Genomic DNA, 224,757 nt, shown 5'->3' on the forward strand with positions numbered 1-224,757 from the left:
GCGTCGACGTCCTCGTAGGTGAGGTTCTCGGCCGGGCCGAAGGCGTGCAGGCGGATGGCGTGCATGAGGGTCCCCCATCGTTTGGACTCGGGTCTGTCAGGCCGCCCACCCCGTCGCCGGAGGCGGCTGATCGATGCTGCAACCTCAAGCCTGCTTGAGGTCAAGGGCGTGCCGCCCGAGGGCCAGGGACACGGCCGTGAGGGCGCTGTTGAAGGACACCTCGGACAGCACGCCCGGAGCGGCGACCTGATCGCCCGCCAGATAGACCCCGTTGCCGCGATCGACGGCCGGGCGGTCGCGCCAGCTGGTGCCGGGCAGGTCGACGGCGCCGGTACGGCCGCTCGCGACGGACTCGCGCCGCCAGGTGACGCGCTCGCGCCAGCCGGGGAAACCGAGGTCGAGAAGCTGCTCGGCACGGGCGATGCCGTCGGCCTTGGACTCGTGCGGGGCGATGGGGATCTGGCCCTGGATCAGCTGTTCACCGGCCGGCGCAAGGGACCGGTCCTGCGCGGTGAACCGCTCCAGCCACCCGGTCTCGTCGAGGTCGGAGACAGCGAAGGCGTCCCCGCGCCGGGTCCGCACGGCGAGGTCGATGAGTGCCGTACGGCCGCTCGTCCACGTCAGCGAGTCGTCCTTGAGGAGGCGACGGGCGGCGTCGAGGGAGGTGGCGACGATGACGGGGGTGCCGGTCGTCAGGCTGCCGCGGTCATCGCGGTCATCGAGGTCGTCGAGACTGTCGATTCGGGAGAGGGTCTCCATTCGCACCCCGAGATTCCAGGCCCGGGCCGCCATCCGGTCGATCATGGTCGCCCATCCGCCCCGCGGATAGTGCGCCTCCGGCGGCAGCTTGGTGGCCCGGCGCAGCCGCTCCTGCACGAACGCGGCGGACAGGGCGCCGGGGTCGTGGTGGAACAGGGCGACGGCGGAGTAGTGGGCGGCGGCACGGGCGCCCTCCTCGCCGGCGATGTCCGTGGCCCAGGTCATGAAGTCGAGGTCGACGGGCGCCTGCGGCAGGCCGCGCCGCAGCAGCTTGAGCATGGCGAAGGGCGGGGTGCGGCGCAGGACGCCGCGGTGCCGCAGCCGCAGCCGGGCGGCCTCCAGGGGCGGGAGCGGCGCGAGCGGTCCGATGAGGTCGCGCTGCTTGAGCCAGGCCCAGTGCGGGCCGCCGTTGTACAGGGCGTGCGGGCCTTCGTTCGTCCGGTACGGCCCCTCGGCGGTCCGCGCCCGCCCGCCGAGGGTGTGGTGGGCCTCGTACACGGTGACCTTGGCGCCCGCCTCGGCGGCGGTGATGGCCGCGGTGAGGCCGGCGAAGCCGCCGCCGATGACGGTGATGCGGTGCATGGCTGGGGTCTCCCTTGTGGTCGGGGTCGGTCGGGGTCGCCTTTCGTCCCTTCTCTGGGAGTAGGACGGTTCTGGGGTCCCGGAATGTGACATCGGGGGTGGCGGCGGGGGCGTTGGCCGGGGTCGGCGGGGCGTCGGCGCGGGGGTGGCGCGGTGTCGGCGCAGGTCAGGGGGATTGTCAGTGGTGGGGTGCAGCATGGGGGCATGGCGAGGAGAGCGATGGGTGAGGGGGGCGGGGGCGGCAGCGCGGGCAGGAGTGGTGGTGCGGGCAGGAGTGGTGCCGGTAGCGGTGGCGTGAAGGGTGCGCGGCGGCCCGAGGTGCGGTTGCCGCCGCTGGAGCCGTACCGGGACGGGGAGTTGGAGCCGGACGGGGACTACGACGGCCTGGAGTTCCGGGAGGAGGACCTCGGCGGACAGGACGGTGCCGGCGCCCGTTTCCTGGACTGCGCGCTGCGGGGCTGCGCCCTGGACGAGACGAGACTTCACCACGCCCGGATCCTCGACTCGGTGCTCACGGGACCGCGGGGCGTCGGCACCTATCTCGCCGAGTCGACCCTGCGTGATGTGGAGCTGGTGGACGCCCGCCTGGGCGGGGTGCAGCTGCATGGCGCCGTGCTGGAGCGGGTGCTGATCCGGGGCGGCAAGATCGACTACCTGAACATGCGCAAGGCCAAGCTCAAGGACGTCGTCTTCGAGGGCTGTGTCCTGGTCGAGCCGGACTTCGGGGGCGCCCGCCTCGAGCGGGTGGAGTTCGTGGACTGCGCGGTGAAGGGGGCGGACCTCACCGGGGTGACGCTGGCGGAGGTGGATCTGCGCAGGACGGCGGAGCTGGACATCGCGCGGGGGGTGGACCGGCTGGCCGGGGCGGTGATCAGTCCCGGTCAACTACTCGATCTGGCACCTGTGTTGGCGGCGCAGTTGGGGATCAGGGTGGAGGGTTAGAGGTCGGTCTGCGGAAGGTCGGTGGGGCTGAGGGGCGGCGTTGGCCAATGCTGTGAACTGCCCGCAAGGTGTATCGGCCTTCACGACCTGATCGCGGTCTGGAAGGCCGGCGTCGTCGCGCGCGGAACCGGCCGGTGCCGACACCGGCCCGGCCGCCTCACCCCGCCCGGGTCACCCCACCCGCGGAAACCGCGCCTGGAGTGTCCAGATCGCCGGGTTCTCGGCCAGGTCCTCGTGCAGGTCGATGAGGTCGGCGATCAGGTCGTGCAGGAAGTCGCGGGCCTCGCGGCGCAGCTCGCTGTGCGAGAAGGTCAGCGGGGGCTCCTCCGCGGGCATCCAGTCCGACTCGATGTCCACCCAGCCGAAGCGGCGCTCGAAGAGCATGCGGTCCGTGGACTCGGTGAAGTCCAGTTCCGCGTGTTGCGGACGGGAGGCGCGGGAGCCGGCCGGGTCCTGGTCCAGCTGCTCGACGATGTCGCACAGGGCCCAGGCGAAGTCGAGCACCGGCACCCATCCCCAGGCTGTGGACAACTCCCGGTCGGCCTTGGTGTCGGCGAGGTAGACGTCGCCGCAGAACAGGTCGTGGCGCAGGGCGCGGACGTCCGCGCGGCGGTAGTCCGTCTGCGGGGGATCCGGGAAACGGTTGGAGAGGGCGTAGCCGATGTCGAGCACGTAGGGGATGGTGTCACGCCGAACTCATAGGATCACTGGCGTGTCCCGTTTCGCGCCCCTTGCCCTGACCGTCACCTCCGCCCTGCTCGTCCTCACCGCGTGCGGCGGCGTCCAGGGCACCCCCGGCGGTTCCGGCGTGCGCGACCCGTACTTCCCCAAGGCCGGCAACGGCGGCTACGACGTCACCCACTACGCCCTCGACCTCGCCTACGACCCCGACGACCGCCACCTCACCGGCACGGCGGAGATCACCGCACGCGCCACCCAGGACCTGTCCGCCTTCGACCTCGATCTGAAGGGCCTGGACGTCGAGCGGGTCGGCGTGGAGGGCGAGCGCGCTCGCTGGAGCCGTAACGGCCAGGAACTCGTCGTCCGTCCGCGCGAGGAGCTCGACAAGGGCGAGACCTTCCAGCTCACCGTCCGCTACTCCGGCACCCCCGAGACCGTCACCGACCCCGACGACTCCGCGGAAGGCTGGCTCCCCACCGCCGACGGCGCGCTGGCCCTCGGGGAGCCGACGGGATCCATGGCGTGGTTCCCCGGCAATCACCACCCGTCCGACAAGGCGTCGTACGACATCGACGTGACCGTGCCGGAGGGCCTGGAGGCCGTCTCCAACGGGGAGTTGGTGAACCGGACGACCAGCGGCGGTCGGACGACGTTCCGTTGGCACACCTCCGAACCCATGGCGAGCTACGTCGCCACGCTCGCCATGGGCGACTACAAGATCAGCCGCTCCACCACCGACAGCGGCCTGCCCGTGTACGTCGCGGTGGACCCGGGGCAGGCCGACGACAGCCGCGAGGTGCTCGACCGGCTCCCCGAGATCATGGACTGGGCGGAGGAGAACTTCGGCCCGTACCCCTTCTCCTCCACCGGCGCGATCGTCGCCGACGCGGACGCCGCCGACTACGCCCTGGAGACCCAGAACCGGCCCGTCTTCCCCGGCGCCCCCGGCGTCGAACTGTTCGTCCACGAACTGGCCCACCAGTGGTTCGGCAACTCCGTGACACCGAAGAGCTGGCGGGACATGTGGCTCAACGAAGGCTTCGCGACGTACGCGGAGTGGCTGTGGGAGGAGGACGAGGGCGGCGACAGCGCGCAGGAGACCTTCGACGCCCTGTACGACCACGGCGTCGACGACCACGAGGACCTCTGGTCCTTCCCGCCCGCCGAGCCGACCAGCGCCGAACACATCTCCGACGACCCCGTCTACCAGCGCGGCGCGATGGTCCTCCACAAGATCCGTCAGACCGTCGGCGACGACACCTTCTACGACATCGTCCAGGGCTGGGCGGCCGACCACCGGCACGGCAACGCGGACACCGACGACTTCACGGCATACGTCGAGAAGAAGGCACCGGACGAGGACTTCACCCCCATCTGGGAGGCCTGGCTGTACGGGGACGGAAAACCCGACCAGCCCTGAGGGCGCCCGCCCCGCAAGCCTTCAGACCGACCGCCCGCCATCCGGTCGGGCCGACCGCCCGCCATCCGGTCGGGCCGGCTGTCCCGCCATCCGGTCGGGCCGGCTGTCCCGCCATCCGGTCGGGCCGGCTGTCCCGCCATCCGGTCGGGCCGGCTGTCCCGCCATCCGGTCGGGCCGGCTGTCCCGCCATCCGGTCGGGCCGGCTGTCCCGCCATCCGGTCGGGCCGGCTGTCCCGCCGCCCGGTCGGGCCGGCTGCCCCTCAACCCTTCAGGCCGGCCACCCCGCCACCCGGCCAAGCCGACCGTCCCGCAACCAGGTCAGGCCGTCAGGCCGCCCGCTCCAGATCCCGGTGACATAGATCTGTTTGCGTTCCTGTCGGGTCCGGTCGGACAGATCGCGGCGCCAGCGGGCCCGGTCCGCGAGCAGCGTCGAGCCGACGCCGACGAGGGTGCCCAGGGCGGTGCCGGCCAGGGGCGTCCAGTCCATGCCGGTTCAGGCCCCCTTGCCGGCGTCCCACTCGTCCAGCAGCCGTGCCAGATCCGGTGGCCACACCGGCTCCGGGGCTTCCGCCAGCTCCTCCCGGGTCCACCAGCGCCAGCTGAGGATGCCCTCGGCGGCGTGGGTTGCGGGGAGTTGAGGGCCGGTCGGGTCGCGGTGGGGGCCCTGGGTGACGTAGATGTGCTCGTGTTGGTGGACGGGGACGGACGCGTGTGTGAAGTCGTGCTCCCAAATACACAGCAGCGGGCCCGGTTCCAGGTCCGTCCAGCCGGTCTCCTCGCGCAGTTCGCGCCGGGCGCCCTCGCGGGGCGTCTCGTCGGCCTCCAGGCCGCCGCCGGGGAGGGCCCAGTGGACGCCGACCTCGACGTTGTCGTACCGGAAGAGGAGGACCGAGCCCTCCGGGTCGAGTACGGCTACGCGGGCGGCTCGGCGCGGGGTGCGTGGGGACTGGGCAGCGGTTTGCGCAGAACCGTGCAGGGGCGGTCGAGTTGGCGGTCTCTTCCGTAGGCGATGGTCTCGTAGCCGAGGGCCGTCCAGAAGGCGAGGGCGTCGGGGTTGTTGTCGAGAACGGCCAGGCGTACGGCGGTGCGGTCCGCCGCGCGGAAGCGGTCCTCGACGAGGGAGGCCAACCGGCGTCCGTACCCCTGGCGTCGCAGGCCCGCGTCCATCATCAGGAGTCCGATCCAGGGGTCGGGGTCGGACGGGTCCGGGTGCCGGGCCAGCGTGATGACGATCCCGGCCAGTTGTCCGGCTCCCCCACCCTCGGCTTCGCTGGAGCCCGGGGACCCACAACGCGCGAGCAGCACCTCGGCCCCGGGGATCCGCACCTCCTCGGCCAGCGCGGCCGCCACCTGCTCCGGGCGGATGTCGTCCGGGTCCGGGAAGTCACCGCTGAGCGCGTGGAAGTCGCGGTTGGAGGCGTAGAGCGCGGTGAGTTCGGCGAGAAGCGGACCCGGGATGTCGTGGCCGGGAGTGAGGGGGAGCGGGTCGAGGATCATTCGGGCAACCTATCGAACGGCCCGAGCACCAAGCCCCCGACGCGGGGAGCCCCTTGCCACGGCGTACCGCGGCAAGGGGCTCCGGCTCGGGGCGGCGTCCGTCAGACGTTCACGCCGAAGTCCTGCGCGATGCCCACCAGGCCCGAGGCGTAGCCCTGGCCGACCGCGCGGAACTTCCACTCGGCGCCGTTGCGGTAGAGCTCGCCGAAGACCATGGCGGTCTCGGTGGCCGCGTCCTCGGAGAGGTCGTAGCGGGCGATCTCGGCGCCGCCGGCCTGGTTGACGATGCGGATGTAGGCGTTGCGGACCTGGCCGAAGTTCTGCGAGCGGTTCTCCGCGTCGTAGATCGAGACCGGGAAGACGATCTTGTCGACGTCGGCCGGGAGGCCGGCGAGGTTGACGTTGATGGCCTCGTCGTCGCCCGCGCCCTCACCCGTGCGGTTGTCACCGGTGTGGACGATGGTGCTGTCCGGCGTCTGCTTGTTGTTGAAGAAGACGAAGTGGGCGTCCGAGTAGACCTTGCCCGTGGGGTTGACCGCGATCGCCGAGGCGTCGAGGTCGAAGTCCGTGCCGGTGGTGGTGCGGACGTCCCAGCCGAGGCCCACGGTGACGGCGGTCAGGCCCGGAGCCTCCTTGGTGAGCGAGACGTTGCCACCCTTGGACAGGCTTACAGCCATTGTTGGGAGTCCCTTCCCTCGTTGCGGTACGGCTAGAAGCTACAGCTACCCCTATGAACGCGGAGAGGGGTACCTCAAGTTCCAGGTGTCTTTACTTTCTTTGCCAAAAAGCACTCTCAGGGGCCCTCGGGAGATATTCGCGTGACGTGGACCGGACAGGGCAGGGAACATGGACGGCATGTCTGGTCCCTACGTCGTCCGCGGCTCCGTCTCCCTCCCGGAGGCCGAGCTCATGTGGCGTTTCTCGCGGTCGAGCGGTCCGGGCGGCCAGCACGTCAACACCAGTGACTCGCAGGTCGAGCTGCGGTTCGACCTGGCGAGGACCGAGGCGCTGCCCGAGGTGTGGAAGCAGCGGGCACTGCAGCGGCTGGCGTCCCGCCTCGTCGACGGCGTCGTCACCGTCCGCGCCTCCGAACACCGCTCCCAGTGGCGCAACCGCGAGACCGCCGCCGTACGCCTCGCCGCGCTCCTCGCCGAGGCGACGGCCCCGCCGCCGAAGCCGCGCAAGCCGACCCGGATTCCCCGGGGGATCAACGAGCGGCGGCTGAGGCAGAAGAAGCAGCGCTCGGACACCAAGCGGGGACGGTCCGGGCGGGACTGGGGGTAAGAGCTCCCGCTCGGGGTAAGGGCTCCCCCTCCCCCGCGGCCGACATCTCTTCCCCCGGCAGGCATCTCCGTGTCCCGCCCGCATCTCCGCCCGCATCTCCGCGTCCCGCCCGCACATCCGCGCAGAGCCACACCCTGCCCCGTCGCCCGCCCGTACCGCGTCTGTCACATCCCTGGCGCGCGGTCCGTCATGCCACTGATGACGGACCGCGACGAGAGGCTGCGACAGATGAGTGCCGGCGACACCGACGACCCCGACTTCCTTGCCCAGCGCTTCGAGGCGCACCGCGCCCGCCTGCGCGCCGTCGCCCACCGCATGCTCGGCTCGGCCGCCGAGGCCGACGACGCGGTGCAGGAGGCGTGGTTCCGGGTGAGCCGCTCCGACACCACCCGTGTCGACAACCTCGGCGGCTGGCTCACGACCGTCGTCGGCCGGGTCTGCCTGGACATGCTGCGCTCCCGCAAGTCCCGCGCGGAACAGCCCCTGGACACCACGGCACCCGCTTCCGCCGCCTTTGCCGATCCGGCCACCCCCGCCGCCTTCGCGTCCGCCTTCACGCCCGCCCCCGCGACCGACCCCGAGCAGGACGCGCTCCTCGCCGACTCGGTGGGCGTGGCCCTGCTCGTCGTACTGGACGCCCTGACGCCCGCCGAGCGGCTGGCGTTCGTGCTGCACGACCTGTTCGGGGTGTCGTACGAGGAGGTCGCGGCCGTCGTGGACCGTACGCCGGCCGCCGCCCGGCAGCTCGCCAGCCGCGCCCGGCGCCGGGTACGGGGGGGCGGACGTGCCCGAGAGCGACCGCGCCAGGCAGCGGCAGGTCGTGGTTGCCTTCCTCGCCGCCGCGCGGGACGGTGACTTCGAGGGGCTGCTCGACGTCCTGGACCCGGACGTCGTCGCCCGCACCGAGGTCGGGGTGGCGACGGGCGCGGCGGCGGTGGCGCGGGGCGCGGCGACGTTCGGGCCCCTCGCCGGTGTCGGGCGGCCCGCGCTGGTCGACGGCGCCGTGGGGTTCGTGGTGCTTGCCGAGGGACGGGTGGAACGGGCCTTCAGGTTTGCGTTCGTACGGGATCGGATCGCCGCGATCGACATCGTGACGGACGCCGAGCGGGTGTCCCGGCTCGACGTGGCGCTGATCTAGTGGAGGCCCTGGTCGGGGATCCGGTCGAGCTCCAGCACGCCCACCGTCTGGCCCCCGGACGTCTCCCCGGTGAGGCGGAAGCCCAGCCCGAGGTAGAAGCCCTCCGGGCCGTCGGGGCCGGGGTGCCAGGTGACGTAGAGGTGCTTGCCGCCCCTGCGGCGGATCTCCGCGGCCACGGACTCGACCGCGAACCGTCCGTAACCCCGGCCCTGTTCCCGCGCGGCGATGTTCAGCCGCCACAGTCCGGAACGGAAGACGGTGCCGTCGCCACGCCAGTCGATGTCGAGGAACGCCATCAGGAACCCGACCGGGCGGTCGCCGTCGACGATCAGGCGTGGCCAGGCGACGCCGACGGGGTGGACGTATGCCTCGGCGAGGGACTGCATGACGGGGGAGACCGCGTGTTCCTGGTCAGGGCGGACGCTTATGCCGGTGGCGGCCTCGAAGTTTCCGGGTGTGATCTTTTCGAGCCGGGGCGTTGAAGTGGGCGACGTCATCCCGGCACGGTATGGCGGGTGATCAGTCGGAGGCCAGGGAATTGTTCCCGCCCTTCCCGTCCCCGGCCGCGGAGTTCACCCCAACTGCCGGTAGCGGCCCCGGAAATACGTCAGCGGCCCTCCGTCCGAACTCGGCAGCGAGGCCGACAGGACGCGGCCGATCACCAGGGTGTGGTCGCCGGCCGTCACCCGTTGCTCGGTGCGGCACTCCAGGGTGGCCAGGGCGCCGCCCACCAAGGGGGCGCCGGTCTCCTTGCCGCGGATGTACGGGATGTCGGCGAACAGCAGCCGGTCGCTGACCCGGCCCTTCATGGCGAAGCGGCCGGCGATGTGGCGCTGGCTCTCGGCGAGGACCGAGACCGCCCACAGGGGCTGCTCGGCGAGCAGGTCGTCCATGCGGGAGCCCTCACGCAGGCTGACCAGCACCAACGGCGGGTCCAGGGACACCGACATGAAAGCCGTCGCGGTCATGCCGACGTCCTCGCCGACCGGCGCGTGCGGGTCGTCCGGGTCCAGCGGCGGCTCAAGGGCGGTCACCAGGACCACACCCGCGGCCAGCCGTGACATGGCGGCACGGAACTCGTCGTTGCTCACTCCCTCAGCATGCCCGGAAGCGCTCCGGGCGGCGGGGAGGACGGCGGTCACGGACGGCGCGGGGGGAGAAGTGTTCGGCACGCCGAAAACGCTAATGTCGGCCCCGCACACCCCACATCGGCCCTGCGCCCGAGAACGGACCTAGGACTACGGGCGGAGAGCCGACGCGCCTGTTCGGAACCGTTTGGCGACATCTCCACAGGCACACAGAGTTTGCGTTCAGTAAACACACAGGAAAAACGCAGAAACGCCGCTCAATTGTTCACGTTTACCTGTGACTTGAGTCACAAGGGGCATTAATTGTTGACCCTGTGTACCGAGTGGGGAGCGCGCTGTGATTCAGTGGCGGGGAAGCTACAAGGGCACGATCGATTGAGAAGCATCGACTGAGAAGCGCCGAAGAGCACCCTTGATTCGCTGCGAGGTCTCGGGGGGGAGGGCGAGCATGGAGACCGAGTCGGAGCCGTACGTCCGTCTTGCGACCTTGCGCCAAGTGCACCAGGCCATGGCGGACATGAACACCGCCCGCAGCCTGGCGGACACGCTGCAGACCGTCGCCGACGGCGTCGTAGCCGGTCTCGGCTACGAGCTGGCGTGCGTCAACCTCGTGCGTCCCGACGGCGATCTCGTCGTCGCCGCCTTCTCCGGCAACCCCGCCGCCGAGGCCCTCATCACCGGCCGCGTCGGCTCCCGCGAGTCCTGGGACCGCCGGCTGGCCATGGGCGAGCGCTGGGGCGACCTGGTCTTCATCCCGCACACCGAGGGCTGGATACTCGACGACGACGACGTACCGCAGTGGTACACCGACGGCCCCGCACCCCGTTTCGAGGACGAGTGGCACCCCTCGGACCGGCTCTTCGCGCCGATGTACACGCCCGGCGCGCAGGGCGCCGGGTGCGGTGAGCTGATCGGGGTCCTGTCCGTGGACCGGCCGCGCAACGGCCGACTGCCGGGCGCGTGGGGGCGCGAGGCGCTCCAGATGTACGCGTTCCAGGCCGCCATCGCCATCAGCAACGCACGTCTACGCGCGAATATGCAGCGGGCACTGGTCCGGCTGGAGCGCGAGCAGCAGGCCCTGCGAGCGAGCGAGGAAAGCTTCCGGCAGGCCTTCGAGTACGCCCCCTCCGGCATGGCCATCGCCGAGATGGGCGGCGACCAGCACGGGCGGATCCTCCGGACGAACGACGCGCTCTGCCGTCTCCTCGGCCGCCCCGCCTCCGCGATGCGCCGCTACGCCTTCTCCGACCTCGTCCACCCCGAGGACATCGGCACCCTGCTGCGTACGTCGGCGGAGGGCGGCCGCGCGGAACTGCGCCTCGGCCGCCGTGACGGCACCTACGTCTGGGTCTCGCTGCGCAACTCCGTCGTCGCCGATGCCGCCGACGGCCCCCGCTTCCTGCTCACCCACGTCGAGGACATCGAGGAGCGCAAGCGCCGCGAGCTCCAGCTCGCCCACCGCGCCTCCCACGACTCCCTCACCGGCCTGCCGAACTCCGCCGAGCTGCGCTCCCGCCTCTCCGCGCGGCTGTGCGAGCGCCCCACCCACGCGGGTGCCCTGCAGTCCACGGACGCGGCCTACGGCCATCCCGCCGTCTACGACGCCAACGGCCACGGCTTCGACTTCCCCGGCGCGGCGGTCTACGACGCCTACGACCATCACGAGCACACCGTCGCCCCGGCCGAGGGCGGGCGCGACGACGGCGCCAAGGGGCTCGCGGTCCTCTTCTGCGACCTCGACGGCTTCAAGTCGATCAACGACCGGTTCGGGCACAACGCGGGTGACGCGGTTCTCATCGAGGTGGCCCGGCGGCTGACGCGCGGGGTCCGCGACGGCGACACCGTCGCCCGGCTCGGCGGCGACGAGTTCGTGATCCTCGCCGACGGTCTCGGCCGGGCCGACGCCCAGGACCTCGCCGTACGCCTGCGCAACGAGATCATCCAGCCCATCCGGGCGGAGGGGCGTGCGGTCCGCGTCGGTGCCAGCTTCGGCATCGGGTGGGCACACTGCGGGATGACTGCGGACGAAGTGTTGAAGTCCGCTGACGAGCGGATGTACGTAGAGAAACGATCTCGTCCCAAACAACACAGACGCGCTGGGTAACCCCCAGGTCAGCGAGCTGATGCGATCCGAGTCACCCGTTTGGGTCGGCAGGAGCGGGTAGGCTCCCCGTTCTGACCCCACGTATCGCATCCGCCCGCACCTGGTGAGGAGACCCAAGGGATGACGTCCGGCAACAACGGCGCGAGTACGCCCGAGGACGACGACCCGTTCGGCTACCTCTACGCCGACGGGCAGGCCAACGGCGCCCAGCCGCCGTCCGGTGGCGGGGGCTACGGCTACCCGGGCTCGGTCAACCGGGTGCGCGCGGTCGGCCAGCGCCAGTACGGACAGCAGCAGGCGACGACGCCCTACGGCCAGATACCGCAGCAGCAGGGCGCGTACGGCCAGCCGAACGCCCACTACGCGGCGCCGGAGACGCACCCCGGCGGGGCGCCGACGGCCCAGCAGCAGCCTGCGTACAGCGGCGGCAGCGGCTCCGGCGCGGGGCGCGGCCGTGGCCCCAACACCAAGGGGCTGCTGATCGGGGCCATCGCGGTCGTCGCGGCGGTCGTCATAGGCATCAGCGTGGCCATGGTGGGCGGCGACGACGACCCGGGTAACACGGGCAACGAGGCGGGGGCGACGCCCACGCAGTCGCAGAGCAGCGAGCCGAGCCAGTCCGCCAGTAGCGGTGCTGCCAGCGAGGTGGACCTGCCGAAGGCCGATGCGAAGACGCTCAACCTCGGGTCCGGCGTCACGACGGCCTCCGACGTCAGCGGTGCCGAGGCGGACGGCGGCGTCTATGTGCAGGGCTTCAACCAAGTCGGTGCCACGGTTAAGTGGACCGTCGACGGCATCAAGAAGGCCGGCTCCTACCGGCTGTATGTCCGTTACGCCATCCCTGGTGTGGACGCCAATGCGACGCTGACGGTCAACGGCAAGGCCAACACGCAGCCCCTGGGCATGAAGAACTTCATCGGGTCTCCGGAGGGCGACTGGGAGAAGGGGTGGCAGTCCACTTGGGCTCCCGTGGCCTTGACCAAGGGCACCAACGTCTTGGAGATCTCCTGCGGTCAGGGGAACCAGTGCAACGCCTACCTCGACCAGTTGTGGCTCAGCAAGGGCTAGCAGGGCTAGTCAGTACGACGCGGACGCCCACGCAAAACGCTCGGCTGGGAAACCCCAGCCGAGCGCCTGCATGAACTTCTCACGACCTGAACAACCGGCCATGTGCTGCGACGACCGCTGGAAACCGCCGACGGGCGGAGTCCCGTCGATGCACCGCAGGCGTGGCCGCCGGTATGAGGGCCGCGTACTAACCCCCGTAGACTCCGATCCCCGTAACGGTAGAGCCGGTGTTGTCCGAGTACGTGTGCGGCTTCAGAGTGAACAGCTTGGTGCCGACGTTGCAGCCGGTGCCGGGAGTGATGTGCCAGAACTCGATGCGGTAGGACGTCTGGTTCGAGACGGACCGCGCAGTTTTGAAGGGATAGCAGCCAGGCGTCACGGAGAGCACAGTCCTGGTTCCGGTCCTGTTCTTCCCCGACCATCCGCAGACCTTCCCGCTCGGGCAGGTCTTGGGATCAGCCGCCGCAGCCGGTGTGGCGAAGGCGCCGCCCACCAAGGCGCCGGCCAGAGCCACCGCCGTCAGGCTTTTCCTGAGCACGCTCATAGGAGGTTCCCCCTGTACTTTTCGCCATGGGTCGATGTGGCGAGATTGGTCAATTCGGCGAACAGATGATCACCGGATCATCCGGTTTGCAAGCGGAAGGGCGTTTTCCGGCCAACTGCTGGGCAGGCATGTTCTGCGAGGCCACAGCTTTCACGCCGTCGTCACCGACACCCGCCCCAGGAGCTCCTTGTAGGCCTGCCGGTCGAAGTCCCCCGCCACCGGCGCCACCACGCTCGCTGTGCTCAGCGCCGCCGCGCGGGTCAGTCGGTCCGGCCAGGGCAGTCGTTCTACCAGTCCCGACAGTAGGCCCGCCACCGCCGCGTCGCCGGCGCCGGTCGGGTTGCCGTGGAGGCGGGTGGGTGGGGTGGCCCGCCAGCGGCCCTCGGGGGTGAGGGCGAGCAGGCCGGCCGTGCCCAGGGAGGCGACCACCGCTCGTGCCCCCCGGCGCCGCGCGTCTTGTGTGGCGCGCAACGGCTCGTGGGAACCGGTGAGTTCGGCCAGCTCGTCGGCGTTGGGCTTGATGATGTCCGGGCGGGCGGCGACGCCCCGGCGCAGTGCCTCGCCGCTGGTGTCCAGCAGCACCGGAACCTCCGCCGCGCGTGCGGCCCGTACCAGACCGGCGTACGCCCCCACCGGCACGCCCGGCGGCAGGCTGCCGCACAGGGCCACCGCCGAGGCCGACGGGACGAGATCCTCGTATGCCTCCTGGAAGGCGGACCACTCGGCGGGGGAGATCGTCGGGCCGGGTTCGTTGAGCTGGGTCGTGTCGCCGGTCCGGTCGTCGACCACGGCAACCGTGCGCCGGGTCGCGCCCGTCACCGGGACCAGCGCGTCCACCACGCCCGGCGCGGCCGTGAGCTGCTCCTGTACGACGCGGCCCGTCGCGCCGCCCGTGAATCCGGTGACCGTCACCTCGTGCCCGAGGGCCGCCAGCACCCGGGCCACGTTCAGGCCCTTGCCGCCGGGGCGTTCGGTGACCTCGGAGACCCGGTGGGAGGCGTGGGGCCGTAGGGCCCTTACGCGATAGGTGATGTCGAGAGCGGTGTTCAGCGTGACCGTGAGGATCACCTGGGCCGACCTCCCCCGAAGAAGTGCACAGTGCGAAGAAGTTCGCAGCGCGTTTGCCGTCTGTCTGCCGGACGCTCCGCCCGGAGAGCTGATCATGCCAAATGGGCGGCGGCCGTCCCAGTCTCGCAGGACAACCGCCGCCCTCAACAGCAGGACACATCACCCCAGTTGGGGTTCAACCACCCATTCGCCCCGGCGCATCACGCCCTTGAGGTCGAAGTCGGAGTCCAGCAGCACCAGGTCGGCGTCCTTGCCGGGCTCCAGGGAGCCGATGCGGTCGTACCGGCCGAGCAGCTTGGCGGGGTTGGCGGACAGGGCCGCCACCGCGTCCTCGACGGGCAGCCGGTCGATGGTCACCGCCCGCTTGAAGGCGCGGTCGAGGGTGAGGGTGGACCCCGCGATCGAGCCGCCCTCGACGAGGCGTGCCACACCGTCGGCGACTTCCACTTCCAGCGGGCCGAGCATGTAGCGGCCGTCGCCGAAGCCGGCCGCGTCCATGGCGTCCGTGATGAACGCGACCCGGTCGGCGCCCGCGTGATGGAACGCCAGCTCCAGCGCCGCCGGGTGCAGGTGCGTACCGTCGTTGATCAGCTCGACGGTCACCCGCTCGTCCTCCAGCAGGGCCGCGATCGGGCCCGGCTCACGGTGGCCGAGCGGCGGCATCGCGTTGAACAGGTGCGTGGCGACCGTCGCGCCCGCCTCGATCGCCTCCACCGTCTGCTCGTACGTCGCGTCCGTGTGCCCGATCGCCGCGATGACGCCGTGTTCGGCGAGGAGGCGTACGGAGTCGAGGCCGCCCGGCAGCTCGGTGGCGAGGGTGACCATCGTGGCGTGCCCGCGCGCCGCGTCGATCAGCTTGCGGACCTCCGCCGGGTCCGGGTCGCGCAGCAGTTCCTCGGAGTGCGCGCCCTTGCGGCACGGGGAGATGAAAGGGCCCTCGAAGTGGATGCCGGCGATGTCGCCCTGCTCGGCCAGTTCGGAGAGGAGGCCGGCTCGCTGGGCCAGGAAGTCCATGTCGCCGGTCACCGTCGAGGCGACGAGGGTGGTGGTGCCGTGGAGGCGGTGGGTGTGGATGCCGGTGACTACGTCGTCCACCGTGCCCGACGTGAACGAGGCTCCGCCGCCGCCGTGGTTGTGGATGTCTACGAAGCCGGGGACTACGTAGTGGCCGGTGAGGTCGATCACCTGGGCGTTTGCTGGGGCTGTGGCGGCGATGCAGGTGCCGTCGACGACTACTTGGCCCTCTTTGACGGTTCCCGTCGGCATGACCACGTTGCCGCCGGACAGGACGAGGGGCGCCTTGTGGGTTGCGGGATGCGGGTTGTGTGGGGCTGGTCGCGCAGTTCCCCGCGCCCCTGAGGGGGTTGCCATCAGGTCGATTCCTCCGTGCGGTCGGTGGATGTGAGGAGATCCCAGGCCAGGAGCCCGGCGCCCAGGCATCCCGCCGTGTCGCCCAGGGCCGCCGGGACGATGGACGGCAGCCGTTGGAAGGTCACCCGCCGCCGGACGGCGTCCCGTAGCGGTGTGAACAGCGTCTCCCCCGCCTCCGCCAGGCCGCCACCGATGATCAGGGTGCGGGGGTCCAGCAGGGTGAGGGCGGTGACCAGGCCGTCGGCGAGTGCGTCCACGGCCCCCTGCCACACCCGTACGGCGTTCGGGTCGCCGGACGCGACGGCCTTCGCGCAGTCCGCCGCGTCCGCCTCCGGGTCCCCGCAGGCGGCGGCCCATGCCTCGCTCACCGCCGCCGCGGAGGCGAACCGCTCCAGACAGCCGTGCTGCCCGCACGGGCAGGCGGGCCCGCCGGGCCGTACGACGATGTGGCCGATCTCGCCCGCGAAGCCGTGCGCACCCGCCTCCACCCGGCCGTCGATGCCGATGGCGCCGGCGATCCCGGTGCCGAGCGGCACGAAGAGGAAACGGTCGGTTCCCTTGCCCGCGCCGATCCGGCCCTCCGCGAGACCGCCGGTGCGCACGTCGTGGCCGAGGGCGACGGGGATGCCGCCGAGCCGTTCGGTGAGCAGCTCGCGCAGGGGGACGTCCCGCCAGCCCAGGTTGGCCGCGTAGGTGGCGATGCCCCGTTCCTCGTCGACGATGCCGGGGACGGCGACGCCGATGGCGGCCGGGGGCTCGCCGAAGTGCTGTTCGCCGTACGCGCGCAGCTCGGCGGCGAAGTCGAGGATGCCCTCGACGACCGCGTCCGGCCCGCGCTCGCGCCCGGTCGGGCGGCGGGCCTGATGGAGGAGCACGGGGGGTCTGGGGGGTGCCCCACGAGAGAGCACAGTGCTCGCCCCTGCGAGGGCGGCCTTCATCCCGGTGCCGCCCACATCGAGGGCGATGACATGTCTCACGGGGACAGTGTGTCTTGCGCACCCGCGAGAGGTCTAGTCCACTTACGTGGTGTAGACCTTATGGGGGCAATATGTATGACGTTTCGAAAGTTTCGAACATGAGTTGTGGGGCGGTTTTGCGTGCAGCGGCGTAGGCGTACGGGGCGTACCGGGCGTACGGGGGCGATCGCGGCGGTGTCCGCGCTGGGTCTGACCGTGGTTCTGGGCGGCTGTGGGCTGACTGGTGGTTCGGACGAGGTGACGCTGAAGCTGGTCGCCGCGGACTACGGGGACAGCGAGGCGAACAGCTCCCAGAAATACTGGGACAAACTCGTCAAGGAGTACGAGGAGGAACACCCCGGCGTGCGCATCGATGTCACGGTGTACTCCTGGAACGACGTCGACGCCAAGGTCAAGGAGATGGTCGACGCCGGGAAGGCGCCGGACATGGCGCAGATCGGCGCGTACGCCGACTACGCCGCGAAGGACCTCCTCTACCCGGCCGAGGACCTGCTCTCCATAGCCGTCCAGGCCGACCTCGTCTCGCAGCTTGCGGACGCCGGGCAGGTCAACGGGGCGCAGTACGGCATACCGTTCGCCTCCTCCACGCGGCTGCTCTTCTACAACAAGACCCTCTTCCAGAAGGCCGGCCTCACCGCGCCGACGACCTGGAAGGAGCTGGCCGCCGACGCCGCGGTGCTCAAGGCGGAGGGCGTGAAGTACCCGTACGCGCTGCCGCTCGGGCCCGAGGAGGCGCAGGCCGAGACGATGCAGTGGCTGCTCAGCGGCGGGGGCGGTTACACCGACGCCGACTACGGCACGTACAGCATCGACTCCGCGGAGAACGTCGCCACCTTCGACTGGCTCAAGAACAACCTGGTCGGCAAGGGGCTCACGGGGCCGGTCGCGCCCGGCGAGCTCAACCGGGCCGACGCGTTCTCGGCCTTCGCGGCCGGGGACGTCGGCATGCTCAACGGCCACCCCTCGCTGATGCAGATGGCGACCAAGAAGGGCGTGAAGTTCGGCATGGTGCCCATGCCCGGGGTGGACGGTCCCACCAAGATGTCCATGGGCGTGGCCGACTGGATGATGGCCTTCAAGCAGAACGGTCATGCCGAACAGGTGGGGGAGTTCCTCGACTTTGTCTACGACGAGCGGAACGTCCTGGAGTTCTCCCGCGAGTACGACCTGCTGCCCGTCACGACCTCCGCGTCCACGGTGATGACCGGGGCCAAGCGGGACGCCGACCTCAAGCCCTTCCTCGAGGAACTCCCGCTGTCCGAGCTGTACCCGGTCGGACGGACCTCCTGGGCCGCGGTCAGCGCGGACATCAAGAAGCGGATCGGTAGGACGGTCGCCTCCGGGGGGAGCCCTTCGGTGGTTCTGGGGCAGTTGCAGTCGACGGCTGCGCGGGCGGAGAGTGCCGAGTAGCTCCGCCGGTGGTGTCGGTGTCGGGGTGGTGGTGTTGTCGGAGGTGGGGGCTACTGTGCGGGACATGAGCCAGGAACAGCCCGAGCCCGCCGCCCTCGCGGAGCGTGAGCAGGCCATCCTCGCCCTGGAACGCCGGGGTTTCGCGGGGCCTGGTGCGAAGGAGCGGGCGATACGGGAGGAGCTGGGGCTGGCGCCCGTGCGCTACTACCAGCTGTTGAACGCCCTGCTGGATGACGCCCGGGCTCTGGCCCATGATCCGGTGACGGTGAATCGGTTGCGGCGGGTGCGGGAGGTGCGGCGGGCGGAACGGTGACGGGGGCGCGCCTGGGAGTTTCGCCCCCGCCGCCCCTACCCGTCCCATCCTGAAGTGGCTCCGCCCCTTCGACCCCGCCAGGGGGCTCTGCCCCCTGGACCCCCGCTCCTCAAACGCCGGAGGGGCTGAATTTCAGCCCGTCCGGCGTTTGAGGACGAGGCCCGTTCAGGGCCGAAGCGGGGGTCTGGGGCCGGCAGCCCCCAGGGATGGGACGGGTAGGGGCGGCGGGGGCGAGAACTGCCCAGCGTGCACCCTGCTGGATAGGGTCGCCCCATGGGCAGTCACTCGACCAACTCCACGGATCCCCTGCCGACCCCCACCACCCCACCCGGCCGCGCCGGCCTGGCCGCCATCGTCGCCCACCCGGAACGCGCACTGATCGCCCTCGACTTCGACGGAACCCTCGCACCGATCGTCCCGGACCCCGAGAAGGCCCGCCCCCACCCCGACGCCCTGCCGACCCTCGCCGCGCTGGCCCCGAAAGTGGCCGCCGTGGCGGTGATCACCGGCCGCCCGGCCGACGTCGCCGTGCGGTACGGCGGATTCACCGGAACCCCAGGGCTGGAGCACCTCGTCGTGCTCGGCCACTACGGCGCCGAGCGCTGGGACGCCGCCAGCGGGGAGGTCACCGCCCCCGACCCCCACCCCGGCGTCGCAGCCGTACGCGTCGAACTGCCGGGCCTCCTCGACAGCACACAGGGCACCTGGATCGAGGACAAGGGGCATGCCATCGCCGTGCACACGCGCCGCGCGGCCGACCCCCAGGGCACCTTCGACGCCCTCCGCGAGCCCCTCACCGACCTCGCCACCCGCAACGGCCTCATCGTCGAACCGGGACGCATGGTCCTCGAACTCCGCCCACCCGGCATGGACAAGGGCGTGGCGCTGAGCGAGTACGTCCGCGAACTCGGCGCCGAGTCCGTCCTCTACGCCGGCGACGACCTCGGCGACCTCCCCGCCTACGCCGCCGTCGACACCCTCCGCTCCGAGGGCACCCCGGGCCTCCTGGTCTGCAGTGGCAGCGAGGAGGTCACGGAGTTGTCGAAGCAGGCGGACCTCGTGGTCGACGGTCCGCAGGGGGTCGTACGACTGTTGCGGGCGATCGCTGATCGAGCAGACTGATCCGGCGATCGCCGCCCAGGCGCGCCTACCGGGCGGTCCGACCGGGCGAGCCGGCCGCGCTCAAGCGGGCCGGCCGGCCCCCTCCTCCAGCGCGTGCAGCTGGTCCAGGAACCACTGGGCCGGCGGAAGCGCGGTCGCGGCCGCAGCCAGCCGCTTCGACCGTTCCGCCCGCTCCTCCGGCCCCACGGACAACGCCTCGTGCAGCGCCCGCGCCGTGCCGATCACGTCGTACGGGTTCACGGCGATCGCGTCCTCGCCCAGCTCCTCGAACGCCCCGGCCTCCCGCGACAGCACCAGCACGCATCCCTCGTCGGAGAGGACCGGCACCTCCTTCGCGACGAGGTTCATGCCGTCCCGGATGGGGTTCACGAGGGCCACGTCCGCCAGCCGGTACGCGGCCAGCGACCGCGCGAAGTCGTCCTTGACGTGGAGCACGACCGGCGTCCAACCCGGGGTCCCGTACCGGGAGTTGATCTCATCCGCCACTCTCTGGACCTCGGCCGTGTAGTCGCGGTACACCACGAGGTCCTGGCGCGAGGGGTACGCGAACGCCACGTGCACCACACGCTCACGCCACTCGGGGTGGTCGTCGAGCAGCTGCCGGTAGGCCAGCAGGCCGCGCACGATGTTCTTGGACAGCTCGGTCCGGTCGACCCGCACGATCGTCTTGCGGCGGCTCCCATCCGCGGCTGAGCCGATCTCGTCCCGCAGCGCCAGGATCCGCTCCTCGACGTCCGCCTCGTGGGCCCGCCGCCGCAGGAAGTCCGCGTCCGCCCCCAGCCCGTGCACGCCGACCCGCGTGCCCCCGAGCCCGCCCGCGAACTGCTCACAGCACGCGGTGAACGCGTCCGCCCAGCGGCGGGTGAGGAAACCGAGCCGGTCGGCACCCAGCATCCCGCGCAGCACCTGCCCGGCGATGTCGTCCGGCAGCATCCGGAAGTACTCCGGCGGCGCCCACGGGGTGTGCGAGAAGTGCCCGATCCGCAGGTCCGGGCGCAGCTCGCGCAGCATCCCGGGAACGAGGGTCAGGTGGTAGTCCTGCACGACCACCGAAGCACCCCGCGCCGCCTCCGCGGCCAGCGCCTCGGCGAAGGCCCGGTTGTACGCCTCGTACGACGCCCACTGCCGCCGGAACTCCGCATCGAACACCGGCTCGAGCGGCGTCTGGTACAGCATGTGGTGCACGAACCACAGCACCGAGTTGGCGATCCCGTTGTACGCGTCGGCGTGCACATCGGCCGGGATGTCCAGCATCCGCACGCCGTCCTCGCCGACCCCGCGCCGTACGGCCTCCCGGTCGCCGTCGGACAACGCCGAGCACACCCACAGCGCGCCCGCCTCCGAGCCGATCGCCGACAGGCCGGAGACCAGCCCGCCGCCGCCGCGTTTGGCGTGCAGGGAACCGTCCTCGTGCACCGTGTAGGAGACCGGGCCCCGGTTGGAGGCGACCAGCACCCGCGCAGCACCGTACGTAGCAGCCATACGCCTCAACCTAGCCCGGCCCGGAACCGCTCAAACGTGCGGTTCACCTCACTGGTAGGGGCCGTATACGACCTTCAGGCCGACGGTCCGAGCACTTTCAGGCCACCTTGCGCGAGGCGTACTCCGCGATCTCCGCCATCGGCGGCCGCTCCTCCGTGTCCACGGAGAACGTACGTGGCTCGAAACCGTCCTCGCCCCGCTCGAACTGGGTGAGGGACGGGCGGATGAGGTGCCCGCGGGCCAGCCGCAGCTGGGCCGTGCGGTAGATCGCGGCGGACATCCGGCCGAGGGCCTGTCCGTCCTGGTGGCGGTGTTTGCGGACGCCCACGTCCACCTGGGCCAGGGCGTCGAGGCCCACCAGGTGCAGGGCGTCGACCAGCATGCCGAGCTCGACGCCGTAGCCCACGGGGAACGGGAGCTGTTCCAGCAGCGAGCGGCGGGCCGCGTACTCGCCACCGAGCGGTTGCACGAAACCGGCCAGCTGCGGCCAGTGCATGTTCAGCAGCGGGCGCGCCATCAGCTCGGTCACCCGGCCGCCCTGCCCGGTCGCCCCGCCGAGGGGGCGGTCGTACATGGCCTTGACGAGGTCGACCTCGGGGTCGGTGAGGAGCGGGCCCACGATGCCGGAGACGAAGTCGGAGGAGAACTCCTTCAGGTCCGCGTCGATGAAGCAGACGATGTCGCCGCGCGTGACGAGCAGCGAGCGCCAGAGCACCTCGCCCTTGCCGGGCACGGTCGGGATGCGGGGCAGGATGTCGTCGCGGTGGACGACCCGGGCGCCCGCGGCGGCGGCCACCTCGGAGGTGCGGTCGGTGGATCCCGAGTCGACGACGACGATCTCGTCGACCAGCGGAACCTGCTGCATGAGGTCGTGACGGATGATCGCGACGATGTCGCCGACCGTCTCCTCCTCGTTGAGCGCGGGCAGCACGACGGAGACCGACTGGCCCGTACGCTGCTTGGCGGCCAGGATCCGGTGGAGCGGGCGATCGGTCACGGACCAGGAGCGGGTGCTCAGCCAGCGCTCGACTTCTTCCAGCACGGTTGGCGGCTCCTCACGGTTTGTCTCGCGGTTCGGACGGACTCTCTCAACTGTCCTGGCCGTCGGTTACAGTCTTGAACAACGCGGATGACCATCGCATGTCCGGGGTCAACCGCCGTTAACAACCGAATACAGCTCATCCAGAGGGGCAGAGGGAAACGGCCCGATGAAGCCCCGGCAACCCTCCAGTCGGTTCTCGTAGCGATCACTGCCGTATCACCGCTGATCGTCTCCGCGAGGCTCCCGGCTAGGGAAGGTGCCAAATCCGTCTCACGGCGAGATGCGTCGTGAGGAAGATGAGGAGAAAGGGCCTCGCCTCACATGGCTGCGCAGACTGTTGCAAGCACCACCGAATCCACCGTAGACCTCGGCCCCGCCGCGGCGCTGTCCTGCCGCGAGTGCGGCCACCGAGTGCCTCTCGGACCGGTCTTCGCGTGCGAGGAGTGTTTCGGCCCGCTCGAGATCGCCTACGACTTCTCGGCCTACGACGCCGAAGAGCTCCGCAAGCGGATCGAGGCGGGACCCGCGAACATCTGGCGCTACGCGCCCCTCCTGCCCGTCCCCGCCGACGTGGCCACCAAGCCGAACATCAACCCCGGCTGGACCCAGCTCGTCAAGGCCGACAACCTCGCGCGCGAGCTGGGTGTCGACGCCGGCAAGCTGTTCATCAAGGACGACTCCGGCAACCCGACGCACTCCTTCAAGGACCGCGTCGTCGCCCAGGCCCTGGAGGCCGCCCGCGCCTTCGGCTTCACCACCCTCTCCTGCTCCTCCACCGGCAACCTCGCCGGTGCGGTGGGTGCCGCCGCCGCCCGCGCCGGCTTCCGGTCCTGCGTGTTCATCCCGCACGACCTGGAGCAGGGCAAGGTCGTCATGGCCGCGGTCTACGGCGGCGAGCTCGTCGGCATCGAGGGCAACTACGACGACGTGAACCGCTTCTGCTCCGAGCTGATCGGTGACCCGGCCGGCGAGGGCTGGGGCTTCGTCAACGTCAACCTGCGGCCGTACTACGCCGAGGGCTCCAAGACCCTGGCGTACGAGATCTGCGAGCAGCTCGGCTGGCAGATCCCGGACCAGCTGGTGGTGCCGATCGCCTCCGGCTCGCAGCTCACGAAGATCGACAAGGGGCTGCAGGAGCTGATCAAGCTCGGCCTCGTCGAGGACAAGCCGTACAAGATCTTCGGCGCGCAGGCCGAGGGCTGCTCGCCGGTGTCCGTCGCTTTCAAGGCCGGCCACGATGTCGTCCGTCCGCAGAAGCCGAACACCATCGCCAAGTCGCTGGCGATCGGCAACCCGGCGGACGGTCCGTATGTCCTGGACATCGCTCGCCGTACCGGCGGTGCGGTGGAGGACGTGACGGACGAGCAGGTCGTGGATGCGATCAAGGTGCTCGCCAGGACCGAGGGCATCTTCGCGGAGACCGCCGGTGGGGTGACCGTGGGTGTGACGCGCAAGCTGATCGAGAACGGTGTCCTCGACCCGACGAAGACGACCGTTGTCCTGAACACCGGTGATGGTCTCAAGACGCTGGATGCGGTGGCCGGTACGGGGCTTACTGCGACCATTCGTCCCAACCTGGATTCGTTCCGCGAGGCCGGCCTCGCCTAGTCGTCTTCGTCTGCGGGCCTGCGGGGGCTGGTCGCGCCCACGCGGCGGTGGCCGCAAATTGAACACAGCCCCGCGCCCCTGGGGGCGACTACCTGACCGGAGGTCATACGTGAGCGTCAACGTCCGCATCCCCACCATCCTGCGTACCTACACGGGTGGCCAGGCCGAAGTGACCGCCGAGGGCGGCACCCTCGGCGAGGTCATCGCCGACCTGGAGAAGAACCACACCGGGATTGCCGCCCGGGTTCTGGACGACCAGGGCAAGCTGCGTCGGTTCGTCAATGTGTACGTCAATGACGACGACGTCCGGTTCGAGCAGGGACTGGAGACGGCCACCCCGGACGGCGCGGGCGTTTCCATCATCCCGGCCGTCGCCGGCGGCTGACCGAATGACCGATCATTACCCTCGGTAATACCAATTACCGAGAGTTCATCGGATTGCCCCCTCCGTGAGAGAAGCGGAGGGGGCAATTCTGTGTGGTTGAGCGAGGTACAGTTGGGGAACATGCCGCCGATTCACGGGTCGGTGGCCCTTGATTTCTGCCGCACCCCCGACAAGATGTAGCCAAAGTGTGCGGGTTTTTTGCGGCTTTTGCTCCCTTTATCGGGTCCGACTTGACCTGAAGTCAGGGCAATTGTCCCCACATTCCCGACCGGTCGTGCCCGGATTTCTCGTCCGATTGACCTGTTGCAGACGGCAGTTGGGCAGATACATTCAGCCGCGGTCGACGCGTTCCGGCGCACGCCCCCGACCGATGGGGGGTGAGGTCTGACCCGGATCCGCGAAGTGTGGATCTGTGCAAGGGCCAGTAATAGGGGAGTTAGGCATGGCTCAGGGCACCGTCAAGTGGTTCAACGCGGAGAAGGGGTACGGCTTCATCGCGGTCGACGGTGGTGCGGATGTTTTCGTCCACTACAGCGCGATCCAGATGGACGGGTACCGCACCCTGGAAGAGGGCCAGCGGGTCGATTTCGAGATCTCGCAGGGTCAGAAGGGGCCGCAGGCGGACATGGTCCGGCTGGCGGCCAGCTGAAGCACGCGTCGACTTAAAGCAGCGACGTTCTTCTTCGAAGGGCCCGCACCTCCCGGGGTGCGGGCCCTTCGCCGTGCCGTCGGGTGTGTCCTTCGCTCGGCCCGGACCTGCCAGGACCCTGTTCGCGCCCGGCTGGGCGCCCCGCCCGATCCCCTCCCGATCCCCGAGAGCCGCTTGCACTCGCATGGGTCGAGTGCTAATCATTGCGTTAGCACTCTGAAGGTGAGAGTGACAACGAAGGACCGGGTCGGTGAGGCCCGCAGGCCGGATGGGGCAAGGAACCACGAGGCAGGCGAGCCGTCCGTCGCGGGCGCGGGCGCGGTCCGAAGGAATCACCCCCAGTCCTGGAGGGACCACTTCACATGGCCAAGATCATCGCGTTCGACGAGGAGGCGCGGCGCGGCCTCGAGCGCGGCATGAACCAGCTCGCGGACGCCGTGAAGGTGACGCTCGGCCCCAAGGGTCGCAACGTCGTCCTCGAGAAGAAGTGGGGCGCCCCCACGATCACCAACGATGGTGTCTCCATCGCCAAGGAGATCGAGCTCGAGGACCCGTACGAGAAGATCGGCGCCGAGCTGGTCAAGGAAGTCGCCAAGAAGACGGACGACGTCGCCGGTGACGGTACGACCACCGCGACCGTTCTCGCCCAGGCCCTGGTCAGGGAAGGCCTGCGCAACGTAGCCGCCGGCGCCAACCCGATGGCCCTCAAGCGCGGTATCGAGAAGGCCGTCGAGGCCGTCTCCGCCGCCCTGCTCGAGCAGGCCAAGGATGTCGAGACCAAGGAGCAGATCGCCTCCACGGCCTCCATCTCCGCCGCCGACACCCAGATCGGTGAGCTTATCGCCGAGGCGATGGACAAGGTCGGCAAGGAAGGCGTCATCACCGTCGAGGAGTCCCAGACCTTCGGTCTGGAGCTGGAGCTCACCGAGGGTATGCGCTTCGACAAGGGCTACATCTCGGCGTACTTCGCCACCGACATGGAGCGTATGGAGGCCGTCCTCGACGACCCGTACATCCTGATCGCCAACTCCAAGATCTCCTCGGTCAAGGACCTGCTCCCGCTGCTGGAGAAGGTCATGCAGTCGGGCAAGCCGCTGCTGATCATCGCCGAGGACGTCGAGGGCGAGGCCCTGTCGACCCTGGTCGTCAACAAGATCCGCGGCACCTTCAAGTCCGTCGCGGTCAAGGCCCCGGGCTTCGGCGACCGCCGCAAGGCGATGCTGAACGACATCGCCATCCTCACCGGTGGCGAGGTCATCTCCGAGGAGGTCGGTCTCAAGCTCGAGAACACCTCCCTGGACCTCCTGGGCAAGGCCCGCAAGGTCGTCATCACCAAGGACGAGACCACCATCGTCGACGGTGCCGGCTCCTCCGAGCAGGTCGCGGGCCGCGTGAACCAGATCCGCGCCGAGATCGAGAACAGCGACTCGGACTACGACCGCGAGAAGCTCCAGGAGCGTCTGGCGAAGCTCGCGGGTGGCGTGGCCGTCATCAAGGCCGGTGCCGCCACCGAGGTGGAGCTCAAGGAGCGCAAGCACCGCATCGAGGACGCCGTGCGCAACGCCAAGGCGGCCGTCGAGGAGGGCATCGTCGCCGGTGGTGGCGTGGCCCTCATCCAGGCCACCGCCGTCTTCGAGAAGCTGGAGCTCGAGGGTGACGAGGCGACCGGCGCCCAGGCCGTGAAGCTCGCGCTCGAGGCCCCGCTGAAGCAGATCGCCGTCAACGCCGGCCTCGAGGGCGGCGTCGTGGTGGAGAAGGTCCGCAACCTCACCCCGGGTCACGGCCTGAACGCCGCGACCGGCGAGTACGTCGACCTGGTCGCCGAGGGCATCATCGACCCGGCGAAGGTGACGCGTTCCGCGCTGCAGAACGCCGCGTCGATCGCCGCGCTGTTCCTCACCACCGAGGCCGTCATCGCCGACAAGCCGGAGAAGAACGCCGCGCCCGCCGGTGGCGGCATGCCGGGCGGTGACATGGACTTCTGAGCCTCCTCGTAAGAAGGCTCGGACCCGGTCCGTCAGTACCGAGGGCGGCACTCCCTGTTCGACAGGGGGTGCCGCCCTCGGGCGTTTCAGCACCTTCACCAAGGTGGCGAAAGCATCTCGTCCTGCTCAGGCTGCCGAATGGGCAACGAAGATCTTCGCCTGGGTGAGCCCGGTCGCTCGGCGAGCTGGGTGTCGTGTTTCTCTCCGGGCCGTAGGTGTCGTGGGTGGGCGGGAATGTGGGGCAGCGCATAGGCGGTTGCTTAAGGGAGTGCAACAATGCGTGCGCACATACCAGCCGGTCAACCGAAGGGCCGCTGGTCGACAGAGCCACTCCCGAGGAGCCCCCGCGTGACCGTCACCACGACCTCCGCCTCCCGTGCGGCACAGATCCTGTCCCGGCCGACCGTGATCAACGGCCTGACCGTTCCCAACCGCATCGCGATGGCGCCGATGACGCGTATGTTCTCGCCGGGTGGCGTCCCCGGTGAGGACGTCGTGTCGTACTACGCCCGTCGCGCCGCCGCGGGCGTGGGGCTCATCGTCACCGAGGGCACCTACGTCGGCCACGAGTCCGCCGGGCAGAGCAGCCGGGTGCCGCGGTTCCACGGTGAGGAGCAGCTCGCGGGCTGGGCGAAGGTCGCCGAGGCCGTGCACGCGGCGGGTGGCACGATCGTGCCGCAGCTGTGGCACATCGGCATGGTCCGCAAGCAGGGCCAGCCGCCCTTCGCGGACGCACCCGCCGTCGGCCCCTCCGGCCTCCGCATCGGCGACACCGAGGTCACCGGCAAGGCGATGACCCAGAGCGACCTGGACGACGTCATCGGCGCGTTCGCCCAGGCCGCCGCGGACGCCGAGCGCATCGGCTTCGACGGCGTGGAGATCCACGGCGCCCACGGCTACCTCGTCGACCAGTTCCTCTGGGCGGGCACCAACCGCCGCACGGACGCGTACGGCGGTGACCCGGTGGCCCGTACGAAGTTCGCCGCGGAGATCGTCGCCGCCGTACGCGAGAAGGTCTCCGCGACCTTCCCGGTCATCTTCCGCTACTCCCAGTGGAAGCAGGAGGCCTACGACGCCCGGCTCGCCGAGACCCCGGAGGAGCTGGAGGCCATCCTCGCCCCGCTCGCCGCGGCCGGCGTCGACGCCTTCCACGCCTCCACCCGCCGCTACTGGATCCCGGAGTTCGACGGCTCCGACCTCAACCTGGCCGGCTGGACGAAGAAGCTCACCGGCAAGCCGGCCATCACCGTCGGCTCGGTCGGCCTCGACGGCGACTTCATCGGCGCCTTCATGGGCGAGGGCTCCATAGTCAAGGGCATCGACGACCTCCTGGACCGCCTGGAGCGCGACGAGTTCGACATGGTGGCCGTCGGCCGCGCCCTGCTCCAGGACCCGGAGTGGGCGGCGAAGGTGCTGGACGGACGGTTCGGGGAGCTGGCGGCGTACGACGCGGAGTCGCTGAAGACCCTGAGCTGAGCGGCAACTCGGGGCTAGTGTCCGGGAGATGAGGATCCTTCATCTCTCGGACACGCACATCGAGCGCACCGACGCCCCCAACAAGAACGGCGTCAACGCCACCGATTCACTGCGCCTGATGCTCGCCGAGCTGGGGCATCAACGGAACGTCGACGCGGTGGTCGTCACCGGAGACATCGCCGACGACGGGGCCGTGGAGGCGTATACGGCCGTACGCGAGCTGGTGGGCGAGTTCGCGCGGCGGCTGGGGGCGCCGGTGTTCTACACGACCGGCAACCACGACGAGCGGGACGCCTTCGGGAAGGTGCTGGGGAGCGGGCACCCGGAACCGGAGCTGGTCCTGGACTCCGAGGCGTCGGAGCGGGCCGCGGTGAGCACGGTCGGCGGATGGCGCTTCGTGACGCTGGACTCGCTGGTTCCGGGGAAGGTGTACGGCGAGCTGAGTCGGCGTCAACTGGGGTGGCTCCGTGAGGTGTTGAGTCAGGGGCAGAGTCCTGGTCAGCCGGAGCGGGGGACCGTCCTCGCCTTCCATCACCCGCCGATCAGCCTCGACATCTCGGCGACCCAGCCGCACTTCGGGCTGCGCAACCCGGGGGAGCTGGCGGAGGCGATCCGGGGGAGTGACGTACGGGTCGTGCTGACCGGTCATTACCACCTCCAGCTCTTCGGGCTGCTGGAGTCGGTGCCGGTGTGGGTCACTCCGGGTGTGGTCAGCCGCGTCGACCTGACGGCCGCGCCCGGGACGGAGCGCGCGGTGCGCGGGGCGTCGGCGTCGCTGGTGGAGCTGGGCGCGGCGACGGGGCCGATGTTCCATACCTTCCATGCGCGGGACCCTCGGGCGCACGAGACGGTGTACGAGCTGGACGAGGAGCAGGTGCGGGCGTTCGTGGAGCGGGAGGCGTGACCACGTGACCTGCATCGGGTGAGTGAGTCAATCAACTGACTTAAGGTGGCCTCGGTCCTCGCTGCCGGATACGGCCTCAACATCGTCCTGATGTCCGAGGTCTGGCACTTCACGTCCACGGCGAGTGCCGTCGCGGGCGTGATCCTCGCCCAGATGACGACGAACCTCGGCGGTTACGCCCTCCCGTCCGAGAACGCCTTCAAGGTGGTCCTGGCCGTGGGGCAGGTGGGGGCGACGGCGAAGTCGTGAGGGCGGACTGGCTCCTACAGGTTGCCCAGCGGCTCGATGTCGACCTTCACCGGCGTGCCCCAGACGCGCAGCACCTCGTAGTCGGTGAACTCGTGCACGAGGCGGTAGGCCATGGCGGGGCGTGGGCCGCGGCGCTGGGCGGCGATATACAGCTCGGCCTCGCGGCGGTCGCGGCGCGGGGTGCCGCACAGCTGCCACTCCTGGCCGTTCCACAGCTCCGGCAGCCAGCGCTGCTGGGGCTGGGGGCGGTCGCCCCGGACGCCGTAGCGGGAGGGGGCGGTGTGCTCGGGGGCGCGGGGGACGTCGGGGGCCGGGCCGTTGAACTCGGAGCGGCGGGCCGCTCGGCGGCGGGTCTCGCAGAGCAGGCAGAGGTCGGGGGCGGCGGTGTCGACCGGGCCGTTGGGGTGCTCCGGGCAGCGGGTGGTGGGGGCGGCGCCGGTGACGCTCTCGTCGAGGAGGTCGAGGGCACGGCGGAGGTCGGCCTTGACCTCGTGGAGTTTGCCGTCCGGGGTGGTGGCCGTGAGGGACTCGCCGTGTTCGCCGAGGAGGCGGAGGGCTCGGCCCAAGGCGGTGAGCTGGGCATGGTTCATGGGGTGGCTCCGGGGGCTTGCGGGGGGGGCCTGGTCAGGTGGTGCGGTAGACCTTCAGCATGCACATGGAGGGTCCGCTGCCTCCAACCGGGCCATGTGGAGTTCCTCGGTATCCACAGTGAAGCCGAGAGGCTCGGGGAGTTCCACCGGGGCTCCCCAGGGGTGGGAGACGACCGTTGGTAGCGGGCGTCCTTGGGTTCGCTGTACGGATCTCGTAGGTCAAGCCCCCGCCAGGTGTTGTGAGCACCTGGCGGGGGCTGTTCGTTATTCGGGCGAACGCTCCAAGTCAACTCGCGGCAACCATTCCTTGCAAAGAGGGCTCGGGCTGGCCGCTTGAGCTTCGGGCCGGAGGTATCGGGGCGTCAGCCCATGCTCTTCGCGCCGTCCAGGGACTCGCGGATGATGTCGGCGTGGCCCGCGTGCTGGGCCGTCTCGGCGGTGATGTGCAGCAGTACCCTGCGGGCCGACCATTGAGCCTCAGCCTCGAACCACGGGGCCTTGGGCAGCGGGTGGGCGGCGTTCAGGTCGGGCAGGGTCGCGACCAGCTCGTCGGTGCGGCGGGCCACTTCCTCGTACTCGGCCAGCACGCCGGCCAGTGTCTCGCCGGGCAGCATCCGGAACTCGTCGGCGCGCTTCGCGAAGTCGGCCTCGGTCATGGCGGTGAAGTCGGGCATCGTCGACGGGCCGTGCTGGATGAAGGCCGCCCAGCCCCGTTCCACCGACGTGACGTGTTTGATCAGGCCGCCGAGACACAGTTCGCTGACGGTGGTCCGCTCGCCGGCCTGCTCGTCGGTGAGGTCGCGGGTGGTGAAGCGCAGGAAGTGCCGCTGGTTGGCCAGCGCCGCCAGCAGGTCGGCGCGCTCGTCGGTGGCGGTGGCAGGGGTGTGCGTGGTCTCAGTCATGACGGCCACGCTAGAAGGCAATGAGGTCAGATCCTGACCGCTTTGACGAAGGCCGACCAAGCCGATGCTCGGAATACGAGCTTCGGGCCGTGGGGGGTCTTGGAGTCGCGGACGGGGACGAGGGTGGGGACGTCGTGGGTGACTTCGAGGCAGTCGTTGCCGCCCCCGCCGCTATAGCTCGACTTGTGCCACACGGCCGTGCTCAGGTCGTAGTCAGGGATGTTCCTCATAGGCGTAATCCTGCGCCACCGCCTCGATCAAGGCTAGGGACTTCTCCGGCGAAAGTGCGGAGGCTGTGAGGAGCTCGAAGGTGAACCTCAGCTGGGCGACGGTGGCAGGGTCGTCCTCCAGTCGTCCGGTGCCTGGCCCCTCGAAGTAGACCAGCGGAGGGGCGTCCGCGAAGTCCATCAGCTTCAGTGAGCCCTCCATCGCCTTGTGCGCTCCCGCGCTGAAGGGCAGCACCTGCGCAAGGACCCGGCTCCGGCGGGCCAGACCGGCGAGGTGGCGCAAGGCCTCCGCCATTACCGCCCGTCCGCCGATCTCCCGGCGCAGTGCCGCCTCGTCAAGTACCACCCACAACAACGGGCTTGTTGGATTGTCGAGTAGGCGCGTCCGAGCAATCCGGCCTTCCACCCACTCGTCGATGGTTTCCTGCGGTGCCGTCGGGTCGTATGCGCGGTTCACGGCTTGTGCGTACGCCGGCGTCTGCAGCAGCCCGGGGATCAGCAGCGGCGCGTACTGCCTGATCGCCGTCGCTTGAGCCTCGGCCTCCGCCGCCTCCGCGAAGTGCTCCGGATACTTGGACTTGTTCGCTGCCTTGCAGTTCCGTACGAAGAAACCGTTCGTGCCCAGCACCTCGTCGGCCAGTGGTGCCATGTCGGGCCGCAAGCGCCGGGTGCCGGCCTCCAGTTGGCCGATGAACGCGCCGCTGACGAACAGCTTCAGGCCCAGGGCCTCCTGGCTCAGGCCCTTCTTCTCGCGCGCGTGGCGCAACTCCGCGCCCAGCAGCGCGCGCGGCGACGACGACGGATCGAGATCCTTCGGTGCTGGCATGTGCGACTCCCGGTCCACCAGACGAGGTTGTTGGGGCGCCCCGTATGGCCAGGTTAGGTGCGTGACCGCCACGCTGTGTGGTGAATCGCGAACTCTGCGTGGAGAGGTGAAGTCAACGTGCGGTCGACCGAAGAAGTCGTGGTGTCCCTGCGGGAGGCGCTCAGGGGAGTGGGCGTCGTACTGCCCTCCCTGTGTGTGGATCCGGTCACCGGGGCCGGAGACGAGCCGTTCGCTCTCGTCCAGCTCGGGCGCTGCAATGTCCGCACCGCGGAGCGGCTCGCGGCGGTGCTGCGGGGTGAGCCGGTGGAACCCGCGCCGACGAAGGAGGAGCTGTTGGCGCGGGTTCGGGAGGTCAACCGGGAGGGGAGACTGCCGCGTTAGGCGGCCTCGGAGGCGCGGTTCAGGCGGTCGTACTGCTCCTGGGTGAGGTGGACGGCGTTCGCGCCGAGGTTCTCCTCCAGGTGCGCGATGCTCGTCGTCCCCGGGATCGGGAGGATCACCGGGGAGTGGGCGAGGAGCCAGGCCAGGACGACCTGCGTGGGGGTGGCGTCGAGCTCCTTCGCCACCGCCGCGATCTCCGACCTCGCCCCCGACTGCCCCGCCGCCACCGGCCGCCACGGCAGGAAGGCGATGCCCGCCGCCTCGCAGGCCTTGAGTACGGGTTCGTGCTCGCGGTCGAGGAGGTTGTAGCGGTTCTGGACGCTCGCGATGTCGACGACGCTCCGGGCCTCCGCGAGCTCGGCGGCCGTGACCTCGGACAGGCCGATGCGGCCCACCTTGCCTTCGTCACGCAGGTCGCGGAGCGCGCCGAGCTGGTCGGGGAGGGGTACGGCCGGGTCGAGGCGGTGGAGTTGGAGCAGTTCGATGCGGTCGAGGCGGAGGCGGCGCAGGGCCTCGTCGACCTGGGCGCGGAGGTCGGCCGGCTCGCCCGCGTGTCGCCAGCCCTCGCCGGACGTGGTCCGGCGGATACCCACCTTCGTGGCGATCAGGACGTCGGCGGGGTAGGGGTGCAGCGCCTCGGCCAGCAGGTCCTCGTTCGCTCCCCAGCCGTACAAGTGCGCCGTGTCGATCAGTGTGACGCCCAGTTCGACGGCGCGTCGGGCGACCGCGAGGCAGGCGGCGCGGGCCTCGGGGGTGTCCGGCCGCAGGTGCATCGCGCCGAATCCGAGCCGTCGTACTTCCAGGTCGCCGCCGATGCGGAATGTCGTCGGTGCCGTCATATAGCCACGCTAACAGGGGAGTTGGCGGAACGGCCGTGCCTGAGCCGTGGCTGAGAAGCTCCTGCCCCTTCGTCGAAAAGGTCAGGTAGCCGCCGCAAGGGCGGCGCGCAGGTGGCCGCCGGTCTCTTCCAGGAGGCGGGCGGCCGTGGGGCCGTCCACCTCGCCCAGCAGGATCAGGATCGCCGTCTTCACCTCGCCGCCCGCCTCGGTCAGGGCCCGCTCGATGTCGGCCTCGTCCGCGCCCGTGGCCAGCGCGACGATGCGGCGGGAGCGGGCCCTCAGCTTGTCGTTGGAGGCGCGGACGTCGACCATCAGGTTCCCGTAGGTCTTGCCCAGGCGGATCATCGTGATCGTCGACAGCATGTTGAGGACCAGCTTCTGGGCCGTGCCCGCCTTCAGGCGCGTGGAGCCGGTCAGCAGTTCCGGGCCCACGACGATCTCGATGCCGTGCTCGGCGGCCGCCGTCAGCGCGCTGTCCGGGTTGCAGGACAGGCCGATCGTCAACGCGCCCCGCCCACGGGCGTGCTCGACCGCGCCGATCGCGTACGGGGTGCGCCCGGAGGCCGAGATGCCGACCACCGTGTCGGTGGCGGTGAGCGCGAGGGCATCGAGGTCGGCGCGGGCCAGGTCCTTGGAGTCCTCGGCGCCCTCGACCGAGGTGACCATCGCTTTTGGGCCGCCCGCGATGAGCCCGACGACCTGGGTGGGGTCGGTGTTGAAGGTGGGCGGACATTCGGAGGCGTCGAGCACGCCCAGGCGACCGGCCGTACCCGCACCGGCGTAGATGAGGCGCCCGCCCTGCGCCATCCGGGTGGCGGTGGCGTCGATGGCGGCGGCGATCTCGGGGAGGCGCGACGCGACGGCGGTGGGTACGGCCGCGTCCTCGCCGTTCATGAGACGGGCGATGTCGAGGGTGGGGAGCCGGTCGATGTCGGCGAGTTCGGGCCGGAAGGCCTCGGTGGTCAGGGAGTCCAACTCGGCGCGGACATCACGGGGGTTGGATGTCGAGGTCATGAGAGACGGCTCTTTCTGAAGTGCGGTGCGCTGTCTGACCTGGAGGGGCGCGGGACTGTATCGATATGCGGCTCCGCCGCGTGGGCGCGCCAAGCCACATCCTGCCCGCAGATACCCACAAGCGGTCTGGCCTACGGTCTACCGGCGATGCCGATGCGCCAGCGCCTCATAGGACGCGGCCAACGCAGGCGCCGCACTCTCATAAGTCCGCTGAGCAACCCCCACGAACAGGCAGTCCACCACCAGCAGCTGACTGGTCCGGGACGACATCGCCGCGGGACGCAATTCACTCTCCCGAGCCGTCGACGTCGTAAGAATGTGATCGGCGTACTGAGCAACCGCCCCGTCCGGCCGCCCGGTGATGGCAACCGTCGTGGCCCCATGCTCGAAAGCCACCCGCAGCGGCTCGATGACATCGCCCGTCGACCCGGAATGCGTAATGGCGATCGCCACGTCACCCGCACGGAGCTGCACGGCGTTCGTCACGGCGAGGTGCGGATCGCTGTGCGCGTGGGCTATCAGCCCTATGCGCAGGAGCTTCTGCGCGAGGTCCTGCGCGACCAGCCCGGACGCCCCGACGCCGTACACGTCGATGCGGCGGGCCGCGGCGGCGGCCGACACCGCCGCTCCCAGCTGGGCCGTGTCGAGGCCGGCGGCCGTGTCGGCGAGGGTCTGCTGCTCGTCGTAGGCGAGTTTCGCCACCACGTCGGCGATGGGGTCGTCCACCGCGATGTCGGTCGTTATGGCGGGGGCGCGGCCCGACTGCTGCTGGGCGGCGAGGCCGGCGAGGGCGAGGCGCAGGTCGCGGTAGCCGGGGTAGCCGAGGAGGCGGGCGGTGCGTACGACCGTCGCCTCGCTGGTGCCGGTGAGTTCGGCGAGGCCGGTGACCGTGAGGGCCGCGCAGCCCGCCGGGTCGCCCGCGACCGCTTCGGCGACGCGCTGCATGGAGCGGGTCATCGACGGGGCGAGTGTGCGCACCTTGGCCGCGAGGGCGGCGGGGGCGGGCGGGGGACCACTGTCGAAACTTTCCTTCACTCTCCGGGGCACATGTGAAAGATATTTTCGGCTCGGCGTCTCGGTCAAGAGTGCGCACAATAGGTGCATGGAACCCATCGGTCCGCTGGAGCAGGCGCTGCACGCCGCCCGCGCCCTCGTGCTCGCCGACCTGGTCGCGGGCAAGGTCGCCGAGGCGGACGTCGTGTCGCTGGTCGAGGAGTCGGTCGTACAACGGCGCTGGTGGGTGGAGCAGTGGCCGGAGGGCGCGGCGTACGTGGCCGGGCTGGTCGCCCAGGACGTACAGGACGCGCTGCTGGAACGGCACGGCCGCTGGCCGCTGTGCCCGGTGTGCGGCACCGGTGACCCGCATGCGCTGGATGTCGAGCCGGAGTTGGGGCCCGATCCGCACTGGGTGTGCCACCAGGCCGGGGTGAAGGTCGCGGCGGTCGGATCGCTGGGGTCGGCCGGCCCGGGCGGGGCGCCGTCCTCGTGAGACGCGTGACGTCGTGACGATCTACATAGACCCGCCGACCTGGCCGGGGCACGGGCGCATGTGGTCGCACCTCGTGAGCGACGTGTCGTACGACGAACTGCACGCGTTCGCCGAGGAGTTGGGCGTGCCGCGGCGTGCCTTCGAGCGAGATCACTACGACATCCCGTCGCATCGGTACGCCGATGTGGTGCGCGCGGGTGCCGTGGAGGTCAGCAGTCGTGAGGTGGTGCGGTTGCTGACGGCGGCGGGGTTGCGGAGGCCGAAGGGGCGGGCGATCGGCTAGCGCCCCCTCGGCCTCGGGTGGAGTGCTCCCGGCTAGGCGAACTGTCCGGGCCGGTAGTCGCCCGCGGGCTGCTGGATGAGGACGTTCATCCGGTTGAAGGCGTTGATGAGGGCGATCAGGGCCACGAGGGCGGCGAGCTGCTCCTCGTCGTAGTGCTTGGCGGCGTTCTCCCAGGCCTCGTCCGAGACCCCGCCGGCCGCGTCCGCGATGCGGGTGCCCTGTTCCGTCAGCTCCAGGGCGGCGCGCTCGGCCTCGGTGAAGACGGTGGCCTCCCGCCAGGCGGCGACCAGGTTGAGGCGCAGCCAGTCCTCACCGGCGGCGACGGCGTCCTTGCTGTGCATGTCGGTGCAGAAGCCGCAGCCGTTGATCTGGCTGGCGCGGAGTGTCACCAGGTGCTGGGTCGCGAGGGGCAGTGGCGAGTCCTGCACCACCTTCCCCGCCGAGACGATGTGCTTCACGAACTTGCCCATGGTCGGAATCTCGAAGGCGTTCAGACGGGCGCTCATGGCCAACTCCTCTGCCGTTTCGGTGGTTACACAGCTATGACGGAACGGCGAGGCGCGATGTGACATGAGCGAATGTGGCGTGGGTCACCCCCTGCCGTGCTCGGCTCGTCGCATGGGGTACCAGGTGTCTTCGGTCGGCCGAGGCGGGTCGGACAGGTTCCAGCTCCATGAGAGCGTCGGCGTGATGCGCAGATAGTGACCGGGACCCACCATGCCGACCCGCTCCACGGGGCCGTCCGCGACGCCGTAGACCCGGATGCCACGGGCGACGAACGGCTCGATGGAGAGCAGGTCGTCCACGACGAACGCCACCTTGTCGCGGCCGTGCGCGACATTGCGGAACTTGCGGGTGCCGAGCACCTGCGCGCCGGAGCCGCCGACCCAGAAGTGGGTCCCGTCGAACTCCAGGGCCACCGGGACCACGTCGGGCTGCTCGTCCGCGCAGAGGCTGGCGAGGCGGGCGAGCGGGTTCGTGGTGAGGTAGGCGATCTCCTCGTCGGTGAACGACATGGCGGCTCCCTGCGGCGGTGCGGGTCGGCTCCGCCCCAGGCTAGGCCGCCGTGGGCCGCCCCCTGCGGACGTACAGCCGGAGCGTCGGGTCCATGTCGGGCCCCTCCTGCACCGCCCGCTCCTCCTCGACCGTCGCCCGCACATACCCGGCGCGCGAGGCCACGCCCTGTGACGGGCGGTTGTCGGCCTCGACGGTGGCGCAGAGGAGTTGTACGTCGTCACGGGCCAGGGCCCACTCCGAGAGCGCGGCCAGCGCCTCGCTGGCGTAGCCGCGGCCGCGGGCGCCCTCCACGAGGTCGTAGCCGACCTCCGCCCGGCCCTCCTCGTCGGGGACGCCGTGGAAGCCCATGCCGCCGACCGCGAGGTCGTCCTCCTTGCGGACGAGGACGAACAGGCCGAACTCGGGTCGGTGCACGCCTGTCTCGTAGGCCTTCATCGTCATCCCGGCCGCTTCCCGCGTCCCCTCGAAGGGGCCGCCCACGACCCAGGTGAACCCGCCGTCGCCGCCCGCGCTCAGGTCGGCCGCGGCCGCGGGGGTGACGCCCTGGAGGGTCAGGCGCTCGGTGGGGATGACGAGGTTGTTGTGCCAGCGCCACTCGGTGACCGGCGCGCGGCCGGGCAGGTCGCCGCGGCCGGTGGCCCACAGCAGGGTGCGCCAGTGGTCGGGGCCGGGCTGGACGTGCGGGAAGATCCGGGTGAGGACGAACTCGGGGAGTTCGGCGGGGGGTTCGTACGTCAGGCCCAGGCCTTCGGCGATGTCGTGCGTGTGGAGGAGGACCTCCGCGATGCCCATCGCGGCGAAGCCCTCGCGGTTCGCGCTGCGGAAGGGGTACGGGTGGAAGGCGCGCACCTCGGGAGGTGTGGTGCGGATGGTGGCGGTGAGGATGGCGCCGGTCGTCTCGATGACCTGCAGCAGGCCCTCGTTGTCGGTGCCGTCGTCGAGGGTGATGTCGAACGGGACGTAGTCGTCCTGCGCACGTCCGGCCAGGTTGGCGGCGTAGGCGATGAGGTCTTCGGCGATATGGAACGCGGTGGCGTGGCAGTCCCACTCCAGCCGCCCGGCACTGACGGCCGTCCAGTCCCGGTCCACCGCCGTTCGCAGCAGTGCCACGCAGCCGGCCACGGCCTGTTGTACGCGTTCCCCGCTTATGTCTCGCATGCCGTGCAGGCTACGGCGGCGGGCTGGTCAGAGCGACAGCATTTCCAGCTCGGAGGAGAGGTTGTAGCGGGCGGTGGCCTCCCACTTCTCCTTCCCGTACGGCGTGCTGAAAAGGCTTGGCAGCGCCAGGAGTTGGCGCAGGATCGCGGCCCGGCCCTCGCGGAAGGCGTCGTTCGGGACGAAGTGGTACTCCTCGCGGACGGCGGCCGTGTAGGCGGCGTACGCGGAGGGCGGGGCGGCGAGGATCGCGAGGTCCGCGTCGCAGAGGACCTGGCCGTCGCGGTCGTCCGGTGCCGGGGCGTGGGTGGTGGTGAGGCGGACGAGGCGGGCCACCTCGGCGGTCCGCTCCGCGGGGACGCCGGCTTCCGGGAGGGCGCGTTCGGCGAGGCGGGCGGAGCGCTCCTCGTTCTCCGAGCGGTCGGGGAGGTACACGGCGTCGTGGAACCAGGCGGCGAGGCGTACGACGTCCGGGTCGTCGGCGTGGTCGGCCAGCTCGTCGATGTGGTCCAGGACCGCGGTGAGGTGGGTGAGCGTGTGGTAGTGGCGCTGCGGTTCCTGCCAGCGGGTGAGGAGGTTGTCGGCGTACGGGGTCGGATCGGGGTTGGTGGCGGGGGCGCGGGTCGCGTCGAGGGCTTGGGCGAAGCGGGTGCGGAGGGTGTCGAGATCGGCCATGGCGTCATTGTGGCGGGTGTGTCGGCGATCTCCCGGGCACGCGTCCGGCCGCCTAGCGTGGACGCCATGACTTCTGCTGACGTGCACGACGTACGGGATCCCGAGCTGCCGGGGCGGTTGCTGGTCGTCGAGCGGGATGCGCTGGTTCCGCTGTTGCGGGGGAGGCCGGACGCCGACTTCGCGCTGCCGACGCGCGCGTGTCCGGGGTGGTCGGTGCGGGATGTGCTGGCGCACTGTTCGGCCGCGTTGATGCGGGTGGTGGAGAACCGTTTCGAGGAGGGCGTCTTCTCGCCCGAGTCCAACGAGCGGGACATCGCCGAGCGGGCCGACTGGACCGACGCGCAGGTCGTCGACGAGCTGGAGCGCGGGATGACCGAGGCGGGGCCGGTGATCGCCAAGGCCGGCGGGGCGCTGGACGGCGTCGCGTTGGGCGAGTGGGTGCACGCCGGGGACGTACGGGAGGTGCTCGGGGAGCCGGGGGCGTACGCGGGGGCCGGGCTGCCCGACGCGCTCCGGCTGCTCGCGTGGCTGACCCGCGAGCGGCGGCACGTCCCGCTGCATGCCGACCTGGACGACGTCGACGAGCCCCTGCGCCTGGGGGAGGCGGCGGCTCCCCGCCCACCGGCGCGGTACATCGGGGACGCCGCCACACTCGTACGGCTGTATGCGGGGCGGCCGGTGGAAGGGGTGGCGTATGAGCTGGCGGGGGTTGAGGCGGGGGAGCTGAACATCTTCGCGTGACGGGCAGGCGTACCCTGGATTGGACTAGACCTGTAGTCGTCCAGTAGTCGCCGTCGAATGCCGAGGAATGGGGTCCCATGAGCAAGCGTGCAGTCCTGGAGGTGATCGCTCTCGGCGTCGAGGACGCGGTCGCCGCCCAGGCCGGGGGTGCGGATCGGCTCGAACTGGTCACCGACATGGCGGCCGACGGACTCACCCCGTCCGTCGAGACCTTCGCCGGGATTCGTGCCGCCGTCGACATCGATCTGCGCGTGATGCTCAGGCCGGCCGGCGGGTTCGCGGTGGGGGACCACCTCGAACGGCTCGTGCGGACGGCCCGGGAGATGCGGGATGCCGGGGCCGACGCGTTCGTGCTCGGGTTCCTCGATGCCGACGGCGGGGTGGACCTCCCGGCCGTCGAGCGGATCGTGGGCGAGCTGGACGGGTGCCGGTGGACCTTCCATCGGGCCATCGACCGGGTTGCCGACCGGGACGCCCTGCGCAAGCAACTGGACGGGATGCCGGGGCTGGACACGTATCTCACGGCCGGGTCGGCGGGCGGGGTGGACGACGGGCTTCCCACGCTGGTCGCCGAGGCGGCGAGGAGCGGGGACGCCGGGTACGAGCAACAGCTGCTGGTCGGGGGTGGTCTGCGCTTGGACCATGTACCGCAGCTGAGGGCCGCGGGCATCGACGCGTTCCACATCGGTGGGGCGGCTCGTCCCGATGGGTGGGGGAGGCCGGTTTCGGCCGACGCGGTCGCTTCGTGGCGGGCCGTGGTCGACGCGGCCATGTGAGTGCCGCGAGGGGGTGCCTCAGGGGGTGGGGAGCAGACACAGGGACGTGGCGCCGTCCTCGCTGTACTCCGGGTGGGCCACGTAGGCCACGTAATCCCCCGCCTCCGGGCACGAGCCGTTCGCGGGCTTCTCGACCTTGAGCTCCGCCTCCGAGGAACCGCAGTCCACGGGCCGGAGATCCTGCTCCGGCCACGTGGCGTCGTTGCGGGCGCACGAGCCCACCGTGAGGGTCGGGCGGGCGTCACCGCCGTCGCCCGACCCGACCAGCCAGCCGGTGAGCACGAGCACCGGAAATGCCACCATCACCAGGCCGAGCAGACACAGCGGGATCAGGGCCAACACCCCCGCCGGCCGCCGGAACACCGGCTTGCCCGGGTCCAGCGGTGGCCGGAAGCCGGTGGTGGCCGGTTCGGGGATGCGGCGGATGCCGGACAGGGCGCTGAGGTTGGCCAGCAGGGTGACGGGCGTGATGAGCAGCGACAGCGGGCCCCACCAGCCGAGCACCATCGTGTCCGCCTGCATGTCCCGGAAGCTCGCCAGCGCGCAGGTGCGGCAGAACAGTCCCTCGCGCTTCAGGAACCGCATGATCACGAGCATCCCCTGGTGCCCGCGGACCGTCACCGGCGCGGCGGGTGCCGCCCCGCACATCTGGCAGGCCGCCACCGGCACGGGGCCGCCACCGCCGTACTGCTGCGGCCAGGCGGGGGCGGGCTGGTACGGCCCCGGTGCCGGCTGATACGCGGAGTGCGAGGGCGGCGGAGTACTCAACGGGGGCCTTTCTGAGGGGACATGCCAGAACGGCACAGCACCTTACTCGGCCAACTGCGGTGGCAGCGGCGCCGCGTGTGTCACGATCAGCCCCGAGACCGCTCGGGTCAGGGCCACGTACAGACGTCGCAACCCCGTCCGCTCGTCCGGCTCGCCGTCCACCACCGCCTGTGGCTCGTCCAGGACGACGTAGTCGTACTCCAGGCCCTTCGCGAGCGACGCCGGGACCAGCGTCAGGCGGGTCTGCCGGGTCGTCTCCTCGCCCGGCGCCAGGTACGTGATCCCCGCCTCCGCCAGTGCCTCCGACAGGGCCGGGATCCGGGCGTCCGCGGCGATCAGGCCGATCGAGCCCTCGTAGCGCAGCAACTCCTCGCACGCGGCGACGACTTCGGCGGTCTCCGGCACTCCGCGGACCTCGAAGAATCCCGGGTTCTCACGGATCGATGCCACCGGCGTCAGGCCCGGCGCGATGGACGGGAGGAGACGGGAGGCGTACGTGATGACGTCCGTCGGGACGCGGAAGCCGGCCGTCAGCTCCTCGATCACCCCCTCCGACTTGCCGAGATGCACCAGCGCCTCGTCCCAACTCCGCGTCGCCCAGGGAGTCGTACCCTGCGCCAGGTCACCGAGGACCGTCGCCGAACCGGTCGTACAGCGGCGGCCCACCGCCCGGTACTGCATGGGGGACAGGTCCTGCGCCTCGTCGAGGACGACATGTCCGAGGGAGGGCGTGCGCGCGACGACGTCGTTCGCCTCGTCGATCAGCACGGCGTCGGCGAGGGACCACTTGGCGGCCTTGACGCTCCGCGCCGGCTTCGCCCACAGGATCGTCTTCTGCTCGTCCTCGCTCAGCAGCCCCTGAGCCTGTACGGCGAGGAAGTCCGCGTCCGAGAGCAGGCGCAGGACGAGTTTCGCCGGGTCGACCGGCGGCCAGATCGCCTTGACGGCGGCCTTCACCGCGCTGTTGCGGGCCACCGCGTCCTGCACCCGGTCGTCCGGCGCCTCGCCCGACCGCTCCATCTGCACCAGCACGGCGTGCGCGATGCGCTGCGGGAGGGCCTCGCGGGCGGCGCCGTAGCGGATGTCGCGGGCCAGCAACTCGCGGACGATCTCCTCGACTTCGTACGCCGGGACGCGCCACCTACGCGACCCGCGTACGACGACCACCGCCTCCGTCGGCATGGTCACATGCGAGTAGACGGCGCGCCGCAGCACCTCCGCCATCCTCGCGTCGCCCTTGACGACCGCGGCCGCCGCGTCGTCGGTGCCGCGCACCTCGACGTGGGCGACGAGGTCGTCGACCGTCGCCTGACGGACAGCCAACTCGCCCAGCGCCGGGAGCACTTGCTCGATGTAGTGCAGGAAGGACTTGTTCGGCCCGATGACGAGGGTGCCGGTGCGGGCGAGCCGCTCGCGGTGGGCGTACAGCAGATACGCCACCCGGTGCAGGCCGACGGCCGTCTTCCCGGTGCCCGGGCCGCCCTGCACGCACACGGTTCCGCCGAGCCCGGAGCGTACGATCTCGTCCTGCTCGGGCTGGATCGTCGCCACGATGTCGCGCATCGGGCCGACACGCGGGCGCTCGATCTCCTGCTGGAGCAGCTTGCTGGTCTTCGCCGCCTCCGCCGGGTCGGAGAGGTGTTCGTCCTCGTACGCCGTGAGCTCGCCGCCCGTGTAACCGAAGCGGCGGCGCAGCCCGATGTCCATCGGGTCCTTCTTGGACGCCCGGTAGAAGGGCTGGGACACCGGCGCCCGCCAGTCGATGACCATCGGGTCGCCCTCGGCATCGTGCACATGCCGACGCCCGATGTAGAAGCGCTCGCCCTGCGCGCCTTCCGCCTCCTCGGCGCCGGGCGCGTGCAGATAGTCGAGCCGGCCGAAGAACAGCGGGGTGTCGCTGAGGTCGGCCAGGGCCTTGATGCGCAAGTCGATCTGGTGGGCGAGGACTTCGGCATTGACCCAGTTCGCGGTCACGTCGCTGATGTCGAGCGACTCGACGTCCTCCCGCATGGCACGCAGGGCGGCACGGGAGGAGGCGAGGTGGGAGCGCTCTCGGAAGAGCGGATCGAGCGGGTCGAGGGGGTCGTCGACGGGCGTGGCCAAGGGGGTGCCTCCGGAGGGACCTACAGGTAGGTGAGCGCAGGTAGGTGATCGAGAGAGCCGACCGGTTTCCGTCCGGGCGGCGGCACTCCGCGGGGGGAGGCGGGCAAGAGCGGAGATCTTAGGCGAGCGGGGAAGGCGAACGCCACCGAATATTGCACCCGCCGGCCGCCATGGTTCCCGGCTCGGGCCCCCGTCCGCCAGCCGCCATGGTTCCCGGCCCGGATCTCGTTCCGCTGGCCGCTGCGGATTCTGCCGAGGGTTCCGGTCCGGTGGGCGCCGCGGATTCCGCCACGGGTCCTGGTCCGCGGACCGCCACGGGTCCCGGTCCGCTGACCGCCACGGGTCCCGGTCCGCTGCCCGTCCTGGTTCCCGGCCCGGATTCCGCCACGGATCTCGGTCCGCTGCCCGCCGCGGAGCCCGCCCAGGGCTCCGGCCCGGATCCGTCCCCTAGGGGACACCGCCCTCCCCCTGAGGGGCGGCAGTCCGTCCGGAGGTGTACGTGGGCAGTAGGCGGCTTCGCCCCGCAGGCCGATGTGGTCTTTATGTCCGCGAATCCATCATGGAGACATGAGCGCAGCAACCATCAACCCAGCCCCCGTGGGTCCCCGCGGAGCGACAGCGCTCCAGGGGAGTCACCACCGTCATCGCATCGGCGAAGCCCTGCGTGCCGTCAAGGTGTTCGCAGGTGCGGCCTTCGACGTGATCATCCTCGGCGAGTACGGCGAGGAGGCGGGCGTCCGCCGCAAGTGACCGTCTAGGGTCACCGCGTGACCCGCCGATCACGCACCGAAATCTACCGATCGCTCACCGCAACACCCTTTGTCCTACTGATCGTTTCCGGCCTCTCCCTGACGGCCTTCACGGCCCTCTGCCTCCACCAGCGCATCCCGATGGCCGACGCGCTGGTCTACCGGGCGGAAGGACAGGCGGTCCTGCGCGGCGGCGACGACCTCTACGGCTTCACCGTCACCGAGTGGCAGCTCCCCGCCACCTACCCGCCCTTCGCGGCCCTCCTCTTCGTCCCGGCGGCGCTGCTCCCGGTGCCGGCCCTCAAAGCGACCTTCCTGGCGGGCAACGCGCTCCTGCTCGCCGTACTCGTTCATCTCTCCGCCCGGCTGTCGGGCCTGGCGAGGATCCGCCTCCCGCGCCGAACAACCCTCTGCGCCGCCACGGCGGCGGCCCTCTGGCTGGAGCCGGTCTTCCAGACGCTCCTCTTCGGCCAGATCAACCTCGCCCTGGCCTGCCTGATCCTCTGGGACCTCACCCGGCCGTCGGGCGCCCGCTTCAAGGGCGCCGCCGTGGGCGTCGCGGCCGGGATCAAGCTGACGCCGGCGATCTTCATCGCGTACCTGCTGCTGCGCGGGCGACACCGCGAGGCCGGGACGGCGACGGCGGCGTGCGTCGGGACGGTCGTGCTCGGCGCCCTCGCCCTCCCCTCCGCGAGCCTCGACTTCTGGACCCGGCGCCTCTACGAGACGGACCGCGTGGGCAAGGCCTGGATCGTCGACAACCAGTCGTTGCAGGGGCTGATCGCCCGCGCCCTCGGCGACCCGGCACCGGGCCCGGCGGCCTGGGCGCTGCCGTGCGCGGCGGTCGCGCTCACCGGCCTGTGGCTGGCCGCACGCGCCGTCGAGGAGCGGCACGCGATCCTCCTGACGGCGTTCACGGCGCTGCTGGTCTCACCGATCAGCTGGTCCCACCACTGGGTGTGGTGCGTCCCGCTGATCGCCGTACTGCTGGCAGAGGGCCGTACGCGTACGGCCGCGCTCGTGGCCCTCGTGTTCACTGCCCGCACGATGTGGCTGCTGCCGCACGACGGGGACCTGGACCTGCAACTGCCCTGGTGGCAGCAGCCGTTGGCGTCGCCGTACGCCCTCCTGGTGCCGGCCCTGCTCTTTGCATATGACAGTATGATCATTCGCAATTTGAGCAGTTCAAGCAATCGAGCAAATCGAGCAAACGGGGAAGCACTATGCGTTTCGCGTCGCTTCGCAAGGCGGCCGCCGGCCTGACCGCCGCCACCACCCTCGCCCTGGGCGCCACCCTCCTGGCCGCGCCCAGCGCCTCCGCCGTCGGGTCCTCCGCCTGCACCAAGAACATCAAGGACGCGACCTGGTCCATCACGCGCTGGGGCGACACCATCATGCGCAACGGCCCGGCCGAGAGCTACAGGAAGAACAAGGGCCTCTTCACCGGGGACACCGTCCGCGTGTACTGCCGGGCGTACAACAAGAAGACCGCCACCTTCTGGTACTACGGCAAGAACGGCAACACCAAGGGCTGGGTCGACGAGTACGCCTTCTAGGACACGGGCACCGTGTCCGACTAACGGCCCTCGGTGAGGATGTCGTCCGCGTCCATGATCCGGTACGCATACCCCTGCTCCGCCAGGAAGCGCTGGCGGTGGGCGGCGAAGTCCTGGTCGATCGTGTCGCGGGCGACGACCGAGTAGAAGTGGGCCTGGTGCCCGTCGGCCTTGGGTCGCAGGACCCGGCCGAGGCGCTGGGCCTCCTCCTGGCGGGAGCCGAAGGTGCCGGAGACCTGGATGGCGACGGTCGCCTCCGGCAGGTCGATGGAGAAGTTGGCGACCTTGGACACCACGAGGACGCTGATCTCGCCCTGCCGGAAGGCGTCGAAGAGCTTCTCGCGCTGGGCGTTGGAGGTCTCGCCCTTGATGACCGGGGCGTCGAGGTGCTCGCCCAGTTCGTCGAGCTGGTCGATGTACTGGCCGATGACCAGGATCTGCTGCCCGGCGAAACGCCGGACGATGGCCTCCGTGACCTTCCGCTTGGTGTCGGTCGTCGCGCAGAAGCGGTACTTCTCCTCCTGCTCGGCGGTGGCGTACGCGAGCCGCTCGGAGTCCGTCAGATTGACCCGCACCTCCACACAGTCCGCGGGCGCGATGTAACCCTGCGCCTCGATCTCCTTCCAGGGCGCGTCGAACCGCTTGGGACCGATGAGCGAGAAGACGTCGGACTCGCGCCCGTCCTCCCGCACGAGGGTCGCGGTGAGCCCGAGCCGCCGCCGGGCCTGGAGATCGGCGGTGAACTTGAAGACCGGCGCCGGCAGCAGATGCACCTCGTCGTAGACGATCAGACCCCAGTCCCGGGAGTCGAACAGCTCCAGGTGCGGATAGACACCCTTCCGCTTGGTGGTGAGCACCTGGTACGTGGCGATGGTGACGGGCCGGATCTCCTTGCGCGTCCCGCTGTACTCACCGATCTCGTCCTCGGTCAGTGACGTCCGCTTCACCAGCTCGTGCTTCCACTGCCGGGCGGAGACGGTGTTGGTGACGAGGATGAGCGTCGTCGACTTGGCCTGAGCCATGGACCCGGCGCCGACCAGGGTCTTGCCCGCCCCGCACGGCAGGACCACGACCCCACTGCCGCCGTGCCAGAAGTTCTCGACGGCCTGCTTCTGATACGGGCGCAGCGCCCACCCGTCCTCGGCCAGCTCGATCGGATGCGCCTCGCCGTCGACGTACCCCGCGAGGTCCTCGGCGGGCCAGCCCAGCTTCAGCAGGGTCTGCTTAATCTGCCCCCGCTCGGAGGGATGGACGACGACGGTGTCCGGGTCGATACGGGCGCCGACGAGGGGCGCGATCCGCTTGGAGCGGAGCACCTCCTCCAGGACCGGCCGGTCGGTGGACGTCAGGACCAGGCCGTGGGCCGGGTGCTTGCTCAGGGTCAGGCGGCCGTACCGGTCCATCGTCTCGGCGATGTCGACCAGCAGCGCGTGCGGCACCGGATACCGGCTGTACTGCACCAGCGCGTCCACGACCTGCTCGGCGTCGTGCCCCGCCGCGCGCGCGTTCCACAGCCCGAGCGGCGTCACCCGGTACGTGTGGATGTGCTCCGGCGCCCGCTCCAGCTCCGCGAACGGCGCGATGGCCCGACGGCAGTCGTCGGCCTGCTCGTGGTCGACTTCCAGGAGCAGGGTCTTGTCGGACTGGACGATCAGTGGACCATTCACGCGCGGCAACCTTTCCGTACGGCCGGACGGCGCGACCAAACGTCCAGTGTGCCTGATCGTCGCCCGGGCCGGGGCGGTCGGCGTCGGTCGGCGTCTGCGGTCCTACAGGATGTCTATTCAGTCCTGTGGGTGGTTCGGTTGAGCTGTTCGGCGGCCGTTTCCGAAGAATGGCGGATCGTGACGACGACGACAATCGGTTACGCCCTGTTCGCCACCCGCTGGCTGCAAGCCCCGCTGTACGTCGGCCTGGTGGCCGCCCAGGGCGTGTACGTCTACAAATTCTTCTACGAGCTGTGGACCTTAATCGTCAGGTGCGTGAGCGGGCAGGCGACCGAGACGTATGTGATGCTCGCGGTGCTCAAGCTGGTCGATGTCGTCATGATCGCCAATCTGCTGATCATGGTGATCGTCGGAGGCTATGAGACGTTCGTCTCGCGCATCGGCCTGCAGGGCCACCGTGACCAGCCCGAATGGCTCTCGCACGTCAACTCCAACGTGCTGAAGGTGAAGCTCGCCACCGCCATCGTGGGCATCTCCTCGGTCCATCTGCTGCAGATGTTCGTGGATGTGCACCACACCTCACAGCACTCACTGCTGTGGGGCACGGTGATCCACATGGCGTTCATCGCCTCGGCGGCGATCCTGGCGTACATGTCGGGGCCGATGGCCGCCTACCGGGCCGATCACGCACTGCACCAGGAGAGCGGGGGGCAGGGAGCCGACGGGGTGTCGTCGTCGTCCGCGCCGTCCGCGCCGTCCGCGGCATCTTCGGAAGCGGCGACCGCCGTGCGTTCCGTGCCGATCCCGGCCCAGGCAGCCGCCCCACACGCCGCCGACGCCGGCGCCGAGGCCCGTGTCCTGGCCGCCGGGTTCCCCGCCCGCAAGCTCCTGGAGGACTTCGACGAGGCGCACCCGCGCACCTTCGACCGGGAGGCCGTGGCCCGGCTCGGCAAGCTGGACTTCGTCGCCGCCCGCCGGAACGTGCTGTTCGTCGGCCCGCCCGGCACCGGCAAGACGCATCTGGCCGTCGGCCTCGGCGTGCGCGCCTGCCAGGCCGGCCACTCGGTGCGGTTCGCGACGGCCGCGGAGTGGGCCGCCCGGCTGGCCGGCGCACAGGACGCCGGCCGGCTCGCCGAGGAGCTCACCGCGCTCGACGACCACGCCCTGCTGATCGTCGACGAGGTCGGCTACACCCCCTTCGACGCGGAGACCGCAGCCCTCTTCTTCCAACTGGTCGCGCACCGCTACGAACGGGCCTCGCTGATCGTGACCAGCGACCGTCCGCTGGGCCGCTGGGACGAGATCTTCGGCGGCCCCTCCGCGTTGGCGATGGTGGACCGGCTGGCCCACCACGCCGAGCTCGTACGGATCGACGGCGACAGCTACCGGATGCGCCGGGCTACTTCAGGATGGGCAGACCGAAGTTGTTGATCAACGGTCCCTCGATGCTGATGCCTTCGGTGATCAGGGACTCCGTGCCGGCCGCCGCCGGGACAGGCAGCGGCAGGGCGGGGGCGGGGGCCGCGGCGGCGAGTACGCCGACGAGGACGGTGGCGGCGATGGTGGCGAGGCGGGCGAGGGTGGGACGCATGGGTGCTGGTGAGCCTTTCTGACGCCGGGACGGGAAGGGGCGGGTGGCTGACGCCGCGACGGGACACGTGGTGAGCCGGACGGGCCGGGCCCCGCGGTACGGGGGCCGGCCCGGCGCGTGCGCGGACGGGGTCAGATCGGGATCTCGACCACCGCGCCGGCGATGTCGACGGCGACCGCTGCGGCCTGGGTGGCGAAGGCTCCGATCATGGTGGCGGTGGCGGTCAGCACGGTGGCGATGCGGCGCGCAGTGCGCATGGGACAACTACCTCTCTGTTGCGCTCACTTGAGAGCGTGATCAGGACACCCGGTGGCTGCCCCGCGCCCCGTGCCGCGATGCGGAAAGGCCCGCAAGGTCCCTCAAGAGTTGGAAGAGCCCGGCGTGGCGTGCATGGAACGCCGGGTACACCCGAACGAGTCAGACCTGGTCGTCCGCCAGCTCCGCCACCCCCGTGATCCGGTGCAGCGGATACGTCCGTACCTCGTCCGCGGTGTGGTCGTACGCCGTCACGAAGCCGCCCTCGACCCGCACCGGGGCGATGACCCGTTGGCTCGCGGTGCCCTCGGCGTTGACGTAGCCGATCCACAGGGACTCGCCGGTCAGGACGGCGGCCTGCATGGTGGCGAGGGTCTCGGCGGAGGTCGTGCGGGGCAGGTCGCCGCCGGTCACCGGAGCCGCGGTCGCACTCGGCCTGCGCGGGGTCGTGGAGGCGAGGTCGCCCGCGCGGATGGCGCGGATCGCGGCCGCCAGCAGGGTGGCGTCCGGTGTCGGCGGGCCGTCGGGGACCGGCTCGGGGGCCGTACGTGGTGGGGTGCGGTGGGCGTCGGCGCGGGTGATCAGGACGTCGCCCTCCGCCGACTCGGCGGCCGGGGCGAAGCCCATCGCGCGCAGGCCGTCGAGCAGTGTCGCCGGGTCCGCCCGGGTGGCGAGCACCGTCGGAGCCAGGCGGCGCAGGTGCAGCCCGGCGGCCCGCTTGTCGGCGAGGATCTCGTTCAGCAGCGCGTCGTCGTCGCAGCGGACGTACGCCGAAGCGGCGCCCACCCGCAGATGGCCGTGCTTACGGGCCACGTCGTCGATCAGGTACGCCAACGGCTGCGGCACCGGCGTACGGGAGTGCTCGGCCAGGAAGGCGTGCAGGTCGGAGGCGCTTCGGCCGGCGTCGAGAGCGCGGCGTACCGAGCCGGGGGTGAAGCGGTAGACCGTCGCGCCGCCCTTGGACTCCACGTCCGCGAGCACGCCCAGCATCTCGGCGAGCGGGCGCCGCAGCGGGCCGGGGGCCACGGCCGTGAGGTCGGCCTGGAGGAGGACGTGGTCGAGCGGCTCGGGGAGGAGGGGGGCGAGGAGACGGGCGGCGGCTGCGGAGGCGACGGTCTGCTCGGCGGGGGAGAGGGGCTCGGGGGGTGCGGTCGGACGGTGGTGGTGCACGGGGAGTTTGTCGCCGGGGCCGACCGGCTCCCCGGCGGCCGGCTCCGGCAGCCGCGCGCCCAGCAACGCCCGCCCCTGCGCCGACAGCGCCCCCCGCCCCGTCACCCCCAGCAGCTCCGCCTCGGTCAGCGTCCACCGGGCGAGGCGGCCGCGCAGGTCGTCGTCCTGCTGGGGCCCGCGCAAGGGCCGCTCCCAGCGCAGCCGCGCCAGCACCGACTCGGCGGACGGGGACGCCCCCTCCGGCAGCCCGGCGAGCAGGGTCAGCACCCGGTGCCGTACCTCCGGCGCGGCCGAGCGGTCCAGGCCCGGGCCCAGCGCCGACAACGTACGGTCCTTCGCGTCCCGCCCCCCGACCACACCCGCCGTACGCGTCGCCGTCAGCCACGCCTCCGCCAGCCGCACCCAGCGCTGCGCCGGGGGCTGCTCCAGCCACTCGTCGTAGGCGGGCGTCGCCGCGTACCGCTCGTCGGCCTCGCCGTCGGAGGCCAGCAGCCCCGCGGCGTAGGCGAGCTCGACCCAGAACGCGGCCATGGGCTCGGAGACATCGAGCGCGACCGCGGTCCGCTTGAGGTCCCGCACGCTCAGGCCGCCCGCCCGCAACACGGTCGGCCCGCCCTCGTCCCAGTCCTTCAGCAGTTCCTCGACGGTCGCAAGCGCCGTGTACGCCTGCCCGGCCGCGGTCGAGTCCACCATCTGTGGACGGTGCGTCGCGGTCGCCTCGACGGGCGGCGGCAGCGGCTCGGTGGTGCGGTGCGCACGGCCGGCCCGCAGATGCAGGGCCACCTCGCGGGGGAGTACGACCGTGCCGGGCGCCGTCGGGAGGAGCAGGCCGCGGTCCAGCAGCCAGCGCAGGTGGGACGCGGGGTCGGCGCTGACCTGGCCGTACGGCGGCCCCCAGACCAGGCGCGTGAGGACCTCCCGGGACTCCTCCGGAGCGTCGGCGAGCAGGGCCGCCATGCGCCGCCGGTCGGTGAACAGGGCGGTGAGCGACGACACGGCGGACACGGCGTCGTGCGTCGAGGGCAGCCCGGCCGCCGTGACGATCTCCTGGATACGGCCCGGCGACATGCCCGCGGTGGCTTCCTGCACGGTCGGGCCCAGCCCGGTGGGGGACGGGTGCTGTGGCGAGGGCGCCAGCAGCTCACGTGCCGTACGGACGAGTCGCAGCCGGTCGTCGGAGCCCCACACCAGGGCCTGGTCGCGCAGAGTCCCCAGGGCGTGCGGAAGCGCGCCGGCGACGCTCGGATCGCCTTCGTCACCCGCCATCAACGCGAGCAGTTCGTCGTACGTCGCCGGATCCGCCGCCACGGCCAGCGCCTGAGCCGTCTGCAGCGCGAAGCGGTCCAGCCGCTCCAGGGCGCGCACCACGGAGGCCCGCGTCCCGGCGCGGGTCGCCAGCTGCGTGAGGTCGGTCGGGACGGGGGTGATGAGGTCGGGGCGGCTGCGCAGGAGCACGGCCAGGGAGGCGTCGTCCCGCGCACGGAGGGCTTCCGCGAGGGAACGGGGCGGTGTAGCCGGGTCGCTCATCCGACCCACGGTAGCGGGTGGGGCGACGGGGCAGGGGGTGTGCCGGACGCCTGAAACGCCGTCCGACGGCGAACGGAACGTTTCGCAGATGGCCCCCGGATGAACATCGTCCGGAGGATTCCCGCGCCTCTGGCAACACCGCGCACCCACTGGTCACCCTGGGCTCCCTGCCAACTGCTTCACGGCTCAAGGGAATCGGGGGATCCTGCGGTGGGCGAACAGATCGAGCGGTGGATCGCGATCCTCAGTCTCGGGTTTCCCGTGGTGGCGTTCCTGTGGGAGTTCGCCATCGTCGGCCGCAAGCGGCTCGGCTACCGGGTGCAGATGGACACCCTGGCCGCGGACGCCGCCGACAAGCCGTATGCCGACGTACTGGGGGACATGCGGCACGACGGCCACCAGCTCAAGGACCCCTCGTTCGTCCTGCTGCGCATCGAGAACGCCGGGTCGGCCAAGATCGTCTCCGAGGACTACCTGGCCGACCCCGCCGACCCCTACGGCATCAAGGTCACCTTCCGGAACCGCCGGGTCGCGGCCGTGGTCCTCACCGATCCGAGCAACAACGCGCTCCGGGACTTCTTCTTCGAGGAGGTGACGGAAGGCGACAACCTTCGCATCGTCGCCAAACCTGGCTTCCGCCGGAGCAACAACGTGCAGGACCGCACGGGCACCATCCGGCTGCCGAAGGTGACCCTGCCCCGGGGCGCCGAGTACAAGGTGCTCGTCGTACTGGAACGCTGGCCCGACGACCACAGCACCGACAACTTCCCGGACCCAGTCGTCCAGGGGACCGACGGGCACGACCGCTGGTACGACCCGCTGGTGCGGTTCTTCCGGCTGAAGGCGACCAGGACCGAGAGCCATGTCTTCGCGTCCCGCCCCGCCTGGTGGGCCATCTGGATCCTGATCGCGGCCGTCGTCGTCCAGGCCTCCTTCACGCTCTTCTTCCGCAGCGACCGACGGCCCCCGCTGGACTGCGTCGGCGGCACCCTCCACCTGCACGGCTCCACCGCCTTCGCGCCCGCGGTACGGGCCGCCGCACACGACTACCTCAAGCGGTGCGAGGGCGCGGATGTGCACATCCCGCTCGCGGACGACACCTTCAAGGGCAGCACCGACGGCGTCACCGACCTGGACAAGGCCGGAAAGGACGCCGGCATCCCGGTCGGCGAGGGCCTCGGCGACCACATCGCCTTCACCGACGGCATGGCCTCCGACGGCCACCCCCGGCTGATCCCCCGACCCGTCGCGCTGTCCGTCTTCACCCTCGTCGTCAACAAGGACGCGGGCGTGCAGAACCTGAGTCTCGCCCAGATCCGCGAGATCTTCGCCGGCCGGATCCAGAACTGGTCCGAGGTCGGCGGCAACGACGTGCCCGTCCACCTCGTCAACCGCGACCCCGGCTCGGGCACCCGCAGCGCCCTCGTCGGCAAGGTCCTGGGCGGCAAGGAACCGCCCCAGTTCACCGAGACCGACTGCGCCGCCCTCAACCCGAAACGGTACGGCCGCTGCGAGGTCACCAGCACGGACACCATGCTGAACACCGCCGCCGCGACCCCCGGCGCCATCGGCTACAGCGAGACCAGCGGCGTCAACGGACACAAGGCGGCAGACGGACTCGTCAAAGTGACGATCGACGGCCGGGAACCGACGGCGGAGGGCGTCGAGGACACCGACTACCCCTACTGGCAGACCGAGTTCGCCTACACCTACGGCGAGGCTCCGGCCGGCTCCGTCGCCGCGGCCTTCCTCAACTTCCTCACCCAGCAGAGCGGCCGCGACATCCTCCGCGACCACGGCCACGGCCTCTGCTCCGAGGTCCAGAACTCGGGGGAGTGCCGCCCCCTCTGACGCCCCACCCACTGGTCCGCCCCAGCCCACCCACTGGTCCGACCCAGCCCACCCACCCTGTACTGCGCTAACGTCGTCCCCCCGGGTATCCAACGCACCCACCCCGGAGGGGACTTCGTGGGGATCGAGAGCGACCAGGTCGTCTACGAGTATCTGAGCCGCGTCGGCGATGTGGCTCAGCAGCGGCAGTTGCCGTCGGCCACCCGCATGCGCCTGGTCAACGAGCTGCGCGGCGAGATCGACCGGCGGCGCGCGAAGGCCCCCGTCGACAGCCCCGCCGCCGTCCGCCGCATCATCGCCCGCCTCGGCACCCCGGACGAGGTCGTCACGGCCGCCGGAGGCAATGCCGCCCCCACGCCCCAGGCGCCGGTCACCTCCGTGCCCGCCCAGCCGGACAGCCGGGAGAGCCGGGCCGACGAGGAACGGCCCAAGGGGCTGCGCCGTATCGTGCCGCGCCCGCGCCCCGCCGAGACACCGGCGGTACCCGACGCCGCGCCCCCGCCGCCCCACCTCGCCGGCACGGCGGACCTGGGCGGCAGCGCGACCCAGCCCGACTGGTGGCGGGTGGACAGCAGCCCCTTCGGCCCCGGCGAGGACGTCCCGGGATTCGTCGGCGGCGTCGAGATCCCGGAGATGCTCCGCCGCCCGCCTTCGCCGGAGGAGACGCGGCTCAAGAAGAAGGAGCCCGCCGAGGACGTGGCCCCGGCTGCCATCGAGCAGGCCGACGCCCCGGAGGCGGCCCCCCGTCGCCGCCGCCTCCTGCCGCGCCGCCCGACCCTCCCCACCGGCCGCTGGAGCAACCCCCTGCTCCTGCTCGCCGCCGCCCTCCTCGTCGCCGGCGCCGTCCTCGGCAACCTCATCGCCCTGCTCCTCGGCTGGCTCATCGCCTGGGGCTCGCGACGGTTGTCGGACGCCGAGACCAAGTGGGCGGTCGTGATCCTGCCCGGCCTCTCCCTCACGGCAGGCGTGGTCTGGCTATGGGGCCGCACGGAGGGCCGCTGGGGCACCGCCATCGCCGAGGGCCAGATGAACGCCGCGCTCAGCGAGACCTGGCCCTGGGTGCTGCGGGGGGCGGCGGTGACATCGGCGCTGTTCATCGTCTGGCGTTCACAGAAACGCCCTTAGGGGCGCGGGGCTGTATCGATATGCGGCTCCGCCGCGTGGGCGCGACAAGCCCCCACGCACCCGCAGCCGCCACACAACGAGTAGGGCCGAGCTACTGGGCACAATGACCCATATGGCTTCCATAACCGTCGGCTTCGATCTCGACATGACCCTCATAGACTCCCGCCCCGGCATCCACGCCTGCTACACGGCGCTGGCGGAGCGGACCGGGACCCACATCGACGCCGACCTGGCGATCACGCGGCTCGGCCCACCGCTGGAGGACGAGCTGATCAACTGGTTCCCGGCGGAGCAGCTCGCGGCGACAGCCGACCTCTACCGCGAGATGTACCCGGCGATAGCCATCACCGCAACGCCGGCACTCCCCGGCGCCGACAAAGCCATCGCCGCCGTACGCGCCGCAGGCTGTCGCGCGATCGTCGTCACCGCCAAGTACGAGCCGAACGCCAAGCTGCACCTGGAACACCTCGGCATCGAACCGGACGCGGTCATCGGCAACCTCTGGGCCGAGCAGAAGGCCGATGCCCTGCGCGAGTACGCGGCGAGCGTCTACGTCGGCGACCACCAGGGAGACATCCGCGCCGCCCGCGCGGCCGACGCCCTGTCCGTCACCGTGGCGACCGGACCGTACGGTGCCGATGAACTCGGCGCGCTCGGCGCGGACGTCGTGCTCACGGACCTGACCGAGTTCCCGGCCTGGCTCGCGGGCTACCTCGACGGGACGCCGCGCGCCTGACGCCGCCCCGCCCCGATTCCGCGGAGCACCCCCGCGCCGGCGATGAGGAATCCGACGCCCATGAGCATGCTCAGTCCGAACATGTACGTCGGAAATGGCGTCGTACCGAGCAGGAACGGGGCCACAGTGACCAGAGTGGCCACGGCACCGATGAAGAACACGACCGCACCGGCACGGATCAGTCGGTCACCGGGGGCGGCGGAATTCGTTTGGGTTTTGTCGCGCACCGGACCAGGGTAGTTCCCTGCGCGAAGGAACAACCGGGCGACGTCTTGTCACCGGCCCCCGGAGCATTAGCCTTGGTAGCGGCGGGTCATGGTCGACCCGCTGTAGTGCTATCAAGAGCCGTTTTCAGAAGCAGTTTTCCGACGAGTACGAGGACGAGGACAGACGTGCCTACCGGCAAGGTCAAGTGGTTCAACAGCGAGAAGGGCTTCGGCTTTCTCTCCCGCGACGACGGCGGTGACGTCTTCGTCCATTCCTCGGTCCTCCCCGCCGGAGTCGAGACACTCAAGCCGGGCCAGCGCGTCGAGTTCGGCGTGGTCGCCGGCCAGCGCGGCGACCAGGCGCTCTCGGTCACGGTGCTGGATCCGACCCCCTCGGTCGCGGCCGCCACCCGCAAGAAGCCGGACGAACTGGCGTCCATCGTCCAGGACCTGACGACCCTCCTGGAGAACATCACGCCGATGCTGGAGCGAGGCCGCTACCCCGAGAAGACCGCCGGCAAGAAGATCGCCGGCCTGCTGCGGGCGGTCGCCGACCAGCTCGACGTATAGGGACTCAGACGTGTAGGAGCTCGGACGTATAGGGGCTCAACGGACTCAACGGACTTACGGGAAGTCCAGCACAGCACGGCCGAGGGGCGGCACCAGCCCCTCGGCCGCCGCGCGTGTGAGCAGTCCCCGCACCGCCGCATAGCCGTCCTCGCCGAGGTCGGCGGTGAACTCGTTGACGTACAGGCCGATGTGCTGGTCGGCGACGGTCGGGTCCATCTCCTGGGCGTGCTCCATGACGTAGGCGCGGGAGGCCTCGGGGTCGTCCCAGGCGGCCCGTACGGAGGTGCGGATCGAGTCGGCGAGCAGGGTCAGCGTGGCCGCGCCCAGGGACCTCTTCGCGATGATCGCGCCCAGCGGGATGGGCAGCCCGGTGGTGGCCTCCCAGTGCTCGCCCATGTCCGCGAGCTTGTGCAGCCCGTAGTTCTGGTACGTGAAGCGCGCCTCGTGGATGACGAGCCCCGCGTCGACCTTCCCGTCCCGCACGGCGGGCATGATCTCGTGGAACGGCATGACCACGATCTCGCCGACCCCGCCCGGGAGCGTGTCCGCCGCCCAGAGGCGGAACAGCAGGTACGCCGTCGACTTCTCGCTCGGTACGGCCACCGTACGGCCGGTGAGATCCACGCCCGCCTCCCGCGTCAGCACCAGCGGGCCGCACCCCCGGCCCAGCGCGCCGCCGCAGGGCAGCAGGGCGTACTCGCCGAGGACGTACGGCAGCACGGCGTACGACACCTTCAGCACGTCGAACTCGCCGCGCTCGGCCATGCCGTTGGTGATGTCGATGTCGGCGAAGGTGACGTCGAGGGCGGGGGCGCCGGGGACGCGGTCGTGGGCGAGGGCGTCGAAGACGAAGGTGTCGTTCGGGCAGGGGGAGTACGCGATCCGCAAGGGCTGTCGCTGCTGCTCACCGGTCATGCGGGTGCCAACCTTCCAGGACGGGTGCGAGCTTCCCGAAGGCCTCGGTGAGGGCCGCCAGCGCGTCGCCGATGCGCCAGGCGGCGCGGTCGCGCGGGCCGACGGGGTTGGAGACCGCGCGCAGCTCCAGCACGGGCGTGCGGTGCGCGGCCGCGGCCTCGGCGACGCCGAAGCCCTCCATGGCCTCCGCGAGGGCGGTGGGGTGGCGTTCGCGCAGCTCGGCGGCGCGGACGGCGGTGCCGGTCACCGTGGAGACGGTGAGGATCGCGCCGGGGCGCGCGCCGGTGGCGGTCGCCACCTCTCGTACGAGTGCTTCGGGAGGACGGTGGGTGACGGTGCCGAAGCCCAGCTCGGTGACGGGCAGGAAGCCGTCGGGGGTCTGCGCGCCCAGGTCGGCGACGGTGATCTCGTCGGCGACGACGAGGGCGCCGACCGGGGCGTGGGGCGCGAAGCCGCCCGCGATGCCGGCCGAGACGACCAGGCCGTAGGGGGCGCCTTCGAGGGCGGCCGTGGTGAGGGCCGTGGCGGTGGAGGCTGCGGCGAGGGCGGGGCCCACGCCGGCGGCGATCACGTCGACGCCGGGTGCCTCGAGCGCCTGGGCCACCGCGTCCCGCTCAGCGGGGACCGCGGTGGCCACCAGGACACGTACGGCAGACGTGGTCAGCTGTCCTTCTTGAGCTTGAAGGACCACAGACCCGTCACGTCCTGCTCACCCTCCTTGATCGACACCAGCGTGGAGTCGCCGCTGGCGCCGTACTGGGCGTTGAAGAACACGCTGCCCGGGATGGTGCGGTAGGTCTTCTTGCTGGAGTCGGTGAGCGGCTGACCGTTCATGAGGACGGTCCAGCCCTCTTCCGCGATCTCCGGGTCGACCCCGAAGCGCACGGTCTCGTCGGGGTCCACCTTGATGGACTTGATGCCCTTGTCCTTCAGGCACTTGGCCAGGTCCGCGGTCTTCAGGGCGTCGCCCTCACCACCGCAGGTGGCCTCCGCGTTGACGGAGGAGGTGCCGACGGTGATCGTCGCCATCGGCGTCGGCTTGTCGCAGGCCGACAGGACGAGCAGTCCGGCGGAAACGGCGCCGGCGGCGGCGAGCGCGCGGCGGCGTCGCACAACGGAATGCATCGAGGTCATGGGCGAAGGCTATCGGGCCCATGTGACGCTCTCTCCATGTGGGGGCGGCGTGCCGTACGTCACGGGGACGGCATGCCGTACGTCACGGGGGCGGGGCGAGCGCGTCAGGTCACCCGCGGCCGTGCGTGGCCGCCGCGCCGCGCCGAGCCGATCAGGCCCTTGATCGTGGTCAGCCAGCCAGTGGCGACGATCGCCGCGCCGACCAGCAGGCCCAGGGAGCCCCTCAGCGGCAGCACGATGCCGACCGCGCCGCCGAGCACCCAGGACACCTGCAGCAGCGTCTCGGAGCGCGCGAACGCCGACGTACGGACCAGTTCGGGCACGTCCCGCTGGATCAGCGCGTCCAGCGACAGCTTGGCCAGCGCCTGCGCGAAGCCCGCGGTCGCCGCGAGGAACGCCACCAGGACCGCGCCGAAGAAGGCCGCGGCCGTGAGCGCCGCGAGCAGCACGAACCCCACCACCGTCACGATGATGATCTCGGGCGCCCGGGAGCGCAGCCACGCGCCCACCGCGGTACCGCACGCGTTCCCGACCCCGGCCGAGCCGGCCACTATGCCCAGCGACACGGCCGCGCTCTGCCCGGACATCGGGTGCTCGCGCAGCAGGAACGCGAGGAAGAAGATCAGGAAGCCGGACAGACAGCGCAGGGCGGCGTTGGCGCCGAGGGCGTGGGTGACGGCGATGCCGACCGTGCGCAGCCCGGGGCGCTTGACCGGCTTGAGGTGCGGCCCGTGCAGATGCTGCTCGTCGGCCGCGAGCAGCGCGGTGTCCTCGCCCTTGGCCGAGTCGACCTTCGGCGGCAGCGAGAACGACAGGAACGTACCGGCGATGAAGATCACGAATGCGCCGTACAGCGGATAGCGCGGCCCCAGCGCCTGGAGCCCCGCGCCTATGGGCGCCGCGATGCCGGTGGCGAGGAGGCCGCCGAGCGTGACCCGGGAATTGGCCTTCACCAGGGAGAAGGTGGGTGGCAGCAGCCGGGGCACCACGGCGCTTCTGACGACGCCGTAGGCCTTCGAGGCGACCAGTACCCCGAGCGCGGCCGGATACAGCTCGATGCTGCCGGTGACGACCGCCCCGGACAGGACCAGCGCGAGCATCGCCCGGGCGAACATGGCCCCCGCCATGGCGGCGCGGCGGCCATGCGGAACCCGGTCGAGGAGCGGGCCGATCACCGGCGCGAGGACGGTGAACGGCGCCATGGTGATGCCGAGGTACAGCGCGACCCGGCCGCGGGCCTCGTCGGTGGGGACGGAGAAGAACACGGTGGAGGCCAGGGCGACGGTGATCATCATGTCCCCGGCGCCGTTCACCCCGTGCAGTTCGATCAGCTTGCCGAGGCCGGACTCCCCGGCGCCGTGCGCGTGGGTCGCCTTGCGGATGCCGCGGGCGGTGCCGGTGAACGGGAAGTGCAGGGCACGGCCGACCGCACGGAAGGAGCCGCGCGTCCGGCCCGTTCCGCCACCTCGATTCCGGCCCCCCTTGGCCCCACCGACACCGGTGGCTCCTTGGGGCGGCTTCGCGGTTGCCACGACGCAATAGTGCCCCGAGATGGGGGTGGGTAGTGCGGTTACGGCGCGTATGGAGTGCACGGTCTCGGGTCGGCCGGGGGTGACCGACGGGTCGCGGGCCGGTCTCGGCACGGTTCCGAGCCGGTTCCGACCCGGTTCCGGCACCCGCCGCGCAGCGGTGAAAGGGCCGTCGGTGTAGGCCCAGCGCTCGCGAACAGGTAGCGTGCGTATCTCAGCCATCCCGCACAATGGATGACGTAGGTGCGCCCGAGCGCGATTCGGATGCGGACGTCGACGCGGCCCACTGGTCCGCTCCGTTCGCTCCACCGCCTCAAGGCACCGCACCCGAGAGACGGCGTAGGAGAGAAGCGATACCTGTGAGCGCAGCGACAACGCGAAGCCGCACCCCCGACCGTCTGTGCGCCGAGGCGGTCGACCTCGCCCGCACCGCAGCCGAGGAGGCCGCCGCGCCCGGCGTAGTGGGAGAGCACTCGGGCCTGCTCTCCGAAGGCGACCGCGTTGTCACGCACTTCTTCGAGTGCAAGGAACTCGGGTACCGCGGCTGGCGCTGGGCGGTGACGGTGGCGAGGGCGTCGCGCGCGAAGGTCGTGACGCTGGACGAGGTGGTGCTGCTGCCGGGTCCGGACGCGCTGTTGGCCCCCGAGTGGGTGCCGTGGAGCGAGCGCCTGCGCCCCGGCGACATGGGCCCCGGCGACCTCCTGCCCACGGACGCCGAGGACCTCCGCCTGGAGCCGGGCTTCTCCGGCGAGGACGAGCCGGTGCCGAGTTCGGTCGTCTCGGAGGAGATGGCGGAACTGGTGGAGGCGGAGGACGCCGAGGTCACGGCCGGCGCCCCCGCGAACCTTCTCGTCGCCCCCTCCCGTGGCTCCATCGCCGCGGTGGCGGAGGAACTGGGCATGCGCCGCGCCCGCGTCCTGTCCCGCTACGGCCTGCACATCGCCGCGGACCGCTGGGAGGAGGCGTACGGCGCGAAGACCCCCATGGCCCAGGCGGCCCCGGCGTCGTGTGTCACGTGTGGCTTCCTGGCGCCCATCGGCGGTTCGCTCGGCCAGGCCTTCGGAGTCTGCGCGAACGAGTTCTCCCCGGCGGACGGCCGGGTGGTGTCCCTGACGTACGGCTGCGGGGGCCACTCCGAGGCAGCGGTGATGCCGAAGCCACCGCGTCCGGCTCCGCCGGTGATCGACGAGACACGGGTGGACCCGTTCCCGCTGCGACCGGCGGCGGATTCGGGGTCGGTGTCGGTGACCGGGGACGAGGAGTCAGCGGAGCTGGGGCACTCTTAGCGGCGTCCGCTCCACCGACTGTGGCTGCTGGCTACTCGTCCCCGAAGATCTCTTCTGCTGTCGGGGCGATGACGGCGCGTCGGTGCCAGCGGCGTAGGGCGTCGGGGTCGTCGCAGCCGGTGATGCGTTCGCGGACGGCTTCGGGGACGTGGATGCCACGCACCTCCAGGGCGTCCAGGATGTCCTCGGCACGGCCTTCGATACGGCCTTCGTCCCGGATCTCTTCCGCGATGTAGGACTTGTAGAAGGAAAGGTCCACGGCCACCAGGTTCCTCCAGAGTTCCGCGGCCGGGCGCTTGCCCAAGCCTTGTGAGATGAGTTCGATGATCGGGGCTGCGATGGCCTGCGGGGTGTCCCGCAGCACGGTCGTCATTGCCTTCAGTATGGCCCCGACGTCCGGATTCTTGGCGTGAGTGATCGCGGACAGGGTGGCGAGCGCGAGGTCCTTGCGGACCTCGGCCGGGTCAGTGATCAGCGGCATGTTGTGCGGTCCCGCGACCAGTGGGCGCAGGGTGAGCACAGGCCACTGGCGAGGGCCGAAGTCGACCTCGCGGGCGGCCCATTCCGCGGTGGCGCGGTCCTGGCAGACGACCAGCAGTACCGGCTGCAGCCGGTACTTCGTGAGTAAGTACGAGGCGTAGTACGCCCAGCTCGCCGGCTTGTCCGGGTCCTTCTTGCCTTGGGCCTCGATCGCGAGGAGCAACGGCTCGTCGTCCTCCGTCTCCAACCGTACGAGTGTGTCCACACGGCGTTCGACCGGGCTGGTCTCGGTGAGGTCGCTGGGCAGGACGGTGACCGAGGTGGGTGGGGCGAAGTCGATGCCCAGCACCTCGGAGACCCCGGAGAAGAGCCCCGGATAGTCCTGGAAGATGCGGTGCATCGCCTCGTGGGACGAGCTGACCATGGTGCGGTTTCGGGCCTTTCGTCGGTGTGTTGTGACCTGGCTGGCGCTCAGGCGGCCGGTACGGGATCGGGGATACGGCAGTCGCGGCAGCGGCCGGGCAGCGGTGCGCGGAAGGCTCGGTCGCAGCGTTCGCAGGTCTGGAAGGGGTGCCGGTCGGGAGGCGGTGGTGCTGGGGCGCGGAACGGTGGCGGGGGCGGCAGCTGGGTGGTGAGGCGGTGGGCCAGGAGGGCTGCCGGGCGGCACAAGGGTCCGGGTGGCAGGTCGGTGATGCGGGTCGTGCCTTCGGGGAAGCGGGCGGTGAGGGTCTTGATGTCGACGCGGGCGCCTGCGGGGAGCGACTGGATGTAGACCGCAAGGCCGATCGCGAGGGCCGACAGCTCCGGGTGCTGGGCGAGGTGGTTGCCGATCACCGTGAAGCGGGTGGTGTGGCGGGTGTTCTCGTGGACCAGGCCGCCGCCGGAGTGAGGGTGCCGCTGGTTCGGGTTGTTGTTGGCGGCAAGGCGGGACTGGGCGTGCGGGGGCGCGCTAGGGTTTTGCGTATCCATCGGGAAGGTGCTTTCTTCCTTGGTGGTCAGGCCCTCGCACTGGGATTGCCGTCCCGGCGAGGGCCGTTGCATGTCTGAGGCATATTCGCGGTTGTTCTGCGGCGAGCGTAAGACAGGCAACCTGTCCCGAATCCAGCCGAGTTGGTGATGTTCACCCGGGTGGGTGAGTTTGAGCCGGGGGCGGGAGGGGTGGGGCTTGGTGAGGTGCTTTGACCTTTGTTTCTTGTTTGGGTTGATCGCTTGCGTCACCGAAGCGCGGGCTTCCGGGTTCCGGTGCGAGGTCGACTTCGGCCCAGACCGTCTTGCGTGGCGGCAGCCCCGGTGTGACGCCCCAGCGGTCGGCCAGGGTGGTCACGATGACCAGGCCTCGGCCCGACTCCGCTTCGGGGGTGGAGAGTTCGGTGCGCGGTAGCCGGTCGGCGCGTGTATCGGTCACCTCGATACGGACGGTGTCGCCGGCGGCGTGAATGAGGAGCCGGAAGTCCCGTCCGGGGGCTCTGCCGTGGGTGACCGCGTTGGCCGCCAGTTCCGCCACGATGTGCGCCGCCGGGTCCAATGGCAGGCCCCAGCTGCGGAGTTGCTCGGCCGTGAGCAGGCGGGCCAGACGGGCCCCGCGTGGGGTCGAGGACAGTCGCAGGCTGAAGCGGCGGGTAGGGGTGATGAGTTCGGCGGATTTCTGATTCACGTCACTCAGAGTTGCGGCGCGTGCTTACCGTGAACAGTGACTCAGCGGGTGCGTACGGTGACTGTCCGGAGCTTGTCCGGTCGTGTCCGGGCTGTCGGGGCGTTACGTATGGGTAGGGCGCTGCTGCACTGCGGCGGTACGACGGAGGGGTTCGGGATGTCGGTTGAGGCGGACGCGGGGCGGCTCAAGACGGAGGCGGACGAGCCGGGTTGGGAGGTGGATCCGGACGACGAGTGGGGTGTGGCGGTGATCGCGACCGTCGGACGACAGCTGAAGCTGCGGCGGGAGGCGGTGGGGATGCGGGCTGCCGAGTTCGGGAAGGCGGTCGGGTACGGGGAGGACCTGGTCTACAAGATCGAGGGTGGGAAGCGGATCCCGAGGCAGGAGTACCTGGACAGGGCCGACGAGGTGTTGGGGGCCGGGGGCTCATCTCGGCGGCGTGGGAGGACGTGAAGAAGGTCCGGTACCCGAAGAAGGTGCGGGCGCTGGGGGAGATGGAGGCCAAGGCGGTCGAGCTCCAGCTCTACGATCCGCTGAACGTCCACGGTCTGTTGCAGACGCCGGAGTACGCACGCGGGCTCCTCCTGATGCGGCGCCCGGCGTACACAGAGGACGAGGTGGAGCGGTTCATCGCGGCGCGCGTGGCCCGCAAGGCCGTGTTCGAGCGGGACCCCGCGCCTGAACTCAGCTTCGTCCTGGAGGAGTGGACGCTGCGGCGTCCACTCGGAGGCAGGATGGCGTTGCGTCGCCAGCTCGAACATCTACTGGAGGCGGGGAAGTCGCGGAACGTCGAGCTTCAGGTGATGCCGATGGATCGGGAGGAGCACGCCGGACTGGCCGGTGGAATCGAGGTGCTGAAGTTCGAGGATGGTTCGGCAGTGGGGCGTTCGCCAGCCATGGCCAACGGGCGCCCGGTCTCCGAACCCAAGCATCTCCGTATCCTTGAACTGAGGTATGGCATCATCCGGGCGCAGGCTCTCACACCACGTGAGTCGACTGCCTTCATCGAACAACTGCTGGGGGAAACATGATCCGCAACGCCTCGGCCGGGAACGCCTCCGAGCTGGTGTGGTTCAAGAGCAGCTACAGCAGCAGCAGCGAAGGCGACTCCTGCGTCGAGATCGCCGTAGCACCCCGCACCGTCCACGTCCGCGACTCCAAGTACTCCGAGACCGGTCCCCGACTCGCCCTCGGGCCGCAGGCATGGGTCGACTTCGTGTCGTATGCGACGCGATGAACTGCGTCAGCGGACGTACGTGATCGCCCCGACCAGGCACACCGGCAGGGTGAGGGCGAGCTGGAGGATCCAGGGGGTTCCAGGGCCCTCGCTGTCCGGCCTGCCGGGGTTTCCCGCTCGCCAGGTCATGAAGGTGCGCAGGGCCTTCCAGTGGCCCACGACGCAGAGGGCGCAGGCGAGGAGGACGGCGCTGTAGACGGGTAGCCACTCGGTGACGGACTCGTCGTAGACCGCGGCCAAGCCCAGAAGGACGAGGAACGTGAACGCGGGGCCCATGGAGACGAAGATCTTCTGGCGCCGGTTGACCATGCCAGGGAGCATCCCGGCGATGAAGGCGGCCGCGCTGAGCACTGCGAAGAGCCACCACAGCGGCGAGGTCTTGTCCGGCATCTTTACCCTTTCTTTGGCTCCTCATCGTAGGTAAGCGTGTGGTGGGCCCGCCGGAGGGGGGCACCCCGCGCTCCTCGGGGGGTACCGGGACCGGCTCGTCGTCGATCTCCGGATGCGTGCCGGGCCTGAGCCTGCTCGGGTGTCAGCGGGTTCATGGGCGTCTCGGCGAGGTTGTTCCACTGCTCGCAGTAGGTCCAGATCAAGGCTGATTCACTACGCCGCAGCGATCCTTTGGTGGATCAGTTCCAGCCATTGTCGGAGGGACATCCCTTCCGGTGGCAGAAGGTCGAGCCCCAACGCCGTGGTTGCCGTGTGGAGTTCCTGATCCGAGGACACCATCGTCAGAAGTTCGGTGATCTCCTGCGCTGCCTGTGCACGGTCTTCCGGTGCGGATTCGCTGACGTACTCATCGATAGCCTCCTCGGGAGAGTTATAGAATTCTGAGTAATTTTGGTGCAAGTAGCCGCCGAGGAATTGGCTCAAGTGGGGGAATCGCTCGTTCCATTCCCATGCATTCTGTGGGTTCATCTGGGGAACTCGTGACGGGTCTTGCAGGAACCGGTGGAGGTGGTCTCTGGCGATACGCAGGCAGTCCTCCACACTAGTGCCCATCGGCGGTCGGATGTGCTGTAGGTCCTCTACATCATCCGCGATCTCTTCGGAAAAGAGTCCGACGGAGAGTAGGTCGTCAATTTGATGGACGGCGATTGATGCGCGCGCAGGGTCCCGCGCAGCGATTCTGAGGTAAGAGGCCAGACCAGGGCCTGGGGTCTCTGTGGTGTCGGAGAATGTGAAGCCGGTGTTCGCGTAGGCTTCCAGCAGCTCGCTGAGTTCGTAGAATCGCTGCCCAGGTGGGAGTGCCTGACTCATCGCTTACTCCAAGAGTGGGTTTCAGGGGCGAGGGAACGAAGTGAGAACGCGGTATCCGGATACCGCCGACGGGTCGGCCTTGAGGACGACACGAACGCGGTTCACCCACTTTGTTGGCTGTCCGTGGGTGAAGTCGTACCGCGTGAGGTGGAGTCCTGTGGGTTCGTCAAACTTCGCTTCCAGTCGCAATGTTCCTTTCGCGCCGTTGGCCAGCCAAGCGGATATCTTCCGCTGATTTCGTTCGATCGTGAGAGTCTTGTCGGTGAAGCGTTGTGCCGCATCGACGTCAACGTAGCGTGAGTCTGCTTCAAGGCCAGGTTCTTCACGCAGACGCTTGCGCATGCCAGCAATGGTCTTGTCGACGTGCTTGTCGATGGTGTGACCCTTGCTCTTGCCGCCAAGGCTCTTGCCTTCGTCACCGCGAACATCCGCACGGTGCTCGGGCTTTGTGCGCCCCTTGCGTTTGTTCCTCGGCCACGCGTTGTAGTCCCCGCCGGACCCATTCGAGGCGCCCAACCCCATGAGGACGAGCCCGGCCGTGCCGAGGAGACCGGCGTTGAGGGCCGCCTCGGCCGTCAGGGCGCCGACCGCTCCGCCTCCGGCCAGCGCGAGCCCTCCGGGAGGGAACAGGGCGAGCAGGGAGAGAAGGAGGAGGGCGAAGCCGAGGTAGACCAGGAAGGTGTTCAGGGCGTCGAGGAGGTGGAGCATGCGGATGGCTCTGCCGTCGGGGCCCGCGTCGCCGAGGCCGCGCCACAGCAGCAGGACGCCGGTGGTCGCCGCTCCCAGGGCGGTTCCGAGACGGAAGCGGTGGGCCGCCAGCAGTTCGCCCATCGGCTGTGCCGACACCTGCCGCCAGCTGCGCAGCAGGACCGTGAGCTGGTAGGCGATCCAGATCAGGGCGGCTATGCCGAAGCCCATGAGGATCTTCGGTCCCGCACCGGTGCTGAAGAACTCCTGGAGGCCCGCGGTGGAGGTGAACGAGCCGATCCCCAGGAACAGCAGCGCGGGGAGCATCAGTACGCACGGGATCAGCAGGAGCCATCGCCTGCGAGAACGTCGGGCCGCTCGCGTCGCCTTCAGCCACGCGCGGATGTTCAGCGTCTGCCAGGCGCGCTGGTTGTCGGACGCGTCCATCCGGGCCGTGACCCCCGCGACGACCTGGCGAAGTTCCCCGGTGGCCTCGGACGGCGCCGACGCGGCGGCGTACAGCAAGGAGCGCCGCAGTCTGACGTAGCGCAGGACGATCAGCAGGCTCCATGGCAGACGCCAGGCCGCGTAGCGCAGCAGGGCGCCCAGGCTGTCGCCTTCGGCGCGCTCGGAGGTGAGGAGTACGTCGGGCACGGTGCGCTTGCCGTGGTGGAGTTGGCGTACGTCCACGGCCATGGCGATGGCCAGGCACGCGAGGGGCGCAGCCCACGCCAGCCCGTCCAGGGACTCCAGCCACTCCCTGGCCCAGCCGGTGTGTTCCTGTACCGCGTAGTTGTTCACCGCGTGGTGCGCGGCGGCGGCCGCGATCGGGAGGACCGACAGCAGGCGTACCCAACCGCGTGCGCGCCACAGCAGCCCGACGCCGAAGCCGGCCATCGCCGTGAACACCAGGTGCGTGAACGTTTCCGTGACGGGAGGGCCGCCCAGGTCCAGTTGGCTGAACGGTGCCGGGAGCCAGGACGTCAACACCTGCCCCAGGCCGGGCACATAGGGCGGCGACAAGCTGTCGGGGATGATCCAGCCCTCGCCGCGGAGGATCGCCCGGTCCGCGTCCAGGCCGAACCGCAGGACCGCCTCCAGCAGCCCGAACCCCGCCCCCAGAGCCGCACCCACCACCACGAAGTCGGTAAGCCCCCACTGTCGGCGAACCCGCAGGCTCAGCCCCGCCAGTAGCAGCGGGGCGACCTTGAGTAATTCCTCCAGCCAAGGGGCCACCGTGTAGCTGGTGGTGTTCACCACCGTCACCAGTGATTGGTCCGACAGATCTGCGTAGAGGCGGGTGTAGGCGAGTTGCACCAACGCCGTCGCCACCCCGCACCCGTACACGCCCACTGCCAGCGCCAGTAACACGGTCGACAGGCGCACCGAACGCGTCGGCCAGGACAGCGCGAACAGTTGCAGCACGCCCCAGAGGGCCGCCACCGCCATCACCAACGTCACGCCAGGCCCCCCAAGCACCGGAACAATGTTCGATTCGCGATAGTGAACGCGATGCTATGCAGTCAACTGCGAACCCAGCAAGCGAGTTGGGCAAGAGTGTCGATTCCCCGGGACGGGTCCCGGGTGGGTGCCGCGACACTGCCGTCGGCGATCGGCTGATCGAGAGGAGATCGCTGGTGTCCGGCAGGAAGATGCACCTCCGCATGACCGTCCACGCGCTGTTCACGACCGCGATGACGCTCGCCTTGCTGATGGTCACATGCGGTTCGTCCGTGGCGCAGACCCGGTGTGAATCCCGTGGTCAGGTGTACGCCCAGAAGGTCATCGTCACGCACAAGGGCAAGAAGGGGCTCGATTCGATCACGCTGTTCCTGGTGTGCCGACCGAACGGCAACGTGGGCATCGTGGATCACGAGGGCAAGAGCTACCAGGACTTGGACGACTTCCGCGCGAACAACGAGATCCTCAGCGAGGACGACGAGATCACGTTGCCGCGGGACTTCCCCTCGGTCGACACATCGAGGGAGCTCGAGCTCATGACGGTCTCGGGCAAGACGCATGGCAGCGCCCCTTGGCTGTGGTGGCTGACCGGGGGAATTGCCCTCGCGCTGGTCACGGGCGGCGGTGGAGCCCTTTGGCTGCGTGCGCGTCGGCGAGCGGTCCAGGATTCGGACTCTTCGGACTCGGACGCATCCGACGTATCTGATGCATCCGACATAACGGTCACGCCGAGCGCCGCGAGTGAATGACCGTCCCGTCGGCGGTCCTGGCCGGGATGTCGGGTGGGCGGATCAGGCGCGCCGGGCGCGGCGGATCAGTCGGGAAGCCGTGAGATACAGCGCGGTGATGACCGCCCAGGCCGCCAGGAACTGGAGCGCGAGGTTCTTGTCGCCCCCGCTCCAGACGATGGCGGTCACCGCCGGACCGCCGATCCACCAGACGAGCAGGACGATTCCGACGACCAGCGTGACCAGTTGACCGAGGGCCTCCTTGATCAGGTCCAGCATTGTCCGGCACTCCCCGTGCAGATGAGACGGTCACATGATCAACCGGCTCAGCTTAGGGACTCCTGACCGAGTGACGCGAGTCGCCTCAGGCTCCCGAAGAGCGCGCATCCTGTGCTCCGTGCCCCGCTCCCCAGGCGGTACCTTCAACATCACGCCGATGAGGAGAGTCAACGTGAGCAAGTTCGTGCGGCCCGCAGCCGAAGGCGCCGACCCCTTCGGTACGGCCCGACTGCGCCGCGGTGTGCTGGACGCCTGGGCCACCAGCCCCGCCCGTTTCCGCGAGGACGCCAACGCCGAGGAGGATCTCGTCCTCGGCGGGTATCGGGACCGGCTCGTCGTCGAGCTTGCTCAGAACGCCGCCGATGCCGCAGCAAGGGCAGGGGTGCCCGGCAGGCTTCGGCTCACCCTGCGGGACGGGGTTCTCGTCGCCGCCAACACCGGCGCCCCGCTGGACGCCGCCGGCGTCGAGTCGCTCTCCACCCTCCGTGCCTCCGCCAAGCGGGACACCCAGCAAGGCTCCGTCGGGCGGTTCGGTGTCGGCTTCGCCGCCGTCCTCGCCGTCACCGACGAGCCCGCCGTCGTCGGGCGGCACGGCGGCATCCGGTGGTCCCTCGCCGAGGCCCGGGAGCTGGCTCGGGAGACCGCGCGGCACAGTCCGGGACTGGGTGATGAGATCAGGCGGCGGGACGGTCATGTGCCGCTCCTGCGGCTGCCGTTCGCCGCCGAGGGCACCGCCCCGGACCCGTACGACACCGCCGTCATCCTCCCCCTGCGCGACACCGCGGCCGCCGACCTCGCCGAGCGGCTGCTGCACGCCGTCGACGACGCGCTGCTCCTCGCCCTGCCGGGGCTTGAGGAGGTCGTGGTCGAGGTCGGCGGCGACGAGCCGCGCACGCTGCGGCGTCGTACCGACGGGCCCTTCACCGTCGTGGAGGACTCGCACAACGGCGTCACCCACTGGCGTACGTCCGCCGCCCACGGCCCGCTCACGCCCGAGCTCCTCGCCGACCGCCCGGTCGAGGAGCGGCTGCGGCCCCACTGGTCGCTGACCTGGGCCGTGCCCGTCAACGCCGCCGACAGCACGCCCGACCGGCCCCGCACGGCCCCGGTGGTCCACGCGCCCACCCCCAGCGACGAACCCCTCGGCGTCCCCGCCCTCCTCATCGCCTCCTTCCCCCTCGACACCACCCGCCGCCACGCCGCCCCCGGCCCGCTGACCGACTTCCTCGTGCAGCGGGCGGCCGATGCGTACGCCGAACTGCTCGCCGACTGGCGCCCCGTGAGCGAAGGCATCATCGGGCTCGTGCCGGGGCCGCTCGGCAAGGGCGAGCTGGACGGGGCCCTGCGCCAGGCGATCCTGGAGCGGCTGCCCCGTACGTCTTTCCTCCCGCCGGCTGTCGAGCCGCGTGAGGACGACGACGAGTTGCCCGAGTCGCTTCGGCCCCGTGACGCCGAGGTCGTCGAGAGCGCCGGTGCCGAGACGGTGCGCGTCCTCGCCGAGGTCCTGCCCACCCTCCTCCCCGCCGGGCTCGAACGGCGGGTGGAGCTGCGGACCCTGGGCGTCGCCCGCGTCCCGCTCACCGACGCCATCGACCGGCTCGCCGGACTGGAGAAGGAGCCGGGCTGGTGGCGGCGGCTCTACGACAGCCTCGCCGGGGTCGACCCGGACCGCCTGTCCGGCCTGCCCGTGCCGCTCGCCGACGGGCGCACCACCATCGGGCCCCGGCAGGTCCTGCTCCCCACCCCCGACGGCGCCTCCGTCGACCCCGAGACCCTCGCCCGCCTCGGGCTCAAGGTCGCCCACCCCGACGCCGCCCACCCGCTCCTGGAGAAGCTCGGCGCCCTGCCGGCCACGCCCCGCGCGGTCCTCACCACGCCCCAGGTGCGTGCCGCCGTCGCCGCCTCCCTGGACGAGGACAGTGGCGTGAGCTGGGAGGAGGACGCTCCCGACGCCGAGGAACTGGCCGACACCGTCCTCGCGCTCGTGCGGGACGCGGGTCTGGAGCCCGGTGACGAGCCGTGGCTGGGCGCCCTCGCCCTCCCCGACGAGGACGGGGAGCTGGCGCCCGCCGGTGAACTCGTCCTCCCCGGCAGCCCCTTCGCCCAGGTCATGCGGGAGGACGAGCTCGCCACCGTCGACGCCGAGCTGGCCGAGAGGTGGGGCGAGCAGCCCCTCGCCGCCTGTGGCGTCCTCGCCAACTTCGCCCTCGTCCGGGCCACGGACGTCGTCCTCGACCCGGATGAACTGGAGCCCCGCGAAGGGGACTTCGCCGAGCCCGACGACCCGGGTCTGCTGGACGCCGTCGACGTGTGGAGCGAGGACATCCTCGACCGGTTCCCGGACACGCCCGTACCGCCGGTCGCCACCGAGCTGATCGCCGTACGCGATCTGGATCTGGTGGACGACGACAAGTGGCCGCAGGCCCTCGCCCTGCTCGCCCAGCCGCCCCTGCGGGACGCGCTGACCCAGCAGGTGCGGATCCTGCTGCCCGACGGCACGCATGAGGTCGTACGGCCGTACACGGCCTGGTGGCTGCGGGGCAACCCGGTGCTGGACGGCCGCCGCCCGGCGGGTCTGCTGGCCTCCGGCGGCGACCCGCTCCTGCGCGGCCTGTACGACGAGGCGGACGCGACCGGCTTCGAGGACGAGCAGGTGCTGCGGGCGCTGGGCGTGCGGACGTCCGTCGCCGCGCTGCTCGACGAGCCGGGCGGCGCCGCCGAACTCCTCGACCGGCTCGCCGATCCGGAGCGCCCCGTCACCTCGCCCCAACTGCACGCCCTGTACGGCGCCTTGGCCGACCTGGATCCCGAGCAGGTGACCCTGCCGGACGAGTTGCGGGCCGTCGTGGACGGGCGGGTGGAGGTCGTCGACGCGGCCGACGCGGTGGTCGTGGACTCGCCGGACCTGCTGCCCTTCACCGAGGGCGTGCCCCTGCTTCCGGTACGGCCGTCCCGGGCGGCCGAGTTGGCCGAGCTGTTCCAGGTGCGGCGGCTGAGCGAGTCCGTCACCGGGGAGGTGACGAGCGAGGGCACCGAGCACGACGTACCGGAGTCGGTGCGGGTGCTGCTCGGCGCGCGGACCCCGCAGTCGTACGTCGAACACGAGGAGCTCGTCGTCGACGGCGTGGAGATCGACTGGCGGCTGACCGACGACGGTGTCCTGCACGCCGCCACCTTGGAGGGCGTGGCCGCGGGGCTCGCGTGGGCCGCGGGGCAGTGGCCGCGGCGGTTCGAGGTCGCCGCCCTGCTGGAGGACCCGTCCAGGACGGCGGAACTGGCCCGCGACCGCTGGTTCGACTGAGCCACGGGGCCGTCCCCTCGGACGGCCCCTGCCCGTTTCGTCAGCCCGCCTCGATTTCCAGGAAGTAGTCGTACTTCTCCAGGTCGAGCGCGATACCGGTCAGCTGCCGGAGATGCCCGGCGTGCGCCCGCGTCAGCGGATACACGTCGGTCAGCTGCTCCGGCGGCATCCCCAGGAGGTCGCCGAAGGCTTCCGCGCCGACCGCGGTGACGTCGGTGGACGAGTCCGGGAGGTCGTCGTCCTTGGGATAGCGGACGACGAGGAAGTAGACGGCCACGACTGCACCTTCCGGGGCTGATCTTGAAATTTCTCGCACAAATTCTTCAGGAGTCGTACAACCTTTCATGTGTGTCGTGAATCTGATCAGGCGAGCCAACAGGCTCCCTGATCACTCGGGTCCCGCAAGGCGCCCTGGGCCGCTGGTTGGACACGCGCCCGGCGCCGGGACCCCCTTCTCCACTTGGGGAACGACACATGCGCATGCGTGCCACCCTCGGCGTCGTCACCGGTGCCCTGGCCCTCTCCGCTCTCGCTGTCCCGGCCGCGCAGGCCGACGAGGTCGAGGGCGACACGACGATCTCGAACGTCGTCGTGAACGGCGGCAAGGCGGCGGTCGTCGGTGCGACCACGACGAAGACCATCACCGTCTCGTTCACCGTCAAGGACGCCTCCGGCGTCGACTGGGCGCAGGCGATCCTGTACCACGGCGCCGACATGGACAGCTCCGACACGGGCGCCGTGGCCAACAGCAGCGACGGCCGTGCCACCTGCACCGAGGTCAGCGCCACCACGTCGAACTGCAAGTCGACCTTCGACCTCGACCCGGGCTACAACGTGTTCAACTCCGCTGCCGGCGGCTGGAAGGTCTGGGCGATCGCCGCGGGTAACGACGCCGACTACGTCCTGAAGGAAAACGCCAAGAGCTTCAACGTCCAGCGCGCCTCGAAGCTGACGGTCAACGCCTCGCCGGAGCCGGTCACCAAGGGCAAGACCATCACCGTCACGGGCAAGCTGACCCGCGCCAACTGGGACCGCGGCACGTACAACGGCTACTCCACCCAGCCGGTGAAGCTGCAGTTCCGCAAGAGCGGCTCCAGCACCTACACCACGCTGAAGACCATCAAGACGAACACCTACGGCGACCTGAAGACCACGGTCACCGCGTCCGCGGACGGCTACTTCCGCTACCGCTTCGAGGGCACCTCGACCACCCCGGCGGTCAGCGCCGCGGGTGACCTCGTCGACGTCCGCTAGTCAGCAGAGCGACGGGACGCCTGCCGCCCGGTGCCGGTTCCTCCGGCGCCGGGCGGTTCCCGACTCCACATCACTCCGGTCCCGTGACGACCATCGCCGGGACCCTCATCCCCATGGGGAACGCATGCGCATTCGTGCCACCGTGGCCGCCGTCTCCGGCGCCCTGGCCCTCTCCGCCCTCGCCGTGCCGGCCTCGCAGGCCGCCGACGCCCCGTCGTCCAGCAAGGAAGACGTCCGGGCGGCCGTGCAGGCCGCGCGTCAGGCGGACGCCGACGGCTCCGCCCGCAGCACCTTCGCCGCCGAGGACACGGGCGCGCCGTACGCCCTGGACCTCTCCTTCTCCAACGTGAAGATCAACAGCGGCAAGCCGATCGTCGCCGGCATCAGCAACCCGGTGACCGTCCCGGTGACCTACACGGTCACCCACGAAGCGGGCATGGACCTCAACGCCGCCGACCTGATGCTCGACGTCGAGATCTACCGCGGCGCCACGTACGAGGACGCGACGAAGGCCCTCTACGGTGACGACTGGCCGGTCTGCACCCCCACCTCGTCGACCACCGACACCTGCAAGGGCACCATCGCCGTCTACCCGGAGTTCGAGCTGGTCAACGCCGACGCCACCACGTGGAAGGCCGGCGGCTACGCGATCGACTGGAACGACCAGGACCCGGACTCCGAGGACATCGACTGGAGCAAGGTCGGTTTCGCCATGCAGGACGGCCTGGGCAGCACCAAGCTGCAGCGTTACTCCAAGCTGACGGTGAACGCCTCGCCGGAGCCGGTGAAGAAGGGCAAGACCATCACGGTCACCGGCAAGCTGTCCCGCGCCAACTGGGAGACCCACAAGTACGCGGGCTACTCCACCCAGTCGGTGAAGCTGCAGTTCCGCAAGAAGGGCTCCAGCACCTACACCACGGTGAAGACCATCAAGACGAACACCTACGGCGACCTGAAGACCACGGTCACCGCGTCCGCGGACGGCTACTTCCGCTACCGCTTCGAGGGCACCTCGACCACCCCGGCGGTCAGCGCCACGGGTGACTTCGTCGACGTGCAGTAGGCAGCGGAGCAGTAGGCAGCAGTAGGCAGTAGGGCAGCACGACAGAAACAGGGCATGTGTCACGAACTTCCCGGCCTCGGCCGGGAGTTCGTGACCAAGCTCACGAAACTTCCCCGCCCACCGCACAACCGGCGACCCCTGTCGCCTATCTGATCACATGGGTCAACAGGCCCCACGATCACTCGGGCCCCGACGTGACCGGCAGTGCGCGGAACGACGACCAGCGGGGCCCCTTTCCGCACCAGGGGAACGCATGCGCATCAGAGCCACCGTGGCCGCCGTCTCCGGCGCCCTGGCCCTCTCCGCCCTCGCCGTTCCGGCCGCGCAGGCCGACGACTCCGCCGCCGCCCAGCGCGCGGACGTCGCGAAGATCCGCCAGGCCGCGCACGCCGCGTCCGGCAGGGCCCCGGCCGAGGAGGGCAAGCCGTACGCCCTGAACGTCACCTTCTCCAACTTCAAGATCGCCAAGGCGATCAAGGTCGGCACGACCAACCATGTCGCGGCCACGGTGACGTACACGCTGACCCACGGTGACGATGTCAACATCGCCGCCGCCGACTTCATCACCGACCCGATCATCTACCGGGGCTCCGCCACCGCGCCGGACAACATGCTCTACGGCAACAAGCCGGCCAAGTGCACCGCGACCTCGGCGACCACCGCCAACTGCAAGGGGACCATCGACGTCTACCCGGGCAGCCACGAGCTGATCAACTCGGACGCCGGGACGTGGCGGGCCGCGGCCGAGGCCACCGCCTTCAACGGCCAGGACCCGGACGGCGAGACCTTCGACATCACCAAGGTCGGCTACAAGGGCCAGAGCGGCCTCGGCACCACGCTGATGCAGCGCTTCTCCAAGCTGACGGTGAACGCCTCGCCGGAGCCGGTGAAGAAGGGCAAGACCATCACGGTCACCGGCAAGCTGTCCCGCGCCAACTGGGACCGCGGCACGTACAACGGCTATGTCGAGCAGCCGGTGAACCTGCAGTTCCGCAAGAAGAACAGCAGCACCTACACCACGGTGAAGACCATCAAGTCCAACGCCACGGGCGACCTGAAGACCACGCTCAAGGCCACCGAGGACGGCTACTTCCGCTACACCTTCGCGGGCACGACGACGACCCCGGCGGCCACCGCCACGGGCGACTTCGTCGACGTGCAGTAGAACGCCCCAAGGGGCGCGCTCCATCGGCCAAAGCCCAGCGCAGCGGCTACGCCGGGAAACGGCGGTCGACCCACTTCCATGTGAACTCCAGGGCGACCGCCGCCACCGCCGCCACCCCCACCGCGATCCACGGCATCGTCGCCCCGACCAGCCGCAGCGCGAAGAACTCCTGCAGCCACGGCACCACCAGCACCAGCAGGAACCCGAGTCCCATCGTGGCCACCAGTGTCAGACGCCACCAGGTGTACGGCCGGGCGATGATCGCCAGCACCCACATCGAGATCAGGAACAGCGTCAGCGTGGCCACGCTCGTCTCCGCGTCCAGCGCGCCGTCCCCGCTGTAGTAGTGACGGGCGATCAGATACGTCGAGAAGGTCGCCACCGCGGCCACCAGTCCGCCAGGGATCGAGTACCGCATCACGCGCCGTACGAAATGGGGTTTCGCGCGTTCCTTGTTGGGTGCGAGGGCCAGGAAGAAGGCCGGGACACCGATGGTGAGGGTGGAGAGCAGGGTCAGATGGCGGGGCAGGAAGGGGTACTCCACCTGCCAGAACACCACCATCAGCGCCAGCAGCACCGAGTAGACGGTCTTCACCAGGAACAGCGTCGCGACCCGCGTGATGTTGCCGATGACCCGCCGCCCCTCCGCGACCACCGACGGCAGCGTCGCGAAGCTGTTGTTGAGCAGCACGATCTGGGCGACCGCCCGGGTCGCCTCCGAGCCCGAGCCCATCGCCACGCCGATGTCGGCGTCCTTCAGGGCCAGGACGTCGTTCACCCCGTCGCCGGTCATGGCGACGGTGTGCCCGTGGGACTGGAGCGCGCCGACCATGTCCCGCTTCTGCTGCGGGGTGACCCGCCCGAACACCGTGCCGTCGTCGAGGGCCGTCGCCATCCCGTCCTGGTCCTGGGGGAGCCGGCGCGCATCGACCGTCGTACCGGTCAACCCGAGCTTGCTCGCGACCGCGCCCACGGACACGGCGTTGTCCCCGGAGATCACCTTGGCCCGGACGTTCTGCTCGGCGAAGTAGCGCAGGGTGTCGGCGGCGTCGGGGCGCAGCCGCTGTTCCAGTACGACGAGGGCGGCGGGCTTGGCACCCTCCGCCACCTCGGGATCGTCGAGGTCGCGGCCGGCGCGGGCGAGCAGCAGGACCCGTAGGCCCTGTTCGTTCAGCCGGTCGGTTTCGGCCAGGGCCGGGTCATCGGCGGCCAGGAGCACGTCCGGGGCGCCCAGCAGCCAGGTACTGGCCTCGCCGTTGCCCTCGCTGAAGGTGGCGCCGCTGTACTTGCGGGCGGAGGAGAAGGGCAGGGACTCGGTGCAGCGCCAGTCCTCGGCGTCGGGGTAGGCGTCGATGACGGCCTGGAGGGAGGCGTTCGGGCGGGGGTCGGACTCGCCGAGGGCGCCCAGCACCTTCCGTATGTACTCCTCGTCGCTGCCGCTCAGCGGGCGCAGCTCGGTGACGTCCATGCCGCCCTCGGTGAGGGTGCCGGTCTTGTCGAGGCAGACGGTGTCGACGCGGGCGAGGCCCTCGATGGCGGGGAGCTCCTGCACCAGGCACTGTTTGCGGCCGAGCCGGATGACGCCGATGGCGAAGGCGACCGAGGTGAGGAGCACGAGCCCCTCCGGGACCATGGGAACGATGCCGCCGACGGTCCGGGCGAGCGAGTCGTCGAGGTCTCTGTCCTTCACGGCGAGCTGGGTGATGATCAGGCCGATCGCGGCCGGGATCATCATCCACGTCACGTACTTGAGGATGGTGGAGATGCCGGAGCGCAGCTCGGAGTGGACCAGCGTGAACCGGGACGCCTCCTCGGCGAGCTGGGCGGCGTAGGCCTCGCGGCCGACTTTGGTGGCCTGGAAGGCGCCGCCCCCGGCGACGACGAAACTGCCGGACAGCACCTGATCGCCCGGCCGCTTGACGACGGGGTCGGCCTCCCCGGTGAGCAGCGACTCGTCGATCTCCAGCCCGTCGGCCTCGACGCACACCCCGTCCACGACGGCCTTGTCACCCGGCCCGATCTCTATCAGGTCGTCCAGCACGATCTCCGAGGTACTGACCTCGGCGGCGGCCCCGTCCCGCCGCACCGTGGGCCGCGCCTCACCGATCACGGCGAGCGAGTCGAGGGTCTTCTTCGCCCGCCACTCCTGGATGATCCCGATGCCCGTGTTGGCCAGGATCACGAAGCCGAACAGGCTGTCCTGGATCGGCGCGACACCCAGCATGATCACCCAGAGCACGCCGATGATCGCGTTGAACCGGGTGAAGACGTTGGCGCGGACGATGTCGGCAAGCGACCGGCTGCTGCGCACCGGCACGTCGTTGACCTGCCCCCGCGCGACCCGCTCGGCCACCTCGGCCGCGGTCAGCCCACCCGTCGCCACCGGGACGGAGGCGGGGTGCACAGGGGTGTCCACTTCGGCGCCCGCGTCGGTATGCGTCATGCATTCGACGGTACGTGCGGATCTACGGCTTCACCCGCCGAGCGGGCGGAAGTTCCGACCTGTGGAGGACCTGAACGGCCCGGGATGATGCCGTGGTTGTACGCCCTCAGTCGGTGGCGGGGGCCTTGGTGTCGTCGGCTTCCGCCGGTGCCGCCGCCCTCTTGATCGCCGCGTCGCGCCTACGGACGTACCAGATGCCGATGAGCCCGAGGCCGCCGCCGGCCAGGCAGGTCCACACCCACTTGGTGAGGTCGTGGTCGGCGAACCAGCCGTAGAAGGGCAGCTGGACGACGAAGAGGACGAACCAGAGGATCGTGCCGACGGTGATGGTGGCGACCACGGGGCCCTCCAGGGGCTCCGGCGCCTCATGCTTGGGGGATCCCGAAAAAAGGGGGGCCATGGGGGACAGCTTACGAGGCGATCAGGTCTACGCGCGGAGATGGCCGATGTGGCACTTATATGTTCATACTGAAACGGTTTGTGTCTGACCACTTCTCTTCGTAGGAAACACCGAATACATGCCCTCCTCGGCCCCCGCCAAGGTCCCCGCCCCTGAACAGCCGGGAGCCGGCCCCGCGTACGGCGCACTCGACCGCTTCTTCAAGATCTCCGAGCGCGGCAGCACGCTGCCCCGCGAAATCCGCGGCGGTTTCGCCACCTTCTTCGCGATGGCCTACATCATCGTGCTGAACCCGATCATCCTCGGCAGCGCGAAGGACATGTACGGCCACCAGCTCGACAACGGGCAGCTGGTCACCGCGACGGCCGTCACGGCGGCCTTCACCACGCTCCTGATGGGCGTCATCGGCAACGTGCCGATCGCGCTGGCCGCCGGTCTGGGCGTGAACTCGGTGGTCGCGCTCCAGCTGGCGCCCCGGATGTCCTGGCCGGACGCCATGGGCATGGTGGTGCTCGCCGGCTTCGTGGTCATGCTGCTGGTCGCCACCGGTCTGCGCGAGCGCGTCATGAACGCCGTGCCCTACAGCCTGCGCAAGGCCATCTCCATCGGCATCGGCCTGTTCATCATGCTGATCGGCCTCGTCGACGCCGGCTTCGTCTCCCGCATCCCGGACGCCGCCCGGACGACCGTGCCCCTCCAGCTCGGCGGGGACGGTCACCTCAACGGCTGGCCGGTCCTGGTGTTCATCCTCGGTGTGCTGCTCACCCTCGCGCTCATCGTGCGCAAGGTCTCCGGCGCGATCCTCATCTCGATCGTCGCGATGACCGTGCTCGCCGTCGCCATCGAGGCGGTCGCGAAGGTGCCGTCCTGGGGCCTGACGACCCCGAAGTGGCCCGGCAACCCGGTCGCCGGCCCCGACTTCGGCCTGATCGGCCAGGTCAGCCTGTTCGGCGGCTTCGAGAAGGTCGGCGCGCTGACCGGCGTCCTCTTCGTCTTCACGGTGCTGCTGTCCTGCTTCTTCGACGCCATGGGCACGATCATGGGCGTCAGCGACGAGGCCAAGCTGACCGACGCCCAGGGCCAGATGCCCGGCATCAACAAGGTCCTCTTCGTCGACGGCCTCGCCGTCGCCGCGGGCGGCGCCAGCTCCTCCTCGGCCACCACGGCCTTCGTGGAGTCCACGGCCGGCGTCGGCGAGGGCGCCCGTACCGGATTCGCGAACGTCGTCACCGGCGCCCTGTTCGGTGTGGCGCTGTTCCTGACGCCCGTCGCCACGATGGTCCCGTCCCAGGCGGCCACCCCGGCCCTGCTCGCGGTCGGCTTCCTGATCCTGGCGAACTCCGTCAAGGAGATCGACTGGGCCGACTACACGGTCGCGATCCCGGCCTTCGTGACCATGGTGATGATGCCGTTCACCTACTCGATCACCAACGGCATCGGCATGGGCTTCATCACCTTCGCGGTGCTGCGCCTGGCCGCCGGGCGGGGCCGCGAGGTGCCGGTCGCGATGTATGTCGTGGCGGCGGTGTTCGGCTTCTACTACCTGATGCCGGCGCTGGGTCTTACGTAAGCCGCCTCACGTAAGCCCGTAGAACTTCTCGGTCTCCTCCACGGCGGTCTGGAACCGCTCGTCGAAGTCATCGCGGATGAGCGTCCGGACGACGTAGTCCTGGACGCTCATTCCTCTTTTCGCCGCATGCTCCCGGAGTCGTTCGAGCAGCTCGTGGTCTATCCGCAGGCTGAGCACGCTGGTCCCCATGAACACGAGGGTCGCGGCACTCTTCGGTGCGGTGTGTCACGTTCCGGCGCCGGATCACCCATATGAGTGATGCGGCGATTCAGTGGCCAGGGTCACGGGCAACCTTCGTGTTTCCGGGTGGTATTTAGCGAGGGTAATGAGTTACCCTAAAGAACATGTCGGACCTTACCCATGGCGACGATGCTGCCGCCGTGAACTCTCTGCGCTCCGCCGTGATGCGACTGTCACGCCGGCTCAAGCACCAGCGGGTCGACGAGTCGCTGAGCCCCACCGAGATGTCGGTGCTGGGCACCCTCTCCCGCTGCGGCAAGGCCACCCCCGGTGAGCTGGCCCGCAAGGAGCACGTCCAGCCGCCGTCGATGACCCGCATCGTCGCCCTGCTGGAGTCCAAGGGACTGGTCCGTCTGGAGCCGCACCCGGAGGACCGGCGCCAGAAGGTCGTCACGAAGACCGAGCAGGCCGAGGCGATGCTCGAGGAGAGCCGCCGCAAGCGCAACGCCTTCCTGGCCACCCTGGTCGAGGGCCTCGACGAGGACGAGTGGGCGAAACTGCGCGCCGCCGCCCCCGTGCTGGAGAAGCTCGCACACCTGTAAGCCATACCGAGGAGGCGAACCCTTTTGAGTACGGGACCCGGAGCAGACTCCGCCCCCGCACCGACCACCCACAACTCCCCGCCCGTCCCCAAGCGCCGTTCTTCGATGTTCAGCTCGCTGAAGGTCAGGAACTACCGCCTGTTCTTCGTCGGCCAGGTCGTCTCCAACACCGGCACCTGGATGCAGCGCATCGCCCAGGACTGGCTGGTGCTCAGCCTCACCGGCTCCGCCACCGCCGTCGGCATCACCACGGCCCTGCAGTTCCTGCCGATGCTGCTCTTCGGCCTCTACGGCGGCGTCCTCGTCGACCGTCTGCCCAGGCGCCGCACGCTGCTCGTCACCCAGACGTCGATGGCCCTCACCGGCATCGCGCTGGCCGTCCTCACCCTGACCGGACACGTCCAGGTCTGGCACGTCTACCTCGCCGCCTTCGCCGTGGGCCTCGCCACGGTCGTCGACAACCCGGCCCGCCAGTCCTTCGTCTCCGAGATGGTCGGCCCCGACCAGCTGCAGAACGCGGTCAGCCTCAACTCGGCGAACTTCCAGTCCGCCCGCCTGGTCGGCCCCGCCGTCGCCGGCCTGATGATCACCGGGGTCGGCACCGGCTGGGCGTTCCTCTTCAACGGCCTGTCCTTCGTCGCGCCCATCGCCGGTCTGCTGCTGATGCGGGCGCGTGAGCTGTACGTCGTCGAGCGGGCCCCGCGTGGCAAGGGGCAGCTGCGGGAGGGGCTGCGGTATGTCGCCGGGCGCCCGGAGCTGATCTGGACCATCGCCCTCGCCGGGTTCGTCTCCACCTTCGGCTTCAACTTCCCCGTCTACCTGTCGGCCTTCGCCGACGACGTCTTCCGCGCGGGCGCCGGCTCCTACAGCCTCTTCAACACGCTGATGGCGGTGGGCTCCCTGGCGGGCGCCCTGCTCGCGGCCCGGCGCGGTACGGCCCGGATGCGGGTGCTGATCGCGGGGGCGGTGGCCTTCGGCGCCATGGAGATGGTGGCCGCGCTCGCGCCCTCGCTGTGGCTGTTCGCGCTGCTCATGGTCCCCATCGGCATGTTCGGCATGACGGTGAACGTCACCGCCAACAGCAGCATCCAGATGTCCACCGACCCGAGCATGCGGGGTCGGGTAATGGCCCTCTACATGATGGTGTTCATGGGCGGCGCGCCGCTGGGCGCGCCGATCGCCGGCTGGATCACGGACGCGTACGGCGTGCGGGCGGGCCTGGCGGTGGGCGGCGCGATCACGGCCGCCGCGGCCGTCACCATCGCCCTGGTCCTGGCCCGGGTCGGCGGACTGCGGCTGTCGGTGGGGTGGAACCAGGGGCACCCGTACGCCCGTTTCGTCCCCCGGGAGCGGCGGGAGGAGCAGCTGGCGACGGTGGCGTAGAAAGGGCGTCCGGGTCAGCCGCGGGGGAATTCGTCGGTCTTGAGAGTGAGGCCAAGGAGGGTGCTGGTCATGTCGACGTCCCCGCCGTACGTGATCGACGTATCGCTCATGTAGTCGCCGTCCTTGGGCTGGGTGAACAGGTGGCACTTGCCCGTGTAAGGGTCGGCGATGAGGTAGACGGGGACTTCGGCGAGGGCGTACGCGGTCTTCTTGGGGCCGTAGTCGTTCTTGGCCGTGTCCGTGGAGATGACCTCGGCGATGAACTCGACGTCCTCGTGGCGCCAGCGGTCTTCGGAGTTCTTCTGGGCGCCGTCGCGCAGCTTCGCCACGTCCGGGGCGAGACCGTTCTTGCGGCCGGGGAAGTCGATGCGGACGTCCGAGAACACTTCCGCGTGCCTGCCAAAGGCGTCCTCGATGGCCCAGATGATCGCTCGAATGGTCTTCCAGTGGATGTCCCGCTGTGGCGACATGTAGATGGTCCCCTCGACGATCTCGACCTTGTATCCCTCGGGGACGGGCATCTTCTCGAGCCGCTCGAACATGTCGTCGAGCCAGGACGTGTCGTCGCTCTGGGCCATCGCGATCCTGTCTTCAAGGACGGTCATCGTGGCGCTCCTCCCCGGCTGCCGCTCGGTCACGACAGCCGCGCAGTACAACGATACGCACGGTGACCGTGTCACGTGTGTCCATGGTCACGCTCATGGACAAGGGGAGCTAGACCCTCCGGGCCAGCACCTGCCCCGGCCAGTGGTCCTTCCCCTCATAGGTCTCGGTGCGGACGAAGCCGTGGCTCTCGTAGTAGCGGACGAGTCCGCCGTCGTCGCCCGCGTAGCAGTCCACCCGCAGCAGCGAGACACCCGTCCGCCGGGTCTCCTCGGCGGCGTGCGCGAGCAGGGCGCCGCCCACGCCGTGTCCCTTGAAGCGGCGGTCGGAGGTGAGCCAGTTGATGTACCGCTCGGGCTCGCCGGGCGGGGGGAGGTGGGACAGGTGGGCGCCGGGGCCGTGGGTGAGGGTGAGGGCGGCGGCCGGCACGCCCTCGATCTCGGCGATGAACACGTTGCCCTCGGCCATGTGGCGGGCAATCGACTCCGCCGTCTTCGGGTTCTCCGACAGGGGCTTCGTCCCCCACTGCCCCGTGCGGCCCTGCGCGACCAGCCACTCCACGCCGCTGTCGAGCATGGCGAGTATCGCCGGGATGTCGTCGGGTCCGCCGTCCCTGATGATGATCTCCATCCCCTCATGGTGCCAGGCTGGATCCCATGAGACTCTTCGCCGCCGTGCTGCCACCACAGGACGTCACCAACGAACTGGCCGCCGAAGTAGCCGAGTTGAAGAAGCTGCCCGGCGCGGACGGGCTGCGCTGGACCGGCCGGCCCGGTTGGCACTTCACGCTCGCGTTCTACGGCGAGGTCGACGACGACCTCGTACCCGACCTGTCGGCCCGCCTGGAGCGCGCCGCGCACCGTACGCCGTCCTTCCCGCTGGCGCTCAACGGTGGCGGGCAGTTCGGGCACGGGCGGGCCCTGTGGGCGGGCGCGGAGGGGGACCTGGCGACGCTGGGGCTGCTGGCGGACCGCAGTGAGGCGGCGGCGCGCAAGGCCGGGGTGCCGATGGGGGAGCACCGGCGGTACAAGGCCCATCTGACGGTGGCGCGGAGTCGGGACGCGGTGGACGTACGGCCGTATGTCACGGCCCTCCAAGCGTTCACGAGCCGCACGTGGACCGTGGACGAACTGGTGCTGGTGCGCAGCAGGCTGCCGAAGTCGGGGGTGGCGGGCGAGCAGCCCCGGTATGAGGCGGTCGCCCGCTGGCCGCTCGCGGGGGCCGGTTAGGCTCGGTCGCGTGGACCCGAAAACCCGGAACCGGATCATGGCCGGTGCGCTTGTGCTGATGTTCGTGTTGGTGGCCGTGGCGGCGGCGCTCGGAAGGTGACGCGGGCGCTCCGCTGGGAGAGCCGGGCAACTGCGGCCGTCTTCTGGCTGCGGGCCGGTGGGGGCTGGTCGCGCCCACGCGGCGGAGCCGCATGTCGGACCAGCCCCGCGCCCCTTACGGGGCGCTGCTCTCAGGCCGCTACCAGGCGAACGCCTCCGGGGACGGTCCCGGCCCCGGGAAGATCTCGTCCAACCCCGCCAGCAGCTCCTCGCTCAGCTCCAGTTCGGCCGCCCGCAGCGCGGACTCCAGCTGCCCGGCGGTGCGCGGGCCGACGATCGGGCCGCTCACGCCGGGGCGGGTGAGCAGCCAGGCCAGGGCGGCCTCGCCGGGCTCCAGGCCGTGCTTGTCGAGCAGGTCCTCGTACGCCTGGATCTTCGCGCGTACGGCCGGGTCGGCGAGGACCTCGGCGGCTCGACCGGAGGTGCGCCGTGCGCCCTCGACTTCCTTCTTGAGGACGCCGCCGAGCAGTCCGCCGTGCAGCGGCGACCACGGGATGACCCCGAGGCCGTAGTCCTGCGCGGCCGGGATGATCTCCATCTCGGCGCGGCGCTCGAAGAGGTTGTAGAGGCACTGCTCGCTGACGAGGCCGATGGTGCCGCCGCGCCGGGCGGCGATCTCGTTGGCCTGGGCGATCTTGTACCCGGGGAAGTTGGACGAGCCGACGTACAGGATCTTGCCCTGCTGGACGAGGACGTCGATCGCCTGCCAGATCTCCTCGAAGGGAGTGGCGCGGTCGATGTGGTGGAACTGGTAGATGTCGATGTAGTCGGTCTGCAGCCGCTTGAGCGACGCGTCCACGGCGCGCCGGATGTTCACCGCCGACAGCTTGTCGTGGTTGGGCCACGCCGCGCCGTCCGCGCCCATGTTGCCGTACACCTTGGTGGCGAGGACGACCTTGTCGCGCCGCTCGCCGCCCTTGGCGAACCAGTTGCCGATGATGCTTTCGGTACGGCCCTTGTTCTCGCCCCAGCCGTACACGTTCGCCGTGTCGAAGAAGTTGATGCCCGCGTCCAGCGCCGCGTCCATGATCGCGTGACTGTCCGCTTCGTCGGTCTGCGGACCGAAGTTCATGGTGCCGAGGACGAGTCGGCTGACCTTGAGTCCCGTGCGTCCGAGTTGCGTGTACTTCATGACCACCCAGCCAACGGCTTGGAGTGCGCTCTATGCAAGCGATCTTGACGCTAACCGATGGTTAGTGCTTCCCTGTGGTTAGCACTAGCTTGAACTTTCAATTTACTTGGGAAGAGAGCGTCGTGACCCCCACCGCCACCCCCGCCCGTAGGGCCCTCGTCGCAGTACTCGCCTCGGTCAGCCTGCTCGGCGCCGCCGCTGTGCCGGCTGTCGCCTCCGGGCCCGCTTCCACCGCTTCCGCCGCGTCCGCCCCCTCCTTCTCCGGTCACGCGGACTCCACGCTGCGCCTCGGCTACCAGAAGGCCGTCGTCGGCCGCGTCCTCAAGGGCGTGTTCGAGCAGGGCGACACCGAGGTCGTGGACCGGTTCGTGCGGTCGGATTACATCCAGCACAACCCGTTCGCGCCGGACGGCGCCGAGACGCTGAAGAACCTGGCCACGTCCGTCCACCAGCAGTTCCCGGACGCCCGGTACGACATCAAGCGGGTCATCTCCGAGGGCGACCTCGTGCTGGTCCACTCCAACGTGGTCCTGGCGCCGGGGACGCGCGGCCAGGCCGTGTTCGACATCTTCCGCTTCCAGGGCGGGAAGATCGCCGAGCACTGGGACGTGGGGCAGAACGTGCCGGAGGGCTCCGCCAACGGCAACGACATGTTCTCCACGGTGAGTCGGCCGCGGACCGAGCAGCCGGGGCCGGCCTGGCTCACGGCGTACAACAAGGAGCTGGTAACCCAGGCCTTCGACCAACTCCTCGTCGACAAGGACCTGTCCGCCATCGACCGGTACTGGGGTCCCGAGTATCACCAGCACAACCCGACGATCGCCGACGGGGTGGAGGGCGTGAAGGCAGGGCTGGGCGGTTACTTCAAGGCGTTCCCGCAGCTGACGGTCGCTCCGAAGCGGGTGATCGCCGAGGGTGACCTGGTGGCGGTGCACAGCCACTATGTGAACGCACCGGGTGAGCGGGGCATGGCGGTCGTCGATCTATTCCGGGTGCGGAACGGGAAGATCGTCGAGCACTGGGACGTGCTGCAGGACGTGCCGGAGACTTCGGCGAACGACAACGGGATGTTCTAGAAAAGGGCATGCGAAGGGCAGGGGGTGCGGGGCGGCCGTCGAGGCCACGCCGCACCCCCTGTCGCGCCTGGTCTGTTCCGGATCAGTCGTGGATGGTCACGCAGGCCTTGCCCCGCGGGTAGTTGGACCAGCTGGCGCACGCCTTGGTGCCGTCCTTGAAGGACTTGTTGACCGTGATGGGGCCCCAGGAGAAGCTCCGGGCCTCGCAGATCCTGCCGCTGGTCTTCTTCCAGGAGCCGATGGTGATGGTGGCCTTGCCGCAGTCGTCGGCGTGGTTCTTGGTGAGGGTGGTCTTGACCGTCTTCACCTTGAGCTTGGTGCCCGTGACGTATATGCACTTGGATCCGCTGCTGCCCGGATTACCGGTGCAGCCGCTGCCGGAGGCGTACGCGGGCGGCGACATGGCCAGGGCTCCGACCAGACAGGCCCCGGCCATGATGGCGGTACGCGTGCGATTGAGCACGTCAACTCCCCGTAGTTGCAATTGAGTTGCTTGGTCGGGGTCGACGCTATTGACGGGTGATCTTTCCCGGCAAGTTGTTATCGCCGCTTTTCACTGTTGCTGCACAATGTGTCGAGCACGGGCGGCGTTCCGTCGAGATACCAGCGCTTTTCCGTTTCGACCACCTGCCAGGCCGTGCAGGTTCCAGGGCCGTTGACCACGATGAACGTGGCGTCCGTGGACTTTTTGACAGTTCCTCGGGAATTATTTGCGGCCGTTTTGCCGAGGCGATTCAGATAGTTCGCCGCATAGTCGTCGGCGATGCTGTCCTCGGCGAAGAGCAGCTGCAATTCATCCGCGTCCCGGGTGTGCAACGCCGTGATGGTGTGCTCTTCGAGGGCATTCAGGCTCGGCGCCCCACCGGGGGGCTCATTGTTAATGCTGACGACAATGGTGGTGAGCCATCCCACGAGCAGTGCCCCACCGACCCAAATGCCCAAGCGGCCCTTCTTCATTGGCTGCACCTGCTCTCCGCGTCCCGCTTCTCTGATCAACGTGAGGAAGCGTAGCTCGGACAATGGGCTGCTCTTCGCGCTGTCCACTGGCGCCGTGCGGGGAGTCCTCCCGGGCGGAACCGGGGGACAGCCGGGCCGAGTTACGGTGAATACGTCTCGAGCGTCGAGGCTCATGGAGCGCGGAGAGGAAGCTCACATGCCGCCCCCGGACCCCCAGCCCCTCCTCCTCCCCCTCCTCCACCGCACCCTCGGCGCCACCATCCTCGGCATCTACCTCCACGGCTCCGCCACCCTCGGCGGGCTCCGGCCGCACAGTGACGTCGATGTCCTGGTCGTCGTACGCCGGAGTCTGACCCAGGACGAACGCCGGGAACTCCTCCGAGAGTTGCTCGCCGTGTCCGGTGTGGGGAACGGCGCCCGCCCCGTCGAGCTCATCGTCGTCGTACAGGACGACGTACGGCCCTGGCGCTACCCGCCCACCTGCGATTTCCTGTACGGCGAATGGCTGCGGGACGACTACGAGCGTGGCGTCACCCCCGCCCCCGAGCCCAGCCCCGACCTGGCGCCCCTCCTCACGATGGTGCTGCTCGGGAACGCCCCGCTGTACGGGCCCCCACCCGCCGAAGTCCTCGACCCGGTCCCGCACGAAGACCTCAGGCGCGCGATCACCGCCGGAGTGCCGGAGCTGCTCGCCGAGTTGGACACCGACACCAGCAATGTCCTGCTCACCCTCGCCCGGATCTGGACCACCCTCACCACCGGGACGATCCGCGCCAAGGACGCGGCCGCCGACTGGGTCCTCCCAAGGCTCCCCGCTCGGCATCGGCCAGTCCTCGCCCACGCCCGTGCCGTCTATCTCGGGGAGAGGCGCGAGTGCTGGGACGACGACCTGCTACCCGGCGTCCGCCCCTGCGCCGACTTCCTCGCCGCGGCCATCGACCGTCAGAGGGCCTCGTACGGCTCGCCCAACCCCCACGCCTGATGCATCGCGTCCGCGAACGCCTCCGCGATCTTGTGCTCGCCGCTCGCGTTCGGGTGGGTGCCGTCGTAGGTGTCGAGGTGGATGTCGTACGACGGGGGAGGGGACGCCAGGAGCAGGGGTGAGCGTGGTTCGTCCAGGTCCGCCACCGTCTTGGCCAGCAGTTCGTTGAAGCGGGTGACCTCGGCGGCGAAGGGCGCGTCCGATGTGGCGCGGACATTCGGGATCACCGGCAGCACGGCCATCCGTACCTTCGGGTTCGCCGCCCTCGCCGCCGCCACGAAGCTCCGTACGTTCTCCGCGGTCTGCTCCGCGTTCGTGTAGAAGCCGAGGTCGATCAGGCCCAGGGAGATCAGGAGGACGTCTGCCCGGTACGACCGCACCGCCTCGCCGATCAGCGGCGCCATGTGCAGCCAGCCCTCGCCCCAGCCGGCCAGGTGGGCGCGGGGGAAGGCAGGGTCGCAGTCGGTGGCGTACTCGTACGACGTCGGCGCGTCCGTCGCCTTGTCGTACAGCGTCTCGCGCGGGCCGACGAAGGCGAAGGGGCCGCCGTACGTCTCACGCAGGTGCTGCCACATGCGGTAGCGCCACGTGTGTTCGCCGGCGCTGCCGATGGTCTGGGAGTCGCCGACGGGCATGAACCTGAGCATCCGCTCATGATGGACGATCGCTACCTGCCGGTAGGGGGAGGCCGGGTGTGAACCCTGACACGCCCCGAACACGCCCCGAGCAGTCACCCCGCTGCCGACCCGGACTCCGAATCACCGGGCCGGATGGCAGGCTTGTGGCATGCGCCGACCGATCGCCCTACTCGCCGGACTCCTGATCGCGGGCACGTGCGCCCTGCCCGCCTCCGCCGCCGACGGCGACGAGGACTTCACGATCAAGGACCCGCGCATCACGGAGTCCAGCGGGCTGGCCGCGTCACGTCAGCACCCGGGGATCTACTGGACGCACAACGATCAGGACAAGGGCGCCTATCTCTACGCCGTCGACAGCGGCACCGGCGAGACCGTCGCGACGATCACCATGACCGGCGTGGGCACCCCGCGTGACGTGGAGGCGATCTCCATGGGCCCCGGGAACGAGATCTACGTCGGCGACATCGGCGACAACGACGGTGTGGAGTGGCCCTATGTGTGGGTCTACCGGCTGCCCGAGCCGAAGACGCTCAAGGACCAGACGATCCGGGCCACGCAGTACGTGGTGAAGTACTCCGACGGGCCCCGCGACGCCGAGTCGCTCGTCGTGCACCCCAAGACCGGGCGCGTCTACATCATCGACAAGCAGGAGGACGGCGGGCACCTGTACGAGGCGCCGGCCAAGCTCTCCGCCACCGGCACGAACGTCTTCGAGCCCATCACACCGGTCGACCTCTGGGCCACCGACGCCGCCTTCTCCCCGGACGGCGAAACCCTCGCCGTACGCGGCTACTTCGGCGGCCTCGCATACGACTGGAACGGCGGCAAGCTCAAGCGGCTGGAGCGCATCAGCGTGCCGCTGGGCCAGGGGGAGTCCGTCTCCTACTCCACCGACGGCACGAAGATCATGCTCGGCAGCGAGGGAGCCAACAGCAACGTGGTGGCGAAGGACGCCCCCGGGGACGCCGGGTCCGCCGAGTCCTCGTCCGGCGGCGGGAGCTCGGCCTCCTCCGGCGAGGACGACGGCGACAGCGGCAGGACCGGCGACCTCAAGGTCGGTGCCGTCGCCGTGCTCGTCGCCTGCGTCGTCGTCTTCGGGTTCCGGCGGCTGGTGCGCCGGGGGTGACCCCCTAAGGCGCCGGGGGAGATGTCTCTCCCCGCCGGGCGACGAAGACCTCGAGTCCGTCCAGGATCCGTTGCAGCCCGAACTCGAAGTGGTCGAAGTCGGGGTTCCAGGTGTTCTCGTCGAGGGAGGCGAGGAGGGGGTAGCGGCCGGAGGTCATGATCTTCTCCAGCATCGGCGCCTGGGCCTGCCAGAACTCCCCGTCCGTCAGGCCCGTCCGGCGCTCCGCCTCCTGGTGGTACAGCTGGGTGCGCGCGGCACCGACGACGTACCCGTCGATCATGATGATCGCCGAGACCAGCTCGCGGTCGGTCAGGCCCATCGGCTTGATACGGGCGAGTACCTTCTCCATGCCGTCCAGGGCGCTCGGGCCGAGGATCGGGCGGGACTGGTTGACCTGGAGCAGCCAGGGGTGGCGGCGGTAGAGGTCGAGGGTCGCGCGGCCCAGGGCCTCCAGGGCCGAGCGCCAACTGCCGTCGCAGAGGTCGGCCGGGTTCTCGGAGGGGCGCTGGACGCGGTCCAGCATCAGGTCGAGCAGCTCTGCCTTGCCGGGGACGTACCGGTACAGCGACATCGTGCCGGTGCCCAGCTCGGCGGCGACCCGGCGCATGGACACCGACTCCAGGCCCTCGGCGTCCGCGACCCGGACGGCCGCTTCCACGATCTGGTCCAGGGTGAGGGTCGGCTTGGGCCCGCGGCTCGGGCGCCGGCCCGTCTCCCACAGCAGTTCCAGCGTGCGGACGATGTCGCCGCTGCCGCTGGTCTCCGTGCTGCCGGTACCACTGGTGCCGCCCTTGCCGCTCGTCATGCGATTCAGCTTAAGACCTTCCAATCAAGTCCTTCCAAAAAACTGAGTACGGCGTACGCGCAATCGGGTACGGTGTACCCAGTTACCGAAAGGGGGACCCATGAGTGAGGGAAGTGACGGGAACGACGGGTACGCGGTCCGGGCCGAGGGGCTGGAGAAGCGCTACGGCGAGAAGCGCGCCCTCGACGGCTTCGACTTGGCCGTCCGTGAGGGCACGGTGCACGGCCTGCTCGGGCCGAACGGCGCCGGCAAGACCACCGCCGTACGCATCCTGTCCACGCTGATCAGGCTGGACGGCGGCCGGGCGACGGTGGCCGGCCTGGACGTGGCCCGGCAGCCGCGCGAGGTGCGGGCGCGCATCGGGCTCACCGGGCAGTACGCGGCCGTGGACGAGGTGCTCACCGGCCGGCAGAACCTGGAGATGTTCGGCCGCCTCTTCCACCTGGGCGGCAGGCGGGCGAAGGTGCGCGCCGCGGAGCTCCTGGAGCAGTTCGACCTGACCGACGCCGCGGACAAGGGCGTCGGCAAGTACAGCGGTGGTATGCGGCGCCGCCTCGACCTCGCCGCCTCGATGATCCTCGCCCCGGCCGTCCTCTTCCTCGACGAGCCGACGACGGGACTCGACCCCCGTAGCCGGGGCGAAGTCTGGGAGTCCGTACGGGCGTTGGTGGCGAGCGGTACGACCGTGCTGCTGACCACCCAGTACCTGGAGGAGGCCGACAAGCTGGCCTCGCAGATCACCGTCATCGACCAGGGCCGCGCCATCGCCGACGACACCCCGGACGGGCTGAAGAACCTCGTCGGCGGCGACCGTATCGAGGTCGTCGTCACTGACGGGGCCGACATCGCGCGGGTCGCGAAGGTCGTCGCCCGTGTCTCGGACGGCGAACCCGAGGCGGACGAGGGCGAGTTGCGGGTGCACGCCCCCGTGGTCGACCGGGTCTCCGCGCTGACCGAGGTCGCGCGGACCCTGCAGGACGAGGGCGTCCAGGTCGAGGACATCGGGCTGCGCAGGCCGAGCCTCGACGACGTGTTCCTGCGCCTGACCGGACACCGCACCGAGAAGACCGACAAGACCGACAGGACCGAGAAGGGGGCCGTCGTATGACCGCCGTAGACCTGACCGTCCCGGCCACACGCGGCCGCCTGTACTGGACCCTCGCCGACGTCTGGAACATCGTCCGCCGCGGCCTGACCCACTACCAGCGCCAACCGATCAACATCGCCTGGCAGTTGGGCTTCCCGATCCTGTCCGTGCTGCTCTACGGCTATGTCTTCGGCAGCGCGATGAAGGTGCCCGGCGGCGGGGACTACAAGGACTTCCTGATGCCGGGCATGTTCGTGATGACGATGGCGTTCGGCTTCATCAACACCGCGACGCTCGTCGTCTACGACTCGACGAAGGGTGTCATCGACCGTTTCCGCTCCATGCCGATGGCCTCCTCCGCGGTGGTCGCCGGACGCGGGATCACCGATCTGCTCGCCGCCTGCGCCGAGTTGGCGATCATGATGCTGACGGCCTTCGCGATGGGCTGGCGCCCGGACGGCGGCCTCGGCTTCCTCGGCGCCTTCGGTCTGCTGCTGTGGCTGCGGTTCGCGCTGATCTGGATCGGGGTGTGGCTGGGCCTGCTGGTCCCCAACCCGGAGGCCGCCGGCGGTCTGTTCGCCGTCGCCTTCCCGCTCACGATGATCTCCAGCATCTTCGTCGCGCCGCAACTGATGCCCGACTGGCTCGGCTGGGTGGCGGCCTGGAACCCGATCTCGTCCACGGCCGCGGCCACCCGTGAGCTGTTCGGGGTGCCGAGCGTGGCTGTGGCCGGGGACTCCTGGGTCGAGCAGCATGCGCTGCTGATGGCGTGGGTGTGGCCGGTGATCCTGACGGCGATCTTCTTGCCGCTCGCGGTGCGCAGGTTCCAGAAGCTCAGCCGGTGACGACCTCAGGGCCTGTCTGAACCATTCCCGCCTGCCTCGCGAAGCCTTGCGAGCGCACGTTCCCCCGCGCGCGAACAACCCTGCGCCGGAGGGGACATGCCGCCGCGAGGCCCGCCTCCGGCGAAGGGTGGGAGTCGTCAGACAGGCTCTAGTCCTTGACGTGTCCACGTGACCTGACTTCCATGGAAGGTGCGGGAAGTGGGAGCGCTCCCACCTGTTCCGGCCCGCGCCTCCCGAGAGGAAGCAGCGACATGTTCCGCAGCTTGCGAAGAGCGCTGTGTGCTGCCGCGGCGGCGCTTCTGTTACCGCTGGGGGCCGGTGCGCAGACCGCCCACGCGGCGGAGTCCGGCGCCGGGTACTGGCACACCAGTGGCCGGCAGATCCTGGACGCGGCCGGGCAGCCGGTCCGTATCGCCGGGATCAACTGGTTCGGCTTCGAGACCGGCAACCACGTCGTCCACGGCCTGTGGGCCCGCGACTACAAGAGCATGCTCGACCAGATGAGGTCGCTGGGCTACAACACCCTCCGCCTGCCCTTCAGCGACGACATCCTCAAGGCCGGCACCATGCCGGACAGCATCAACTTCGCCGACGGCAAGAACGCCGATCTGCGAGGGCTGACCTCGTTGCAGGTGATGGACAAGATCGTGGCGTACGCCGGTCAGGCCGGCCTGAAGATCGTCCTGGACCGGCACCGGCCGGACGCGGCCGGGCAGTCGGCGCTCTGGTACACGAGCGCGGTGCCGGAATCGACGTGGCTCGCCAACCTCAAGGCACTGGCGCAGCGCTACAAAGGCGACAGCACCGTCATCGGCATCGACCTGCACAACGAGCCGCACGACCCCGCCTGTTGGGGCTGCGGCGACACGGCCCGCGACTGGCGCCTCGCCGCGCAACGGGCCGGGAACGCCGTCCTGTCCGTCAACCCCGAGCTGCTGATCATGGTCGAGGGCGTCCAGTCGTACAACGGCGTCAACGGCTGGTGGGGCGGCAACCTCATGGGCGTGGCCCAGTACCCGGTGCAGCTCGACGTCCCGAACCGGCTCGTGTACTCGGCCCATGACTACGCCACCAGCGTGGCCCAGCAGTCCTGGTTCAGCGATCCGGCGTTCCCCGACAACATGCCGGGCGTCTGGGACAGGTACTGGGGCTACATCTTCAAGCAGAACATCGCCCCGGTGTGGGTCGGCGAGTTCGGTACGACGCTCCAGTCGACGGTGGACCAGAAGTGGCTGGCCGCGCTGGTGACGTACCTGCGGTCGACGTCGACGTACGGGGCGGACTCGTTCCACTGGACGTTCTGGTCCTGGAACCCCAACTCCGGTGACACGGGCGGCATCCTGAAGGACGACTGGTCGACCGTGGACACCGTGAAGGACGGGTATCTGGCGAGCATCAAGGCGCCGGGATTTCCGGGGAGCGGGGGCGGCGGTGATCCCGACCCCGGTGGGGGCACGGCCACCTGCAGCGCCGCCTACACCGTCAGCAGTGACTGGGGTGGCGGCTTCAATGCCGAGGTGAAGGTCACCAACACGGGGACCACGCCGCTCACCTCCTGGAAGGTGACCTGGACCTGGAACGGGTCCCAGCGGGTCACGTCCATGTGGAACGCGTCGTACACCCAGACCGGGTCGACCGTCACGGCGACCAACGCGGGCCACAACGGGACGGTCGCGGCGGGAGGTTCGGCAGGTTTCGGGTTCGGGGGTGCGCCTGGGGGCGGTGGGGTGCCGACGGTGACCTGCGTGGCGACATGAGGGAAGGCGCCCGGTGTGTGCCGGGCGCAATTTCCCCCGTGGACTGGGCGCTCGCCGGCGCTCACGCCGATGTCGTCCGGCTTCTGCGGGAGGCGGGGGCACAGGAGGAGAGCGCGACTCCCGGAACCCCTACCGGAACCAGGTCGGCCGACTCACGCGCAAGCGGCTGACCGGCCCGTCGTCAGCGACTTCTCGCTGTATGACGAGGGGCGCCCGGTACGGCAGTTGCGCACTTGCCGTACCGGGCGCCCCTTCAGCGGCGTTTGAGCGTCGAGGTCAGAGCTTCTCGATCACGTAGTCGATGCACTTCGTCAGCGCCTCGACGTCCGCCGGGTCGATCGCCGGGAACATCGCGACGCGGAGCTGGTTGCGGCCGAGCTTGCGGTAGGGCTCGGTGTCGACGATGCCGTTGGCGCGCAGGACCTTGGCGACGGCGGCGGCGTCGATCTCGTCCGTGAAGTCGATCGTGCCGATGACCTGGGACCGCTTGGCCGGGTCGGTGACGAACGGGTTGGCGTACTTGATGTCCTCGGCCCAGCCGTACAGGGCGCGGGCGGAGGTGGCGGTGCGGCGGACCGACCAGTCCAGGCCGCCCTGGCCGTTGATCCACTCCAGCTGCTGGTTGAGCAGGAAGAGGGTGGCGAGGGCCGGGGTGTTGTACGTCTGGTTCTTGCGGGAGTTGTCGATCGCCGTGGGCAGCGAGAAGAACTCCGGGATGTGGCGGCCGGACGCGTGGATGCGCTCGGCGCGCTCGATCGCGGCCGGGGAGAAGACGCCGATCCACAGGCCGCCGTCGGAGGCGAATGATTTCTGCGGGGCGAAGTAGTAGACGTCGGTCTCGGCGATGTCGACGGGCAGGCCGCCGGCGCCGGAGGTGGCGTCGACCAGGACCAGCGCGCCCTCGTCGGCGCCGGCCACACGCTTGATCGGCATGGCGACGCCGGTGGAGGTCTCGTTGTGCGTGAAGGCGTAGACGTCGACGCCCGCCTGGGCGACCGGCTCGGGGTGCGTGCCCGGGTCGGTGGAGATGACGTCCGGGTCGGCGAGCCACGGGGCGAGCTTGGCGGCCTTGGCGAACTTCGAGCTGAACTCACCGAAGGTGAGGTGCTGCGACTTGTTCTCGATCAGGCCGTGCGTCGCGATGTCCCAGAAGGCCGTCGAGCCGCCGTTGCCGAGGACGACCTCGTAGCCCTCGGGGAGCTGGAACAGCTCGCTGATGCCCTCGCGCACCTGGCCGACCAGGTTCTTGACCGGGGCCTGGCGGTGGGAGGTACCGAGGAGGGAGGTTCCGGTGGCGGCCAGCGCGTCCAGCGCTTCCGTCCGCACCTTGGAGGGGCCCGCGCCGAAACGTCCGTCGGCGGGCTTGATGTCAGCGGGAATCTGGATCTCAGCCACGGGGGGAGCGTAGCTGTTTCGGGAAACCTCGGTGAAACCTGGTCCGTCGGGTGAGACGGCGTTTCCGTGGGCGTCGGACCCTGGGGGCTGCCGCCCCAGACCCCCGCTTCGGCCCTGAAGGGGCCTTGTCCTCAAACGCCGGACGGGCTTGATTGCCGGACGTCGGCTGGTTTGCTGGAGGTATGACGGATCTTGAGGCTGCGCTGCGTGCCGTCGTCCGGGGCGAGGTGGCATTCGACGTCACCTCCCGGGCGCTCACCACCATGGACGCGTCCAACTACCGGCGTGTCCCATTGGGTGTGGTCGCACCACATGACGCCGACGACGTCGCCGCCGTGCTCGAGGTGTGTCGCGACCACATGGTGCCGGTCGTGGCGCGGGGTGGAGGCACATCCATCGCCGGTCAGGCCACCGGCACCGGCATCGTGCTGGACTTCACCCGCCACATGAACCGGATCGTGTCCCTGGACCCGGAGACCCGCACCGCCGTCGTCCAGCCCGGCCTTGTCCTCGACCGTCTCCAGGAGGCCGCAGCCCCGCACGGGCTGCGCTTCGGCCCCGACCCCTCCACCCACAGCCGGTGCACGCTCGGCGGAATGATCGGCAACAACTCGTGCGGCTCGCACTCGGTGGCGTGGGGGACGACCGCCGACAGCGTGCGGGAGCTGGACGTGATCACCGCGCGGGGGGAGCGGTCGCGGCTCGGGCGGGAATGGGCCGGCGCTCCGCAGGGGCTGCGGGAGCTGGTGGAAGGCGACCTGGCGCGGCTGCGCACCGGCTTCCCCGAACTGCCCCGCCGTATCTCCGGATACGCGCTCGACGCCCTGCTGCCCGAGAAGGGCGCCGATGTCGCCCGTTCCTTCTGCGGCAGCGAGGGCACCCTGGGGATCCTCACCGAGGCGACCGTACGGCTGGTTCGGGCGCCACGCGCGCGTGCGCTCGCCGTGCTGGGGTACGCCGACGAGAGCACGGCGGCGGAGGCGGCTGCCGGGCTGCTGCCGTACAGGCCGTTGACGGTGGAGGGCATGGCGGCCGACCTGGTGCCCTCGCCGTCTTCGCTGCCGACGGGCGGCGCCTGGCTGTTCGTCGAGACGGGCGGGGAGTCCGAGGGTGAGGCACGCGCGCGTGCGGAGGCGGTCGTGCGGGCGGCCGATGTCGTCGACGCGCTGGTCGTGACCGATCCGGCCGGGCAGCGGGCGCTGTGGCGCATCCGGGAGGACGCGAGCGGGACGGCGACCCGGATGCCGGACGGTGGGGGCACCTCCCGCTCGAGCGAAGCCGGGAGTGGGGGAGAGGCGTGGCCCGGCTGGGAGGACTGCGCGGTGCCGCCGCAGCGCCTGGGGGCGTACCTGCGGGACTTCCGGGCGCTGTTGACCGCCCACGGGCTGCGCGGCACGCCGTACGGGCACTTCGGCGACGGCTGCATCCACGTCCGTATCGACTTCGACCTGATGACCGAGGCGGGCATCGGCCGCTTCCGACGGTTCTCTGAGGAACTCGCCGAGGTCGTCGTCGCGCACGGCGGTTCGCTGTCCGGGGAGCACGGGGACGGGCAGGCGCGCGCCGAGCTGCTGTCGAAGATGTACGGCACGGAGATGGTGGAGCTGTTCGAGCGGGCCAAGGGCGTCTGGGACCCCGATGACCTGCTCAACCCGGGGATGCTGGTGCGCCCGGCCCCCCTCGACTCGAACCTCCGCTTCTCCGTCCTGCCCCGCCGTCCGGTGGACGTCGCCTTCGGCTACCCGGCCGACGGCGGCGACTTCTCGGCGGCCGTACGGCGGTGCGTCGGGGTCGCCAAGTGCCGTACGACGTCGGTGGCGGGCTCCGCCGTCATGTGCCCGTCGTTCCGCGCGACCGGTGAGGAGGAGCACTCCACGCGCGGGCGTGCCCGGTTGCTGCACGAGATGCTGGCCGGGGAACTGGTGACCGACGGGTGGCGCTCGACGGAAGTGCGGGACGCGCTGGACCTGTGCCTGTCCTGCAAGGGGTGCCGGTCCGACTGCCCGGTCGAGGTCGACATGGCCACGTACAAGGCGGAGTTCCTGCACCACCACTACGAGGGCCGCCGGCGCCCGGCCGCGCACTACAGCATGGGGCGACTGCCGCAGTGGCTGCGCGCGGTGGCACGCACGCGTACGGCGTCCCTGGTCAATGCCCTGGCCGCCGTACGGCCCTTGGCCCGGGCGGCGAAACGGCTCGGCGGGATCGCGCCGGAGCGGGACATTCCGCGGCTGGCGACGCGGACGTTCAGCGGGTGGTGGGAGCGGCGGCGCGAGCAGGTGGCCGTCGGTGGGGGCGGCGAGGGCGGCGGGGACCTGGTCATCCTGTGGCCGGACACCTTCACCGAGCACCTCTCGCCGTCCGTGGGGCAGGCGGCCGTACGGGTGCTGGAGGCGGCCGGGCTGCGGGTGGCGCTGCCGCCGACGGTGCTGCTGAAGCGGCCGCCGGAGGGCGACGGTACGACGGTGTCGCTGGACCCGGTGTCCCTCCTGCGGGGCCGGGGGCGGGTCTGCTGTGGGTTGACGTACATCTCGACGGGGCAGCTCGACCGTGCCCGTGCGGTCCTGCGGCGCACGCTCGACCTCATGGAGCCGGTGCTGGAGACGGGCGCCCCGGTGGTCGTCCTGGAGCCGAGCTGTGCGGCAGCCCTCCGCGCGGACCTGCCGGAGCTGCTGCACGACGACCCACGTGCCCGCCTCCTGGCCGACCGCGTCCTGACCTTCGCTGAGACGCTGGAGCGCCTGGCGCCCGACTGGACGCCGCCCCGCGTGGACCGGCCGGTGGTCGGGCAGACCCACTGCCATCAGCACGCGGTGCTGGGGGACAGGGCCGACCGCGGACTGCGTGAGGCCGCGGGGCTCACCGGGGAACTGAGCGGTGGGTGTTGCGGTCTCGCGGGCAACTTCGGGTTCGAAAAGGGGCACTTCGAGGTGTCGGCGGCGTGCGCGGAGGAGCAGCTGCTGCCGGCGGTGCGGGGAGCGGGGGAGGGGGCTGTGGTGCTGGCGGACGGGTTCTCCTGCCGGACGCAACTGGAGCAGCTGGCGGGGGTGCGGGGGTGGCATCTCGCGGAGGTGCTGGCGGAGGCGCTGGCGGGAGACGAGTGACGGTGGTGATGTGGTGCGCGTCTATGTGGTGCGGGCGCGCCTCTGTGGTGCGTACGTGTCTATGTGGTGGGCATCCACGTGGTGCTCATCCATGTGGCGCGCGTCCATGACGTCCCGCCAGAAGGTGGCTTCGTAGGCTGGCCCCACCCGGCCACCCGCAAGGAGCCCCGCCCGTGTCCCAGTCGCCCCTCCGCCTGCAGCCCCTCACCCGTGACCAGCACCTCGCCTTCGTCGCGGCCCGCTCCTCCGCCAGCCATATGCAGCTCCCCTCCTGGGGCGATGTGAAGCCGGACTGGACCGCGGAGAGCGTGGGCTGGTTCGACGCGGAGGGGCGGCCGGTGGGGGCGGGGCTCGTGCTGTACCGCCCGTTGCCGAGGCTGAGGAAGTACCTGGCGTATCTGCCCGAGGGGCCGCTGATCGACTGGCACGCGCCCGACCTCGCCGAGCGGTGGCTGGCGCCGATGCTCGCGTACCTCAGGGGCAAGGGCGCCTTCTCCGTGAAGATGGGCCCGCCCGTCGTCGCCCGCCGCTGGAGCGCCGAGGCGGTGAAGGCGGCCATCGCCGATCCGGCGGCCGGGCGACTGCGGGACGCGGAGCCGACGTCGACGGAGCGGGGCGCGTCCGACATCGCCGAGCGGCTGCGGCGCTCCGGCTGGCGGCAGGCCGAGGCCGGCGGCGAGGAGGGCTTCGCCGCGGGGCAGCCGCGTTACGTCTGCCAGGTGCCGTTCGCCGGACGGTCGTTGGACGACATCCAGCGCGGCCTCAACCAGCAGTGGCGGCGCAACATCAAGAAGGCCGAGAAGGCCGGCGTGAAGGTGGTGCGGGGCGGCTACGAGGATCTGCCCGCCTTCCACGACCTCTACGCCGAGACCGCCGAGCGGGACCGCTTCATCCCGCGCCCGCTGCCCTACTTCCAGCGCATGTGGACCGCGCTGACCGCCGAACACCCCGACCGCATGCGGCTCTACCTCGCCCACCACGACGGCGACACCCTCGCCGCCGCCACCATGATCACCGTCGGCGACCACGTCTGGTACTCCTACGGCGCCTCCACCGGCCGCAAGCGCGAGGTCCAGCCCAACAACGCCTTGCAGTGGCGCATGATGTGCGACGCCCACGAACTCGGCGCCGCCGTCTACGACTTCCGCGGCATCACCGACACGCTGGAGGAGTCCAACCACCTCCTCGGCCTGCTGCGGTTCAAGGTGGGCGCCGGCGGCGAGGCCGTCGAGTACCTCGGGGAGTGGGACTTCCCGCTCAACCGGCTGCTGCACAAAGCGCTGAACCTGTACATGGCGAGGCGGTAGCCGCCCGCCCCCGTCGATCCGCGCGACCGCACTCTGGGACAGTGGCGTAATGGCTTCACACGCCTGACGATGTCCAATACCCTGGACTAGGCAGTACAGCACGATGAACGAACTGAGCCCCCCGAGTCGAGCCCTGGAACGCCCGTGAGCACCCCTGACGCCGCCGCAACGCCCGCGCCGACCCGTACCCGGGCCGTCCCCCAGCCGACGGCCGGCGCCCCGCATCGCTGGGACTCCCTCGGCCCCGTCGGCCTGGTCCTCGCCGGTGGGGTCTCCGTGCAGTTCGGCGGCGCGCTGGCCGTGACCCTGATGCCGAGGGCGGGCGCGCTCGGTGTCGTGAGCCTGCGCCTCCTCGCGGCCGCCCTCGTCCTGATGCTGGTCTGCCGGCCCCGCCTGCGCGGCCACTCCCGCACCGACTGGGGCACGGTGGTCGTCTTCGGCGTCACCATGGCCGCGATGAACGGCCTCTTCTACCAGTCGGTCGCCCGCATCCCGCTCGGCCCCGCGGTCACCCTCGAGGTGCTCGGCCCGCTCGCCCTGTCCGTCCTGTCCTCGCGGCGCGCGATCAACGTCCTGTGGGCGGGACTCGCCCTGGCCGGCGTCTTCCTCCTCGGCGGCGGAGGCTTCGGCAGTCTCGACCCCATAGGTGTCGCTTTTGCCCTGGGGGCCGGCGCCATGTGGGCGGCCTACATCATCTTCAGTGCCCGTACGGGCCGACGCTTCCCGCAGGCCGACGGGCTGGCCCTCGCGATGGCGGTGGGCGCCGTACTCTTCCTCCCCTTGGGCATCGCCGAATCGGGCATGAAGCTCACCGACCCCGTGACCCTCGCACTGGGCGCGGCCGTGGCCCTCCTCTCCTCGGTCCTCCCCTACACCCTCGAACTCCTCGCCCTGCGCCGCCTGCCCGCAGCGACCTTCGCCGTGCTGATGAGCCTCGAGCCGGCCCTCGCCGCCACCGCCGGCTTCCTCATCCTCGACCAGGCCCTGTCCGCCGTACAGGCCCTGGCGATCGCCCTGGTCATCGCCGCGAGCATGGGCGCGGTGCGGACACAGGTGGGGCGGGGGAAGGCAAAGGCCGTCAGGCAGCCCGGCGAGAACTCAGGGCCGCAGCCCGGCGAGGGCTGAGGGCCGAACGGCTTCCAGCGGGCCGCCCTTCCGCCGACGGCCTCGTCCATCAAGGCCCGCCCGGCTCAGTCCGCACGCCGGTCGAGGACCAGTCGCACCCCCTGTGGCCGCATGGTCATACGCAGCTGCGGCTCGACCCTGCCACCGGCCACCGCCCGGACCCGCCACCGCCGAAGCAGCACCGCGAGCGCGATCTGCGCCTCGGCGAGCCCGAACGCGTCGCCGATGCATCTGCGGGCGCCCGCGCCGAAGGGAATGAACGCCTCCCGCTGGCGGCGCCCGACCCGTTCGTCGAGCCAGCGGTCGGGATCGAACCGACCGGGCTCGGCGAACACGTCGGGGTCCCGGTGCAGGGCGTAGGGGCTGAACAGCACACCCGCGCCAGCGGGCAGACGGTGACCGCCCAGCTCGGTGTCGACGAGGGCGACGCGGCTGAGCAGCCATACGGGAGGGTGCAGTCGCAGCGACTCGTTGATCACCCGCTTCATATGGGTCAGCCGGGGCAGATCCTGGTGGGTGACGGGGCGGTCGCCCAGCACCTCGGACAGTTCGGCCTCCAGCCGCTCGTACTCGCTCGGGTGGCGCGTCAGCAGGTGCATGGTCCAGGACAGCAGCCCCGCCATGGTCTCGGTGCCGCCGATGAAGAACGTGATGACCTGGTCGAACACTTCCTGTTCGGTGTGGGCCACCGGCCTGCCGGGGGGCACCAGCGCCGACATCAGGTCGTGGTGGTCGGTGTGGTCGCTCATGCGGCGCCGGATCATCGCGCCGACCGCCTCCCGGGTGGTCCGGGTGGCCCGTACGTAGCGCAGGTTCTCCAGGGTCGGCAGCCGGTTGCTGCCCGGCACCATCATGTGGGTCGTCAGGGCGGAGAGCATCAGCGGCACGTTGCGCTGGACGGCCTCGACGGCTTGCCGGTCCTCGGGGGCGAGGAAGAGGGTCCGGGCCAGGACGGTGACCGCGAAGCGCTTCATCTCCGTGTACGCGTCGATGACCTGACCGGACTGCCAGGTCGAGGACACCTCCAGGGCGCAGTCGCGGAACCGCTCGGTGTGGTGGGGCAGTTGCCCACGGGCGAACACCGGTCGCAGCAAGGCGCGCATCGGGCGGTGCGGCCCCGCGAGCGAGGTGGCCAGACCGTCGCCGACGAGCCGGGCGGCCTGGTCGAAGAACGGGCCGCCCTTGTCGAACTCCCCTCCGTTGCCGGCCACCAGCATCCGCTGGACGAGTTCGGGAGCGCTGACCACGTGGACCGGGGTGCGCCCCAGCCGGATCCGCACGACCGGCCCCAGTGAGCGCAGGTCTTCGAGGAAGCCCAACCGGTCGCGGGCCAGTCGGCCCGCGTGGCCGATGAGGGGGAGCGCTCCAGGAGCGGCGGGTGTCGTGTCGGTCTTGATCACCGAGGACCTCTCGCAGTGCTGTGGTGGATCTTTGATCGCGACCATCCCCACGTGCACATGGCTCAAGCAAGCGTTTGCGGGGGCGCTTGGGGCATAGGCGTGACCGGGGATCGCGCAGGAGTGAAGACGGGTCGCTGCGCGCCTGCACGTGCGCATCACCCGGTTGGCGGTAGCGGCCCGCGTGCCCCTGAACGTCGGCATCAGCCCGCGTGCCCCTGAACGTCGGCATGCGGTGCGCGGCCCCGGACCGTTCCCGCTGGGCCACTGTCCCGCCAATTAATGCAAGCATGCTTGCTTGTTTTCGTTCGCGCTGCCATGCTCCTCACCACGCCGTACGACCACGCCGCACCACCCCGCACACCGCCGTGCCCCGAGGGGAGCGCACCGTGTCCGATTCGACGCCCGTGTTCGACGATCTGCGCGAGGAGAGCGAGGAACTCGACCGGCTGGTCGCCGAGTTGAGCCCCGAGCAGTGGACGCTCGCGACTCCCGCGCCCGGCTGGAGCGTCGCCCACCAGATCGCGCACCTCGCCTGGACGGACCGCTCGGCGCTGCTGGCGGTGACCGACGTGGAGGCCTTCCACGCGCTGGTGGAGAAGGCGCTGGTGGCACCGGGGTCGTTCGTCGACGAGGGAGCGGAGGAGGGGGCCGGCCTCCCGCCCGCCGAACTGCTGGCGCGGTGGCGGGAAGGGCGCCTCGCCCTTGATGCGGCCTTGCGGGAGGCACCACAGGGCGCCCGCTTCCCCTGGTATGGCCCACCCATGTCGGCCGCATCCATGGCCACGGCCCGACTTATGGAGACCTGGGCCCATGGTCTGGATGTCGCCGACGCGCTGGGTGTGGTGCGCACACCTACCGACCGGCTGAGGCATGTGGTGTGGATCGGGGTGCGGACCAGGGACTTCGCCTTCGGTGTGCACGGACTCCCCGCGCCGCTCGACGCCTTCCGAGTCGAACTGGTCTCACCCTCCGGCGAGTTGTGGACCTACGGCCCCGAAGACGCCCCGCAGCGCGTGACCGGCCCCGCCCTCGACTTCTGCCTGCTGGTCACCCAACGGGCCCACCGCGGTGACCTCGCCCTGCGCGCCGAGGGCCCGGACGCCGACCGCTGGTTCGACATCGCCCAGGTCTTCGCGGGCCCGCCCGGAAAGGGCCGAGCGCCGAAGGGGCCCGCACAGTGACACCCGCGCCCCGTCCGCTGCGGATCGGCAACGCCTCCGGCTTCTACGGCGACCGCTTCGACGCCATGCGCGAGATGCTCACCGGCGGTGAACTCGACGTCCTCACCGGCGACTACCTCGCCGAGCTGACCATGCTGATCCTCGGCCGGGACCGGCTGAAGGACCCCGGCGCCGGATACGCCCGCACCTTCCTGCGGCAGCTGGAGGAGTGCCTCGGGCTCGCGCACGAGCGGGGGGTCCGTGTCGTCACCAACGCCGGTGGGCTCAACCCGGCCGGACTCGCCGACGCCGTACGGAAGCTGGCGGACCGGCTCGGCATCCCCGTACGCGTCGCCCATGTGGAGGGCGACGACCTCAAGGACCGGTATCCGGACAGCCTCGCCGCCCACGCCTACCTCGGCGGCTTCGGCATCGCGGCCTGCCTGCGCGAGGGCGCCCACGTGGTGGTGACCGGGCGGGTGACCGACGCGGCCCTGGTCACCGGGCCCGCCGCCGCACACTTCGGGTGGGGGCCCAGGGACTACGACCGGCTCGCGGGCGCTGTCGTCGCCGGGCATGTGCTGGAGTGCGGGGCCCAGGCGACCGGCGGCAACTACGCGTTCTTCGACGAGTTCCGGAAGAGCGGCGGCGACCTGCGCCGCCCCGGCTTCCCGCTCGCCGAGCTCCATGAGGACGGCACCTGCGTCATCACCAAGCACCCCGGCACCGGCGGCCTGGTCGACGTCGGCACGGTGACGGCCCAGCTGCTGTACGAGACGGCGGGCGCCCGGTACGCAGGGCCGGACGTCACCACCCGACTGGACACCGTACGGCTGACGCAGGACGGCCCCGATCGTGTCCGCATCGAGGGCGTACGGGGCGAGGCCCCGTCCCCGACCCTCAAGGTCGGCGTGAACCGCCTCGGCGGCTTCCGGAGCGAGGTCGTCTTCGTCCTGACCGGGCTGGAGATCGAGTCCAAGGCGGCTCTCGTGCGACGGCAGATGAGTGATGCCCTCGCCAAGTCCGCGCCCGCCGAGGTGCGTTGGGACCTCGTCCGCACCGACCAGCCCGACGCCTCGACCGAGGAGACCGCGAGCGCGCTGCTCAGACTGGTCGTGAGGGACCCGGTCCAGGAGAACGTCGGACGGGCGCTGAGCGAGGCGGCGGTGGAACTGGCGCTCGCCAGCTATCCCGGCTTCCATGTGCTCGCCCCACCCGGAAAGGGCACGCTCTATGGGGTCTTCGAGGGTGTGTACGTCCCCCATGGTGCCGTAGACCATGTGGCTGTCCTCCACGACGGACGCCGGATCACTGTGCCGCCGGCCCACGACACCGTCGTACTCGACGACGTTCCCGAGCCGCCGCTTCCGGAGCCCCTTCCGGCCGGGCCCACCACACGCGCCCCCCTCGGCCTCGTCGCCGGTGCCCGCAGCGGGGACAAGGGCGGGAACGCCAACGTCGGTGTGTGGGCGCGCACGGATGAGTCCTGGCGCTGGCTCGCGCACGAGCTGACGGCCGCCAGATTCCAGCAGCTGATCCCCGAGAGCCGCGAGCTGGACGTCACCCGGCACGTCCTGCCCCACCTCCGCGCCCTCAACTTCGTCGTCGAGGGCATCCTCGGCGAGGGCGTCGCCGCGCAGCACCGTTTCGACCCGCAGGCCAAGGCGCTCGGCGAATGGCTGCGCTCTCGCCACCTGGACATCCCGGAGGCCCTGCTGTGACCGTCCTGCCTTCCACCCTGGACACCACCGGCCCCGACTACCGGGCCAACCGCGATGCCATGCTCGGCAAGCTCGCCGACCTCGAAGCCGAGCACGCCAAGGCCCTCGCGGGCGGCGGCGACAAGTACGTCGAGCGGCACCGAAAGCGCGGCAAGCTCCTCGCCCGTGAGCGCGTCGAACTGCTCCTCGACCCCGACACGCCCTTCCTGGAGCTGTCGCCGCTGGCCGCCTGGGGCAGCGATCACACCGTCGGCGCCTCCCTCGTCACCGGCATCGGGATCGTCGAGGGCGTGGAGTGCCTGATCACCGCCAACGATCCGACCGTGCGCGGCGGCGCGAGCAACCCCTGGTCGCTGAAGAAGGCCTTGCGCGCGAACGACATCGCCCTCGCCAACCGGCTGCCCGTCATCAACCTCGTCGAGTCGGGCGGGGCGGACCTGCCGTCGCAGAAGGAGATCTTCATCCCCGGAGGCGCCATCTTCCGGGACTTGACGCGGCTGTCCGCGGCCGGAATCCCCACCGTCGCGGTCGTCTTCGGCAACTCCACGGCCGGCGGTGCCTACGTCCCCGGCATGTCCGACCACGTGATCATGGTCAAGGAACGCGCCAAGGTGTTCCTCGGCGGCCCGCCCCTGGTCAAGATGGCCACCGGCGAGGAGAGCGACGACGAGTCGCTCGGCGGTGCGGAGATGCACGCGCGCGTGTCGGGTCTCGCCGACTACTTCGCCGTCGACGAACCGGACGCCCTGCGCCAGGCGCGCCGCGTGGTCGCCCGCCTCAACCACCGCAAGGCGTACGGCGATCCGGGCCCCGCAGAACCCCCCAAGTACTCCACCGACGAACTCCTCGGCATCGTCCCCGGCGACCTCAAGACGCCCTTCGACCCGCGCGAGGTCATCGCCCGGATCGTCGACGCCTCCGACTTCGACGAGTTCAAGCCGATGTACGGCACCAGCCTGACCACCGGCTGGGCGTCCCTGCACGGCTATCCGATCGGCGTGCTGGCGAACGCCCAAGGGGTTCTGTTCAGCGAGGAGTCCCAGAAAGCGGCCCAGTTCATCCAGCTGGCGAACCAGCGGGACATCCCCCTCCTCTTCCTGCACAACACCACCGGGTACATGGTGGGCAGCCAGTACGAGCAGGGCGGCATCATCAAGCACGGCGCGATGATGATCAACGCGGTCAGCAACAGCCGCGTGCCCCACCTCTCCGTCCTCATGGGCGCGTCCTACGGCGCCGGCCACTACGGCATGTGCGGCCGCGCCTACGACCCCCGCTTCCTCTTCGCCTGGCCCAGCGCCAAGTCCGCCGTCATGGGCCCCCAGCAGCTCGCCGGCGTGCTCTCGATCGTCGCCCGGCAGTCGGCCGCCGCGAAGGGACAGCCGTACGACGAGGACGCCGACGCCGCCCTCCGCGCGATGGTGGAGCAGCAGATCGAGTCGGAGTCGCTGCCCATGTTCCTGTCCGGGCGGCTGTACGACGACGGCGTCATAGATCCGCGCGACACCCGAACCGTCCTCGGTATGTGCCTGTCCGCCATCCACACGGCCCCCTACGAGGGCGCACGCGGTGGCTTCGGCGTCTTCCGGATGTGAGGGATCACTGATGATCACTTCTGTGCTCGTGGCGAACCGGGGCGAGATCGCCTGCCGCATCTTCCGCACCTGCCGTGAGTGGGGAATCCGGACGGTCGCCGTGCACTCGGACGCCGACGCGAACGCCCTCCACGCGCGCGTGGCCGACACGGCGGTACGACTACCGGGAGCGGCGCCCGCCGACACGTATCTGGACGCCGACCTGATCGTGAAGGCGGCCGTCGCGTCCGGCGCGGACGCCGTCCACCCCGGCTACGGCTTCCTCTCCGAGAACGCCGACTTCGCGCGCGCCGTCCTCGACGCGGGACTCGTCTGGATCGGCCCGCCCCCGGAGGCGATCGAGGCGATGGCGTCCAAGACGCGCGCCAAGGAGCTGATGGGGCTCGCCCCGCTGGGCGAGGTGACCGAGGCCGACCTGCCCGTGCTGGTGAAGGCGGCCGCGGGCGGCGGCGGGCGCGGCATGCGTGTCGTGCGCCGCCTGGAGGAGCTGACCGCCGCCCTGGAGAGCGCGCGCACCGAGGCCGTGAGCTCCTTCGGCGACGGCGAGGTGTTCGTCGAGCCGTACATCGAGAACGGCCGCCACGTCGAGGTGCAGATCCTCGCCGACACGCACGGCACGGTGTGGGCCCTCGGCACCCGCGACTGCTCCCTCCAGCGCCGCCACCAGAAGGTCATCGAGGAGGCCCCGGCGCCCGGACTGTACGCGGCGCTCGAAGAGGAGCTGTGCGCGCTGTCCGTACGCGCCGCGCGCGCCGTGGACTACGTGGGCGCCGGCACGGTCGAGATCCTGGTTGCCGACGGCAAACCCCACTTCCTGGAGATGAACACCCGACTCCAGGTCGAACACCCCGTGACGGAAGCCGTGCACGGCATCGACCTGGTCGCCCTCCAGATCCAGGTGGCCGAGGGCCATGCCCTCGACACCGAGCCCCCACACGCGCGTGGCCACGCGATCGAGGCCCGCCTCTACGCCGAGGACCCGGCTCACGACTGGGCTCCGCAGACCGGCACCCTGCACCGTATCGCCGTGCCCGAGGGCGTCCGCCTGGACACCGGCTTCACCGACGGCGACGAGATCGGCGTCCACTACGACCCCATGCTCGCCAAGCTCGTCGCCCACGCCCCCACGCGCGCGGGCGCCATCCGCAAGCTCGCGGGCGCCCTGGAGCGGGCGACGCTCCACGGCCCGGTCACCAACCGCGACCTCCTCGTCCGCTCCCTGCGCCACGAGGAGTTCATGACCGCCCGGATGGACACCGGCTTCTACGACCGCCACCTCACCGACCTGACCGAGCAGCCCCCGGACCCACACGCCCCCCTGGCCGCCGCCCTCGCCGACGCCCACGGCCGCTCCCGCTTCGGCGGCTGGCGCAACGTGCCGTCCCAGCCGCAGATCAAGCGCTACGCCATGGCGGGCGAGGAGCACGAGGTCCGTTACCGGCACACGCGCGTGGGCCTGGAGGCCGACGGGGTGCGGGTCGTGCACGCCGATGCTGCCCGGGTCGTCCTCGAAGTGGACGGCGTACGAAGGAACTTCGAGGTCGCGAGGTACGGCGACGAGATCCACGTGAACACCACACGCCTCACCGCGCTGCCCCGTTTCCCGGCCCCGACGGCCCAGCATGCGCCGGGTTCGCTGCTCGCGCCGATGCCGGGGACGGTCGTACGAGTCGCCGAGGGCTTGACCGTAGGAGCCGCCGTACGGGCCGGAGAGCCCCTGCTGTGGCTGGAGGCGATGAAGATGCAGCACAAGATCGCGGCGCCGGTCTCGGGGACGCTGAGCGCTTTGCATGCCGTACCTGGCCAGCAGGTAACGGTCGGCTCATTGCTGGCGGTAGTGCAAGAAACCTAGGGGCGCGGGCTGTATCGACATGCGGCTACCGCCGCGTGGGCGCGACAAGCGACGACGAAGGAGTCACATGGCCACGATCGAAACCGAGGAACACAAGGCCCTCCGATCGGCTGTAGCCGCCCTCGGCGAGCGCCACGGCCGCACCTACGACCGAGAAGCCCTCTGGTCCGAAGCCGCCAAACTCGGCTACCTCGGCGTCAACCTGCCGGAGGCATACGGCGGTGGAGGCGGTGGAATCTCCGAACTCTCCATCGTCCTGGAAGAACTCGGCGCCGCAGGCTGCCCCTTGCTGATGATGGTCGTGTCACCGGCCATCTGCGGCACAGTGATCGCCCGCTTCGGCACCGAGGAACAGAAGGGCGAGTGGCTCCCGGGCCTCGCCGACGGCACCCGCACCATGGCCTTCGGCATCACCGAACCCGACGCCGGCTCCAACAGCCACCGCATCACCACCACGGCTCACCGCGACGGCGCCGACTGGGTACTCAACGGCCGCAAAGTCTTCATCTCCGGCGTCGACATAGCCGACGCCACCCTCATAGTCGGCCGCACAGCAGACGCCCGCACCGGCCGCCTCAAGCCCTGCCTCTTCATCGTCCCGCGCGACGCGGAAGGCTTCACACGTCACCGCATCGACATGGAACTCAACGCCGCCGAGAAGCAGTTCGAGCTCACCCTCGACGACGTACGCCTCCCCGCCGACGCCCTTGTCGGCGACGAGGACGCCGGCCTCCTCCAGCTCTTCGCCGGCCTCAACCCCGAACGCATCATGACGGCCGCCTTCGCGATCGGCATGGGCCGGTACGCCCTCGCCCGTGCCGTCGAGTACGCGCGCGAGCGGACCGTATGGAACGCCCCCATCGGCGCCCACCAGGCCATCGCCCACCCCCTCGCCCAGGCACACATCGACCTCGAACTGGCCCGCCTGATGATGCAGAAGGCCGCCTACCTGTACGACGCCGGAGACGACGCGGGCGCCGGCGAGGCCGCCAACATGGCGAAGTACGCGGCCGGGGAGGCCTGCGTGAAGGCGGTCGACCAGGCCGTGCACACCCTCGGCGGAAACGGCCTCACCCGCGAATTCGGACTCGCCTCGTTGATAACCGCCGCGCGCGTGTCTCGTATTGCTCCGGTGAGCCGGGAGATGATTCTCAACTACGTCTCCCACCAGACCCTTGGCCTGCCCAAGTCGTACTGACCGGCACCCGTCCGGCGCCGTGTCGCGAGGAGGAACCGTGTTCCGCAGCGAGTACGCAGACGTCCCGGCCGTAGAACTCCCCATCCACGAGGCCGTACTGGGCCGGGCCGCCGAGTTCGGCGACGTGCCCGCGCTCATCGACGGCACGGACGGCACCACCCTCACCTACGAGCAGCTCGACCGCTTCCACCGGCGTATCGCCGCCGCCCTCGCCGAGGCAGGCGTCCGCAAGGGGGACGTTCTCGCCCTGCACAGCCCCAACACGGTCGCCTTCCCGACCGCCTTCTACGCGGCCACGCGCGCGGGTGCCTCCGTCACGACCGTGCATCCGCTCGCCACGCCCGAGGAGTTCGCCAAGCAGCTGACGGACTCGGCGGCCCGCTGGATCGTCACCGTCTCGCCGCTGCTCCAGGCGGCACGCCGGGCCGCCGAACTCGCCGGCGGGGTCCGGGAGATCTTCGTCTGCGACAGCGCACCGGGACACCGCTCACTCATCGACATGCTGGCGTCCGCCGCCCCCGAGCCGCAGACCGACATCGACCCCGTGACGGACGTCGCCGCCCTGCCGTACTCGTCGGGCACCACCGGCATACCCAAGGGCGTGATGCTCACCCACCGGCAGATCGCCACCAACCTCGCCCAGCTCGAACCCGCCATCTCGGCGGGCCCCGGCGACCGCATCCTCGCCGTACTGCCCTTCTTCCACATCTACGGCCTCACAGCCCTGATGAACGCACCCCTGAGGCTGGGCGCCACGGTCGTCGTGCTGCCCCGCTTCGAGCTGGAGACCTTCCTCGCGGCGATCCAGAACCACCGCATCACCGGCCTGTACGTGGCCCCGCCGATCGTCCTGGCCCTCGCCAAGCACCCGCTGGTCGCGCAGTACGACCTGTCGTCCCTGAAGTACATCGTCAGCGCCGCCGCGCCCCTGGACGCCAAGCTCGCCGCCGCCTGCTCACAGCGCCTGGGCCTGCCGCCGCTCGGCCAGGCGTACGGCATGACGGAACTGTCCCCCGGCACCCACGTCGTCCCTCTCGCCGCCATGCACGACGCGCCCGCCGGAACCGTCGGCAGGCTCATCGCCGGCACCGAGATGCGCATCGTCTCCCTCGACGACCCCGACAAGGACCTCGGCGTCGGCGAGTCCGGCGAGATCCTCATCCGTGGCCCCCAGGTCATGAAGGGCTACCTCAACCGCCCCGACGCCACCGCCGCGATGATCGACCCCGACGGCTGGCTGCACACCGGCGACGTCGGCCATGTCGACGCCGACGGCTGGCTGTTCGTCGTCGACCGCGTCAAGGAACTCATCAAGTACAAGGGCTTCCAGGTGGCCCCCGCCGAACTGGAGGCACTCCTGCTCGCCCACCCCGGCATCGCCGACGCGGCGGTCATCGGCGTCTACAACGACGACGGCAACGAAGTCCCGCACGCGTACGTGGTCCGCCAGCCGAACGCCACCGACCTCTCCGAAGGAGAGATCATGATGTACGTCGCCGAACGCGTCGCCCCCTACAAGCGCGTACGCCAGGTCACCTTCATCGACGGCGTCCCGCGAGCCGCCTCCGGCAAGATCCTGCGCCGCGAACTGCGGGCGCTCAAGGAGAGCATGCTCAAGGAGGGCACATGACTCTGATCGGCCGCACCCGCGCGCGTGCCGTGGAAACCCTCACCCTGGACTCCCCGCACAACCGCAACGCGCTCTCGGCAGCACTGGTGGGCGAGCTGACCGACGCGCTGACGGACTGCGCCAAGGACGCCGACGTACGCGCGATCGTCCTCACCCACACCGGCAACACCTTCTGCGCGGGCGCCGACCTGCGCGACCCGCCGCCCCCGCAGGCACTGGTCGCGCTGCTCCGGCAGATCGTGGAGCTGCCCAGACCCGTCGTCGCCCGCGTCACCGGCCACGTACGCGCGGGCGGCCTGGGCCTGCTCGCGGCCTGCGACATTACGGCGGCATCGCGCGAGGCCACCTTCGCCTTCACGGAGGTGCACATAGGCGTCGCCCCCGCGGTGATCTCCCTCCCCCTCCTCCCGCGCACCGACCCCCGCGCCCTGGCCCGCTACTACCTCACCGGCGAACGCTTCACCGCGCCGGAAGCGGCCCGCATCGGCCTGCTCACGGCCGAGGGTGAGGACGTCGACGCGACGCTGGCCCCCGTCCTGGACGGCCTGCGCCGCGCCTCCCCCCATGCCCTGGCCGAGACGAAGGCGCTGCTCACGGCTAAGGTGCTGGAGACCTTCGACCAGGACGCGGCCCAACTGACCGCGCTCTCGGCCCGGCTGTTCTCCTCCGCGCAGGCCCGCGAGGGGATGACGGCCTTCCTCGAACGACGGGATCCGGAATGGGCGGTGTGAGCACAGTCGGCGACCGCGTGGACCGCACGGACCGCGTGCCCAAACAGGACCGCAGCCGCGCCACCCGGCAACGGCTCCTGGAAGCCGCCGTGGCCTGCCTGGCCGAGCACGGCTGGGCGGGCTCCACGGTCTCCGTCGTCGCCGAACGCGCCGGAGTCTCCCGCGGCGCCGCCCAACACCACTTCCCGACCCGCGAGGACCTCTTCACCGCGGCGGTCGAATACGTCGCCGAGGAACGCTCCCTCGCCCTGCGCGCCCTGTTCCCACAAGGCGCCGCAGGCGACCGGCACGCGGTCGTATCCGCCCTCGTCGACCTCTACACCGGCCCACTGTTCCGCGCCGCCCTGCACCTGTGGGTCGCCGCCTCGAACGAGGAGCAACTGCGCCCGAGGGTCACCGAACTGGAGGCCCGGGTGGGCCGCGAGACCCACCACATCGCGGTGGACCTGCTGGGCGCGGACGAGTCCCGGCCCGGCGTACGCGAGACAGTCCAGGGCCTCCTCGACATGGCCCGCGGCCTCGGTCTGGCAAACCTGCTCACCGACGACGCCGGCCGCCGGGAGCGGGTGGTGGCGCAGTGGGCGGGGGTGCTGGAGGAGGCGTTGGGCTGACCACCTCCCCACGGGCACGGGGGCCGGAGCACGACCGTCAGTCGTCCTCGCCGCTGTCGTCGCCGTCGTCGTCCTGTTGCGCCTCGCGCTGCTTCTTCGGCTCTCTCGTCTCCTCATCGCGCCTCTTCTGTTCCCGCTTCCCCTCGTCCTGTCCTTCCTGACCGGCGCTTGTCTGCGCCACCGGGCTCGGGGAGGTGGTCGAGGACGGGCTCGATTCCAGGGGGGAGGTGGACGCGGGGGCACTCGTGCCGGGCGGCGCTTCGGACTTCGTGCCCTCCCCGGCGGTGTTGTCCGGCGAGAACCACAGCATGCCGAGCAGCATCGCGGCCACGAAGAGCACCGCTCCGGCGGCCATGGCGGTCACCCGCCGTGTCCCGGCGCGGGACCGGGACCGGCCCCGGGGCCGGCCGACCGATGCCGACCCTCGGGCGGAGGGCAGCATGTAAGTCGTCGGGTTGCTGGTCCCGCCCACGTGCTGGTGCCCGGGCGGGGAGGCGGGGGAAGCGGTCGGCCGCGGGGACGGCGAGGCCGCGTCGGGCAGCGGCTCGGGGCGTCCCTGCCAGGCGCCGCCGGCGAACCAGTCGGCGGCCTGCTGGGCCGTCGGCCGGTGCTCGGGGTCCTTGGCGAGCAGGCCGAGGAGGTAGTTCTCGAAAGCGGCCGGGAGGCCGGGGACGCCCAGCTCGCGGGGCGGTACGGGGGCGGCGTCGAGGTGCTGGTGCAGGATGGCGACGGCGGTGTCCGCGTGGAACGGCGGGCGACCGGTGAGGAGCTGGTAGAGCACACAGCCCAGCGCGTACACGTCGGAGGCCGGGCCCGCCGGCTTCCCCAGGGCCCGCTCGGGGGCGAGGTACAGGCTCGTGCCGACGATCTGCCCGGTGGCGGTGAGCGCGGCGCCGGGGTCGTCCAGGAAGCGCGCGATGCCGAAGTCACCGATCTTGAGGGTGCCGTCGGCGTCCAGGAGCAGGTTGCCGGGCTTGATGTCCCGGTGGACGATGCCCTCCCGGTGCGCGGCGGCCAGACCCGCGGCGGCCTGGGCGGCGATACGGGCCACGCGTTCGGCGGGCAGCGCGCCGAACTGCGACGCGACCCGGGCGAGGCTGTCGCCCTCGACCAACTCCATCACCAGGAAGAGCCGGTTGTCGTGCTCGCCGAAGTCCCGGACGCCGACCACGTTCGGATGGTCGATCCGTGCCGCGGTCTGCGCCTCCAACCGGAACCGGGAGGTGGCCGTGGGATCGGAGTCCTGGGGCAGCAGGAGCTTGACGGCCACCGCACGGGCGAGCGTCTCGTCGTACGCCCGCCAGACCTCCCCCATCCCACCGCGCCCGATCGACTCGCTCAGCCGGTAGCGGCCCGCTATCAGCACCTGTTCTCATCCTCATGCCGTGGGACGTCTCAGTGCCGCGGCCGTAACTCACCACGTGGGGACGGGTGATGGTGGGGGCGCCGCAGCCGCCCCAGCATACTGGCGCAGTGGATCAGTCACGTTCCGTATGGCGTCTTCGCCGGCCCGGGCCGGCCGCCGAGCGGCATCACGCGGAGCTGATCCGCGCCGCGTGACGCCGGCCCGCCGGAGGGGCGGGGCTCCCCGGAGAGCCCGGGGTCAGTGCGCGATGTCCGCATAGCCCTCGACATCGCGCGGGTCGCGCGGGCCCGGGCCGATGTAGCGCGCGGAAGGGCGCACGAGGCGGCCCGTGCGCTTCTGCTCCAGGATGTGCGCCGACCAGCCGGCCGTCCGGGCGCACGTGAACATCGACGTGAACATGTGCGCCGGGACCTCCGCGAAGTCCAGCATGATGGCGGCCCAGAACTCGACGTTCGTGGCCAGGACCCGGTCCGGTCGCCGATTGTGCAGCTCCTCCAGGGCCGCCTTCTCCAGGGCCTCGGCGACCTCGAAGCGGGGGGCGCCCAGCTCCCGGGCGGTGCGGCGCAGGACGCGGGCGCGGGGGTCCTCGGCGCGGTAGACGCGGTGGCCGAAGCCCATGAGGCGTTCGCCCTTGTCGAGGGTCCGCTTCACATACGCCTCGGCGTCGCCGGTGCGCTCGATCTCCTCGATCATGTGCAGGACACGGGAGGGCGCGCCGCCGTGCAGCGGGCCTGACATGGCTCCTACGGCCCCGGAGAGCGCGGCCGCCACATCCGCGCCGGTGGAGGCGATGACGCGGGCCGTGAAGGTGGACGCGTTCATGCCGTGCTCGGCGGCAGACGTCCAGTACGCGTCGACCGCGGCCACATGCTTGGGGTCGGGCTCGCCCCGCCAGCGGATCATGAAGCGCTCGACGACGGACTGAGCCTTGTCGATCTCGCGCTGCGGAACCATCGGCAGACCCTGACCGCGCGCGGACTGGGCGACGTACGACAGGGCCATGACGGCGGCCCGCGCCAAATCCTCCCGGGCCTGCTCCTCGCCGATGTCCAGAAGCGGTTTCAGGCCCCACACGGGCGCCAGCATGGCCAGCGCGGACTGGACGTCGACGCGGATGTCGCCGGAGTGCACAGGGATCGGGAAGGGCTCCGCGGGCGGCAGACCGGGCCGGAACGCGCCGTCGACGAGCAGCCCCCAGACATTGCCGAACGAGACGTGGCCGACCAGGTCCTCGATGTCGACGCCCCGGTACCGAAGAGCGCCGCCCTCCTTATCCGGTTCGGCGATCTCCGTCTCGAACGCGACGACTCCCTCGAGTCCGGGTACGAAGTCGGACATCAGGCGGCTCCTCGTGATGTGTGCGACGGATGGGTTGGACGGATGGGTTGTGGGTGGGACGACCACATGTGGGTCGGCAGAGATTGGGACTTACGCCCGGTGGATCCACGGTCACGAGCTCGGGGGACTCGCGGTCCGGGGCGTACGCGTACCCCTGTGATGCCCCGTGCGGTCGGCAGTCATCCAACCGCGACGACATCAGAACGATATCCCCGAGTGCCACCTTTGGGGAGACCTTGCGGCACTCAGTGCCATGCAGTTGTCGTGCAGTTGCCATGCGGTGAGGAACGAAACCGTCCGGGACGGCGCCCGCCGCATACGGCAAGATGACCGCGTGACCGACCGAGACGCCGTGCCCCTCGATCCCGCCGAGCCCGTCCCCGACCCCGCCGCCATGCGCAAGCACTATCGGGCCGAGGGCCTCGCCGAGACCGACCTGGCCGCCACTCCGGTGGAACAGTTCGCACGCTGGTTCAAGCAGGCCGCGGCACAGGCCCACCTCTTCGAGCCGAACGCGATGATCGTCTCCACCGCGGATGCCGAGGGACGGCCCAGCTCGCGCACGGTACTGCTGAAGCAGTTCGACGAGCAGGGCTTCGTCTTCTACACCAACTACGACTCCCGCAAGGCCCGCGACCTCGCCGAGAACCCGTACGTCTCCCTCCTCTTCCCCTGGCACCCGATGGCCCGGCAGGTCATCGTGTCGGGCGTGGCGCGACGCACCGGCCGCGACGAGACGGCCGCCTACTTCCGCACCCGCCCGCACGGCTCCCAGCTCGGCGCCTGGGCCAGCGCCCAGTCCTCGGTCATCACCACCCGCGCCGACCTCGACGCCTCGTACGCCGAGCTGGCCGCGCGCTATCCCGAGGGCGAGCAGGTGCCGGTGCCGCCGAACTGGGGCGGTTTCCGGGTGGCGGCGCAGGCGGTGGAGTTCTGGCAGGGCCGGGAGAACCGGCTGCACGACCGGCTGCGGTATGTGGCGGAGCAGGACGGGAGCTGGCGGGTGGAGCGGCTGAGTCCCTGAGTCCGCGTCGCTGTGAGGGCCGAGGATGCAGACGACCCGCGAGCTCGGGTCCCTCCGCCGGTGGCGGGGGAGCCGGCCGGACGTACCGGCGAGCTCGCGGGTCGGGTGACTGCTTGGGATTGGGCCGGCTGCACGCGTCTGTCACGTGCCGGTCCGGCACCGCACTGGGTGGGATGACGGGCCGCTAGCCCGCAGCCACCTCACGCGTCCGGTATTCATACATCTGCCGAACCACCTCCCTTCTCGTGTGCTCCACACCCTAAGAAGCGGCTCGGCCGCGATCAACCGCTTTTTTCCTTGGCCCCGTCCGCGCAGGTCACCTAGCGTTCCGTACATGACAGAGCGGCAGACCGTGCGGCAGGCGATACTCAGCGGCTCCACCTTCGAGGAGCAGATCGGGTACGCGCGTGCCGTGGTCGACGGGGACTGGGTGCATGTGTCGGGGACGACCGGGTTCGACTACGCGGCGATGACGATCTCCGAGGACGTGGTGGAGCAGGCCGAGCAGTGTCTGCGGAATGTGGGGGCCGCGCTGGAGGAGGCGGGGTGTTCGTTCGCCGATGTGGTGCGGGTGCGGTATCTGCTGCCGGAACGGGCGGACTTCGAGCCGTGCTGGCCGGTGCTGCGGCGGTACTTCGGGGAGGTGCGGCCGGCGGCGACGATGATGATGTGCGGGCTCGCCGACCCTCGTATGAAGATCGAGATCGAGGTGTATGCCCGGCGGGGGAGCGGCGGCACGTCCACAACGTGATCGTTGCGCCCGCGCGCGTGCTGGGCGTCGAGGTGATCGAGGCGGCTGGAACAGGGCCACAGCGGCTCGTACAACGATTCCTTCAATCTTGGGGAACACGGTGTGTGCTGCGTCACGTTCGAGTTAGATGATTGCAAGTGAGCGAACCGACGCGTCGTACGTGCGGACGCAGCTTGGCAGGGGGTCCAGGTGAGTGCTTCCCGGCGTAGTGGGACCACCGACGAGCTGGGACCGGACGAACCCGAGCGGGACGGTCCGGACGGTTCGGCAGGTGGTTCGGAGGGTTCTGCAGGCGGCTCGGATCTGCTGGCCGCGCTGCTGGACGGCATGGACGCGGCCCTGTGCGCCTTCGACGCGGACGGGGTCGTCACCCATTGGAACCGTGAGGCGGAGCGGATCCTCGGGTGGAGTGCGGCCGAGGCCGTGGGGCGGCACGGGTTCGCCGGGTGGGCCGTGCGCGAGGCCGACGCCCAGGACGTCGAGGGCCGACTGATGTCCGCCATGCAGGCCCCCGGGCGGCAGGTCCATGAGTTCGCCCTGCTGACCAAGGACGGCGGGCGGGTCCTCGTACGGACGCAGTCGGCGGCCGTGCGCGGGCCGGACGGGAAGCCCGCCGGGCTGTACTGCGCCTTCAGCGAGGTGCATGTGCAGATCGATCTGGAGCGGTCGATCGCGCTGAGCGAGGCACTGTTCGAGGACGCGTCGTGGGGCGTGGTGCTCGTCGACGCGGATCTGCGGCCGGCGGTGGTGAACGCTCATGCGGCTCGGGCGCTGGGTATCGGGCGTACGTCCGTGCTCGGGCGGCCGCTCGGGGAGTTGCTCGCCCAGGGGGTCGAGGAGCTGGAGAGCGCGCTCGCCCATGTGCTGGCGGAGGGTGCGCCGCCCGCGCCGGCCGAGATCTGGGTGAGCGTACGGACGCCGGAGGGCGAGCGGCGTCGGTGCTGGCGGTGTGGCTTCGTACGGCTGGCCTCGCCGCTCGCGGAGGAACCGGTGCCGTTGGGGGTGGGCTGGCTCTTCCAGGACATGACCGAGGCCAAGCAGGCGGAGCAGGAGGCGGCGCAGCTGCGGTTCCGGGCCAATCAGCTGCATCGGGCGGCTCGGGCCGCCGCGGAGTGCGAGGACCCCGCCGAGGCGGCGACCGTGCATCTGGACTTCGCGCTGGCCGGGTTCGCCGATCACGCGCTGATCGACCGGGTCGCGGGTGGGGCGCTCATGGACGCGGACACGGCGGGGCCGGTGCGGCTGGTCCGGATCGCGGTGACGCCCTCCGGCGCGCCGGGGCCGAGTCTGCTGGGCGGGGAGGCCGGGTTGCCGGTGCGGTACGGCGAGGGGCATCCGGCGTTGCGGTGTGTGGCGCGGGCGGGGTCCGTGCGGGCCGATGCGGGTGATGTGCCGGCGGAGCAGGCGCGTGCGTGGGCGGTGGGTCGGCAGTGGCCGGCGGACACGGTGCACGCGCTGTGTGCGGTGTTGCGCAGCCGGGGGCGCACGCTCGGGGTCGTGACGTTTCTGCGGGGTGCCGGGCGGAGTGCGTTCGAGCGGAGTGATGCGGTGTACGCGGAGGGGGTGGCGGTGCGGATCGCTTCCGCGTTGGATTTGGCGGGGGCCCTGGGCTCGGGCCCGGAGGGTTCGGGCGGTTCGGAAGGCTCTGGCGGTTCGGAAGGCTCTGGCGGTTCGGAGGGCTTTGCGTAGCGCTGCCGTGTCAGTGCCGGTAGAAGATCCTGTCGCCGTACTTCTCGAACACCCGGCTGTTCCAGTCGTGGCCGCCGTCCACGTTGCCGGAGCGCAGGAGCGGGGGCTCGATGCCGCGGGCGGCCAGGGTGGCGGCTGCGGTGGCCATGACGGCCTGGAGGAGCGCGCTGGTGACGACCGTGGACGCGGGGGCGAAGGGGGCCGGGATCGTGTCCAGGGTGAGCTCGGCGTCGCCGATCGCGATCTTCGAGTCGAGGACGATGTCGCAGTGGTCCTTGAGGTAGGTGCCCGACGTGTGGCGGGACTTCGTCTCCGAGGCGTACGCCACTGATGTCACGCCGATGACCCTGATGCCGAGGGCGCGTGCGCTCATGGCCATCTCCACGGGGAGGGCGTTGCGGCCCGAGAGGGAGATGATCACGAGGGCGTCGCCGTCGCGCAGGGGGGAGCTGTCCAGGACCGCGCTCGCGAGGCCGTCCACGCGTTCCAGGGCTGAGCCGAGGGTGGCGGGCATGACGTCGACGCCTACGACGCCGGGGACCGCGAGCAGGTTCATCAGGGCGAGGCCGCCGGCGCGGTAGACGATGTCCTGGGCGGCGAGGGAGGAGTGGCCGGCGCCGAAGGCGAAGAGGCGGCCGCCGCTTTCGACGGTGTCGGCGAGCAGGGTGCCGGCTGCCTCGATGTTCTCGGCCTCCTCGGCACGGACTCGCTGGAGCAGGCCGATCGCGGCGTCGATGAACTGGTCGGCCGGCTTGCTGTCGCTCATGCGGGGCTCCTCCGGGGGTGTGTTGCGGATCACCGTGCGGTCTGGACCAGTGTGGTGTCAATACGGCGAGGTGCCTCCGGCGGTTGGGCCGGGGGTGCCTGCGGCGGCCTGTGCGGGTGAGTGGGGGTGCGTGTCGGGTGCCTGCGGCGCCTGTGCCGGTTCGGTGGGGGTGCGGGTAGCGCCTTGGGTTGCGTTGTGGGTCGGGGCCGTGCCGGGGGGTGTCCGTCCTCGGTCCGGTGGTGGGCGTTGGGCGAGAGGTGCCGTTTGTTGACACCGGACTCTGCGGGCGGACACCCCCCGGCACGTCCCCTTCCCGCCGTGGGCGACTGCGGGCCCGCGGGGGTGTGCGCTCAGGCGATCTCGGAAATCCGCTCGTTTCAACGGCGCGGCACGGTTGTCAGTGGTATCCGGCAGAATTGACTGCAGGGCCAGCGCACGCGCCGTGGAGCTGTCTCGCTTCCGGCTGAGCTAATCGCAGAGCTAATCGAGGGGCACGTATGTCCGGACTGATCGACACCACGGAGATGTATCTCCGCACCATCCTCGAGCTGGAGGAGGAAGGTGTGGTCCCCATGCGCGCCCGGATCGCCGAGCGGCTGGACCAGAGCGGGCCGACCGTCAGTCAGACGGTGGCGCGGATGGAGCGTGACGGGCTGGTGTCCGTGGCGACCGACCGGCACCTGGAGCTCACGGACGAGGGGCGGCGGCTGGCCACCCGTGTCATGCGCAAGCATCGGCTGGCCGAGTGTCTGCTCGTCGATGTGATCGGGCTGGAGTGGGAGCAGGTGCACGCCGAGGCCTGTCGCTGGGAGCACGTGATGAGTGAGGCCGTGGAGCGGCGGGTGCTGGAGCTGCTGCGCCATCCGACCGAGTCGCCGTACGGCAACCCCATCCCCGGCCTGGAGGAGCTCGGCGAGAAGGACGGTGCCGATCCGTTCCTGGACGAGGGCATGGTCTCGCTGGCCGATCTCGACCCCGGCGTCGAGGGCAAGACGGTCGTCGTGCGCCGTATCGGCGAGCCGATCCAGACCGACGCGCAGCTGATGTACACGCTGCGCCGGGCGGGTGTGCAGCCGGGGTCGGTGGTGAGTGTGACCGAGTCCGCGGGTGGTGTGCTCGTGGGGAGCGGTGGTGAGGCGGCCGAGCTGGAGGCGGACGTCGCCTCCCATGTCTTTGTCGCGAAGCGCTGAGTTCCCTTCCGGGTAATTCCCGGTGGTGGAGCGGGAGTTGTGGCGATCCGTCGATCTCGGCGATTCCAAGATCCAGTGCGCTGAATCGCAGCGCTCGGGCGTTTCGCGTGCCAGGCTGTCGTGAGGCGATGCATCCGGCCGGGGAGGGGGCGGGAGGGTGTGCCGTGAGTGTGGAGAGGGCCCCGGCGCCGTGCGGCGCCGGGGCCTGTCCTCCCCTGTGCTGACCCGGAGCCCCGAGCTCCCAGGGTCATTCCCCTCGGACCGTTTTCCCCGAGCGGTCCGCCTCCCGGTGAAGATCTCCCCTCGGCGATGCCGATCAATCCTGGAGAGGGGTCACTCGAATGAGGGGTGTTGCCCGCAGAGACCGCATTTTCGAATAGGGGTTCGATAGTCTGCGGTGTGACGGGATATGTGGAACGCGCGCTTCATGAATGTGCGCATAAGATCACGTCAGACACACAGGACATGCACATCGCGTGCGAAGGCATCTACGCTGCGTGCGACGCGGGTGGCGCGCGGTGCTCGCGTGAGCGACGGCAGATACGGCAGGCGGAGCAGGCAGGACGCGGTCCACAGGATCGGCCGACTCGAGCGGGAGCGAGCGGTCCGAGCGGAGCTAGGGGGGTGCCAGGATCAATGGCGCGACGCATCGACGTGACCGGTACAGGCGGCGTACGTCTCGCGGCCTGGGAGTTCGGTGACCCACCCAAGACCGACCCGGCCAAAGAGCACGACCGTGCGCCCGGCGTGCTGTTACTGCACGGCCTGATGGGCCGCGCCTCGCACTGGGCCTCCACCGCCCGCTGGCTCTCCGAGCGGCACCGCGCGGTCGCCCTCGACCAGCGCGGTCACGGCCGTAGCGCCAAGCCCGCGCAGACCGCCTTCACACGCGAGGCGTACGTCGACGACGTGGAGGCCGCCCTCGAACAGCTCGGCCTCGCCCCGGCCGTCCTCATCGGCCACGCCATGGGCGCGCTGACCGCCTGGCAGCTCGCCGCAAAGCGGCCCGACCTGGTGCGCGGCGTGATCATCTGTGACATGCGGGCCTCCGCGCTCGGCTCGGCCTCGCAGCGGGAGTGGGCGGACTGGTTCGAGGCCTGGCCCGTTCCCTTCGCCACGCTTGCCGATGTGCGCAAGTGGTTCGGCGAGGACGACCCGTGGGTCGAACGGCCCAATGTTGCCCGCGGGGAGTTCTACGCCGAGGTGATGCGGGAGTACGAGGACGGGTGGCGGCCGGTGTTCGAGCCGGACCAGATGCTCGCGTCCCGGGAGACGTGGGTGTACGACGCGCACTGGGAGGAACTGGCGCAGGTGCAGTGCCCGGCGCTCGTTGTTCGTGGGCTCGACGGGGAGTTGGGGCGGGCCGAGGCGCAGGAGATGGTGCGGGTGTTGCCTCGGGGGGAGTATGCGGAGGTTGCTGACGCCGGGCATCTGGTGCACTACGACCAGCCTGAGGGCTGGCGCGCCGCCATCGAGCCGTTTCTTGAGGCGGTGTGGAGTGATGCCGGGCGCCTATGAGCTCGGGGTCTTCTGCTCGATGGCGGCTGCGGGTGGCCCGTGGTTGATCGCGCCCACGCGGCGGAGCCGCATAGGGGGCACGGCCCCGCGCCCCTTGAAGGGCGTTGCAGCGCCCTGCGTCACAAGAATCCGTCAGCCCTTGCTCACTGCCATGAGGATCTCGGGGAGACGGGCCGCCGTCCGCGGAGCCGCCAGCCGCAGCCCCAGCCACGTGACCGCCGCGCCGTACGCCGCGCCCACCGGCAGCAGCAGCCGGCTCCACGCATCCCCGTCCTCGCTGACGTTCAGCCAGATCGTCACCGCGATGACCGGTGCGCACAGCAGGGCCGCCGCGATCATGCCGCCGAAGACGGAGATCCAGGCCAGGCCGGTCTGACCGGGAGCGACGTTCTTGTAGCCCTCCTGTGGGATGGAGTACGGGAAGCGGGCCGAGGTCCAGGCGCCCGTGGCCAGCATCGCGCCGAGGAGGGCGAAGGACAGGCCGAGGACCTCGGGGAGTTCGGCCCAGTCGCCGAGGAGTGCCGTCGTCAGGACGACGACGAGGGTGGCGTACGGCAGGGTGATCAGCAGGAGGGCCAGGGCTCGGCCGCGCAGCTCGACGTAGGCGTCCCGGGAAGAGGAGATGGTCAGCGCGACCATCCAGAACGCGGACGTGTCCTGCCCGAACTGGTTGTACATCTGGATGCCGAGCATCCCGGCGGCGAAGCAGGCGAAGTAGATCGAGCCGGTGTCCTGAAGGGCGTTGAACAGCGGCACGATCAGGCCGATGGCGAGCGAGGTCACCCAGGCAGCCTTGGTCTTCGGGTCGCGCCAGACGTAGCGCAGGCTGCGCTCCATGACGGTGCCGGTGCGGCCGGCCGGAAGGAGGCGGGCGAGGCCGGTCGAGGTCCGTTCCCGTACGGCGGCCTCGGTGACCGCCTGGAGTGTGGAGCCGTCGGGGGAGGTCATCAGCCGCGTCAGGTGGCGTGACCATACGGCGATCAGCGCCACCAACGTTCCTGCGCACAAGGCGAGTTGAAGGGCGCCGACACCGTACGACCCCTCGCTCACCGACTCCACCGCCCCGATCGCGGACGCCGGTGGCACCCAGCGCAGCACATCCGCCACCGGATCGAGCCGGCCGAGCCCCGACGAACCCAACTGCTGCGCCCCGAAGTTCACGACCTGCGCCCCGATCGCGATGACCAGCCCGCTCAGCACCGCCAGATCGCGCCCCTTACGGCTGGTCAGCAGCCGGATGTTGGCCGCGGCGACGGCCCGCGCGAGCGCCACGCACACCAGCAGGGCCAGGACGACGCCGACGACCCCGACGACGTACGCCACCCCGCCCCGCGCGACCGCGATCACCGAACCGGTGAAGAGGCACAGCGTGAAGAGCGGCCCTATGCCGACCAGTGAGGCCGCGAGCAGCGCCCGCACCAGTGGGCGCGGGCGCAGCGGCAGCATCACGAGCCGCGTCGGGTCCAGGGTCTCGTCCCCGCCGGGGAAGAACAGCGGCATCACGGTCCAGCCGAGCGCGAGCACCGCGACGAGCAGGACGACCACGGAGCCGACGTGCGCGTTGCCGCGCAGCATGATCAGGCCGAGGAGTTGCAGCGCGGCGAAGACCAGAACGAGGACGGCCGAGGCGACATAGGCGGCCCGGCGCCCACTGGACTGCCGCAGCCCGTTCCTGAGCAGCGACAGCTTCAGCCGTACGACGACCCCCGTCACGTCGGTGCTCATCGCGCCCCGCCGCCCAGCCAGTCGAGGTCGGATCCGGCATCGCGGCCGTTCGCGCCGACGAGTTCGAGGAACGCCTGCTGCAGCGAGGCCGCCTCCCCGCGCACCTCGGCGAGGGGGCCGTGGGCGCGGATGCGTCCGGCTGCCATGACGGCGACCCAGTCGCACAGCGATTCGACGAGCTCCATGACATGGGAGGAGAAGACGACGGTCGCGCCGGAGGCGGTGTAGCGCTCGAGGACGCCCCGGATGGTCTGCGCGGAAACGGGGTCGACGCCCTCGAACGGCTCGTCCAGGAACAGCACTTCGGGATTGTGCAGCAGCGCGGCCGCCAGCCCGATCTTCTTGCGCATACCGGTCGAGTAGTCGACGACCAGCTTGTGCTGGGCCCCCGCCAGATCGAGTACGTCGAGCAGTTGGGTGGCCCGCTTGTCGACCTCGGCCCCGGGAAGCCCGCGCAACCGCCCCGAGTACACGAGCAGTTCCCGCCCGGAGAGCCGCTCGAAGAGCCGAAGCCCCTCCGGCAACACCCCGATCCGCGCCTTCACCTCGACGGGGTCCCGCCAGACGTCATGCCCGACGACCGACACGGACCCCTGATCGGGCCTGAGCAGCCCGGTCACCATGGAGAGGGTCGTGGTCTTCCCCGCTCCATTGGGCCCGACGAGCCCAATGAACTTCCCCGCGGGCAACTCCAGATCGATCCCGGCAACGGCAACTTGCTGCCCGAACCGCTTCCAAAGCCCACGCACGCTAACGGCCGACGTCATGGACGCCAACCTTAGGGGCGCGGGGAACTGCGCGACCAGCCACGAACGACCCGCGGCCGCCGAGGACGATCAACCAGGCAGACGAATCGGCGAACTACCGATCCCTGCCGCAGGCATACGCAAGCGGTGAGATCAACTCCTCCGCATCCGGCAACCACCGATTAGCCGGCGTAGGCCGACAGGCCCACTGCACAGCCCCCCGAGACCCGAACCGCGTAGGAGGCCCGGCGACATACGCCCCCTCCCCGAGCGCGACCATGTCCAGCGACCCGATCGACCAGCCCAGCTTGCGCACCAGCTCGGGAACCTTCACCGACGCCCCCGGCAACACGAAGAAGTGCATCCGTCGATCCGGCGCCAACGTCACCGGCCCCAGCGTCAGTTCCATCCGCTCCATACGGGCCAGGGCGAGAAACCCCGCGGTCTCCGGGACGGAAATCGCGTCGAAGGTCCGCCCCGTCGGCAGCAGGATCGACGCGTTCGGCTGCTTCTGCCACATCCGTCGCGCGACCGTCGCGCTCCCCGTCGCCTGCGTCGCCCAGTCGGGGCGTGCGGCGTGCGCGCCGGGCGCGGGGCACGCGGTGTCGCCGCAGGAGCACACCTGCACGCCCTCGACGGCTTCCAGCCAGGTCCCCGGGAACACGTCCCAGTGGCGCTCCTCGGCGTAGCGAACGGCGGTCTCCAGCAGCGTTTCGCCGCGCTGCTTGGGAATCTGTGCGGCTTCGGTGGCCGGGATCGTCTCTTCCACGCTGAACACAACTCCCGCACCCACCTCGGGTTACGGCCGGAGCGCGCGCGGGGGAGGAGCATCGATTCCTCATCTGGGGCGCATGGGTGCACGTGTGGGGGCGCGTGGGAGGAACCGTGGGTCGAGCTGGGTAACCACCTGTGGGGTCGGCTTCCGCCTTTACCCCGGCAATCCTCGCAAGCCTCGCATTTTCGGTATGCCGACGGGGCATTGATCTTCACGGCCGGAACCTTGCGGTGCACAACCCAGTGCCCCCGCGCCGGATTTCGGCGGTGAAAGACACATCAACTCGGTGCGTGGGCAGGCACCGCAGCCACAGGGGGTACGCCAATGGCCGCCAGGCCTCTCGTCGCGCGACAGCCGAACGAACGGCTGCAGGCGCTCATCCAGGAAGCGGGCTGCTCGAACGCCGGGCTGGCCCGCCGGGTCAACATGTGCGGCGCCGAACACGGCCTCGATCTGCGCTACGACAAGACGTCCGTGGCCCGTTGGCTGCGCGGACAGCAGCCGCGGGGACGGGCGCCGGCGATCATCGCGGAGGCGCTCGGCCGCAAGCTGGGCCGTACGGTCACGATCGACGAGATCGGCATGGCCAACGGCAAGAATCTCGCGTCGGGCGTCGGTCTCCAGTTCTCGCCGACTGTACTGGGGGCCATCGAGCAGGTCTGCGAGCTGTGGCGCAGCGACGTCGGGCGGCGGGACTTCCTGTCCGGCTCCTCCGTCGCCGCGTCCGCGCTGGTCGAGCCCAGCCGCGACTGGCTGATCTCGTCGCCGGACTCGCAGGTGGCGCGCTCGGCGGGGCCGCGCGTGGGGCAGTCCGACGTGGCAGCCGTGCGGGCGATGACGCAGGCGCTCGTAGACCTTGATCACCAGTACGGCAGCGGGCATGTGCGTCCGGTCGTCGTGCACTACCTGAACAGTGTCGTCTCCGGGCTGCTGGCCGGGTCGTACCGGGAGGCGGTCGGGCGGGAACTCTTCGCGGCCGTCGCGCGGTTGACCGAGCTCGCCGGGTACATGGCGATCGACACCGGGCAGCCGGGGCTCGCCCAGCGGTACTACATCCAGGCGCTGCGGCTCGCGCAGGCGGCGGGCGACCGGGGCTACGGCGGTTATGTGCTGGCCGCCTCGATGAGCCACCTCGCCGCGCAACTCGGGAACCCGCGTGAGATCGCGCAGTTGGCGCGGGCGGCGCAGGAGGGGGCGCGCGGGCGCGTGACCCCGCGCGCGGAGGCGATGTTCTACGCGGCCGAGGCGCGCGGGCATGCGTTGATGGGCGACGCGCGGGCTGCCCAGGTGGCGTCCGGGCGGGCCGTGACCGCACTGGAGACGGCGGATCCGGAATCCGGGGACGACCCGGCGTGGATCGCGCACTTCGACGAGGCCTATCTCGCCGACGAGTTGGCGCACTGCCACCGCGACCTCGGCCAGGCCGAGGCGGCGGCGCGACGCGCGGAGGAGTCGCTCGCCGGGCTCCCCGAGACGAAGGCACGGCGCCGGGCCATCGGCTATGTGCTGCTCGCCACAGCACAGGTGCAGCAGCGTGAGATCGAACAGGCCTGCCACACCGGGCTGAAGGCCGTGGAACTCCTGGAGACCCTGCGTTCCAACCGGGGGGCCGACTATCTGGAGGACTTCCAGCAGCGGCTGGAGCCGTACCGGGACGAGCCGGTGGTCAGGGACTTCGGGGCGCGGCTGGATCTGCAGGCGGCGGCGTGAAACCCCGGGGTACCAGGGCGTGAACGGCAGGGAAATGAAGGCGCCGGTGGGGAAAGGGGGGCGTATATAGCGGATGGGGGACCGGGACTGTTACGGCGGTCACAGGGACGCAGGTCACGTCCCGGGCTGCGTAGCACGGGGATCGGCGGAGCCGGTAGCGTGAGCCGACGATTCACAAGGTCCCCCATTAGTAGGAGTCCCGGTGACGCAGAGTGGACAGGGCGAGGAGCCCTCGGCGCGGCCCGCGCACGAAGGCATCGTGCTGCCCTCCGACGGTGGTGAGCCGCTGCTGCCGGGCATGACGGGCGGGCAGGGCGGCCGGCCGACCTCGGTACCGGCCACGCCGCCGACCCAGCCCGCGCCCTCGGCACCGCCCGGCGGCCAGGCCTGGGGCACCCCCTGGGGACCCGACCAGAACCAGTACCAGCCCCCGACCCCGCCGCCGGCCGCGCCGGGCCAGGCCTGGGGAACGCCGCCCGGCCAGTCCTGGGGCGGGCAGGAGCAGCCGTACCAGTCGCCGCCGCAGGCCCAGTGGGGCGCGGCGCCGGACGCCGCCGCAGGTGCGCCGTCCCAGGCGCCGCAGCCGGAGGGCGTGTCGTACGGCGGGGGCGCGCACTCTGCGCCGGGCACGCCCTCGTACGGCCATGGCGCCCCGGCCGGTTCACCGATGCCCGCGCCGCAGCAGCCGTACGTGGCGCCCGGCGGGAGCGCGCCGCTGCCGCCCGCGGCTCAGCACGGCCCGGGTGGGGAGCTGCCGCCTGCCGGCGGGGCGACCTACGGCGCTCCTGGCGCCGGTGGCGCAGTGCCGTCCGGCGGCCAGGGTGCCCCGGGGGCGCCGCTGCCGCCCGCCCGCGTCGAGGAGTACGGCGCCCCGGGCGCCGGTGCGCCTTTGCCGCCCGGCGCGCACCTCCCGAACGCCGGTGCCGGTGGCTTCGGGGCCCCGCTGCCTCCGGCCGACGAGGGCGCCACTCAGTACATACCGCCGGTCGGCGGCGCCCCCGCGGGCGCGGACGAACAGGCCACCCGTTACATACCGCCCGTCGCCGCATCCCCCGCTCCCGCCGCCGACCAGGGGGCGACGCAGTACCTCCCGCCGGTGGGGCCGGGGGCGTTGCCGCCCGAGGTGGCCGGTGAGAGCACGCAGTTCCTGGGGCGCGTCCGGCAGGCAGGCGCCGCCGGTCCTCAGGGCGGTGCCGGACCGCTGCCGCCGGCTTCCGGGGCCGACGCCGAGGCCACGCAGTACATCCCGCCCGTGCCCGGACAGGCGGGCGTTCCGCCGCACGCCGGGGCGGAGCGGCAGCCGCTCTCCGACTTCGACAACCTCTTCCGCAGTGAGCCGGGCGGCGGTGAGCCCCCGGCCGCGGCCACCCAGCAGCTGCCGCGCTTCCAGCAGCCGCAACCGCAGGGCCGGCCCGAGACGGCGTTCTTCCCGCCCGGGCCGGGCGGCGACGACGGCGGCCGGGGAGGCCGCGGTGGCGGTCGTACGGGCTCTCGGCTGCCGCTCATAGCCATCGTCGGCGTCGGTATCGCCGTGCTCGGTATCGGCGCGGGCGCGCTGCTCGCCGATGGCGGCAAGGACGACGACAGCGGCGAGGACAACGCTCCCGTCTCCGCCACGGCCCCGGCGACCGAGGCTTCGCCCTCCCCGTCGGCCGATCCGGCCGAGAAGCAGGCGATCGCCCTGGACAAGCTGCTGGCCGACAGCGGCGACAGCCGTACCGCCGTGATCAACGCGGTGGCCGACGTGAAGTCCTGCGGGAACCTCGCCCAGGCCGCCACGGACCTGCGGGGCGCGGCCAAGCAGCGCAACCAGCTGGTCACCGACCTGTCCAAGCTCACCGTCGACCAGCTCCCGAACCACACCGCGCTGACCACCGCGCTGACCAAGGCGTGGCAGGCGTCGGCGTCCGCCGACAACCACTACGCGGCGTGGGCGGACCAGGTGGCGGCCAAGAAGGGACAGCTCTGCAAGAAGGGCCAGGCCCGTTCCACCGGCCAGACCCAGGCCGGAAACCGGGCCAGCGGCACCGCCAGCGCGCAGAAGAAGACGGCCGCGCAGCTGTGGAACACCATCGCCAAGAAGTACGGCCTGACGGAGCGCCAGCCGACCCAGCTGTAGTCCGGGCCGGGCGGTCAGTTCACGTCGGCGCCCTGCAGCGTCTTCGTCACGTCGGTGAAGCCCTTGCGGGCCGCCACCAGCCGCCCGTCCCGTACGACCTGGAGGGTCACGTCGCGGTTGACCAGCCGGGGGAGGCCGACGGCGGCCAGGACGTCCTGGAACTTCCACTGGAGGGTCGGTGTGAGGCCGCCCGTGGAGACCTTCAGGCCCTCGTTCAGAGCTTCCCGCACGGAAGCGGCGGTCACCTCGTCGCCGCCCAGCGACTCGACGACCCTCTTGAACACCGTGTACGCGATCCATGTGGTCTGCACGCCGGCGTCCGCGGGGTCGATGCGGTTGTCGCCGAAGGCCTGCTCGCTGATCACCTTCTTCATCGGGTCCCAGCGCGGATCGCTCGCGACCGGGTACCAGCCGGTGATGTACGAGCCCTCGTAGGGCCCCGACGCCCCGCCGCCCGCGTTGATCACGGTCTGGTCGACGCTGCCGAGGACGGTGGCGGTGCGCACGTCGGGGTAGTCCTCGCGGGAGCGCCGGAAGGAGTCCATGAAGGTGGTGGTGCGGTCGCCGAGCGCGGGCACCACACAGCCGGTCTCCGTCGGGTCGTTGGTGGAGTACTCGAGCGCCCGTGTCGACTGGCGGCCGTACTCCGTGGCGTCCTCCTCGGCCAGCTGGTCGCCGGCGGCCGGGTGCCCGCCCGCCTTCAGGCCCGAGTTGAGCAGGGGCGGCAGCTCGTCGCCCGCGATGTTGTCGGGGCGCACCAGCGCGACGGGGCCGCAGGTGCGGGCCAGTTCCTTGCCGAGGCCCGCCAGGAGGGTGGGCTGGCCGCCGTTGACGGGGTAGGACAGCGGGCTGGTGAACTCGGCGTAGGTGACGCCGTAGCCGCCTATGTAGGGGATGCCGGCGCCCTCCAGCGAGGGCAGGAAGGTGTCGCCGTACTGGCTGTAGGAGCCGATGACCGCGACGACGTTCTCCTCGACGGCGCGGTCGGCGCACTTCGCCGCGGACACGCTGTCGTTGTGGTCGTTGCAGGTGAGGACCTTCAGCTCGCGGCCGCCGAGGCCGCCGTGGGCGTTGACCCAGCGGGCGTACGCCTGCGCGAAGGCCGGCATACCGGGCTTGTTGGTCGCCTTGGTGTTCTCCGGCGCCCAGGTCATGACGGTGATCGTGTCGTCCCCGGAACCCCCCGCGGTACCGGGGACGACCCCGCATCCGACGGCTAGCGACGCACACGCCACCAGTGCCGCCGCCGCGCGAGCGGTTGCTCTGGCGGGCGGGTTGGTGATCATGGGGAGGACAGTGCTGCGGGTGCGTCGCCTGCCGGTCATGCTTCCGCACGATTCCGCCACACAACAAACCGCGGCGCGACCCTTGGTTATCACATAGTGACGAGAAGGTGAATTACGGGGGTGGACGGGGCATGTGTGACGGGGAACGTACGATCGATGACCGTGCAAGGTTCGGAGAACTCTTCCCGTCGCGGCCGTCGCTCCTCCACCATGGGCGGCATGCCACTGAACGACATGCCGTGGTGGCGCTGGCGCAGCAATGTGCGCTCCGCGCTGCACATGCTCTCCGACCCGGTGTTCCAGCGCGACGTCTGGCTGGCCGGCGCCGACGGATACGGCGACGTCACCGACGCCGTGTACCGCCTGGTCGAGGACACCTGGCTGGACAACTGGTCCGCCGAGAAATACGTCGGCACGATCTTCCGGGACTCGCAGGAGGCGGCGCTCGTCGACACCGCCGTGCTGCGTGTGCTGCGGATCATGCACCAGGTCGGCCCGGACGCCCCGGTCTCCGCGTACATGGAGAACCAGGGCTGGCCGGAGGCGGTGCGGGCGGCGCGGGACGCGCACGTCCGGATGGCCATGGCCGACGGCGAGGACCCGGACACCGCGCCGCGCACGCTCGAGGTGCTGCGGATCATGACGCGGTCCGCGTAAGCGGTCCGGGTAACGGGACGACCGTCCACGGCGGGCCCCGGATATGGGACCCTGTGCTGCATGAACGAGCAGTCCACCCGAGCCGCGGTCCCCGCCGACCAGTACGTCCTCACTCTGTCCTGCCCCGACAAGCAGGGCATCGTGCACGCCGTGTCGAGCTACCTCTTCATGACCGGCTGCAACATCGAGGACAGTCAGCAGTTCGGTGACCACGACACGGGACTGTTCTTCATGCGCGTCCACTTCTCGGCGGAGGCGCCGGTGACGGTGGACAAGCTGCGGGCGAGCTTCGCGGCGATCGGGGACTCCTTCCAGATGGACTGGCAGATCCACCGGGCCGAGGAGAAGATGCGGGTCGTGCTGATGGTCAGCAAGTTCGGGCACTGCCTGAACGACCTGTTGTTCCGCGCCAGGATCGGGGCGCTTCCTGTGGAGATCGCCGCCGTGGTCTCCAACCACACTGACTTCGCCGAGCTTGTGGGGTCGTACGACATCCCCTTCCACCACATTCCGGTGACCAGGGACAACAAGCCCGAGGCGGAGGCCCAGCTGCTGGAGATCGTCCGGGAGCAGGGCGTGGAGCTGGTCGTTCTCGCGCGGTACATGCAGGTGCTCTCCGACGATCTGTGCAAGGCGCTCAGCGGGCGGATCATCAACATCCACCACTCGTTCCTGCCGAGCTTCAAGGGCGCGAAGCCGTATCACCAGGCGCACACGCGCGGTGTGAAGCTGATCGGGGCGACGGCGCACTATGTGACCGCCGACCTCGACGAGGGGCCGATCATCGAGCAGGAGGTCGAGCGGGTCGGGCATGACGTCACGCCGGACCAGCTGGTCGCGATCGGGCGGGATGTGGAGTGCCAGGCGCTGGCCCGGGCGGTGAAGTGGCATGCCGAGCGGCGGATTCTGCTGAACGGGCGGCGGACGGTCGTCTTCGCGTAGGACTGCCTCGCTGGAGCCGGTTCGCCTCTTCGCCGTTGCGCGGTCTCGATGTGCGCGCGTGCGGGTCGCGGGCGGCTGTCGCGTAGTTCCCCGCGCCCCTGGGTCGGCACACGCAGCCGACCTCGGTTTCGCCACCCGCCCCTACATCCGGCTCAAGCTCGCCGCAGCGAACAGCACATCCCTGATCGCCTCCCGATCACCCACCTGTCCCGCCGCAGCCTCCGCGGGAGACACGTGGCCCGCGGCCAACCGGCAGAACTCCGCGCCGTCCAGCGCGACATGGGCCACCTCATGCTCGGCGGAGCCCACCGCCGCCGGAGAGTCCAGGGGGATCAGCCACTCCCCACCACCCGATCCCTCGATCTCCAAGCGCAGGCTGCGGCCTGGCTCGCCGGCAGGCACGAGACGGCGGTGTGGACCGGGAGGCGGCGGCGCCGCCAGACCGGCGCGGCGGCGGGCCGCCAGAACCGTGGGGAGCATGCGGGCCGCCAGGTCGACCATGGGGTGCAGATCACGGCCGGACGGCGGCTCATACGGGTAGTCCACCGCCTCGGCGATGTCCTCGGCGTGCACCCAGCACTCGAAGGCGCGGTCCAGCATCGCGTCGCGCAGCGCCAGCTCGAAGTCGCCGTACGGGACGGACAGTTGGCCCGTGCCGCCGCCCGTGAAGGACACCGTGCGGACCAGGTCGTGGGTCTGCTCCCGCCAGGGAGCCCGCACGGCCCGCGTCGGCGGGAAGTGCGAGGCGCGCCAGTACGCCTCGGTGCGCGCGGACGGGGTCGGCCGGTCCGTGGCCACGTCGCCCAGCGGGTCCTGAAGGCCCAGCGCGACCGCCACCAGCCCGTCGACCGTCAGCAGATGGGCGATGACCCCGGCGACGGTCGTACGACGGCTCGTCGGCTCGTCCTTGCGGAACCACCGCAGCCGCACGGGCGCGTGCCACTCGGCGTCCCCGAAGTCCTGCAGCAGGGCGTCGAGGCGGGCCGTCTCGGCGTCGTACGGCGTCGCCCACTCGGGCACCGGGATGCGCGGCGGGCGCCGCTCCAGGCAGCCCTCCAGGACGCGGGCGCGCAGGGAAGGATCCGGGTCGAGGGACTCGGCGGGGTGCAGCAGGCCCACGGCCTCACGCAGCCGCCGCGCCTCGTCCGCGCAGGAGCCGCAGTCGCCGAGGTGCTCCTCGACGGCCGCCGTCTCCTCCGGCGAGCATGCGGCCAGCGCCCACGCTCCGAGGAGCGCCTTCAGCACAGGGTGTTCGAGGACGAGCGGAGCCGGGCGCGGCGCCAGGTCGCCGAGGTCCTCCAGGGCGGGCAGGGGGCGTCCGGTGTCCTCGACGGAGGCGCGGGGGAGCGGTATGCGGGGCGGCTGGTCCGGGCTCGGCTCCGGGGCGGGGTGCTGGGCGTCGCCGTTGCCGCTGTTCATGCCGTCGGCTGCGCGGGTGGTGTCCGCCGAGCCGTTCCCCTCCTTCTTCCGGGCGTGCTTGTCCTGGTCCTGCTGCTGGTCCTGCTCGTGATCCTGGTCATGGTCCTCGTGGGGGAACCGCTCCGCGTCGTTCACACCGCACCCCCGTAGCCCGGCGGTGCCCCCGGGGCGGCTCCCGCGTCGTGGGCCGTGGACAGCAGCTGGAGGCCAAGACGGAGGCGGCGGCGGGCCTCGTCCTCGGTGACGCCGAGGTCGGCGGCGGTCTGGCGGTAGTCACGGCGCTGGAAGTAGGCAAGCTCCAGTGCGGCGCGCAGCGGGACGGGCATGGACTGGACGATGTAGTCGGCGCGGGCGGCGACCGAGGCGTGGCGCACCTTGCGCTCCAACTCGTCGGTGCAGCCCCGGCCGGCCCGGGCGAGGGCGGCGGTCTCGGTGTCGCGCAGCCGCTGCACGGCGAGGCGGTGGGTCAGCGTGGCGACCCAGGAGCGCAGCGGCTCCTGCTTGGGGTCGTAGGTGTCCGAGTGCTCCCAGACGTGCGCGAAGACGTCGCGGGTGATGCGGTCGGCGGCGCGCTCGTCGCCCAGCACGGTGTGGGCGAGGCCGTGCACGAGCGAGGCGAACCGGTCGTAGAGCTCGCCGAGGGCGGCCGCCTCGCCGCGGGCGAGTCGCTGCTGCATCTTGCGGTCCCAGCGGGGCGGTGCGTCCTTCTTCGCCATGCGGCCCCCCTCACCGGTCCGTCCGTCCCTGTCCAGCGTGCGTCCACCTTCTCCCCGAATGTAGTCGGCACGTCTGACAGCGCACGCCCCTTTGTCGCATTGTGCGCCCCTCGACGAGCAGTGGGTGGTAGTGGAACGTTGATCTGTCTGTTCTGTCTGTCCCGTCCGATCGGCCTTGCAGTCGCTCGGTTACCCGGCCACCGTGCGAGCGGAACCGATCGAACAGGATCGAATGCGATTGAAACAAGCCTCTTCTGATCGGTGACCGTTTTCGGGAGGGTGTTTCAGGGAACAGCCGCTGGGCAGCCGCGCTGCAAGGAAGCGTAGGTGTCGCTTCCGTTTCGGCCGGCGAGGGGCGTGGTGGTGACGTTGAAAGTGACCGGTGGCGAGCGAGGCGACTGGGCTGTGCTCCAGGTGTCCGGCGAGCTGGATCTGGTGACCTCGCCGGTGATGCGGCAGCACATCCACGACGTGGTGGCCGAGGGGCGCCACAGCCTTGTGCTCGACCTCTCCGAGGTGATGTTCTGCGACTCCAGCGGCGTCGGCGTCCTCATCGCCGCCCGCCGCCTGATCCGCTCCTGCCAGGGCAGCCTGCGGGTGATACTGCCGGCGCAGGGCGCGGCGGACGGGTCGCACGTCAACAGGGTCCTGGGGGCACTGGGCGTACGCCGGCTCTTCGAGGTCTATCCGGACGTCACGGCGGCGGTCGCGGACGACGCCCGGCCACTGTCGGCCTGATGGTTGCGGCCTGACGGTTGTGGCCTGATGGTTGCGGCCTGAGGTTCCGGTCTGATGGTCCGGTCTGGCGGTTCCCGACCCTGACTGCGGCGACACCGCGCGCGAAGTGCCACACCGTTGTCCCAAAATTCCCCCGGTCTTGGCACAACCGCCGCTTTCGGACGCCCGGACGGCCCCGGGCGTCGTACGCTCCGTGCGAGATGCACCCCACGTGACGTAAGGCGGCCCGATAAGACATGGTCAGCAGCGAGTACGAGCGCAGGATCGCCGCCCGGTTCGCCACCTTCGACCAGGACGGCAACGGCTACATCGACCGGGAGGACTTCAGCGCGGCGGCCAAGGCGCTGCTCGCGGAGTTCGGCACCCCTGCCCGGTCCGACAAGGGCCAGGCCCTGTACATCGGCGCGGAGGCGTTCTGGCAGGGCATGGCCGGGATCGCGGACCGGGACGGCGACCAGCGCATCACCCGCGAGGAGTTCGTGAACGGCGCGGTCAAGCGGCTGCGTGACAACCCGGACCGGTTCGCCGAGATCGCCCGCCCCTTCCTGCACGCGGCCCTCGCCGTGGCCGACCCCGACGGCGACGGCTCCGCCACCGTCGCCGACACCGCGCGCGTGCTCGTCTGCCTCGGCGTACAGCGGGACATCGCTCAGGCGGCCGCCGGTACGCTCGACGCGGACAGCGACGGCAAGGTGGCGGAGAGCGAGATCGTGACCGCGTTCGCCCGCTACTTCACCGTGCCCGAGTGAGACCGGCACCCCAGCCCCCTAGGGCGAGGACTTCCGCCCGGCACGCCGAGAGCACGCACCAGACGCCGCGGGGCCGCCCTTCGGGCGACGACGGGAATTTGACGACAGGCCCTAGGCCCCCGAGAAGCGCTCCCTGAGCTTGTACTTGAGCACCTTCCGCAGGGTGTCGTTGCGCGGAAGGGCGTCCACCACCTCCAGCTGCTCGGGCAGCTTGTGCGTCGACAGCCCTTCCCCGCGCAGATACGACGTCAGCGCCGCCAGGGTCGGCTTCTCCGCTCCCGCCGGCTGTTCCACGACCGCGCAGACGCGCTCCCCGCGTTCCGCGTCCGGCAGCCCGATCACCGCCACGTCCCCGACCGCGGGATGCCGGTGCAGCAGGTCCTCGATCTCCTTCGCCGAGATGTTCTCGCCCTTGCGGATGATCACGTCCTTCAGGCGGCCGGTCAGCACCAGATGCCCGCTGTCCGTCAGATGGCCGAGGTCACCGGTCCGCAGGAACCCCTCCTCGTCGAACGCCTGCGCCGTCTGCGCCGGATCCAGATAGCCCCGGCACACCGCCTCCCCGCGCAGCCGCACCTCCCCCTCGACGATCCGGATCTCCATCTCCTCCGGCGGACGCCCCTCCGTGGTCGCCAGGTTCTCCGCCGTGTCGTCCGGCGCACCCATCGTGATCATCGGCACCTCGGTCATGCCGTATCCGTGCGTGAGCTGCACCCCCATCTCGCGGACCACGGCGTGATACAGCTCCGGCGGCTTCGGCGCCCCGCCCCCCGCCAGCAGCCGCAGCGAGGGGACGACCTTTCCGCCGCCCGGCTCCTTGCGCTGCTCGGCCAGGAACATCGAGTAGAAGGCCGTCGACCCGCCGGCGATCGTCACGCCGTGCTCGCGGTACGCCGCCAGCGCGTCCGGCAGCGCGAACTGCTCGAACATCACGGCCGGGAATCCGTACAACAGCAGCATCACCATGTAGTCCGGGCCGCCTATGTGGGCGTAAGGGAAGGCGATCGACCCCACGTCATCGGCGGTCGGGCGCAGCGCGTGCGCCAGGCAGGAGCCGCCCGCGATCAGTGAGCGGTCGGTGTGCAGGACCCCCTTGGGGTCGGATGTCGTCCCCGAGGTCCAGTAGATCCAGCGCACCGAGGTGCCCTCGGAGGGTGGCGGGGGCAGGACCGACGGATCGCCGTCGGGCAGGCTGTCGTACGCCTCGAAGACCCCCTTCGCGCCCAGGCGCCGCGCCATCTCCGCGTGGTCGAAGCCCCGCCACTCGCCCGGCACCGCGAAGAACTCCGCCTTCGACTCCCGCAGCGCGAAGCCGACTTCGCGGTCCCGGTAGAAGGGGATGACCGGCGACTGCACGGCGCCCAGACGGGCCAGCGCGAAGGACAGCAGGGCCGTCTCGATGCGGGTGGGCAGCTGCCAGGCGACGACCGTGCCGGGTCGTACGCCCAGGTCGTACAGGCCGGCCGCCACGCGCTCGGCACGCGCGCGTAGGTCGCCGAAGGACAGGGAGCGGTCGTCCTGGAGGAGAACGGGACGGTCGGGGGTCCGGTCGGCGCGGCCGGCGACCAGGTCCCAGAGGGTGTGCGAGGAACTCAGGGCGTGAGCGGTGTCGTTCATGACGGCCCCCTGCCACCGAAGAGACATAGCTGACGGTGTGTCAGATCGTGGGCAGAGCGTAGGCCTCACCGTCTTGTCGGTCCAGGGGGGCGGGACTTAGCCTTCCCTCAGAGCGGTATCTGACGGCTCATCAGATATGGAGGGGCCGCACATGGACCTCGCCCACACACCGGAAGAGGACGAGTTCCGCGCCCGGCTGCGGAAGTGGCTGGCCGAGGTGCTGCCCACGCTCCCGCCGAAGCCGTCCCCGGACGACTGGCCGGGACGCCGCGCCTACGACCTCGGCTGGCAGCGCAGGCTGTACGACGCCGGGTACGCCGACGTCCACTGGGACGCCTCCCCGACCATGCGGCTGATCTTCCTGGAGGAGACCGAGAAGGCGGGCGCGCCCTATGTGGGCGCGGGCTTCGTCGGGCTGCTCCACGCGGGGCCCACCATCGCCGCCGAGGGAACCGCCGAGCAGCGGGCGCGCTGGCTGCCGCCGATCCTGCGCGGGGAGGAGGTCTGGTGCCAGGGCTTCAGCGAACCGGACGCCGGATCCGACCTCGCGGCACTGCGCACGCGCGCGTGTAGGGAAGGCGACGACTATGTGGTGACCGGGTCCAAGATCTGGACCTCACATGCCGAAGTGGCCGACTGGTGCGAGCTGTTGGTACGGACGGATCCTGCGGCCGGGAAGCACCGGGGCATCACCTGGCTGGCGATGCCCATGGACGCGCCGGGCATCACCGTACGGCCGCTGAAGACCCTTGCCGGGTCCGCCGAGTTCGCCGAGGTGTTCCTCGACGAGGTGCGGGTGCCGGTCGCCAACCGGGTCGGGGACGAGAACGACGGCTGGCGCGTGACGATGGTGACCCTGTCCTTCGAGCGCGGTACGGCCTTCGTGGGCGAGGTCGTCGCGTGCCGACGCGTGCTGCGTGAACTCGCCGCCGAGGCGCGCGAGAACGGGCGCTGGGACGATCCGGTGCTGCGGCGACGGCTGGGGCGGCTGAACGCCGAGTTCCGGGCGCTGTGGCGGCTGACGCAGTGGAACGTGAGCGAGGCGGAACTGAGCGGTGGGGTGCCAGGCGTGGGAGGTTCGGTTTTCAAACTGAGGTATTCGCACGCCCGCCAGGAGCTCTACGACGCCGCGGCCGACGTCCTGGGCCCGGAGTCGCTGGACCTGGACCGGCCGTGGGTGCTCGACCGGCTGTCCTCGCTGTCGTACACCATCGCGGCCGGCACCTCGCAGATCCAGCGGAACATCGTGGCCGAGCGGATCCTCGGGCTGCCGAAGGGGCGGTGACGGATGCGTTTCCAACTGACCGAGGACCAGCGGGCGTTGCGCGACGGAGTGCGGGAGCTGCTGGCGCGGCGCTTCGGCCGGGACGCCCTGCGGGCCGCCGTCGACGAGCCCGGCCGCCTGGACCGGGCGCTGTGGCGGGAGCTCGGCACGGCCGGGTTCTTCGCACTACGGCTGCCGGAGGCGCGGGGCGGAGTCGGACTCGGGCTGCCCGAGGCCGTGTTGGCCTTCGAGGAGGCAGGGCGCGTGCTGCTGCCCGGACCCTTGGTGGCCATGCATCTCGCGGCGGGGGACGTGCCGGGCGCGGCCACCGGGGAGGCGGTTGTGGCGGACGTCGGCGCGTACGGGCTGGTGGAATGGCTCGCCGACGCGGACGTCGTACGGGGGGACGCGGCGGGGGCCGTACCGCTGCGGTCGGTCGATCCGCTGACGCCCCTGCACCGGGTTCCAGCGGCCGGTGCCGTGGACCCCGTCGCCGTACTCCTCACCGCCGCCGAGCAACTCGGCAGCGCCACGCGCGCGTGCGAGCTGGCCGTGCAACACGCCCGGGCCCGCGAGCAGTTCGGGCAGCCGATCGGCGGCTTCCAGGCGGTGAAGCATCTGTGCGCGGACATGCTGGTGCGGACGGAGACGGCCCGGGCCGCCGTCTACGCCGCGGCCGTCACCGCCGACCCGGCGGACATCGACACCGCCCGGCTGCTCGCCGACGAGGCCGCCGTGCGGGGCGCCCGCGACTGTCTCCAGGTGCACGGCGGCATGGGATTCACCTGGGAGTTCGAGGTCCACCTGCATCTGAAACGCGCATGGGTGCGGACGTACCGTACGGGTGACGCCACGGAGAGTGAGGAGAGTCTGGCCGCCGAGCTACTCGCACAGTCGAGCTAAGCCCGCCTGGTCTGCGGCATCGCCGAGGGTGCCCACATGGATGTCGCGGATTGTGGCATACCGGAATTACGGAGCGTTGATATCGGGTTGTGTCCTACGTGTGACTCGTCACGGCCTGGAGTCGACTGCCCGCTCCGGTACCTTGTGTGAGATGCGAGTGGTTCCGAGCACGAGCCATGCCGGAGTTGCCCTTGAGGCGGCGCCGGATCCGGCGGTGCGCGCCAGTGCTCGCAGGGCGGGAGGGCTCTTCGCCCCCGTCTGTTCGACTCCCCGAAACAAGCGTCGCACAGTATGCCGCAGGGGTACTCCTTCGCGCTGGAATATGCCCGAAGCGCTTGTTGGGGTGACTGTACGTCAACCATGCTGTCAGCTAAGGGATTCACGTTCCGTGACCCTGGCTTTGGCCATTGTTCTGGCCATGAAAAGAATGGCTAGGATCGTGGCCCTCGTGAGGCGCGGGGCCAAGTGTCCGCCGGTTCGGATGGTGTGAGCGGTGCAGGTGCTTCAAGTGCAGCTGGAGATCCGGCCCGACCCCGCTGAAGTGGGGCGAGCCCGGCGGTGGGCCCGCTCGCGGCTTGCCGGGTCCGGGATAGAGGCCGACGAACCGCTCGCCGAGACGCTGATCCTGCTCATCTCCGAACTGGTCACCAACGCCGTGGTGCACACCGGGTGTCCTGCCGTGCTGCGCCTGTCCCTGCCGGGCGCGGCCCAGGAGTCCGCCACCGTACGGCTGGAGGTGGCCGACCGCAGCGACCGCGCGCCCGTGCCCCGGTGCGCCGACGACGACGCGACCGGGGGCCGGGGCCTCGCGCTCGTCGACGGTCTCGCGGACCGGTGGGGCTGGAGCTGCGAGGGTGCCGGCAAGCGGATCTGGTGCGAACTGGACCGCGAAGCGGAATCGGCGGTTCCCTCTTCCTCCTACGGGAGCGGGGCGTCCGCGTACGAGGGGTTCGCGTACGAAGCGGTGTGACGGGCGCACGTCGCGCCAACTGCGCCGGGTTCGGTGCATGGTTGCAGAAAGCGCTGTCGCCCCTGCCCTGGTGGGCGTCGGTGCGCCCGGGCGTGCTTCCGTGCGCGGCTTCTGTAAATAGGGCGTAAGTAACAAATCCCCGAGTGGGTGTTGACGCCGAGTGTCCGGTTGATCACGCTTGTGGTCAGCGATTCGCCGCGAGGGGACGACGAGGGTTTCGGTGACGGAGGCCCTCGCCGAGTGTGGGTCGTGATTCGGCGTCGGTTCTCTCAGGGCCCGGAGAGCTGGGGCGGGTACGCCGGAGTCGGATGGCGGCGCGCGGTGCCGTGCTCGGGGCGATCACTGCCGCGCCGCCAGCCGACCTCGTTCAGAGCACGGCCACGGGCGCCACGGGAGTTCCCGTACCGCCGACGAAGGGCTCGGGCATCGCCGACAGCAGGAACGCGTAGCGGCCCTCTTGTCCACAGGCTGTGGACAACTCTTCGAGATTCCAGTTCTGGCCTTGGAGCATCCCCATCTCCACCAGGTCGAGCGCGTGCACGGGCAGCCAGAGATCCTCGACTTCGGGCGGAAAGATCTCGAATGTGAGGGTGTCGTTCGCGACGGCCGCCACGTCGCGCGCGTGGAACCACTCCGGCGTACGGATCGACAGGCCGGGCGAGGGGTAGCCGTACCCGTGCTTGTCCCCGGCGAGACAGACCTGCATCTGCCCCGTCCGTACGAGCACGATGTCGCCGGCACGCACGCGTGTGCCCGCGAGTTCCTCCGCCGCCTCCAGGTCCTCCGGGGTGACCGCGTGTCCGCCGTCGAGCCGGGCGACGCCACGCGCGCGTGCCACGTCCAGCAGCACGCCCCGCGAGACGATGTGCCGCGCCTTGTCGATGCCGCTGAACTCGGCGCCGCCGTGCGCGGTGATGGTGTCGGCGGGACGGCCGTTGTAGATCCGGCCCGAGTGGGAGACATGGGTGAGCGCGTCCCAGTGGGTCGCGGCCTGCAGCCCCATGGTCACGGCGTCGTCGCTGCACGAGACGGTTCCCGGGCCGAAGATCTCCTGGTTGATCTGCACCATGGTGTGCAGCGGGTTGACCCGGCCGGGGATCATGCCGGTCTGTATGCCGTCCTGTAGCAGGGGGAGGGCGAGGGGGACGCGGCGGCCGGTGCGGACGCAGGCGGCTGCCTCGCGGACCACCTCGTCGGTGATCAGGTTGAGGGTGCCGATCTCGTCGTCGGCCCCCCAACGCCCCCAGTTGTTCACGCGCTTGGCGATCTCGTGGAACTCCTCCGGCAGTGACATGAGTCCTCCCCGGGGCTTGTCTCCGTGTATCTGACGGGTCGTAGAATCAAGTCGAATCTAACGGACCGTCAGAAACTGCGGGAAGGGGCCGGGGCGTGGGGAACTTCTTGGCAGGCAAGGTCGTCGCCGTGACGGGCGCCGGGCGGGGCATCGGACGGGCGGTGGCCCTGGCGGCCGCGGCCGAGGGAGCGCGGGTGGTCGTCAACGACTACGGGGTGTCCGTGGACGGGGTCTCGCCCACGAGCGAGGTCGCCGAAGGCGTCGTCAAGGAGATCGAGGCGGCGGGCGGCGAAGCGGTCGCCGTGGCCGACGACGTGTCCACCATGGTCGGTGGGCAGCGGGTCGTGGACACGGCGCTGACGGCCTACGGGCGGATCGACGGGGTGGTGTGCGTCGCCGGGATCCTGCGCGAGCGGATGCTGTTCAACATGACCGAGGAGGAGTGGGACCCGGTCGTCGCCACGCATCTGAAGGGCACCTTCACGGTGTTCCGGGCCGCGTCGGCGGTGATGCGCAAGCAGCGGGCCGGGACCTTGATCGGATTCACCAGTGGCAATCACCAGGGGTCGGTGTCGCAGGCGAACTACAGCGCGGCCAAGGGTGGGGTCATCTCGCTGGTACGGAGCGCTGCGCTGGGCCTGCACCGGTACGGGGTGACCGCCAATGCGGTGGCGCCCGTCGCCCGTACGCGGATGTCGGCGGGGGTTCCCACGGAGTTGGCGGAGATGGGGGAGCCGGAGGACGTCGCCGCGTTGGTGGTCTACCTGCTGTCGGACGCCGCTCGGGAGCACGGGGTCACGGGGCAGGTGTACACGGTCGCGGGGGCGAAGATCGCGGTGTGGGCGCAGCCGCGGGAGCTGCGCTGTGCTTATGCCGACGGTTCTTGGACGCCGGAGCGGATTGCGGAGGTGCTGCCGGGGTCGGTGGGGGTGGATCCGATGCCGATGTTGGAGCGGGTGGAGGCGATGCGGCGTGCTGCCGCTGAGGGGGAGCGGCCTAACGCCTAAGAGCTCGGAAGGTGTTCGGACTCGCGGGTGCGGGTGCGGGTGGTTGGTGGTTGATCGCGCAGTTCCCCGCGCCCCTGAGGGGCGTTGTCGCTGACCGGCGATTTTGAGGAGACCCCAATGGACTTCGGGTTTGCGCCTGAGGATGAGGCCTTTCGTTCGGAAGCGCGGGCGTGGCTCGACGTGCACGCCGAGGACGTTCAGGACCGGCGGACTTGGGAAAGGGCGCTTGGGAAAGCCGGTTGGATCGGGCTGGGTTGGGGCGAGGGCGGATACGGCAATCGGACCGCGACTCTCACTCAGCAGGTCGTCTGGGCCGAGGAATACGCCCGGTCGGGCGCGCCCGCTCGCTCGGGGCATATCGGCGAGAAGCTTCTGGCGCCCACCCTCATCGCGCACGGCAGCGAGGAGCAGAAGGCGCGCTTTCTGCCGGCAATCGCGGCCGGGGACGAGCTGTGGTGTCAGGGGTACAGCGAACCGGGTGCGGGGTCGGATCTCGCGGGGGTGCGTACGAGAGCCGAGCTCGGTACGGACGGGACGTACCGCATCACCGGGCAGAAGATCTGGACGTCGCTGGCCCATGAGGCCGACTGGTGTTTCGTGCTTGCCCGTACGGACCCGGAGTCGAGCCGTCACCGCGGGCTGACCTTCCTGCTCGTGCCCATGGACCAGCCGGGGCGTATCGAGGTGCGGCCCATTCGGCAGATGACGGGGACCAGCGACTTCAACGAGGTGTTCTTCGACGGTGCGCACGCGCGCGTGGAGCACGTCGTCGGAGGTGAGGGCGCGGGATGGAAGGTGGCGATGAGCCTGCTCGGGTTCGAGCGGGGCGTGTCGACGCTTGCCCAGCAGGTCGGGTTCGCCGCTGAGCTGGGGCGGGTTGTGCGGGCGGCCGTCGAGTCCGGGGCGGTCGAGGATCCCGTCGTGCGGGAGCGGCTTGTGCGGCAGTGGGCCGAGCTGCGGGTGATGCGCTGGAACGCGTTGCGCACGCTCGGCAGGGCCGGGGACGCCGGGGCGCCCAGTGTGGCCAAGTTGCTCTGGGGCGGCTGGCATCAGCGGCTCGGGGAGCTGGCGATGCTGGTGCGGGGGGCGGCGGCGGGGGTCGGGCCCGGGGAGTGGTCGCCTTCGACGCCGTACGAACTCGACGAGGCGCAGCATCTGTTCCTGTTCTCCCGCGCCGACACCATCTACGGCGGGTCGGACCAGGTTCAGCGCACGATCATCGCCGAGCGGGTGCTCGGGCTGCCAAGGGAACCCAAGGGGGTTGTGTGATGCGCGGCGTGGTGTTCGACGGGAAGCGGGTCGAGGTCGCGTACGACCTCGAAGCGCGGGACCCGGGTCCGGGTGAGGTGCTGGTCGCGATCTCGGCTGCGGGGCTGTGCCACAGCGATCTGTCCGTGGTGGACGGGACCATACCCTTTCCGGTTCCTGTGGTGCTGGGCCATGAGGGGGCGGGGGTGGTGGAAGCGGTGGGTGTGGGGGTCACCCATGTGGTGCCGGGAGATCATGTGGCCCTGTCCACGCTTGCCAACTGCGGGACGTGCGCCGACTGCGACCGAGGGCGGCCGACCATGTGCCGGCACGCCATAGGGCGTCCCGGTCGGCCGTTCCAGCGAGGGGGGCGGCCCGTCTTCCAGTTCGCGTCCAACTCCGCCTTCGCGGAACGGACCGTGGTGAAGGCCGTGCAGGTGGTGCGGATTCCGAAGGACATTCCCCTGCCTTCGGCCGCGCTGATCGGGTGCGGGGTGCTGACCGGAGTGGGCGCCGTGCTCAACCGGGCGAAAGTGGACCGTGGGGACAGCGTGGTCGTGATCGGCGCCGGCGGTATCGGTCTCAACGTCATTCAGGGGGCCCGGATCGCGGGTGCGCTGCGCATCGTCGCCGTGGACGCGAACCCGGCGAAGGAGGCGGTGGCGCGGCAGTTCGGGGCGACCGACTTCCTGACGTCGGTGGAGGGGGTGCGGGAGCTGCTGCCCACGGGGGCGGACCATGCCTTCGAGTGCGTGGGGCGGGTGGAGTTGATCCGGGCGGCCGTCGATCTGCTCGACCGGCATGGGCAGGCGATCCTGCTGGGGGTTCCGCCGGCCGGTGCCGAGGCCTCCTTCGTCGTGTCCTCCATGTACCTGGACAAGTCGATCCTCGGGTGCCGGTACGGGTCGTCGAGGCCGCAGCGGGACATCGCGCTGTACGCCGAGTTGTATCGGGGCGGGCGGCTGCTGCTGGACGAGCTGGTGACGCAGACGTATCCGGTCGAGGAGTTCGAGCGGGCGGTGGCGGATGCGGAAGGGGGGAAGGTGGCTCGGGCGGTGCTCACCTTTTGAGGGCGGCCTCGGCTTCTGCGGGTTCTCGGCGGCAGAGATGGCTCGGCTTCTGCGGGTTGTCGGCTTCTGAAGTCTCTCGGCCTTTGAGGCTCTTCGGCTTCTGAGGCTCCTCGGCTTCTGACGCTCCTCGGATTCTTAGGCTCCGCGCCGTTTTGCACAGGCCCGGAAATGCGCTGCCGTGTTGTCAGTGGCGGCGCCTACCGTCGTCTTCATGACCTATCGAGACGTCGCCTCCAAGCAGGTCCTGATCTGGGCCTGCACCGCCGTCGCGTCTCGTATGCCGGTCGCCATGGCGCCGTTGGCCCTGGTGTTCCTGGTGCGGGAGCGGCCCGGCGGTTACACCCTGGGTGCGACGCTCGCGGCGGCCTATGTGCTGGGCGAGATCATCGCCGCCCCGGTCCTCGGGATGCGGCTGGACCCCGCTCGCGGCCGGCGTCATCTGGCCGTTGGGCTGGTTGGCGGGGCGGTGGGGTTCGCGGGTCTCGGGGTGCTGGCCGGGGCGCACCCCGTGGTGCTGGGGGCGTTCGCGTTCCTGGCCGGTGCGGCACCGGCCGCGGCCGCCGGCGGTCAGCGGGCGCTGCTGACCTCGCTGGTCCCGGAGCGTGCCGTGGCGCAGGCGCTGTCCGCCGAGTCGATGCTGATGTCGGGCGTGTGGGCCGTCTCCCCGGTCGCGGTCGCCGGCCTCGCCCTCGGGGTGGCGCCACGGGTGCCGCTGCTCTTCGGGGCCGCCCTGATGGCGTTGTCGATCGCAGGCCACTGGCTGCTGCCCTCCGGCTGGGGCAAGGGGGAGCAGGACGGGGAGGCAGGCCGGGCGAGGATCCGCGTACTGATACGCGCCTGGCCGGTGTACGTCACGGGCGCCGCCAGCCTCACCCTGCTGGGCCTCGCCGAACTCACCCTGCCCGCCCTGCTCGAACAGCGGGGCATCGGCGTGGGCTGGTCCGGCCCGATGCTGGCGGGCATGGCGACGGGGGCGGGACTCGGGGCGTTCCTGTACGGCCTTCGGTCGTGGCCGGGGCGGTTCCGCGCGCGCAGTGTGGCGCTGATGTGCGGCATGTCGGCGTTCGTGACCCTCGCCGCGCTGATACCGGGGGCGGCCGGGATCGCGGGCGCGCTCGTCCTGGCGGGCACGCTGCAGGCGGGCGCGCTGATCACCCGCAACCTGTCCCTGCGCGAGGCCCTGCCGCCGGGAGCCCTGGCCGCCGGCTACTCCGTGATGTACGCGGCCGCGGGGGCGGGCTACGCGGCGACGGGTTCTCTCGCCGGCGGCCTGCTCCAGGTGGTCGCGCCGTCCACGGCGATCCTCGCCGGCGTGGCGGTGACCCTGCTGCTGACAGCGCTCGGCTGGTGGGGAGAGGTTCGCCGGGACCCCTCAAGTGCCGCTGAAAATCCTGGCGTTGGGGCTGCCGCCTGCGCGGAAGGTGCGCCGATAGCTGGTGGGTGTGACGCCTAGCGCCGCTTGTAGGTGCTGTCGCATCGACTGGGCGGTGCCGAAGCCGGCGTCCCGGGCGACCTGGTCGACGGACAGGTCGGTGGACTCCAGTAGGTGCCGGGCGCGTTCGACACGCTGCTGGGTGAGCCATTGGCCGGGGCTGACACCGACCTCCTCGCGGAAGCGGCGCGTGAAGGTCCGCACGGACATGGCCTCCTGCTCGGCCATGTCCCGCAACTGGATCGGCTCGTGGAGCCGGCCCAGGGCCCAGGCGCGGGCCGACGTCGTGGACGCCTGCTGGGGGTCGGGGACCGGGCGGTGGATGTACTGGGCCTGGCCGCCGTCCCGGTGGGGCGGTACGACCGTGCGGCGGGCCACCTCGTTGGCGGTCGCCGTGCCGTGGTCGCGGCGGACCATGTGCAGGCACAGGTCGATCCCGGCCGCGACCCCGGCCGACGTCAGTACGTCGCCGTCGTCGATGAACAGGACGTCCGCGTCGACCTTGACCCTCGGGAACAGCCGTTGGAAGCGCTCGGCGTCCGCCCAGTGGGTGGTGGCCGGGCGGCCGTCGAGGAGGCCGGCGGCGGCCAGGACGTATACGCCCGTGCAGATCGAGGCGAGCCGGGTGCCGGGGCGGATGTGGGCGAGTGCGGCGGCCAGTTCGTCGGTGAGGACGCCCTCCTCGAAGACCGGGCCGAGTTCGTACGACGCCGGGATGATCACGGTGTCGGCGGTGGCGAGGGCCCCCGGGCCGTGTTCGACCTGGATGGCGAAGTCGGCGTCGGTCTGCACGGGGCCCGGCGGCCGGATCGAACAGGTGACGACCTCGTACAGATGCCGTCCCCGGGCGTCCTTGGGCCGGCCGAAGATGCGGTGCGGGATGCCCAGCTCGAAGGGGAGGGCGCCGTCGAGGGCGAGGACGACCGTGCGGTGCGGCCGGAAGCCGCGGTCCTTGGCGGCCGTGCCCTCGGTCTGCGTGTCCGGGGCCGCCGTGCCCTGCGACTGCGTGTCCTTGGCGGTCGGGCCCTCGGTCTGCGTGTCCGGAGCGTCCGTGCGCCCCGTCTGCGTGTCCGGGGCTTCCATGTGCTCGGTCTCCGCATCCATGGCCCGATCCTAACGAATGCTGTCCTTCGGGCCACTCGTTCCGGACCGATCACAGGCCCGAAGCTCTATGTCGTGACCCAGACAACCGAGGCAGCAGCCACCGCAGAGGACATCCGGTCGATCAAGGACTCCCGGCCGCGGCGGAGCCGCAAACTGTCACTGCATCGGGCGTGGTTCGTCGCCGCCGTAGCCTTCGTGACGATCATCGGCGCCGCCGCCTTCCGCTCCGTGCCGGGCCTGCTCATCGACCCGCTGCACCAGGAGTTCGGCTGGTCGCGCGGCACCATCGGCGCCGCTGTCTCGATCAACCTCGCGCTGTACGGGCTCACCGCCCCCTTCGCCGCCGCCCTGATGGACCGCTTCGGCATCCGGCGCGTGGTCGCGGTCGCGCTCATCATGATCGCGCTGGGCTCGGGCCTGACGGTGTGGATGACGGCGGCCTGGCAACTGCTGCTGTGCTGGGGCCTGCTGGTGGGCCTCGGCACGGGTTCGATGGCGCTGGCCTTCGCCGCGACGGTCACCAACCGCTGGTTCACCGAGCGGCGTGGCCTGGTCACCGGCATCCTCACCGCCGCCTCGGCCTCCGGCCAGCTGATCTTCCTGCCTGTGCTGTCCTTGATGGTCGATGCGGGCAAATGGCGCCCGGCCGCCGTCACGGTCGCCCTCGCGGCCCTCGCGGTCGTCCCTTTCGTCTGGCTGCTGCTGCGCGACCACCCGGCCGACGTGGGCCTGAAGCCGTACGGAGCGAAGGAGTTCGTGCCCAAGCCCGCCCCCGTGCCGGGCGCCGCGCGCCGGGCGGTGACGGTCCTCTTCTCGGCGGCCCGCACAGGACCCTTCTGGCTGCTGGCCGGCACCTTCGCGATCTGCGGCGCCTCCACCAACGGCCTCATCCAGACCCACTTCGTGCCCGCCGCCCACGACGAGGGCATGCCCGTCCCGGCAGCCGCCTCGCTGCTCGCGGTCATCGGCGTGTTCGACGTGATCGGCACGATCGCCTCCGGCTGGCTCACCGACCGCTTCGATCCGCGCCGCCTGCTCGCGGTCTACTACGCCCTGCGCGGCATCTCGCTGCTGTTCCTGCCGATGCTGCTCTTCCCGACGGTCCACCCGCCGATGATCTTCTTCATCGTCTTCTACGGCCTCGACTGGGTCGCCACCGTGCCGCCCACCGTCGCCCTGTGCCGGGAGCAGTACGGCGACGACAGCGCGATCGTCTTCGGCTGGGTCCTCGCCTCCCATCAGGTCGGCGCCGCGCTGGTGGCCTTCCTCGGCGGGGTCGCGCGGGACGTCTTCGGGACGTACGACATGGTCTGGTACGCGTCGGGGGCCCTGTGCGCGGCGGCGGCGCTGATGGCGCTGGTGATCCGGCGGCGGGCGGTTCCCGATGCGATGGCGGCCTAGTTGAGGCCCTGGGAAGGCTTGGGAAGGCCTGGAGTCAGGTCTGGATGCGGTCCGGTCGCGGCCCGGAGGGCGCCTGGAGGAACCGCCCCTTGTGGAACAGCAGCGGCGTCTCGTCCCCCTCGCTCGCCCCCAGGGCCTCCACCCGGCCGACCACGATCAGATGGTCGCCCCCCGTGTGCACCGCGTGGATCGTGCAGTCGATCCACGCCAGCGTCCCCGCGAGGCGTGGGGAGCCGGTTACCGGGGCCGCGTCGTACGTGACCCCCGCGAACTTGTCCGCGCCGCTCACCGCGAAAGCGCGGCACAGCTCGCCCTGACCGGCGCTCAGGACGTTCACGCAGAAGACGCCCGCGCGGGCGATGCGCGGCCACGTCGACGACGTGCGGCCGACCATGAAGGCGACCAGGGGTGGGTCGAGGGAGAGGGAGGAGAAGGACTGGCAGGCGAAGCCGGCGGGACCGGGAGTGGGCGTGGGGGCCGGGGTGGAGTCGAGGGCGGGGGTCCGCGGGGCGTCGGTGGTAGCCGGTGCAGTGACAACGGCCACGCCTGTCGCGAAGTTCCCCAGCACCCGCCGGAACTCGGCCTTCCCGACCGTGGCCCGCTCGTCCTCGCCGACGCACCGCAGCTCAGGGCGCGGCATCGCTTCGACGGGCGCCCGTTCAGGGGCTGCCTCGGCCGACCTCAGGTAGCGGACGGCGGCGGCCGCCATCCCTGCGTGTCCCATCACACCGACCATTGAAGCTGACGGTATGTCAGATTGGAAGGGGTGCGCGAGGCGCGGCACACGCGCGCGTACGCTGCGCATATGGGGTGGGAAAGCAACGCTGACGGCCCGGAGGGTGACAGACCCGACGATGTGTTCCGTCCGTTCGTCGACCTGAACGCCGCCGCCGCGGTGTGCGCGGCCCAGTTCCCGGCGATCGGTCTCGTGTGGTGGATCGGGGACCCGATGGGCCGCGACGACTACGGCGGCCCATACAGCTTCTTGTTCTATCTCGCCTTCGCCCTCCTGCTCGCCGTGACACCGGTGTTGATGCCGTTCGTAGGCATCGCGCACGCCGTCGCCCACATCGGGCCGGCGGACTTTCTCGCGCGCCTTGCCGCTCGTCACGTACGAGGGCCTGCATGGGTCTGGCACCTGGTGTGCACCGCGGTGCTCGGAGCGGTCTGGGCGGCAGTCGGCGCCCTGCTGTGGGACTGGTCGTTCACCGTCGCGGCACCGCTCCTCGCGGCCCTCGGCGTGCCGCCCGTGCTCGGCGTCGCGTACTTCCGCAGGCGGGCGCGGCACACCGGGCGGCCGCAGGGGTTCTGGGCGGTGTGGCTGCCCTCGCTGTTCGCCTCCGTCACCCTGTTCCTGCTGGTCCTCGTCGGAGGCGTGCTGGGCACGGTCACGGGGCTCCTCGGATACGAGCCCCCTGTGCTGTCCGCCGGGCAGCTCGCCGGCGTCTGGCGTGGTGCGGACGGAGCGGTCCTTCGGCTGGACTCGGGCGGAAAGGCCGAGCTCACCAAGCTGCCCACCGCATCCGAATCCGGTGACTGGTACACCGACCCGATCGACGTGTGTGACGGCACCGGCAGCTGGTCCCCCGGCGAGCAGGGCGGTCGCGAGGCCGTGCTCGTACGACTCGACGGCGGGTGCGGGAAGGACACGTACTGGACGATCGGCGGTACGGAGCGCGAGCCCGAGCTCTTCGCCCGGTTCGGCGACCCGGACGCCGGTGAAGTGTGGATCCTGGTGCGGTACTGAGTTTCCGGAGTCACCGCCGTTTCCGGAGTCACCGCCGTTCCCGGACTCACTGCCCCTTGTCCCCACCTTCCTTGGACTCACCGCCCCTTGTACTCGGCGCCCCTGCGCTCCACGAAGCTCGCCACCCCCTCCCGCGCATCCTCCGTCGTCATGTTGATCTCCTGCGCGGCCGCCTCCGCCGCGAAGGCCGTGCTGCGGTCGGTGTCGAGGGAGGCGTTGACGAGCTGCTTGGTGAGGGCGAGGGCGCGGGTCGGGCCGGTGGCGAGCCGTTCGGCCCACTCGCGGGCCGTCTTGTCCAACTCGCCGTCCGGCAGTACGCGGTTGACGAGCCCCAGCCGCTCCGCGTCCGCGGCGGTGAGCGCGTCGCCGAAGAACATCAGCTCCTTCGCCCGCTGGGGGCCGATGAGGCGGGGCAGGAGATAGGCGCCGCCCCCGTCGGGGACGAGGCCGCGGCGTACGAACACCTGGATGAACTTCGCCGATTCAGCCGCCAGTACGAGGTCGCAGGCGAACGCGAGATGCGCGCCGAGGCCCGCTGCGGTGCCGTTGACCGCCGCGATCACCGGCTTCTCGCAGTCGAGGACGGCCGCGATCAGCCGCTGGGCCCCGAGCCGGAGCGTGCGGGCGACGTCACCGGCGACGCGCTCCGCTCCGGTGGCCGCCCCTCGCAGGTCCGCGCCCGCGCAGAAGCCACGGCCCGTGCCGGTCAGCACGACGGCCCGCACGTCGGGGTCCGCGGAGGCGTCGGCGAGCAGTCGGATGATGCGTTCACGCTGGTCAGGGGTGATGGCGTTGAGGGCCTCGGGTCGGTTGAGGGTGATGCGGCAGACCCGGTTGTCAGTGGCGTGCTGTACCAATGACTCAGCGGGAAGTTCCGGCTCGGTTTCCGGTCCGGTTTCCGGCTCGGTTCTCGGATCGACTTCCGGCTCATTCGCTGGTTCGACGGACTTTTCGGGGGAGGAAGTCATGGAGGTACTCCGCTTCTTACGACGGCTGTTCAGGGGCCGGCCGGCAGATGGCCAAGGCGTCCAGCGCCACGGCCCCCTGCCCCTGCGGCAGCACCATCAGCGGGTTGATGTCGAGCTCCGCGAGGTCGTCCTCCAGTTCCAGGGCCATGCGCTGCACCCGCAGGACGACTTCCACGAGCGCGTCGAGGTCCGCCGGTGGGCGCCCTCTGACCCCGTCGAGCAGGGCACGCCCGCGCAGTTCGGCGAGCATGTCCCGCGCCTGCTCCTCACCGAAGGGCGGCACGCGTACGGCGGTGTCGCCGAGCACCTCCACGAGCACTCCGCCGAGGCCGACCGTCACGGTCGGCCCGAACAGCTCGTCGTGCGCGGCTCCCACCACCATCTCGACGCCCCGCTCGACCATCTGGCAGACCAGGACGCCGTCCAGGGAGACGTCCTCGTAGCGGGCGATCTCCGTCAACTCCCGGTAGGTATCGCGTACTTGGCTGGCAGAGGTGAGCCCGATCCTGACCAGGCCCAGCTCGGTCTTGTGGGCGATCCGCGCGCCGGACGCCTTCATCACCACGGGGTAGCCCACCAGGCCCGCGGCCCGTACGGCGGCCGCCGCGCTGGTCACCAACTGCTCGCGCGGGACGCGGATTCCGTACGCCCGCAGCAACTGCTTCGCCGCATGCTCGCTCAACTGCTGGCCGGGGCGCATCAGCGCCTGTGCCTTGCGGAAGGACGGCGAGGGGGTGCGCGGAGCCTCGTCGAACGGGGAGCGGTAGCCGGCGACGAAGCGATGGTGGTCGAGGTAGGCGCGGACGGCGGTGATGCAGTTCGCCACCGTGCGGAAGGTGGCCACGCGCGAGGAGCCGAGCAGGACCTCGCGGTACGCCGGCTCGGTGCCGACCGGCGACCCCCACACCACGCACACCAGCTTGTCCGTCCGCTCGGCCGCGTCCACCAGGTCCTGGACGAGCCGGTCGCTGAGCGGCGGGAAGGGGCCGGTGACCGGGCAGATCAGTACCCCGACCGCGGGATCGTCGAGGATCGCGTCGATGATCTTCCGGCCGCGCCAGTCGCCGACGGGATGGCCGCCGTTGTCGACCGGGTTGGCCACGCTCAGGTACTCGGGTATCCACTGGTGCAGCTCGGCCTGCTTGGCCTGCGACAGCGTCGGCAGCCTCAGCCCCGCCTCGCTCGCCAGGTCGGCGAAGTGCGCGCCCGTGCCGCCCGAGATCGAATAGACGACGACGCCGTCGGCGCGGGGCGGTCGCGCGCGGGCCAACAGGGCTGCGGTGTCCTGGAGTTCGTCCATGCCGTCGACCCGGATCACCCCGTACTGCCGCATCGCCGCGTCCACCACCGCGTCCGCGCCGGTCAGCTTGCCGGTGTGTGAGGCGGCCGTGCGCGCGCCGGTCTCGGTGCGGCCCACCTTGACGGCGACGACCGGCACCTTGCTGCGGGCGGCCCGGTCGGCGGCGAGCAGGAAGGACCGGCCGTCCTTGAGGCCCTCGACGTAGCAGGCGATGGCTCCGACCTCCGGCCGCTCGGCGAAGTAGGAGATGAAGTCGGCGGTCTCCAGGTCGGCCTCGTTGCCGGTGGGCGCCCAGTGGGTCAGGCGGATGCCGAGCTCCTGGAGGGCGAAGACGGGGCGGCCCTGGTGGCCGGACTGGGTGATCAGGGCGATCGCGGGGCCCTCCAGGTCGTCGCGGAAGCGTTCGAAGGCGTTGAGGTTGGTGTTGGGGCCCAGCAGCCGCATCCCGGACCGTTCGACGGCGGCGGTGAGCCGGTCCTGTGCGGCGGCGCCCTCCTCGCCGGTCTCCGCGAACCCGGCGGCGAAGACGACGGCGAACTTCACCTTGGCCTCGGCCAGTTCCTCGATCACCGGAAGGGGGTCGGCGACCAGCAGTACCGCGAGATCGACCTGCTCGGGCAGGCCGGCGACGGAAGGAGAGCAAGGGATGCCGAAGACGGACGGGCGGCTTGGGTGCACGGGATGGAGCCGGGCGCCGACCCGCTCGGACCAGGCGATCAGCTGGCGGGTGACACCGGTGTTCGGCCGGCCCTCGGCCTCCGAGGCGCCGATCACCGCGACCGACTCCGGCCGGAAGAAGCGGTCCAGATCGGGCACGTCGGAGTGCAGCGGACGGCCGCTGACGTCGAGATCGTCGACCTCGGCCGGCCGGCCGTGGACGGCGGGCCCGGGCTGCTCGCCACAGGCGATGACCCGGGCCCGGCGGGAGTCGGTGGTGAGGGTGCCGTGGGTTGATCCAAGCATCGGTCCGCCCGCTCCTGTGTGACAGCGATTAACTGACGCAGTGTCAGATTAAAGGAACTGACACTTCGTCAGGAATGGCTGTGCACGCAAAGTTGGGCGAGACGACGTGGAAACCTCCGCGGCGACACCCGCGCCGGAGACGGCTCAGAGCGCCTCCAGAGCCTCCAGTACCTCCTTCGCCACCCGCTCCCCCGACCGCACCGCCCCGTCCATGAAGCCCATCCAGTACGTGGAGGTCTCCGTCCCGGCCCAGTGGATCCCGCCGACGGGCTCGCGCAGGGCAGGGCCGTACTGGGTCAGGACGCCGGGCGCGGCGATGGAGACGGGGCCGCCCCGGGTGTAGGCCTCGTTGTTCCAGCGTTGCAGGACGAAGGAGGTGGGGGAGGCCGCTTTCTCGCCGAAGTAGGTGACGTAGTCCTTCAGCACGGCCGCCCGGACCTCCGCCTCGCTCGCGGCGTCCAGCTTGCGGGCCTCGTCGGCCTCGATGAAGCCCATCAGAGCGCCGTAGGAGGCGTCGGGCGGGGAGTTGTCGAAGGTGGAGCTGATCACGCCGGTGTCGCTGACGACCTGGCCGTTGAGGCCGTCGGCGCGCCAGAAGGGGGTGTCGTAGATCGCGATCGCCTTGCCGACCGAGGCCATCGGCAGGCGCTGGGTGAGCTGGTCGCGGGCGGCCGGCAGGAGGGGGTCGTAGGAGATACGGGCGGCGATCGGCGGGGGTGCGGCGACGACGACTTTCTTGGCGGTCACGGTGATGCCGTCGGCCGTCACGGCGTAGTCGCCGCCGGAGCGGGCGATCGTGCGCACCGGGGCGTTCAGCACCACCCGGTCGCCGAGCGTGGCGGCGAGTTTGATCGGCACCAGCTGGGAGCCGCCGACGAAGCGCAGTTCCTGGGCGCCGTTCGCGGTCTCGGTGAGGCGTTCCAGGGTGCCGGGGTGGGAGGCGTTGCCGGCGGCGGCGATGTAGAAGAGGACGAACAGAAAGGAGAGTTCACGGGGTTCGGCCGAGAAGATCGACGTACAGGCCACGTCGAAGAGGAACTTGGCGGACGGGACCACGGCGTTGGCGCGCAGCCAGGTCTCGAAGGTCTGCCGGTCCCATTCGTCGGCCTTCGCGGCGGTCCAGGGCGCGGCGACCGGGATCTGCTTGGCCAGGTCGTCGAGCATGGCCTGCACGATCGCGGCGTTGGCGAGTCCGGCGGCGTCGACGGGCGGGACCGCGCCGAGGATGCCGTCGGTGGCGTAGGGGGTCTTCTTGCCGTCCTTGTAGAGGAGGTTGTCGCCGGTGTTGTAGGTGGCGAAGGTCTGCACGCCGAGGGAGTCGGCGAGGGCCTTGATGCGGTCCTGGGTGGGGCCGATGAACTCGCCGCCGCCCTCGGTGACGCCACCGCCCGCGAGGTCGAGGCCCACCACCCGGCCGCCCACGCGGTCGCGGGCCTCCAGGACGACGACCGACTTGCCGGCCGCCACCAGGTCGCGGGCCGCGGTGAGGCCGGCCAGGCCGGCGCCGACGATCGCGACGTCGACCGTGGGGATCCCCCCGCTCGAGCGAAGCCGAGAGTGGGGGAGGGGTGACGCGGCCGAGGCGGTACCGGCGCCGGTGGCGGTGAGGGTCGCGGCGCCGGCTGCGGCGGCCGCGCCACCGAGAAGTGAGCGGCGGGAGAGCGGGGGGAGTTGGGGGAGCTGTCTTTCGCGTGCCACGTGCGTCCTCCGTCGTAGCGAGGGGGTGGAGCCGGAAAGTTGAACAGTGCTCACATTCTGGCTCCGTGCGGTGGCGCGGTACAGCTCTCGCGCAACTTCTGACGCGCAAGTAACAACGGATCCACGTAAGGGAGTTGAGGTCGTCTGCAGCGAAGGGGAGAGCCGAGGAGGGCCGGGGTGGTCGGGCGGGTCAGCCGGGCAGCCGGGAGACCTGTCGGCCGCGGTCGCCGGCGATGGCCTTCGCGATCTTCTGGGCGTCGATCGCCATCTCGCGGAGGTTGCCGCTGATGGGGTTGGTGTACCCGGTGAAGTAAAGGCCGGGGGCCTTCACGGGTGTGCGGGCGCCCTGGACCACCGGCTTGCCGTGCGCGTCCAGCACGTCGAGATGGCCGACGAGGCCTTCGAGCCCACGGACGTATCCGGTGGCCGCGATCACGGCGTCCGGCGAGAGACGGCTGCCGTCGGCGAGGATGACCTTCCCTTCCTCGAAACCGTCGACGGCGGCCACGATCTCGACCCGGCCCTTGCGTACGGCGTCGACGAGGCCGACGTCGAGAACCGGGATCGCGCCTTCCTTGACCCGGCTGTACAGACCGGTGTCGGGGCGAGGCAGGCCGTGGGCCGACAGGTCCGGCACGCTGAGCTTCGCCACGGGCCTGGCGAGCCGGTCGACGAGCCCGACCGGCAGCCGCCGTACGAGGATGCTCGTGAACTGGGCGGCCCACCCGGCGGTCGAGCGGCGCACGATGTGCGGAACCGTCCGCACCGCGAGCCGCACCCGCGCCGCCCCGCCCTCCACCAGGTCCACGGCGATCTCCGCACCGGTGTTGCCGACGCCGACGACCAGGACGTCGCGGTCGGTATAGGGGGCCGGGTTGCGGTACTCGCCGGCATGCAGGAACTCGCCGCCGTAGGTGTCCCGTCCGGGCCAGCGAGGGATGTGCGGGGTGTGGTTGTGGCCGGTGGCCACGACGACCGCGGCGCCGGTCAGTTCCCGTCCGCCGGTGGCGTGCAGCAGCCAGCCGAAGCCGTCGGGCGAGGGCTCGACGCGGGAGACCTCGACGCCGGTGACGATCTCCAGGTCGTGGTGCTCGGCGTACTTCTCCAGGTAGCGCACCACGTCGTCCCGGGACACCCAGCGCCCGAAGCGGCGCGCCATCGGCAGCCCGGGTAGGCCCGACAGCCGTCGGGTGGTGTGCAGATGGAGCCGGTCGTAGTGGCGTCGCCAGGAGGCGCCGACCCGGTCCGACTTCTCCAGCACCACGGCGCGCAGTCCCTGGGCGCGCAGCGCGTACGCGACGGAGAGTCCGCCGGGGCCGCCGCCGATGACGTAGACGGGGCGGTCCGTAGGGGTCGGATGTCCTGGTTCCGCGGGGGTGCTCGGGGACGCTGTGGAGTCGGCCATGCTCGGGAGCGTAATCACGCAGCCGGTTGATGGGTCTCGGTCAAGACCGGAATTGGTTGCGGATCGATCACGGCTGTAGGAGGGGTGGGTGGGGCCTGTGGCGTAGATCGCCTGGTTGTGGGCCTGGATCTGCTGTTGTGGGGGTGGGGTGGGTATGGGGCGGTCCGGACATTGCCGTTCGCACACACGAACGGGGCGGCGCACTCCGACGGGATGTCGGTGTACGCCGCCCTCGGGTGGACGGGGTGCGGGAGGTGGCCCGCGTCGTCATGGCGGTCACTTCGGGTCGTCGTTGAACCTCGCGGTCGACCAGAAGTAGCCGAGCACCGCGAGGCCCAGGCACCAGGCGACGGCGAGCCATCCGTTGTGGCCGATCTCGGTGCCGAGGAGCAGTCCGCGCAGGGTCTCGATGGCCGGGGTGAACGGCTGGTACTCGGCGATCGGCTGGAACCAGCCCGGCATCGCGTCGACCGGGACGAAAGTGCTGGAGATGAGCGGGAGGAAGATCAGGGGCATGGCGTTGTTGCTGGCGGCCTCGGCGTTGGGGCTGACCAGGCCCATGCCGACGGCGATCCAGGTGAGCGCGGTGGCGAACAGCACGAGCAGTCCGAACGCCGCCAGCCACTCCAGGACGGTGGCATCGGTGGAGCGGAAGCCGATGGCCACGCCGACGGCACCGACGAGGACGACGCTGACGATCGACTGCAGCACGCTGCCGACGACATGCCCGACGAGCACCGAACCGCGGTGGATCGCCATCGTCCGGAAGCGGGCGATGATGCCCTCGCTCATGTCCATGGAGACGGAGACCGCGGTGCCGATCGTGGTGCTGCCGATGGTCATCAGCAACAGGCCCGGGACGAGATAGGCGACGTACTCCGAGCGATCGGCGCCACCGCCGCCGATGCCCGCGCTCATGGTGTCGCCGAAGATGTAGACGAAGAGCAGCAGCAGCATGATCGGGGTGAGCAGCAGGTTCAGCGTGAGGGACGGGTAGCGCCGGGCGTGCAGGAGGTTGCGGCGCAGCATCGTGGAGGAGTCGCGTACGGCGAGGGAGAGCCGGGTCGGGCGGGCGGGGGCCAGGGGGGTGCTCATCGGGCGGTCTCCTTGGGCTGGTTGGGGATGACGGTTCCGCCGGTAAGGGCGAAGAAGACGTCGTCGAGGTCCGGGGTGTGCACGGTCAGCTCGTCCGCCTCGATGCCGGCCGAGTCCAGCCGGTCGAGCAGGGAGCGCAGCTCGCGCTGGCTGCCGCCGCTGGGGAGCTGGAGGGTGAGGGACTCGTCGTCACGTGTGACCTCGTGGAGGGCGGAGGCGGCGGACTGGTAGGCGCCCGGGTCGGTGAAGCGGAGGCGGACGTGACCGCCGGGGATGAGCCGCTTGAGCTCCTCGGCGGTGCCCTCGGCGGCGATCTTGCCGTCGTTGAGCACGGCGATGCGGTCGGCGAGTTCGTCGGCCTCCTCCAGGTACTGCGTGGTGAGGAAGACGGTGACGCCGTCGGAGACCAGCTCCCTGATGATCTGCCACATGTTGTGCCGGGAGCGGGGGTCGAGTCCGGTGGTCGGCTCGTCGAGGAAGATGATCCGCGGGTTGCCGACCAGGGTCATGGCGATGTCGAGGCGGCGCTTCATGCCGCCGGAGTAGGTGGAGGCGGGCTTCTTCGCCGCTTCCACCAGGTCGAAGCGCTCCAGGAGTCGGGCGGCGACCTGCTGTCCCTCGCGCCTGGAGAGGTGGTGCAGGTCCGCCATGAGGAGCATGTTCTCCTCGCCGGTGATCAGGCCGTCGACGGCGGAGAACTGCCCGGTGACACCGATCGAGGCGCGCACCGCCTGGGGGTCGGCGGCCAGGTTGTGGCCGCCGATGTGGATGTCGCCGGTGCCGGGGTCGGCGGAGATCAGAGTGGACAGGATCTTGACCGCGGTGGTCTTGCCGGCGCCGTTCGGACCGAGCAGGGAGAAGATCGTTCCTTCCGGGACGGTCAGGTCGACGCCGTCGAGGACGGTCTTGTCGCCGTAGGACTTGCGCAGCCCGTTCGCCGCGATGGCCAGGGTGGTCATGAGGGGTGCTCCTAGGGAGAGACTGCGGTTTCTCACAGGCTGCGAGCGGTGATGTCGCCGTGGGACGTGGTCGCACGGATGGTCAGGCCGGCGTCGGCGCCGTCGGCGTTCTTGAGCGAGTTGTTGATCCGGCCGTAGCCGGTGCCGACGTCCAGGGAGGCGGACACACCCTGGGCGGCGCCGATGGACACGTCTCCCATCTGGGTGGTCAGTACGACCGTGCCGCGCAGCGCCTCGGCGATGTGGATGTCGCCCCGTTGCGTACTGATCTCCGCGGAGCCGCCCAGGCGGCCGACCGAGACGTCACCGTCGGCGGCCGTGAGGCGAATGCTCGCGGCCTCGTCGATCTTGACCGCGCCGTGCGCGCCCTCGAAGGCGATGTCGCCGAGCCGTCCGACGCCACGCAGTTCTGCGGCGGCGGTCTTCGCCTCGACGCAGGAGCCGGCCGGCAGCTGGACCGTGACCTCGACGGATCCGAAAGAGCCGAGGATCCGGTTCTTCGCCGCCGGGGCCTCGATCCGCAGGACGCCGTCGCCGTAGGCGACCTCGATCTGCTCCGCCGCCTTGGCGTCGCGGCTCTTGGAGGCGTCCGCGGGCCGGACCTCGACCGTGGTGTCGGTCCGGTCGGCGGCGATGAACTGGATGCGGCCCGCGGGGATGTCGAGGACGGTGGAGACCGGGGCGGGGGTGTCGAACTTCTGCATGGTGCTCTCCTGTGCTCGTTGGTGTTCGGCGTTGTTTCCGACGTTGGAAAAGCTACGTTGCGTTTCAAAGTCTGGCAACAACGTCGTTGCGTATGTCCTCTGTTAATGCAGGTCAGAGCTCAGATTTTGTTGCAATGGCCTTCAAAGGTAATGCAACGCGTCAGTATGGTCCGTTGCAATGAATTGGTGGTGAAGGCTATGGTCGAGGCAGAGGCGCTACGCACCACGAAGGGGGCCGCGATGCCGGGAGGCAGACTCACCCAGCAGGAACGCCAGCAGATCGCGCTGGGGCTGGCCGACGGCCTCGCCTACGCGGAGATCGCCAGGCGTCTCGACCGCCCGACCTCGACCGTCACGCGTGAGGTCATGCGCAACGGCGGCCCGACCGCCTACCGCGCGGACCTCGCCCACCGGGCCACCGAACGCCGCGCTCACCGTCGCAGGCAGGCCGCACCCCGGGGCGCGGAGGCGCCGCCGCAGGCCCACGGGCGCGACGCCGAGGCCGTGCGCGAGTACGAGGAGACGTTGACCACCGTCTTCATGCAATCGGGCATGACCAAGATGACGGCCCGGGTGATGGCCTGCCTCACCATCAGTGACGGGGGCAGCCTCACCGCATCCGAACTCGTCCAGCGCCTTCGGGTGAGCCCGGCGTCCATCTCCAAAGCGGTCGCGTTCCTCGAAAGTCAGGAGTTCGTCCGCCGGGAACGCGACGAACGCCGCCGCGAGCGCTACGTCCTGGACGACGACATCATGTACGACTCGATGATGGCCAGCGTCCGGTCCACCGCCCAGGTCGCCGAGACCGCACGGAAGGGGGTCGGCATCCTCGGCTCCGGCACCCCGGCCGGCGTCCGCCTCGAAAACACCGCCCGCTTCCTCGACTTCGTCTCCGAGAGCATGGCCCGCGCCGCGGACCAGGCCCGCGAGATCCTCTACGCGAAACCGCAGTACATGGAGCCGGGCCACATGGAGCCGGACCATATGGAGCCGGACCACATGGAGCCGGACCGCACGGAACCGGACCGCGCGGAACCGGACCGCACGGAACCGGACCGCGCGGAATCCGAAACGACCTCGGGCGCCGCCGCCGCCGAGCCGAGTTCGGGTCGCTGATCAGCGGGTTCGAGGCGTGGCGTCGCTCGCGGCGGCCGCAAGGCTTCCCGGGCCACCGGATCTGACGTACCGTCAGATTCATGGACGCGATCTGGCTCACAGGTGCGGAATGGCTGGCCGTGCTCCGTATAGGCCTCGGGCTGTGGTGGCTGGAGAGTTGGCGGCACAAGGACAAGAAGAGCTGGTTCGAGGGGGCCGGGATCGCCTGGGCGGCGGACGTGGCGGCCAAGCACCGCTGGAACGCCGTACGTTCCGGCTTCGCGGCCGTCGTCACGCCACGGCCGCGCACGATGGCGTACGTCGTCCTGTACGCGGAACTCGCCCTGGGACTCGGGCTCGTCCTCGGGTTCCTGACCCCGATCGCCCTCGTCGGCGGACTGCTGCTCAACGGCCTCTACTTCGTCCTGATGATCCACGACTGGGCCGAGCAGGGACAGAACTCGATGATGGCGCTGATCTCGCTGGTCGCACTGTTCGGGATGTCTTGGCAGTCGTGGTCGGTGGACAGCGCGTTGGGGTTGTTCTGATGGATGGTCCGCGCTTCGATGGCCGACGCTACGACCTCCCGGAACCCGACTCCTTCACGCGCGCGTACTGGGACGCGGCCGCCGAAGGGCGGCTGCTGATCCGCCGCTGCCGGGCCTGCGGGCGCGCCCACCACTACCCCCGCGAGTTCTGCCCCCACTGCTGGAGCGAGGACGTGGCGTGGCAGCCCGCGAGTGGCCGGGCCGCCCTCTACACCTGGTCCGTCGTGCACCGCAACGACCTGCCGCCCTTCGGCGAGCGGATACCGTACGTCGCCGCCGTCGTCGACCTCGCCGAGGGGCCGCGGATGATGACCGAGGTCGTGGAGTGCGGGGACGGCGGGCGATTGCGGGCCGCGACGGAGCTGGAGGTCGTCTTCCGGGACGGGGTGCCGGTGTTCCGGCCAGCCGCAAGGTGATCAAGGCCGGTTGAGCGCCGCGCTGCTGCGGGAAGCTGTTGCTGGGCCTGTGCCAACGCTTGAAAAAGCCGTCAGCGGTGGGCACTCCACGTGCGGGCGGCGGGGGCGATGCCTCGGTCGGCATGGGCCCACAGGAAATTCAGGGAACCGGCAGGAGGCATACCTGAGGCGGCGCGGCATGACGTGCACCGGGACACGCATCCGCACACGCGGCTGGCGGCTGATCCGGACGTCGAGGTGTAGGCCCCGACGCACCCGGTCGTCAACCTCCGGGCGTGTGGACCGGTGAACCCCTCTACCCTCAACCCCCGCCTGGAAGTGGGGTCTTGTGTCGGCTTCGTGTCCACGGCGGAAAAGGGTGCACAACCACCGCCCGGGCGCGGGATCATGAGGTATGCGCCCGGACGACTGGTACTGCACCCAGGACCTCACCGGTTTCCTCTCCCATGCCGGTGGCTTCCTGCGCTCACGCCCCGATCTGCACACCGTCGCCCTGACGGTGACCGAGACGCTGCGCCTGAGCGGGGTGCACGCGTACGGCGACGAGGCACCCGTCTTCGGTGTACTGGAGCTGGGCGGGCAGGTGCGCGCCGCCTACTTCCGCACCCCGCCCTACCGGCTGAACGTCACCCCCCTCACCCCCGACGAGGCCGAGTCCCTCGCCGCCCACCTGGTCGCCCTCGGCCACTCGGTCCCCGGCGTCATCGCGGCCCACGAGACCGCCGAGGCCTTCGCCACCGCCTGGCGCCGGCAGGCGGGCGCCAGATGCGCGGTCAGCCAGCGCCAGCGCCTGTACCGGCTCGGCAACCTGACTGCCCCGCAGCCCCTTCCCGCGGGCCGGGCACGGGTGGCGGGCAAGGAAGACCGGGAGCAACTGGTGCGCTGGTACCGCGAGTTCGGCGAGGCCGTCGGCGACCATGCCGCCCGTGACGCCGCCGCATGGGCCGACTCGCGGATCGCCTACGGAGGCGTCACGTTCTGGGAGAGCGAGGACGGCACGCCCCTCGCCATGGCCGGCGTGACCCCCGTGGTCGCAGGCCAGGTCCGGGTCGCCCCCGTCTACACCCCGGCCCACCTGCGCGGACGCGGCTACGCGGGCGCCGTCACCGCACACGTCAGCAGGGCCGTGCTCGCCTCGGGGGTACGTGAGGTGCTGCTCTTCACGGACCTGGCCAACCAGACGAGCAACAGCCTCTACCAGCGCATCGGGTACCGGCCGGTGGCGGACTTCACGGCGTACGACTTCCGCGGCACTCAGGGCACTCAGGGCACTCGGGGCACGCGGGGCTTCTAGTCCGGCGCTGCACGAGGCAGCCGACCGACCCAGGGCGACGAGTAAGCCGGTACGGCTCGCCCCATCAGCCCATCAGCCCATCAGCCCATCAGCCCATCAGCCCATCAAGGCCAGAGCAGCTCCTTGGCCCAACCTCCCTCGATATGCCGATAGTTGAGCCGCACATGCCGTCGCCGGGCGTCCCCCTGGAAGAACTCCACCTGCTGCGGGCGCAGGTGGTACAGCGTCCAGGTGGGCACCGGAGCGTCCGGCTCGCTCCGGGCCTGTTCCCAGGCCGCCTCCGACGTGTGCGCCAACTCGTCCAGCGAGCTGAGGACTTGGCTCTGGTGGCCGGTCAGGGCGGCTGCCAGGGCGCCGGTCGAGCGGGCGTGCAGGTCGGCTTGGGAGTCGGCGGACGGGGCGTTCGTCACCGGGCCCCTCAGCCGCACCTGGCGGCCCTGCGCCGGCCAGTAGAAGCCGAGGGCCGCGTAGGGGCGGGCGGCGAGCTGGCGGCCCTTGCGGCTGTCGCTGTGCGTCGCGAAGGACCAGCCGGAGGCGTCGGCGCCGTGCAGCATCACCGTCCGTACGTCCGGCAGGCCCTCCTCGTCCGACGTGGCGAGGGACATCGTGTGGGGCTCCACCTGCCCCGCCGCGACGGCCTGCGCGAACCAGGTCGTGAAGAGGGCGAGCGGGTCGGCGGGTGCGGTGGCCGGGTCGAAGTCCGGCAACTCGGTGACCGCCGAGTCCCACACCCGCAGCGACCTCAGCAACTCATGAAGATCCGGCATGCTCCGGAGCGTAGTCGGACACGGAACCCAGGTCGGACGACACCCAGCGCTCGGGCCTCATACGGATGAGCAGACTCTCGCCGTGGTTCTTCAGAGAGAACTCCACGTAGGAGTCGACCGCCTCGGCCGGCAAGTAGCGAGCCGACATTTCCCGGAGCTGCTCGACGGTGCCGGTGGTCGTCTCGACGACCGGTCCCTCCACCGACACGTACCGGACGGTGGGTTCGAGCCGGTCGACCATCAGCGAGAACCGGCCCGCCGCCTGGATCAGCTGGTTCTTCCGGGAGTCGGGCCCGGTCAGGATCCATACGTCGCCGCCGGGCTCGTACTGGTACCAGATCGGCACGGTGAGCGGGGCGCGTCCCGCACCCGCGTCGACCGCAAGCGCGGCGATGTGGGGCTCGGACAGGAACTGTTCACGCTGTTCGCGGGTCAGGGCCATGCCTGTTTCCTCTCGATGTGCTCTCGACAGTCTCAATCCCTCCCCAGCACCAACGTCCCCGACGAGCAGAACCATCCCCCGGTCGCCGAAGCGACCCCCAACCGCGGCAACTCCCCTCCCGGCCCCCGCACTTGACGCTCGCCGCCCTCCCCGCGCAACTGCCGCACCGCCTCCACCAGAAGGAACAGCCCCCGCATCCCGGGATGTTGGGCCGACAGCCCGCCCCCGTCCGTGTTGACCGGCAGCTCCCCGCCCCGCACCAGCAGCCGCCCCTTCTCCACGAACGCCCCGCCCTCGCCCTTCCCGCAGAAGCCGAGGTCCTCCAGGGTCACCAGGGTCATGTAGGTGAAGGCGTCGTAGATCTCCGCGAAGTCGATCTCCTGCGGCCGCACCCCGGCCCGCTCGAAGGCGAGCCGCCCGCTGACCGCCGCCGGGCCGACCGTGAAGTCGGGCCACTCGGACATCGCGGCGTGCGAGACGTGCTCCCCGGCGCCGAGCACCCACACCGGTGCCGTACGGCAGTCCCGTACGAACTCCTCGGCGGCCAGCAGCACCGCCGCCCCGCCGTCGGAGCGGATGCAGCAGTGCAGTTTGGTGAAGGGGTCGGCGATCATCGGGCCGGACAGGACGTCGTCGACCGTGATCGGGTCGCGGAACATGGCCTCGGGGTTCAGGGCCGCGTTGGCCCGTGCCTGGACTGCGACGGAGGCCAACTGCTCGATCGTCGTGCCGTGTTCGATCATGTGGCGGCGGGCGGCCATGGCGTACTTGGCGATGAGCGTGTGGCCGTAGGGGACCTCGAACTGCAAGGGCCCCCGGGCGCCGAAGGACAGGTCGCCCGTCCGCCGCCCCGCCTTGATGTCGGCGCGGGCCGTGGAGCCGTAGACGAGGAGTACGGCGTTCGCATGCCCCCTCGCTATCGCGTCCGCCGCGTGGGCCGCCATGACCTCCCAGGTTGAGCCGCCGACGGAGGTGGAGTCGACCCAGGTGGGACGCAGGCCCAGATACTCGGCCACCTCGACGGGGGCGAGGGTGCCGAGCCCGGCGGAGGCGAAGCCGTCCACCACCTCCCGGCCGAGCCCCGCGTCGGCCAGGGCGCGGCGGGCCGCCTGGGCGTGCAGGGCGTACGGGGTCGCGTCGTCCACCCGACCGCAGTCGGAGAGGGCCACGCCCACGACGGCGACTTTCCGGTTCCCGGGAGTCATGCGAGGCCTCCAACCTCTGTGCATCTCGTTGCGGCCCTCCTAATATGACGGTCCGTCAGATACGGAGGGAAGAGCCATGGACGCCAGCCTCACTCCCGAGCAGGACGAGATCCGCCGCACCCTCCGCGAACTGCTCCGCAGCCGCTGCGGCCCCCGCGAGCTGCGCGCGGCCCTCGACACCCCCGCCGGCCACGACCCCGCCCTGTGGACCGCCCTCGCCGAACAGCTCGGCCTGCCCGGACTCGCCCTGCCCGAGGCATACGGCGGTGTCGGCTGCTCGGCGACCGAACTCGCCCTGGCCGGCGAGGAGGCAGGGCGGGCGCTCTGCCCCTCCCCGTTGCTGGCCACCGCCGTCCTCACCGCACCGCTGATCACCGCCCTCGGCACCGAGACCCAGCGCGCCGAACTGCTGCCCCGCATCGCCGCCGGCACCCTCACCGCCGCCCTCGCCGTCCCCGGCGCCGCCCTCGCCACCGCCCTCGCCCTCACCGGCCCCGGTCGCGGCGACTGGGCCGGCGGCGGGCGCGCCGGGGGCGTGCAGGCACGGCGGGTGGAGGGCGGCTGGCGGCTGTACGGGCAGGTCGACCAGGTGCTGGACGGGCACAGCGCGGGGCTCCTGGTGGTCGCCGCGCACGCCGGGGGGTTCGCCCGGTCACGGACGCTGCTGTTCCTGGTGCCGGGGGACGCGGCAGGGGTCGTACGGGTGCGGCAGACCGCGCTGGACGCCACGCGGCCGCAGGGGCGGGTGCAACTGCGTGACGTGGAGGCCGAGTTGCTTGGGGAGGAGGACGGCCAAGATGTCCTCGCCGCCCTCGCCTCCGTGGGTGACACCGCCGCAGCCGTCCTCGCCTGCGAGGCCGTCGGGGCCGCCGACCGGGCGCTGGAGCGGACCGTGGAGTACGTCGGGCAGCGGGAGCAGTTCGGGCGGGCGATCGGCTCCTTCCAGGCGGTGAAGCACCGGCTGGCGGATGTGTACGTGGGGGTGCAAGCGGCACGCTCGGCGGCGTATTACGCGGCCTGGGCTGCAACGCCCCATGGGGGCGCGGGCCGTGTCGATATGCGGCTCCGCCGCGTGGGCGCGACCAGCCACGACGAGTCCGCAGACGCACGACGACACAAAGCGGCACTCCCAGAGGCTCGCCTCGCCCTCGCTCAGGCGCTGGAGGCGCTCCGCACCGCCTCCGCCGAAGGCATCCAACTCCACGGCGGCATCGGTTTCACCTGGGAGCACGAGGCTCACCTGTACTTCAAGCGGGCCGCCGGCGATGAACTCCTCTTCGGCCCGGTGCACCGGCTGCGGGCGCACGCCGCCGACACCGCGCGGCTCTTCGACGCCCAGGAGGTGGCGGTGTGATCGGCGCACACGTGGTGCAGAAGGTGTCCTCGACGCGAGGCTTCGCCAAGGTCGCTCCCCATGTCATCCCCGCGCTCGACCGGGCCGTCCACCGGCTCACCCGCGGGAAAGTGCTGCTCAGCGCCCAGATGCTCCCCGGCGTGATCCTGACCTCGACCGGCGCGCGCAGCGGACTGCCCCGCCGTACGCCGCTCGCCTGCATGCCCGAGGGGGAGGGGCGCAGCTGGATCCTCGTCGGCTCCAACTTCGGACGCACCGGGCACCCTGCCTGGACCGCGAACCTGCTGGCCCACCCGCACGCCGAGGTCAGCTGGAAGGGCCGGGACATCCCGGTCACGGCCCGGTTGCTGGAGGGGGAGGAGCGGGCGGCCGTATGGAAGGCGGTGCTGGCCTTCTGGCCGCCGTATGCGACGTATCAGGCCCGGGTTGAGCGGGAGATCCGGCTCTTCAGGGTCGTCCGCAGGTCATAGCGTGATCAGACGCAGGTCATAGCTCCCGGTCACAGCTCTGCAGGTCATAGCGTCGCCAGACGCTGTACGAGGAGGAACGCGCCGATCCCCAGCATCGCCGCCCCCGACGTGCGCGCGACCGCCCTTGCCGCCGCCGGGCGGGCGCCGAGGACCGCGCGGGCCGCGAGGCCCACCGTCAGATAGACGGCGGCGCAGCACGCCATGTGGAGCAGTCCGAGTACGGCGGTCTGGGCGGGGACGGGCAGGTGCTCGCCCTTCGGCACGAGGAACTGCGGCAGCACGGACAGGTAGAGCAGCAGGCCCTTGGGGTTCAGGCCGCTGATCGTGGCGCCGCGCAGAAAGACCCGGGCCGGGCGGGTGGCCACGGCCTCCTCGGCCGCCCCCGGCGTGCCCGGCCGACGCAGCACGCTCCAGCCCAGCCACACCAGGTACGCGGCACCCGCCACCGTCAGCGCGGTCAGCAGACCCGGTTCGCCCGCCACCAGCACCGCCAGACCCGCCACCGCGAGCACCGTGTGCAGCGCGTACCCGCTGACCAGGCCCGCCACCGCCATCACCGGCGAGCGGTCGCGCAGCCCGGCAGAGATCGCGTACGCCCAGTCGGCGCCCGGCACGCAGACGAGCAGCAGGTCGATGGCGAGGAAGGAAATGAGCAGTCCGGAGTCCATGGTGGCGAGATTAGGCGGGGATGGCCCGAAAGTGTTGTCGATGTTTTCCCGTAACCAGCGGTTATGAGGGAAGATCTGCCTCATGGACGACGTGGACAGAAAGATTCTTGCCGAGCTTCAGCAGGACGGGCGGCTGACCGTGACCGAGCTGGCCGCGCGGGTGCGGCTCAGCGTCTCGCCGTGCCACCGGCGGCTGCGGGAGCTGGAGCGGGTCGGAGCCATCAGCGGGTACCGGGCCGTGGTGGACCCGGCGGCCGTGGGGCTGACCTTCGAGGCGCTGGTCTTCGTGTCCATGCGGCAGGAGGACCGGGACACGGTCGCAGGGTTCGAGCGGGCGATCGCGGACATCCCCCACGTCCTGGACGCGCAACGGCTGTTCGGTGAGCCCGACTACCTGCTACGGGTGGCCACCGCTGACCTCGCCGCCTTCCAGCGGCTGTACGACGAGCGGTTGGCGACCCTGCCGGGGGTGCAGCGGCTGACCTCGACGCTGGTGATGAAGCACGTCGTACGGGATCGTCCGCTGCCCGCATAGCACGCAGGCGGCGGCTCACGTCGGGTGAGCCGCCGCCTGCCAGACAGGACTTGAGGTGGACGTGACTACTTCGTCGGCTTCTTGCCGGTCACGCCCAGGTGCACCAACAGGGCGAGGTTCGGCTTGAGTTCAGCCTGCTTGACGCCCCACGTCTGGAAGCCCTTCTGGTGCGAGGCGACCGCCGCGAGCATCGCGACGATCGAACCCGCGACCGCGGCCGGGTTGACGTCCTTGTCGATCTTGCCCTTGGCCTGCAGCTGACCGACCGCGTCCGCCAGGGAGTTGTTGACGGAGTTCAGGATCTTCATGCGGATCTTGTAGAACCGTTTGTCGCCCTCGGACGCGCCGAGGTCGACGACGCGGAGGATCGCGTCGTTCTTGCGCCAGAACTCCAGGAATCCGTCGACGAGTTCCTGGGCCGTCTGCCAGCCGGCCTTGCCGACCCAGCTGCGGCCCTCCACGAGCTCGGTCAACCCGGCGCCCTCGGTGGCCATTTGCTCGGCGATCTCCAGGACGGCGCCCTCGACGTCCGGGAAGTACTGGTAGAAGGTCGCGGGTGAAGTCCCCGCCTTCCGGGCGACATCGATGACTTTGACGTCCCGGTAGGGGGAGGAGCTGAGCATCTCGCTGAGGCAGTCGAGCAGCTTCTGCCGGGTCGCCTGCCCACGCCGACCGGCCACGCGGCCGTCGACGGTACGCACTTGTCCTGTCATGTCGTCAGCTTACCGAGGCGTGATCGGGGCGCGATTCGGCCGACTGCAAATGGGGTGCACGGGGATGCGGAGGCTGGTGTGCCTGGTCTGCGCGGTGCGTAAGACGCCGTTACTTTGGCCGCATGGCCGAAAACAGGGCATCCGCAGACGGAACGGAATACTCCGAGGGCGTTCCGTGCTGGGTGGACGCGCAGCTTCCCGATGTGGAGGCGGGCAAACGGTTCTACGGTGAGCTCTTCGGGTGGGACTTCGAGGAGGCTTTCGACTCCACCGTGCTCGCCCGGCTGCACGGCGAGCCCGTCGCCTCGCTCTCGCGCAAGACGGACGGGCGGATGCCCACCGTGTGGACGGTGTACTTCGCGACCCCGGACGCCCAGGCGCTGGTCCGGCGGGTCCGTGCGGCCGGGGGCCAGATCATCACCGCGCCCGTGGAGGTCGGGGAAGGCCTCGGGACGGTCGCGCTGGTCACCGACCCCGAGGGCGCCGTCTTCGGGCTGTGGCAGGCGGGCGAGCACCCGGGCTTCGGGCGCCGGCACGAGGTCGGCAGCTTCGGCTGGGCCGAGCTGTACGCCCGGGACACCGAGGTCGCCAACGACTTCTACGGCGGACTCTTCGCCGACGCCCTGTTCGGGCCGGACGCCGCGCCGGACTTCGGGCGGGCGGCCGTCGAGGAGGTCTTTCCGGCGATGATGCCGCCCCACTTCGTCGTCCACTTCCGGGTGGAGAACTGCGCGGCCGTGCTCGCCGAGGTGACCCGGCTCGGCGGGCGGGTGCAGATTCCACCCTTCGAGACGTCGTACGGGACGGTCGCCGTGGTCACCGACAATCAGGGGGCGTCCTTCGCGCTGCTGGAACGCGCGCCGCTGGAGCGCCGAGGAGTGCCGGAAGTCTGACCTCATTTCTGACCTCACTCTTACCTCCGGCGTCCCAATATGCGAACCGCCGCTTTCCGACGGGTGCCGGAGTGTGGTTTTGTCCCAAGACACCCCGTTCCGCCCTTGGGTTCGCAACCACGCCCCAGGACAGGAAGAATCAGGGTGCGTGCCGCCAAGGCGGTGCGGTGGTGAGACGCTGCACGGGGTCGCGTAAACATGTCCGCGGCGCGGCTCGTACGGGGAGGTGGCAGGCAGAGTGGTGGATCAGCTGACACAGCACGATCCGCGCAGGATCGGGCCGTTCGAGGTGCTCGGACGGCTGGGTGCCGGCGGCATGGGGCTGGTCTATCTCGCGCGCTCGGCGTCCGGCCGGCGCGTGGCGATCAAGACGGTCCGGACCGAGCTCGCCGAGGACCAGCTGTTCCGCGTCCGCTTCACCCGTGAGGTGGAGGCGGCGCGGGCGGTCTCCGGCTTCTACACGGCGGCCGTTGTCGACGCCGATCCGCGCGCGGCCGTGCCGTGGCTGGCCACCGCGTACGTCCCCGCGCCCTCCCTCGAAGAGATAGTGAACGAGTGCGGGCCGCTCCCGGCCCAGGCGGTGCGCTGGCTGGCGGCGGGGGTGGCGGAAGCCCTGCAGTCCATCCACGGCGCCGGTCTCGTCCACCGTGACCTCAAGCCGTCCAACGTGCTCGTCGTCGAGGACGGCCCCCGGGTCATCGACTTCGGTATCGCCTCCGGCGTCTCGAACACGCGTTTGACGATGACGAACGTCGCGGTCGGTACGCCCGCCTACATGTCGCCCGAACAGGCGAAGGACTCCCGCAGCGTGACCGGCGCGAGCGACGTCTTCTCGCTCGGCTCGATGCTCGTCTTCGCCGCCACCGGACACCCGCCCTTCCACGGCGCCAACCCGGTCGAGACCGTCTTCATGCTGCTCCGCGAGGGCCCCGACCTCGAAGGCCTCCCGGACGAGCTGCGCCCGCTCATCGAGTCCTGCATGCAGATGGAGGCCACGGCCCGCCCCAACCCCGCCGACCTCCAGGCCCAGCTGGCCCCCCATCTCTTCGGCTCCGGCTCCGACGACAGCGGTACGGCGTCGGCGTGGCTGCCCGAGCGGGCGGTGAGCCTGATCGAGTCGCGGCGCGGCGGTCGCCCGGCGACGAAGCCCTCGTCGTCCTCCGGCCGCAGCGGCGGCCGCATCGCCCCCGCCCCCGCGCCCGTACCGCCCCCGCCCTCGCACGACCCGGTGGTCCCGGGCCCGCAGCCCGCGCCCGTCGCGGTCGGCGCCCCCGACACCGGCCCCGTACGCCTGGCCGGCGCCGCGGTGCCCATCGGCCCCGGCCCCCGTGTCGCCGACGCCCGCGCCGCCGCCGTCAAGGTGCCCCCTCCGGAGGCCGGCCTCGTCGCCTCCTGGGCCCGGCCCCACCCCGGCGTCAACGGCACGGACCCCGCCGTAGGCCCTGCCGTACCGGCATCGCCGCCCGCGCCCCCGGAGACGGCGGCCGGCTGGCGCCCCTGGCGCTTCCGCATGTCGAACGACGTCTGGGGCACCCCCTCCGTCGCCGACGACCTCGTCTACGTCACCTCCTTCGAGGTCCACGCCCTCGATGTGGCCACCGGCCGCCGCCGCTTCAAGACGCGGGACGTGGCCTGGTCGATGACGGTCGCCGACGGCCGTATCCATGCCTCCGACGGCCCGACCCTCTTCGCCCTGGACTGCCGAGAGGGCGCCGACCTCTGGCGCCTGCAGACGGACGCCTGGGTCTACTCCCTCAAGGCCGAGCGGGGCACGGTCGTCACCGGCACCCGCGGCGGCGGCGTCCAGGCCTGGGAGGCCTCGAACGGCCAGAAGCTGTGGGAGATCACCGGCGCGCAGACCGACTTCGAGTCCCCGGAAGCCGGACCGGCGCTGTACGACGGCACGGTGTACGTCTGGAAGGACGCCCGTCTGCGGGCCCTGGACGCCCGCACCGGCGACGAGCGCTGGTCGTACCCCATCGGCGACGCCGCCTCCTGCGGTGGAGTGCCGGTACGGGTGGCGCAGGCCCAGGACGGCCATGTGTACGTGTCGGCCGGCACCCGCGTGCTCGCCGTCGACGCGGCGAGCGGTCACGTCCGCTGGCACTTCGAGGCCCCGGCGGTGTTCCTGTGCCCGCCGGCCTTCGTGCCGGGCCCGGCGGTGACCGGCGGCGGCGTCTACCTGGCCGACTACCTCGGCACGGTCTACGCCCTCGACGCCACCGACGGCCGCGACCGCTGGCGCATCGCCACCGAGGCCCGTTCCTCGATCGAGCCGGTCCTGGTGGCCGCCGGCCATGTCCACGTCGGCAGCGGCAAGGGCCTGTACACGCTGGACGCGGTCACCGGGACGCCGAAGTGGCGCTTCCAGGCGGGCGGCGACATCGTGGGCGCACCGGCGGTCGCGGAGGGCCGTATCCACTTCGGCTCCACCGACCACCTGCTCTACACCCTCAAGGCCGACGACGGCCGCCTGAGATGGAAGCTCGCCACCGGCGGCGAGATCACCGGCTCGCCCGTCGTGAAGGACGGCGTGGTGTACGCGTGCAGCAAGGACCGGTGCGTGTACGCGCTGGACGCGGAGAAGGGTACGGGGACGGCACGCACGGCGTAGGCGGGGCGGTCAGGCGTGACACGCGGGCGTGTGCGGTGACGGCCGTCGTGCCGGCGCACGGAAGGGGTCCGGACGGCGGCCGTCCCGTTGGGAGCGGTCATCTTCACTGCTCTTACACGAGACGCTACGCCGGGTGAGCGCCTACCGCCATGCGACCGCTGCTAACGTGACGTGCTCACGATCAACACCACGGGGTTGCAAGACATACGGGGGTCGCACCACATGAAGCTTCGCCATGTCCGCGCTGTCGCCGTCGTCGTCGGCGTGGTGGTCGCACTGACGGGGGCAAAGCGCTCCAGCGGCGGCGGCTGCGACGACAGCTCGAACTCCGGCAGCTCGTCGAGCAGTTCGGGCGGCACGCACTACGACGACGATGACGACGACTACGCGTCCTCGGGCGGCGTCTCCGGCGGCAGCAGCGCGACCGCGACCGCCGAGGCCACCCGGGACGTGCGGATCCGCAGCTGCGTGTACGACGCGACCCGGGGCATCGTGGCCCGGGTCGAGGCCACCAACACCAGCAGCATCACGACGTACACCTACGAGTTCGGCGTCACCTTCAAGGACCCGAGCGGCACGCCCGTACGCACCAGCGCGTCCACCATCCCGTACGTCTCGGCCGACACCACGGAAACGCTGGACGTGACCGCCCCGTACGTCGCGGACGCCGGCGAGAGCACGAGCGGCGTCACGTGCGAGCTGGGTGAAGTGACCCGTACGGCGGAGTAGCTCAGCGGATCCGATGGTCGCGGCGCCGCGCCCTGAACAGCTCCTCCTGCCGCTCGCCCGGCAGGTTCCCCAGCGCGATCAGGTGCGGCGCCTGCGCGAAGGCATGGGCGAGCGCGGCCTCCTTGGCCGCCCACAGCGCCCGCACGGTCCCCTGCACGCCCTCCGTCGGATACCCGGCGATGACGGTGGCGTGCTCGATGGCGGCGGCCAACGCCTCGCCGGGTCCGGTGAGTTCGGAGACGAGCCCGATGTCGTGGGCCCGCCGGGCCGACAGCCTCTCGGCGCTCCCCATGAGCATCATCCGCGCCACCTCGCCGTACGGCATCCGCAGTGCCATGAGGGCGGACTCGTAGGCGCTGACCATGCCGTACGTCGTGTGCGGGTCGAAGAAGGTGGCGGTCGGGTCGGCGACGACGAAGTCCGCCTCGCCGAGGAGGTAGAAGGCGCCCCCGCAGGCCATGCCCCGCACGGCGGCGACGACCGGCTTCCACAGGTCGTTGGACTTCGGCCCGACCCGAAGCAGCGGATCGTCCGTCATGTACGGCGAGTTGGGCTGCGGGACGACGGCCTCCCGGTCCAGCCCCGTACAGAACGCCCGCTCCCCGGCACCGGCGAGCACGACGGCCCGTACGGCGTCGTCGAACCGCAACTCCCGCCATGCGTCGACCAGTTGATCCCTGAGGTCGAGATCGATGGCGTTGAGGCGCTCGGGCCGGTCGAGGGTGACGACGGCGACGCCGGCGCCCTTGTCGGTCGTGACGGTGAGGCTCACGGTCGCTCCAGGACCCACTGGGGCAGGCCGCTGCCGCTGAACACGGCGTGGACCTTGGCGCCGATGCGGATCCGGTCCGGCGCAAGGGAGTTCAGCGGCGCGTCGGGGCCGGTGACGAGGTTGCCGACCAGGCGTATGCGGGGGAGGTCGGTGAGTTCGACGACGACGACGTTGTACGGCGCCTGCTCGGCGTAGTCGGGCAGGAGGGGCGGGTGCGGGACGACGTACGACCAGATACGGCCGTGCCCGCCGGACTGCCGCCACTCGCTCGCGAAAGACTGGCAGTGCGGGCAGCACGGGCGAGGCGGGAACCGGGGCTCACCGCAGTCGGCGCAGGTCTGGACGCGGAGCTCGCCCTGGGCGGCGTACTGCCAGAAGGGGGCGCCGTCGGGGTCGGTGACGGGGAAGAGCATCCTTGATCAACTCCTCAGGAGCAGCGCGGAGGTGGGGACGCCTTCGCCGGCGGTGACGAGACAGGTGGCGGCGCCGGGGACCTGGGCGGTGCTGGTGCCGCGGAGCTGCTTGACGCCCTCGTTGATGAGGTTGAACCCGTGGACGTACGCCTCACTGAGCCCGCCGCCCCCGGTGTTGATCGGCAGCGCCCCGCCGATCTCCAGGGCGCCCCCTTCCGTGAACGCCCCTCCCTCACCCCGCCCGCAGAACCCGTACCCCTCCAGCGACAGCGGTATGAGAGCCGTGAACGCGTCGTAGATCTGGGCGACGTCCACATCCTGTGGAGTGAAGTCGGCGTGCTTCCACAGATGCCGGGCGGCGGTCCAGGCAGGTCCGGTGAGCGGGTCGTCGTTCCAGTAGTTGACCATGCCGTGGTGCTGGGCGGGCAGGCCCTGGGCGGCGGAGTGGACGTAGACGGGGGTGTGGCGGCAGTCCCGGGCCCGCTCCCGGCTGACGATGACGCACGCCAACGCCCCGTCCGTCTCCAGGCAGTTGTCGAAGAGGCAGAGGGGCTCGCTGATCCACCGTGAGGTCATGTACATCTCGCGGGTCAGGGGCCGTTCGTACATCACCGCGCCCGGATTCTGGTTGGCCCGGTTCCGGCAGGCGAGGGCGACGTTGAACAGGTGGTCCCGTGTCGCGCCGTACTCGTGCATGTAGCGGCGGGCGAGCATCGCGATCTCGTCGACGGGGCGCAGCAGGCCGTACGGCCGTGTCCACTGGGCGGGTGTGGGCAGTTGGGCGGCGGTGTTCCGCCACGGCCGGGGCCCGCTTCCCCGCTTCCGTGACCGCCAGGCGACGCCGACCGTCGCCTGCCCGGTGGCGATGGCGGCGGCGAGATGCGCGACGGTGGCACACGAACCGCCACCTCCGTACCCCACCTTGCTGAAGAAGGTGAGGTCCCCGAACCCGACGGCCTTCGCCAGCTCGACCTCGTCCGTCTCCTCCATGGTGTAGCTGGCCAGCGCGTCGACCTCACCCGGGGCGATGCCGGCGTCGGCGAGGGCGGCGAGGACGGCGCGGCAGGCGAGCGTTCTCTCGTCCTCCGGGAGGTGTTTGGCGAAGGGCGTCTGTCCTATGCCGACGACGGCGGTCGCGTCCTTGAGTCCGGCCATGTGCACACCTCCGCGCTGCGGACGGGCTGCTGACAGAGCGTCAGGTTACAGCTAATCTGACGGTCAGTCAGCTATGGGGATTCGGGGTTCGGAGTTCGGGGAGGCGGGATCATGGAGTGGCAGAGCATCCCGGAGCTGGTCCGTCGGGCGGCCGAGCGGTTCGCGGACACCGAGGCGGTGGTCGAGGGCCGGACCCGGATCTCGTACGGCGAACTCGGCGCCCGCGTCGAACGGTCGACGGCGGCCTGCGTCGCGAACGGCATCGCGCCGGGCGACCGCGTCGCCATCTGGGCCCCGAACACGCTGGACTGGATCGTGTCGGCGCTCGGCGCGGTGTCGGCGGGGGCGGTGCTGGTGCCGGTGAACACCCGCTTCAAGGGCACGGAGGCCGCGGACGTGCTGCGCCGCAGCGGGGCCCGGCTGCTCTTCGTGACGGGCACCTTCCTGGGCACCTCGTACGTGGCGTCGCTGCGCAGGGCGGTCGCGGAGGGGCCGGGCCTGCCGGAGCTGCGGCAGGTGGTCGTACTGTCGGACGACGCCCCGGCGGACTACCGCACCTGGAAGGACTTCCTGGCGAGCGGGGACGGGGTGGGGGAGGCCGAGGTGCGGGCGCGTACGGGGGCGGTGGAGGGCTCCTGGCCGTCGGACATCGTCTTCACGTCCGGCACGACGGGCCGCCCGAAGGGCGCGGTGATCACCCACGCCCAGACGCTGCGCGCCTACGAGGTGTGGAGCGAGCTCGCGGGCCTCCGACAGGGCGACCGCTACCTGATCGTGAACCCCTTCTTCCACACCTTCGGCTACAAGGCCGGCGTGATCGCCTGCCTGATGCGGGGCGCGACGATGATCCCCCAGCCCGTCTTCAACGTCGGTACGGCCCTGGCGAACATAGCGGCGGAACGGGTCTCGGTCCTCCCGGGCCCACCCACCCTCCACCAGTCACTCCTGGACCACCCGGCGCGTGACGCCCACGACCTCTCCGCACTCCGGCTGGTGGTGACCGGCGCGGCGGTGGTGCCGTTGCGCCTGGTGGAACGCCTGCGCGGGGAACTGGGCGTGGAGACGGTCCTGACGGCATACGGCCTCTCGGAGGCCAGCGGCATCGTGACGATGTGCCGACGCGGCGACGATCCGACGGTGATCGCGTCGACGTCCGGCCGGGCGATACCGGGGACGGAGGTCCGGGTCGAGGCCCCGCTCGGCGAGCCCGGCGAGGTCCTGGTGCGGGGCTTCAACGTCATGCGGGGCTACTACGAGGACGAGGCGGCCACGGCGGAGGTACTGACGCCGGACGGCTGGCTGCGGACGGGCGATGTGGGCGTCCTGGACTCCGCGGGGAACCTGCGCATCACCGACCGCATCAAGGACATGTTCATCGTCGGCGGCTTCAACGCCTACCCGGCGGAGATCGAGCAACTGCTGGGCCTCCACCCCGATGTCGCGGACGTCGCGGTGATCGGCGTACCGGACGCACGGCTGGGGGAGGTCGGCAAGGCGTACGTGGTGCGGCGGCCGGGGTCCGTGCTGACCGGGGACGACCTGATCGCCTGGGCACGACGGGAGATGGCGAACTACAAGGTGCCGCGGCGGGTGGAGTTCGTGGGGGAGCTGCCGCGGAACGCGAGCGGCAAGGTGCTCAAGGGAGAGCTGCGGGGCCGGAGTTGATGTAGAGGAGGCGGGCGTGACCTGGGGTTTCGGGTGTGAGTGGCCTGGATCGGCCAATTCCCCCATCCCGCCACGAGGGGCCGCCCGCCCCGGGGCACACGTCGGCCGCGGCGGCTTCCCCTCCGTGCCGCCGCGGCCGATCCCCGTGGGGTGAGGGTTACTTCGTCGGCTTGAAGGGTTCCGACGTGGCGTGGATGTCCTTCGTCTCGAGGGGCTCCTCGGTGGCGTGGATGTCGCCCTGAGTGGTGGCGCCCCCGTCCGTCGCCTTCGTGTCGGCGGCCGCGGCGTCGGCGGGCTCCGAGGTGGCGTGGATGTCCTCCAGCTTGACGACCTGCTCGTCACTCATGATCGTTGCTCTCCACTGGTCTTGTCCGGCATGGGTTGGCAAGGCCCGTCCGGTCACTCCCCCGAGGATGGCCGGACGGGCCGTTGGGCCGTTCACCTTAAACCGCTGATGTGTGGCCCTCTTCCGCGACCCGTCTGCCCCCCGACGCGACGGATCGACTGCCTAGAGGATGGGGCCCGGCGATAAACGAACGATGAACGCCGCGGCGGCCCTCTCAGGCGGCCTGGGCGGGAGCCAGCAGCGCCCGCACGGTGGCGGCCTCCGGCGAGCCCAACTCGTCGTAGATGGAGATGGCTTCCTCCCAGCAGACCCGGGCGCGCCCCGTGTGGCCCACGGCGGTCAGGGCGCGGCCGAGCACGGTGAGGACGTTGCCGCGCCGCCATTCCCCGCCGATGCCGCGCAGCACGGTCAGGGCCATCTCGGCGTTCGCCGCCGCCTGGGCGTAGCGCCGCGCGGCGATGTCGACCTCCGCCAGGCGGAACAGGGTCATGCCCTCCCACAGGCGCTGACGGCTGTCGCGGAACACCTCCAGGGCTTCGAGGAGCCGGTCGGCCGCGGGATCGAGCTGTCCGCTCTGGGTGAGGGCCATGCCCAGGGCGTAGCGGCCGTTCGCGCCGCGCATGGAGTTGCCCATGGCGTCGTAGATCTCCATGCCCTCCTGGGCGAGGGACACGGCGCTCTGGGTGCGGCCGGTCGCCAGATGGATCCGGGAGAGGTTGCACAGCGCGCTGGCCTCGCCCGGGCGGTCGACCAGGGTGCGGAAGTGCCTGATGGCGTGGGAGAGGTGCTCCTCGCCGTCCGCGTTGCGTCCCTGGTACAACGCGATGACCCCGCGGGCGTTGTGGGCCCAGCAGACGGGCAGCAGGTCGTCGGCCCGGTGGGCGAGGCTGATGAGCTGTTCGGCCTCCTGGTCGGCCAGGTCGAACCGGCCGCTGTCGAGGTGGGCGTGGGACAAGGTCATGAGCGCACGGGCCTCGACCTGCTCCACGCCGATCTGCCGGGCGGCCTCCATCAGGGTCCGCGCCGTGGCCTCGTACTCCTTGGAGTTGGCCCCCGACTCCGAGATGTCGACGGCGGCCCACAGCAGGTCGATGGCGCGGCGCAGGGCGTCCGGGCGGTCGGCGCACTGGCGGGCGAAGGACAGCAGGCAGTTCGCCTCGGTGTAGAGCCAGTCCCGCGCGTCCTTGCGGTTCGGAAACGTCTTGGCCGGATACGTCGTGGCCGCCAGGTGATCCACCAGCCGATCCCCGGGCCGCTCGATCGCGTAGACCCCCGCCGCCGTCGCCAGATAGAAGTCCAGCAACCGCGACAGCGCCGCGTCTCGCTCGCTGGGCGGCCACTCGTCCCGCTCCGCGCACGCACGCGCGTAGAGCCGTACCAGGTCGTGGTACCGGTAGCGGCCGGGCGCCGCCGACTCCAGCAGGGACGTGTCGACGAGGGACTCCAGCAGGTCCTCCGTGTCCTCCGGCGGCAGATCCAGTACGGCCGCTGCCGCCGCCAGCGAGATGTCCGGGCCGTCGGCCAGCCCCAGGAGGCGGAACGCCCGTGCCTGGGCGGGATCCAGGGCGCCGTAGCCCAGCTCGAAGGTCGCCTTCACGGCCAGGTCACCGGCCTGGAGTTCGTCCAGTCGGCGCCGTTCGTCGGCGAGCTTGGCGGCGAGGACCGAGACCGTCCAGGTGCGGCGGGCCGCGAGGCGGGACGCCGCGATGCGGATCGCCAGCGGCAGGAAGCCGCAGGCCGCGACCACGTCGAGGGCCGCCTCGCGCTCGGACGCCACCCGCTCCTCGCCCACGATCTTCGTGAACAGCTGCAACGCCTCGTCCGGCGACATCACGTCCAGGTCGACCAGGTGAGCGCCCGCCAGATCGACCATGCGGACCCGGGACGTCACCAGCGCCGCGCAGCCCTCCATGCCCGGCAGCAGCGGGCGGACCTGGGCCGCGTCCCGCGCGTTGTCCAGCAGGACCAGGACCCGGCGGCCGTCCAGCACGGACCGGTACAGCGCCGCCCGCTCCTCCAGCGAGTCCGGGATCGCCGAGTCGGCCGTGCCCAGGGCGCGCAGGAACGAGCCCAGTACCGTCTCCGGCTCGGCCGCCCGCGCGCCCGCGCCCTGGAGGTCGACGTACAGCTGCCCGTCGGGGAAGGCGCCGCGCGCCTGGTGGGCCACGTGTACGGCCAGCGTCGTCTTGCCGACGCCGCCGATGCCCGCCAGCGCCGACACCGCCATCACCAGGCCCTCGGCCGAGGCGAGGACGTCGCCCAGCTCCGAGACGAAGGCGGCCCGGCCCGTGAAATCGGGGACGGTGGCCGGGAGTTGGGCGGGGCGTACCGGGGCCGGCGGCGGCTCGGCGACCGGTGCCGAGGGCCCGGCGAGGCCGGGGTCCGCCTGAAGGATCCGCTGCTGGAGTTCCTTCAGGCCCGGGCGCGGGTCCACGCCCAGCTCGTCCGCGAGCAGGCGCCGCGTGTCCGCGTACACCGCCAGCGCCTCCGCCTGACGGCCACTGCGGTACAGCGCCAGCATCAGCAGCTCCCGCAGGCGCTCACGGAGCGGGTGCGCCGCCGTCAGTGCCGTCAGCTCCGACACCGCCTCGGCGTGGCAGCCCTGCTCCAGGTCCATGTCCAGGCGGGATTCGAGGAGCTGGAGCCGCCACTCCTCCAGACGGACCCGCTGGGCCTCCGCGTACGGCCCCGGGACCCCCGCCAGCACCTCCCCGTCCCACAGGGCCAGCGCCCGCCCCAGCGCCTTGCGGGCATGGCACAGATCCCCGGCGTTCCTGGCCTTCTCCCCCTCCGTCGCCAGGTCCTGCGCCACCGCCAGGTCCAGCGCGCCCTCGGCCAGGCCCCGCACCGCGTAGCCGCCCGACTCGCTCACCAGGACCCCGGGGTCCAGCACCTTGCGCAGCCGGGAGGCGTACGTCCGCAGCGCCGCCAGCGCCTGCGAGGGCGGCTCCTCGCCCCACAGGGCGTCGATCAGCTCCGCCGCGGTCGCCGTACGGCCCTCGCGCAGCAGCAGGGCCGCGAGCAGGGCCCGTTGCTGGGGGGAGCCGGTGGGGAGCTGCTCCTCGCCGCGCCAGGCGCGTACGGGGCCGAGCACGCTGAAGCGCAGCGCAGGCGTCGGCTCCGCCGCATCTGTCGAGGAGCCGGGACGCCTCTGTTCCGGCACGCGCGGTACCCCGTCCATCGCAGTCCCCCTAGGACCCGTTTACATCCCCGCCAGTTTGCCTTGTTCCGGCAGATGCGTCAGCTGTGGAGCGGCTGATCACAGGCAGGCGCGCGGGATATCACAAGGCCCTCACGCGCTCTTCGCACGGCGGTGCCCGGTCCCGCATGACCGACGGCATAGCTGACGGACCGTCAGATCGGCGCTACCGTGACCGACATGGACACCGAGACCGCGTTTCCGCTGATCATCTCCGTCGACGACCACACGGTCGAGCCGCCCACCGTCTGGCAGGACCGGCTTCCGAAGAAGTACCTCGACACCGGGCCGCGCATCGTCCGCGCGCCACTGAAGGAAATGACCTTCCTCGGCGGCCGCTTCAAGCCCGTCATGGGCCGGCCGGGCGACGAGGGACCCATCGGCGACTGGTGGGTGTACGAGGACCTGCACCGGCCGATCACCCGCCTCGACACCGCCGTCGGCTACAGCAGGGACGAGATCAAGCTGGAGGTCATCACCTACGAGCAGATGCGGCCGGGGTCGTACGACGTCCCCGCCCGCCTCGCCGACATGGACGTCAACCACGTCCAGTCCGCCCTCTGCTTCCCGACCTTCCCCCGCTTCTGCGGCCAGACCTTCACCGAGGCGGCCGACCACGAGCTGGGCCTGCTGTGCGTGCGGGCCTACAACGACTGGATGGTGGAGGAGTGGTGCGGGCCGAGCGCGCGAGGGCGGCTCATCCCCCTCACCCTGATCCCCCTCTGGGACGCCGAGCTGGCCGCCGCCGAAGTCCGCCGTAACGCGGCGCGTGGCGTGCGAGCCGTCGCCTTCTCCGAGATACCCCCGCACCTAGGGCTTCCCTCCGTGCACACCGACGACTGGGACCCCTTCCTCGCCGCCTGCGACGAGACCGGCACGGTGGTCGCCATGCACATCGGTTCGTCGAGCCGTATGCCCTCCACCTCCGCCGACGCGCCGCCCGCCGTCGGCTCCACCATCACCTTCGCCAACTGCTGCTTCTCGATGGTCGACTGGCTGATGAGCGGCAAGTTCGAGCGCTTCCCCCACCTCAAGGTCATGTACGCGGAGGGCCAGATCGGCTGGATCCCGTACATCCTGGAGCGCGCGGATGTGGTGTGGGAGGAGAACCGGGGCTGGGGCGGGGTCGCCGACAAGGTGCACCGGCCGCCGTCGGAGCTGTTCGCCGACCACGTCTACGGCTGCTTCTTCGACGACGCCTTCGGGCTCAGGAACCTGGACGCGATCGGCGTCGGCAACGTCCTGTACGAGACCGACTATCCGCACTCCGACTCCACCTGGCCCAAGTCCCGCGAGGTCGGCGAGGCGCAGATGGGGCACCTGGACGCGGACGTGGTCGAGCGGATCGTGCGGCGCAACGCCATCGAGCTGCTGGGTCTGACGGGCGACGGGCTGTGGCCGGGCGGCGGCGGTGCCCGGTGAGTCTCCAGTACGGCATCCAGCTCCCCGTCCAGTCGCAGAGCACGATCTACGCCGAGTCGTGGGAGGCCGACGCCGGGCCCGAGGACCTGCTCGCCGTCGCCCGAGCCGCCGACCGCGCCGGCTTCGCCTACCTCGCGAGCTGCGACCACGTCGGCATCCCCCGCCGTCTCGCGTCCGCGATGAGCACGGTCTGGTACGACCCCGTCGCCACCCTCGCCTTCCTCGCGGCGGCCACCGAGCGCATACGGCTGCTCAGCCATGTCGCGGTCGTGGGGCTGCGGCATCCGCTCCTGGCCGCCAAGCAGTTCGCCACCCTCGATCACCTGTCGAACGGTCGCCTGATCCTCGGGGTGGGGGCCGGCCATGTGCGGGAGGAGTTCGAGGCGCTGGGCGTCGACTTCGAGCGGCGCGGGTCCGTGCTGGACGAGTCGATCGACGCGCTGCGGACCGCCCTCGGGCCGGACGAGTTCCCCGAACACCACGGCAAGCTCTACGACTTCGAGGATCTCGGGCAACGACCACGGCCGGCGCAGGAGCACGTCCCGGTGTGGGTCGGCGGGTCGTCACCCGCCGCCGTACGCCGGGCCGCCCTCAAGGGGGACGGGTGGCTGCCGCAGGGGGACCCACGGGACCGGCTGCCGGCTCAGATCGCCCGGATACGGCGGCTGCGGGAAGAGGCGGCCGTCGAGGGGCCGTTCGTCGTCGGGGCCATCACCGAGCCCCTGTACGTGGGCAAGCCCGGCTGGGACGTCGGACGCCGGACCGTCGCCGGTGACGCCGAGGAGCTGGCCGAGTCGCTCCGGGCCTACCGGGCCATGGGCGTGCACCAGGTCCAGGTGCGGTTCCGGTGCCGCAGCCGGGCCGAACTCACCGACCAGATCGAGGAGTTCGGGGCGGAGGTGGCGCCGCTGCTGTAGCCGGGCCGATACCGTGCGCTCCTTGAAAGCTTGAACATGTTCCCGCCGACCGCCGTATGTACCGACGTACGGACGTACTGACGTTGATGGACGGCTTCGGCGGAAGGACACAACGACGTGCGCGCTTCCCGGAAACTCACCGTCGCCCTCGCCTGCCCCGAGGATGCCTGGCCGCATCCCGACTGGCCGGCTCCGGACGACCCGTACGTCGGGCGGGTGGTGCGGCCGGCCGCGCCCTTGGAGGCGGCGCGGGCAGACGCGGACGTCGTGATCCTGCGCTGCGAGGCCCCCTCGGCGGCCCTGCGGGAGCTGTGGGCCGCCGACATCCCGGTGATCGTCATCAGCCCGCGCCGCGACATCGAGACCATCGTCGAGGTGTTCCGCGGCGGAGCGGGCTATCTGGTCGAGGGCGACTACTGCACCTGCATGCTCTCCTCGGCCGTCGTCGGGGCCACCGTCGGGCACACGTACCTCTCCCCGGCGGCCTGCGCCGCCCTGCGCGAAGGGGCGCGGCGGATGCCCACCGGCGGGGAGGCCATGGAGCGGCTGCGGTCGCTGCTCTCGCCGCGTGAGCGGCAGATCATGGAGCTGCTGTCGACCGGCCTGGGCGCGCAGGAGATCGGCTTGCGATTACGGCTGAGCGAGAAGACCGTCCGCAACAACCTCAGCAACATCTACGCCAAGCTGGACGCGCGCGGCAGCACGGACGCGGTCCTGCGGTGGCTGGGCGCCGCGCCCGTGCTTCGCACCTGAGAACCGGCAACCGTGGATTACGGTGCCGGAACCTCCGACAGCGGGATTTCGACGTCGGTGACGTTCTCACCGGCCTCACCGAATCCCGCATCCGACCTGAGGGCGCGCGTGGAATTCCGCAGCCCTGCCGCCTCGGGGGTTCCGCACTTCACATTGCGCAGCCAGAGGCGGCCGTCGGGGGTGCCGTTCTTCAGGATCTGCGGATAAAAGACGTGCATGCTCGTGGCACCCTCGCTCGGCGCGAAGAACACCTTCTGACCGTCCTGCGCCTCCTTGTACGTGGCCTTGAGGAAGCCGCTCACGTCGGTGCGCTTGGCGGACCACATGAAGAAGGCGATGCTGTCGGCCTGCACGGTGTCCGTCCTGCTGAACGCCAGGGTGGTCGTCTTGTCGTCGCGCGTGATGTTGATTTCCGAGGTGCTGAACTTCACGCCGATCTCGAAGACGGAATTGGACAGCTTCGTGCCGGATTCCGCGCTGAATCCCTCCTCGAGCTGGATGGTCCTGGTGACGGACGCGCTCACGTTGAAGGTCTTCGAGGCGGTGCCCGTCGATCCGCAGTTGTCGCTCACCGTGGAGACCCGTTGATTGGGTCCGAGGTTGTCCCGCTTGAACTGGACGTCGACGAACTCGCAGTTCTCCAGCTTGTCGGAGTCCGCCGAGCAGTCGGCGGTCACTTCGGAGGGGGTGGCGGCACCCGCCGAGTTCATCAGCGGAACGGCCACCGCGACGGCCACCAGCGGAGACAGGGCGAGGGTGATGCGCTTCTTCTTGCTCCGGTGGCTTCTGGTGCGGCCGGCGCGTGTCATGGGTTCTCCTGTGGAATATGGGGGGTCAAGGGCTCAGCAGTCGGTCAGTACGGCCTTGGAGGTGCCGTCGGCGACACCGGGGGCACCCGCCGCGCCCGGCAGCATGACGGGGCCCTCGACGACCTCGGGTGCCACGAAGTTCTGCTCGGGGGTGGCGTTGGTGACGGTCGTCGCCTCACGGGCGTCGATCCGGACCCGCCATTCGCCGGTCATGCGCTGCATCTTCGGCGTGAACTCCATGTGGAGCACCTTGCCCACCGGAACTTCCCGCTGTTCCGTGTCGCCGGCGGTCGCCGATTCAGTGGTCATGTCGAGGGTCCCCTTGTGCTTCACCCAGGATCCGCTCAGAGCGCCGAAGATCCCTCCACCCCCGCCCTGTTGGGTGACGGTGCTCTTGCCCTTGCCCTGGGCCACCGTCGCCGACCAGGTGACCGACACCTTCGCCGGTTCGGTGGCGTTCGGTTCGCAGTTCGGGAAATCGATGGAGGCCTTTTCGGTCGGCCCGTCGAAGGTCTCGAACTTCGTCTCGACGAAATCGCAGTTGTCGGAGGCGAAACTCGGTCCGGCGATCGGATGGCCGCCGAAATCGAAAATGGACTGCTGCTTGCCGTTGAGCACCTTGGCCCGCTGGCACAAGGTCATGATCTGCTCGGGTGTCCTCTCGTCGGCGGCGTTCGCCGACGGCAGCAGGACGGTGGCGATGGCGCCGCCGGTCACGAGGGCCGATCCGACCGCCACGGCCCTGATCTTCTTGTTCTTCAGTCTCCGCTTGGACATGGCGAAGATTTTGGATTCCCTGGACGGCTGCCGACAGGGTCAAACATCCCTACTTGTGAGTCACGTGAGATTCGCCTCAGCAACGCCTGGATAGCTCCCAGAACTTGCATCTGACGCTCCGTCAGGTATGGCGCTACGATGCGGAGTCCACCGCGTCGCGGTGTCCACCGCGTGAAGGGGGCCGTAATGGGCAAGCTCGACGGACGGGTCGTCATCGTCACCGGGGCGGCGCGCGGACAGGGCGAGCAGGAGGCGCGGCTGTTCGCGGCGGAGGGTGCGAGAGTCGTCGTCGCCGACGTGCTCGACGACCAGGGTGAAACCCTCGCCGAGGAGCTCGGGGCGCTGTACGTCCACCTCGACGTGGGCCGGGAAGCCGACTGGCAGACCGCCGTCGCCGCCGCGCGCAGGGCCTACGGCCACATCGACGGCCTGGTCAACAACGCCGGCATCCTGCGCTTCAACTCCCTCGTCGACACGCCCCTCGACGAGTTCATGCAGGTCGTACGGGTCAACCAGGTCGGCTGCTTCCTCGGCATCAAGACCGTCGCGCCGGAGATGGCCGACGGCGGCACGATCGTCAACACGGCCTCGTACACCGCGGTGACCGGCATGGCGGCCGTGGGGACGTACTCCGCCACCAAGCACGCCATCCTCGGCCTCACCCGGGTCGCCGCCCTGGAGCTGGCGCCCCGCGGCATCCGGGTCAACGCCATGTGCCCCGGCGCCATCGACACCGCGATGTCCAACCCCTCGCTGCTGGATCCGGAGGCGGACGCGGAGGAGACGTCGAGGGCGCTCGACGGGCTCTACCGCAAGCTCGTGCCGCTCGGCCGGATCGGGAAGCCGGAGGAAGTGGCGCGCCTCGCGCTGTTCCTGACCTCGGAGGACTCCTCGTACATCACCGGGCAGCCGTTCGTGATCGACGGGGGATGGCTGGCGGGTGTCTCGGTTCTCTGACTCCGGCGAGGCTCGGCGCCTGACTGGCCGTCAGCTATTGACCATCCGTGCGCCCGGTGCCACAGTCGGCGGCATACCGCCGATCTGACGAAGCGTCAGAAACTACTGGGGACGGTGAACCTCCTTGGAATTCGGGCTCTTTGTACAGGGATACGTGGGCAAGCGCGCCGAGACCGACCCGCTCGCCGAGCACAAGGCACTGATGGAGGAGACCGAGTACGTCATCCAGGCGGACCGGTCCGGCTTCAAGTACGCCTGGGCGTCCGAGCACCACTTCCTGGAGGAGTACTCGCACCTCTCCGCGAACGACGTCTTCCTCGGGTACCTCGCCCATGCGACCGAGCGGATCCACCTGGGCTCCGGGATCTTCAATCCCCTCGCCCAGGTCAACCACCCCGTGAAGGTCGCCGAGAAGGTGGCCATGCTCGACCACCTCACCGAGAACCGCTTCGAGTTCGGCAGCGGGCGAGGGGCTGGGTCGCACGAGATCCTCGGGTTTCTGCCGGGGATCACCGACATGAACTACACGAAGGGGATCTGGGAGGAGACCATCGCCGAGTTCCCCAAGATGTGGCTGCAGGACGAGTACGAGGGGTTCCAGGGCAAGCACTGGCAGCTTCCGCCGCGCAAGGTGCTCCCGAAGCCGTACGGGAAGTCGCACCCCGCCATGTGGTACGCCGCCGGGTCGCCGCCGTCGTACGCCATGGCCGCGAAGAAGGGGCTCGGGGTGCTCGGCTTCAGTGTGCAGAAGGTCGCCGACATGGAGTGGGTGCTGGAGCAGTACAAGACGGCGGTCGTGAACGCCGAGCCCATCGGTGACTTCGTCAACGACAACGTGATGGTGACGACGACGGCGATCTGTGCGCCCACGCATGCCGAGGCGATCGAGATCGCGGTGCGGGGCGGGCTGCACTATCTGCCCTCGTTGGTGTTCCGGTACCACGACACGTTTCCTCGTCCCGAGGGGTTCCCGGTGTGGCCGGAGACGTTGCCCGAGTACACGCCGGAGTTCGTGGAGCTGCTGATCGAGGAGGAGTTGCTGATCTGCGGGGATCCGGATGAGGTGTTCCGGCAGTGCAAGCGGTGGGAGCAGGCGGGGGCCGATCAGTTGAGCTTCGGGTTGCCGGTGGGGGTGCCGAAGGAGGAGACGTTGCAGACGATTCGGCTGATCGGGGAGCACGTGATTCCGAAGATCGATACGGATCCGGTTCATCGGACGTCCCGGTTCCGGGGTGCCGCGTAATCGCCGTTGCGGGGTGCGGGTTGCGTTGTGGCTGGTCGCGCCCACGCGGCGGAGCCGCAAATCGACACAGCCCCGCGCCCCTGGGTGGGTCAGATCACCGCAGCTCCAGGAGGTGAGCCTCATGCTTGATCACGTCATCAAAGGTGCGGCCGTCGTCGATGGGACCGGAGCGGCTGCCTTCACCGCCGACGTCGGCATACGCGACGGTCGTATCGCCGTCATCGGCACCGTCACCGAGGAAGCGCGCACCGTCGAGGACGCCACCGGGCTCGTCCTCGCCCCCGGGTTCGTCGACCCGCACACGCACTACGACGCCCAGCTGTTCTGGGACCCGTACGCCACTCCCTCCCTCAATCACGGCGTGACCACGGTCGCCGCCGGGAACTGTGGGTTCACTCTCGCGCCCTTGAACCCGGCCCGTCCGGGCGACGCCGACTACACGCGCCGCATGATGTCCAAGGTCGAGGGCATGTCGCTGGTCGCGCTGGAGGAGGGGGCGCCCTGGAGCTGGCGGACCTTCGGGGAGTATCTGGATGCCCTTGAGGGGCGGATCGCCGTCAACGCCGGGTTCATGGTGGGGCATTGCGCGCTGCGGCGGTATGTGATGGGGCCGGAGGCGATCGGCGGGCAGCCGAGTACGGAGCAACTGGCGGAGATCGTCCGGCTGTTGCACGACGCCATGGACGCCGGTGCCTGGGGCTTCTCCACCACTCAGTCGTCGAGCCACTCCGACGGGGACGGCAAGCCGGTGGCATCCCGGCACGCGAAGCCGGACGAGTTGCTGGCGATGTCGCGGGCGGTCGGCGAGCACGAGGGGACGCAGATCGAGGCGATCGTCGCGGGGTGTCTGGACCAGTTCAGCGACGCCGAGATCGAACTGTTCGTGGAGATGAGCGCCGCCGCCGGACGGCCGCTCAACTGGAACGTCCTGACCATCGACTCGGCCGTTCCGGAGCGGGTGCCGCGGCAGCTGCTCGCGAGTGAGCAGGCCCGGAAGGCGGGCGGCCGGGTGGTGGCCCTCACCATGCCGATCCTCACCCCGATGAACATGTCCCTGGGCACCTTCTGCGCCCTCAACCTCATACCCGGGTGGGGCCCGGTCCTCGGACTGCCCGTGCCCGAGCGGATCGCCAAGCTGCGCGAGGCGGACGTACAGGCCGAGTTGCTCCGGCACGCCACCTCCAAGGAGGCCGGTGTCTTCCGGCGGCTGACGAACTTCGCGCGGTATGTCATCGGCGACACGTACAGCGAGGCGAACGCCGGGCTGACGGGCCGGATCGTGGAGGACATCGCGCGCGAGCGCGGTCAGGAACCCTTCCAGTGCCTGGTGGAGATCTGCGCCGCCGACGATCTGCGTACGGTCCTGTGGCCCATGCCCACCGACAACGACCCCGCGTCCTGGTCCCTGCGTGCCGAGACCTGGCAGCACGAGGACGTGCTGCTGGGCGGCTCGGACGCCGGGGCGCACCTGGACCGGATGTGCGGGGCGCCGTACACGACGCGGTTCATCGGGGACTGTCTGCGGGGGCGGAAGCTGGTCGGCCTCGAGCAGGCGGTGAAGATGCTGACCGATGATCCGGCGCGGCTGTTCGGGCTGCGTGAGCGGGGCCGGGTGGAGGAGGGCTTCCATGCGGATCTGGTGCTCTTCGATCCGGAGCGGATCGACGCCGGTACGGCCACCCTGGTGCACGACCTGCCGGGTGACAGTCCGCGGCTGGACTCCAAGGCGATCGGAGTGCGGGCCGTGTGGGTCAACGGGGTCGAGGCGATCCGGGACGACGTGGTGACCGGGGCCGTGCCGGGGCGCGTGCTGCGGTCGGGGCGGGATACCAGGACGGTGGCCACCAGGTGAGCGTCCGAGGTCCTGCCGGTCCTGCTGGTCTTGATGGTCCTGACCGGCAGCGGTTGTTCGTGGGCGGGGCGTGGGTCGAGCCGGAGGGCGGGTATTACGCCGTCGTCGACCCGGCGTCCGAGGAGACCATCGGGTGGGCTCCGGAGGCCTCGCGGGATCAGGTGTACGCGGCCTGCGCCGCGGCCCGCGAGGCCTTCGGGCCGTGGTCGCGTACGGCGCCTGAGGAGCGGGCGGCCGTGCTGGCGCGGGCGGCGGACATCATCCGCGGCCACCTCGTGCCGTACGCCGAACTGGCCCAGGCCGAGACCGGCGCGACCACGGGGACGGCCCGGGGCATGCAGGTCGGTGTCGGGGCGGCCCGTTTTCGGCGGTACGCGCGCGTGGAGCCCGCCGAGTGGGCGATTCCGCCGCAGATCAACGAGGCCGGGCCGATGGGGAAGGCGGGCGTGATGGGCGCGCTGGCCGTGCGTCAGCCCGTCGGGGTCGTCACCTGCATCACCTCGTACAACAACCCGTGGGCCAACCCGGCCGGCAAGATCGCTCCCGCGCTGGCCATGGGCAACACGGTCGTCGTGAAACCGGCGCCGCAGGATCCGCTCTCCGTCTACCGGATGGCGGAGGCGTTGGAGGCGGCCGGGGTGCCGGCGGGTGTCGTGAACGTCGTCTCCGGGCGGGCCGTGGAGGTCGGTGAGGCGGCCGTGTCGTCCCCGGACGTCGACATGGTGAGCTTCACCGGCTCCACGGCGGTCGGGCAGCGCATCGCCGAGGTGTGCGGGCGGGACATGAAACGCCAGTTGATGGAGCTCGGCGGGAAGGGCGCGGCGGTCGTCTTCGACGACGCGGACCTCGGATCGGCGGTGGCCGGGATCGGGACGACGTTCTCCTTCTACAGCGGGCAGATCTGCACGGCGCCGACGCGGGTGCTGGCCCAGCGGGGCGTGTACGACCGGTTGGTCGAGCAACTGGCCGCGTATGCCGGTCGGTTGAAGGTCGGGGACCCACGCGAGGCGTCCACGATCGTCGGCCCGGTGATCTCGGCGGAGCACCGGGACCGGGTGGAGGCGTATGTGGAGACGGGACGCAAAGAGGGCGCGGTGGTGGTGGCGGGCGGTGAACGGCCGCCGTACGAACAGGGCTTCTACGTCGCTCCCACCCTCCTCGCGGACTGCACGAACGACATGCGCGTCGCCCGTGAGGAGATCTTCGGGCCGGTCGTCTCCGTGATCCCCTTCGAGGAGGAGGAAGAGGGCATCGCCCTCGCCAACGACACGGACTACGGCCTGATCGACTACGTCTGGTCCGGCGACGTGGCCCGCGCCTTCCGGGTCGCGCGGCGGCTGCGGGCCGGGGGAGTGGGTGTGAACACCGTCGGGCGCAACATGGAGGCGCCGTTCGGGGGGTTCAAGAAGAGCGGGGTGGGGCGGGACGTGGGGTCGTACGCGCTGCATGCGTACAGCGAGGTGCAGGCGATCGTGTGGCCGGGGTGACGGTGGTCGGGATGGCGTTCGCTCGCGCCCGCGCACAGGCAGGGTGCCGGCTCGCGCGGTAGCGCTCGTCGGCACCCTGCGCTCTGGGGTCGTCTACGGGTGGATCCGGACTGTCCGGGCGGTGTTGCCGCGGACGTCCTTGACCGTGAAGTCGACGCCGTTGATGGTGCAGTGCAGCGGCGGGGTGCCTCCGCAGCCCATCTCCGTGCCGTCGCCGTAGGCCTTGATCTGGATGTTGTTCTTGCTGATCTGCGGGAAGGTGACGCGTTCGATCCAGAAGCGGTGAGCCCTGAACCCTTCGCCCTTCTTGACCTGGACCTTGCAGTCGAGGTCGGCGCACTTCTTCAGGCGCGAGGGATAGGAGATGGCCCGGGTGTCCGCTGCCGCCGCCGAATGGGCTGCGACACCCGTCACGGTCAGAGCGAGAGCGACCGCGCCCACGGCTGCTTTGCGGGAGCGAGCGGCTGCGCGCCTGGTCGCTCCCCCCTTCATCTTCGTGGTGTGTCCCATGTGGCGGTTCTACCGGGCCGGCCCTGGGACGGGTCCCGACGTGCGGCCCTGATCAGGCCCGTCGGACCGTCAGTCCTCCAGGTCCACCCGCACCGTCAGCAGGTGCGTCCCGAAGGCCCTCACGCCCACGCTGTTGAAGCGGGGGAGGCCGCGCAGGCGGGCGATCGGGTCGTCGTCGGGCAGCAGGTGGGCCGTACCGGTGTGCCACCGCCCCCTGATCCGCACCCGCACCCGCGGATCCGCCTTGATGTTGCGGATGTACTGGGACTTGTCACCGAACTCCGAGACCAGCCAGAAGGAGTCACCGACCCGGCGGCCGCCCACCGGTGTCTGCCGGGGCAGGCCGGAGACGCGGCCGGTGGTCTCCAGGACGGTCTGGAGGGGGAGGCGGCGCAGCACCGGATTGCCGACGCGGCGCTGGAAGGTGGTGGCGGCGCGGAACCTGAGGTCGCCGAGGCGGGACATCGTCTGTGAGTCTCCTGTCTCCTGCTGGGTGTCACGGCGCGCGGGTCGAACTGTTGCTTCAATGGTCCCCGACGCGGCGTGACGAGAGCGGGTGGCTGCGGAATGCGGGTCGTGACCTGGAACCTGTGGTGGCGCTTCGGGCCCTGGGAGGAGCGCCAGAAGGCGATCCTCGCCGCGCTGCGCGAACTGCGCCCCGACGTCGTCGGCCTGCAGGAGGTGTGGGCGGCCGACGGCGAGAACCAGGCCGAGTGGCTGGCCGGCGAACTCGGCATGCACTGGGCCTGGGCCCCCTCACCCGCCCCCGAGCGGTGGCGCCGGCGGATCGGCGACCCGACGGTGGACATCGGCAACGCCGTACTGAGCCGCTGGCCGGTCGCGGACCGGCGCACCCTGCGGCTGCCGGCCCCGTCCGACGTCGACGACGGCCGCCTCGCCCTGTTCACCCGCCTGGTCACCCCCTCCTACGACATCCCCTTCTTCACCACCCACCTCACCTCCGCCCTGCACGCCTCGGCCGTACGCTGTCGCCAGGTCACCGCGCTCGCCGAGTTCATCGCCGAGAACCGGGGCGACACGCCCTTTCCGACCGTCGTCACCGGCGACTTCAACGCCTGGCCGGACTCCGACGAAATCCGCCTCTTCGGCGGCTACCGGACCGCGCCGCTCGTGCCCGGCCAGGTCTTCTTCGACGCCTGGCAGTACGCCGACTCATCCGCGCCCTCCGTCACCTGGGACCGCGAGAACCCCTACGTCGCCTCCGGCCTGGAGCCGAGCGTGCGCATCGACTACATCCACGTGGGGCCGCCCGGGACGGGGGGACTGGGCCATGTGCGGGGCGTACGGCGTGCGGGCGACGGCCCGGTCGACGGGGTCTGGCCGTCGGACCACGCGGCGGTGGTCGCGGACCTGGGGGGCGGGCCGGTGCCCTGACGGGCGACAGCGACGCCCAGGGGAACATCCGGTGACGAGATGGTGGGCTGCGGCAACTGGCGGGTGATCACAACGGTCACACAGGTGCCAAAAGGTCCCCGCATCCGAGGTTCGTCACATGAGACCCCGTCAGGCCCTGCTCGCCGCCGCCGCGTTGCTTCCGGCAGCGCTGCTGACCGGCACGGCAGCGTACGCCACCGACTCGCCGACGCCCTCGATCCCGGCCACGGCGCCCCCGTCCCCGTTCCCGCGCCCGTCATCGAGCGACCCCTGGGACTGCCACAGCGACCAAGAGGACCCGAGCCTGCGGACGACGCTTGACGGCCTGCCCGGAGGCATCGCCGTAGGCAGCGGTTGGCACGGCCTCACCCTCAAGGTCCTGAACCTCAGGGACACGGCCGTCGAGGACGTTGAAATCACCCTCACCAAGGTGGCGTACGACAGGAAGCCCGAGATGCCCACCGAAAGCCCGGAGTACGTCGACCTCCAGCGCCGGGATCCGAAGTCCCGGGCCTGGGCGGACCTCGCCTTCCCGGACGACTACGAGGGCGTCCTCACCACGACGGACATCGCCCCTCGCGAGACGCTGACGTTCCAGCTCCGCCTGCGCGTCAACGAGGGCGTCCCCCTCGGGAACTCGGGGCTTCCGAAGGACGACGGCAAGGGAGAAGGCGACGTCATGGCCTACCTCAGACGCCTGGACGACAACGGCGAGTGCACATGGTCACGCGACTGGGAAGGCTTCGGCATCCACGAGGCCGGCTCGCACACAGGCAACGGAAACACCTCCCCACCCCCGACCGACGACCTCGCCGACACCGGCTCCTCCTCCCCACTCCCGCTGCTCGCCCTCGCGGGCGGAGCGGCCGTCGCGGTGAGCGGGGGTGCGGTGTACGCGGTACGGCGCCGCAGGGTGGGCGAACGCGGCGCCTGACCCCGTGCGCCCCAACTGCCCTTCACCACATGGGATTTGCTGCCTACGCGCGCCCCAGGAAAATCGGGTTCGTGAACGCCGCCAATGCCCCCGGCAACGGCCCCACCGCCGCCTCATGCCGCAACTCGGCCCGCACATAGGCCGCGTAAGACGGCGTCGTACGCCACTCCACGACCCCCGCCCCCGACACCGGCAGCGGCGGGCTGGTGAACAGCACGCCCTGGTCGGTCACGAAGCGGACCGTGCAGCGGGGGGCGCCCGTGGCCTCCAGGCGTACGGTCACCGGTGAGTTCCGGTCGACCTTCAGGCGCTCGCCGATGCCGGCGTGTTCGCCCTTCGCGCCGGAGACGCCGAAGGTCAGGGAGACGTTCTTCGACTCGGCGATGTACGACCGGCCGGCCCTGATCCCCTCCTGGATCGCCTCCCGCGTCAGATCGTCCGCCAGGACCACCGTCTGCGGGCTGCCCACCGGGTCGGGGTCGCGGTGGGCGTCGCTGTTGCCCATCGCGGGGATCCAGGCGCCGGACCCCGAGCGCACGGACGCCACCAGCATGCTGTCCCAGTCCGCCAGCGTCACCTCGTCGTCGGGCGTGTAGGGGCCGTTCCAGACCTCCACCGCGTCCGCCTCGCCGAAGCCGAACTTCCAGTTGCAGCCGACGCAGGTGGCGTGCGGGTGGGCGGGGACGACGAGGCCGCCGGCGCCCCGGATCTGGCGGGCGAAACGGCCGAAGCGGTTGTCCCGGGCACGGTAGCGCCAGTCGATGAAGGTGCCGGGCTCGGTGCCAAGCGCCACCACGTGGCCGTTGCGGGTCGTGACCTCCTCGCCGAGCATGATCAGGAGGTCGTCGCCGGCCTCGGACGCCCAGTGCGCGTGCGCCGAGTGCGTGTTGTGCTCCGAGCTGTTGATGAAGTCCAGGCCCGCGGCACGGGCCAGCGCCGCGATCTCGGCCGGCGTACGGCGGCCGTCCGAGTACCAGGAGTGCAGGTGGCAGTCGCCCCGGTACCAGGCCCGTCCACGGCCCTTCGCCCGGTCCGGCGGGTACGTCGGCGCCACCGTCTCGCCCGGCTCGCCGTACGTCAGCGTGATCGTGAGCTCGTACGGCAGTCCCTGCGGCGCCACCGTGTAGGGGCCGAGGGCGATGTGCCACGTGCCCTCACGCACCGGCCCCGGGATGTACCCCGGCGTCGCGTCGTCCGCCCGGATGAAGAACTCCGTGCGCGCCCCGCCCGACCAGCCCCGGAAGCCGCGGCCGCCGAGCTCCGTGCCGCGCCAGTCGAAGATGCCGATGTCGAGGGCGTTGCCCGGGGTGCCGGCCGGGACGGACGGTTTCTCGTAGGTGTAGGAGACCTTGATCTCCCGTACGCCGGAGGGCACTTCGACCGGCACGTACACGAAGTCGGGGGACCCGGGCGGCAGGGTGCCCCGCACGGTGCGGGTCTCCGCGTCCTGGGTGTCGTCGGCGCCTCTGGCGAAGGTCACGCTTCCCAACGTAAGCGCGGCGGCGGCGCCCGTCACGAACAGCGCGCGTCTTCCCAGGCCCGCGTCGTGGTCCTCGCACATGCTGCTGCTCCCCAGGTCGTCGTGAAGGACATGGCGTGGGTGGTGCAGTGGTGGTGCGTGCAACTCTCGTATTCAGCCGTGAACTGCCGTACAAGGGAAGGGAATCGGCAGACAATCGGCAGTCGAGCGGTAGTCGACCCCAGCTGTGCCGACCGGTCGGTATGGACATCGGGTCGTCCGCGCGGTACAGATGCGGTCATGCGCATCTCCGTGACGATCTTCCTCACCGACGAGACCATCACCCCGACCCGGCTCGCCCGTGAGCTGGAGCAGCGCGGGTTCGCCGGGCTGTATCTGCCCGAGCACACCCATATCCCGGTCGAACGGGTCACGCCGTACCCGGCCGGTGGCGACCTCCCGCCCGAGTACGGCCGCACCCTCGACCCCTTCGTCGCCCTCGGCCAGGCCGCCGCCGTCACCGAACGGCTCGGCCTCGGCACCGGCATCACGCTGGTCGCCCAGCACGACCCGATCGACCTCGCCAAGCAGATCGCGACCGTGGACCACCTCTCCGGCGGGCGGTTCACCCTCGGCCTCGGCTTCGGCTGGAACGTGGAGGAAGCCGCCGATCACGGCGTCGAGTGGGCCACGCGGCGCGAGCTCGTCCGGGACCGGATGGCTCTGATGCGGGCGCTGTGGGCGGACGAACCCACCGCGTACGAGGGGGAGTTCGGTGCGGTTCGGGCCAGTTTCACCTATCCCAAACCCGCACAGAAGCCGCGCGCGCCGAAGCTCGTCGGGCCTCGCACGCTCATCGGCGGAGCCGCCGGGCCGAAGCTGTTCGCGCACATCAGTGAGTACGCCGACGGGTGGCTGCCGATCGGTGGGCGCGGATTGTCCGAAAACTTGCCTGTGCTGCGGGCCGCCTGGGCGGACGCCGGGCGCGATCCGAGCGCCCTTCAGGTGGTGCCGTACGCCGTGTATCCCAGCCCCGGCAAGCTTGCGCACTACGCGGAGTTGGGCATCGAGGAGGTCGTGGTGCAGTTGCCTCCGGCGGGGGAGGGGGAGGTTTTGCGGGTGTTGGACGAGTATGCGCAGTACGTGTGAGTCGGTTGGCCTGCTCGTCTGCTCGTCTGCTCGACAGGATCGTTGGTCGCTGCGGGTTTCGTCGTGGTCGCTCGCGCAGTTCCCCGTGCCCCTTCGGGGGCGCGATCTCGCCGGCACCTCATTGTGCTGATCACCCCGCTCGTATGCTCGAAGAATGACGACACCCGCGACCCCCGGAACCGGCCCGACCGAGAACTCCATGCGTCGCGCCCTCAAACGCGCCCGGGACGGCGTCGCCCTCGACGTCTCCGAGGCGGCCGTGCTGCTCCAGGCCCGCGGCGAGGCCCTCGACGACCTCGTCGCGTCGGCCGGCCGGGTGCGCGACGCGGGCCTCGCCACGACCGGCCGGCCCGGCGTCATCACGTACTCGAAGAGCGTCTTCATCCCCCTGACCCGGCTGTGCCGGGACAAATGCCACTACTGCACCTTCGTCACCGTCCCCGGCAAGCTGCGCCGCGCCGGGCACGGGATGTTCATGTCGCCGGACGAGGTCCTCGACATCGCCCGCAAGGGCGCGGCCCTCGGCTGCAAGGAAGCCCTCATCACCCTCGGCGACAAGCCCGAGGACCGCTGGCCGGAGGCGCGCGAGTGGCTCGACGCGCACGGGTACGACGACACCATCGCCTACGTCCGCGCCATCTCCATCCGCATCCTGGAGGAGACGGGCCTGCTGCCCCACCTCAACCCGGGCGTCATGACCTGGACCGACTTCCAGCGGCTCAAGCCCGTCGCCCCGTCGATGGGCATGATGCTGGAGACGACCGCGACCCGCCTGTGGTCCGAGCCGGGCGGCCCGCACCACGGCTCCCCGGACAAGGAGCCCGCCGTACGGCTGCGGGTGCTGGAGGACGCGGGGCGCTCCTCGGTCCCCTTCACCTCCGGAATCCTCATCGGCATCGGCGAGACGTACGAGGAGCGGGCCGATTCCCTCTTCGCGCTCCGCAAGATCTCCCGGGCCTACCACGGCATCCAGGAACTGATCATCCAGAACTTCCGCGCCAAGCCGGACACCGCGATGCGCGGCATGCCGGACGCGGAACTCGACGAGCTGGTGGCCACGGTGGCGGTCGCCCGGCACATCATGGGACCGAGCGCCTGCCTCCAGGCCCCGCCGAACCTGGTCGACTCCGAGTACGAGCGCCTGATCCGCGCCGGCATCGACGACTGGGGCGGGGTCTCCCCGCTGACCATCGACCACGTCAACCCCGAGCGCCCCTGGCCGCAGATCGAGGAGCTGGCCGAGCGATCGGCGGCGGCCGGCTTCGAGCTGCGGGAACGGCTGTGCGTCTACCCCGAGTTCGTCCAGCGCGGCGAGCCCTGGCTGGACCCGCGGCTGCTCCCGCACGTCCGGGCGCTCGCCGACCCGGAGACGGGCCTGGCGCGTGCGGACGCGGTGGTCGAGGGGCACCCGTGGCAGGAGCCGGAGGAGGCCTTCGTCGCGTCCGGCCGTACAGATCTGCACTCCACCATCGACACCGAGGGCCGTACGTCCGACCGGCGCGACGACTTCGACGAGGTGTACGGCGACTGGGGCGCCCTGCGCGAGGCCGCCGCGCCCGGGATGGCGCCGGAGCGCATCGACACCGACGTCCGCCAGGCGCTGCGGGTCGCGGCCGACGACCCGACCCGGCTGACCGACGACGAGGCGCTGGCGCTGCTCCACGCGGACGGCCCGGCGCTGGACGCGCTGTGTGGGGTGGCGGACGACGTCCGCAAGTCCGTGGTCGGCGATGACGTCACGTACATCGTCACGCGGAACATCAACTTCACCAACGTCTGCTACACGGGCTGCCGCTTCTGCGCCTTCGCACAGCGCAGGACGGACGCCGACGCCTACACGCTCTCCCTGGACCAGGTCGCCGACCGCGCCCAACAGGCCTGGGACGTGGGCGCGGTGGAGGTCTGCATGCAGGGCGGCATCCACCCGGACCTGCCGGGCACGGCGTACTTCGACATCGCGCGGGCGGTGAAGACCCGCGTCCCCGGCATGCATGTGCACGCCTTCTCCCCGATGGAGGTCGTGAACGGCGCCACCCGCACCGGAATGTCGATCAGGGAATGGCTCACGGCGGCGAAGGAAGCCGGCCTTGACTCCATCCCCGGTACCGCCGCCGAGATCCTCGACGACGAGGTCCGCTGGGTCCTGACCAAGGGCAAGCTGCCGACGGCGACCTGGATCGAGGTGATCACGACCGCGCACGAACTCGGTATCAGGTCGTCGTCGACGATGATGTACGGCCATGTCGACCAGCCCCGCCACTGGCTCGGCCACCTGCGCACACTGGCCGGGATCCAGCAACGCACGGGCGGCTTCACGGAGTTCGTGACGCTGCCGTTCATCCACACCAACGCGCCGGTGTACCTGGCGGGGATCGCGCGGCCCGGCCCGACGATCCGCGACAACAGGGCGGTGACGGCGATGGCCCGTCTCCTCCTGCACCCCTGGATACCGAACATCCAGACCAGCTGGGTGAAGCTGGGCACCGAGGGCGCGGCCGAGATGCTCCGCTCCGGCGCCAACGACGTCGGCGGCACGCTGATGGAGGAGACGATCTCGCGGATGGCGGGGTCGTCGTACGGCTCGTACAAGTCGGTACGCGACCTGGTGGCCGTCGCCGAGGTGGCCGGCCGTCCGGCGAAGCCCCGGACGACGCTGTACGGCGAGGTGCCACAGGAGCGGCAGCGGGCGGCGGAGGCCTCGGACGGGCATCTGCCGGAGTTGTTGCCGGTGCTGGACTGAGAAGGACCCCGCCGCGGGGGTCGGTACGATGATCCGACCCCCGCCGGAGGGGTTCCGTAGCTGAGGAGATGCGTGCCCGTGCCTGCTCCCAAGGTCTGGGTGACCGGTCTGACGGTGGGCGCGATAGCCGCCGTCACCGTTCTCGCCGTGCAGGCCGACAAGGGGCCGCACCCGACGGCGACGGCGGCCCGCCCGAGCTCGTCCGCGTCGGCGGGGGCGAGCCCCGGCCCGTCGAAGTCCACCGCACCCGCCGCCGTGCCGGAGGGCTCGGGCACGGGACGCCGGGTCGTCTACTCCCTCGGCCAGAAGCGGGTCTGGCTGGTCGACGCGAGCGACGCGGCCCGCCGTACCTTCACCGTCTGGCCGGGCACGGTGAGCCCGGACCCCGGCACCTACACGGTGTCGTCGCGCAACATGGCCACCACGGGCTCGGACGGCGTGCAGATCGAGAACATCATCTACTTCGCCGCGAAGTCCGGTGTCTCCATCGCCTTTTCCAACGCCGTGGACGGCTCCTCGCCCCCGCCCGCCGAGGGCAAGCAGACCGGCGGGGTCCGGATGCGCGCGGCCGACGGGTCGGCGTTGTGGACGTTCGGGGAGACAGGTACGACCGTGGTCGTGGTCGAGTAGGCGTCCTCTGCATCCTTCGATGTAGGGCAGGTTCGACTTCGCTCACGACGATTCGGGCCGTTGCCGCCGTGACGATGAATCCATGACGCACCTGGACGCGCGAGCCCCGCGGGCACTGGATTCCTCGCCCACCGGACGCCGACTGCCCCTCCTCGACGTACTGCGCGGAGCGGCGATCCTCGGCACGCTCATGACGAACGTATGGATCTTCACCGGTCCGGGCGCGGAGTGGGGAGCCCTGGAGTCCGGCTCGGGCGAGCCGTCGTTCGGATCGCTCGCGGGGGCCGTCGAAGGCACCTTCAGCGTGCTGGGGAACGGCAAGTTCCTGTCGCTGCTGACGATCCTGTTCGGGGTCGGGCTGGCGATCCAGTACGCCTCGGCCGCGCGACGCGGACAGCCGTGGCCGGGCCGGTACCGATGGCGGGCGCTGTTCCTCTTCGGCGAGGGCACGCTGCACTTCGTCCTGGTCTTCGCATGGGACGTACTGATGGGCTACGCGGTCACCGCGCTGCTCGTCGCCTGGCTGCTGACCCGCTCGGAGCGGGCGCAGCGACGGGTGATGTGGTGGGCGGCGGGTGCGCATCTGACGGTGATCGGCCTGCTGACGGCCGCCCTCGCCCTGGACGGTACCGAGGACGGCGGCACCATCTCCCGAGAGGTCGTCGACCTTTACGCGCACGGCAGTTACCCGGACCAGATCGCCTTCCGCCTGGAAAACGCGATCGCGCTCCGCATGGAGCCGGTACTGACCTTCTTCCTCCTGGTCTTCCTCTTCCTGCTGGGCGTACGGCTGTTCCGGGCGGGCGCGTTCGGCGCGGACGAGACGGGGCGGAGGCTGCGCTCCCGCCTCCTGCTGTGGGGCCTGGGCCTCGGACTGCCGCTCAACGCGGCGGCGGCACTGGCCGGCCCGGACCTGTTCCTGCTGGCCCGGTACGGCACCGCCCCGCTCCTCGCCCTCGGCTACATCGGGCTGATCGGCGCGCTGGTGGACCGGGTACGGCGCCCGGGCCCGCTGATGACGGGACTCACGTCCGTGGGCCGAACCGCCCTGTCCGGCTATGTCCTGCAGAACGTGCTGTGCGTGTTCGTCTCCTACGGCATCGGACTGGGCCTCGCCGAACGGCTCGGTGACACGGGCCCCTGGTGGGTGGTGGGACTGTGGGCCGGGGTCTGCGCGGTGCTGATGGTGGGCTCCACGCTGTGGCTGCGGCGCTTCTCGGCAGGGCCCCTGGAGGCGGTCCAGAAATGGGCCCTGCGCCATTGAAGCGGTACGCGTCAGCCGGCGTCGGCCTGCCGTCCCTGCCCGAACGGCAGGTGGTTGACGATCAGCACGACCCCGCTGAACAGGAACACCCGGGTCGCGGCGTCCAGCCCGTTCCAGTCCCCGGACTGCCACATCGAGAACCACTCCCCGCCGATCGCGATGAACCCGCCGCCGAACAGCAGCATCAGCATCAGCAGGCCGTAGGTGGAGAAGCGGCGGGCGCGCAGGTCGTCGCGGCGGAACCAGAGCCAGGTGCCGTATATGAGGACCAGGGCGGCGACGGTCTCCCAGATGATGATCGCGACATACGCCGCGTCCTGAAGTCCCTTGCTGGTGATGGCTCTCCACATCAGGTCGTCGTCCTTGAACGTCGTATCCATCGCCAGGACGTGCCGCACGAACTGCTGGTTCGTCCCGAAGTCGGTGATGTTCCCGAAGGCGACGAGGGTGATGTAGAGGGCGACGGTCGCGGTGAGGAGCGTGGCGGCCAGGTGGAGGGCGCCGCGTGGGGGTGTGGTTGGCATGGTGGTCATCTTTCCCGGGGGGCAGTGTGTTCGGTACGCATTGAGCCAGAATTGACGAGGACGAGCTCTGGGCGGACGGACGAGAGGGACGTACGGTGGCGCAGTCGCGGCCGTCTATGCAGCAGCTGATCGGCCGGCGCAGCCGGGCCGGGTTCGTGGGCCGGAGTGCCGAACGGGCCGCGTTCCGCGCCAACTTCGACAGCGCGCCGGAGGACGAGCGGCACCGGTTCCTCTTCCACGTGCACGGCAACGCGGGCGTCGGCAAGACCTTCCTGCTGCGGGAACTCGAACAAGTGGCCCGGGAGCGCGGGGCGTTGACGGCGTACGTCGACGAGAGCGCCGGGAGCGTGCCGGAGGCGATGGAGGCCATCAGCCGGCAGTTCGCCGCGCAGGGGCGGCGGCTCAAGGAACTGGACCGGCTGCTGACCGCGCACCGGGAGCGGCGCCACGAGGCGGAGCTGGCGGCGGTCACCGCGCTGTCCACGGAGCCGTCGGGGCCGTCGGGGCCGTCGGGGCCGTCGGCGGGCAGCATGGCGGTGGCCCGGGCCGGACTGGTGGGACTGGGGATGGTGCCGGGCATCGGGGCCTTCGCGGGCGCGCTGGATCCGGCCCAACTCGCCCAGGGCGCCGACAGGTTGAGGTCCGGGGTCGGCGCACGCTTCCGCAGCCAGGAGGACGCGCGGCTCGTCCTCGCCCCCGAGAGCGTGCTCACACCGGTGCTGCTCGACGAGGTCTCCCAGGCCGCGTCCGCCGTACCGTGGATCGTCCTGTTCTTCGACACGTACGAGCGGACCGGCCGCTTCCTCGACGGCTGGCTGCACACCGTGATGACCTCGGAACGGTACGGCGCACTGCCGGCCACGATCGTCGTGGTGACGGCCGGGCAGCTCCCCTTCGACGCCACCCGCTGGGGCGGCTTCGGCGACTTCATGACCGACCTGCCGCTGCTGCCGTTCACGGAGCCGGAGGCGCGGGATCTGCTCGCGGGCAAGGGGGTGGTGGCCGAGCCGGTGGTCAGGGAGGTGCTGCGGTTGACCGGCGGACTGCCGGTGCTCGTGTCGACGCTCGCGGAGAGCCGCCCCGCCGATCCGGCCGACGTGGGGGACCCCAGCGCCACGGCCGTGGAGCGGTTCCTTCGATGGGAGCAGGATCCGGTAAGGCGCTCCGTCGCGCTGGCGTGCGCGCTGCCGCGACGGCTGGACGCGGATGTGTTCCGGGCGGTGGTCGACCGTCCGGAGGCCGAACTGGACGGTCTGTACACATGGTTGCGTCACCTGCCGTTCGCCGGTGAGCGGGCCGGCCGGGTGCAGTACCACGACGTCGTACGCGCGCCGATGTTGCGGCTGCAGCGGCAGCAGTCGCCCAGGACCTGGGTGACCCGGCAGCAGGCGCTCGCCTCGGTGTTCCGGGAGTGGCGGACCGAGGCCGAAGCCGGACGCGGCGCCGAGGAGCTGTGGGCGGACGAAGGGTGGCGGGAGCTTCGGCTGGCGGAGCTGTACCACCTGCTGTGCGCAGGGGAGCGGTCGGCGCTGACGAGCGTGTTGGGGGATGTCGTCGACGCCTGCGAACAGGGCGAGTCCGTCGCCGGGCGGTGGGCCTGGGTCCTGTCGGAGGCCGGCTGGGACGCCGAGACATGGGCGGTGGCTCAGTGGGGGCAGCAGCTGGGGCGGGCGCTTCGCAGCGGCGGGACCGCGGCGGCCCTGGAACTGGTGCTGCGGGGGGCCGGGTTCGAGAGAGCGCCGGTGGCCGCCGGGCCGGTAAGGGACGCGGCGGGGTACGGCGCGGTGGGCGTCCCGCCCGGCGGCACGTCGTACCCCGACGGGGCCGTCGTCGGGCAGGGCGCACCGGCCGGGGCGCAGCAGCGTGAGGCGTCGTCGGGGGCACCCGGCGCAACCGAGGGACCGCGCCGGATCCCGCAGGCCGAAGTGCCGCCGGTCGAAGACGGCTGGCATGTCGCCCTCGCCCCCACGGCCGCCGCCCGCGCCTACCGCGCCCGAGCCATCGCCCACGACCTCGCCGGTGACCGGCACGCGGCCGTCGTCCGCCTGAACCGGGCCCTCGAACTGGCCCCCGACGACCCCGGCAGCCTCGCACTGCGCGGCGAGTACCACCGCGTACTGGAACGTCACGACGAGGCGATCCGCGACCTGGGCCGGGCGCTCGAACTGAACCCCGCCGACGCCTTCGCGCTGGCCTCCCGAGGCGCCACCCGCCTGAGCCGCCACGAACTCGACGAGGCGCTCGCCGACCTCGACCGGGCGGTGGAGCTCAAGCCGGACTACCCCTGGGCACTGGTCCGCAGGGCCCGCGTACACCGCGCCCTCGGCAACCCCGACCGCCAACTGGCCGACCTCGACGGGGCGGTGGCCGTGGACCCCGACTGGGCCTGGGTCCGCTGCGAACGCGGTGACGCCCTGCGCGCCGCCGGCCGCGACGAGGAGGCTCTCGCCGACTACGACCACGCGCTCGCCCTGGAGCCCGACTACGACTCCGCCCGCGCGAGCCGGGGCGCCTCGCTGGCCAACCTCGGCCGCCACGCGGAGGCTCTCGCCGACCTGGACCGGGTCCTGGAAGGGAGGCCGGCGTACACCTGGGCGCTGCTGCGGCGGGCGGCCGTCCACCGGCACCTCGGCGCCCACGACGAGGCTGCGGCCGACGAGGCACGCGCGGCCCTCCTGACCGGTGACGACACCCCATGAAGCCGGGCTGTTCGGGCAGTTGTGTGCCCTCTCCGACCGGATCCCGCAGGTCAGGGACGCGGTGGGCGGCGAGGCCGAGTCGGGGCGGCCAACTGCAAGACGGTGTGGGCGGAACTGGCGCCGGATCGCGGGGAGTCGTGACCCGGCGGTTCCCGACGCCAAAAACCAAAGAACCGGGAAAAGAACCAACCCACCCCCACCGCCCCCGTCGATCACCCGCAGGGGTGAACATCGCCAACTCGGCTGGCGCGGAGGGGTTTCGGTGGTGCAGCGTCAGCCGCAGACAACCGCACACATGAATCGGCCCTCGCCGGGACTGGCATCCCAGTGCGAGGGCCTAACACCGAGGAAGAGAAGAGCTTCCCGATGACTGAGCAGCAGCCTAGCGCGCCCGCGCGCACCAAGTCCGGCCCTTCCGCCGGAGGCGTCGAGCACGTCACCGAACCCCACCACGACCAGTTCGTCGTGGTCGGAAACCACCTCGCCCAGCACCCGGAGCTGTCCCTGACGGCGATCGGTCTGGCCGTCCACATTCAGTCGCTGCCCGCCAGGACCCCGATCGGGATCAAGGCCCTCGCCGCGAAGTTCCCCGAGGGGGAGATCCGGATCGCCGCCGCCCTGCGGGAGCTGGAGGCGCACGGATACCTGGCTCGCACCAAGGAGCGTCTTCAATCGGGCCGAGTCGTGACCCGGACGATCTCGTACAACAAGCCCCGGCTCGCGGTTGCGCGAGCGGTTGCGCAGCCCGAGTCCCGCCCGGCACCGGCCCCGGTCTCCGAGGCACCGCCCGCGCCCAACGCCGCCGCCGACCTCCTCTGCGGTCTGCGCGCCCACGACTCCCGCCTGCTGCTGAGCGAGCGCGACGTACGTCGCTTGGCGCCGGCTGTCTCCGCTTGGCTGGAGCGGGGTGTCACCCCCACCGCCGTGCAGCGGACGCTGACGAACGCCCTGCCCGAGAACCCGATCCTCCACCCGGCGGGATTCCTCGCCCACCGCCTTGAGGCACTTCTGCCGCCACCTCTCCCCGCCCCGTCACACCACGCGTCCCCTGTCCGCCCGGACCCACTTCAGACCTGCGACGGCTGTGACCGAGCCTTCCGCGCGCCTGCGCCGGGCCGGTGCCGCGACTGCCGTACGTCCCTCGCGGCGGCGTAGAGGCCCGGAAGCGAGTCCCGTGACAAGCGCCGCGCACGCACCGCGCCACCGACACCGCCGGTACCGTACGAGGACCGACGCATTGCGGGCCGCGGTCGCGCGCATCGCGCCGAGCCGGATCCCGGCCCTCACGCAACACCTCTTCGAGGCCACGACGAACGCTCAGCAGACACAGAGCCTCGCCCCGCTGCGAGCCTTCGTGCACTCCTGGGCCGTGTTCGTGGCGATCGAACGGCATCCGGAGCGCGCCGCACGGCTGCGTGAGCTGGAGCAGATCGTGGACGCGGGGGAGCAGGACCCGGCGGAGGCCATTGCTGAGATCCGGGCGATCCGAGAGGCCGCTGAGGCAGAGGCGGGGCTGTGACGGACTGGGCATGGGACTACAACCCGAGTGCCGAGTACGTGACTGGAGGGCTGCCACCCGGAGTGGTGGCAGAGGTCGAGCGGCTGGCCACCGAGTTGGCGGCGCTTGGCCATGACTCCGTGAAGGTCGGCAGGCCACTCGACCGGGAGGGTGGGCTGCGTGAGTTCGACCTCCTCGGCGGACGTGGCTTCATCAGCTTTCTCGCCGTACCCCGTCATGAGTGCGTCTACGTTGCAATGTCACCTGGTACGGGTGATAACTGACCACTCAGGACCACTTCGGTCACACCTCGCATACCGATCTGCCCCCTGAACCGACCGTCCCCATTCGATTACAGTGGCGAATCGTCGTACGGACGGACGCTGTAACGGGGAGGTCTTGGTGGGTGCGACACTCGGCGCCGTCTGGGGCCGTACCGAACAGCAGGACTTCCGCAGCCGGGTGCGCGGCACGCTTCTCGGGGCGGCCGTGGGGGACGCCTTCGGTGCGCCGGTGGACGGGCTCGGGCTGGACGAGATCCGGGAGCAGTACGGGGCCGAGGGCCTTGTCGATCTCGGGTTCGGGTACGGGCGACGCGGTGCCGTGACTCACCTCACGCAGCTCACGCTGTTCAGCGTGGACGGGTTGATAAGAGCGCAGGTCCGGCGGGACACCGGCGCCTGGCATCCGCCCACCGATGTGCACCGGGCGTATCTGCGCTGGGCCGCCACACAGCGGGACTGGGGTCCCGACGAGCGCCGTAAGGACGACGGGTGGCTGGCGCGGGAGGAGTGGTTGTACGCCCGCCGGGATCCCACCCGCGCGCTCCTGCTCGGTCTCGGTGACGAGACCATGGGCACGCTGGAGTCGCCCAAGAACGCCGCCGAGCTCGGGCCCGAGGCCGTCGCCCGTTCCGCGCCCTTCGGACTGCTCGTCGGCTGGGAGCCGCAGCTCGTCGTCCAGCTCGCCGTGGAGTGCGCGACGCAGACCCACGGTCATCCGATCGCCTACCTGTCGGCGGGCGCGTACGCCGTCATCGTGCACGGTCTGGCCTGCGGGGAGAGCCTCGACGGGGCCGTACAGCGGGCGTTGGCGCTGCTCGCCCTGCGGCCGGGGCACGAGCCCGTGTCGGACGCGTTGCAGCACGCGCTGGGCGCCGTACGGCAGGGCATGCCCACTCCGGCGCGGGTGGAGGAGCTCGCGGCCGACGGCTCGGCGGACGGACTGCTCGCGGCTGCCGTGTACTGCGCCCTGGTGGGGGAGGACGTCCGCCACGGGCTGTGCCTCGCCGTGAACCACGACGGCCCCTCCGCCGCCGCGGCCGCCCTCACCGGCGGCCTGCTGGGCGCCCTGCACGGCGAGACGGCCCTCCCCCCGGCCTGGCTGGCCGAACTGGAGGGCCGCCCGACGATCCTCGAACTCGCCGACGACTTCGCCATGGAGATGACCCAGGGGCCTGCGCTGCACGGGCCGGGGGGTTCGTCCCCGGGGTGGCTGGCCAGATATCCGCGGGCTTAGGGGACACGGGGCACGGTGGGGACGTCGCAGAACAAGGTCGTACGGACCGTCATTTGGCTGGTGCTGTCTGCCATGGCTCTCGTCGTGGGGGTGGTGATGGCCCTCGAGGTCCGCGGAGCGCTGGAGCGGGAGCGGGAGTTCCGTGCCGCGCCGACGTGCGCCTCCGTCCCGGTGAAGGCGTCGGGGTGTCTGTGGGAGCAGGACTTCACCGTGCGGACGGCGGATCTGAACCGCGGTAGGAGGAACGGGGGGCCGGAGGCGGAGCTGCTGCTGCCGACCGGCAAACCGTGGGGGCCGGTGATGTTCCGGGACACGGATCCGGTGGTGTCGGAGATGGCGCCGGGCGAGAAGGTCGTCGGTCTGATCTGGCACGGGCGGGTCGTCGAGGTCCGGGACGCCGACGGACGGCGGCAGCAGACCTCGTCCGGGCCCGTGGGGTGGCCCGAGGACCGCCTTGGCGGCGCGCTCGCCTGTATCTCGTTCGGCCTGATCGCGCTGGTCGGATCGGTGTGGCCGTTCTTCGCCCGGGGCAACCGGCGGCGCGCGAAAGCGGCGACCGTGGTGCGGTGGCACGGCGTCGGGATCGGGGCGGCAGCCATCGTGGCGCTCTGGGCGCAGTCGGCCAACGACTGGCCGATGTGGGCGATCCCGGCGATCTGGGTGCCGCTCGCGTTGCTCCTCCTGGCGTGCATGACGGCTTTCGTCATCGCCGCCCTGCGCGGCGACCTGGATGACGACACGCCGTCCGAGCCGCTCGCGGCCCAGCCCTGAACCCGTTCGCCGCCTGTGGGCGTCGTCCCTGGCCGACGCCCACAGGCGGCACGGCAGGTCAGTCCTTCGTGCGTGTGCCCACCGCGTCCTGAACGCCGTCCGCGTGAGCCGGCACCGCGGCCGCCGCCGCCCCGTCCCCATCCGTGTTGATCTTCTCGATGATCGCAAGCCGCTCCGGCGTGTCCTCCGGCTTGATGAAGCCGATGAGGATGTACAGGACCAGCGACACCGCCAGCGGGATCGAGACCTGGTACTGGAGCGGGACGCCGCCCTCGATCTGCCAGCTGATCGGGTAGTTGACCAGCCAGAAGGCGAGCAGGCCCATCGACCAGCTGGTGAGCGCGGCGGTGGGGCCGGAGCGGCGGAACGGGCGCAGCAGGCCCAGCATCATCGGGATGGCCATGGGGCCCATGAGGCCGGCGACCCACTTGATGACGACGGTGATGATGTCCTTGAAGGCGGGGGAGTTGACCTGCGTCGCCGCCGCCATGGACAGGCCGAGGAAGACGACGGTCGTGATCCGGGCGACCCGCAGGCCCTGACCCTCGCTCCAGGCCCGCGCCCTGCGCCACACCACCGGCGCGCAGTCCCGGGTGAAGACGGCCGCGATCGCGTTGGCGTCGGAGGAGCACATGGCCATGGTGTGCGAGAAGAAGCCGACGATGACCAGGCCCAACAGGCCGTGCGGGAGCAGCTGTTCGGTCATCAGGCCGTACGAGTCGGAGCCGTCCGGCTTCTGCGAGGTGACCAGCAGCGGCGACATCCACATGGGGAAGAAGAGGACCACCGGCCAGACCAGCCAGAGGATCGCCGACAGGCGTGCCGAGCGCTCGGCCTCGTACGCGCTGGCCGTGGCCATGTAGCGCTGGGCCTGGTTGAGCATGCCGCCGTTGTACTCGAAGAGCTTGATGAAGAGGAAGGCGAGGAGGAAGACCGTGCCGTAGGGGCCGACCAGCGGCTCACCGTGGCCCTGCAGCTCCGGCCGGTCCCAGGCGTCGAGGAAGCCGATGCCCTTGTCGTTCAGCTCCATGACCACGGCGACGAACATTGCGACGCCGGCCAGCAACTGGATGACGAACTGCCCGAGTTCGGTCAGCGCGTCCGCCCACAGGCCGCCGATGGTGCAGTAGACGGCCGTGATGGTGCCGGTGATGAGGATGCCCTGGTTCAGCGACACCCCGGTGAACACCGACAGCAGCGTCGCGATCGCCGCCCACTTCGCGCCCACGTCCACGATCTTCAGCAGCATCCCGGACCAGGCCAGCGCCTGCTGGGTCTTCAGGTCGTAACGGTTCTTCAGGTACTCCAGCGGAGAGGCCACATGGAGGCGGGAGCGCAGCCGGTTGATGCGCGGCGCGAACAGCTTCGAGCCGATGGCGATACCGAGCGCGATGGGGAAGGACCAGGTGACGAAGGAGGTGACGCCGTAGGTGTAGGCGATGCCCGCGTACCCGGTGAACATCACCGCGCTGTATCCGGACATGTGATGCGAGATCCCGGACAGCCACCACGGCATCTTGCCGCCCGCGGTGAAGAAGTCGCTGACGTTGTCCACCCGCTTGTGCGACCAGACGCCGATCGCCACCATCACGCCGAAGTAGCCGATGAGCACGGCCCAGTCGAGACCGTTCATGTGCGCCCTCCCAGGGTTCAGCCCGGCGCTCATCCTGGGCGCTGTCGCGTGAACACGACAAGTGAGCGTAAGGTCAAAGGGAGGTAAAAGTGTTCGTCATGAGGTCCTTGGTTCATCCATGTGAACTCAGCGCATCAGCTCCCCCGCGTTGACCAGCAACGACTGTCCCGTGAGGGAGCGTGCCCTGTCCGACGTCAGGAACACCACCGCGTCCGCGACATCCCCGTCCGTGGCGAGATCGGGCAGCGCCATCCGTCCGGTCAGCCGTTTCAGGACGTCGCCCTCGGGCACGCCCTCCGTCCGCGCCGTGAACCGGACGTACGCCTGCACCGGCGGCCCCCACATCCAGCCCGGCAGTACGGTGTTCACCCGGATCCGGTACGGCCCCAACTCCCGGGCCAGCGAGTACATCGCGCTCGTCAGTGCCCCCTTCGACGCCGCGTACGCCGCCTGCCGTACCTGTGAGGGGGCGGCGACCGAGGACTGGGTCCCGATGAAGACGACCGAGCCCCCGCGCTCCTTGAGGGCCGGCAGACAGGCCCGTGTCATCCGCAGCGACCCCAGCAGGTTCACGTCGATCACCGACTGCCACGTGGTGAAGTCCGCGTCCTCCAGGCCCCCGAAGTAGCCGTCCAGGGCGGCCACATGGACGACCGCGTCGATCCCCCCGAACCGCTCCCGCGCGAGCGCCGCCAGCGCCTCGCACTGCCGCTCGTCGGTGATGTCGGTCGCCCGGTACGCCGTGTGCGCCCCGTCGGGATCGATCTCGGCGGCGCTCTTGGCGAGGTTGGCCTCCGTGCGCGCCCCGAGGACCGCGTTCCCGCCGTCGCGCACCACCGTGGCGGCGACCTGATGACCGAGCCCGGTGCCCACTCCCGACACGACGACGGTCTTGCCCGCGAGCAGTGACATTCCGCTGCCTCCCGACTCTGGACGCACTATCTGACGGCCCGTCAGAGTATGGGTGACCGCAGGAAAGGGGAACCGCATGAGCGAGGACACCCGCAGTGAGGACACCCGCAGCGCGACGTACGCCGAACTGGCCGCCGTCGGCCCGTACGGAGTCCACCCGGGCCACGCCCTGATCACGATGGTCGAACCGCACCCGGGCCATGAGTACGCCTACAACCGCTGGTACGAGGACGACCACTACTACGCCGGCGCGATGGCGATGCCCTGGATGTACGCGGGCCGCCGCTGGGTGGCGACCAGGGACCTCCAGCTCCTGCGCTACCCGGAGAAGTCGGCGATCGCCCAGCCGGTCACCGCCGGCTGCTACATCTCGACCTACTGGATCACCGAGGGCCGCTACGACGACCACATGCGCTGGACGGTCGCCATCAACAAACGCCTGGGCCGCGACGCCCGCGTCCACCAGGAGCGCACCCACGTCTTCACGGCGTTCCAGGACCACGAGGCCACGGTGTACCGCGACGGCGCGGCGGGCCCCCGCGACTTCCACGCCCTGGACCACCCCTACGCGGGCCTGGTGGTGCAGGTCATCGACACGGACTCACCGCAGCGGCGCACCGAACTGCTGGAGTGGCTGCGCGCACGCCACCTCCCGAAGCGCCTGGCCGGCTCCCCGACCGCGATGGTGACGATCTTCCGGCCCACGCCACTGCCGCTGGACCGCATGTCGTACGTCAAGCAGGTCGAGGGGGTCGACACCCGCCTGACGCTCCTGTGGTTCGTGGAGGCGGATCCGAGGGAGTGCTGGGAGGGGTGCTTCGCAGGCCTGGACACCGTGGTCGAGGAGTCGGGGCTGGGACGGGTGGAGCTGGTGGCGCCGTTCGTCCCGACGATCCCGGGGACGGACACGTACGTGGATCAGCTGCGCTGACGGTCACCCATCAGCACCGGCCCAGGCATTTCGGCCCGTCTGGGGGTGCCCTCTCTGGGGGAGCTTGAGGACGAGGCCCGTTCAGGGCGAAGCGGGGGTCTGGGGGCGGCAGCCCCCAGGAACGCCGGTCACCGCAACTCCTCCGGACAAGGCGTCCCCCGCGGCACCCCGTACGGCGCCGCCAGCCGATACTCGCCCGCCCGCGGAGCGACCAGCATCGTCCACCGGTCGCCGAGCGCGTCCTCCTCCGTCTCCATCAGACAGCCGTTGACGTTGTCGTACGACTTCGGCTCGTCTTCGGGGCGGTCCTTGGACGCCTCCGTCTCCTGCGGCGGGTCCAGCTTCTTGCCGTCGGCGTCGACGATGCTCAGCCAGGGCGAGTAGGGGATGCGGATGAGGATGCGGCCCGGCTTGCTCACCCGCATCGTCATCTCGCCCTGCTCGGCCCGCTCGACCACGGCGTTCGGCTCGGCGAGCGGCGTCGGGTCGGTCATCTTGAACAGCTGCCAGTTGGCGTCGCCCCACACCTGCTTCAGATACGGCATCCCGCGCCGCACCAACTGCCGCTCACGCAGCGCCGCCGAGGGGTCCGGCTCGTCCTTGGGCAGCACGACGAAGTGCACGGCCCAGCGCTGGAGCCACTCGTGGTAGTTCGCGGAGTTCAGGGTGCCGTCGTAGAAGAGCGGGTTGCGCTCCATGTCGGCCTGGCGGTTCCAGCCGCGGGCCAGATTGAAGTACGGCGCGAGGGCGGCGGCCTCGCGGTGCGAGCGGGCGGGCACGACCTCCACTCGGCCCTTCTCGGCGCCGACCTCCTGGAGCTCGTTGACCAGCGGGGCCAGCTCGCGCGCCCAGGACGCCTCCGGGGCGGCGTGGATGATGTCGTCGACCGTCTTGTAGCCGATCCAGCCGACGAAGGTGAGCAGTGCCAGCACACCCGTGTACCACTTGCGGGAACGCGGCACCGTGAAGGGCAGCGCGGCCACCAGGGCCGTCCCGCCGAAGAGCATCGCCAGGCGGGTGATGTTGGAACCGATCTGCGAGCTGATCACCCAGACCAGCACGACCGAGAGGCCGTAGACGGCGGACACCAGCCGGACCGTCTTCCACTCCTTGGGCACCAGCACGAAGGTGGCGACGGCGACCAGCAGCGGCAGCAGCACCGAGCCGATCACCATCGGTTGCGTGCCGGAGAAGGGGAACAGCCAGGCCGACACGGCCACGACCGCGGTCGGCGCCAGGCCCAGCGCCCACGCTCCCGGCCGCCGCTTCTGCAGGAACAGCGCCACCGCCACGAAGCCCACGAACAGCCCCGCCACCGGCGACGACATGGTGGCCAGCGCGGCCAGCGGGGCCGCGCACAACGCCTTCGCCCAGCGCTTGTAACGCCAGCGGTGCGGCCAGCAGAACACGACGGCGACCGCGCCCAGCGCGAACATCGTGCCGAGCCCGAAGGTCACGCGCCCCGAGATCGCGTTGCACACCAGCCCGAAGACCCCGGCCAGCGCCGCCCACAGAGGGTTCCTCACCGACCGGCTGCGCAGCAGCACCAGCATCAGCAGGCCCGCCGAGACCGTCCCCGCGATCATCATCGTCGTACGGACACCGAGGACCGACATCAGATACGGCGACACCACGCTGTACGACACCGGGTGCATACCGCCGTACCAGGCCAGGTTGTACGCCGAGTCCGGATGCCGGCCGACGAACTCGGCCCAGGCGTCCTGGGCCGCGAGATCGCCGCCGCTGCTTGCGAACGTGAAGAACCAGATGACGTGGAGGAGTCCGGCCAGCGTCGTGATCGACAGCACCGGATGGCGCAGGAGGCGCTCACGCAGGGTGAGGACGGCGGCGTTCAGACGCGACGGCGGTCTGTCCTCCGGAAGGTCTTGACGGTCTCCCCGGCGTGGCGCGGGCACGCGTATTCGCGGCCCGGCTCCCCGTCCCGGATCGGCGTCGTCTGCGCGTGTCGGCTCCGCAGTGGCCACCTTTGAGGCACTCCCCGTACTGTCCCGTCTTCTGTTCCGGCCGCTTCCCGTTTCCCTGTGTTGTCGGCCCTGTCGCTGAAGATTCTCCGGCCGCGCGTAGTCAGCGGCGACCTGCCCGTTTCGTGACGCTAGCACGCAGCCCGCCGACGAGCGCCGTCGGCGGGCTGCGGTGCGATGCCGTCGGCCCGTCCCGTGGGTCAGCCGAGACGGATCAATTTGTCCATGAAGCCCGGTTCGGTGAGGTCCCTCTGCAGGGCGACCGGGATCTTGACCGCACCGCTCGTGCCGTCACCCACAGTGAGCGTGCCCACCTTGGTGCCGGCCTTGGCGGTGTGCGGTACGGCGTCGGAGGCGAAGGTCAGCTCGACCTTCAGCCCGGACCAGCCGACCGCCGTGACGTCCTTGGTGGCGACGACCGGGGTGCGGCCGCCGAGGCCGTCGTCGACGTAGCCGACGACGTCGCCCTTCTTCAGTAGCGTCGCCGACTTCAGGGCGTCCTGGGCGGCGCGGATCAGCTGGTCGCCCGAGTCGAGAGCGGCGGCGAGGATGCCGTCGCCCGAGTCCGGCTGGCGCACCACGGCGCCGATGATGGTGCGGGTCTCGCCGCCGACCTCCTTCTTCGCGGCGAACACGAGGTTGCCGAGGGCGGAGGTGGTGGTGCCGGTCTTGATGCCGACGACGTTGTTGTGGCCGACCAGCTGGTTCCAGTTGGGGTGGTTCTTCCCCTTGTAGTCGTCGTACGACATCATCGCGGCGACCTCGCGGAAGGCGGGCTGCTTCATCGCCGCCTTGGCCAGCTTCACCTGGTCCACGGCCGTGCTCACGGTGGTGTTGTTCAGGCCGGACGGGTCGGTGTACGTCGTGTTCGTCATGCCGAGGTCCTTGGCGGTGGCGTTCATCTTCGCCACGAACGCCTTCTCGGAGCCGGCGTCCCAGCGGGCGAGGCGACGGGCGATGTTGTTCGCAGATGCGATCAGTACGCTCTCCAGGGCCTCGCGCTGGGAGATCTTGTCGCCCGCGGTCACGTCGACGGTCGACTCCTGGCCCGCGTCCGACTGGTCCTCGGCGGCTTGGTCGATCTCGATGTCCGGTCCCTCGGCGCCGCTCTCGAGGGGGTGCTCGCGCAGGATGAGGTACGCGGTCATCACCTTGGCGACGCTGGCGATCGGCACGGGCTTCTGGTCGCCGGAGGAGCCGAACGTGCCGAGGCCGTCCACGTCGAGCGCGGCCTGGCCCTCGGCGGGCCACGGGATGTCGACCTTGCTGCCGTCGAAGGTGTAGGTGTCCTCGGCGGTGAGGTCGAGGGTGGGGGCCGGGAGCGGGCGTACGGACTGGACGACCCCGAGCACGATCACGAGCAGCAGGACCAGCGGGGTCCAGATCTTGACCCGCCGGATGATCGTGCGGACGGGGGTCTCCGGGGGCGGAGGCGTGTTCGTCAGCTCGGCGAGCAGGTCGAGCGGGGGCTTGGGGGGCAGCGGCTGCTGGGTGGTGCGCTCGGGGCCGACCTGGGGGATGGCGGCGGTGGCCTCGGCGGCCGGGGCCGGGGCCTTCGGCGTTTCCTGGGGGAGGTCCGGCTTGAGCGCGACGAACTTGCTGGTGCGCTCGGCGGGGGTCTCGGGCTGCTTGGGGGCCTTGAGTGTGGTGGTCGGCTGGTCGACGGGGGGCTTGGGAGGGCGTACGGCCTTGAAGACGGCGGTCGGCTGATCGACGGCCGGCCCGGCCTCGGCATCGCCGTCGGCCTCGGTCTTCCCACCCGGACCACCGGCACCACCCGTGCGGCCCTCGTCGCCGGGTGCGGGTGGCCCCTGCGGGGCGCCCTCGCCCGAGCCGTCCTCAGCCTCCTTGGCGGCTGCCGGTGCGTCGTCGTCGGAAGCCGCCGCAGTGCCTGTCCCGGCCTCGGCGTCGGCGCCCTCGGCCTTCTCGGCACCCTGAGCCGCAGCGTCCCCGGCGTCGCGCGCAGTCCCGTCCTGCGCAGCACCCTCGGCGTCCTTCACGTCCTCGGCAGCGTCGGCCTCATCGCGCGCGTCGGCATCGTCGGCGGCGTCCGAGGAAGCCACCCAGGCCGCCACAGCCGCCCTCAGCCGCTCGTCCCCCGGCACGGAAGCCCCATCACCATCACCGTCACCCGGCACCTCGGACGAGGTCCCGCTCGCGGCACCCTTGCCCTCGTCCTGCGCGCCGTCGGCGTCGTCGGTCTCGGCGTCACGGTCCCCGGCGTCGCCGCCTTCCGCGCTCCCGGCGTCGGAGCCTTCGGCGCTCGCGCTCTCGTCCTGCGCGGCGTCGGCGTCGTCGGTCTCGGCGTCACGGTTCCCGGCGTCGCCGCCTTCCGCGCTCCCGGCGTCGTCGCCTTCCGCGCTCCCGGCGTCAGAGCCCTCGGCACTCCGCGAGCCCTCGGCGCTCGTGCCCTCGGCATCGTCGGCCCCCGCGTCAGGGCTCCCAGCCTCGCCGGGCCCGGCCCCAGCCTGCGCGTCGCCGTCCTCGGTCCCCTCGGCCTTCTCCAGCTCCGCCCTCACCGCTTCCAGTTCCCGTCGCGACAGAACCCTGGTTGCCGTGTCCACGCCGCCGCGCCGCGCGGCAGCGGACTCCTGCGGTGCGCTGCTCTCGCGGGCCACCGCCAGTCGAGGGTCGCGCTTCTCACCGGTGTCGGCTGCGCGCGTGCCGTCCGCTTCGGGGCGGGACTCGGGAACCGTACCCGCGCTCCCCGACGTCGGTTCTGCCGACGACTCGCGCTGCTTCGACCTGTCGGGGGACTCGCCCGCCACCGATGCCTCCTCCATGTGCCGCCGCACGCCCTGCGTGCGTCTGCCGAACCGTGAGCCGTCGCCCGGACTCCGTGCCCGTACGACCCCCCGTGCCGCTGTCCGAACATGTACCAGTGTCCTGTGCGCGGCCCTCTACTCAGGCGGTAGACGAGAACGACATACCTACTGGTTCCCTCACGAACCGGTCACGCACCCTCGACAGATGAATGTGAGAGGGGTCACCCTGTCATTCATCCACGCGGGGAGGCATGGATGGGCAGGAGCCGCAGAACAATTCCGGAGGAGCTTCTGCTGCTGGCGTTGGACCCGACCACGGGTACCACCGCACAGCCGCAGTCGCTCGACCTCGGTCTGGCCGGAGCACAGCTAGTGGAGCTGGCGCTGGCCGGACGGATAGCCCCAGACGGGGATCGTATCGCCGTGGTCGTACCACGGCCGACTGGAGATCCAACATTGGACTGCGCGTTGGAGTTGCTGCGAAGGCGTGGCGCTCCCGTGCGTGCGGTGAACTGGATTGGCGGGCCCCGGCTGGGGCTGCGCCAGACCTACCTCTCGCATCTGGAACGGTGCGGCATGGTGCATGCCGTGGCGGGTCAGATGTGCGGGGTGTTGCCGACGACTCGCTATCAGGCGACGGACAACGAGATCAGCCGGGAGATCAGGGCCCGGCTGGATTCCGCGATCCGCACCGGTGTACCGCCGGACCCGCGGACCGCGGCGCTCGCCGCCCTGGCACACGCGGTCGGCCTCGGCAAGCACCTGTATCCGGGGAACGAGGGGCGGTCCTCTCGTTCTCGGTTGCGGGATCTGATCAGGCACGACCCCATGGGCGGTCTCGTCGCGCACGCCGTGATGGACGTCCAGAACGGCGTGGCGGCCCAGCCGCGCCGCAGCCCGGCCCCGGCCGGCCGTCAGGCCGCCCCCGGAGGCAGGGTCGCAGCGGAACCCGCCCGTGGCGTTCCGGTGCAACCGCGCCGCGGATCCATGGCGCGCGTCGTGGCCCACTGAGTCGCAGGCCCACGACCCGCACCAACAGGTCCACCGCATGCACCACCTGATCCACCCGTTCCACAAGCTTCACACGCACTCAACGCACGCCACGTGCAGCGCCGCACCGCAGTCCCCAAGACCCGGTACGGGAGCCGCTGGTCCGCGCGGGGCGACGGGACCGTACGTCCGGACGACGACACCGGTCCCGCCGCCCCGCGCGGCCGTATGTGCGGCCGTATGTGCGCCCGTATTTGCCGGGGGTCTCCCCGAACTGGCGTGTATCCAGCGCATATCCACCGTTTCCCAGCGGTAGTAAGCACCTTGGTGGCAGTCTGCTCAGCAGCAGATACGCAAAGTGGCAATCAGCAGTCACGCAGCCGGAGGTGCACGTCCCGTGGCGTCCAATGTCAATCCCACCGTCAGGCGACGCCGGCTGGGCCAGGAGTTGCGCCGGCTCCGTGAGCTCAAGGGCATGACGGCCGAAGAGGTGGCCGAGCGGCTGCTGGTGTCGCAGTCGAAGATCAGCCGGCTGGAGAACGGGCGGCGCAGCATCAGCCAGCGCGACGTCCGCGATCTGTGCGGGGTGTATGAGGTGGAGGACCACCGGATCGTCGATTCCCTGATGCAGATGGCCAAGGACTCGCGGCAGCAAGGCTGGTGGCATTCCTTCGGCGACATTCCGTACAGCGTCTACATCGGGCTGGAGACCGATGCGGCGAGTCTGCGGGTGTACGACCCGCAGGTCGTCCCGGGGCTGTTGCAGACCAAGCAGTACGCGGAGGCCCTGATCGCCGGGGCGTTGCCGGAGACACCACCGGCCGAGGTCGAGAAACGGGTCCAGGTGCGCATGCGCCGACAGGAACGAATCTCCACCGAGGAGAACCCGCTGCGCCTGTGGACCGTCCTGGACGAGGCCGCCCTGCGCCGGGTCGTCGGCAACCGCTCCCTCATGCGCGACCAGTTGGAACAACTCGTCGAGCAGTCCCAGCTGCCGCACGTCACCGTGCAGGTGATCCCCTTCGACATGGGCGCGCACCCGGGCCTCAACGGGCAGTACGCGATCCTCGAGTTCCCGGACGCGGCCGACTCCAGCGTCGTCTACATCGAGGGCGTCACCAGCGATCTGTACCTGGAGAAGGCGAACGACGTCCAGAAGTACAGCGTGATGTACGAACACCTGCGGGCGCAGGCCCTGAACGTGGACCAGTCGCGGCAGTTCATCGCGGACATCGCGAAGGACTACGCGCGCTGATCATCTGGACTGATCGCCGCGCTGATCACTGTGCTGATCACCCTTTCGGGGGACCATCCCGACCGGAGGGGCGCGGTACCGTACACCTTCCCCAGGCCGGGATGGAAGGCTCCACTGGAATATGCCATCCAGTCGAGTGAATAGTCGCTTCGTAGGCCGATGTTGGCTAGTAGCGTCGATCACGCCACCGAGCAACAAGGTTGGCGTGAATCGCCTTGCGGAGTCCGGTTCAGTCCGGACGTGCGGCGCGATGACAGCAACTCAACATCTGGCAATTCGGAGCAAACATGGCAATTCGTCAGGGTGCCACGGACACGTGGACCAAGTCCTCGTACTCCACCGGGAACGGCGCGTGCGTCGAGGTCAAGTCGCCGGTCACAGCGGCCATGGCGGTACGGGACTCCAAAGTTCCCGAGGGCCCGGTCCTGGCGTTCCCCGCGAACGCGTGGAACACCTTCGTGGCGTCGGTCAAGGCGTGAGGGGCGAGGCTGTCTGATCCTCACCCTCGACCGACCGCACGGTCAACAACTGCACAAGCACCACAGGAAGAGCCCTCTCGACCAGCCCGCCGTCCTTGCCGAGAGGGCTCGGCCGTGTCCCGGATCACCTCACCGGGAACGCCACATCGCACACCGGGTCCTCGGCCCCCGCCGCGTCCCAGTCCGCGAAGTACACCTCCCGGCACGGGCCCGCCTGCCACAGCCCCTGCTTCGGGATCCACTCCTCCACCGCCTCGAAGGCGGCCAGGATCTGCGGATGAGCCACCTGCGCCTTGGTGATCCGGGTGTAGGCGAGCCGCTGGGCCGGCTCGACCCGTACCTTCATCTCCCGCCCACGGCCCTGCCGCTCGACCCACACCCGCGCCGCCGCCTCGTCGGCCACCGGCACGCACGACTCGGCCGGACCGTCGCTCTCCATCGACACGTCGGAGTGGTACACGACGAACGGCGCCGCGGTGATGCCGCCGCACTCCCGGGCGCCTTCCTCAAGGCGCCCCAGCGACGCGCCGATCCACGTGGGCAACTCGCCCGCCAGCACATGCCGTGTCTCCGTGATCAGCACCTGCTCGGGCACATCCACCGTCTCGACCACGAACTTCCCGTACATCTCGGAGCTCCTCCCCGACAGTCGTCCACGGAGGTATGCGGCGAGGGTTCGCTGCCCGGCCATCCGGGCCTCCACGTCCGCCCAGTACGCGTCGAGCCGGTCGGCGGCCGCGGCCCCGTCCGGTGCCTCGACGACCTCCGCGACCCGTGCGAGCGGCATGTCGAGCTGGCGCAGGAGCGCCACCAGGCGGGCGCGTTCGATCTGGCCGGTGCGGTAGTAGCGGTAGCCGCTGACCTCGTCGACGTGCGCGGGCGGCAGCAGCCCGAGGCGGTCGTACAGGCGCAGTGCCTTGGCCGACAGCCTGGCCCGCGCGGCGAACGCGCCGATGGTGAGCAGTTCGTCGTCCACGGCCTCATCCTCCGTCACCGGGCGGCTCTTGCGCCCGGTGCGAAGGACGTTCCGCCCTGCCCCAGGGGCAAGGTCAACACCGGCTAGGCGAGCGCGCCCTCCACGGCCGCCACGAGCTCCGCCGCCTCCGGCTCGGTCTGCGGCGAGAAGCGGGCGATGACCTTGCCGTCCCGGCCGATCAGGAACTTCTCGAAGTTCCAGCGGATGTCCCCGCTGTGCCCCTCGGCGTCCGCGAAGCCGACCAGGCGGTCGTAGAGCGGGTGCCGGCCCTCCCCGTTCACCTCGACCTTCTCGGTCATCGGGAAGGTCACGCCGTACGTCGCCGAGCAGAACTCGGCGATCTCCTCGGCGCTGCCCGGCTCCTGGCCGAGGAACTGGTTGCAGGGCACGCCGAGCACGGTGAAGCCGCGCTCCGCGTACTGCTCCTGGAGCTTCTCCAGGCCCGTGTACTGCGGGGTCAGGCCGCACTTGGAGGCCACGTTCACGACGAGGACCGCCTGGCCGGCGTACTGGGCGAGGTTGGCGGGGCCGCCGGTGAGGGTGTTGATGTCGACGTCGAGGGGGGAGAGGTCGTTGCTGTCTGCAGTCGTCATGAGGCGGATGCTACTTCCGGTGGGTGAGGTGGTTGGTAACTGCGGGTGCGTGGGGGCTGGTCGCGCCCACGCGGCGGAGCCGCATGTTCAACTCAGCCCCGCCCCCCTTCGGGGCGCGGCCACCACCGTGTCTCCTGCCACCGACCGTGAGTACAGCACCGACCGCCCGGATCGACGTCGTTCCACCAGGCCTGCGTCCAGAAGGACCTTCAGGTGGCGGCCGACCGAGCCAAGCCCTTGGCCGGTCACGGCGGTCAGTTGCGTCGTGCTCATGGGGGAACCGAGGAGGACGAGCACCAAGGCCCGCGCGTGGCCGAGCAGCGCGCCCAGGCTCGCGGGCACGGCCCGGGCGCCGGGGTCGGCGAGGGCGCCCGCGCACGAGTAGACGATCGCGTACCGGTCGGGGGCCTCCCACGCCACCCAGCCGCCCTTCGGAGTGACCGGCACGAAGACGAGTTCGGCGCCGGAGATCTCCCGGGGCGGGTACTCGTGCAGATTCACCTGAAGCCGGTTGTCGCCGAGCCAGCGGGTCCGCCCGGGCCGCAGGGAGTCCAGTACGGCCGCCCAGCCGCCCCGGCTCACCTGCGCGGTCCGCGCGACCACGTCGGCCTCCAGGACGCGCCGACGCCGGTCCCAGTCCGGACGTACGGCCTCGGTCCAGACGTACTCGAGGAGCGCGGCGGCGCGTTCGGGCAGGTCGTCCCGGTCCAGTACGGCGGGGAGGGGGCCGGCGAGGGAGACGGTGAGGTGGGCGCGGGCCTGACCGGGGTCGGCCGCGCGCACCCGTGCCACGCCCTGCTCGAAGGGCTCGCGGTTCCTCGGGGTCGGGGTGAGGAAGTCGGCGATCCAGTCCTTGCCGAGTGCGGCGCGGACGAGATGCGCGGTGACCGGGTCGGCGGCCAGGCGGGCCCGGTAGGCGGGGCGGTGTGTGTCCAGCCAGGCGCGTTCGCCGGGGTGGGCGGCGCTCCCCAGGTGCAGCAGCTTCAGCGCGGCGAAGGTCTCGGCGAGCGGGGAGAGGACGAAACGGCTGCCGGCGAGGGTGTCGGCGTTGATCTGCCACCAGCCCATGCCGCCCCGCTCCCCGGTCCACGCCGACCTTTCGCTCCCGCGCGAAACAATAACGACCGGCCGCCGGCCCCCTCAGACTCCGCCCATGCGCAGCTACCGACAGCTCTTCCGTACCCCGGAGTTCACGCCTCTCTTCCTCGCCTCCTCCGCCAACGTCCTGGCCCAGACGATCAGCGGTCTGGCCCTCGGCACCCTCGTGTTCCGGGCGACCGAGTCACCGCTGCTGTCCGCGGTGAGCATGTTCGGCCCGTCGCTGGCGCAGATGCTCGGGGCGACCTTCCTGCTGTCCGGTGCCGACCGGCTGCGCCCGCGCTCCGCGCTGACCGGTATCTCCCTCGCCTTCGCCGCCACCACGGCCGTCCTCGCGCTGCCCGTACTTCCCCTCTGGGTGCTCTTCGCGGTGATCCTCGGCCAGGGCCTGGTCGCGTCGCTCGGCGGGGGAGTGCGCTGGGGGCTGGTGAACGAGATCCTCTCCAAGGACGGCTTCATGCTGGGGCGTTCGGTCTTCAACATGATGGCCGGGATCGCCCAGATCGTCGGATACGCGACGGGCGGTCTGCTGGTGGCGGTGCTGTCGCCGCGCCTGTCGCTGCTGTTGTCGGCGGCGCTGTACGTCGCGGCGGCGGCCGTCCTCCGGCTCGGCCTGACCTCGCGCCCGCCCCGCGCCCAGGGCCGCCCGTCGGTCACGGCGACCTGGCGCAGCAACGCCCTGCTGTGGTCCTCCCGTCCCCGCCGCCACGTCTACCTCGCCCTGTGGATCCCCAATGGCCTCGTCGTCGGCTGCGAGTCCCTCTACGTCGCCTACGCCCCCGACACCGCGGGCACGTTGTTCGCCTGCGCGGCGCTGGGGATGTTCGTCGGCGATGTGACGGTGGGCCGCCTGGTGCCGCCCCGGCTGCGCCCGCGCCTCGGCATTCCGCTGCTGGTGCTGCTGGCCGTGCCGTACCTGTTCTTCGCGCTGCGCCCGGCGGTGCCGTGGGCGGCCGTCGCCGTGGCCGTGGCCTCGATCGGCTTCGGCGCGAGTCTCGTCCAGCAGGAGCGCCTGGTCGCCCTGACTCCCGACGAACTCAGCGGCCACGCCCTGGGGTTGCACGGCTCCGGCATGCTCACGATGCAGGGAGTGAGCGCGGCGCTCGCGGGATCCGTGGCCCAACTGACCTCCCCCGCCACGGCGATGACGGTGATGGCCGTGGCGTCCCTCGCGGTGACCCTGTCACTGACGGTGGCGAGCCTGCGCAACGCGGAGGAGAGCGGGCTCCGACAGGTGGCCAAAACCTCACGGGGTGTGAGGTGAATCGCGTCAACTCACCTTCGGCCATGGTCAGTTGGGCCTAGGTTGGTTGCTGTTTTTGATCACCGCGCCACCCAGCCACCCAACCACCCAGCCACCCACCCGACCGCAGGAGCCCACCGTGCCCGACCCCCACACCCGCATCGACACCTCGACACCGCACTCGGCACGCCTCTGGAACTACTTCGTCGGCGGCAAGGACAACTACGAGGTCGACCGGCGGATCGGGGACGAGATCAAGGAGATCTTCCCGGGCCTGGTCGACGTGGCCGTGTCGAGTCGCCGGTTCCTGGGCCGCGCCGTACGCCACCTGGCCGGCGAGGCGGGCATACGGCAGTTCCTGGACGTCGGCACGGGCCTGCCGACCGCCGACAACACCCACCAGGTGGCCCAGCGCGTGGCGCCGGACGCCCGGATCGTGTACGTCGACAACGACCCCGTCGTGCTGGCACACGCGAGCGCCCTGCTCACGAGCACCCCCGAGGGCAGGACGGCGTTCCTGGACGCCGACCTGTACGCCCCCGAGGCCCTCCTGGAGGCCGCCGCGGGCACCCTCGACCTCTCCCGCCCGGTCGCCCTGATGATCCTCAACACCCTGGGCCACGTCCCCGACCACGACCAGGCCCGCGACCTGGTACGCCGCCTCATGGCCGGTCTCCCCGCGGGCAGCCACCTGGTGATCGGCGACAGTACGGCGACGAGCGAGGGGATGATCGCCGCGTCGGAGGCGTACAACGCGAGCGGCGCGGTGCCGTACCACGTCCGCAGCATCGGCGAGATCGCCGGCTTCTTCGA

209 protein-coding genes, 4 pseudogenes and 1 riboswitch (2 of these 214 cut by a window edge) are annotated in these 224,757 nt (G+C 70.8%); of the genes and pseudogenes, 114 read left to right on the forward strand and 99 right to left on the reverse strand.

Translation table 11 applies throughout. From position 1 onward, the window contains the following. Positions 1–65: the 5' end (the start) of a zinc-binding dehydrogenase gene (locus ACTMVF_RS27980; RefSeq protein ID WP_441273863.1), read on the reverse strand. The gene continues 934 nt to the left of window position 1, outside the view; the window shows 65 of its 999 coding nt (coding positions 1–65); it begins with the start codon at positions 63–65; the stop codon falls past the left edge of the window. Positions 66–144: 79 nt separating this feature from the next. After that, on the reverse strand, positions 145–1,341 hold the full coding sequence (locus ACTMVF_RS27985) for an FAD-dependent oxidoreductase (RefSeq protein WP_441273864.1): 1,197 nt from the start codon (positions 1,339–1,341) through the stop codon (positions 145–147). 204 nt (positions 1,342–1,545) lie between these two features. On the opposite strand from ACTMVF_RS27985, the gene ACTMVF_RS27990 reads away from it, so the two are divergent. Further along, complete coding sequence (locus ACTMVF_RS27990; RefSeq protein ID WP_441273865.1) at positions 1,546–2,283, forward strand: pentapeptide repeat-containing protein; 738 nt, start codon at positions 1,546–1,548, stop codon at positions 2,281–2,283. Between the two features lie 171 nt (positions 2,284–2,454). On the opposite strand, the gene ACTMVF_RS27995 is transcribed toward ACTMVF_RS27990, so the two are convergent. Further along, entirely contained in the window at positions 2,455–2,955 is a 501-nt protein-coding gene (locus ACTMVF_RS27995; protein ID WP_441273866.1) for a hypothetical protein, read from the reverse strand. Positions 2,956–2,995: 40 nt separating this feature from the next. Between ACTMVF_RS27995 and ACTMVF_RS28000 the strand changes: the two genes are divergently transcribed. After that, positions 2,996–4,384: a M1 family metallopeptidase gene (locus tag ACTMVF_RS28000; RefSeq protein ID WP_441273867.1), complete on the forward strand. Its 1,389-nt coding sequence runs from the start codon at positions 2,996–2,998 to the stop codon at positions 4,382–4,384. 268 nt (positions 4,385–4,652) lie between these two features. Here the strand turns inward: ACTMVF_RS28000 and ACTMVF_RS28005 are convergent, their stop codons facing one another. The 3 genes and pseudogenes from ACTMVF_RS28005 to ACTMVF_RS28015 all read right to left on the reverse strand — a co-directional run bounded on the left by ACTMVF_RS28005 (position 4,653) and on the right by ACTMVF_RS28015 (position 6,558). Then, positions 4,653–4,871 (reverse strand): hypothetical protein, encoded by a 219-nt coding sequence (locus ACTMVF_RS28005; RefSeq protein ID WP_441273868.1) that lies wholly within the window; start codon positions 4,869–4,871, stop codon positions 4,653–4,655. A gap of 6 nt (positions 4,872–4,877) precedes the next feature. Further along, positions 4,878–5,881, reverse strand: a pseudogene (locus tag ACTMVF_RS28010) (GNAT family N-acetyltransferase). A 101-nt stretch (positions 5,882–5,982) separates the two neighbouring features. Beyond that, positions 5,983–6,558: a TerD family protein gene (locus ACTMVF_RS28015; protein WP_030050335.1), complete on the reverse strand. Its 576-nt coding sequence runs from the start codon at positions 6,556–6,558 to the stop codon at positions 5,983–5,985. A gap of 169 nt (positions 6,559–6,727) precedes the next feature. Here ACTMVF_RS28015 and arfB point away from each other — a divergent pair, with 169 nt between their 5' ends. Both arfB and ACTMVF_RS28025 read left to right on the forward strand, forming a co-directional pair. After that, a complete protein-coding gene (gene arfB, locus ACTMVF_RS28020) occupies positions 6,728–7,165 on the forward strand; it encodes an alternative ribosome rescue aminoacyl-tRNA hydrolase ArfB (protein WP_441273869.1) in 438 nt (145 codons plus the stop codon). Positions 7,166–7,393: 228 nt separating this feature from the next. Further along, a pseudogene (locus ACTMVF_RS28025) lies at positions 7,394–8,303 on the forward strand (sigma-70 family RNA polymerase sigma factor). On the opposite strand, the gene ACTMVF_RS28030 reads toward ACTMVF_RS28025, so the two are convergent. Together ACTMVF_RS28030 and ACTMVF_RS28035 are read right to left on the reverse strand one after the other, a co-directional pair. Continuing rightward, positions 8,300–8,800, reverse strand: coding sequence for a GNAT family N-acetyltransferase (locus ACTMVF_RS28030; RefSeq protein WP_441273870.1), 501 nt, complete (start codon positions 8,798–8,800; stop codon positions 8,300–8,302). The pseudogene ACTMVF_RS28025 and the gene ACTMVF_RS28030 sit on opposite strands and share 4 nt — an antisense overlap. Before the next feature lie 75 nt (positions 8,801–8,875). After that, complete coding sequence (locus ACTMVF_RS28035; protein WP_441273871.1) at positions 8,876–9,475, reverse strand: flavin reductase family protein; 600 nt, start codon at positions 9,473–9,475, stop codon at positions 8,876–8,878. Positions 9,476–9,839: 364 nt separating this feature from the next. On the opposite strand from ACTMVF_RS28035, the gene cdgB reads away from it, so the two are divergent. Both cdgB and ACTMVF_RS28045 read left to right on the forward strand, forming a co-directional pair. Beyond that, positions 9,840–11,495, forward strand: coding sequence for a diguanylate cyclase CdgB (cdgB, locus tag ACTMVF_RS28040; protein WP_441273872.1), 1,656 nt, complete (start codon positions 9,840–9,842; stop codon positions 11,493–11,495). A gap of 120 nt (positions 11,496–11,615) precedes the next feature. Further along, on the forward strand, positions 11,616–12,563 hold the full coding sequence (locus ACTMVF_RS28045) for a carbohydrate-binding protein (RefSeq protein ID WP_441273873.1): 948 nt from the start codon (positions 11,616–11,618) through the stop codon (positions 12,561–12,563). A 187-nt stretch (positions 12,564–12,750) separates the two neighbouring features. Here the strand turns inward: ACTMVF_RS28045 and ACTMVF_RS28050 are convergent, their stop codons facing one another. The 4 genes from ACTMVF_RS28050 to ACTMVF_RS28065 all read right to left on the reverse strand — a co-directional run bounded on the left by ACTMVF_RS28050 (position 12,751) and on the right by ACTMVF_RS28065 (position 16,523). Next, positions 12,751–13,107 (reverse strand): peptidase inhibitor family I36 protein, encoded by a 357-nt coding sequence (locus tag ACTMVF_RS28050; protein ID WP_441273874.1) that lies wholly within the window; start codon positions 13,105–13,107, stop codon positions 12,751–12,753. 150 nt (positions 13,108–13,257) lie between these two features. Beyond that, positions 13,258–14,175: a 1-phosphofructokinase family hexose kinase gene (locus tag ACTMVF_RS28055; RefSeq protein WP_441273875.1), complete on the reverse strand. Its 918-nt coding sequence runs from the start codon at positions 14,173–14,175 to the stop codon at positions 13,258–13,260. A gap of 159 nt (positions 14,176–14,334) precedes the next feature. Continuing rightward, positions 14,335–15,441 carry an N-acetylglucosamine-6-phosphate deacetylase gene (gene nagA, locus ACTMVF_RS28060; protein WP_441273876.1) on the reverse strand — a complete coding sequence of 369 codons (1,107 nt, stop codon included), beginning with the start codon at positions 15,439–15,441 and terminating at the stop codon, positions 14,335–14,337. 104 nt (positions 15,442–15,545) lie between these two features. Beyond that, positions 15,546–16,523: an ROK family protein gene (locus ACTMVF_RS28065; protein WP_441273877.1), complete on the reverse strand. Its 978-nt coding sequence runs from the start codon at positions 16,521–16,523 to the stop codon at positions 15,546–15,548. Between the two features lie 120 nt (positions 16,524–16,643). Between ACTMVF_RS28065 and ACTMVF_RS28070 the strand changes: the two genes are divergently transcribed. From ACTMVF_RS28070 to otsB, 3 genes are all read left to right on the forward strand, one after another. Further along, on the forward strand, positions 16,644–17,933 hold the full coding sequence (locus ACTMVF_RS28070) for an extracellular solute-binding protein (RefSeq protein ID WP_441273878.1): 1,290 nt from the start codon (positions 16,644–16,646) through the stop codon (positions 17,931–17,933). Between the two features lie 64 nt (positions 17,934–17,997). Then, on the forward strand, positions 17,998–18,246 hold the full coding sequence (locus ACTMVF_RS28075; protein ID WP_441273879.1) for a DUF3263 domain-containing protein: 249 nt from the start codon (positions 17,998–18,000) through the stop codon (positions 18,244–18,246). 273 nt (positions 18,247–18,519) lie between these two features. Beyond that, positions 18,520–19,368 (forward strand): trehalose-phosphatase, encoded by an 849-nt coding sequence (otsB, locus tag ACTMVF_RS28080; RefSeq protein ID WP_441273880.1) that lies wholly within the window; start codon positions 18,520–18,522, stop codon positions 19,366–19,368. A gap of 60 nt (positions 19,369–19,428) precedes the next feature. Here the strand turns inward: otsB and ACTMVF_RS28085 are convergent, their stop codons facing one another. Together ACTMVF_RS28085 and ACTMVF_RS28090 are read right to left on the reverse strand one after the other, a co-directional pair. Continuing rightward, positions 19,429–20,850 carry an alpha,alpha-trehalose-phosphate synthase (UDP-forming) gene (locus ACTMVF_RS28085; RefSeq protein ID WP_441273881.1) on the reverse strand — a complete coding sequence of 474 codons (1,422 nt, stop codon included), beginning with the start codon at positions 20,848–20,850 and terminating at the stop codon, positions 19,429–19,431. 97 nt (positions 20,851–20,947) lie between these two features. Beyond that, on the reverse strand, positions 20,948–21,892 hold the full coding sequence (locus ACTMVF_RS28090) for a glucosyl-3-phosphoglycerate synthase (RefSeq protein WP_441273882.1): 945 nt from the start codon (positions 21,890–21,892) through the stop codon (positions 20,948–20,950). Positions 21,893–22,025: 133 nt separating this feature from the next. Beyond that, positions 22,026–22,195, forward strand: a riboswitch (SAM riboswitch). An 18-nt stretch (positions 22,196–22,213) separates the two neighbouring features. On the opposite strand from ACTMVF_RS28090, the gene thrC reads away from it, so the two are divergent. The 7 genes from thrC to ACTMVF_RS28125 all read left to right on the forward strand — a co-directional run bounded on the left by thrC (position 22,214) and on the right by ACTMVF_RS28125 (position 29,148). Further along, positions 22,214–23,500, forward strand: coding sequence for a threonine synthase (gene thrC / locus ACTMVF_RS28095; RefSeq protein ID WP_441273883.1), 1,287 nt, complete (start codon positions 22,214–22,216; stop codon positions 23,498–23,500). Between the two features lie 109 nt (positions 23,501–23,609). Then, positions 23,610–23,885, forward strand: a complete 276-nt coding sequence (locus tag ACTMVF_RS28100) for a MoaD/ThiS family protein (protein WP_030941262.1) — start codon at positions 23,610–23,612, stop codon at positions 23,883–23,885. Positions 23,886–24,327: 442 nt separating this feature from the next. Continuing rightward, the gene (locus ACTMVF_RS28105) at positions 24,328–24,534 is read left to right on the forward strand and encodes a cold-shock protein (RefSeq protein ID WP_030050353.1); all 207 of its coding nucleotides are present in this window, start codon (positions 24,328–24,330) and stop codon (positions 24,532–24,534) included. Between the two features lie 362 nt (positions 24,535–24,896). Beyond that, complete coding sequence (gene groL / locus ACTMVF_RS28110) at positions 24,897–26,519, forward strand: chaperonin GroEL (RefSeq protein ID WP_441273884.1); 1,623 nt, start codon at positions 24,897–24,899, stop codon at positions 26,517–26,519. 348 nt (positions 26,520–26,867) lie between these two features. Continuing rightward, on the forward strand, positions 26,868–27,995 hold the full coding sequence (locus ACTMVF_RS28115; protein WP_441273885.1) for an NADH:flavin oxidoreductase: 1,128 nt from the start codon (positions 26,868–26,870) through the stop codon (positions 27,993–27,995). A 28-nt stretch (positions 27,996–28,023) separates the two neighbouring features. Further along, entirely contained in the window at positions 28,024–28,899 is an 876-nt protein-coding gene (locus ACTMVF_RS28120) for a metallophosphoesterase family protein (protein WP_441273886.1), read from the forward strand. A 45-nt stretch (positions 28,900–28,944) separates the two neighbouring features. Then, the gene (locus ACTMVF_RS28125; RefSeq protein ID WP_441274065.1) at positions 28,945–29,148 is read left to right on the forward strand and encodes a hypothetical protein; all 204 of its coding nucleotides are present in this window, start codon (positions 28,945–28,947) and stop codon (positions 29,146–29,148) included. Positions 29,149–29,162: 14 nt separating this feature from the next. Here the strand turns inward: ACTMVF_RS28125 and ACTMVF_RS28130 are convergent, their stop codons facing one another. From ACTMVF_RS28130 to ACTMVF_RS28145, 4 genes are all read right to left on the reverse strand, one after another. Next, positions 29,163–29,738, reverse strand: a complete 576-nt coding sequence (locus tag ACTMVF_RS28130; protein ID WP_403342476.1) for a hypothetical protein — start codon at positions 29,736–29,738, stop codon at positions 29,163–29,165. A gap of 362 nt (positions 29,739–30,100) precedes the next feature. Then, complete coding sequence (locus ACTMVF_RS28135; RefSeq protein ID WP_441273887.1) at positions 30,101–30,640, reverse strand: DinB family protein; 540 nt, start codon at positions 30,638–30,640, stop codon at positions 30,101–30,103. Positions 30,641–30,666: 26 nt separating this feature from the next. Continuing rightward, positions 30,667–30,870, reverse strand: a complete 204-nt coding sequence (locus tag ACTMVF_RS28140) for a DUF397 domain-containing protein (protein ID WP_441273888.1) — start codon at positions 30,868–30,870, stop codon at positions 30,667–30,669. After that, entirely contained in the window at positions 30,854–31,693 is an 840-nt protein-coding gene (locus ACTMVF_RS28145; RefSeq protein WP_441273889.1) for a helix-turn-helix domain-containing protein, read from the reverse strand. The genes ACTMVF_RS28140 and ACTMVF_RS28145 overlap by 17 nt, the downstream gene beginning before the upstream one ends. A 117-nt stretch (positions 31,694–31,810) precedes the next feature. Here ACTMVF_RS28145 and ACTMVF_RS28150 point away from each other — a divergent pair, with 117 nt between their 5' ends. After that, the gene (locus tag ACTMVF_RS28150) at positions 31,811–32,074 is read left to right on the forward strand and encodes a hypothetical protein (protein ID WP_441273890.1); all 264 of its coding nucleotides are present in this window, start codon (positions 31,811–31,813) and stop codon (positions 32,072–32,074) included. On the opposite strand, the gene ACTMVF_RS28155 is transcribed toward ACTMVF_RS28150, so the two are convergent. The 3 genes from ACTMVF_RS28155 to ACTMVF_RS28165 form a co-directional block, all read right to left on the reverse strand. Beyond that, positions 32,071–32,913, reverse strand: a complete 843-nt coding sequence (locus ACTMVF_RS28155) for an aldo/keto reductase (protein ID WP_441273891.1) — start codon at positions 32,911–32,913, stop codon at positions 32,071–32,073. The genes ACTMVF_RS28150 and ACTMVF_RS28155 overlap by 4 nt on opposite strands. Positions 32,914–32,994: 81 nt before the next feature. Next, complete coding sequence (gene murQ / locus ACTMVF_RS28160; RefSeq protein ID WP_441273892.1) at positions 32,995–33,927, reverse strand: N-acetylmuramic acid 6-phosphate etherase; 933 nt, start codon at positions 33,925–33,927, stop codon at positions 32,995–32,997. Positions 33,928–34,065: 138 nt separating this feature from the next. Beyond that, positions 34,066–34,974 carry a MurR/RpiR family transcriptional regulator gene (locus ACTMVF_RS28165; protein ID WP_441274058.1) on the reverse strand — a complete coding sequence of 303 codons (909 nt, stop codon included), beginning with the start codon at positions 34,972–34,974 and terminating at the stop codon, positions 34,066–34,068. Between the two features lie 55 nt (positions 34,975–35,029). Here ACTMVF_RS28165 and ACTMVF_RS28170 point away from each other — a divergent pair, with 55 nt between their 5' ends. Then, complete coding sequence (locus ACTMVF_RS28170; RefSeq protein WP_441273893.1) at positions 35,030–35,416, forward strand: hypothetical protein; 387 nt, start codon at positions 35,030–35,032, stop codon at positions 35,414–35,416. A 13-nt stretch (positions 35,417–35,429) separates the two neighbouring features. Further along, the gene (locus ACTMVF_RS28175; protein ID WP_301999710.1) at positions 35,430–35,699 is read left to right on the forward strand and encodes a DUF4031 domain-containing protein; all 270 of its coding nucleotides are present in this window, start codon (positions 35,430–35,432) and stop codon (positions 35,697–35,699) included. Positions 35,700–35,731: 32 nt separating this feature from the next. On the opposite strand, the gene ACTMVF_RS28180 is transcribed toward ACTMVF_RS28175, so the two are convergent. The 4 genes from ACTMVF_RS28180 to ACTMVF_RS28195 form a co-directional block, all read right to left on the reverse strand. After that, positions 35,732–36,205 (reverse strand): carboxymuconolactone decarboxylase family protein, encoded by a 474-nt coding sequence (locus tag ACTMVF_RS28180; RefSeq protein ID WP_441273894.1) that lies wholly within the window; start codon positions 36,203–36,205, stop codon positions 35,732–35,734. A gap of 84 nt (positions 36,206–36,289) precedes the next feature. Beyond that, on the reverse strand, positions 36,290–36,715 hold the full coding sequence (locus ACTMVF_RS28185; protein ID WP_441273895.1) for a PPOX class F420-dependent oxidoreductase: 426 nt from the start codon (positions 36,713–36,715) through the stop codon (positions 36,290–36,292). A 40-nt stretch (positions 36,716–36,755) separates the two neighbouring features. Further along, a complete protein-coding gene (locus ACTMVF_RS28190; protein ID WP_441273896.1) occupies positions 36,756–37,874 on the reverse strand; it encodes a GNAT family N-acetyltransferase in 1,119 nt (372 codons plus the stop codon). Between the two features lie 27 nt (positions 37,875–37,901). Continuing rightward, positions 37,902–38,546: an HD domain-containing protein gene (locus ACTMVF_RS28195; protein ID WP_441273897.1), complete on the reverse strand. Its 645-nt coding sequence runs from the start codon at positions 38,544–38,546 to the stop codon at positions 37,902–37,904. Between the two features lie 66 nt (positions 38,547–38,612). Between ACTMVF_RS28195 and ACTMVF_RS28200 the strand changes: the two genes are divergently transcribed. Both ACTMVF_RS28200 and ACTMVF_RS28205 read left to right on the forward strand, forming a co-directional pair. Beyond that, positions 38,613–39,287, forward strand: a complete 675-nt coding sequence (locus tag ACTMVF_RS28200; RefSeq protein ID WP_441273898.1) for a maleylpyruvate isomerase family mycothiol-dependent enzyme — start codon at positions 38,613–38,615, stop codon at positions 39,285–39,287. 77 nt (positions 39,288–39,364) lie between these two features. Further along, on the forward strand, positions 39,365–40,063 hold the full coding sequence (locus ACTMVF_RS28205) for a copper homeostasis protein CutC (RefSeq protein WP_441273899.1): 699 nt from the start codon (positions 39,365–39,367) through the stop codon (positions 40,061–40,063). A gap of 18 nt (positions 40,064–40,081) precedes the next feature. Here ACTMVF_RS28205 and ACTMVF_RS28210 read toward each other — a convergent pair whose 3' ends face one another. After that, entirely contained in the window at positions 40,082–40,648 is a 567-nt protein-coding gene (locus ACTMVF_RS28210) for an LppU/SCO3897 family protein (protein WP_441273900.1), read from the reverse strand. Here ACTMVF_RS28210 and ACTMVF_RS28215 point away from each other — a divergent pair. After that, the gene (locus ACTMVF_RS28215; RefSeq protein ID WP_441273901.1) at positions 40,647–40,799 is read left to right on the forward strand and encodes a hypothetical protein; all 153 of its coding nucleotides are present in this window, start codon (positions 40,647–40,649) and stop codon (positions 40,797–40,799) included. The genes ACTMVF_RS28210 and ACTMVF_RS28215 overlap by 2 nt on opposite strands. A 74-nt stretch (positions 40,800–40,873) precedes the next feature. Here the strand turns inward: ACTMVF_RS28215 and ACTMVF_RS28220 are convergent, their stop codons facing one another. Next, positions 40,874–42,934, reverse strand: coding sequence for a HelD family protein (locus ACTMVF_RS28220; protein WP_441273902.1), 2,061 nt, complete (start codon positions 42,932–42,934; stop codon positions 40,874–40,876). Between the two features lie 567 nt (positions 42,935–43,501). On the opposite strand from ACTMVF_RS28220, the gene ACTMVF_RS28225 reads away from it, so the two are divergent. The 3 genes from ACTMVF_RS28225 to ACTMVF_RS28235 all read left to right on the forward strand — a co-directional run bounded on the left by ACTMVF_RS28225 (position 43,502) and on the right by ACTMVF_RS28235 (position 45,239). Beyond that, positions 43,502–43,684 (forward strand): hypothetical protein, encoded by a 183-nt coding sequence (locus tag ACTMVF_RS28225; RefSeq protein ID WP_441273903.1) that lies wholly within the window; start codon positions 43,502–43,504, stop codon positions 43,682–43,684. Positions 43,685–43,824: 140 nt separating this feature from the next. Next, complete coding sequence (locus ACTMVF_RS28230; RefSeq protein ID WP_441274059.1) at positions 43,825–44,946, forward strand: glycosyltransferase 87 family protein; 1,122 nt, start codon at positions 43,825–43,827, stop codon at positions 44,944–44,946. Continuing rightward, positions 44,907–45,239, forward strand: a complete 333-nt coding sequence (locus ACTMVF_RS28235; RefSeq protein WP_441273904.1) for a hypothetical protein — start codon at positions 44,907–44,909, stop codon at positions 45,237–45,239. Before ACTMVF_RS28230 ends, ACTMVF_RS28235 begins: the two co-directional genes overlap by 40 nt. Positions 45,240–45,259: 20 nt before the next feature. Here ACTMVF_RS28235 and ACTMVF_RS28240 read toward each other — a convergent pair whose 3' ends face one another. Then, a complete protein-coding gene (locus ACTMVF_RS28240; RefSeq protein WP_441273905.1) occupies positions 45,260–46,906 on the reverse strand; it encodes a DNA repair helicase XPB in 1,647 nt (548 codons plus the stop codon). A 177-nt stretch (positions 46,907–47,083) separates the two neighbouring features. Here ACTMVF_RS28240 and istB point away from each other — a divergent pair, with 177 nt between their 5' ends. Further along, positions 47,084–48,337 carry an IS21-like element helper ATPase IstB gene (gene istB / locus ACTMVF_RS28245; RefSeq protein WP_441273906.1) on the forward strand — a complete coding sequence of 418 codons (1,254 nt, stop codon included), beginning with the start codon at positions 47,084–47,086 and terminating at the stop codon, positions 48,335–48,337. On the opposite strand, the gene ACTMVF_RS28250 is transcribed toward istB, so the two are convergent. From ACTMVF_RS28250 to ACTMVF_RS28260, 3 genes are all read right to left on the reverse strand, one after another. Beyond that, positions 48,306–48,497, reverse strand: a complete 192-nt coding sequence (locus ACTMVF_RS28250; protein WP_441273907.1) for a hypothetical protein — start codon at positions 48,495–48,497, stop codon at positions 48,306–48,308. The two genes, istB and ACTMVF_RS28250, sit on opposite strands and share 32 nt — an antisense overlap. 131 nt (positions 48,498–48,628) lie before the next feature. Further along, positions 48,629–48,754 (reverse strand): hypothetical protein, encoded by a 126-nt coding sequence (locus ACTMVF_RS28255; RefSeq protein WP_441273908.1) that lies wholly within the window; start codon positions 48,752–48,754, stop codon positions 48,629–48,631. Positions 48,755–48,914: 160 nt separating this feature from the next. Next, entirely contained in the window at positions 48,915–51,449 is a 2,535-nt protein-coding gene (locus ACTMVF_RS28260) for a helicase-associated domain-containing protein (protein ID WP_441273909.1), read from the reverse strand. 210 nt (positions 51,450–51,659) lie between these two features. Here ACTMVF_RS28260 and ACTMVF_RS28265 point away from each other — a divergent pair, with 210 nt between their 5' ends. The 3 genes from ACTMVF_RS28265 (at position 51,660) to ACTMVF_RS28275 (ending at position 55,161) form a co-directional block, all read left to right on the forward strand. Next, positions 51,660–53,300: a substrate-binding domain-containing protein gene (locus ACTMVF_RS28265; RefSeq protein ID WP_441273910.1), complete on the forward strand. Its 1,641-nt coding sequence runs from the start codon at positions 51,660–51,662 to the stop codon at positions 53,298–53,300. A gap of 117 nt (positions 53,301–53,417) precedes the next feature. Next, positions 53,418–54,425 carry a hypothetical protein gene (locus ACTMVF_RS28270; protein WP_441273911.1) on the forward strand — a complete coding sequence of 336 codons (1,008 nt, stop codon included), beginning with the start codon at positions 53,418–53,420 and terminating at the stop codon, positions 54,423–54,425. Between the two features lie 103 nt (positions 54,426–54,528). Beyond that, a complete protein-coding gene (locus tag ACTMVF_RS28275) occupies positions 54,529–55,161 on the forward strand; it encodes an HAD family hydrolase (protein ID WP_441273912.1) in 633 nt (210 codons plus the stop codon). On the opposite strand, the gene ACTMVF_RS28280 is transcribed toward ACTMVF_RS28275, so the two are convergent. Next, on the reverse strand, positions 55,134–55,388 hold the full coding sequence (locus tag ACTMVF_RS28280) for a hypothetical protein (RefSeq protein WP_441273913.1): 255 nt from the start codon (positions 55,386–55,388) through the stop codon (positions 55,134–55,136). The genes ACTMVF_RS28275 and ACTMVF_RS28280 overlap by 28 nt on opposite strands. 165 nt (positions 55,389–55,553) lie before the next feature. Between ACTMVF_RS28280 and ACTMVF_RS28285 the strand changes: the two genes are divergently transcribed. Next, complete coding sequence (locus ACTMVF_RS28285; protein WP_058924654.1) at positions 55,554–55,937, forward strand: cold-shock protein; 384 nt, start codon at positions 55,554–55,556, stop codon at positions 55,935–55,937. Between the two features lie 54 nt (positions 55,938–55,991). Here ACTMVF_RS28285 and ACTMVF_RS28290 read toward each other — a convergent pair whose 3' ends face one another. The 4 genes from ACTMVF_RS28290 to ACTMVF_RS28305 form a co-directional block, all read right to left on the reverse strand. After that, complete coding sequence (locus ACTMVF_RS28290; RefSeq protein ID WP_441273914.1) at positions 55,992–56,852, reverse strand: 1,4-dihydroxy-6-naphthoate synthase; 861 nt, start codon at positions 56,850–56,852, stop codon at positions 55,992–55,994. Then, entirely contained in the window at positions 56,842–57,489 is a 648-nt protein-coding gene (locus ACTMVF_RS28295; protein ID WP_441273915.1) for a futalosine hydrolase, read from the reverse strand. The genes ACTMVF_RS28290 and ACTMVF_RS28295 overlap by 11 nt, the downstream gene beginning before the upstream one ends. A 23-nt stretch (positions 57,490–57,512) precedes the next feature. Beyond that, positions 57,513–57,986 carry a DUF2771 domain-containing protein gene (locus tag ACTMVF_RS28300; protein WP_441273916.1) on the reverse strand — a complete coding sequence of 158 codons (474 nt, stop codon included), beginning with the start codon at positions 57,984–57,986 and terminating at the stop codon, positions 57,513–57,515. 104 nt (positions 57,987–58,090) lie between these two features. Further along, a complete protein-coding gene (locus tag ACTMVF_RS28305; protein ID WP_441273917.1) occupies positions 58,091–59,518 on the reverse strand; it encodes an MFS transporter in 1,428 nt (475 codons plus the stop codon). 356 nt (positions 59,519–59,874) lie between these two features. On the opposite strand from ACTMVF_RS28305, the gene ACTMVF_RS28310 reads away from it, so the two are divergent. After that, positions 59,875–60,801 (forward strand): DUF3027 domain-containing protein, encoded by a 927-nt coding sequence (locus ACTMVF_RS28310; RefSeq protein ID WP_441273918.1) that lies wholly within the window; start codon positions 59,875–59,877, stop codon positions 60,799–60,801. A gap of 31 nt (positions 60,802–60,832) precedes the next feature. On the opposite strand, the gene ACTMVF_RS28315 is transcribed toward ACTMVF_RS28310, so the two are convergent. From ACTMVF_RS28315 to ACTMVF_RS28325, 3 genes are all read right to left on the reverse strand, one after another. Further along, a complete protein-coding gene (locus ACTMVF_RS28315; protein ID WP_441273919.1) occupies positions 60,833–61,705 on the reverse strand; it encodes a hypothetical protein in 873 nt (290 codons plus the stop codon). 47 nt (positions 61,706–61,752) lie between these two features. After that, positions 61,753–62,250, reverse strand: a complete 498-nt coding sequence (locus tag ACTMVF_RS28320) for a hypothetical protein (RefSeq protein ID WP_441273920.1) — start codon at positions 62,248–62,250, stop codon at positions 61,753–61,755. 151 nt (positions 62,251–62,401) lie between these two features. Next, positions 62,402–62,935, reverse strand: a complete 534-nt coding sequence (locus ACTMVF_RS28325) for an ATP-binding protein (RefSeq protein WP_441273921.1) — start codon at positions 62,933–62,935, stop codon at positions 62,402–62,404. A 156-nt stretch (positions 62,936–63,091) separates the two neighbouring features. Between ACTMVF_RS28325 and ACTMVF_RS28330 the strand changes: the two are divergent. Both ACTMVF_RS28330 and ACTMVF_RS28335 read left to right on the forward strand, forming a co-directional pair. Beyond that, a pseudogene (locus ACTMVF_RS28330) lies at positions 63,092–63,966 on the forward strand (helix-turn-helix domain-containing protein). Next, the gene (locus ACTMVF_RS28335; RefSeq protein ID WP_441273922.1) at positions 63,963–64,172 is read left to right on the forward strand and encodes a DUF397 domain-containing protein; all 210 of its coding nucleotides are present in this window, start codon (positions 63,963–63,965) and stop codon (positions 64,170–64,172) included. The pseudogene ACTMVF_RS28330 and the gene ACTMVF_RS28335 overlap by 4 nt, the downstream one beginning before the upstream one ends. 6 nt (positions 64,173–64,178) lie before the next feature. On the opposite strand, the gene ACTMVF_RS28340 is transcribed toward ACTMVF_RS28335, so the two are convergent. From ACTMVF_RS28340 to ACTMVF_RS28350, 3 genes are all read right to left on the reverse strand, one after another. Next, a complete protein-coding gene (locus ACTMVF_RS28340) occupies positions 64,179–64,562 on the reverse strand; it encodes a hypothetical protein (protein ID WP_441273923.1) in 384 nt (127 codons plus the stop codon). A 213-nt stretch (positions 64,563–64,775) separates the two neighbouring features. Further along, a complete protein-coding gene (locus ACTMVF_RS28345; protein ID WP_441273924.1) occupies positions 64,776–65,432 on the reverse strand; it encodes a contact-dependent growth inhibition system immunity protein in 657 nt (218 codons plus the stop codon). Between the two features lie 21 nt (positions 65,433–65,453). Further along, on the reverse strand, positions 65,454–67,580 hold the full coding sequence (locus ACTMVF_RS28350; protein WP_441273925.1) for an RNase A-like domain-containing protein: 2,127 nt from the start codon (positions 67,578–67,580) through the stop codon (positions 65,454–65,456). A 203-nt stretch (positions 67,581–67,783) separates the two neighbouring features. Between ACTMVF_RS28350 and ACTMVF_RS28355 the strand changes: the two genes are divergently transcribed. Next, positions 67,784–68,329 (forward strand): hypothetical protein, encoded by a 546-nt coding sequence (locus ACTMVF_RS28355; RefSeq protein WP_441273926.1) that lies wholly within the window; start codon positions 67,784–67,786, stop codon positions 68,327–68,329. A gap of 42 nt (positions 68,330–68,371) precedes the next feature. Here ACTMVF_RS28355 and ACTMVF_RS28360 read toward each other — a convergent pair whose 3' ends face one another. Next, positions 68,372–68,587, reverse strand: a complete 216-nt coding sequence (locus tag ACTMVF_RS28360; protein ID WP_441273927.1) for a hypothetical protein — start codon at positions 68,585–68,587, stop codon at positions 68,372–68,374. A gap of 172 nt (positions 68,588–68,759) precedes the next feature. Here ACTMVF_RS28360 and ACTMVF_RS28365 point away from each other — a divergent pair, with 172 nt between their 5' ends. Further along, entirely contained in the window at positions 68,760–71,888 is a 3,129-nt protein-coding gene (locus tag ACTMVF_RS28365) for a sacsin N-terminal ATP-binding-like domain-containing protein (protein WP_441273928.1), read from the forward strand. A gap of 40 nt (positions 71,889–71,928) precedes the next feature. Here ACTMVF_RS28365 and ACTMVF_RS28370 read toward each other — a convergent pair whose 3' ends face one another. Then, positions 71,929–72,165 (reverse strand): DUF7683 domain-containing protein, encoded by a 237-nt coding sequence (locus ACTMVF_RS28370; RefSeq protein WP_441273929.1) that lies wholly within the window; start codon positions 72,163–72,165, stop codon positions 71,929–71,931. 197 nt (positions 72,166–72,362) lie between these two features. On the opposite strand from ACTMVF_RS28370, the gene ACTMVF_RS28375 reads away from it, so the two are divergent. The 3 genes from ACTMVF_RS28375 (at position 72,363) to ACTMVF_RS28385 (ending at position 75,370) form a co-directional block, all read left to right on the forward strand. Next, positions 72,363–73,142: a calcium-binding protein gene (locus ACTMVF_RS28375; RefSeq protein WP_441273930.1), complete on the forward strand. Its 780-nt coding sequence runs from the start codon at positions 72,363–72,365 to the stop codon at positions 73,140–73,142. Positions 73,143–73,266: 124 nt separating this feature from the next. Beyond that, a complete protein-coding gene (locus tag ACTMVF_RS28380; RefSeq protein ID WP_441273931.1) occupies positions 73,267–74,205 on the forward strand; it encodes a hypothetical protein in 939 nt (312 codons plus the stop codon). 253 nt (positions 74,206–74,458) lie between these two features. Then, on the forward strand, positions 74,459–75,370 hold the full coding sequence (locus ACTMVF_RS28385; RefSeq protein ID WP_441273932.1) for a hypothetical protein: 912 nt from the start codon (positions 74,459–74,461) through the stop codon (positions 75,368–75,370). A gap of 46 nt (positions 75,371–75,416) precedes the next feature. Here the strand turns inward: ACTMVF_RS28385 and ACTMVF_RS28390 are convergent, their stop codons facing one another. Both ACTMVF_RS28390 and ACTMVF_RS28395 read right to left on the reverse strand, forming a co-directional pair. Next, positions 75,417–77,813: an HAD-IC family P-type ATPase gene (locus ACTMVF_RS28390; RefSeq protein WP_441273933.1), complete on the reverse strand. Its 2,397-nt coding sequence runs from the start codon at positions 77,811–77,813 to the stop codon at positions 75,417–75,419. A 106-nt stretch (positions 77,814–77,919) separates the two neighbouring features. Beyond that, positions 77,920–78,213 carry a DUF2530 domain-containing protein gene (locus ACTMVF_RS28395; RefSeq protein WP_441273934.1) on the reverse strand — a complete coding sequence of 98 codons (294 nt, stop codon included), beginning with the start codon at positions 78,211–78,213 and terminating at the stop codon, positions 77,920–77,922. 118 nt (positions 78,214–78,331) lie between these two features. On the opposite strand from ACTMVF_RS28395, the gene ACTMVF_RS28400 reads away from it, so the two are divergent. After that, positions 78,332–79,783, forward strand: coding sequence for an NCS2 family permease (locus ACTMVF_RS28400; protein ID WP_441273935.1), 1,452 nt, complete (start codon positions 78,332–78,334; stop codon positions 79,781–79,783). A gap of 6 nt (positions 79,784–79,789) precedes the next feature. Here ACTMVF_RS28400 and ACTMVF_RS28405 read toward each other — a convergent pair whose 3' ends face one another. Then, on the reverse strand, positions 79,790–79,972 hold the full coding sequence (locus tag ACTMVF_RS28405) for a ribbon-helix-helix protein, CopG family (protein WP_441273936.1): 183 nt from the start codon (positions 79,970–79,972) through the stop codon (positions 79,790–79,792). 155 nt (positions 79,973–80,127) lie between these two features. Here ACTMVF_RS28405 and ACTMVF_RS28410 point away from each other — a divergent pair, with 155 nt between their 5' ends. Together ACTMVF_RS28410 and ACTMVF_RS28415 are read left to right on the forward strand one after the other, a co-directional pair. Further along, positions 80,128–80,565 (forward strand): MarR family winged helix-turn-helix transcriptional regulator, encoded by a 438-nt coding sequence (locus tag ACTMVF_RS28410; protein WP_441273937.1) that lies wholly within the window; start codon positions 80,128–80,130, stop codon positions 80,563–80,565. 24 nt (positions 80,566–80,589) lie between these two features. After that, a complete protein-coding gene (locus ACTMVF_RS28415; RefSeq protein WP_441273938.1) occupies positions 80,590–81,948 on the forward strand; it encodes an MFS transporter in 1,359 nt (452 codons plus the stop codon). 14 nt (positions 81,949–81,962) lie between these two features. Here the strand turns inward: ACTMVF_RS28415 and ACTMVF_RS28420 are convergent, their stop codons facing one another. Both ACTMVF_RS28420 and ACTMVF_RS28425 read right to left on the reverse strand, forming a co-directional pair. Next, the gene (locus tag ACTMVF_RS28420; RefSeq protein ID WP_301999755.1) at positions 81,963–82,553 is read right to left on the reverse strand and encodes a Uma2 family endonuclease; all 591 of its coding nucleotides are present in this window, start codon (positions 82,551–82,553) and stop codon (positions 81,963–81,965) included. A gap of 109 nt (positions 82,554–82,662) precedes the next feature. After that, the gene (locus tag ACTMVF_RS28425) at positions 82,663–83,181 is read right to left on the reverse strand and encodes a GNAT family N-acetyltransferase (RefSeq protein WP_441273939.1); all 519 of its coding nucleotides are present in this window, start codon (positions 83,179–83,181) and stop codon (positions 82,663–82,665) included. A gap of 26 nt (positions 83,182–83,207) precedes the next feature. Between ACTMVF_RS28425 and thpR the strand changes: the two genes are divergently transcribed. Next, complete coding sequence (gene thpR, locus ACTMVF_RS28430; protein ID WP_441273940.1) at positions 83,208–83,780, forward strand: RNA 2',3'-cyclic phosphodiesterase; 573 nt, start codon at positions 83,208–83,210, stop codon at positions 83,778–83,780. A 238-nt stretch (positions 83,781–84,018) separates the two neighbouring features. Here the strand turns inward: thpR and ACTMVF_RS28435 are convergent, their stop codons facing one another. After that, positions 84,019–85,011 carry an aldo/keto reductase gene (locus tag ACTMVF_RS28435; protein WP_441273941.1) on the reverse strand — a complete coding sequence of 331 codons (993 nt, stop codon included), beginning with the start codon at positions 85,009–85,011 and terminating at the stop codon, positions 84,019–84,021. Between the two features lie 122 nt (positions 85,012–85,133). Here ACTMVF_RS28435 and ACTMVF_RS28440 point away from each other — a divergent pair, with 122 nt between their 5' ends. Beyond that, positions 85,134–86,087: a nuclear transport factor 2 family protein gene (locus ACTMVF_RS28440; RefSeq protein WP_441273942.1), complete on the forward strand. Its 954-nt coding sequence runs from the start codon at positions 85,134–85,136 to the stop codon at positions 86,085–86,087. A gap of 82 nt (positions 86,088–86,169) precedes the next feature. On the opposite strand, the gene ACTMVF_RS28445 is transcribed toward ACTMVF_RS28440, so the two are convergent. Beyond that, positions 86,170–86,550: a hypothetical protein gene (locus ACTMVF_RS28445; RefSeq protein WP_441273943.1), complete on the reverse strand. Its 381-nt coding sequence runs from the start codon at positions 86,548–86,550 to the stop codon at positions 86,170–86,172. A gap of 77 nt (positions 86,551–86,627) precedes the next feature. Then, a complete protein-coding gene (locus tag ACTMVF_RS28450; protein WP_441273944.1) occupies positions 86,628–87,044 on the reverse strand; it encodes a hypothetical protein in 417 nt (138 codons plus the stop codon). A gap of 196 nt (positions 87,045–87,240) precedes the next feature. On the opposite strand from ACTMVF_RS28450, the gene ACTMVF_RS28455 reads away from it, so the two are divergent. Next, positions 87,241–88,026 carry an aminoglycoside adenylyltransferase family protein gene (locus tag ACTMVF_RS28455; protein WP_441273945.1) on the forward strand — a complete coding sequence of 262 codons (786 nt, stop codon included), beginning with the start codon at positions 87,241–87,243 and terminating at the stop codon, positions 88,024–88,026. On the opposite strand, the gene ACTMVF_RS28460 is transcribed toward ACTMVF_RS28455, so the two are convergent. Continuing rightward, positions 87,987–88,673: an SGNH/GDSL hydrolase family protein gene (locus tag ACTMVF_RS28460; protein WP_441273946.1), complete on the reverse strand. Its 687-nt coding sequence runs from the start codon at positions 88,671–88,673 to the stop codon at positions 87,987–87,989. The genes ACTMVF_RS28455 and ACTMVF_RS28460 overlap by 40 nt on opposite strands. A 139-nt stretch (positions 88,674–88,812) precedes the next feature. Here ACTMVF_RS28460 and ACTMVF_RS28465 point away from each other — a divergent pair, with 139 nt between their 5' ends. Then, positions 88,813–89,790 carry a WD40 repeat domain-containing protein gene (locus ACTMVF_RS28465; RefSeq protein ID WP_441273947.1) on the forward strand — a complete coding sequence of 326 codons (978 nt, stop codon included), beginning with the start codon at positions 88,813–88,815 and terminating at the stop codon, positions 89,788–89,790. A 4-nt stretch (positions 89,791–89,794) separates the two neighbouring features. On the opposite strand, the gene ACTMVF_RS28470 is transcribed toward ACTMVF_RS28465, so the two are convergent. Continuing rightward, a complete protein-coding gene (locus tag ACTMVF_RS28470; protein WP_441273948.1) occupies positions 89,795–90,595 on the reverse strand; it encodes a TetR/AcrR family transcriptional regulator in 801 nt (266 codons plus the stop codon). A 100-nt stretch (positions 90,596–90,695) separates the two neighbouring features. Here ACTMVF_RS28470 and ACTMVF_RS28475 point away from each other — a divergent pair, with 100 nt between their 5' ends. From ACTMVF_RS28475 to ACTMVF_RS28485, 3 genes are all read left to right on the forward strand, one after another. Then, positions 90,696–91,703, forward strand: coding sequence for an ATP-binding cassette domain-containing protein (locus ACTMVF_RS28475; protein WP_441273949.1), 1,008 nt, complete (start codon positions 90,696–90,698; stop codon positions 91,701–91,703). Further along, positions 91,700–92,527 (forward strand): ABC transporter permease, encoded by an 828-nt coding sequence (locus ACTMVF_RS28480; protein ID WP_441273950.1) that lies wholly within the window; start codon positions 91,700–91,702, stop codon positions 92,525–92,527. Before ACTMVF_RS28475 ends, ACTMVF_RS28480 begins: the two co-directional genes overlap by 4 nt. Before the next feature lie 251 nt (positions 92,528–92,778). Continuing rightward, positions 92,779–94,284 carry a cellulase family glycosylhydrolase gene (locus ACTMVF_RS28485; protein WP_441273951.1) on the forward strand — a complete coding sequence of 502 codons (1,506 nt, stop codon included), beginning with the start codon at positions 92,779–92,781 and terminating at the stop codon, positions 94,282–94,284. A gap of 276 nt (positions 94,285–94,560) precedes the next feature. Here ACTMVF_RS28485 and serC read toward each other — a convergent pair whose 3' ends face one another. Next, positions 94,561–95,679, reverse strand: a complete 1,119-nt coding sequence (gene serC / locus ACTMVF_RS28490; protein ID WP_441273952.1) for a phosphoserine transaminase — start codon at positions 95,677–95,679, stop codon at positions 94,561–94,563. 182 nt (positions 95,680–95,861) lie between these two features. On the opposite strand from serC, the gene ACTMVF_RS28495 reads away from it, so the two are divergent. The 3 genes from ACTMVF_RS28495 (at position 95,862) to ACTMVF_RS28505 (ending at position 101,215) form a co-directional block, all read left to right on the forward strand. After that, positions 95,862–98,783, forward strand: coding sequence for an FAD-binding and (Fe-S)-binding domain-containing protein (locus ACTMVF_RS28495; protein ID WP_441273953.1), 2,922 nt, complete (start codon positions 95,862–95,864; stop codon positions 98,781–98,783). Between the two features lie 173 nt (positions 98,784–98,956). Next, positions 98,957–100,090: a lipid II:glycine glycyltransferase FemX gene (locus ACTMVF_RS28500; protein ID WP_441273954.1), complete on the forward strand. Its 1,134-nt coding sequence runs from the start codon at positions 98,957–98,959 to the stop codon at positions 100,088–100,090. A gap of 144 nt (positions 100,091–100,234) precedes the next feature. Beyond that, positions 100,235–101,215: an EamA family transporter gene (locus ACTMVF_RS28505; protein ID WP_441273955.1), complete on the forward strand. Its 981-nt coding sequence runs from the start codon at positions 100,235–100,237 to the stop codon at positions 101,213–101,215. Between the two features lie 65 nt (positions 101,216–101,280). On the opposite strand, the gene ACTMVF_RS28510 is transcribed toward ACTMVF_RS28505, so the two are convergent. Then, on the reverse strand, positions 101,281–102,615 hold the full coding sequence (locus ACTMVF_RS28510) for a cytochrome P450 (RefSeq protein ID WP_441273956.1): 1,335 nt from the start codon (positions 102,613–102,615) through the stop codon (positions 101,281–101,283). Between the two features lie 386 nt (positions 102,616–103,001). On the opposite strand from ACTMVF_RS28510, the gene ACTMVF_RS28515 reads away from it, so the two are divergent. The 8 genes from ACTMVF_RS28515 to ACTMVF_RS28550 all read left to right on the forward strand — a co-directional run bounded on the left by ACTMVF_RS28515 (position 103,002) and on the right by ACTMVF_RS28550 (position 113,113). Beyond that, complete coding sequence (locus ACTMVF_RS28515; protein ID WP_441273957.1) at positions 103,002–103,796, forward strand: TIGR03084 family metal-binding protein; 795 nt, start codon at positions 103,002–103,004, stop codon at positions 103,794–103,796. Then, positions 103,793–105,496 (forward strand): acyclic terpene utilization AtuA family protein, encoded by a 1,704-nt coding sequence (locus ACTMVF_RS28520; protein ID WP_441273958.1) that lies wholly within the window; start codon positions 103,793–103,795, stop codon positions 105,494–105,496. Before ACTMVF_RS28515 ends, ACTMVF_RS28520 begins: the two co-directional genes overlap by 4 nt. After that, the gene (locus ACTMVF_RS28525) at positions 105,493–107,091 is read left to right on the forward strand and encodes an acyl-CoA carboxylase subunit beta (RefSeq protein WP_441273959.1); all 1,599 of its coding nucleotides are present in this window, start codon (positions 105,493–105,495) and stop codon (positions 107,089–107,091) included. Before ACTMVF_RS28520 ends, ACTMVF_RS28525 begins: the two co-directional genes overlap by 4 nt. Positions 107,092–107,101: 10 nt before the next feature. Next, on the forward strand, positions 107,102–108,943 hold the full coding sequence (locus ACTMVF_RS28530; RefSeq protein WP_441273960.1) for an ATP-binding protein: 1,842 nt from the start codon (positions 107,102–107,104) through the stop codon (positions 108,941–108,943). Positions 108,944–109,010: 67 nt separating this feature from the next. Continuing rightward, positions 109,011–110,141 carry an acyl-CoA dehydrogenase family protein gene (locus ACTMVF_RS28535; protein ID WP_441273961.1) on the forward strand — a complete coding sequence of 377 codons (1,131 nt, stop codon included), beginning with the start codon at positions 109,011–109,013 and terminating at the stop codon, positions 110,139–110,141. Positions 110,142–110,178: 37 nt separating this feature from the next. Continuing rightward, positions 110,179–111,771, forward strand: coding sequence for a 4-coumarate--CoA ligase family protein (locus ACTMVF_RS28540; protein WP_441273962.1), 1,593 nt, complete (start codon positions 110,179–110,181; stop codon positions 111,769–111,771). Continuing rightward, complete coding sequence (locus tag ACTMVF_RS28545; protein ID WP_441273963.1) at positions 111,768–112,502, forward strand: enoyl-CoA hydratase family protein; 735 nt, start codon at positions 111,768–111,770, stop codon at positions 112,500–112,502. Before ACTMVF_RS28540 ends, ACTMVF_RS28545 begins: the two co-directional genes overlap by 4 nt. Continuing rightward, positions 112,490–113,113 carry a TetR/AcrR family transcriptional regulator gene (locus ACTMVF_RS28550; RefSeq protein WP_441273964.1) on the forward strand — a complete coding sequence of 208 codons (624 nt, stop codon included), beginning with the start codon at positions 112,490–112,492 and terminating at the stop codon, positions 113,111–113,113. The genes ACTMVF_RS28545 and ACTMVF_RS28550 overlap by 13 nt, the downstream gene beginning before the upstream one ends. Positions 113,114–113,150: 37 nt before the next feature. Here ACTMVF_RS28550 and ACTMVF_RS28555 read toward each other — a convergent pair whose 3' ends face one another. Then, positions 113,151–114,479, reverse strand: a complete 1,329-nt coding sequence (locus ACTMVF_RS28555) for a protein kinase domain-containing protein (protein ID WP_441273965.1) — start codon at positions 114,477–114,479, stop codon at positions 113,151–113,153. A gap of 237 nt (positions 114,480–114,716) precedes the next feature. After that, positions 114,717–115,817 (reverse strand): citrate synthase 2, encoded by a 1,101-nt coding sequence (locus ACTMVF_RS28560; protein WP_301999798.1) that lies wholly within the window; start codon positions 115,815–115,817, stop codon positions 114,717–114,719. A gap of 334 nt (positions 115,818–116,151) precedes the next feature. Between ACTMVF_RS28560 and pdxH the strand changes: the two genes are divergently transcribed. The 3 genes from pdxH (at position 116,152) to ACTMVF_RS28575 (ending at position 119,281) form a co-directional block, all read left to right on the forward strand. Next, positions 116,152–116,841 carry a pyridoxamine 5'-phosphate oxidase gene (gene pdxH, locus ACTMVF_RS28565; RefSeq protein ID WP_441273966.1) on the forward strand — a complete coding sequence of 230 codons (690 nt, stop codon included), beginning with the start codon at positions 116,152–116,154 and terminating at the stop codon, positions 116,839–116,841. A gap of 334 nt (positions 116,842–117,175) precedes the next feature. Next, the gene (locus ACTMVF_RS28570) at positions 117,176–117,592 is read left to right on the forward strand and encodes a RidA family protein (RefSeq protein WP_441273967.1); all 417 of its coding nucleotides are present in this window, start codon (positions 117,176–117,178) and stop codon (positions 117,590–117,592) included. A 189-nt stretch (positions 117,593–117,781) separates the two neighbouring features. Next, positions 117,782–119,281, forward strand: a complete 1,500-nt coding sequence (locus ACTMVF_RS28575) for a PAS domain-containing protein (RefSeq protein WP_441273968.1) — start codon at positions 117,782–117,784, stop codon at positions 119,279–119,281. Positions 119,282–119,291: 10 nt separating this feature from the next. On the opposite strand, the gene ACTMVF_RS28580 is transcribed toward ACTMVF_RS28575, so the two are convergent. After that, positions 119,292–120,047, reverse strand: coding sequence for an SIS domain-containing protein (locus ACTMVF_RS28580; protein WP_441273969.1), 756 nt, complete (start codon positions 120,045–120,047; stop codon positions 119,292–119,294). Between the two features lie 497 nt (positions 120,048–120,544). Between ACTMVF_RS28580 and ACTMVF_RS28585 the strand changes: the two genes are divergently transcribed. Together ACTMVF_RS28585 and ACTMVF_RS28590 are read left to right on the forward strand one after the other, a co-directional pair. Further along, positions 120,545–121,237, forward strand: coding sequence for a metal-dependent transcriptional regulator (locus tag ACTMVF_RS28585; protein WP_062703554.1), 693 nt, complete (start codon positions 120,545–120,547; stop codon positions 121,235–121,237). A gap of 636 nt (positions 121,238–121,873) precedes the next feature. Continuing rightward, a complete protein-coding gene (locus ACTMVF_RS28590) occupies positions 121,874–122,755 on the forward strand; it encodes an alpha/beta fold hydrolase (protein WP_441273970.1) in 882 nt (293 codons plus the stop codon). 132 nt (positions 122,756–122,887) lie between these two features. On the opposite strand, the gene ACTMVF_RS28595 is transcribed toward ACTMVF_RS28590, so the two are convergent. The 3 genes from ACTMVF_RS28595 to ACTMVF_RS28605 all read right to left on the reverse strand — a co-directional run bounded on the left by ACTMVF_RS28595 (position 122,888) and on the right by ACTMVF_RS28605 (position 126,004). Then, the gene (locus tag ACTMVF_RS28595) at positions 122,888–124,480 is read right to left on the reverse strand and encodes a transporter (RefSeq protein ID WP_441273971.1); all 1,593 of its coding nucleotides are present in this window, start codon (positions 124,478–124,480) and stop codon (positions 122,888–122,890) included. Beyond that, a complete protein-coding gene (locus tag ACTMVF_RS28600) occupies positions 124,477–125,247 on the reverse strand; it encodes an ABC transporter ATP-binding protein (protein ID WP_441273972.1) in 771 nt (256 codons plus the stop codon). The genes ACTMVF_RS28595 and ACTMVF_RS28600 overlap by 4 nt, the downstream gene beginning before the upstream one ends. A 94-nt stretch (positions 125,248–125,341) precedes the next feature. Next, positions 125,342–126,004, reverse strand: a complete 663-nt coding sequence (locus ACTMVF_RS28605; RefSeq protein ID WP_301999806.1) for a bifunctional DNA primase/polymerase — start codon at positions 126,002–126,004, stop codon at positions 125,342–125,344. A gap of 321 nt (positions 126,005–126,325) precedes the next feature. Between ACTMVF_RS28605 and ACTMVF_RS28610 the strand changes: the two genes are divergently transcribed. Both ACTMVF_RS28610 and ACTMVF_RS28615 read left to right on the forward strand, forming a co-directional pair. Then, a complete protein-coding gene (locus ACTMVF_RS28610; protein WP_441273973.1) occupies positions 126,326–127,711 on the forward strand; it encodes a transcriptional regulator in 1,386 nt (461 codons plus the stop codon). Between the two features lie 202 nt (positions 127,712–127,913). Continuing rightward, on the forward strand, positions 127,914–129,830 hold the full coding sequence (locus ACTMVF_RS28615; protein ID WP_441273974.1) for a hypothetical protein: 1,917 nt from the start codon (positions 127,914–127,916) through the stop codon (positions 129,828–129,830). A 14-nt stretch (positions 129,831–129,844) separates the two neighbouring features. Here ACTMVF_RS28615 and ACTMVF_RS28620 read toward each other — a convergent pair whose 3' ends face one another. Beyond that, positions 129,845–131,155 carry an ABC transporter substrate-binding protein gene (locus ACTMVF_RS28620; RefSeq protein WP_441273975.1) on the reverse strand — a complete coding sequence of 437 codons (1,311 nt, stop codon included), beginning with the start codon at positions 131,153–131,155 and terminating at the stop codon, positions 129,845–129,847. A 117-nt stretch (positions 131,156–131,272) separates the two neighbouring features. Here ACTMVF_RS28620 and ACTMVF_RS28625 point away from each other — a divergent pair, with 117 nt between their 5' ends. Next, positions 131,273–131,773 (forward strand): SCO4402 family protein, encoded by a 501-nt coding sequence (locus tag ACTMVF_RS28625; RefSeq protein ID WP_441273976.1) that lies wholly within the window; start codon positions 131,273–131,275, stop codon positions 131,771–131,773. A 60-nt stretch (positions 131,774–131,833) separates the two neighbouring features. Then, entirely contained in the window at positions 131,834–132,715 is an 882-nt protein-coding gene (gene purU / locus ACTMVF_RS28630; protein ID WP_441273977.1) for a formyltetrahydrofolate deformylase, read from the forward strand. 141 nt (positions 132,716–132,856) lie between these two features. On the opposite strand, the gene ACTMVF_RS28635 is transcribed toward purU, so the two are convergent. Both ACTMVF_RS28635 and ACTMVF_RS28640 read right to left on the reverse strand, forming a co-directional pair. Further along, the gene (locus ACTMVF_RS28635) at positions 132,857–134,134 is read right to left on the reverse strand and encodes a zf-HC2 domain-containing protein (RefSeq protein ID WP_441274060.1); all 1,278 of its coding nucleotides are present in this window, start codon (positions 134,132–134,134) and stop codon (positions 132,857–132,859) included. Positions 134,135–134,265: 131 nt separating this feature from the next. Further along, positions 134,266–134,850, reverse strand: coding sequence for a sigma-70 family RNA polymerase sigma factor (locus ACTMVF_RS28640; RefSeq protein WP_441273978.1), 585 nt, complete (start codon positions 134,848–134,850; stop codon positions 134,266–134,268). 357 nt (positions 134,851–135,207) lie between these two features. Here ACTMVF_RS28640 and ACTMVF_RS28645 point away from each other — a divergent pair, with 357 nt between their 5' ends. After that, the gene (locus tag ACTMVF_RS28645; RefSeq protein ID WP_441274061.1) at positions 135,208–135,588 is read left to right on the forward strand and encodes an STAS domain-containing protein; all 381 of its coding nucleotides are present in this window, start codon (positions 135,208–135,210) and stop codon (positions 135,586–135,588) included. A gap of 236 nt (positions 135,589–135,824) precedes the next feature. After that, positions 135,825–136,337: an EF-hand domain-containing protein gene (locus ACTMVF_RS28650; protein ID WP_441273979.1), complete on the forward strand. Its 513-nt coding sequence runs from the start codon at positions 135,825–135,827 to the stop codon at positions 136,335–136,337. A gap of 111 nt (positions 136,338–136,448) precedes the next feature. On the opposite strand, the gene ACTMVF_RS28655 is transcribed toward ACTMVF_RS28650, so the two are convergent. Next, the gene (locus ACTMVF_RS28655) at positions 136,449–137,954 is read right to left on the reverse strand and encodes a class I adenylate-forming enzyme family protein (protein WP_441273980.1); all 1,506 of its coding nucleotides are present in this window, start codon (positions 137,952–137,954) and stop codon (positions 136,449–136,451) included. 151 nt (positions 137,955–138,105) lie between these two features. Here ACTMVF_RS28655 and ACTMVF_RS28660 point away from each other — a divergent pair, with 151 nt between their 5' ends. The 3 genes from ACTMVF_RS28660 (at position 138,106) to ACTMVF_RS28670 (ending at position 141,091) form a co-directional block, all read left to right on the forward strand. Further along, the gene (locus ACTMVF_RS28660) at positions 138,106–139,239 is read left to right on the forward strand and encodes an acyl-CoA dehydrogenase family protein (RefSeq protein ID WP_441273981.1); all 1,134 of its coding nucleotides are present in this window, start codon (positions 138,106–138,108) and stop codon (positions 139,237–139,239) included. A gap of 3 nt (positions 139,240–139,242) precedes the next feature. Next, a complete protein-coding gene (locus tag ACTMVF_RS28665) occupies positions 139,243–140,121 on the forward strand; it encodes an acyl-CoA dehydrogenase family protein (protein WP_441273982.1) in 879 nt (292 codons plus the stop codon). A gap of 493 nt (positions 140,122–140,614) precedes the next feature. After that, a complete protein-coding gene (locus tag ACTMVF_RS28670) occupies positions 140,615–141,091 on the forward strand; it encodes an ATP-binding protein (protein WP_441273983.1) in 477 nt (158 codons plus the stop codon). A gap of 367 nt (positions 141,092–141,458) precedes the next feature. Here ACTMVF_RS28670 and ACTMVF_RS28675 read toward each other — a convergent pair whose 3' ends face one another. Next, on the reverse strand, positions 141,459–142,385 hold the full coding sequence (locus tag ACTMVF_RS28675; RefSeq protein ID WP_441273984.1) for a cyclase family protein: 927 nt from the start codon (positions 142,383–142,385) through the stop codon (positions 141,459–141,461). 95 nt (positions 142,386–142,480) lie between these two features. On the opposite strand from ACTMVF_RS28675, the gene ACTMVF_RS28680 reads away from it, so the two are divergent. The 4 genes from ACTMVF_RS28680 (at position 142,481) to ACTMVF_RS28695 (ending at position 147,163) form a co-directional block, all read left to right on the forward strand. Continuing rightward, entirely contained in the window at positions 142,481–143,392 is a 912-nt protein-coding gene (locus ACTMVF_RS28680) for an SDR family oxidoreductase (protein WP_441273985.1), read from the forward strand. A gap of 117 nt (positions 143,393–143,509) precedes the next feature. After that, the gene (locus tag ACTMVF_RS28685; RefSeq protein WP_441274062.1) at positions 143,510–144,661 is read left to right on the forward strand and encodes an acyl-CoA dehydrogenase family protein; all 1,152 of its coding nucleotides are present in this window, start codon (positions 143,510–143,512) and stop codon (positions 144,659–144,661) included. Beyond that, positions 144,661–145,710 carry an alcohol dehydrogenase catalytic domain-containing protein gene (locus ACTMVF_RS28690; RefSeq protein ID WP_441273986.1) on the forward strand — a complete coding sequence of 350 codons (1,050 nt, stop codon included), beginning with the start codon at positions 144,661–144,663 and terminating at the stop codon, positions 145,708–145,710. The genes ACTMVF_RS28685 and ACTMVF_RS28690 overlap by 1 nt, the downstream gene beginning before the upstream one ends. A 211-nt stretch (positions 145,711–145,921) precedes the next feature. Beyond that, positions 145,922–147,163 carry an MFS transporter gene (locus tag ACTMVF_RS28695; RefSeq protein WP_441273987.1) on the forward strand — a complete coding sequence of 414 codons (1,242 nt, stop codon included), beginning with the start codon at positions 145,922–145,924 and terminating at the stop codon, positions 147,161–147,163. Here the strand turns inward: ACTMVF_RS28695 and ACTMVF_RS28700 are convergent. Then, the gene (locus ACTMVF_RS28700; protein ID WP_441273988.1) at positions 147,083–148,246 is read right to left on the reverse strand and encodes a GlxA family transcriptional regulator; all 1,164 of its coding nucleotides are present in this window, start codon (positions 148,244–148,246) and stop codon (positions 147,083–147,085) included. The genes ACTMVF_RS28695 and ACTMVF_RS28700 overlap by 81 nt on opposite strands. A 72-nt stretch (positions 148,247–148,318) precedes the next feature. Here ACTMVF_RS28700 and ACTMVF_RS28705 point away from each other — a divergent pair, with 72 nt between their 5' ends. Continuing rightward, entirely contained in the window at positions 148,319–149,647 is a 1,329-nt protein-coding gene (locus ACTMVF_RS28705) for an MFS transporter (protein WP_441273989.1), read from the forward strand. A gap of 34 nt (positions 149,648–149,681) precedes the next feature. On the opposite strand, the gene ACTMVF_RS28710 is transcribed toward ACTMVF_RS28705, so the two are convergent. Beyond that, positions 149,682–150,371, reverse strand: a complete 690-nt coding sequence (locus ACTMVF_RS28710) for a flavin reductase family protein (RefSeq protein WP_441273990.1) — start codon at positions 150,369–150,371, stop codon at positions 149,682–149,684. An 81-nt stretch (positions 150,372–150,452) separates the two neighbouring features. On the opposite strand from ACTMVF_RS28710, the gene ACTMVF_RS28715 reads away from it, so the two are divergent. Beyond that, a complete protein-coding gene (locus tag ACTMVF_RS28715; RefSeq protein WP_441273991.1) occupies positions 150,453–151,394 on the forward strand; it encodes a hypothetical protein in 942 nt (313 codons plus the stop codon). A 77-nt stretch (positions 151,395–151,471) separates the two neighbouring features. Here the strand turns inward: ACTMVF_RS28715 and ACTMVF_RS28720 are convergent, their stop codons facing one another. From ACTMVF_RS28720 to ACTMVF_RS28750, 7 genes are all read right to left on the reverse strand, one after another. After that, the gene (locus ACTMVF_RS28720) at positions 151,472–152,362 is read right to left on the reverse strand and encodes an enoyl-CoA hydratase-related protein (protein ID WP_441273992.1); all 891 of its coding nucleotides are present in this window, start codon (positions 152,360–152,362) and stop codon (positions 151,472–151,474) included. Between the two features lie 16 nt (positions 152,363–152,378). Then, positions 152,379–154,625, reverse strand: a complete 2,247-nt coding sequence (locus tag ACTMVF_RS28725; protein WP_441273993.1) for an acetate--CoA ligase family protein — start codon at positions 154,623–154,625, stop codon at positions 152,379–152,381. Between the two features lie 144 nt (positions 154,626–154,769). Continuing rightward, positions 154,770–156,323, reverse strand: a complete 1,554-nt coding sequence (locus ACTMVF_RS28730; protein ID WP_441273994.1) for a flavin monoamine oxidase family protein — start codon at positions 156,321–156,323, stop codon at positions 154,770–154,772. A 190-nt stretch (positions 156,324–156,513) separates the two neighbouring features. Further along, positions 156,514–157,728, reverse strand: coding sequence for a flavin-containing monooxygenase (locus ACTMVF_RS28735; protein WP_441273995.1), 1,215 nt, complete (start codon positions 157,726–157,728; stop codon positions 156,514–156,516). Positions 157,729–158,004: 276 nt separating this feature from the next. Then, positions 158,005–158,823, reverse strand: a complete 819-nt coding sequence (locus ACTMVF_RS28740) for an ABC transporter permease (RefSeq protein ID WP_441273996.1) — start codon at positions 158,821–158,823, stop codon at positions 158,005–158,007. Beyond that, a complete protein-coding gene (locus ACTMVF_RS28745) occupies positions 158,820–159,782 on the reverse strand; it encodes an ATP-binding cassette domain-containing protein (protein ID WP_441273997.1) in 963 nt (320 codons plus the stop codon). Before ACTMVF_RS28745 ends, ACTMVF_RS28740 begins: the two co-directional genes overlap by 4 nt. Before the next feature lie 32 nt (positions 159,783–159,814). Then, positions 159,815–160,486: a DUF4097 family beta strand repeat-containing protein gene (locus tag ACTMVF_RS28750; protein WP_441273998.1), complete on the reverse strand. Its 672-nt coding sequence runs from the start codon at positions 160,484–160,486 to the stop codon at positions 159,815–159,817. Between the two features lie 240 nt (positions 160,487–160,726). On the opposite strand from ACTMVF_RS28750, the pseudogene ACTMVF_RS28755 reads away from it, so the two are divergent. From ACTMVF_RS28755 to ACTMVF_RS28770, 4 genes and pseudogenes are all read left to right on the forward strand, one after another. Further along, positions 160,727–161,437: pseudogene (locus ACTMVF_RS28755) on the forward strand (helix-turn-helix domain-containing protein); the annotation flags it as partial. A gap of 245 nt (positions 161,438–161,682) precedes the next feature. Continuing rightward, on the forward strand, positions 161,683–162,129 hold the full coding sequence (locus ACTMVF_RS28760) for a DoxX family protein (RefSeq protein WP_441273999.1): 447 nt from the start codon (positions 161,683–161,685) through the stop codon (positions 162,127–162,129). Continuing rightward, complete coding sequence (locus tag ACTMVF_RS28765) at positions 162,129–162,545, forward strand: Zn-ribbon domain-containing OB-fold protein (RefSeq protein ID WP_441274000.1); 417 nt, start codon at positions 162,129–162,131, stop codon at positions 162,543–162,545. The genes ACTMVF_RS28760 and ACTMVF_RS28765 overlap by 1 nt, the downstream gene beginning before the upstream one ends. Positions 162,546–162,939: 394 nt before the next feature. Next, on the forward strand, positions 162,940–163,839 hold the full coding sequence (locus ACTMVF_RS28770) for a GNAT family N-acetyltransferase (RefSeq protein WP_441274001.1): 900 nt from the start codon (positions 162,940–162,942) through the stop codon (positions 163,837–163,839). A gap of 104 nt (positions 163,840–163,943) precedes the next feature. Here the strand turns inward: ACTMVF_RS28770 and ACTMVF_RS28775 are convergent, their stop codons facing one another. The 3 genes from ACTMVF_RS28775 to ACTMVF_RS28785 are packed head-to-tail and all read right to left on the reverse strand — an operon-like array spanning position 163,944 to position 166,253. Further along, positions 163,944–164,606 carry a pyridoxine/pyridoxamine 5'-phosphate oxidase gene (locus ACTMVF_RS28775; RefSeq protein WP_441274002.1) on the reverse strand — a complete coding sequence of 221 codons (663 nt, stop codon included), beginning with the start codon at positions 164,604–164,606 and terminating at the stop codon, positions 163,944–163,946. Next, a complete protein-coding gene (locus ACTMVF_RS28780) occupies positions 164,590–165,048 on the reverse strand; it encodes a pyridoxamine 5'-phosphate oxidase family protein (protein ID WP_441274003.1) in 459 nt (152 codons plus the stop codon). Before ACTMVF_RS28780 ends, ACTMVF_RS28775 begins: the two co-directional genes overlap by 17 nt. Positions 165,049–165,080: 32 nt before the next feature. Beyond that, a complete protein-coding gene (locus ACTMVF_RS28785) occupies positions 165,081–166,253 on the reverse strand; it encodes a thiolase C-terminal domain-containing protein (RefSeq protein WP_441274004.1) in 1,173 nt (390 codons plus the stop codon). Positions 166,254–166,329: 76 nt separating this feature from the next. Between ACTMVF_RS28785 and ACTMVF_RS28790 the strand changes: the two genes are divergently transcribed. Beyond that, a complete protein-coding gene (locus tag ACTMVF_RS28790; RefSeq protein ID WP_441274005.1) occupies positions 166,330–167,607 on the forward strand; it encodes an acyl-CoA dehydrogenase family protein in 1,278 nt (425 codons plus the stop codon). Next, on the forward strand, positions 167,604–168,077 hold the full coding sequence (locus ACTMVF_RS28795; protein WP_441274006.1) for a nitroreductase family deazaflavin-dependent oxidoreductase: 474 nt from the start codon (positions 167,604–167,606) through the stop codon (positions 168,075–168,077). The genes ACTMVF_RS28790 and ACTMVF_RS28795 overlap by 4 nt, the downstream gene beginning before the upstream one ends. Positions 168,078–168,121: 44 nt before the next feature. On the opposite strand, the gene ACTMVF_RS28800 is transcribed toward ACTMVF_RS28795, so the two are convergent. Beyond that, entirely contained in the window at positions 168,122–168,745 is a 624-nt protein-coding gene (locus tag ACTMVF_RS28800) for a LysE family translocator (RefSeq protein ID WP_441274007.1), read from the reverse strand. An 82-nt stretch (positions 168,746–168,827) separates the two neighbouring features. Between ACTMVF_RS28800 and ACTMVF_RS28805 the strand changes: the two genes are divergently transcribed. Then, the gene (locus ACTMVF_RS28805) at positions 168,828–169,280 is read left to right on the forward strand and encodes an Lrp/AsnC family transcriptional regulator (RefSeq protein ID WP_128431729.1); all 453 of its coding nucleotides are present in this window, start codon (positions 168,828–168,830) and stop codon (positions 169,278–169,280) included. 65 nt (positions 169,281–169,345) lie between these two features. On the opposite strand, the gene ACTMVF_RS28810 is transcribed toward ACTMVF_RS28805, so the two are convergent. Beyond that, entirely contained in the window at positions 169,346–169,981 is a 636-nt protein-coding gene (locus ACTMVF_RS28810; RefSeq protein WP_441274063.1) for a TetR family transcriptional regulator, read from the reverse strand. Positions 169,982–170,115: 134 nt separating this feature from the next. Here ACTMVF_RS28810 and ACTMVF_RS28815 point away from each other — a divergent pair, with 134 nt between their 5' ends. From ACTMVF_RS28815 to ACTMVF_RS28825, 3 genes are all read left to right on the forward strand, one after another. Beyond that, positions 170,116–170,886: a VOC family protein gene (locus tag ACTMVF_RS28815; RefSeq protein ID WP_441274008.1), complete on the forward strand. Its 771-nt coding sequence runs from the start codon at positions 170,116–170,118 to the stop codon at positions 170,884–170,886. A gap of 238 nt (positions 170,887–171,124) precedes the next feature. Continuing rightward, positions 171,125–173,500, forward strand: coding sequence for an outer membrane protein assembly factor BamB family protein (locus tag ACTMVF_RS28820; protein ID WP_441274009.1), 2,376 nt, complete (start codon positions 171,125–171,127; stop codon positions 173,498–173,500). Positions 173,501–173,722: 222 nt separating this feature from the next. Further along, positions 173,723–174,229 carry a hypothetical protein gene (locus ACTMVF_RS28825; protein WP_441274010.1) on the forward strand — a complete coding sequence of 169 codons (507 nt, stop codon included), beginning with the start codon at positions 173,723–173,725 and terminating at the stop codon, positions 174,227–174,229. Between the two features lies 1 nt (position 174,230). Here ACTMVF_RS28825 and ACTMVF_RS28830 read toward each other — a convergent pair whose 3' ends face one another. Genes ACTMVF_RS28830 through ACTMVF_RS28840 form a run of 3 tightly spaced genes read right to left on the reverse strand, consistent with a single transcriptional unit; the run spans position 174,231 to position 176,569 of the window. Then, positions 174,231–175,001: an enoyl-CoA hydratase/isomerase family protein gene (locus ACTMVF_RS28830; protein ID WP_441274011.1), complete on the reverse strand. Its 771-nt coding sequence runs from the start codon at positions 174,999–175,001 to the stop codon at positions 174,231–174,233. Continuing rightward, on the reverse strand, positions 174,998–175,414 hold the full coding sequence (locus ACTMVF_RS28835) for a Zn-ribbon domain-containing OB-fold protein (protein ID WP_441274012.1): 417 nt from the start codon (positions 175,412–175,414) through the stop codon (positions 174,998–175,000). Before ACTMVF_RS28835 ends, ACTMVF_RS28830 begins: the two co-directional genes overlap by 4 nt. 6 nt (positions 175,415–175,420) lie before the next feature. Next, entirely contained in the window at positions 175,421–176,569 is a 1,149-nt protein-coding gene (locus ACTMVF_RS28840; protein WP_441274013.1) for a lipid-transfer protein, read from the reverse strand. 111 nt (positions 176,570–176,680) lie between these two features. Here ACTMVF_RS28840 and ACTMVF_RS28845 point away from each other — a divergent pair, with 111 nt between their 5' ends. Continuing rightward, entirely contained in the window at positions 176,681–178,234 is a 1,554-nt protein-coding gene (locus ACTMVF_RS28845; RefSeq protein WP_441274014.1) for a FadD3 family acyl-CoA ligase, read from the forward strand. 157 nt (positions 178,235–178,391) lie between these two features. On the opposite strand, the gene ACTMVF_RS28850 is transcribed toward ACTMVF_RS28845, so the two are convergent. After that, positions 178,392–178,580, reverse strand: coding sequence for a hypothetical protein (locus ACTMVF_RS28850; protein ID WP_441274015.1), 189 nt, complete (start codon positions 178,578–178,580; stop codon positions 178,392–178,394). Positions 178,581–178,794: 214 nt separating this feature from the next. After that, positions 178,795–181,761 carry a BTAD domain-containing putative transcriptional regulator gene (locus ACTMVF_RS28855; RefSeq protein WP_441274016.1) on the reverse strand — a complete coding sequence of 989 codons (2,967 nt, stop codon included), beginning with the start codon at positions 181,759–181,761 and terminating at the stop codon, positions 178,795–178,797. 198 nt (positions 181,762–181,959) lie between these two features. Between ACTMVF_RS28855 and ACTMVF_RS28860 the strand changes: the two genes are divergently transcribed. The 3 genes from ACTMVF_RS28860 (at position 181,960) to ACTMVF_RS28870 (ending at position 184,871) form a co-directional block, all read left to right on the forward strand. Beyond that, positions 181,960–183,201 carry an amidohydrolase family protein gene (locus ACTMVF_RS28860; protein ID WP_441274017.1) on the forward strand — a complete coding sequence of 414 codons (1,242 nt, stop codon included), beginning with the start codon at positions 181,960–181,962 and terminating at the stop codon, positions 183,199–183,201. Beyond that, positions 183,198–184,118, forward strand: a complete 921-nt coding sequence (locus ACTMVF_RS28865; protein ID WP_441274018.1) for a TIGR03619 family F420-dependent LLM class oxidoreductase — start codon at positions 183,198–183,200, stop codon at positions 184,116–184,118. Before ACTMVF_RS28860 ends, ACTMVF_RS28865 begins: the two co-directional genes overlap by 4 nt. Before the next feature lie 117 nt (positions 184,119–184,235). Further along, positions 184,236–184,871 (forward strand): LuxR C-terminal-related transcriptional regulator, encoded by a 636-nt coding sequence (locus ACTMVF_RS28870; protein ID WP_441274019.1) that lies wholly within the window; start codon positions 184,236–184,238, stop codon positions 184,869–184,871. A gap of 17 nt (positions 184,872–184,888) precedes the next feature. On the opposite strand, the gene ACTMVF_RS28875 is transcribed toward ACTMVF_RS28870, so the two are convergent. Together ACTMVF_RS28875 and ACTMVF_RS28880 are read right to left on the reverse strand one after the other, a co-directional pair. Further along, the gene (locus ACTMVF_RS28875) at positions 184,889–185,680 is read right to left on the reverse strand and encodes a hypothetical protein (protein WP_441274020.1); all 792 of its coding nucleotides are present in this window, start codon (positions 185,678–185,680) and stop codon (positions 184,889–184,891) included. A gap of 33 nt (positions 185,681–185,713) precedes the next feature. After that, positions 185,714–186,457, reverse strand: coding sequence for a hypothetical protein (locus ACTMVF_RS28880; RefSeq protein WP_441274021.1), 744 nt, complete (start codon positions 186,455–186,457; stop codon positions 185,714–185,716). 186 nt (positions 186,458–186,643) lie between these two features. Here ACTMVF_RS28880 and ACTMVF_RS28885 point away from each other — a divergent pair, with 186 nt between their 5' ends. The 4 genes from ACTMVF_RS28885 (at position 186,644) to ACTMVF_RS28900 (ending at position 191,996) form a co-directional block, all read left to right on the forward strand. Next, positions 186,644–187,414: an SDR family NAD(P)-dependent oxidoreductase gene (locus ACTMVF_RS28885; RefSeq protein WP_441274022.1), complete on the forward strand. Its 771-nt coding sequence runs from the start codon at positions 186,644–186,646 to the stop codon at positions 187,412–187,414. Between the two features lie 124 nt (positions 187,415–187,538). Next, positions 187,539–188,657 carry an LLM class flavin-dependent oxidoreductase gene (locus ACTMVF_RS28890; protein WP_441274023.1) on the forward strand — a complete coding sequence of 373 codons (1,119 nt, stop codon included), beginning with the start codon at positions 187,539–187,541 and terminating at the stop codon, positions 188,655–188,657. 121 nt (positions 188,658–188,778) lie between these two features. Then, entirely contained in the window at positions 188,779–190,509 is a 1,731-nt protein-coding gene (locus ACTMVF_RS28895) for an N-acyl-D-amino-acid deacylase family protein (RefSeq protein WP_441274024.1), read from the forward strand. 53 nt (positions 190,510–190,562) lie between these two features. Further along, positions 190,563–191,996, forward strand: coding sequence for an aldehyde dehydrogenase family protein (locus ACTMVF_RS28900; RefSeq protein WP_441274064.1), 1,434 nt, complete (start codon positions 190,563–190,565; stop codon positions 191,994–191,996). 93 nt (positions 191,997–192,089) lie between these two features. Here ACTMVF_RS28900 and ACTMVF_RS28905 read toward each other — a convergent pair whose 3' ends face one another. Together ACTMVF_RS28905 and ACTMVF_RS28910 are read right to left on the reverse strand one after the other, a co-directional pair. Continuing rightward, positions 192,090–192,506 carry a hypothetical protein gene (locus ACTMVF_RS28905; protein WP_441274025.1) on the reverse strand — a complete coding sequence of 139 codons (417 nt, stop codon included), beginning with the start codon at positions 192,504–192,506 and terminating at the stop codon, positions 192,090–192,092. Between the two features lie 69 nt (positions 192,507–192,575). Continuing rightward, positions 192,576–192,971: a nitroreductase/quinone reductase family protein gene (locus tag ACTMVF_RS28910; protein WP_441274026.1), complete on the reverse strand. Its 396-nt coding sequence runs from the start codon at positions 192,969–192,971 to the stop codon at positions 192,576–192,578. Between the two features lie 102 nt (positions 192,972–193,073). On the opposite strand from ACTMVF_RS28910, the gene ACTMVF_RS28915 reads away from it, so the two are divergent. Then, a complete protein-coding gene (locus ACTMVF_RS28915; protein ID WP_441274027.1) occupies positions 193,074–193,901 on the forward strand; it encodes an endonuclease/exonuclease/phosphatase family protein in 828 nt (275 codons plus the stop codon). Positions 193,902–194,019: 118 nt separating this feature from the next. Further along, entirely contained in the window at positions 194,020–194,835 is an 816-nt protein-coding gene (locus ACTMVF_RS28920) for an LPXTG cell wall anchor domain-containing protein (RefSeq protein ID WP_441274028.1), read from the forward strand. Positions 194,836–194,878: 43 nt separating this feature from the next. Here the strand turns inward: ACTMVF_RS28920 and ACTMVF_RS28925 are convergent, their stop codons facing one another. Continuing rightward, positions 194,879–196,396: a CehA/McbA family metallohydrolase gene (locus ACTMVF_RS28925; protein ID WP_441274029.1), complete on the reverse strand. Its 1,518-nt coding sequence runs from the start codon at positions 196,394–196,396 to the stop codon at positions 194,879–194,881. Between the two features lie 198 nt (positions 196,397–196,594). On the opposite strand from ACTMVF_RS28925, the gene ACTMVF_RS28930 reads away from it, so the two are divergent. From ACTMVF_RS28930 to ACTMVF_RS28945, 4 genes are all read left to right on the forward strand, one after another. Next, on the forward strand, positions 196,595–197,443 hold the full coding sequence (locus tag ACTMVF_RS28930) for an LLM class F420-dependent oxidoreductase (protein ID WP_441274030.1): 849 nt from the start codon (positions 196,595–196,597) through the stop codon (positions 197,441–197,443). A gap of 154 nt (positions 197,444–197,597) precedes the next feature. Beyond that, positions 197,598–200,183 (forward strand): bifunctional FO biosynthesis protein CofGH, encoded by a 2,586-nt coding sequence (locus tag ACTMVF_RS28935; protein WP_441274031.1) that lies wholly within the window; start codon positions 197,598–197,600, stop codon positions 200,181–200,183. A 78-nt stretch (positions 200,184–200,261) separates the two neighbouring features. Then, positions 200,262–200,813, forward strand: coding sequence for a hypothetical protein (locus tag ACTMVF_RS28940; RefSeq protein ID WP_441274032.1), 552 nt, complete (start codon positions 200,262–200,264; stop codon positions 200,811–200,813). Between the two features lie 82 nt (positions 200,814–200,895). Continuing rightward, on the forward strand, positions 200,896–202,077 hold the full coding sequence (locus ACTMVF_RS28945; RefSeq protein WP_441274033.1) for a DUF418 domain-containing protein: 1,182 nt from the start codon (positions 200,896–200,898) through the stop codon (positions 202,075–202,077). A gap of 11 nt (positions 202,078–202,088) precedes the next feature. Here ACTMVF_RS28945 and ACTMVF_RS28950 read toward each other — a convergent pair whose 3' ends face one another. After that, a complete protein-coding gene (locus tag ACTMVF_RS28950) occupies positions 202,089–202,601 on the reverse strand; it encodes a DUF2165 domain-containing protein (RefSeq protein ID WP_441274034.1) in 513 nt (170 codons plus the stop codon). 116 nt (positions 202,602–202,717) lie between these two features. On the opposite strand from ACTMVF_RS28950, the gene ACTMVF_RS28955 reads away from it, so the two are divergent. From ACTMVF_RS28955 to ACTMVF_RS28975, 5 genes are all read left to right on the forward strand, one after another. After that, positions 202,718–205,300, forward strand: a complete 2,583-nt coding sequence (locus ACTMVF_RS28955; RefSeq protein ID WP_441274035.1) for a tetratricopeptide repeat protein — start codon at positions 202,718–202,720, stop codon at positions 205,298–205,300. A gap of 366 nt (positions 205,301–205,666) precedes the next feature. Continuing rightward, the gene (locus ACTMVF_RS28960; RefSeq protein WP_441274036.1) at positions 205,667–206,455 is read left to right on the forward strand and encodes a helix-turn-helix domain-containing protein; all 789 of its coding nucleotides are present in this window, start codon (positions 205,667–205,669) and stop codon (positions 206,453–206,455) included. 82 nt (positions 206,456–206,537) lie between these two features. Then, positions 206,538–206,819 carry a DUF6247 family protein gene (locus tag ACTMVF_RS28965; RefSeq protein ID WP_441274037.1) on the forward strand — a complete coding sequence of 94 codons (282 nt, stop codon included), beginning with the start codon at positions 206,538–206,540 and terminating at the stop codon, positions 206,817–206,819. A gap of 381 nt (positions 206,820–207,200) precedes the next feature. Beyond that, the gene (locus ACTMVF_RS28970) at positions 207,201–208,316 is read left to right on the forward strand and encodes an ADP-ribosylglycohydrolase family protein (protein WP_441274038.1); all 1,116 of its coding nucleotides are present in this window, start codon (positions 207,201–207,203) and stop codon (positions 208,314–208,316) included. A gap of 15 nt (positions 208,317–208,331) precedes the next feature. Next, positions 208,332–209,087: a hypothetical protein gene (locus tag ACTMVF_RS28975; RefSeq protein WP_441274039.1), complete on the forward strand. Its 756-nt coding sequence runs from the start codon at positions 208,332–208,334 to the stop codon at positions 209,085–209,087. Positions 209,088–209,145: 58 nt separating this feature from the next. Here ACTMVF_RS28975 and ACTMVF_RS28980 read toward each other — a convergent pair whose 3' ends face one another. Together ACTMVF_RS28980 and ACTMVF_RS28985 are read right to left on the reverse strand one after the other, a co-directional pair. Beyond that, complete coding sequence (locus ACTMVF_RS28980) at positions 209,146–210,720, reverse strand: sodium:solute symporter family protein (RefSeq protein WP_441274040.1); 1,575 nt, start codon at positions 210,718–210,720, stop codon at positions 209,146–209,148. Positions 210,721–210,846: 126 nt separating this feature from the next. Then, positions 210,847–211,632 (reverse strand): SDR family oxidoreductase, encoded by a 786-nt coding sequence (locus tag ACTMVF_RS28985; RefSeq protein ID WP_441274041.1) that lies wholly within the window; start codon positions 211,630–211,632, stop codon positions 210,847–210,849. Positions 211,633–211,708: 76 nt separating this feature from the next. On the opposite strand from ACTMVF_RS28985, the gene ACTMVF_RS28990 reads away from it, so the two are divergent. Beyond that, entirely contained in the window at positions 211,709–212,563 is an 855-nt protein-coding gene (locus tag ACTMVF_RS28990; RefSeq protein WP_441274042.1) for a hypothetical protein, read from the forward strand. A gap of 128 nt (positions 212,564–212,691) precedes the next feature. Here ACTMVF_RS28990 and ACTMVF_RS28995 read toward each other — a convergent pair whose 3' ends face one another. Together ACTMVF_RS28995 and ACTMVF_RS29000 are read right to left on the reverse strand one after the other, a co-directional pair. Beyond that, a complete protein-coding gene (locus tag ACTMVF_RS28995) occupies positions 212,692–214,548 on the reverse strand; it encodes an MFS transporter (protein ID WP_441274043.1) in 1,857 nt (618 codons plus the stop codon). 197 nt (positions 214,549–214,745) lie between these two features. Then, a complete protein-coding gene (locus ACTMVF_RS29000) occupies positions 214,746–217,313 on the reverse strand; it encodes a D-alanyl-D-alanine carboxypeptidase (RefSeq protein ID WP_441274044.1) in 2,568 nt (855 codons plus the stop codon). 252 nt (positions 217,314–217,565) lie between these two features. Here ACTMVF_RS29000 and ACTMVF_RS29005 point away from each other — a divergent pair, with 252 nt between their 5' ends. From ACTMVF_RS29005 to ACTMVF_RS29015, 3 genes are all read left to right on the forward strand, one after another. Continuing rightward, entirely contained in the window at positions 217,566–218,321 is a 756-nt protein-coding gene (locus tag ACTMVF_RS29005; RefSeq protein ID WP_441274045.1) for a GOLPH3/VPS74 family protein, read from the forward strand. Positions 218,322–218,697: 376 nt separating this feature from the next. Continuing rightward, positions 218,698–219,555 (forward strand): helix-turn-helix domain-containing protein, encoded by an 858-nt coding sequence (locus ACTMVF_RS29010; protein ID WP_274239962.1) that lies wholly within the window; start codon positions 218,698–218,700, stop codon positions 219,553–219,555. A 287-nt stretch (positions 219,556–219,842) separates the two neighbouring features. Further along, positions 219,843–220,034 carry a DUF397 domain-containing protein gene (locus ACTMVF_RS29015; RefSeq protein ID WP_108707382.1) on the forward strand — a complete coding sequence of 64 codons (192 nt, stop codon included), beginning with the start codon at positions 219,843–219,845 and terminating at the stop codon, positions 220,032–220,034. Positions 220,035–220,158: 124 nt separating this feature from the next. Here the strand turns inward: ACTMVF_RS29015 and ACTMVF_RS29020 are convergent, their stop codons facing one another. The 3 genes from ACTMVF_RS29020 to ACTMVF_RS29030 form a co-directional block, all read right to left on the reverse strand. After that, a complete protein-coding gene (locus ACTMVF_RS29020; protein ID WP_441274046.1) occupies positions 220,159–221,028 on the reverse strand; it encodes a MerR family transcriptional regulator in 870 nt (289 codons plus the stop codon). A 65-nt stretch (positions 221,029–221,093) separates the two neighbouring features. Then, the gene (locus tag ACTMVF_RS29025; protein ID WP_441274047.1) at positions 221,094–221,603 is read right to left on the reverse strand and encodes a glutathione peroxidase; all 510 of its coding nucleotides are present in this window, start codon (positions 221,601–221,603) and stop codon (positions 221,094–221,096) included. An 87-nt stretch (positions 221,604–221,690) separates the two neighbouring features. After that, positions 221,691–222,671, reverse strand: a complete 981-nt coding sequence (locus tag ACTMVF_RS29030) for an ArsR/SmtB family transcription factor (protein WP_441274048.1) — start codon at positions 222,669–222,671, stop codon at positions 221,691–221,693. Positions 222,672–222,756: 85 nt separating this feature from the next. Between ACTMVF_RS29030 and ACTMVF_RS29035 the strand changes: the two genes are divergently transcribed. Beyond that, entirely contained in the window at positions 222,757–223,965 is a 1,209-nt protein-coding gene (locus ACTMVF_RS29035) for an MFS transporter (RefSeq protein ID WP_441274049.1), read from the forward strand. Positions 223,966–224,083: 118 nt separating this feature from the next. Beyond that, on the forward strand, positions 224,084–224,757 hold the 5' portion of the coding sequence (locus ACTMVF_RS29040) for an SAM-dependent methyltransferase (protein WP_441274050.1). The gene runs 124 nt beyond the window's last position; the window shows 674 of its 798 coding nt (coding positions 1–674); it begins with the start codon at positions 224,084–224,086; the stop codon falls past the right edge of the window.

This window comes from Streptomyces sp. SD31 (assembly GCF_052068475.1).
Classification (GTDB): domain Bacteria; phylum Actinomycetota; class Actinomycetes; order Streptomycetales; family Streptomycetaceae; genus Streptomyces.

Bases quoted from the DNA above. Each gene is read 5' to 3' on its own strand.
- ACTMVF_RS27985 (WP_441273864.1), bottom strand. From the start codon at position 1,341: ATGCACCGCATCACCGTCATCGGCGGCGGCTTCGCCGGCCTCACCGCG.
- ACTMVF_RS27990 (WP_441273865.1), top strand. From the start codon at position 1,546: ATGGCGAGGAGAGCGATGGGTGAGGGGGGCGGGGGCGGCAGCGCGGGC.
- ACTMVF_RS28005 (WP_441273868.1), bottom strand. From the start codon at position 4,871: ATGGACTGGACGCCCCTGGCCGGCACCGCCCTGGGCACCCTCGTCGGC.
- ACTMVF_RS28015 (WP_030050335.1), bottom strand. From the start codon at position 6,558: ATGGCTGTAAGCCTGTCCAAGGGTGGCAACGTCTCGCTCACCAAGGAG.
- arfB (WP_441273869.1), top strand. From the start codon at position 6,728: ATGGACGGCATGTCTGGTCCCTACGTCGTCCGCGGCTCCGTCTCCCTC.
- ACTMVF_RS28030 (WP_441273870.1), bottom strand. From the start codon at position 8,800: ATGACGTCGCCCACTTCAACGCCCCGGCTCGAAAAGATCACACCCGGA.
- cdgB (WP_441273872.1), top strand. From the start codon at position 9,840: ATGGAGACCGAGTCGGAGCCGTACGTCCGTCTTGCGACCTTGCGCCAA.
- ACTMVF_RS28045 (WP_441273873.1), top strand. From the start codon at position 11,616: ATGACGTCCGGCAACAACGGCGCGAGTACGCCCGAGGACGACGACCCG.
- ACTMVF_RS28050 (WP_441273874.1), bottom strand. From the start codon at position 13,107: ATGAGCGTGCTCAGGAAAAGCCTGACGGCGGTGGCTCTGGCCGGCGCC.
- nagA (WP_441273876.1), bottom strand. From the start codon at position 15,441: ATGCCGACGGGAACCGTCAAAGAGGGCCAAGTAGTCGTCGACGGCACC.
- ACTMVF_RS28075 (WP_441273879.1), top strand. From the start codon at position 17,998: ATGAGCCAGGAACAGCCCGAGCCCGCCGCCCTCGCGGAGCGTGAGCAG.
- otsB (WP_441273880.1), top strand. From the start codon at position 18,520: ATGGGCAGTCACTCGACCAACTCCACGGATCCCCTGCCGACCCCCACC.
- ACTMVF_RS28085 (WP_441273881.1), bottom strand. From the start codon at position 20,850: ATGGCTGCTACGTACGGTGCTGCGCGGGTGCTGGTCGCCTCCAACCGG.
- thrC (WP_441273883.1), top strand. From the start codon at position 22,214: ATGGCTGCGCAGACTGTTGCAAGCACCACCGAATCCACCGTAGACCTC.
- ACTMVF_RS28105 (WP_030050353.1), top strand. From the start codon at position 24,328: ATGGCTCAGGGCACCGTCAAGTGGTTCAACGCGGAGAAGGGGTACGGC.
- groL (WP_441273884.1), top strand. From the start codon at position 24,897: ATGGCCAAGATCATCGCGTTCGACGAGGAGGCGCGGCGCGGCCTCGAG.
- ACTMVF_RS28120 (WP_441273886.1), top strand. From the start codon at position 28,024: ATGAGGATCCTTCATCTCTCGGACACGCACATCGAGCGCACCGACGCC.
- ACTMVF_RS28130 (WP_403342476.1), bottom strand. From the start codon at position 29,738: ATGAACCATGCCCAGCTCACCGCCTTGGGCCGAGCCCTCCGCCTCCTC.
- ACTMVF_RS28135 (WP_441273887.1), bottom strand. From the start codon at position 30,640: ATGACTGAGACCACGCACACCCCTGCCACCGCCACCGACGAGCGCGCC.
- ACTMVF_RS28140 (WP_441273888.1), bottom strand. From the start codon at position 30,870: ATGAGGAACATCCCTGACTACGACCTGAGCACGGCCGTGTGGCACAAG.
- ACTMVF_RS28145 (WP_441273889.1), bottom strand. From the start codon at position 31,693: ATGCCAGCACCGAAGGATCTCGATCCGTCGTCGTCGCCGCGCGCGCTG.
- ACTMVF_RS28155 (WP_441273891.1), bottom strand. From the start codon at position 32,913: ATGACGGCACCGACGACATTCCGCATCGGCGGCGACCTGGAAGTACGA.
- murQ (WP_441273892.1), bottom strand. From the start codon at position 33,927: ATGACCTCGACATCCAACCCCCGTGATGTCCGCGCCGAGTTGGACTCC.
- ACTMVF_RS28170 (WP_441273893.1), top strand. From the start codon at position 35,030: ATGGAACCCATCGGTCCGCTGGAGCAGGCGCTGCACGCCGCCCGCGCC.
- ACTMVF_RS28180 (WP_441273894.1), bottom strand. From the start codon at position 36,205: ATGAGCGCCCGTCTGAACGCCTTCGAGATTCCGACCATGGGCAAGTTC.
- ACTMVF_RS28185 (WP_441273895.1), bottom strand. From the start codon at position 36,715: ATGTCGTTCACCGACGAGGAGATCGCCTACCTCACCACGAACCCGCTC.
- ACTMVF_RS28190 (WP_441273896.1), bottom strand. From the start codon at position 37,874: ATGCGAGACATAAGCGGGGAACGCGTACAACAGGCCGTGGCCGGCTGC.
- ACTMVF_RS28195 (WP_441273897.1), bottom strand. From the start codon at position 38,546: ATGGCCGATCTCGACACCCTCCGCACCCGCTTCGCCCAAGCCCTCGAC.
- ACTMVF_RS28200 (WP_441273898.1), top strand. From the start codon at position 38,613: ATGACTTCTGCTGACGTGCACGACGTACGGGATCCCGAGCTGCCGGGG.
- ACTMVF_RS28205 (WP_441273899.1), top strand. From the start codon at position 39,365: ATGAGCAAGCGTGCAGTCCTGGAGGTGATCGCTCTCGGCGTCGAGGAC.
- ACTMVF_RS28215 (WP_441273901.1), top strand. From the start codon at position 40,647: ATGATCACGAGCATCCCCTGGTGCCCGCGGACCGTCACCGGCGCGGCG.
- ACTMVF_RS28210 (WP_441273900.1), bottom strand. From the start codon at position 40,648: ATGCGGTTCCTGAAGCGCGAGGGACTGTTCTGCCGCACCTGCGCGCTG.
- ACTMVF_RS28225 (WP_441273903.1), top strand. From the start codon at position 43,502: ATGAGCGCAGCAACCATCAACCCAGCCCCCGTGGGTCCCCGCGGAGCG.
- ACTMVF_RS28230 (WP_441274059.1), top strand. From the start codon at position 43,825: ATGGCCGACGCGCTGGTCTACCGGGCGGAAGGACAGGCGGTCCTGCGC.
- ACTMVF_RS28235 (WP_441273904.1), top strand. From the start codon at position 44,907: ATGCGTTTCGCGTCGCTTCGCAAGGCGGCCGCCGGCCTGACCGCCGCC.
- ACTMVF_RS28250 (WP_441273907.1), bottom strand. From the start codon at position 48,497: ATGCGTCCCACCCTCGCCCGCCTCGCCACCATCGCCGCCACCGTCCTC.
- ACTMVF_RS28255 (WP_441273908.1), bottom strand. From the start codon at position 48,754: ATGCGCACTGCGCGCCGCATCGCCACCGTGCTGACCGCCACCGCCACC.
- ACTMVF_RS28260 (WP_441273909.1), bottom strand. From the start codon at position 51,449: ATGAGCGACCCGGCTACACCGCCCCGTTCCCTCGCGGAAGCCCTCCGT.
- ACTMVF_RS28275 (WP_441273912.1), top strand. From the start codon at position 54,529: ATGACCCATATGGCTTCCATAACCGTCGGCTTCGATCTCGACATGACC.
- ACTMVF_RS28290 (WP_441273914.1), bottom strand. From the start codon at position 56,852: ATGACCGGTGAGCAGCAGCGACAGCCCTTGCGGATCGCGTACTCCCCC.
- ACTMVF_RS28300 (WP_441273916.1), bottom strand. From the start codon at position 57,986: ATGACCTCGATGCATTCCGTTGTGCGACGCCGCCGCGCGCTCGCCGCC.
- ACTMVF_RS28315 (WP_441273919.1), bottom strand. From the start codon at position 61,705: ATGGTCAGCTCGTCCCACGAGGCGATGCACCGCATCTTCCAGGACTAT.
- ACTMVF_RS28320 (WP_441273920.1), bottom strand. From the start codon at position 62,250: ATGGATACGCAAAACCCTAGCGCGCCCCCGCACGCCCAGTCCCGCCTT.
- ACTMVF_RS28335 (WP_441273922.1), top strand. From the start codon at position 63,963: ATGATCCGCAACGCCTCGGCCGGGAACGCCTCCGAGCTGGTGTGGTTC.
- ACTMVF_RS28340 (WP_441273923.1), bottom strand. From the start codon at position 64,562: ATGCCGGACAAGACCTCGCCGCTGTGGTGGCTCTTCGCAGTGCTCAGC.
- ACTMVF_RS28345 (WP_441273924.1), bottom strand. From the start codon at position 65,432: ATGAGTCAGGCACTCCCACCTGGGCAGCGATTCTACGAACTCAGCGAG.
- ACTMVF_RS28355 (WP_441273926.1), top strand. From the start codon at position 67,784: ATGACCGTCCACGCGCTGTTCACGACCGCGATGACGCTCGCCTTGCTG.
- ACTMVF_RS28360 (WP_441273927.1), bottom strand. From the start codon at position 68,587: ATGCTGGACCTGATCAAGGAGGCCCTCGGTCAACTGGTCACGCTGGTC.
- ACTMVF_RS28375 (WP_441273930.1), top strand. From the start codon at position 72,363: ATGCGCATGCGTGCCACCCTCGGCGTCGTCACCGGTGCCCTGGCCCTC.
- ACTMVF_RS28380 (WP_441273931.1), top strand. From the start codon at position 73,267: ATGCGCATTCGTGCCACCGTGGCCGCCGTCTCCGGCGCCCTGGCCCTC.
- ACTMVF_RS28385 (WP_441273932.1), top strand. From the start codon at position 74,459: ATGCGCATCAGAGCCACCGTGGCCGCCGTCTCCGGCGCCCTGGCCCTC.
- ACTMVF_RS28390 (WP_441273933.1), bottom strand. From the start codon at position 77,813: ATGACGCATACCGACGCGGGCGCCGAAGTGGACACCCCTGTGCACCCC.
- ACTMVF_RS28395 (WP_441273934.1), bottom strand. From the start codon at position 78,213: ATGGCCCCCCTTTTTTCGGGATCCCCCAAGCATGAGGCGCCGGAGCCC.
- ACTMVF_RS28400 (WP_441273935.1), top strand. From the start codon at position 78,332: ATGCCCTCCTCGGCCCCCGCCAAGGTCCCCGCCCCTGAACAGCCGGGA.
- ACTMVF_RS28405 (WP_441273936.1), bottom strand. From the start codon at position 79,972: ATGGGGACCAGCGTGCTCAGCCTGCGGATAGACCACGAGCTGCTCGAA.
- ACTMVF_RS28410 (WP_441273937.1), top strand. From the start codon at position 80,128: ATGTCGGACCTTACCCATGGCGACGATGCTGCCGCCGTGAACTCTCTG.
- ACTMVF_RS28420 (WP_301999755.1), bottom strand. From the start codon at position 82,553: ATGACCGTCCTTGAAGACAGGATCGCGATGGCCCAGAGCGACGACACG.
- ACTMVF_RS28425 (WP_441273939.1), bottom strand. From the start codon at position 83,181: ATGGAGATCATCATCAGGGACGGCGGACCCGACGACATCCCGGCGATA.
- thpR (WP_441273940.1), top strand. From the start codon at position 83,208: ATGAGACTCTTCGCCGCCGTGCTGCCACCACAGGACGTCACCAACGAA.
- ACTMVF_RS28435 (WP_441273941.1), bottom strand. From the start codon at position 85,011: ATGAAGTACACGCAACTCGGACGCACGGGACTCAAGGTCAGCCGACTC.
- ACTMVF_RS28450 (WP_441273944.1), bottom strand. From the start codon at position 87,044: ATGAAGAAGGGCCGCTTGGGCATTTGGGTCGGTGGGGCACTGCTCGTG.
- ACTMVF_RS28455 (WP_441273945.1), top strand. From the start codon at position 87,241: ATGCCGCCCCCGGACCCCCAGCCCCTCCTCCTCCCCCTCCTCCACCGC.
- ACTMVF_RS28460 (WP_441273946.1), bottom strand. From the start codon at position 88,673: ATGCTCAGGTTCATGCCCGTCGGCGACTCCCAGACCATCGGCAGCGCC.
- ACTMVF_RS28465 (WP_441273947.1), top strand. From the start codon at position 88,813: ATGCGCCGACCGATCGCCCTACTCGCCGGACTCCTGATCGCGGGCACG.
- ACTMVF_RS28470 (WP_441273948.1), bottom strand. From the start codon at position 90,595: ATGACGAGCGGCAAGGGCGGCACCAGTGGTACCGGCAGCACGGAGACC.
- ACTMVF_RS28475 (WP_441273949.1), top strand. From the start codon at position 90,696: ATGAGTGAGGGAAGTGACGGGAACGACGGGTACGCGGTCCGGGCCGAG.
- ACTMVF_RS28480 (WP_441273950.1), top strand. From the start codon at position 91,700: ATGACCGCCGTAGACCTGACCGTCCCGGCCACACGCGGCCGCCTGTAC.
- ACTMVF_RS28485 (WP_441273951.1), top strand. From the start codon at position 92,779: ATGTTCCGCAGCTTGCGAAGAGCGCTGTGTGCTGCCGCGGCGGCGCTT.
- ACTMVF_RS28495 (WP_441273953.1), top strand. From the start codon at position 95,862: ATGACGGATCTTGAGGCTGCGCTGCGTGCCGTCGTCCGGGGCGAGGTG.
- ACTMVF_RS28530 (WP_441273960.1), top strand. From the start codon at position 107,102: ATGATCACTTCTGTGCTCGTGGCGAACCGGGGCGAGATCGCCTGCCGC.
- ACTMVF_RS28535 (WP_441273961.1), top strand. From the start codon at position 109,011: ATGGCCACGATCGAAACCGAGGAACACAAGGCCCTCCGATCGGCTGTA.
- ACTMVF_RS28545 (WP_441273963.1), top strand. From the start codon at position 111,768: ATGACTCTGATCGGCCGCACCCGCGCGCGTGCCGTGGAAACCCTCACC.
- ACTMVF_RS28550 (WP_441273964.1), top strand. From the start codon at position 112,490: ATGGGCGGTGTGAGCACAGTCGGCGACCGCGTGGACCGCACGGACCGC.
- ACTMVF_RS28560 (WP_301999798.1), bottom strand. From the start codon at position 115,817: ATGTCCGACTTCGTACCCGGACTCGAGGGAGTCGTCGCGTTCGAGACG.
- ACTMVF_RS28570 (WP_441273967.1), top strand. From the start codon at position 117,176: ATGACAGAGCGGCAGACCGTGCGGCAGGCGATACTCAGCGGCTCCACC.
- ACTMVF_RS28580 (WP_441273969.1), bottom strand. From the start codon at position 120,047: ATGAGCGACAGCAAGCCGGCCGACCAGTTCATCGACGCCGCGATCGGC.
- ACTMVF_RS28585 (WP_062703554.1), top strand. From the start codon at position 120,545: ATGTCCGGACTGATCGACACCACGGAGATGTATCTCCGCACCATCCTC.
- ACTMVF_RS28590 (WP_441273970.1), top strand. From the start codon at position 121,874: ATGGCGCGACGCATCGACGTGACCGGTACAGGCGGCGTACGTCTCGCG.
- ACTMVF_RS28595 (WP_441273971.1), bottom strand. From the start codon at position 124,480: ATGAGCACCGACGTGACGGGGGTCGTCGTACGGCTGAAGCTGTCGCTG.
- ACTMVF_RS28600 (WP_441273972.1), bottom strand. From the start codon at position 125,247: ATGACGTCGGCCGTTAGCGTGCGTGGGCTTTGGAAGCGGTTCGGGCAG.
- ACTMVF_RS28610 (WP_441273973.1), top strand. From the start codon at position 126,326: ATGGCCGCCAGGCCTCTCGTCGCGCGACAGCCGAACGAACGGCTGCAG.
- ACTMVF_RS28620 (WP_441273975.1), bottom strand. From the start codon at position 131,155: ATGACCGGCAGGCGACGCACCCGCAGCACTGTCCTCCCCATGATCACC.
- ACTMVF_RS28625 (WP_441273976.1), top strand. From the start codon at position 131,273: ATGACCGTGCAAGGTTCGGAGAACTCTTCCCGTCGCGGCCGTCGCTCC.
- purU (WP_441273977.1), top strand. From the start codon at position 131,834: ATGAACGAGCAGTCCACCCGAGCCGCGGTCCCCGCCGACCAGTACGTC.
- ACTMVF_RS28635 (WP_441274060.1), bottom strand. From the start codon at position 134,134: ATGAACAGCGGCAACGGCGACGCCCAGCACCCCGCCCCGGAGCCGAGC.
- ACTMVF_RS28640 (WP_441273978.1), bottom strand. From the start codon at position 134,850: ATGGCGAAGAAGGACGCACCGCCCCGCTGGGACCGCAAGATGCAGCAG.
- ACTMVF_RS28650 (WP_441273979.1), top strand. From the start codon at position 135,825: ATGGTCAGCAGCGAGTACGAGCGCAGGATCGCCGCCCGGTTCGCCACC.
- ACTMVF_RS28655 (WP_441273980.1), bottom strand. From the start codon at position 137,954: ATGAACGACACCGCTCACGCCCTGAGTTCCTCGCACACCCTCTGGGAC.
- ACTMVF_RS28660 (WP_441273981.1), top strand. From the start codon at position 138,106: ATGGACCTCGCCCACACACCGGAAGAGGACGAGTTCCGCGCCCGGCTG.
- ACTMVF_RS28665 (WP_441273982.1), top strand. From the start codon at position 139,243: ATGCGTTTCCAACTGACCGAGGACCAGCGGGCGTTGCGCGACGGAGTG.
- ACTMVF_RS28675 (WP_441273984.1), bottom strand. From the start codon at position 142,385: ATGTCACTGCCGGAGGAGTTCCACGAGATCGCCAAGCGCGTGAACAAC.
- ACTMVF_RS28685 (WP_441274062.1), top strand. From the start codon at position 143,510: ATGGACTTCGGGTTTGCGCCTGAGGATGAGGCCTTTCGTTCGGAAGCG.
- ACTMVF_RS28690 (WP_441273986.1), top strand. From the start codon at position 144,661: ATGCGCGGCGTGGTGTTCGACGGGAAGCGGGTCGAGGTCGCGTACGAC.
- ACTMVF_RS28695 (WP_441273987.1), top strand. From the start codon at position 145,922: ATGACCTATCGAGACGTCGCCTCCAAGCAGGTCCTGATCTGGGCCTGC.
- ACTMVF_RS28700 (WP_441273988.1), bottom strand. From the start codon at position 148,246: ATGGATGCGGAGACCGAGCACATGGAAGCCCCGGACACGCAGACGGGG.
- ACTMVF_RS28710 (WP_441273990.1), bottom strand. From the start codon at position 150,371: ATGGGACACGCAGGGATGGCGGCCGCCGCCGTCCGCTACCTGAGGTCG.
- ACTMVF_RS28715 (WP_441273991.1), top strand. From the start codon at position 150,453: ATGGGGTGGGAAAGCAACGCTGACGGCCCGGAGGGTGACAGACCCGAC.
- ACTMVF_RS28720 (WP_441273992.1), bottom strand. From the start codon at position 152,362: ATGACTTCCTCCCCCGAAAAGTCCGTCGAACCAGCGAATGAGCCGGAA.
- ACTMVF_RS28725 (WP_441273993.1), bottom strand. From the start codon at position 154,625: ATGCTTGGATCAACCCACGGCACCCTCACCACCGACTCCCGCCGGGCC.
- ACTMVF_RS28735 (WP_441273995.1), bottom strand. From the start codon at position 157,728: ATGGCCGACTCCACAGCGTCCCCGAGCACCCCCGCGGAACCAGGACAT.
- ACTMVF_RS28740 (WP_441273996.1), bottom strand. From the start codon at position 158,823: ATGAGCACCCCCCTGGCCCCCGCCCGCCCGACCCGGCTCTCCCTCGCC.
- ACTMVF_RS28745 (WP_441273997.1), bottom strand. From the start codon at position 159,782: ATGACCACCCTGGCCATCGCGGCGAACGGGCTGCGCAAGTCCTACGGC.
- ACTMVF_RS28750 (WP_441273998.1), bottom strand. From the start codon at position 160,486: ATGCAGAAGTTCGACACCCCCGCCCCGGTCTCCACCGTCCTCGACATC.
- ACTMVF_RS28760 (WP_441273999.1), top strand. From the start codon at position 161,683: ATGGACGCGATCTGGCTCACAGGTGCGGAATGGCTGGCCGTGCTCCGT.
- ACTMVF_RS28765 (WP_441274000.1), top strand. From the start codon at position 162,129: ATGGATGGTCCGCGCTTCGATGGCCGACGCTACGACCTCCCGGAACCC.
- ACTMVF_RS28770 (WP_441274001.1), top strand. From the start codon at position 162,940: ATGCGCCCGGACGACTGGTACTGCACCCAGGACCTCACCGGTTTCCTC.
- ACTMVF_RS28775 (WP_441274002.1), bottom strand. From the start codon at position 164,606: ATGCCGGATCTTCATGAGTTGCTGAGGTCGCTGCGGGTGTGGGACTCG.
- ACTMVF_RS28780 (WP_441274003.1), bottom strand. From the start codon at position 165,048: ATGGCCCTGACCCGCGAACAGCGTGAACAGTTCCTGTCCGAGCCCCAC.
- ACTMVF_RS28785 (WP_441274004.1), bottom strand. From the start codon at position 166,253: ATGACTCCCGGGAACCGGAAAGTCGCCGTCGTGGGCGTGGCCCTCTCC.
- ACTMVF_RS28790 (WP_441274005.1), top strand. From the start codon at position 166,330: ATGGACGCCAGCCTCACTCCCGAGCAGGACGAGATCCGCCGCACCCTC.
- ACTMVF_RS28800 (WP_441274007.1), bottom strand. From the start codon at position 168,745: ATGGACTCCGGACTGCTCATTTCCTTCCTCGCCATCGACCTGCTGCTC.
- ACTMVF_RS28805 (WP_128431729.1), top strand. From the start codon at position 168,828: ATGGACGACGTGGACAGAAAGATTCTTGCCGAGCTTCAGCAGGACGGG.
- ACTMVF_RS28815 (WP_441274008.1), top strand. From the start codon at position 170,116: ATGGCCGAAAACAGGGCATCCGCAGACGGAACGGAATACTCCGAGGGC.
- ACTMVF_RS28825 (WP_441274010.1), top strand. From the start codon at position 173,723: ATGAAGCTTCGCCATGTCCGCGCTGTCGCCGTCGTCGTCGGCGTGGTG.
- ACTMVF_RS28835 (WP_441274012.1), bottom strand. From the start codon at position 175,414: ATGCTCTTCCCCGTCACCGACCCCGACGGCGCCCCCTTCTGGCAGTAC.
- ACTMVF_RS28840 (WP_441274013.1), bottom strand. From the start codon at position 176,569: ATGGCCGGACTCAAGGACGCGACCGCCGTCGTCGGCATAGGACAGACG.
- ACTMVF_RS28845 (WP_441274014.1), top strand. From the start codon at position 176,681: ATGGAGTGGCAGAGCATCCCGGAGCTGGTCCGTCGGGCGGCCGAGCGG.
- ACTMVF_RS28850 (WP_441274015.1), bottom strand. From the start codon at position 178,580: ATGAGTGACGAGCAGGTCGTCAAGCTGGAGGACATCCACGCCACCTCG.
- ACTMVF_RS28855 (WP_441274016.1), bottom strand. From the start codon at position 181,761: ATGGACGGGGTACCGCGCGTGCCGGAACAGAGGCGTCCCGGCTCCTCG.
- ACTMVF_RS28860 (WP_441274017.1), top strand. From the start codon at position 181,960: ATGGACACCGAGACCGCGTTTCCGCTGATCATCTCCGTCGACGACCAC.
- ACTMVF_RS28875 (WP_441274020.1), bottom strand. From the start codon at position 185,680: ATGACACGCGCCGGCCGCACCAGAAGCCACCGGAGCAAGAAGAAGCGC.
- ACTMVF_RS28880 (WP_441274021.1), bottom strand. From the start codon at position 186,457: ATGTCCAAGCGGAGACTGAAGAACAAGAAGATCAGGGCCGTGGCGGTC.
- ACTMVF_RS28885 (WP_441274022.1), top strand. From the start codon at position 186,644: ATGGGCAAGCTCGACGGACGGGTCGTCATCGTCACCGGGGCGGCGCGC.
- ACTMVF_RS28895 (WP_441274024.1), top strand. From the start codon at position 188,779: ATGCTTGATCACGTCATCAAAGGTGCGGCCGTCGTCGATGGGACCGGA.
- ACTMVF_RS28905 (WP_441274025.1), bottom strand. From the start codon at position 192,506: ATGGGACACACCACGAAGATGAAGGGGGGAGCGACCAGGCGCGCAGCC.
- ACTMVF_RS28910 (WP_441274026.1), bottom strand. From the start codon at position 192,971: ATGTCCCGCCTCGGCGACCTCAGGTTCCGCGCCGCCACCACCTTCCAG.
- ACTMVF_RS28915 (WP_441274027.1), top strand. From the start codon at position 193,074: ATGCGGGTCGTGACCTGGAACCTGTGGTGGCGCTTCGGGCCCTGGGAG.
- ACTMVF_RS28920 (WP_441274028.1), top strand. From the start codon at position 194,020: ATGAGACCCCGTCAGGCCCTGCTCGCCGCCGCCGCGTTGCTTCCGGCA.
- ACTMVF_RS28925 (WP_441274029.1), bottom strand. From the start codon at position 196,396: ATGTGCGAGGACCACGACGCGGGCCTGGGAAGACGCGCGCTGTTCGTG.
- ACTMVF_RS28930 (WP_441274030.1), top strand. From the start codon at position 196,595: ATGCGCATCTCCGTGACGATCTTCCTCACCGACGAGACCATCACCCCG.
- ACTMVF_RS28935 (WP_441274031.1), top strand. From the start codon at position 197,598: ATGACGACACCCGCGACCCCCGGAACCGGCCCGACCGAGAACTCCATG.
- ACTMVF_RS28945 (WP_441274033.1), top strand. From the start codon at position 200,896: ATGACGCACCTGGACGCGCGAGCCCCGCGGGCACTGGATTCCTCGCCC.
- ACTMVF_RS28950 (WP_441274034.1), bottom strand. From the start codon at position 202,601: ATGCCAACCACACCCCCACGCGGCGCCCTCCACCTGGCCGCCACGCTC.
- ACTMVF_RS28955 (WP_441274035.1), top strand. From the start codon at position 202,718: ATGCAGCAGCTGATCGGCCGGCGCAGCCGGGCCGGGTTCGTGGGCCGG.
- ACTMVF_RS28960 (WP_441274036.1), top strand. From the start codon at position 205,667: ATGACTGAGCAGCAGCCTAGCGCGCCCGCGCGCACCAAGTCCGGCCCT.
- ACTMVF_RS28980 (WP_441274040.1), bottom strand. From the start codon at position 210,720: ATGAACGGTCTCGACTGGGCCGTGCTCATCGGCTACTTCGGCGTGATG.
- ACTMVF_RS28985 (WP_441274041.1), bottom strand. From the start codon at position 211,632: ATGTCACTGCTCGCGGGCAAGACCGTCGTCGTGTCGGGAGTGGGCACC.
- ACTMVF_RS28990 (WP_441274042.1), top strand. From the start codon at position 211,709: ATGAGCGAGGACACCCGCAGTGAGGACACCCGCAGCGCGACGTACGCC.
- ACTMVF_RS29005 (WP_441274045.1), top strand. From the start codon at position 217,566: ATGGGCAGGAGCCGCAGAACAATTCCGGAGGAGCTTCTGCTGCTGGCG.
- ACTMVF_RS29015 (WP_108707382.1), top strand. From the start codon at position 219,843: ATGGCAATTCGTCAGGGTGCCACGGACACGTGGACCAAGTCCTCGTAC.
- ACTMVF_RS29025 (WP_441274047.1), bottom strand. From the start codon at position 221,603: ATGACGACTGCAGACAGCAACGACCTCTCCCCCCTCGACGTCGACATC.
- ACTMVF_RS29030 (WP_441274048.1), bottom strand. From the start codon at position 222,671: ATGGGCTGGTGGCAGATCAACGCCGACACCCTCGCCGGCAGCCGTTTC.
- ACTMVF_RS29035 (WP_441274049.1), top strand. From the start codon at position 222,757: ATGCGCAGCTACCGACAGCTCTTCCGTACCCCGGAGTTCACGCCTCTC.